The sequence below is a fragment of the Algoriphagus aquimarinus genome, from assembly GCF_007997215.1.
Lineage (GTDB): Bacteria > Bacteroidota > Bacteroidia > Cytophagales > Cyclobacteriaceae > Algoriphagus > Algoriphagus aquimarinus_A.
Window position 1 is genome coordinate 57,672 of record NZ_VORW01000004.1, and the last position, 230,686, is coordinate 288,357.

Consider the following 230,686-nt stretch of genomic DNA (forward strand, 5'->3'; position numbering starts at 1 on the left):
AGCCAACCGTCTGATTGAATTTGCTAAAGCCCTTACTGGTAGAATGCGAGGCGGATTGCTACACGTAAATATTATTGCAGCCATGCTCATGGGTGCGATTGCAGGTTCAGCGGTAGCTGCAGCATCTTCTATGGGGGGTATCCTTGGTAAAAGAATGGAGAAAGAAGGTTATCCTAAAGAACTTGGAGCAGCCGTAAATATCACTTCTTCTACGACTGGATTGATCATTCCTCCGTCCAATGTGTTGATCGTTTATTCACTTGCCTCAGGTGGAGTCTCCGTTGCGGCACTATTCGTTGCAGGGTATTTGCCAGGGCTGTTAGTCGGTGGGTTGTTGATGGTGACAGCGGCGATCATGGTGAGAGTTCATAAACTTCCAGCTGGAGAAGGTTCTTCTTTTAAATTGATTTTGAAGACATTCTGGCAAGCAGTACCAAGCTTATTTTTGTTGATAGTAGTCATTGGAGGGATCATCGGAGGAGTATTTACAGCGACTGAGGCTTCAGCTATTGCCGTGGTTTATTCCCTGGTCTTGTCTATGATCTATCGAGAATTGAAGGCGAAGGACTTGCCTTCGGTATTATTGAAGGCAGCTGAGACTACAGCAGTAGTGATGCTTTTGATCGCGACGTCAATGGCGATGTCTTGGGTGATGTCGAGCGAGGACATTCCTCAAAATATCTCCAATGCGCTGTTGGGATTAAGTGACAATATTTTTGTGATTTTGATTATGATCAATTTACTGTTGCTCTTTGTGGGGATTTTTATGGATATGACTCCAGCAGTACTGATTTTCACTCCAATTTTCCTTCCAGTAGTGACAGCATTGGGTGTGGATCCAGTTCATTTTGGAATTATGATGGTCCTCAACCTATGTATAGGACTTTGTACTCCGCCTGTGGGCTCAATTCTTTTTATCGGTGTAGGGGTGGCAAATACGACTATACAAAAGATCATGAAACCCATGTTGCCATTCTATTTGGCAATGGTCTTGGCCTTGATTCTGATCATGCTATTCCCAGAAATATCACTTTGGCTACCTAGAGTGTTTGGGGTGTAGAATAGTCAGGTGATTGATGTCGCATGTCCGATGTATAATTCAAAACAAAAAACGGCAGTTTAACGACTGCTGTTTTTTGTTTTAGCCTGGTTTGATCTTTAGATGAAGATTTCCGTAAATTGTAAGTAGCTAAACAATCACGCAATGGAATCAATAACTATCCAGATATTAAATCCTAAAGTCAAAAGTATTTTAAATGATTTGGCTGATTTGGAGCTGATTTCTATTAAAACGCAGTCAAAAAGCGAAATGATTGAGCGCATTTTGAATTCATTTGAAGAGGTGAAAGCTCATGAGAAAGACGGAAAAAAGCTTAAAAACATAGTGGATGTTCTAAATGAGCTTTGAGGTTTTAGTGACAGATTCTTTTGAGAAAAGTCTTAAGAAAATCGCAAAGAAACATAAGTCAGTGAAAGGTGATTTGAGGTCGTTAGTCACTCAATTACTTGAAAACCCCACATTAGGAAAGCCCCTTGGTAAAGATTGTTTTAAAATACGTTTAGTAATATCTTCAAAAGGAAAAGGGAAATCCGGAGGAGCTAGAATAATCACTTTTGTGAAGCTTGTCAAAAACAAGATTTACTTGTTGGATATTTATGACAAATCAGAAAAGTCCTCACTAACGGATAGAGAACTAAAACTCCTGATAGGTCAGGTGTCGATCGAAGAATAGAAACATTTTCGTGTATTTTTCTCTAAACATGGAAATCTAAATTTCTAACGGAGTTCGTTTCATCCGACATCCGAGCCGCCGCGGCGCCCAGGCATCCGACATCGGTCACCAAACACCCGACATCCGACTACCTCTCCACTTCCTTCAAATTCTCAATCTTCTTATTTCTAAGGAAGCCGTTAATATCTTCGAAGTGCTCTTTCACTCGCTTATTCCCAAATTCAAATACTTTGGTCACCAGACCATCCAAGAAATCTCTATCGTGAGATACAATGATTAAAGTGCCGTCGAAAGCTTTCAGCGCATCCTTGATGATGTCCTTGGTCTTCATATCCAAGTGATTGGTAGGCTCATCGAGGATCAGCAAGTTCACCGGCTCTAGCAATAGTTTAATCATCGCCAGACGTGTTTTCTCTCCACCAGAAAGGACTTTCACTTTCTTGTTGATATCATCTCCTTTGAACATAAATGCTCCCAAAATATCTTTCACCTTCGTCCGAACTTCACCTACAGCTATGTAATCTATGGTTTCAAAAATCGTCAAGTTTTCGTCCAAAAGTGAAGCTTGGTTCTGAGCAAAATATCCGATCATGGAATTGTGACCCAATTCGCATTTACCTTCAAATTCGATTTCTCCCATAATCGCTTTGATCATGGTGGATTTACCTTCCCCGTTTTTACCGACAAAAGAGATTTTCTGGCCACGCTCTATGGTCATGGAAGCATTTTTGAACACAACATGCTCATCATATTTTTTGCTCATGTCTTCGACGATCACTGGATAGTTACCAGATCTCGGGGAAGGAGGGAAGCGGAGTTTCAAGGCAGAGCTATCTACCTCATCGACTTCTATGATATCCATTTTCTCCAGCATTTTCACGCGGGATTGCACTTGGAGCGTTTTGGAATACGTGCCTTTGAATCGGTCGATAAATCCTTGTATATCGGCAATGACAGCCTGTTGCTCTTCGTATTGCTTTTGTTGTTGCTCGCGACGTTCTCTTCTGAGTTCTAGGTAATGACTGTATTTGGCTTTGTAGTCGTACATACGACCCATAGTCAACTCAATAGTCCGCGTGGTGATATTATCCACAAATGCTCTATCGTGAGAAATCACGACTACTGCTTTGGCTTTGTTCAATAAAAAATCTTCCAGCCACTGAATCGATTCAATATCCAAGTGGTTGGTAGGCTCATCCAGAAGAATCAAATCAGGCTTTTGCAAAAGGATCTTCGCCAGCTCAATTCGCATTCTCCAGCCTCCGGAAAACTCCGAAGTAGAACGTGTCAAGTCAGCTCTTTCGAAACCTAATCCAATCAATACCTTTTCAACTTCTGCTTCATAATTCACTTCCTCGATGGCGTAGAATTTCTCAGATAACTCAGAAACTTGCTCAATCAACTTATAATATTCATCTGATTCGTAGTCCGTTCGCATGGTCAATTCCTCATTTATTCGCTCTATCTCCGTCTTCATATAGAGGTAGCTGGCGAAAGCTTTGGAAGTTTCATCCATCACTGAGCAATCATCTGAAGTCAGTAGATGCTGTGGAAGATAAGCCACAATAAAGTCCTTTGGCGCAGACACAGAACCAGAACTAGGTTTGGTCTGACCTGCAATAATCTTCAGGAGCGTGGATTTACCAGCACCGTTTTTACCCATAAGGGCGATCTTATCGGTTTCGTTGATGGCAAAAGAAATATTACTAAAGAGTGTGGAACCGCTGTGTATGACGGCGACATTATCTACTGAAATCATAAGTATTGGAAGTGAAGCGGCAAAGGTAAGAAATTGAAGATTGAAAAATTGAAAGATTAAAAAATTGCCTTTCTGTCAGGAATTGAAATGTGAACATCATTGACCTTAATAGGGGAAAGATGCTTTGCTGGTAGTATGTATACACTTTTTTTTTACTAGAAAGGGCGAAAACCATTTTGCCTGAGGTAACGGATACATTAATATAAAAAGGCTTCCAAGTATTATTTAGAAGCCTTTTGTGTAAGAATTGTATGTGTTTTTCTTACCTAAGAAATAGGTAATACGCGATGAAGGTTGTTAGTAAAGAGATGCCAAAGCTCAACGAGATGATCTTTGGATAATTAGTCACCCATTGCCCTTTTTTTGTGTTGCCTTCTATAATCAACTGCCGATTTGGTCTTACTATCTCTTGCACGAGTGCAAGACAACCTAGAAAGTAAATAGATAGAATAAGTAAAAAACTAGCTGCAATTTCCATGACATTCAAAGTTGAATCTCAAATTTAACAGCAATTCTAAAGGAACCTTTTGAAATAGAGAAACTTAACAATTTGATAATGAGAAAAAAGGTGATTCATCAGAATCACCTTTTGAATAGTCTTTAGAAGCTTATCTAATAGCTATGATGTCTGAATTGCCGTCTGGATCTCCGATAGCAGTTCCTCCGTTACTTGGAATGCCCCAGATCAATAACCCACATACGTGTGGTGATGCCATGGAAGTTCCGCTATAGCTAGCATAGCCTCCTGGTACGGTAGAAAGCACTCCTACACCTGGGGCCGCAAAATCAATTGGAGGATTGCCATAGTTAGAAAAGGATGCAAATCTATCTGAACTGTCTATGGCTGAAACAGTATAAATGTTTGTTCCGTTAGCTCTAGCAGGGGAGTGATTATTTGCATCATCTGATTCATTTCCAGCAGCAAGTGCAACTTTTACTCCAGCTCCGCCTAATGCAACAACTGCAGCGTCTAATGCTGAGGATACAGGGCCGCCCAAACTCATGTTAGCTACGTCACCTGAATTCGCATTTGCTGTAACATAATCCACTCCAGCAATCACTCCTGAATAAGATCCAGAACCTCTAGAATCCAATACTTTCACTGGCACTACAGTCACACCAGCAGCCACACCAATTACGCCTATTGAATTATTAATTGCTCCGATAGTTCCTGATACGTGTGTACCATGGCCATTGCCATCTGTGGCAAGGTCTGAATCTCTTCCACTTGAAAAAGCATTGAATCCTGCAGTGATATTCACATTTAGGTCTGGGTGGGAAGAGTCAATTCCTGAATCGATGATGTATGCCTTTTTAGAGCCTGAGTAAGTTGCTCCTCCTCCTACTCTGGTAATTCCGTAAGGAGTTTGCTGACTAGTAGATCCTCCTCCTCCACCATTTCCTGGTTTTTTACCTGATGGTGGTGCTAGTGCAATTATGCGATCAGGTTCTATTCCTTTTACTGATGGGTCTTTGGAGATGGATTCGAGTTGCTCATCAGATAGAGTGACAGCGAAACCTTGAATAGAATTTCCATAGACATAAGTCAAGTTTTCTTCGGCTATTCTATACTTTGCCAAAAGCGCAGAACTTGTTTTACGCATAGCATCCTGAGTTGCAACGTAAGATAAATCTTTCCGGAAATTTATTTCCGAAGGTTGAAAAGTAACAATGTACTTCCCAGGTATAATGTCTCCTGATTTGTATCCAACAAACTCCATTGAATCACCGGTGATTGGCGATTCGGCTTCCTGCTGACAAGAGAAAGCAAGAAACGCTAGCAGGACTCCTGCACATAGTACAGGCTTTTTCCAAAGTTGATTTGGGATGGTCATATGTAAGTGGTTATAGATTGTTATTACCTTGACTCTAAGTGATCAAGCAACATAATCTCTTCAATTAATTTGTGAAAACCAAAATTTAGTGCTCGATTAGAGTAAAAAAAAGCCCCGAATGTCGGGGCTTGGAGATTATTTTATAATGGGAGATTCTATCATCTTCCCAGTCCTAATTTTCTTATCAAGTGTATTAGCTACTTCCTCTCGATCTATTTTGATGAATCTCCCTGATGAAGGGACACCTGTGATTTGCTCGATGGCTGTTCTGAGCATTATCTCATTTACATCTCCCAATGATTTAAGTCTCTCAGTATTTTCATTGATAGCTATGTTTGGTGTGAATCCTGTGCTGTAATCCGATTGATCCAAACTATTGAAGCTTTGCGTTACGATCGGTAACAAGCCATAAGCATTGTCAGGATTTTTTTCATCTTCAATCGCGATTGAACCTACGTTTTTACCGTAAGTGACAGCACCTATAAGAAAGACATCCATGTAGGGCTTTAGTCCATTGATAATTAATTCCGATGCTGAAGCTGTTCCGCCAGAGGTTAGAACATAGAGACGGCTATCGTTTAAGGTATTGCCAAGGTTTTGAGCTTTATTCAAAAACGCGGTTTTCACGCTGCTCAATGCGGGTATTTCTGAAGCAAGTAACTTGTTGTATTTGGTTTTTGAGAAAATGTCAGAGCTAGTAACTCCAGGAGCTATTAGGCTAGCTAGATTTACGGCAGAGGATACGTACCCACCACCATTGTAGCGAAGATCCAATACTAAATTGTTTACATTTTCTGCCTTCAATTTGGCAAAAATAGCATCCATTTCATTGTCATACTTTGTGTTGTCCGAAGCAGTGCCTGGGGCAAAAAAGTTGTAAATCACATATCCGATTTTTTGATTATTTATCGTGTATACTGTGTCAAGAAAATTAGGGTCTTCCGAGAATTCCACTGGTGTAATCGAAATATCATCCATTGCCACATATGCTCCAGCTTCGTCGCTATATCGCAATGGTTTAATAGTATGGGTAGTTTCAGTTTCATCCAGAAGCTCTCTATAATTATTTACAGTTATCTGTTTTCCGTTTATAGCTACAATCGCATCACCACGCTTCAAATCTTTAGATGCAGCTGGACTGTTTTTCTTTACATAAAGAACCTCAGCGTAGACGTCGTCGGAATCAGGGATTCTGTACAATTTAAATTCGTATCCGGGATCTAAAGAAATTCCGCTCAGCGAGTTTATCAGTTCTTGATAATCTGGATAAATTACTGAAAAACGATCTGTAGGAGTGTAGAGTAAGGATTTGAAGTAATCCGTAGGGTCAGAAGTCGCTGCGATTGGAGTGCCTAGATTAAGTCTCCAATAGTAAACTTCATCCATCACATCATAAATCCAATTGTTGATTTCTTCTTCTAGCGTGAGTTCAGCGTCGATAACAGGATCTTTATCATCGTCTTTGTTACAGCTCCAAAGTAATCCACTTAGAATTACAAAGAAGAAAGCTCTTGAGAGTAGGGTAGATTTCATATTTGGGAAGTTTGGATAATTACAAACGTAGCATTTGCAATTCCGGTTGATTAAGACAAGAAATATTAATAAGTAGAACCATAAGACACGTCATGTGTTTGACTGTCCAGTAGCTCTCCATTTTCGCATTTTAATACACGATATGGGTACTTACGAAGTAAATCATAATTATGGGTTGCCATTAATATAGCAGTTCCCTTTTTATTAATCTCTTGGAAAAGTTTGAAGATGCCATCTGCTACATCTGGGTCAAGATTTCCAGTAGGCTCATCAGCCAGTAAAATCGATGGCTCATTTAGCAAAGCTCTCGCGATCACTACACGTTGTTGCTCTCCGCCGGATAATTGGTGAGGCATTTTGCTAGAAGCATTATTTAACCCTACTAAAAGCAGTACTTCAGCCATTCGTTCATTGATTTTTGCTTTGTCTTTCCAACCTGTGGCTCTCATGACAAATGCTAGATTTTCAGCTACAGAGCGATCATTGAAGAGTTGGAAATCTTGAAAAATGATCCCGATTTTCCTTCTTAGAAATGGGATCTCTTTGGTCTTAATATTTTCCAGGTTAAATCCTGCTACCTCAGCACTTCCACTTCTTAACTCAAGATCTGCATAGAGTGTTTTTAATAAGGAGCTTTTGCCGCTACCAGTTCTTCCGATTAGAAACACAAATTCGTGCTGCTCTACCGAAAAATTCACATTGGTAAGTATAGGGTCTATTCCCTGAAAGATCGTCGCCTGGTTTACCTGAAGTACAGGCTGAGTACTGAAGTCCATTCTTATAATTCTAATTTTTGCAATTTCCCAAAAGGAAGACCTTTGATTAACGCTTCAAGTTCTTCTTCCTTTCCTTCCAGACCAAATTTCTCTATTTTTTTCAAGGGTCTATCGGCCCTGAAATAGGCAACCAATACAAAGTTTTCATCTCTGATCTGTATGTAATCAGGGATTTTCGCTTTGCCTTTTACTTTGATAATATACATAGGGGGAATTAAAAAAAGACCGACAGTAGCCGGTCTTTCATGTGTTATTTTCCAGCTGCCTTCGCGTGATCTGCCAAAAATGTTGCCAAACCAGAATCGGTAAGTGGATGATTTAACAAGCCAGTGATTACTTTCAATGGACAAGTCACTACGTCAGCACCAGCTTCAGCACATTTCAATAAGTGCATGGTATGTCTTACAGACGCTGCAAGAACTTCAGTCTCAAATCCGTAATTGCCATAGATATGAACGATCTGAGCGATAAGATCCATCCCGTCAAAACCGATGTCATCTAGTCTGCCTATAAAAGGAGATACGTATGATGCTCCTGCTTTTGCCGCCAAAAGAGCTTGACCTGCAGAGAAAATTAATGTACAGTTTGTACGGATTCCCTCGTTGCTGAAATATTTAAGCGCTTTCACACCGTCTTTGATCATCGGGATTTTCACTACGATCTTGTCATCGATCTTCGCAAGTTCTTTACCTTCTCTGATCATTCCTTCGTAATCTGTAGAGATTACTTCAGCACTTACTTTATCATCTACGATTTCACAGATCGCTTTGTAGTGAGCTCTTACTTTTTCGTCCCCACTGATGCCTTCTTTGGCCATTAGGGAAGGATTGGTTGTTACACCGTCTAAAACACCTAGGTCATAAGCTTCGCGAATGTCATCTAGGTTGGCTGTGTCAATAAAGAATTTCATGTTTGAATTGTTTAATAGGTATGGAAACCTCTTTTCTCAGGTTTTGTTATTCCTGTCTTTCTTTAAAAACAGGGCAAAAGCCATTTAAAAAGCATGATTCCAAATGGATTTGATTGTGAAAACAAAGTTAGAAGATAAATCAAGATTTAGAACCTGATTGGAGAGGTGAGGCAAAAAACATTGAAGAATTAACACTTCAAAAGTTGGTGTGAAGTGGTGAAGAGAAAAATTGTAAGTAGTTAGTGGTGAGCTATGAGTAGTGTTTTGACTACTTTTGAGTCAGTTCGTCATTATAACTATCGGGATTGAAGGTGTTGTCAATGATCAAATTCAATGAGCAATTGCCAATTTGAAAAAGAAAGTCTCTATAGCTAAAGAGGGTGAAGTGAGGTTTTGTAGAGTTCGTGTCCCATATGGTTAATTGATTTCCATAAAAAATTTAGGACAAAAAAGAAGCGGCATCGCACCGCTCAACCACCTACCCTTGCTTCCTTCCGGACCTGGGGGATTCAGCAGGAGCTGGTCGTGCCGCCGGGACAAAAGTAAGGAGAAAATTATTCTTTCCAATAATCTTACTCCGGATTGCAGAATCAGCCGCTTTTAGCGCTGACAGTGAGGAACATTAATTTCAAATTTGAGATTTCAAATTTGAAATTACTTCGTTTTCGCAAGATGCATCTGGAATTCCAGGACATTACAATGGATGAATTCATCCTCTGCAAGATCCTCAAAAATATCCTCGTCAAACTCCATTTCTGTTTTTTCTATTTTTCCGTCGGGATGAACGATCAATTCAATCCCAGTAAATGTGCCAGAATCTACTTGTACTAATACTTGGTAATCGTCAAAAACTCGTTTGAAATATTGTGGAAATGCCTTTGCCATAATTTTTTTTTCATAAAAATAGCCAATCATTTTTGACTTTAATTGGAGGAATAATAAGAGGTAGTGTAGACTTGATAGTATTCATCAGATGGGCTTAGGGTTTCTTTCACTCTGTCAAATACATAAAATGCTTGAAGGAGGAAGTCCTTCTCTCCGTAGGTCTTTGCATAGCCAATTCCTTGATTTTTCACGTTAAAAAGCACACCGTATGGGCCGATTATTTCATAACCATTGGCATTTCGCTTTCTTTTTAGCTTGATTGTTTCACCGTCTTTGAATTCAAATCGTGCAGTTCCAAAAAAGTAGCTTCCTTTACCTCGAGCGATTTCCTCGTTGGTTTGTTTATCGACTATTCTTGCATTGTGAATGCTCTGCGCATCTTTATTATAGAAAAAGCGCAACTCTGTAGATTCACTTTTTAGATCCGCAAAGCGGTACCCTTGATCTATGTTTAGATTGGTTTGCTTTCCTGCTTCATCTCCGTACTTTATCTGATGAGCTGGTGTACTCCATGTAGGATTGCTTTGGGAATAGGCACTTGAGGTAAGTAAAAGTGCAACAATTGCGAATAAAAATCTCATAACGTTGTTTTTTGAACCTAATGGTTTTCACGGTTTTATACTCAGTAAGTTTTAAAGGATTGAGTATAACAATTCGATTTTTTTGAAAAAAAACAAAAAGATGCTTTGTACTTAACAATCCCTTTCTAAATTTGCTCTCATTCTTATGAAAACAATCGCAAACAAAAACTGGTGGTGGCATTCTTACTCTTTCCAAAAGGAAGTTTAGAAAGCCCCTGCATTTAATTTTGCGTTACGACATAGTATAAAAGGCTTACTGGATTTCCGGTAAGCCTTTTTTCATTATAAAAATCCACAAAATGACTCAAGTGAAATTTCCCATACTAACTACCTACCGGAAGAGATTGGCAGATACGATCACGCCGGTAAGCATTTATTTGCAGATCAGAGATCGCTTTGCCAATCCAATCTTGCTTGAGAGTTCAGACTATCATGGACACGAAAACAGCTATTCCTATATCTGTTTTAATCCTCTGGCTACATTCACTTTCAATGATGGTATGGTGGTCGAGAACCTACCTTTTGGCAAAAAAGAGTCATATGAAGTGAGTTCTAATCAAAAGCTAATGCAGTGCTTGCGTGCCTTCGGTAGCAAGTTTGATGTAGCTCCAGACAATTTCAAATTTAGTTCAAATGGTCTTTTTGGATACATCCAATATGATACGGTAGCCTATTTTGAAGATATTAATCTAAAGAACACGACTCCCACAGAAGTGCCGATGATGCAATATTCGGTCTACCAAAATGTAATCGTAGTAGATCATTATAAAAATGAATTGCATCTGCTGGAGCACAGAGTAGCTGGAGCGGAAAATGTGGAAAGAATGGAAGAAATTGAACGTCTACTTACCAACAAGAACATTCCGAGTTACTCTTTCCAGCGTATAGGGGAAGAAGAATCAAATTATACAGACGAGGAATTCTTAAAGATTTTGAATCAGGGCCGTGAGCATTGTTTCAAAGGAGATGTCTTCCAGATTGTCCTTTCACGTCGATTTAGTACGGCTTTCAAAGGGGATGAATTCAATGTGTATCGTGCGCTTAGATCTGTCAATCCTTCTCCTTATTTATTCTACTTCGACTATGGCTCCTTCAAGGTTTTTGGAAGTTCTCCAGAAGCTCAGATTGTGGTTAAGGATAAAAAAGCAACGATTTATCCAATTGCAGGTACTTTTCGCAGAACGGGCAATGATCTAGAAGATGCGAAGCTTGCCAGAAAGCTCTACGATGATCCAAAGGAAAACTCAGAGCATGTGATGCTGGTAGATCTAGCAAGAAATGACCTGAGCAGATCTTCCGAAAAAGTCACCGTGGATGTTTTCAAAGAAATTCAATATTATTCACACGTAATTCATCTGGTATCCAAAGTGACTGGGGAATTGCCAGAAAACACCAATCCACTTCAACTCGTAGCGGATACATTTCCCGCAGGGACACTTTCGGGAGCTCCAAAATACCGAGCGATGGAATTGATCGATGAGCTTGAGAATGTTTCCAGAACATTTTATGGTGGAGCTATCGGTTATTTGGGATTCAATGGAGATTTCAATCACGCGATATTGATCCGGTCCTTTGTTTCAGAAAACAATCAACTTAGATTTCAAGCGGGGGCTGGTGTTGTTGCCAAATCTACCATTCCATCCGAATTGCAGGAAGTCGCCAATAAGTTGGAAGCGCTGAGAGTTGCACTTCGCACCGCGGAAGCCATCTGATTGGAAAATTGCAAGATTTTAATATTGAAAAATTATGGCAAAATATGAGCGGTTTGAAGATTTACCCGTTTGGCAACACGCTATCAGAATAGGGGTGAGAATATATCAACTAGTGGAGTCAGAAAAATTAGCTAAAGACTATCGTGCCAAAGATCAATTAATAGGGTCTGCAATTTCGGTTTCAAATAATATAGCGGAAGGTTTTGAATACAATCGAAATCGCCAGTTTATCCGCTATTTAGAAATATCAAAAGGATCTGCGGGAGAGCTCCGTAGCCAGTTGTTTTTGTTGCTTTCTGCAGGAAAAATAGATGAACAGACTTACCAAGAATCTACCTGGAATTAATTGACATGTCAAGTGAATTAAAAGGTTTAATCAAATACCTAAATGAATTTGAAGATAGAAAAAGGAAAGGAGGGTAACTCTGGATAATCTTTCGATTTTCCAATATTCTAATCTTTCAATCTTCAACTATTTCAATTAATTAAAATGAAAATACTCGTCCTCGATAATTACGATTCCTTTACCTACAACCTGGTTTATATCGTCCGCCAACTTGGCTACGGAGCAGACATGGATGTCTTTCGAAATGACAAGATCAGCTTGGAGGATGTGGGGAACTACGATAAAATCATACTCTCGCCAGGACCAGGTGTCCCGGAGGATGCGGGTATTATGCCTGAGCTTTTGAAAAAATATGCCGCTACCAAGTCTATCCTAGGAGTTTGTCTTGGACATCAAGCTATCGGCGAAGCTTTTGGTGGTGACCTGACTAACCTTTCGGAGGTGCTGCATGGTGTGGCTTCTACGGTTAAAGTAGAAGAAGACTTGCTTTTCAAAGACGTTCCCGATACTTTTAGTATTGGCAGATATCACTCTTGGGTTATCAATGAGAATACCCTTTCTCCAGACCTGGAAGTGATCGCGCGAACACCGGATAAGCAGATCATGGCGATTCGACACAAAAAGTACGATGTACGAGGATTGCAGTTTCACCCGGAAAGCATTCTGACTGAAAATGGAGTCCAGATTATCAAAAACTGGATGGAGAGCTAAGAAATAGGATCACCCAAACAATACCCACAACCATGAAATGAGCTTAAGAAATTTTTCATTAACAGATCAAGTTAAGATGAGGACTGCTTTTAAGCGCATTATATCTGACCTAAAAAATCAAAAAACAAACAGATGAAAGAAATATTAAACCATCTCATCGAGCACCGCACGCTTACCCGAGAAGATGCCCGTGAAGTATTGAAAAACATCACTTCCGGCACCTACAATCAGAGTCAAATTGCGGCCTTTATGACTGTGTATATGATGCGTAGTATTACCGTAGAGGAGCTTTCAGGTTTTCGAGATGCGATGCTGGAGCGTTGCATTCCTGTGGAAATAGCTGAATATGATGCTATGGATCTTTGTGGCACTGGCGGAGATGGTAAAGACACGTTTAATATATCTACCCTTTCATCTTTCGTAGTAGCCGGAGCTGGTCAGAATGTTGCCAAGCACGGGAATACTGGCGTCTCTTCAATCTGTGGATCTTCAAACTTACTGGCATATTTTGGTTATGAATTTACCAGCGACATGGACAAAATCCGTCAAAGTCTCGATGAAGTTGGAATTTGCTTCCTGCATGCGCCGCTTTTTCACCCAGCTATGAAACATGTAGGGCCAATCAGAAAAGATCTTGGGGTAAAAACCTTCTTTAATATGCTTGGTCCGATGGTGAATCCGAGTTTCCCTAAAAAACAATTGGTGGGTGTATTCAGTCTGGAACTTGCCAGACTTTATGGATACTTATATCAGGAAATGCAGGGTAGATTTTCCATACTTCATGCCTTAGATGGCTACGATGAGATTTCTTTGACAGGGGATTTTAAAATGATTTCCAATGAAGGGGAAAAAGTTTTAAAGCCAGAGAATTTGGGTCTGGAAAAGCTAAAAGCAGAGTCAATCAGAGGTGGGGACACTATTCAAGAATCTGCTAAAATCTTTGAAAATATATTGAAAGGAAAAGGTACCAAGAGTCAAAACGCTGTAGTGTTTGCTAATTCAGCAGCGGCATTGGTCACTGCCGAAGAAGGACTTACTTTTCCAGATGCTGTCGCAAAAGCTGAAGAAGTATTGCTTTCAGGCAAAGCGTTGAACGTATTTGAAGGTCTTGTCAATCCTAAAACCAGTGTCTCTTTAGCGTAAAATCATATGAACATTCTAGATAAAATTATTGCTCAAAAGTACATTGAAGTTGCTGAGAGAAGCAGTTTGGCTCCAGTGAAACTTTTGGAGAAAAGCCCCTTTTTCGAAGGAAAAGTGGTGTCAATGAAGAAGTATGTGTGTGATCCTGAGAAGTCAGGAATTATCTCTGAATTCAAAAGAAAATCACCATCCAAAGGACTGATCAATGGTGCTGCATCAGTGGAAGCTGTAAGTATTGGTTACATGCAGGCTGGAGCTTCAGCCTTATCGATTTTGACGGATACAGATTTCTTCGGAGGTAGCAATGCTGATTTGAAGGAGGCGCGAAAGTTCAACTTTTGTCCGATTCTCAGAAAGGATTTTGTGGTGGATGAATACCAGATTCTCGAAGCAAAATCTATAGGTGCCGACTGTATTCTGTTAATCGCTGCAGCTCTTGAACCGGCTAGATTGAAAGAATTGGCTGCTTTTGCAAAAAGCCTTGGGCTGGAAGTATTGATGGAAGTGCATGACGGCGAAGAATTGGACCGAAGTCTCTGTGAGGACTTGGATCTAGTAGGAGTGAATAATCGTAACCTTAAAACTTTCGACGTGTCGCTTGATATCTCTATGGAATTGGTGAGTCGCATTCCTTCATCTTTTGTGAAAATATCCGAAAGTGGGATCTCCTCGCCAGAGACGTTGGTGACGCTTAAAAAAGCAGGATTCGATGGTTTCTTAATCGGTGAGAATTTCATGAAATTTTCTCGTCCCGAACAAGCAGCTTACACTTTTATCAAAGAGTATAAGAAGTTGCTGGCGAAAGAAACAGCGCTGAACAACGCCTGATCTATCGAAAAACTAAAAAGATACAGATGCAAATCAAAGTCTGTGGCATGCGTGAGCGGGAGAATATCCTAGCATTGGAGCGGGAAATTGCTCCGGATTGGATGGGGTTGATTTTCTATCCCAAGTCTGCTCGTTTTGTAAATAATGCAGAATCGTTGCCAAAGACAAACCTTCGGAAGGTTGGCGTGTTTGTCAATGAAAGTGAAGAAGAGATACTGAAGAAGGTTGGTGAATATGGGCTTTCAGCGATTCAATTGCATGGCAAAGAGTCGGTGGAGTTTGTGGAAGCTTTGGCACAGAAAACGAAAAAGGAAATCTGGAAAGTCATCTCTGTGAAAGACACGATTGATTGGGATTCATTGAGGGGATATTTGCCATTTATCAGCAAGTTTCTTTTCGATACAGCCACCGTCGCGCATGGAGGATCTGGGAAGAAGTTTGATTGGAGCGTATTGGAATCCTATCCTTTTGACAAGGGATTTTTGCTCAGTGGAGGATTGGATGAGTCATGTGCGGACGAAGTTTTGGCCTTGGTTGCAAAAGTGCCACAGCTGGAAGGAGTGGATTTAAACTCCAAGTTTGAGGTCGAGCCAGCATTGAAGAATATTGAAAAACTGAAGAGTTTTAAGAAAAGGTTACTTGGTCAGGAAGAAAAACCAACAACCGATAACTAACAACAAGAGATGATCAAAGTAGATGAAAAGGGTTTTTACGGCAAGTTTGGTGGAGCTTACATCCCCGAAATGCTGCATCCGAATATCGAAGAACTGAAAGAAAACTACGAGGCCATCATGGCTTCACAGGAATTTCAGGATGAATTCAGAGGTTTGCTGAAAGATTATGTTGGTCGTCCGACTCCACTATATTTTGCTTCCCGACTTTCGGAAAAGTATGGTGCCAAAATCTATCTCAAGCGCGAAGATCTTTGTCACACTGGCGCTCACAAGGTGAACAATACCATTGGTCAGATCATCTTGGCAAAGAAGCTTGGCAAAAAGCGGATCATTGCTGAGACTGGAGCTGGTCAGCATGGTGTGGCGACGGCGACTGTTTGTGCGCTGATGGGCATGGAGTGCACCGTTTATATGGGGGAAATTGACATCGCGCGGCAGCATCCTAATGTGGAACGGATGAAGATTTTGGGAGCAAAAGTTGTTCCTGCTACTTCAGGCTCGAAGACGCTCAAAGATGCGACCAACGAAGCCATGCGTGCTTGGATCAACAATCCTGTGGACACACATTACATTATCGGATCGGTGGTGGGGCCACATCCTTATCCAGAGATGGTAGCGAGATTTCAATCCGTGATTTCGGAGGAAATGAAATGGCAGCTGAAAGAAAAAGAAGGTAGAGAAAATCCTGATATCGTGATCGCTTGCGTAGGTGGAGGATCAAATGCTGCGGGTGCTTTTTACCATTATTATAATACTCCTGAAGTAAGGTTAGTGGCAGCGGAAGCGGCTGGGTTGGGTGTTTTATCTGGTAAATCAGCAGCGACTACTGTTCTTGGAACTCCAGGTGTTTTGCATGGATCCAAAACTATCCTGATGCAAACGGAAGACGGGCAAGTTGTGGAGCCACATTCTATTTCCGCAGGTTTGGACTATCCTGGAATTGGGCCAGTTCATGCGCATCTATTTGATGTGGGAAGAGCGGAATTCGTGGCTGTAGAAGATAAGGATGCCATGGCAGCGGGAATTGAACTCAGTCAATTGGAAGGAATTATTCCTGCAATCGAGTCAGCTCATGCGCTGCATGCCCTGAATATGATCGAATACTCCAAAGAAGATGTGATCGTAATCAATCTATCGGGAAGAGGCGATAAGGATTTGGATACTTATATTAAATGGGGTGGTTATTGATTTAGGAATTATGATTGACGATTTACGAGATTATTTTGAACCTCAAACGTGATTTATAGAATTGAGCATTTAATGAAATTAATTTCGAATGAAGAACGTCGAATGATCAAGTTCGAAGTCTCAAAACTTTCCAGCCTTACCACACTCCAACCTTTCGACCTAATATTCCAATCTTTCAATCTTTCAATTTTCCAATCAAAGCAAAATGAACCGAATACATACCTTATTTGAAACCAAAAAAGCTCGCGTGCTGTCGATCTACTTCACTGCTGGTTTTCCGGCGCTGGAGGATACCTTCCCGATCATGGAAGCTGCACAGGCTGGCGGAGCAGATATTATAGAGATTGGGGTACCGTATTCTGATCCGGTGGCTGATGGTCCAACGATTCAGGATAGCAATATGATTGCACTGGAAAATGGGATTTCTCTCAAAAAAATCTTTGATCAGCTGAAAGGCTTTCGTGCCAAAATCCACATTCCAGTAGTGATGATGGGTTATTTGAACCCAATCATACAGTACGGGATGGAAGCTTTTTGCCAGAAATGTAAAGAGGTAGGAGTGGACGGCTTGATTTTGCCTGACCTGCCTATGCAGCAATATCAGGATGATTATAAGGAGCTTTTTGAGCAGTATGGTCTGGTGAATACCTTCTTGATTTCACCACAAACCAGCGAAAAGCGTATTCGTGAAATCGACGAAAACACCAGCGGCTTCATCTATATGGTGTCCTCACACAGTACCACAGGAGCGAAAACGGGGATAAGCGAAGAGCAGATTGCCTATTTTGAGCGTGTAAAAGCGATGAATCTGAAGAATCCTAGGCTGATTGGTTTTGGGATCTCCGATTCGGAGACCTTCACCACCGCCTCGAATTATAGTAACGGCGCCATCATTGGCTCGGCTTTCATCAAGACAGTAAAAGATTCTAAAAACCTGAGCGAAGACATTCAGAAATACATTCAATCAGTCGTTAATTGAAAAATTGAAATATTCAAATATTGAAAAATTTCTCTTCCTCAAACATCGTATTTGTAATTAGGCCTCAACACTTTGAAGTGCCTCGTAATTCGTAGTTCATAAATCGTACTTAAAAATGATTATCCAACTTCAACCCGATATTTCCGACAGCCAAAAAGACAAATTGATCCTTGAGGTCAATGGGGTAGGCTATAAAACCACAGAAGTAAAAACCCAATTGGGTTCTTATCTGATTGGTATCGGTAAAAAGGAATTCGATATCCGTAAAATCGGCCAGATGGACGGTATTATCGATATTCACATCGTCTCTGATGAGTACAAGTTGGTATCGAAAAAGTGGAAAGCCAAGCCAACATCTGTTGATTTGGGTGATGGTATTTTCATTAAAGAAGGAGAAATGGCCGTGATCACTGGTCCTTGCTCCATCGAGACGGAAGAGCAAATCCGTGCTGTAGTGGCGCACTGTGTAGAGAATGATATCAAGATGATGCGTGGTGGCGTATTCAAACCTAGAAGTAGCCCGTACGCTTTCCGTGGCTTGGGATTGGATGGTTTGAAGCTATGGCATAAAATCGCCAGCGAAGCTGGAATTAAGATAGTTACCGAAGTGATGCAAACTTCGCAGATCGAAGAAATGTATCCGTACGTGGATGTCTATCAAGTGGGCGCTAGAAATTCCCAAAACTTCAACTTGCTCGATGAACTGGGAAAAGTAGATAAAGCTGTGATGATCAAGCGTGGGATTTCAGGCACGATCGAGGAACTTTTGCAGTCCGCCGAGTATGTGTTTTCAGGAGGAAATGAGAAACTGATTCTTTGCGAAAGAGGAATCCGTACTTACGAGCGAGCTTCCAGAAATACATTGGATCTGAATGCTATTCCGATTTTGAAAGCGAAATCACACCTACCGGTGATCGTGGATCCTTCGCATGGGATAGGTATTCGTGCCTATGTGCCTCAGATGGCACTAGCAGGTGTGATGTCCGGAGCAGACGGGATTATCTATGAATCTCATGAAGTTCCGGAGAAAGCTTATTCCGATGGACAGCAGACGCTTGACTTCGCCCAAAGTGCAAGACTTGCCGGCTGGATCAGAGAGAGTTTCGCGATGCGAAAAGGATTTGATTTGTTGTAAAAAGTTCTTTCAAAAACAGCAGAGTCTTTAGCCTATGAATGTTTTTGGAGCTGGGTTTATGTGCTCTTGAAAAATAAAAGAATGATTCCAGGAGGAAAGCTCAATTACTACGATGAAGCTCCTCCTGGAAATAAAAAAATTTTGTTTGGTATTTTTAGCGTGGAATTTCTGTTTCCTCCATTTCCACTGCTGCTTGCTGTAATTCCATGAGTGCAAGTGTCATAGGAGTGCTATCCCAGTAGCCATAGGCTTTTACGATTTTTCCATCTACAAACTGGGACGTGATATGTATTGGCATTTCAAAAGTTTCGCCACTTGCTGCGATTGTCCCTTTCCATAAACCCCAGAAATTCACCCATGTTTCCCCTTCGTCAGTCTCTACCATCTCAAGTTCGTCTTTATCTCTTACGAATGAGTAAGAGGATAGTGGCTCAATTGTTAGTTTTTGGCCAGCAATGATTTCTTGGATAGAGGAAGGGTTATTTTCTGTAGTATTAAAAAATATGGTAGCTCCATCTGCATAGTGAGCTGCATATTCATCCCATTCTCCATTGACATAATTTCCGATTATGGATTTAACCGTGTCAATCTCCGGAGACTGTTGTGTATAGCGTGATTTGGTAGTGCATCCAATTGTGAGTAGGAGCAATCCAAGGAAAAATACATTTTTCATAGGTGTAGTATATAAAATGTGAAACTTCAGAATTGTCTTTAATCCTAGTAAGTTGTACTTCTTCAAGCAATGTTAAAAATGAACTGGTATGAACGTATGCTATTACTGTCCCATCTACAGGAAATATTTCCCGGGGCATGTTTTAAATACAAGAAATTGATCTTCAAGTCTATCTAATTACTACATTTAGGAATGAAGCATTTTTTTTTCCTAGGTTTTTTTTTGATTTCCACTGCTGGGTTTGCGCAAATCCAAGGGATAAATGGATTTTTCCAGTACCAAGAGGTTTTTGTAGAAACAGATGATTTTCAATCGGATTACCTTGAGAAATTAGAAAATGCTGTAGCAGGGATACAAAGAGATTCCACACTTAGATTGAAAGTTCTAAATGATCTAGGATACTATTATCATACCCGTAATCTCAAGCTAGCGCTGGAATACATAGAGCAGGGATTAGAAGGAGCTAGAGCAATAGGAGATGAATATTGGGAAGGCAAGCTGATGGTTTCTCAGGGAGCTATTTTGCTGCGAATGGAGGAATTGCAATTCGCTGAGAATGTGCTCAGAGAAGCTATTCTCAAAATCCCTGAAAGAGAAACGTGGTTATTGTATACCAATTTGGGATATGTGTACGAGCGAAAAGGAATGCTCGGCGAAGCTTTTGTCTACGCTTCCAAAACCTTGGAGATTGGAGAAAAGTATGGAGATAGCAAAGCCATCGCCATGGCTTATTCCGACATGAGTAACCTTTTTTGGAAGCAGGGTAAGTTTGACGCGGCGTTGAACTATGGGCTGAAATCACTCGAGATATTTGAAAAAAGAGGTCTTAAGGATCTGGATTACGACTTTACGCTCCATTTAGTAGGGCAATACATGGTCGATTTGGATAGGCCAAAGGAAGCACTAGACTACTTCCAGCATTCAGTGCAATTGGGAGAGCGCTATGGTTTTTATAATAATCTGAGCGATACTTTTATTGCGCTAGCGAATTTACAAGCTAAAATGGGTGATTTTTCCGATGCCCATACATCAGGCTTAGAGGCGCTACGTTATGCTGAATTGCTCAACAATGATTTTATGATTATGAGGTCTTATTTGGCTTTGGGTAAAGTCAGTAATGCGTCAAGAGATTTCTTAAAGGCATCCGATTATTTGGAGACTAGTATTATTGAAGCAACTGAGAACTTTGGGGATAAATTTTATTTGAGTTTGGTCTATGAGGAGTTGAGTAAAGCCTATGAGGGTTCCGAGTCATTTCAAAAAGCCCTTACTGCTTCAAGGAAATCTGATGAACTCCGCAGGGATGTTTTTACTGCAGAGGCAGAGGAGCAAATATCCTTATTGCAGACTCAAATGGATGTAGCCCAAAAGGAAAATACCATTAAGCTTCAGGAAGCCGACTTGAGTAGAAATCGGATCCTTGAGGTTTTCTATCTGACACTTGCTGGAACTCTAGTCGTCTTTTTATTTCTGCTTTATCGAGTCTTCCTGCGAAAAAAGAAGTACAGCACACTACTGGAAAAAAAGAATGAGGAGAAAGAGTTTCTACTTAAGGAAATCCACCATCGAGTAAAAAATAATCTGGAAACCATCTCAAGCTTGCTAACGCTTCAGATTGCTAAAATCGAAGATCCAAAGTTCAAGCAAGTAATGGAAGAAACCTATACAAGAGTCCAAAGCATGGGAATGATTCACCTTAGTTTGTACAAAGAAGGTAATCTGAAGCAGGTGGAAATGAAGGGGTTTTTTGAAGGTTTGGGTAAATTTATCCTAGATACTTTTGATGCTTCGGAAAGGATTGATTTTTCTACGGAAATGAATTCTTTGGAATTGGACGTGGATGTAGCAATTCCAATTGGGCTCATAGTAAATGAACTGATATCCAATTCTCTTAAATATGCTTTCCCTAGACATAATACAGGTCAAATTTGTGTTAGCTTGAATGAACGAGATGGTAATCTTTTCTTGAAAGTTTCTGACAATGGCGTCGGGATCATGGAAAATTCCACGACAAAGGGTACCGGCTTTGGAAGCGAGTTAATTAGCCTACTAACGCGTCAATTGGACGGAGAAATGACCTTGGTGAATAACTCTGGTACTGCATTTTCTTTTGAATTTTTACTTAATAAAGCAGCATGAGTGCAACTAGAATTCTGATTGTAGAAGATGATATGATAATTGCAGCTAATATCAGTTTGCAGTTAAGTAATCTTGGTTATGAAGTCACTGGAATAGAGACCAAAGCAGAAGAGGCAGTGCATCATGCACTGGAGACTAAGCCGGATATAATCTTGATGGACATTCAGCTGAGGGGGAAATCCAGTGGGATTGATGCCGCCCATGAAATACATAAGTTCATCGATATTCCATTGATATTCCTGACTGCAAACGAGGATGATGCTACTTTTCAAAAAGCTAAAGAGACACACCCTTTTGCTTTTATTTCCAAGCCTTTTACCAAGCAGAATCTAGAAAGAACAATCGCCTTGGTAGAAGAAAGAATCAAGAAAAGTCCTTCAGATTTTTCCTCAATGGAATCATCGGTAGCTGCTCATGAGGACAGGATTTTTATCAGAAACCAAAACAGGTTGATCAAGATCATGCTTGTGGATATACTTTGGGTGGAGGCAGAAAGGAATTATTGTAAAATAATCACTGCTCAGCAATCTTATTTGGTAGTAAGTCCTCTGAATAAGCTTTGTGAAAAAATAGACCAAAGGATATTTATTCGAATTCACCGATCCTATATGGTCAACTTCTCAAAACTTGATGCTGTGGCAGATTCGCATGTAGAGCTGAATGGGAGACTTATTCCTATAGGAAAGCAATACAAGGACGAACTCTATAGATTGATGAAAAAGGTTTAATTTTTTGGCGAAAAAAGGCCTTCAAGTCCTGCTCTGCAAGCACAATGGTAGGTGCATACAAATTTTGGATGATGAACACCTATGTTCTCAAGAACTTGATTAAACTGGCTAATTTGTTTAGAGGAAGAGATCCAGCTTATCGATACCTAAGCTGAAAAACAAATTTTGATTCTTTGTCTGAGCTCAGCTGCATTCTTTCAGTAGATGGGATTTTGCTATTGTTGAGATAGTAGAATTTTTCAATGTCTTCTTGCTCGCTCCAGTACCAAGCCTGGTTACCTAAGTTACCTGAAAAAGTGATGGTGGAGGGCGTAATCATAAGTTTATTCTTGATTTGGTCCATGTAGGTCATTTCCATGGTGTTGAGATCAACTCTTAAATACCCATTCTTTTTCTTGAACCTAATAGAAAATAAGAACTCTGTGTCAGAAAGCTTTACGCCATTTGATAGATTGTAAAAGTTCTCAAAGGTATTAGCGAAACGAAGTTTTTCCAATGGCTCCATATTCGCCAATTCTTTTACATCAATAAATTGGCTGTTAAAATTCAATTCTAATTTTTCCATGCTATGGTTTCTGTATATCCAGATATATGGATAAAATGGGTTGTAGAAAACAAAGGATGAGTCATTGATGGGGATGAAAAAGTTGGTGCCTGAAAAAACTAGTTGAGTGCTTAGTTCTTCTGATGGAATAAGGGTGTTTATATAATCCATTTGATGTGAGTAATGGACAAGCCTTCCTTCTTCAGCATCTTCTCCCTGCCTCAATAAAAAAATACCTGTATGGTTAATCAAAAAGTTATTGCAAGGAATTGGAACATCAATTTCATCAAGAGTCTCTAACTCTAATGAGAAGCGTAAAATTTTTCTTCGATAACCATCAAGCACGTAAACCGTGTCTTTGAATACGGTAAAATCGTTGATTTGACTCAAACCCATCGGGCCTTCTCCAATGTCATCCCGATAAGCTAGTTGAACACCTGTCTGGTCAAACACGCGCAGGGATTTCATTAAGTTGAAATCAGAAATCAAAATATGAGAATCTGTAGTCACTAACTTATCAATCGAACCAATAGGCTCGTCACTTTGGAGAAGATTGGATGAGATGGAGCTAAAGTATTTGGATAGCTGAATAGGAGTGGCTGATTTTCTTAGACGGAATTCAGTTGATTCTTCTTTGTTCGAAGAACATGAGATGATGATTAGGATTAGAAAAAATAGGGATAGGTTTTTCATGGGAAATATATAGAATTGAATTGCTGGCTATACAGCTTCTATTACCGTGGTCTGTGTTCTCACAGACCAATTTAAGTGGTTTTATTTCCGATGGTGAAGACAGGTGCCGTGGAAAAGTTGAAAAAATAAAAAGGCTTGAAACTTATCTCTTCAGGTTTTCTGGGATTCCAACTTTTGAAAGTATTTCATTGGCTTTTTCCAGTTTCTCCGGGAATAAAACCACTTCTCTGAATTGTTCTAACTTTTTATTAAAAGTGATTACAGGGATTTTTGAGTTGTTCAACTTATCAATAGTTTTCATGGCTTTAGATGTTTTCTTTTTTGGAAATAAGAAATGCTTCATATTCTACTCCAACAGTGAAGTGTTCCCAATGGTTTCCGTTTTTCATTAACCCAAATACAACAAAATCTTTGCTTATTTCGGTAAGATTATTAGTTATTCCGATTCTGTAAAGTCTTGTTCTAGCATTAGTACTTCCTGTTGCAAAGATCATTGCTTCTGGGTGTTTATCTATAAATGCATATACTGTTGAAGCTACCGTAGTCAGTACTTTTTGGCTATCACCATTATTTGTAACCGAGAAGTCATTTATTTCTTGTGTATTTTCATCAAAATCTCCAAAAGCTAAATTATAGACATTCTCAGTGCCCGTTTCAGAGAATTGCACTAGTTTTCGAATTTCCCCCTTTGATCCTTCACTGGTGAATTCGAACACCTTAAAAGACTCTTCTGATTTGTATAAATATTTAGGCTTATTCATTTCTCCTCTGTCAAGATATTATTTTCCTCTGACATATCAAGGATGATAGAAACCTAAATATTGTGGATATAGAGTCATATGAATAGCGATGATTACTCACAAATTATCACTTAGCAAAAATCAGATAGCTAACCCAATTTACGTGACCAGTCTACTAAAGACAAGTAGAAATCGGAGTTTCCTATAACAAATAATTATATCAATTTGCCGATTTATGATCTAGCTCTAGGCCTACAGAAGTTCTAGGCTTAAATCCAGGCCACTCTTTCTTTTCTGCATTTTCATCAACTTCTAAATAGGATTTAAAGTCTTCTTTGCCTTTCAAGTGAACGCCCAGAAATGCAGTGACAAAGTGCTGGTTGATGTTATTCATTCTACGCATATCCCACACAGAATCACCATATCTTAAGTATTCATCGATACTCAAGTTTCTCTCAAGAGCTTCTGCTGGCGCCGGGTTTGGCGCTACATTGTGCCTAGCATTGATGTAGGTAAGCAGGTATCTGTCTGAGTTGACAGCGCCTTCATAAATCGCTTTGGTACCATTTTCATATCCAGAGATATCATCCAAACTTCCTGCTACGAATAGAGAAGGGATTTTGATACCAGCTAGACCTTCCTCATTCCAAACTCCACGTTGCATGCCCCATGGAGCAAAAGCTACGATGACCTTGATTCTTGGATCTATGGAAGCCTCAAACTCAGGGTTTCCCATAGTTCGTCTCGATAAGGCTTTACTTCCACCTGTCATGCCTCCAAATAGTTGAGCTGCCTGAGGACTATATCCTGCTCCAGCTACATTAACTGCCCCATAGCCACCCATCGAATAACCGATCAATGCAGTGTTATCAGCATTCACCAAGCCTTTCAGAAAGGAGTTTTCATCCTGTCCCAATCTTGCCATTTCATTAAGTATATAAAGGTCATCAAGAGACCTGTTCAAAAGAGTGCTTTGAAAACCAGCAGCGTCTCTGAAAGTTGCTTCGGTGTGATCTATTGCCACTACTACATAGCCTTTGGAAGCAAGATTCTCTGTCAAATAAGTCATTAAATACCTTGAACCTGTATATCCGTGGGAAACGATCACCAATGGAAAAGAACCATCTGCGGAGGCAGGTTTTGCATTTCTTGTTGCTCTACCGAGAAAAGTGAAAGGAATAAGAGGTCTGGTAGGCGAACCATTTTGTCCCATTACTTCATCGTAAGAAATCAATTCATTGGATGCAGCTTCTGTAGGATACCAGATTTCTACTTTCAGAGGTCTATTGTAAAGTGAGTCTGCACCTTTACCGTAATTAAGAATGTCGAGCTGGTTTTTATGAATTAAATCTAGGGTCTGTACACCTACAGAATAATCCCCTCTTGCAGCCAGTTCGGGAGCATCAGGCAGTAAGTCTCCATAAACAAATTGATTATAGGCTGTTGACTGTCCTAAGGTGATGGATAAAGTACTTATGAAAAGGAAAGATGATAGAATCGATACTAGAAGTCGGTTTTTAATCATTTGGGGTCTTAGTTTAGGTTTATGCTTCAAGATAAGAATTCCTTAGATTTACCGTGGTCTGTGTCCACACAGACCATTTTATGTGGTTTTCCGGTATGTGAAGACACAGACTAGGGCTGGCTATTCTTTATACCTGTCTTAGGTATTAGCGTTATTTTTCTATCATTTTATTAATCTTTGGCTGCACCATCCATATCCCAATTGGATAAAACCAAATCATAAAAAACTCTCCAGCAAAATCGGCAAAACTGACTTCTCTTTGCAGTTCAACTGTTTTAAAAGTCTTTGCGACAAAGTATAAAGAGTAAAAAATACAGAATATTGAAAATAAGTGTAGAGGAACAATAATGGCAAATGCAAATCCTGCTTGATCATTATTCGGCTCAATCGTACCGGTCATTAATCCGTTGGTCAAAACCCAAAGAAGCACGTTTATGATAAGCAAATAAACTAAAAGAATAAAAAATAATAATTTGAACTTCTTTACTTTCATTTTTACATTTTCAGGGATTTTACTTTGTAGTCCGATAGCTACAGACCAAAACCAACCAAAAAATACCAAACCGATTGGTATCATCAGCAGGGGATAGACCTTAAAGAAAATAAACAGGGTCGATGGGTCTGGCGCAGTCCCAGTTCCAATGCTCGAAATCATTTTCCCCATAAAAATAAATTGGAAGATCAAGGGTGCCCCAAATGTCAGTAGGAATAATTGCCAATGTTTTGCTTTTAAAAATCTGTCCGTAAGTGCCATTATTGTATCTTATTTGTGTCTATTTAAAGGGTTTTGATTTTGGTCTTTAAGACACCGTCCGAGGTTTGGGGAGCTAAAATCAGCTTAGATCACTCCCTTCACCATCAATTAATAGAAGTACAGTTGTGATTTTTTGTTTCAAATAAGGCAAGTCATTCATAATAATATCCCAGACTAGGTTGATATCAACTCCGAAATATTCGTGAATGAAAACATTCCTCATTCCTACGATTTGCTGCTATTCTATCTCAGAAAATCTATTCTTCATTTCCTTAGAAATGTGATTGCTAGCTTCTCCAATAATTTCTAGTTGCTTGATGCAAGCGAATCGCATCATTGAATTTTCTGTAAACGCATCGAAATTCACGTTATCTAGATACTGATCAATTTCTGAAATAGCATCCGCAATATGTTGCAAACGGATTTTATCACCCAACTTACCTCGCATAGATTAACTGCTTTTCATCGTCTACAATTGGTTTGATATACTTCGACAGGCCATTGGAAGAAACTAAATCAATCTTGGTGTTTAATAGCTTTTCTAATTCTAGCTGCATTTGTACAAATCCTAACCCGATGTGTTGAGAATAATCCAGGTCAACTAGAATATCTATATCACTCGTGCTGTCTGCCTGGCCTCTGGCAAAAGAACCAAATAAGTATGCTTTTAGAACTGGACGAGTTCTAAAATACTCCTTAATTACTGCTATTTTCTTTTGATCGAGATTCATAAGTTAAAGATAGGATAACTCTAGTTTTTATTGGCATTCTGATTTTATGACGTTTGATTTCGGTCTGTGAGACACAGACCGAGGCTAGAAATATTTAGGATCCTCAATTGTCCTCATTTTCCATCTCTCTTCAATATAAAGTAATTCTTGTTTCTCCATATAGATGAAGGTGTCTCAAAGTCTTTTTTTTGGGGATACTGATTCAGGTTTTTGGGACAGAGACTGAGCTCAGAAAAGGGGTTTTATTACTGAGAGACGCATCTTTTAGGTTATCCATTGGAGCAAAATATCGAAGATTTCCCATTTCCCGTTTTTTCGTTCAAAAAGAACAAGGTGTCCAGATGAGCAATCCATCTCGCAAGAGCTAATTGAGAAGTAAATCAATCCTAAATCATCCTTTTGGTAAAATCTTGACAAACTAATTTTTCCACCACTTAAGAAGTTTAAACTCCCGTTATACATTTCGTCCTCTGGAGGGAATTCATCTAACGATTTCAGTTGATATCTCCCATAGTATTTCATTTTTTCGAATGGGATTGGGAGATTGGCTCTATTTCTTTTGACTGATTGCTTTACTAGCTGTTTATATTTTGAGTACTCTGGATTATTAAGCAATGTATCAGGATTGATGCCACATGCTCTACATTTTAATCCATATAAGTAGTTCTCGGTTGCAATAAAAATGAAAGAACTATCAACTTTTCTTTCTGAAATTAATTTTAGATGTTGATTAAAATCATTTTTTTTCTTTGTGTACAGAGAGTCGGCCTCTTTGGGAGTCAGGTCGTTTCTTGAATCAATAAAAGTCTCTCTCGATGCGGGTGGAGGAGGTAGCCGAGGGTAGATGTCTTTAGGAAACCATTTTTTTTGCTCGAGTTCGTAAAGTAGGTGACTTATGATTTTGAAGTCCTCTGTTTCGCCTTGAGCTTTTACAAAAAAGCTGGTAACAAATAAAAAAAGTAATAGTAACATCGATTTCATAATACCTGTACCTATTTATTTTGTCTCAGCAATTTATATTAGTTCTTGTTTATTCCTTTTTCTTGAGAAGTGATACGGTTTCAAACTTATTCAAAATATCGAAATGGTTTGATTGAACTACTTTTAGATCTAGTGTCATTTAACCAATCTTCAAATTCCTGTACTTTGTATTCAGTTGTAAAAATTCTTTTTGGAATAATTAAAGCTGATAAATTACATAAGTAGATGTAGTAATTATACCGATCATCTAGAAACTTATCAATCTCATTGATACTAAATTTTCCTTCCGAGTTTAGGTCAAACCATTGAATATGGTCTGCACTAAACTCTAGTGTTTTTTCTCCAGTCAATCCTTGATTCTTACTGTTTTTTAGAAATTTTTCGAATGTACTCTTAAGTTTTAAGGTCATTAGCGGTTTGGCTATGAAAAAACCAAAACCAAAAAAGGGTAAACCGATAAAAAAAAGAAGATTGAAGTTCTGATCAGAGAAGATAAATAAAGTGAAGGGAAGAAAGAATAAAATGAATCCAAAATTAAGTCTTTGTTTAAACCTGAAATCCTCTTTTTCCGGTGAATACCATTCACTGAATTTGTAAAAGCTGAATAAATCATCTTTTTGAATTTCAAATTTTAGCTTCATATGGTTTTAAAAACGAATATTATCGAATTTAGGATTTAAGTCCACTTTACGAAAATAGTCAACTAAACCTGTTTCACACTTTCTACATCTTAGATTTTTTATCTTCAACCCATGATCACACTCAACCGCACAGATTCTTCCAATCCTGATTTTATAGCCCTGGTAAAGCTGCTGGATGCCTATCTAGCAGAGAAGGACGGACGAGAGCATGACTTTTACAATCAATTCAATACGATTGTAAAGTTAAATAACGTGGTGGTTTGCTCTGAAAATGGAGTTCCTGTAGCCTGTGGCGCGATCAAGGAATTTGATGCGGATACTATGGAAGTGAAGCGCATGTTTACAAAGCCGGAAGCGAGAGGGAACGGTTTGGCTTCCCGTGTATTGACTGAGTTGGAAGAGTGGGCTGCCGAACTAGGCTATAAAAATTGTGTGCTCGAAACTGGCAAAAGGCAGGTAGAGGCTGTAGCTCTATATAAAAACAAAGGCTATTCCATCATCCCGAATTATGCGCAATACATAGGGATTGAGAATAGCGTATGTTTTCGAAAAGAGTTGAAATGAGTTGTTTCCCGCAGATTGGCGCAGATAACTTACGCGGATTTACGCGGATCTTCTTAAAGATTTGTGAATTGTGTTGGATGATCGAAATTAAAATCTGAGAGAATCTGCGTGTTTTTTCAGCGTATATCTGCGGGAAATAAATCACTGTCCTAACCCAAATCAGTGATTTACTTCAAAATCTTGATCCCCACTGCTTCTACCCCTGATAATTGATCCTGTCGCATATACTGTAAGAGCGTGACACTTTTGGTACTCTGATCAAATAGGAAAGGAAGTGTGTCGTAGCGTGTGTACGAATTACCAAATCCCTCTCCCAGTGGCTCGCCGGACTTCGGGTCGAATAAAATCAGATTCACCAGCGTATTATCTAAAATCACACCTACCGAATCCTTGCTGATGATTCTAATGTAACAGTTGGAAAAGGAATAATCCTCGTTAAACTTCACTGCCACCAGATCCGGAGTATTGATCAATTCCACTTCCTGAAGATCAAAAATAAGGCTGTCCGAGACGCCCCAGTTTTGATTCGGTAAGCTTTTAAAATCCTCATAAATGCGCCCGTCTGTGCAGGCCCCACTTACGAGGATTAGTAATACAAGTAGGCAGTAATTTACCTTATTCATTCCCAGGTTTATTTGGATTAGGCCCTTGGTTTTTTCTTGGTGGAAATTTCTTCTTTCCCTGTGGTTTTGGAGCAGCGTCTCCTGCATTAGCATTCCCTGTGTTGCCTTCAGTAGGTTTTGGCTTTTGCACATTTTGCCTTTTTGGAGCTGCGTTCGGTTCTTTAGCCTGCTGCGGTTGAGGTGCTGCTGGAGCCTGTCCTGCATTTGCATCAGGATTTCTAGGCTTATTTCTGTTCTTGTTATTTCTACGCTTTTTCGGCTGCTCTCCCGCAGGTCTCTGGTTTTGAGGAGCGTTCTGTTTCGCCTCAGGTTGAGCTGGTTTTGGAGCCGGTTTGTTTGGATTCTGTTGATTACGATTGTCTCCAGCAGTCCTGTTTTGTGGACGAGGCTTTTTCTTACGCTTTGGACTTGAGTTAGCAAACTTCTTATCCAAAAGCTCCAATTCCCGAGTTGACTTAGCTGCTAAATCTTCGATCTCAGAAGCTTCGTTGTAGGTAAGCGTAAAGACCTTAATGCCTTTCTCATTCAGTGCCTGAATCTCTTTCACGCGCTCGCAAGTGATGCTATGCCAGTCGTTGTCGTTATTGTAGCTGAACCACATCAGCTTGCGGAAGATGTCCGTCTTCTGAAGTTTGGCTGGGCCAGATTCAGTTTGAAGCGGACGCTCCACGGCAGGGATATCTTTGATCGCATCCATGTAGGTGTCCAACTCGTAGTTTAGACAGCATTTAAGCCTTCCACACTGACCACTCAGTTTCCCTGGATTCAGGGAAAGATTCTGATATCTGGCAGCAGAAGTACTTACATTTTTGAAATCAACAAGCCAGGTAGAGCAGCAAAGTTCTCTACCACAAACTCCGATTCCTCCAAGCCTGCCAGCTTCCTGACGAAGACTGATTTGGCGCATTTCTACGCGAATTCTGAATTCTCCCGCCAGTGCTTTGATTAACTCACGGAAATCAACCCGATCATCTGCAGAGTAATAGAAGGTAGCTTTGGAATTATCAGCCTGATATTCGATGTCAGACATTTTCATTTTAAGCCCAAATTCATCTACAATCTGGCGACATCTATAGAGTGTAGGGATCTCTCTGTTTTGAGCTTCACCCCATTTTTCCATGTCTTTTTGATTGGCGACACGGTATATTCTCAGGATTTCATCGTCATCCCTGATTTTTCTTTTTTGCATTTGCAGACGAACAAGTTCGCCTTGAAGTGATACATAGCCGATGTGATGCCCGTTTGGGACGTCCACGACTACTGGATCACCAGTATTTAAGGCAAGAAAATCTACATTTCTGTAGTACTCTTTTCTTCCTCCTTTGAATTTTATTTCGACAATATCAAAGTTGTCTACCTCGGGAATTCCCATGTGAGATAGCCAATCGAAGACATTCATTTTATTACAATCACTCGTCCCGCAACTGCCGTTACTTTGGCAGCCTCCGGTTCCTCCTGAGGAGGTTGAGCATGTGCTACATCCAGACATAATATATAGACAGGGGCAAAGCCCTGGTTAGTTTTGGGTTTAATTACATTAAGTTCAGAATATCCATTCCGATATCCTTGCGGTAATAAGCCTGGTCCCAAGTGATTCCTTTTACAGTTGTGAATGCGTTACTCAGCGCTTCTTGTAAGGATTCACCTCTACCGGTCACGGCTATTACCCGACCACCTTGGTTGACTAATTCACCTTTGTCATTTCTGCCAGTGCCAGCATGAAAAATCTCTGCACCTACGGCAGATTCTGGGAGGGAAATGACCTTTCCTTTTTCGTAAGAACCAGGATAACCACCACTTACCATTACTACTGTAGTGGTAAAATCAGGAGAGATTTTCAATTCGTAAGAATCCAGAGTCCCCGTGCCGATTCCATGAAGCAAGGCCAAGAAATCACTTTCAATTCTAGGTAATACTGCCTCTGTTTCCGGATCACCCATGCGTACATTGTACTCAATCACTTGTGGTTCTCCATCGTTATTCATCAGGCCAATGAACAGGAATCCCTTGTATGGTATATTTTCTTTAGCTAGGCCTTCTACGGTAGGCTTCACTACCTTTTCTTCCACTTTGGACATAAATGCTGCATCTGCGAAAATCACAGGGCTTACAGCTCCCATTCCTCCGGTATTCAATCCAGTATCGCCTTCCCCGATGCGTTTATAGTCTTTCGCCTCCGGCAAAATCTTATAGTTTTTCCCATCAGTAGCCACAAATACAGAAAGCTCAATTCCCGTAAGAAATTCTTCAATCACCACCTTGGAAGATGCTTCGCCAAATTTTTTATCCAAAAGCATTTCCTTCAAGGAAGTTTTTGCCTCCTCCAGCGTCAAGCAGATCAGCACGCCTTTTCCGGCGGCAAGTCCATCTGCTTTCAATACTATAGGAAGATTTTGTTTGTCCAAATAGGCTAAACCTGCTTCCAGTTGTGCGGCAGTGAAGGTCTCATAGGCTGCAGTCGGGACATTGTTCCTTTGCATAAAGCGCTTAGAAAAGTCCTTGCTTCCTTCTAGTGTAGCTCCGAGTTGAGACGGTCCTACCACTGGGATTTCGGCAGTTTCTGGTTGAGTCAATAGGTAATCAACTATACCTTTGACCAAAGGCTCTTCAGGGCCTACGACTACTAGACCTATATTTTTTGATGTGATAAAATCTCGGATTGCATCAAAATCAGTGATGCTGATGTTGACATTGGTAGCTATGTTTTCTGTGCCGGCATTGCCTGGGGCTACATATAATTGGGTACAATTGATACTTTGTACGATCTTCCAAGCGAAAGCATGTTCTCTGCCTCCACTTCCTAATAAGAGTATATTCATTGACTCAGTTCAAGTTAATTAGCATGCTCAGAGATGAATTTGATTCGGTAGACTCGCAATTCGTCTTCTGCAAAATCTTCATCCTCCAATTCTTCTAAGGCTGCTTTAATCTGATCACTCGTAGCGTTCATGAAATAATCGTGGAGCATATCCTCCCGATCTTCATCCATGATACTCTCTATGTAGTAATCTATATTTAGTTTAGTTCCGCTATAAATGATCTGCTCTATCTCGTGAAGAAGATCACTTAAACTCATGTTGAGGTTCTCGGCGACCTCATCCAGACCAATCTTGCGGTCGATTTGCTGGATTATTGAAATTTTTACTTTAGATCTCGTTCCTGATGATTTGACTACGACATCTGAAGCGGTTTCGATCTCGTTTTCCTCTACGTAATTCGCGATCAATTTCAAGAATGAAGACCCGAATTTAACGACTTTTCCCATACCAACTCCTATGATCTGAGCTAGCTCCTCACGTGTGGTTGGATATACTGTAGCCATTTCTTCTAAAGAAGGATCCTGAAAGATGACGTAAGGAGGAAGACCTTTGGAGCGCGCGACTTTTTTTCGTTCTGCTTTTAACAGTTCGAATAGCTTTTCATCATATGCGATGCCTGCACTGATATCTAGTTCAGCCTGCCCTGTCTGTACTTCTGCTGCGAAATCATGATCATTATAGAGATTGATTTCAAAAGGTGATTCAAGAAAATCCTTGCCTTTAGGAGTGATTTTCAGCACACCGTAACTTTCGATGTCTTTTTCCAGCATATTGAGAATCATCACCTGACGGATTACTCCTATCCAGGTTTTCTCTGTGCTTTCTTTTCCCTTTCCGTAGACTGGAAGTTTGTCATGCGAATAACTCACCACGTAATCAGTTGATTCGCCTATGATCACCTTGACTAGATGCTCAAGACCAAATCTCTCGTTGGTTTGCTGGGCTGCTTCTAAAACAATGCTGACCATGTCCATTCCTTCGAAAGTCTCTCGGGCCCGCTTACAATTGTCGCAAAAGCCACAGTCATCATTCATAGTCTCTCCGAAGTAATTCAAGATGAATTTTCTTCGGCAAACACCTGTTTCTGCAAACGCTGCCATTTCCTGCAAGAGGATTCTAGCATTTTCCCGTTCGGTAACTGGTTTGTCCTTGTTGAATTTATCAAGCTTTACGATGTCTTCATATCTGTAAAACATGAGGCAATGCCCTTCTAGTCCATCACGGCCAGCACGACCAGTTTCCTGATAATATCCTTCCAAAGATTTTGGAACGTCGTAATGAATCACATAGCGCACATCAGGCTTATCAATTCCCATCCCAAATGCAATTGTTGCTACGATTACATCTAATTCTTCATTGAGGAAATCATCTTGAGTCTTGATTCTAACAGAGGAATCCAGGCCGGCATGATAAGGAGCTGCGTTGATTTGATTTACAATTAGCAGCTGTGCGATTTCCTCTACTTTTTTACGGCTGAGGCAATAGATGATTCCAGATTTCCCTTTGTGCCCCTTGATGAATTTGATCAAATCCTTCTTCGAATCATTCTTTACTTTGGGACGAATCTCATAGAAAAGATTGGTCCTGTTGAAAGAAGACTTGAATAAATCTGCCTCTTCCATCTGAAGATTGCGCTGTATATCCTGCTGTACTTTTGGTGTAGCAGTGGCTGTCAGTGCTATTATCGGTAAATCAGGTGCTATCTGAGCAATTATTGATTTGATTCTCCTGTACTCCGGACGGAAATCGTGGCCCCACTCTGATATACAATGTGCTTCATCAATGGCTACAAAACTGAGTTCTACAGATTTGAGAAACTCTACGTTTTCCTCCTTGGTCAAAGACTCCGGGGCGACATATAGTAGTTTCGTCTTTTTACTACGAACTTCACTTTTGACGCGTGCTGCTTCAGATTTATTCAGAGTAGAATTGAGGAAATGAGCATTTATTCCCAAAGCCTGCAACTGATCCACCTGATTTTTCATCAAAGCTATCAAAGGAGAAATGACTATAGCTGTCCCATCCTTGATTACGGCGGGTAATTGATAGCATAAAGATTTGCCAGCGCCCGTAGGCATTATGACGAATGTATTTCGTTTGTTAAGCAAGTTATCCACGATCAACTCCTGGTTTCCTCGGAACTGACTGAATCCAAAGATTTTTTTAAGATCTGCTTTTACTTTTTCTTCCACTTGTTAGGGGGCTAAAAGGGTAACTAAAGCCTGTAAACAGGAATGATTTATTACATTTATACCCAGGTCCAAAACTAGTTATAAACGCAGGTAAAATTGAATTTAGCTAAAAATATTAGAAATACAGCCACGAGAGTATTGCAAAACGAGGCGCAGGCAGTGTTAAATCTTGTTGATTTTTTAGATAGTGATTTTGAAGCCTGTGTTGAGCATATTTTGACTTCCAATGGCAGGGTGGTAATTACAGGTGTTGGGAAAAGTGCACTTATAGCCAATAAGATTGTTGCCACGCTTAATTCTACTGGTACTCCAGCACTTTTTATGCATGCTGCAGACGCTTTACACGGTGATCTGGGGATGATACTGGAAAATGATATTATCATCTGCATTTCCAAAAGTGGCAACACACCAGAGATTAAAGTTCTGGTTCCCTTGCTCAAAAAACTTGGTTCCAAGCTCGTGGCCTTGGTGAGTAACACTAAAAGTTACCTTGCTGAGCAGGCTGATTATGTGTTGAATGCAAGTATAGGGGAAGAAGCATGTCCGCATAATTTGGCTCCAACGACCAGTACCACTGCCCATATGGCTCTGGGAGATGCTTTGGCAGTTTGCTTACTCGAAGCCAGAGGCTTTACCTCTGAGGATTTTGCTAAATACCATCCTGGTGGTTCTTTGGGCAAGCAGTTGTATCTTAGAGTAGGAGATGTGTTGGGAGGAAATGAAATCCCAATTGTTTCTGAAAATGCGGGATTGGCTGAGGTAATTCTTGAAATATCCGGTAAAAGGCTTGGAGCGACGTCGGTAGTGGATGTGGAGGGAAATTTAAAAGGAATTATCACTGATGGAGATTTGCGAAGAATGCTACAAAAATCACTCGACATTCATTTGCTCAAGGCCGCTGACATCATGACTGTAAATCCTAAATCTATTTCAACCCAAGAATACGCCATTCGTGCACTGAATATGATGAAAAATCATAATATCACTCAACTCGTGGCAATGAATGGGGATAAAATCGCAGGTTTTGTCCATATTCATGAATTGATGAAAGAAGGAATTGTTTAATTTTTGACATGCACGATAAACCCTATATTCTAATAATGGCCGGAGGAATTGGCTCCAGATTTTGGCCCTATAGTCGAAGAAAGAGGCCAAAACAATTTTTGGATATTCTAGGAACAGGTCGTACGCTCTTGCAAATGACGTTTGATCGTTTTGCAGATATTGCCGAACCTGAGCAGTTTGTCGTCATTACTTACAGAAAATACCTTCCGCTAGTCAAAGAGCAATTACCGGAATTGAAGGATCATCAGATCCTTACCGAACCCATGCGGAAAAATACGGCGACTTGCATCGCTTATGCTACGTACAGAATTCATTCATTAGACCCAAAAGCCACTATAATCGTCACTCCGGCAGATCATCTGATTCTGCAGGAGAGGAAATTTACTCGTATATTAAATAAGGCTGTTGAAGAAGCTCAGGAGGGGAAATTAATTACTCTGGGGATTCAGCCGAACAGGCCAGAAACGGGCTATGGCTATATTCAATACATAGAGAAGCCAGGGGCACATGCATTTCGGGTAAAGACCTTCACTGAAAAGCCGAACTCAAAACTTGCTAAGACTTTTATGGAAAGCGGGGATTTTGTCTGGAATTCAGGGATGTTTGTTTGGCAAGCCAAGAGTCTTATCCATGCTTTTGAAAAGCATATGCCGGATATGGCAGAAGTTTTTGAGGAAGGAAGGGATATCTACGGCACTGATAAAGAGGCTGAATTTGTATCACGCGCCTATACTCAATTGAAAAATATATCCATAGACTATGGAGTCATGGAAAAGTCAAATCATGTTTATGTAATTCTTGGTGATTTTGGGTGGTCGGATTTGGGATCCTGGAATAGTTTGTATGATCTGAGAGAAAAGGATGAAAACAACAATGTGGTAGATGCAAATGCGATTCTATATGATACTGAAAACAGCTACATTAAAGTGGATAGTGGCAAGTTAGTGGTCGTACAGGGCCTCGATAATTATCTGGTAAATGAGACCGATAATGTGCTGCTTATTTGTAAGCTCGATGCAGAGAAGAAATTCCGCGAGTTCGTATCCAATGCCAAAAAGAAGGGCGAGGACTTTATCTGATTTTTTTTAGTAACAGGTTTAGGGTGGTTTTGCGCAGATGAGCTATCCTGCTTCTCCAGAAGCAGGATATGATTTTTCATTCGCTTGGTTAATAGTAAAGCTGAGATTTACCCCAGTCGATTGATTACATCTTCGAATAGTTGTTCGTTTACTACGGCCACACCACCCAAAAGGCCTACATCTTCACCTAATTGATACAGTACGAGTTGTGATTTTTCGCGTGATTTGGCCATGCTGTAGATATTCAATGCCTGTTGGATCGGGGTGATCAAATATTGATTGGCTTCGGCTACAGACCCACCGATGATGATCAACTCTGGGTTTAGCACCTGGATAAGCATGGAAATCCCACGTCCTAAATCCAAGCCTGCTTCCGAGAGAATCGTAATCGCTCGCTGATCACCGGACAATGCCGCTTCTACGACTAGGCTTGGTTCGATACTTCCTTCTTGGTCTCTTGCCATTCGGGCTAGTATGCTGTCTTTATCGAGCTTGATAGCTGCCTCCGCCATTTTGACGATAGCGGTACCAGAAGCTACAGCCTCCAAACATCCTTTTTTACCACAAATACAGGAGACATCTCTAGATTCGAAAATAGGAGAGTGGCTAAACTCACCGGCGAAACCGGAGCCGCCTTGATATAGTTTGCCGTCTATGATGATGCCTAGGCCTATTCCCCATCCGATGAAGAGGCCAAGTACATTCTTGTAATGATGATCAGTAGCGAATTTAAACTCAGCCAGAGTCATTGCCCTGGCATCGTTCTCTAGGAATATTTTTTTAGAAAATCTTGTTTCCAGATTTTCAAGAAGGGTGTTTTTGCCAAATCTCAGGTAAGTATAATTTACTCCCCCAATAGAATCCGTTAAACCCGGCATGGAAAACCCTATGGCTATTACTTTTTCCTCAGGAATTCCGGTCTTGATGAGATAAGCTTCGATCAGCTCACAGATATGGTCAAAGGTCTCCTTCTCGTTATCTAAACTGATTTTATGGCTTTCTTTTTCCGTTACAATGGTTTGATTGCAGGAATAGAGCGCGAGATTCATGTTGAACTTGGAAAGATCCACAGACAACACGTAGAAAGCATCGGGTGCAAGTCTGTATAAATCAGGCTTTCTGCCTCCTTGGGATTCGGCGCGTCCCTGTTTGATGACTTCTCCACTTATCATCAAATCCCCCAGCAGCGAATTGACGGTTGGTAAGGATATTCCAACTTCAGCACAGATTTCACTGGCGGTATTGGCTCCTTTGGTGTAAAGGTTTTTAATAATCTTAATTTTGTTGAGGTAGCTTTTGATTTCTACCACTCCGTCCATTTTGTCGATTACCTGTTGAGGGTTTATTAGATGCATAGGTTCAAGTTAAACTTGAATTACGGTAATTTTTAATCTTCAAAAAATACTTTTCCAAAAAAATAAGATAACCGGAGTGTATTTGTTGGTGTATCTAGGAATAATTGAGTGTTTTGGTCTTGTTTTCATAAAATAATTTAAAGTCAAGAAGATTGTGGAAGGATTTATTTTCAGAATGAAATAAGTATTTTTGAGAAATGTATTACTGAAAACAATATGAATTTAACAGACATTGATGCCGATCTGGGCAAAGAAGAGGTACCCTAGAGAAATGTAATTATTGAAGAAGTTTCAACTATTATTTGAGGGCTTTGACTTTTAAATAGCCTAGCTATTGCTGTACTTTCTGCTCATTTTGAAATCCAAAGATTTTTTCACCATCTGCCATTCAGAATTTAAAATAGAGAAGACCACTGTGTCTCTCAGGCAACCAGTACTGTCGATTATGTGATTTCTCAATACCCCATCTTGTTTCGCTCCCAGGCCTAAAATTGCAGTGCGGGATTGCATATTGTGCCAGTTGGTTCTGAATTCCACAGCAATGCAATTCAAGTTCTCAAAGGCATATTTCAATAATAGATACTTGCACTCCGTGTTTGCACCAGTCCGTTGATATGATTTGGAATACCAAGTAGTGCCGATTTCTCAGTGTCTATTTGCGGCTACCGCATTCATATAGCGCGTAGTTCCAATAACCTTGCTTGTCGTTTTGTTTCGTATCACAAAGGGTAGTGAGAGATCTGAATATTACTCTTGGAGAGCTTTTGATATATAAGCTCCTACATTCTCAGGGTTTGGGGCAGAAGTGTACCAAAGCTCCCATAGGTTGCCATCTTTTACGGCCTGAGTTAAGTCATTGGTGTGATCTAGAGACATGGGTTCTAATCTTACCGAGTTGCCTTCAAGCGTTAATTCTTTCAGCCATTTATCCATTTTGTTAGGGTATTGTTTGGAGGAAAAAGTTACAGTGAGTTTAAGTGATGAGCTAGTTAGACTTTGATCTTATTTGATCAAAATTGCTGAGCACTCCGATTGAATTTCCTGCATTTTGGCAGCATATCTTATTCCTAGTGCATGGTAAGAGTCCGAGTCGAAATGAGTGCTATCACCTTTGTGATTCAAGTTTTCTGAAGTTACTAGGCCAATGCACTGTTGAGAAGCTGCGATTTCGGCAATTACTCCATTGATTTGTTTGGCATAGGTGGCTTTAGGATAGAAAAAGTAACCAATTTCTCCCATGACGATCGGAACAGATTCAATTCCCAAATCCTGTTTCATGGAATCTAGCATGGCTTCGAATTTTTGCTTGTAGCTTTTCATATCAAGTTCGGTATTTGAGTCAGATTCACCTTGATGCCAAAGTATCCCTTTTAACGTGCCCTGAGTCATTGCTTCTTTAGCTCGCTTGATCATGTCATTGTAGGGATAAGTATTGGTTTGCTGGAAAAGTGAGTCTTGGTACCAATGATTGATTGAACTCCCGCCAACTGCCGTTGGGATCAGTCCGATTTTAATATTATTATCTCCATTGGCCATGATTTTTCCAAATGTCAAACCTAAACCAACTCCTGCTACCGACTTGTCAAAATGCATTGGATCTCTTGCCAACTCCCAGTTTAGGTTTTTGTCCAACATCAATACTCGAGGATGAGTAAGTGTATCGATGGATTGCACTTTACCCCTTCCAGCCATATTTGATTGGCCCATCAGAAGGTATAGATGAAAGTTTTCTTTGATGTCAGAGTTGTTTAGGTCTCGATTAGAAATGCTTTTTCCACTGGAACAACTTAAACTTATTAAACCAATTAAGAGGAGTGCTAGGTGATGTATTTTCATGTCGCTTTGGTTTTATGCAATTAATTATTGATTGCGATGCTAGTTGAAGTAGTCTAAAATCCCGTTTGCAATCAATGCATGTCCTTTCTCATTTGGATGATTTCCCTGAGACATGAAGTTGTCGAGATCAGCTCCGGAGCCAATTTCTTTTTTAAATAGCTTATAGCTATCAACTAGGCCGATCTCGTATTTTTCTGATAACTGACGAATTTGATTTGAATGCTCGTCTAAAACAGTATCATTTTCTTTTAAATCCAACTTCTTATCAGGAGAGGGAGTGAGCAGAATGATTTTTATGTCCTTAGCCAGAGCCAGTTGAATCATGCTTTCCCAGGCCACTTTTGCGCTATCAAGTCCGATTCTTCTGTCGTTTAGTGCATAATCGATAAATAACACATCAGGCCTGTGACTTAAAACATCTGATTCGAATCGTTTTTCGCCGCTTTTAGAATCTTCACCACCGATGGAAGTATTGATGACGTTGATCACTGCATACGGATATTGGGTTTTCAACTCCTGTAATACAAGGTAAGGGTAAGATGCTAGCGTATTGACAATAGGAGTCTTGAAATAACCAGCCGGAACCGAATGACCATGGAAAACCAAGTTGATGGTTCTGTTTTCTGGCCACTTTGTTTGAAGTTCAAGTTTCAAATCCTTTAAATATTCAGACTTACTTTGGCTGGAAGGGGAGGTAAATAAGAAGATGCTGAGAAAAATAAAATAAAGAAATTTCATTTGGATATGGGTTGGAGCAAATTTTTCCGGAAGGTAATTTAACAATCTTCCTTTGTAGGAGTATCCTTTTTGAATTTCAGGATTTGGTTTACTATTAGCATGCTAAAATACCTCTTGGAAGCATTTCAAGTGAATAAGTAAGTCAGATACGTATATCTACCTTCTTACAGAAATGAAGTGCTTCTCCCAGCGAAAAGAGAAAAATAAGCCTTATACTTGTTTATTAGAAATATAAACTGAAAAAGGACTTTTTATTACAATGAGTTTAAGTGAATTAGATTTTTCGATAGAAAAAGGACTTCTTTTTATAGAAAATCGACAGTTGTCAAATGGAGGATTCCCTTGCCTTTTAGCACAAACAGTAAATTGCATTGCGGAAGATCTACTGGAGTTTGATGATGGAGTAAAAAAATCAAAAGTCACGCAAGAGGACGATACAATATTTCCTGCAAGCCTTATTGGTCTTTCACTGCTGCACCTTAAAGACAATTCCGGTGCCCGTAAAATATTAGATCAAGTAGCGAGTTTTCTGCTTCAGAACAAAAGCCACTATGGTATGTGGCGTCATTATAGAGGGGCACACCAATTAGCTACCTTAATTCCAAATGACTTAGATAATTCATCACTTGCTTCTTTTGTGCTAAGGGAATTGGGGTTTCCAGCCCCAGATAACTACAACCTTTTTAACTCCAATCATTCTAAAAATGGCTTGTTTTACACTTGGGTTACGCTCCGACCTCAATGGGATTCCAACATTAAATACTGGATGTCTTTATGGGAGGAATTCCGGCATCCGATCGGTCAATATTATTTTTGGAAATTGATGTCATGTGAAAAGCGCGATATTGACGCAGTAGTCAATTCAAATGTTCTTTTTTATTTGGGAGAGGGAGATCATACTGAGTCAGTTGTAGATTTAATGGTCCAAGTTATTCAAGAAGGAAGAGAGGAAACTTGTGATAAATGGTATTCAAGAGCTATTATGATTTACTATTTTTTTAGTAAAAACATACAAAAAGGTATTCCCAAATTGGAGCCGCTCAAAGAAATTATAAAAAATAGAATTTCAGCCGAGTTCAAGTCTAATGGGCAATTTTTTAAGAGTGCGTTGGAAACGGCCATGGCAGTTTCTGCATTAATCAACATGGGATATCCCCAGGATATTCCTAAAAAGTCTATCCAATACCTATTAAATTCACAAAACCCTGAGGGTTCTTGGGATAAGTGGGTGATATATTATGGAGAACCCACTAAGACCTCAGGATTTGGAGACGATGCTATTTCCACAAGCTTTGTTTTAGAAGCTCTTCATAAGTACAAGATGTATCAGCTGTCTTTAAGTCCAGAATTTGTTAATTCATGATTGCTCCAAAGTTTACTCGGACGACTGATTGGTGGGAGCCAAAAATCACCTTAGTTGTTTCTATAGGACTTTTGGCTATCTACCTGTATGGAAATGAAGCCTCGTATTCAGTTATCGGATTTTTATTGTTATTACTCCTGTCGATTTCAATAGGAGCCGTTTATGTCAGTTTGATAAATGATTTTACTGATCTAAAAGATGATTTTAAAGTAGGCAAGAAGAATAGGCTTCAGGGGTTTTCAAGGGTACAACAGCTTTTACTTATTTTTACCTCAGCTGTAGGTGTTCTGTTTTTCACCTATTTGTTTTGGCCCTACGGTATAGGTTCGAGATTTTTGTTGGCGGCTATGGTTGTATATACTTTGTATTCTTTTCCGCCTATTCGTTTAAAAGCAAGAGGTTTATTGGGTGTGTTGGCCGATGCATTTGGAGCGCATGTATTTCCAGCGATGGGCATATTTGCCCTATTATCTGAGTTTTTGATTCAATCAATTGATTGGGTGGCGCTGATGCTCATAGGGTTTTGGAGCTTAGTATATGGTGTTAGAGGTATTCTTAGTCATCAATATTTAGATCTTGAATTTGATAAATCAGTTGGGATAAAAACCTTTGCTGCCCGATTTTCAATAGATAAAATAGAGAGAGTTGAATGGCCTTTACTGCTTTTAGAAGTAACAGCCTTATTAGGCTTCTTGATTTATCTCGAATTGTATTTTCTCATTTTTCTGCTCGGTGTTTACTATTTGTATATTCTACTCCTGAATTGGAGATTTGGAATTAAACACGTTATCCTTCTACATCCAATTCACCCAAATTGGAATATCTTAATGGCGACTTATTATCAGGTATTACTTCCTATTGGTTTACTAGGAATGCTTGGTGCTTATTACTCGTGGGTTTACCTGCTGATTCCCATTTTTGTTTTAATCTTTCCAAATGACATAATTCGAAATTCAGCATTGGTTATGAGTCTGTTTCATTCGAAGGAAATACCTGAAGCATGAGTTTTATAGAGATGGTACTTTCTGTACTGGCAGCGGCTTTTTCTTTTTTAGGCCTGTTTTCTTTAGGAACTATTCTTGCCTCAACAACTAGACTGCACTCGATTAATGGGCATGGTAAGGTCGTGCTAGGTGTTGGTATATTTTCCTTTTCCTTTTTTTTGTTTTCACTACTTTTTCCACCGGAATTAGTCTGGTATGCCTGGATATTCCTGTTTGCACTGGCAATTCTGACTCAGCGAAATTCCATATTAAAAAGTCTAGGCCTAATTCAATGGTCAGACCCTTTTATTTGGATGCTTTTTGTTCTCTTTCTTCCCTATATATTCCGGCTTTTGGGTCCACCGATTAGCGATGATGGATTGAGCTTCTACTTGCCTAACGTGGCCTGGATTTTCGCAAAAGGGATCGGATTCAATCCTTACCTGACCAACTACACACTCATGCCACTTGGGATGGAATATGTTTTTACTATCCCCTTTGGTTTTACCGGAATTCCGGGTGTATTGTTTTTTGATGCCTTAGGGTCAATTGCCTTACTTCACTTGATTTATACCTCAGGAAAGCAGTTGTTTTCCATTAGGATGGCCCAAGTGCTGGTCCTTGCTGTTCTATTAATCAAGGGCACTCTTTTCTTTGTCTTTTCTTCTGGAAAAATCGACACTTGGAATACTTATGTTATCATGTCAGGCATTTTTCTTTTTATACAGAACTATCGCAAAAGGGAATTAACTGGCGTATTTCTGATCTTTTCAATTGCCCTAGGAATAAAGTTTTCCAATTGGTTGCTCTTAATTTTGCCTCTTTGCTACCTGTGTTATGAATTATTGCGAAGGGAGAAATTCAGAAAAGTAGCCCTACTTGCCTTGGTTCCATTGTTTTTCACTGGCTCAGTGATGCTCCGAAATCAGCTAGAGGTTAATAACCCATTGGCCCCGATAGTATTTACTGGTAACGAATCCAGATTTGTAGCAACACATGGAGATATCCCCGATGAGCAAGTTCAAGTTGATTTGGCGAATGAGAATCTTCCATTTATGGCTACACTACTTGATGATTTCATATATCCGCTAGGCTTATTACTTTTTGCTTTAATCTGGTTTATATGGTTTCGAAAAGTTAAAATTTCAGTCGAATTAGCTCAAAGTCTGATTTTGATTTTCCTCATGTTTTTGCCTTGGTTTATTGTTTTAGGAAATTCAAACCAGCCTTTTCGGTTTATTTGGGCACCTTTAATTTTGGGAATAGTCATATTTCTGAAAGCCCTAGATGAGTTACTTCAATCCAAGCCAAAACTTCTGGAGAATTTCCAAAAGATTGCCCTTGGCGTTTTAACTCTGGTTGCTTTTACAGTGGTTTTTTCTAAACACAGTGTGTATATGGTTAACTTTTTCAAATTGTCCAATCACAGTTTATCGGATTGGTACAGTTTAGCTGGAAAGGATCATTACGCGATTAGTTATCGCTTTAAGGAAATGGGGCTACACCATGAGGATGTTCATTACAAGGTTCCTGTAGCATTGGGGGCGTTTGATGTGGATGATTATGGGAATATTCCCGAACAGGAAGAACTGAGCCGGATGAGCTCTTCCACACTGATAACGGCCGATTTTGTTATTGATATGGGAAAGGATAAGTTAGATACGCTCTCAAAAGAGGATATTGTAATGCAGTACGGAGATTATTTTGTTTACAAATTAAGGAAATAGGCTAATGCGGATTTTGGTAGTGAGCATCAACGTGGCGCCTTGGGGTGGGAGTGAAGAGCTCTGGAAATCGCTTGCCATGAAAGGTCTAGCCCAAGGCGACGAGGTGATGGTGTCTGTTTTTGCACATCAGAATTTAAATCCAAATCTGGCCGAGTTAGTAGCGCATGGAGCAATTCTTCATCAGAGACCTTTACCTTCCTATTATAACGAGCAGCCATTTGCCTACAGAGCGTTGTCAGAACTTAAGTCTCGATTGGGAATGGATAAAACCTCAATGGATTGGAGAGCTGTTAAAGCCTGGAAACCGGAAGTGGTCGTAATCTCCAGCGGAGAAACCTTCGATCACTATTTGCACCATCAATCCTACCTGATAACTTATTGTAAAGACAACAGAGTGCCATTTCACCTGATTTCTCAGCGTAATTGGGAATGGGATATGTCTGTAGATCAAGAATTCAGAGAGTCAAGAAAGCGTTTGATTGAGGATTGTCAAGGTTTTTTCTTTGTGTCCTACCAGAATTATAAGATGGCATGCAGTCAACTGGCGATGGATATACCCAAAGCTAGAATTATACAAAACCCGTTGAAGGTCAGTTTAGAAAGCAACCTGTCTTATCCCAAATCTGGTATTCCAAAAATGGCATACGTGGCACGTTTGGAGACATCAATCAAGGGGCAAGATTTGTTTTTACAGGCCCTTTCTTCACCGAGATTTAGTAGTCTTCAGTTTGAACTTACTTTTTATGGTACTGGGCCTGATGAAAAGCATCTTAGGGATCTTGTCAGTTATTACGGGTTAGAGGGAAAGGTCTTTTTTGGGGGACATGTGGCCGATGTAAGTGAAATTTGGCGAACCCATCAATTATTAGTGTTGTGTAGTCTGGCAGAAGGAACTCCTCTCAGTTTGATTGAGGCTATGGCATGCGGTAGAACAGGGCTTGTGACCCAAGTTGGTGATTCAGCTATCTGGCTGTCAAACTCTGGTTTTGTGGTTTCCGGTCATCAGGTAGAAAACATTCAAAAAGCTCTTCAAGAGGCAATAGACAATTTTTCTAATTGGGAAAAGCTAGGTCAACAATGCAAAGGTCGAGTTATAGAAAAAAGGGATTTTGAAGAAATCGATGGGTTGCTTGAATGTGTAGTTGGGAAAAGGAATTTGCATCAAACAGGGCAAGATCCAGAGGAGTTTTTTTCGAAAATGGCAAGGGAAGAATAAGTGAATTTATCTCTTGCCCTCAAGGAAACCCCAAACCACACAAAATTGAGAAAGAGCTAAACTAAGGCTCAATGCTACCTTGGTAGAGAAGCGTTTATGTTCAAGATTGAAGGGATAATAGAAGAGCTTTCTGTAGAAAGTCAATTTAGGTCTTCTGTCAATACTGATGTCCTGTTCTTTTGCCGATTTTTGGAATAAAACAGCCGCCTTGCCGTATTTTTTGTGCAGTTTGATAAATCTCCTAAAGTCTAGAAAGTGCTTATGTTCGATTATGATTTGACGATTGAAGACTAGATCCATCCCGTTTTTCTGCAGCCTAACGCAAAACTCTCTGTCTTCCCCAGCAGAGGTGGAGAAAGTGCTATCGAACCCTCCAAAACGATCAAAATCTGACTTGTATAAGGAGAAATTATTGGAAGTAAAAAATTGGTTAGGAGTATTTTGTTGATAGATGTACAAAAAGTCAATGAGGAGCTGACTGGCTTCAGAGTATATGTTTTCGGTGTAGCTATTGATTACCCTTCCCCCCAAAAGGACACCTTCCTTACTGAAGTTGAGTATGTTTTCCAGCCATGTGGGTTGGGCTTGGCAATCATCATCCAAAAAGGTAATGATTTGAGATTTAGCTAAGGAAACCCCAAAGTTTCTTGCTTTAGCTGGACCAGCATTCTCCTGCCTAATAAATCTGAAATTCTCTCCATAACCTAAGCCTATTTCTTCTAGATCACAGCCTCCATCATTGACCACAATCACTTCCCAAAGTGAGGGGTTCAGCGTTTGAGTTTTTAATGAATCAAGACAAGACTTGAGGGCTTCACGACGATTGTAAGTGGGGATAATTACAGCTATTGCTGGCATGCTTTTTAAGTCTTACTTCAATATTACTAATATAAATAAGCTATAATTTAAGGTGAGGGAAGAATAGAAGATTTTTTATTTCAAAAACCATTAAATAACTGTCCGAAATGGGGAAGAAAGCAGGTATTAGTAGATGGATTGAAAATATTCAATATATCTTTCGGGATGGATTTGAGTGTGATTATCCCTGTTAAGATAAACGATGAGACGATAGTTTCTTGCTTGAAGGCTGTCTGTGCAAGTTCCCTAAGTAATTTTGAGGTGGTGGTCATACTGGATGGCTGGGAATCTCTCGATTATTTTCAAGCTTGGGAAAAAGATGTTCGAGTTCGAATTATTCCTTTTCCAAAATCTGGCCCTGCTGCATGTAGAAACTATGGTGTGAAAATCTCACATGGAACCTGGATTTCCTTTGTAGATTCCGATGTGCTAATCGAGAAAAACACCCTAGCAGTAGCATTGCATAGTTTAAGGGAAAACGGGGAGGATGGATTGATTGGGTCTTATGACAATAGCCCTTCTGCTCCTAGCTTTGTATCCAAATTCCGAAATATTTTGCACCATCATCATCATCAAAGAAATCATCATAAAGCAGGTGTTTTTTGGGGAGCTTTTTCACTCATTAGCAAGAATGCTTTTGAAGATGTAGGTGGGTTTGATGAAGATTTTGACTTGCCGAGTATCGAGGATGTGGAGCTGGGTATTCGTTTAGCTAACCGAGGTTATGTTATCCGTATTGATGCAGATATTCAAGTGAAACATCTGAAGAATTGGACTTTTTATAATTGGATGAGGACGGATATTTTTTTAAGAGCTAAGCCGTGGACAGTCCTGATGTATCGTCATGGAAAGCAAGCAGGAAATCATCTAAATACCGATTCATTGGAAAAAGTAAGTGCATTGTTCACTTTGCTTACCATAGGGTTGTTACTTTGCGGATTCAATTGGACTTGGCTCTGGACTTTGGTTCCCGTAACTATTCTAATTTTTATTTTAACTCAGTTGAGCTTTTATAGGCTTGCTTCCAAAAAATTTAGTTTTCTACCATCTGTACTAGTCCTACATCATATTTATTACATTTTCGCTCTCACAGGTTTCGTTCTTGGGGTTTTCAGTTTTAAGAAGGATATATATTCTTAATTCCCTTTTGACTTAACAATGACAGCAATTAAAAGCATGCGTTGAATTATTATATTAATGAATAAAAAGAAGATTGTTATTATAGGTGCGGGTCCTGCTGGTTTGACTGCTGCTTACGAATTGTCACAAACTGGAAAATACCATATTACTGTATTGGAAGCTGATGATCAAGTCGGTGGAATTAGTAAAACAGTGAATCATCAAGGAAACTTGATCGATATAGGAGGGCATCGATTCTTTTCAAAATCAGAGAAAGTGTTGAATTGGTGGGTGAAATTTCTCCCGATATTGGATACTACCCACCATCTTAAGATTGGCTATCATTCTGAAACCCAAAACTTAGATAATATTCTCCAGAAAAATCCCGAAGATGCAATGCTAGTTCGGAAGAGGAAATCCAGGATTTATTTCAATAAAAGGCTTTTTGATTATCCATTGAAAATAAATATTCAATTGCTGCTCAATTTGGGGATTTTCAAATCACTTAGGATAGTAAAAGGCATCGTTCATGCAAGAATGTTTCCTATAAAAGAGGAGCATAATTTGGAGGATTTCTTCATCAATAATTTTGGCAAAGAACTATATCTAACATTTTTTAAAGATTATACTGAAAAGGTATGGGGAAAGGCTTGTACAGATTTGAGTTCTGAGTGGGGGAGGCAGCGCATCAAAAGTTTGAAGGTGAGGGATTTGGTCAAGCATAGCGTTAAGAAAATCTTTATCCCGAGAAGTGCCAGAAAAGAAAATACTCGATCATTGATTGAGAAGTTCTTGTATCCAGCAAAAGGTCCTGGTATGTTGTGGGAGAAGGTAGCAGATTCTTGTCAGGATGCGGGTGTTGAAATTCTCTTTCAGTCTAGATTGTCTAAACTTCATATAGAGGATGGATCAGTAAATAAGGTGAGCTATTATTCCACCTTAGCGCCTGGGAATGAAACTGAACTGGAATGTGATGCGGTTTTTAGTACCATGCCGATTAAAAACTTGTTTGAGTCCATTCAGGAAGATGTACCAGTAGAAATTGCAGAAATAGCAGCGCAATTAGAATATAGAGATTTTATGATTGTGGGGTTGGAGCTTAAGAAACTCAAGCTTGAGCAGGAAAAGGGCAAGTTGATTAAAGATAATTGGTTGTATATCCAGGAAGGGAATGTCAAGGTGGGAAGACTTCAGATTTTCAATAATTGGAGTCCTTATATGACATCGGCTGATACGGTATGGATAGGAGCAGAATATTTCTGCCAACAAAATGATGAACTTTGGGACTCTTCAGATCAAGATGTAATCAAATTTGCTTTGAAAGAACTCTCTATAATTGGGATCTTGGAAGAAGGAGAATATCTGTCGGGAAAAGTAGTTCGCTGCCCAAAAGCCTATCCTACCTATTCAGGTAGCTACCATCGCCTTAATCAAGTCATCGATTATTTAGACACCAAGGAGAATTTATTTCTTATGGGAAGAAACGGTCTGCATAAATATAATAACCAAGACCACTCGATGTTGACAGCCTTCAAAGCAGTGGAGCTTTTTGAGAAAGGCGAGCCTTCTAAAAAGGAGATCTGGGCAATAAACTCTGATGATGAATATTTGGGGTAATGCTCTTGAGTGTCGCTATCTTTTCAATAATCTTCTCTTTACAAATATTTATTCAATACCCTTATTTTAGATAGCTGACTATCTAAAATCCATTCTAAAACGATAGAGAATATTGAATAATTTTAATAGGCTGGGGGAGATTCTCTTCCTCGGTTTTTTTAATGTGATTAATTTGAGACTTTCATTATCAGACTTCGAAGTGGGATTCTTTGATAAAGGTTTCCAAGGCTTTTTGGAGCAGAGTAGTCAAAGAAGCTGCGGTAGTACTCATCTGCAAACAGCAAGGCACAAATGCCTGTGTCCGGCTGGGCATAAAAAAACCTGCTAGAAATAAATCTAACAGGTTTTGGACGCTCCTTCTCTTGGGCTCGTCCCGATAGCCATCGCGGACAAGGACCTTTTGATTAACTCATCTGTGGACTTAAACGGTATACTCTTAATTCGCAGCAGTACTCTTTTCAACTCCAAAAAAACTGCACATAAAAAAACCTGCTAGAAATAAATCTAACAGGTTTTGGACGCTCCTTCTCTTGGGCTCGAACCAAGGACCCTCTGATTAACAGTCAGATGCTCTAACCAGCTGAGCTAAGAAGGAATTTTGTGTTTCATTCGGAGCTTGTTCCGAATTGGTGATGCAAATGTAGGAGGCTATTCCATTTATTCCAAACTAGTGTCCTAAAAAACTCCATGTTTTTGGCCTATCAGTACTTTTGGTCTTCTAAATCAGAGACTTAATTTTTCAATTTTTCACTGAAAAACTATTGGCTCAACATATTGCAGGGGTATTACTCAAAACTCCGTAAGATTTGTAACTTGAGAAAGGCTTTTACAATTGTTTTACTAACTCATTATTCATGTCCAATCCAATAAATAGACGCGACTTTGTCCGTTACTCCGCTCTTACGGCATTAGGTTTGCAATTTTTACCTTTTCAAGGCCTGAGAGCAGCTACTTCAGATCGTGTTCGCGTTGCCCATATTGGTTTAGGAGGAATGGGGTTGAATCATCTGAACTGGTTTGCCAACCTGCCTGATGTGGAAATAGTAGCGCTCTGCGACGTGGATGAAAATCGTGCTAATGAAGCTTTGCTACAGCTTAAAAAAGTCCATACTAATACCAAAGCTCAGGTGTATACGGATTTCCGACATGTGTTAGATAGGCAAGATATTGACGCAGTTACTATTGCTACGCCTGATCATTGGCATGCGCAGATTACTATATTAGCTTTCCAGGCAGGTAAGGACGTATACAGCGAAAAACCCCTCTCATATTCTCAGCATGAAGGCAAGCTGATGCTAGCTTCGCAAAATCAAACAAAACAGATCTTTCAACTCGGCAATCAGATTCATGCAGGGGATAATTACCATCGTGTAGCTGAAATTATCAAATCTGGTGTCTTGGGTAAAATCAAGACAGTTCGGCTTTGGAAAAGTGGAGAACCACCAATTATTCCAGCCCTAAATTATCAGAAGCCCCCGTCCAATTTGAATTGGGACATGTGGCTAGGTCCTGCGCCTTTTTCAGAATATGCTCCTGAAAAATGCCACTTCAACTACCGTTATTTCATGGAGTATTCCGGTGGGGTTTTTCAGGATTTCTGGTGTCATATAGCAGATATAGTTTGGTGGTCTATGGAGCCGTCGGGACTTAAAAAGATAAAAGCAAACGGTGAGAGTTCGGATGGTGTTGGTGATACTCCTAAATGGATCGATGTGGATTTTAAATTCAAAAAACTTGACCTTCATTGGACATCCATACCACCCGATGTGCCCGGTGCAGCCGGTAAGGGAATTGGAGCCTATTTTGAGGGGAGTAAGGGTACTTTGGTTTGTGACTATTCCAGTCGAGAAATCAGGATTGACGGCAAGGTTATGAATGATATTCCAGAAATACCTAAAACGATTATCCGATCTCCTGGACATCAGCAAAACTTCATCGATGCCGTGAAATCCCGCAAGCAACCTGAATCCTATTTGGAGTATGCACGAAGCATGACCATGCCTATGCATTTGGCACTTATCTCTTTCCGACTAAAAGAGGAATTGAAATGGGATGCTAAAAAAGAGCTTTTCAAAAATAATGACGCTGCCAATCAATTATTGTTCAGACCATATCGAGAAAAGTGGAATCTGATAGGCGCTTGACACATCAAATAAATTGAATGGTTCTACCCTTAAGTTAGTGGAGAATAGTTCTATCTATAGTCCAATATAGAAAAGGGAGCTTTATCAGGATAAAGCTTTGAGCTATTTCTCAGTATTTTATATGATGTAATCGGCATTGAGCATTCTTTATTTTGTAAAATCTCCATTAAATTCGCGGTAGAACCAATTGAATAAATAATATTATGTATATCCGCATGAATGCACATAAATAGAATTATGTCTGGTTCTAGCCTGAAAAAATCCCCCTTACCCTCTTTAAAAAAAGGGGGAATTGCGAAATTTGAACCTCTAGCATTATTTCAAAGCACATACGTGCAGTTAAGCGGATACTCATAAATAATACAGAAAATAAACCTAATACCAATGGCTAAATATACACTAACCGTCAATGGCGGAAGCAAGGAAGTAGAAGCAATGGATGACATGCCACTTTTGTGGGTTATTCGTGATTTGCTTGGGATGAAAGGAACCAAATTTGGCTGTGGTCAGGCTCTTTGCGGCGCTTGTACAGTGCACTTGGATGGCGTGGCTGTTCGTTCTTGTTCGATTCCTATAGCTGACGTAGGGGATGGGAAAATAACCACTATCGAAGGGTTATCGGAAAACGGTGATCATCCTGTCCAGAAAGCTTGGGTACAACATATCGTACCGCAGTGCGGCTACTGCCAATCTGGACAGATCATGAATGCAGCTTCACTACTTAACTCTAATTCAAGTCCTACTGGTGAAGAAATAGAGCAGGGAATGGCGGGGAACTTGTGTCGCTGTGGTACCTACAATCGTATCAAAGAGGCAATCTTGACCGCTTCCAAGTCTGTTTAATTTTCCCAACTTAACTCCATACCCATGCTTCCAAATATTCCATTTCTCAAAAAAGGTAAAAGAGAAGATCAGAGTAAAATATTCGTGGCTTCACGAAGAGATTTTTTGAAATTAGGTTCTCTGGCTTCTGGAGGACTCATTCTAGGCGTGAGTTTCCAGTGTTCTGGTCCAAAGGGAGAAACTATGACTTTTGCTCCAAATGTGTATATCAGTATCAATTCAGAAAATGAAGTGACTTTGGTTGCTCATCGATCTGAGATGGGTACGGGTATTCGAACTTCCCTGCCGCAGATAGTAGCTGATGAACTTGGCGCTGAGTGGTCCAAGGTGAAGATTATTCAGGCCGAAGGAGATGAAGAGAAATACGGCAATCAGAATACAGATGGCTCCTTTTCTGTACGAATGTTTTATGAGCCTATGCGTAAAGCTGGGGCTACGGCAAGGTATATGCTGATTGCTGCAGCTTCTTCCGAGTGGGGTGTAGAAGCTTCCGAATGCGATACCCAAGACGGTATGGTGCTTCATGCTGGAAAAGGCAAGAAAATTAGCTTTGGCGACTTAGTAGGAAGATTGAAAGATGCTCCTGTTCCTGATCCAGAAGACGTGAAATTGAGAGATTTTACTAACTATAAGTTAATTGGTACTGATGTGCCGATCTATGATCTCAAAGACATCACCAGCGGCAAAGCAGTGTTTGGAGCAGATGTGGATTTGCCCAATATGAAAATTGCAGTGATCAAGCGTAGCCCGGTTATTGGAGCCAAAGTGATTTCTTATAATGATGAAAAAGCTTTGGCAGTCCCCGGAGTAGTTCAGGTGGTGAAAATTGAAGGTTCAGGTTTTCCTCCTGGGTTGGATAAAGCGTTGGAGGGGGTGGCGGTCATTGCTGATTCTACTTGGTCTGCAATCAAAGGGAGAGAAGCGTTGGAGGTGGAGTGGGATTTAGGTGATAACCAGAATTTTAATTCTGACAAGCAACAGGCAGAAATGCTGGAGAGTACTAAAGGGAATGGTAAAGTAAGAAGAGAGCGTGGAGACTTTGATAAAGCAAGTAGATCGGCAGCTAAATCTTTAGAACGAACATTTGAAGCACCATTTTATGCTCATGCCACCATAGAGCCACCAGCTGCCATCGCTCATGTAAAAGAAGATGGCTCCTGTGAAGTTTGGGCTCCAAGCCAACATCCTCAATGGGCTAGAGATGCAGTAGCTACTGCTATTGGGATTGATTCTGCCAAGGTCAGGATAAATGTAACCTTACTAGGAGGTGGATTTGGGAGAAAATCCAAACCTGATTTTGTGGTGGAGGCAGCCCTGCTTTCTAAAGCTGCAAAAGCTCCTGTTCGAGTTCAATGGACACGTGAAGATGATCTGCATTTTGACTTTTTCCATTCACACAGCGCACAGCGTATTAAAGCGAGTTTGGATGCCTCTGGAAATCTAATAGGCTGGAATCATCATACAGTCTTTCCTGCGATCGGTTCTACAAGTAGTAAAGAAGAATTACATCCTTCTGATGGTGAATTGGGGTTAGGCTGTGTTGATTTCCCTTTTGATGTGCCAAACATCCGGATAGAATCCCATGAATCCACTGGAAATACACGGGTTGGATGGCTTCGTTCGGTTAGCAATATTCATCATGCTTTTGCCATACATTCTATGATGGATGAAATAGCGGAGGCAAGAGGCAAGGATCCCATAGAAAATGCGATAGAACTTTTGGGAACGGACAGAGATATTACCTTCCAGTCTGAAATGGTCAGTGGTGAGTTTGGGAACTATGGGGAAAAGATAGAAGACTATCCTTGGAATACGGGGAGAATGAAAAATGTCATTCGAACTGTTGCTGAAAAGTCAAATTGGACGGCCAATAAAGCTTCAGGAAAAATAATGGGCTTTGCTGCTCACAAAAGCTTTCTGACCTACGTAGCCTGTGTGGTGATACTGGAAAAAGGGTCTGGTGGCAACACTATTATTTCAGATGTGCATTATGCAGTGGATTGTGGAGTAGCGGTGAATACAGATCGGATAAGGTCTCAGTTTGAGGGAGGATCTCAATTTGCAACTAGTCTAGCAACGACCTCGGCAATTACATTTGACAAGGGACAAGTGCAGCAAAATAACTTCGATACTTATAAGATTATTCGAATGCCTGCTTCGCCAAAAAATATTCATGTACATATCATAGAAAGCCAGATTAAGCCAACTGGAGTAGGAGAGCCCCCTGTGCCTCCATTTATTCCTGCTTTGGCAAATGCCATGTATCAAATGAATGGAGAAAGGATTTATAAATTGCCTTTTAAAGTTTAATTCAGATTTGAAGACTCAACTCTATTGCATCAGATGGAGTTGAGTCTTTTCACTTTTGATCTTTCACACTGAAACCCCTTGTCATTACTTTCACATACTTCGTTTTGCGAAAGCGTAGCGCTGACCAGTCTTCATTGATTGCAATCTGGCGAACACTTTCATAATCAAATTCCCCTAAGTATTTCCATCCGGAGTCACGGTTAATCTTTGCTTGGTATCTCTTAGAGGTTCCTTTGGGGTACGCCATCCATATTTGCTCATCATTCGGAGCCTTTGCCTGCATTTCAAAGAAATATTTCTTCACTTCTTCCTCAGTTTGGACAAATGCCAACATGAAATCTGGCTTTGCTGCAGGATTGATTAATACATCTTTTCCCATGATGAAATCATTTCTTTTAATTCAGGAGGTGCATTCCAGATTTGAATGTTCATCCCATCTTTCCAAGTCATTTTCTTTAGTAGTGGATCCATATTCAGCTTTATAGAAGTAGGCTAATATAAAAATAACTAACTAAGAGCCGATTGGATAGTACGGCTGCTAAGCATTTTATTTACTTTTAGCCTGTATTCAAAGCGATCCCATGAAAACACCTATAGTAGTCTTACTCTTATTTTTTTCAGTTTCCTGTGTCAGTGCTCAGGAAGAAATTGTTACTAGCTTCGGTGAGGGAGTTGCAGTTGCGACACTGAAAGATGATGGGCTTGATGAGATTTCTGGTTTAGCATGTAGCAGAATTCTCCAAGGTTTGATTTATGTCCATAACGATAGTGGAGGAGAAGCTGCTGTATATATACTAGACTCCTTAGGGAATAATGTAGGGAAAATAGAACTCCTCGGGGCTGAAAATAGAGATTGGGAGGATATAGCCATAGGTCCTGGGACAGATGGGAAGTCCTATATTTATGTTGGAGAGATCGGAGATAATAATGCAGTTCATGATGAAATAGTTATTTATCGAATTCCTGAGCCGAGTACCCGTAACCCTACCAGCCAGATAACACCAGAAAAGACCATACTCAAATACCCCGGAGGAGCAAGAGATGCGGAGTCATTGATGGTTGATCCAATCTCTGGTGATATTTTCATTATTTCTAAGCGTGATAGTATAAATACGCTTTATCGCTTAGCAGCAGGTAAATTTGGAAGTAGTGAAGAGGAACTAGAAGAGCTTATCAAACTTCCCCTAACCAGTGCTACTGCTGCTGATATCTCTGCAGATGGCAGTCAAATTCTAGTGAAAAATTACCTTGCAATTTACTATTGGAAGAGGAATCCTGGTGAATCTATTGTGCAGGCAATGAGTAGACAGCCAATAGAATTGCCTTATTCTCCAGAGCCTCAAGGAGAGGCAATAGGCTTTTTGCCTAGCGGGAAAGCATACTATACACTCAGTGAAAAACGATTCGATTTGGAACCTGTATTGTATAAATATACTACCAAATAGTACTTATGCAGATTTCTACCACTATCCTGATGGTTCGGCCAGCAAATTTCGGCTTTAATGCTGAAACTGCTGAAAACAACTTTTATCAAGTGCCAGATAGTAGATCCGCGAGTGAAATCAGCTCGCTAGCTCTAAAAGAGTTTGATGGCTTTGTAGCGATGTTGAGAGATCAGGGCGTCAATGTAATAGTAGAGGATGATACTTCTGTACCTATCAAACCTGATGCAGTATTTCCTAACAATTGGTTTAGCACACATCCGGACGGAAAGTTGATTTTATATCCCATGTATTCTCCCAATAGAAGGTTGGAGCGAAGAAAGGATTTGATTGAGGACTTAATGAAGCGCAAGTTTAAAGTAGATGAAATTATAGATTTAAGCTTTTTCGAAGAAGATGCCCAATATTTGGAAGGCACTGGAAGCATGGTAATGGATCATCAGTCCAAGACTATTTTTGCTTGCTACTCAGAGCGTACGCATAAAATCCCCCTAGATTATGTAGGTAAGCTTCTTGGATACAAAGTAGTAGGCTTTCATGCAGTTCAGGAGGTAAATGGTGTGTATGCTCCGATCTACCATACGAATGTGATGATGCACATAGGTTCTGATTTGGCAGTGGTGTGTTTGGATAGTATCCCAAAAGCTTCTGAAAAGCAGGCTGTGCAAAAAAGTTTGACGCAAGCTGGTAAAAAAGTGGTGCCTATCACGCCAAAGCAAAAGCTTCACTTTGCAGGAAATATGCTAGAGGTAGGCAATGACGGAGGAGAGAAATTTACGGTAATGTCTGAATCAGCGCTTGATTCGCTGAATATTGGACAGATTCAACTTATAGAAAAATACTCCACCATCATAAGCCCTTCTATTCCCACCATCGAAAAATTGGGAGGGGGAAGTTCACGTTGTATGATGGCAGAGATTTTTTTGCCTTTCGACGAAAGTTTCCTTTCTGTGAAATCTAAGAGTTAGAGTTACTCCACTATTGGATCTACTTTCTTTTTTCTATCCGACTCCAAACTAGTTAGATCTGTAATTCCTTTAATAGCTTCAGTACTTGAATTTGTAACTTGATCTGTAGATGTAGGTTTGATTTCCTTTTTAGCTTTCATTTTATCTTAAGTTTAAAGTTTAAAATATATTACAAGCATTCTGATGTATTTGAAATGCTTTTTAAATTTAATGAAAGTAAAATACTGTTTTTTTCTAATAATAATACAATCCTATAGTTCTTAAATGGTTTTTGAACTCTATTTGGGTACATAAAGCTTTAATATTGAGCTTGATTCATTTTTTTTTTACAAATGTAAAATACTTTAAGTGAGCTTATTAGCATAAAAAAGGGTTTATAGCTTTAAGAATTGTAGTCACATCTTAAAGCTATAAACCCGGTTGGAAAAGGAAATTCCCGAAATCTATACCTGTTAAATCCCAGTATAGTTAAATGGAGAAATGACACTTAATTCAGTTTTCAATTCATCTGAAATAGGCAGATTAGAAATGAATTCTGAGATTGATTTTTCTGTGATCTTGGTGTTTGTTCTGGTAAGATCCTTAAGTGCTTCGTAAGGTTTTGGAAAGCCTTCTCTTCTCAATACCGTTTGGATTGCCTCAGCCACTACTGCCCAGTTTTCTTCCAAATCTGCATGAATAGCCGCTTCGTTAAGTTCTAATTTACCCAAACCTTTTAGCAAGGATTCAAAAGAGATCAACATATGACCAAGTGGTACACCGATGATCCTCAATACAGTACTGTCAGTCAAATCACGCTGTAATCTTGAAATTGGAAGTTTTGCAGCTAAATGCTCTAACAGGGCATTCGCAATACCCAAATTCCCTTCAGCATTTTCGAAATCAATGGGGTTGACTTTATGAGGCATTGCTGATGAGCCTATCTCACCGGCTTTGATTTTCTGCTTGAAATAATTCATGGCTACGTACTGCCATACATCCTTAGAAAGATCTAATAGGATGGTATTGATTCTTTTCAGCCCATCAAATACAGCAGCAAGATTGTCATAATGCTCAATCTGTGTAGTAGGGTAGCTTCTCTCCAGGCCTAAATATTCTCCTACAAACTGAAAGGCGAACTCATTCCATTCATAAGCTGGATATGCCACATGATGTGCATTCATATTGCCAGTGGCTCCGCCAAATTTTGCTGAGTATGGAATATGATTTAGTAGTATAAGCTGCTTTGTAAGACGAACTACGAATACTTCGATCTCCTTTCCCAAACGAGTGGGAGAAGCAGGCTGTCCGTGAGTTTTGGCCAGCATTGGAATGTCTTTCCATTCATTTGCCAGTACTTGAAGTCTGTCGATGACAGCATCGAGCTGAGGCAAAATCACTTCATTGAGACCTTCCTTCAGCATCAGTGGTGTTGCTGTATTGTTGATGTCCTGAGATGTCAGGCCAAAGTGTATGAATTCCTTGTGAGCTTCCAGTCCTAGGGCATCGAATTTCTCTTTCAAGAAATACTCAACAGCTTTCACATCATGATTTGTGATTTTCTCAGTGGCTTTGATTGTGTCTGCGTCGGTGAGAGAAAAGTCACTCACGATTGATCTAAGATTCGCGAAAAGGCTTTTATCAAAGTCCTTTAATTGTGGCAATGGAAGTTCGCATAGCGCAATGAAATATTCCACTTCTACATGAACACGGTATTTGATCAAGGCAAATTCAGAAAAATAGGCTCTCAAAGGAGCTGTTTTGCCAGCATAGCGTCCATCTACTGAAGTCACTGCGGTCAATGCATTTAATTCCATTTCTTTTAATCAATTTGGTTTTAGGAAGGTGCAAAGTTAATTTTTTGAAGCCAAAACATGGGATTTGAGCTAGCTAATTCAGAAAATTTCCTTCAAATAATTCGAACTACCATGGTATTATCTGAGTTATGATTTGCAAATAATCAGGTACAAGCCAGAATATTTGACTTTGCGGGTTAATTTTGCAACCGTTTAAACAGATAAAAGCTCAGATCAGGAATGTTCAATTTATTTAAGAAAAAGAAGGAAGAGGTAAAGGCTCCACAGTATTTACCGCTGAAAGTGAGGGAGGTAGTGAAAGAAACGGCAGATACAGTCACTTTATATTTTGAGCAACCAGAGCCGTTTCTTGATTACAAACCAGGTCAGTTTTTGACGTTGGTGATGGATTTTGAAGGCAAAGAACAGCGAAGATCTTATAGTCTTTGCACCTCGCCTTACGTGGATCCATTTCCTGGGATATCTGTTAAGCGTGTTCCAAAAGGAAAGTTTTCCAACTTTCTTAATGAGCGGGTTTTCCCAGGGAAAACAATCAATGCGCTCAAGCCCTTGGGTAATTTCACCACTGATTTCCACTCCAAAAACAAGAAACATTTCTTCTTGGTAGCTGCAGGAAGTGGTATCACACCTATCATGGGGATTTTAAAGTCCGTATTGGTGAATGAACCTAATTCTAAAGTTTCTCTACTTTACTGTAGCCGAAATGAAGATCAAATCATTTTCAAGAAGGAATTGGAATCCTTAGCAGAAAAAAATACGGAAAGACTTGAAGTGATACATAATTTGAGTCAACCGAGTGAAACTTGGACTGGTCTGAAAGGTCGTGTGACAAAGGAAACTATCCTTGAGTTTGCTAAAAAAGCTGAGTCAGAACCTGATTTCGAAAAGGAATACTTCGCATGTGGACCAGAGGGTATCATGGATAATGTAGTTTCTATATTAGATGAGTTAGGAGTTCCTAGTGAAAAAGTACATCGTGAAAGCTTCTATTCTGCAGCTGCAGATAAAGCCCATGATGACGCAGCACACGGCATTACTGGTGGATTGTTGACTAGAGATGTGAAAGTGATTTTGGAAGGAGAAGAACATGCTGTAACGGTGTCTCCTGACAAGACTATTCTGGAAGCAGGGCTTGCTCAGAATTTGAATATGCCTTACAGTTGTCAAAGTGGTCTTTGTACCGCATGTAGAGGTAGATTACTTAGTGGGAAGGTTAAGATGGACGAAGATGCAGGTTTAAGTCCAAATGAAATTGAGGCGGGCTATGTACTTTGTTGCGTATCGCATCCGCTGACTGATGATGTCAAGGTTACGATTGAGTAATTCAGGTAACCTTACAATAAAAATTATTTTGGAAATTCAAGAATTCAGGAAGGTTTATAAAAACCTTGATCAACTTATTTTGATACTTCTGGTATTGGTTTTGCCCATTTTTGGGATGATTTATTTGTACCAATCTTCCGGGAAATTAACTTGGGATCTGCCAGAATTACCACAGCTTGTAGGGCAGATTTTGTCTGGTGCAGGTATAGGTCTCTTAGTAGCTCAATACTTACTTTTTCGTAAGAAAGTGAAGGCTGTCTTCTTGACTGAGGATTTGCTGGCAAAGCTTAAAATCTATGCGAATGCTACTCGTGAACGGTATATGATCCTCTTCGTTGTTGCGTTGATTTGCTCTGTTGGTTTGCTCTTTTTCGGTTCGGCGATTTACAATTTTATTTTTGCAGGCGCACTTTTCTTCTTTTCTGTTGCTAAGCCCACTCCTGATCGAATTAAGTCTCTACTAAAGCTTTCTCAAGAAGATGCTGAGGTAATCAGATTGGCTTCTAGACCAGATTAAGGATATAGAAGTTAGACTTGTGATTAGATTATAGAGTCAAGACTCAATATCATGGACTCAATTCAGCTGGAGTAAGAATTGATGCCAAAAAAAAATCCCTTCCGAATAGACGGAAGGGATTTTTTTATGATTCTTCTGTAGAAGAAGGAGATTCTTTATCCTCTTCAGCAGGTGGAGCAACGTTCTCGCGAATACGCTCACTTGGCTTGTAAGGAACAAATCCTTCTCTTTTGAATTTGTAGGTAGTAGTTCTTGGGCCTGTTGGGTGATTAGCCAAGTCCAGCATACCAAAACCTTTGTGAGTAAATGCACCCAAACCACATTTGAATACGAAGTCCTGAACTTCAGGAGCAGCGTACAATGTAATTGGAAGTGTATAACCTCTCACTTCGTACTTTACATCCATGTCATAGACGGCATAGATTCTAGCAAATTTCTTCTGGGCTTCCTTAAGTTTATTTACATAAACCATATCAGGAACTACCTGAAACTTGTAGAAAGTCTCCATTTGCTCAGGAGTGTACCAGCCAGATCTCTCCATTCGAGTTAGCGTAGATTCGTATAGCAGATCGGAAAACTCATCGCTATCCGGGCTAATGAAACGCTTACCAGCTTCCTCATTGAATGCAGGAGTGATCAATACCAATGGGGAGATACAAACAAATTTGTTTGAAGTTTCCAAAACTGGCTCTACTTCGATTTCAGTGTATTCAGGGACCATAATTAGGTTGCCAAGCTCGATTTTTGGGGTGGCAAAAACCTGCTCTAACAGATAGTCCATGAAGTCTTCACTTTGGGAAGACAACACTAGGGTTACCAAACTTGAATAGTAATGCAAGCCACTTCTACTCACTTTTGTCTGGCCTTTCAGACCAGAAAAATTGAAATAGTTGTAGTTGTAAAACTCTTCTCTTCCACCTTTCACAATTAACCCTTTCAGGAATTGCGCCAGAATATACTGATGATGAAAAGGTAAATAGGAACCCTTGTTTTTTAGGGAAAATATTAGTCTAACTCTCACGGTAAATTAAAAATAAAATGAGACAATAAATAAGATAAAATTGTAACGTTTGGGGTGAATACGCAATTACAAAATTATCATTTTTTTTGAGAAATTGTTATACATTAAATCTAAAATGCATAATGTCGCCATCTTGGACAATGTATTCTTTGCCTTCAATGGCAATTTTTCCGTTTTCACGGCAAGCTGCTTCAGTTTTGAATTTCTGGTACTCAGCTAATTTTATCACTTCAGCTTTAATGAAGCCTCTTTCAAAGTCTGTGTGAATTACTCCGGCGGCTGCAGGCGCTTTCCATCCTTTTTTGATTGTCCAAGCTCTAACCTCCTGCACTCCAGCTGTGAAATAGGTGATTAAGTCTAATAAAGAATACGCACCACTGATTAATTTGTTCAATCCACTTTCTTCCAATCCGTATTCTCCAAGGAACATCTCCTTCTCCTCAGCATCTTCGAATTCAGCGATTTGAGCTTCTATAGCAGCGCACAGGATGATAACTTCAGCGTTTTCATTTTTCACTTCTTCCTTCAGCTTATCCACATATTTGTTACCAGATAGCAGGCTACTTTCATCCACATTGGCTACATAGATCACAGGTTTGATAGTCAATAAATGTAAGTCACGAACAGCTTCCAGCTCTTCCTTATCCACTTCTACAGATCTAGCGTTTTTTCCGTCTACCAGTGCTTGTTTGAATAGTAAAAGTGTTTCCAGTTCATTTTTAGCCTTGGCATCTCCGGATTTAGCGACCTTCTCAGACTTCTGGATTTTCTTGTCCACTGACTCCAAATCTTTCAGTTGAAGCTCAGTATCTATCACTTCCTTGTCAAAAATTGGGTCTACCCCACCAGCTACGTGGACGATGTTGTCATCGTCAAAGCATCTGATCACATGAATGACAGCATCTACCTCTCGGATATTTGCTAGAAATTTATTTCCAAGGCCCTCACCTTTGCTTGCGCCTTTTACAAGTCCTGCGATATCCACAAATTCAATCACAGTTGGAAGAACTCGATGCGGATTAACAAGTTCTTCTAGAATCTGAAGTCTCTTGTCCGGAACGGTTACTACACCCACATTAGGTTCAATAGTGCAAAAAGGGAAATTAGCTGCTTCAGCTTTCGCACTGGATAGGGCGTTAAACAGAGTGGATTTTCCTACGTTTGGAAGTCCTACAATGCCACATTGTAATGCCATTAATTTGTTATTTTATTTTAAATATTCTGTAAGATTTATACCCCTTGTAGAACTCCAAAATGAAAACTCTAAAGATGGTGTAAAGTGGTATTGCAAAAATCATCCCGACAACGCCTGCGATTTTTGCCCCGGCAAAGATAACAACAAATATTTCAAGGGGATGTGCTTTCACAGATTTAGAAAAAATCATAGGCTGAAGAAATATATTATCTGTGATCTGAACTAGCCCAAAAACTGAAAGTATCTTGATAATCAGGTAATTTAATTCGTTGTTTGTTTCAAAACTACCGGATGAAATTCCGATAATGATACCGAAAGTGGCGCCAAGTAAAGGGCCTGCATAAGGGATTAGGTTGGCTACTGCCGCAAACAGCGCTATGGTCAGAGCGTATTCTACTCCCATGACGGTGAGTCCGAAACTGGCCAAAGAGAAGATTGCCAGCATTTGAAGTAATAGCCCCGAAAGATAATTGGACAGCAATTTTTCTACCTTAGTAAAGGTCGCTACTGATAGCTCAAAATAGGGGTTTGGGATTAGATTTAGTAGGTTTCTTCGCAATAGTCCATTTTCCAACAGCAGGAAAAAGCTAATAAAAGCAATAGCCATTGTACCTATAAAAAGGCTACTAGTAGTATTTATTACTCCACCTATGAAGCTAGTAAAATCGAATCCTTTGATCATTTTAATCATACTGGATTTCAAACTACCAAATAAATATCCAGGCTCCGTTTCTAGTAACTCATGTCTGAAAAGAAAACCTTCAACCCTAGTGACTGGTATTTGAATTTGCTCATAGATTCCATTTAAATCCAATTCGCTTAATATAATAATCTGATTATTGATCAAAGGGAAAAACAGAAAGCTAAGCAATACCAACAAAAGTACTATCGCCGAATAGGATAGCAGAATTGCAGACCACCTTGGAATATGCTGTCCTAATAAATGAAAATCATTTAGGTGGTTCGTTAGTGGGCGTAATAGCGCTGCTAGTATTAAAGAAATGACTAGATAAAGCGTGATATTGGAGAAATACCAGCCGAAAAGCAGGAAAACTGCGGTGAATAAAATGAGATAAATGAAAAAACGCTGCATATTCTAAAATAAGAAAAGGAGACATTACTGTCTCCTCTAATATACTATTTCTCTATTTTGAAACTAGAATTCTGATCAATCTAGCTGAATTATTCCCACTTCAGTTCGTCGTTATACTCTGATTCCGACTCTTCTTTTTCGTATTGTTCAAAATCAACATCCGGAAGTAGCTCATTTTTCACATGATCTACCGATTCATTGAGTGCTTCCACAAATTTGAAGAAATCCTCTTTGTATAGAAAGATTTTGTGCTTCTCGTAGGTGAAGTTTTCTCCGTTTACTTTTCTCTTACTTTCCGTTATAGTCAGGTAGTAGTCATTAGAACGAGTTGATTTTACATCAAAAAAATACGTTCTCTTACCTGCTTTTACTTTCTTAGAGAAAATCTCCTCTCTGTCATAGCCTCTTTGATCGTCCACAATTCTAAATGTTATGAGTATAAGGTTGTTTAAAATACAACCCAAGATAAAACAATTAGCTTTGAGAATTCAAGTCTAAACGCTAATTATTTTAGCCTAGCTGACATAAATATTACCAATTAATGGCGAATTAGGTGCTAAATTAAAGCATCTGACTAGCTAATAAATCTTATTCGTCGTGCATCATAGCCTTTTTGGCTAATAAAGCTTCCTCCGATTCACGGTGATCAGGATCATCCACACAGCAATCTACTGGACATACTGCAGCACATTGAGGCTCTTCATGGAAGCCATTGCATTCTGTGCATTTATCGGTCACGATATAGTAGAACTCATCCGATACAGGTTCTTGCTTCTCATTTCCGTCTACGACAGTACCGTCTTCTAAAGTAACTTCTTTCAAACTAGTACCGCCACCCCAAGTCCACTCCACTCCACCTTCATAGATGGCGGTGTTTGGGCATTCTGGTTCGCATGCACCGCAATTGATGCATTCGTCAGTAATCATTATAGCCATAACTTCAATTATTTAAAGATCAAAAGTAACAACCTTAAAACTGTGAGGCAATAAAAAAGTTGTCATACTAACTAATTTAATTCAATTCTAAGGGTGCTTCTTTTCAAAAAAGCTAAATTTGCCCCAATAACTAGAAAACATGAAGCCAGTAGAACGTATCTCCGCATTTGTCAAACTTGGAAAAGCAATCCAAGATCTAAATTCAGAAGATAAAGATGAATTACTATGGAGGGCGGAGAACAATAATAATTGGTTTACTAAACATTCCGTAGAATCTGCTCTTAAAGGCATCTCATTAATGCTTTCCGAAGAGAAAATGGATGCTTGGCTTTCTATATACGATTTGAAAGAAGTGGGGAATCCTCAATCTATTGGGTTGATGATGGCTGGAAACATCCCAGCGGTGGGTTTTCATGATTTGATGTGTGTGATTCTTTCTGGTCACCAGGCGGTGATTAAGTTGAGTTCTACTGACGAGATTTTGATGAAATGGATCCTTAAAAAGCTGATTGAAATTGATCCCAGACTAGAAAAGCAGATTCGGATAGAAGAAATGCTTAAGGGAATGGATGCATATATTGCTACAGGCAGCGACAATTCGTCTCGATACTTCAATTATTATTTTGGGAAATATCCACACGTCATTCGTCAGAATAGGACTTCGGTGGCTGTTTTGACAGGAGAAGAGACAAAAGAGGATTATGTCAACCTCGGTAAAGACATCTTTCTGTATTATGGTCTGGGTTGTAGAAACGTCTCAAAAATATATATAAAATCTAAGGCTCAATTACAGGACTTACTGGGTGCGTTGGAGGTATATGCACCGATTGCATCACATCACAAATACCATAATAACTACGATTACAATAAGTCAATCTACTTGGTTAATTTAGAAGATCATTTAGACAATGGTTTTTTGCTTCTAAAAGAAAGCGATGCCTTAGTATCTCCAATTTCTGTGCTTTTCTATGAAGTTTATGAAAGCGAAAAGCTTTTGAGTGAGAAACTGCAGGAGCTTGAGCCTAAAATCCAATGTGTAGTGGGGAATGGTGCTGAAAGAGTGCCTTTTGGAACAGCTCAAAATCCTGAGCCATGGGAATATGCTGACGGTGTGGATACGATGGCTTTTCTACAAGAATTATTCTAAAGGTAATTTAATACAGGATTTACTCCATAATCAATACTTGAATGCCCCAATAGTTCAGGAAAATTCAAATCATCAGAATAGTGACTTCAATAAAATGGTTTTAAATAAGGGAAAGGCACCTTTGTTGACTGGATTTGGTTACTGATTATTAACCTATATTTCTATATTTGCACTCGAAATTACCGAACATTTTACCATAAAATTCCCTATACAATGGCTTTTGATATTGAAATGATCAAGAAAGTGTATGCCAGATACCCTGAGCGTATCGAAGCAGCCCGCAAGGCTGTGGGACGTCCACTTACTTTGACAGAAAAGATTCTTTACGCACACTTGAGCGAAGGTGCCGCTTCACAGACATACGGCAGAGGTGTATCTTACGTTGATTTTCAACCAGATAGGGTTGCAATGCAAGATGCTACTGCACAGATGGCTTTGCTTCAGTTTATGCAAGCAGGTAAGAGCCAAGTGGCAGTTCCTTCCACTGTTCACTGTGATCACTTGATTCAGGCTGAAGTAGGTGCTGATCAGGATTTGACCAAAGCAAAAGATAAAAACAAAGAAGTTTATGATTTCTTGGCTTCTGTTTCTAATAAATATGGACTTGGATTCTGGAAGCCAGGAGCAGGTATCATTCACCAAGTAGTTTTAGAAAATTATTCTTTCCCAGGTGGAATGATGATTGGTACCGATTCTCATACACCAAATGCAGGTGGACTTGGAATGGTAGCCATCGGAGTAGGTGGAGCTGATGCATGTGATGTAATGGCTGGACTTCCTTGGGAGCTTAAATTCCCAAAATTGATTGGTATCAAACTTACTGGTAAACTATCTGGATGGACTTCTGCCAAAGATGTAATCCTGAAAGTAGCTGGAATACTAACTGTAAAAGGTGGTACAGGTGCAATCGTTGAGTATTTCGGCGATGGCGCTAGATCTCTTTCCGCTACTGGAAAAGGTACTATCTGTAACATGGGAGCTGAAATTGGAGCTACGACTTCGATCTTTGGTTACGATGAGAAATCTGCAGCTTACTTGAGTTCTACTGAAAGAGCTGATGTGGCTGAATTGGCAAATGGAATCGCTGAGCACCTTACAGGTGATGAAGAGGTTTATGCTAACCCTGCTACTTACTTCGATGAGGTAATTGAGATCAACCTTTCTGAATTGGAACCACACGTAAATGGCCCATTCACTCCAGATTTGGCTTGGCCTATTTCTAAATTTGCGGCAGCAGTGAAAGAAAACGGCTGGCCAGCAAAATTGGAAGTTGGTTTGATCGGATCTTGTACCAACTCTTCCTACGAAGATATTTCCAGAGCAGCTTCGCTAGCACAGCAGGCAGTTGATAAGAAACTAGTAGCAAAATCTGAATTCACAATCACACCAGGATCAGAGCAGGTAAGATTCACTGTCGATAGAGACGGTTTCTTGGATACCTTCGGTCAAATGGGCGGTGTAGTTCTTGCAAATGCTTGTGGACCTTGTATCGGTCAGTGGGCTCGTCATGGAGCTGAGAAGCAAGAGAAAAACTCAATCATCACTTCTTTCAACAGAAACTTTGCGAAGCGTGCGGATGGTAATCCAAACACGCACTCGTTTGTAGCTTCTCCTGAGATCGTGACGGCATTGGCAATTGCCGGTGATTTGACTTTCAACCCAATGACAGACAGCCTAATCAACGAAGATGGCGTATCTGTGATGTTGGATGAGCCAAGTGGACTTGAGCTACCTGCGAAAGGTTTTGCAGTAGAGGATGCTGGGTATCAGCAGCCAGCGGAAGATGGTTCTGGAGTTACTATTGTGGTAAGCCCTACATCTGATCGTCTACAATTGTTAGATTCATTTAAGCCTTGGGAAGGAACGGATCTGAAAGGTCTTAAACTTCTGATCAAAGCAAAAGGTAAGTGTACTACGGATCATATCTCTATGGCTGGTCCATGGTTGAGATACAGAGGACATTTGGATAATATCTCTAACAACATGCTTATAGGTGCTGTCAACTCTTATACAGATGCTACAAATTCTGTGAAGAATCAATTGACAGGCGTCTACGGTGAAGTTCCGGCTACACAGCGTGACTATAAAGCTAATGGAGTAGGTTCAATTGTCGTTGGTGATGAAAACTACGGAGAAGGATCTTCTAGAGAGCATGCGGCTATGGAGCCTCGTTTCCTTGGCGTACGCGCTATCTTGGTGAAATCATTTGCTAGAATTCACGAAACTAACTTGAAGAAGCAGGGCATGCTAGGATTGACTTTTGCCAATCCTGCAGACTATGACTTAGTTCAGGAAGATGATTCAATTGATATCATTGGCTTGACTACATTTGCACCAGGTAAGCAATTGCAGGTTGTGTTGAATCATGCGGATGGATCTTCAGATACTATCCAAGTGAATCATACCTATAATGAAGGTCAGATAGAATGGTTTAAAGCTGGATCAGCACTTAATTTGATCAAAGCAAAAGCATAATATAAAAGAGTTTGATTACAAGCCGTAGCGATTTCGTTACGGCTTTTTTTTTGTCTAAAATTTAATTGGGAGTTGATTCAGTATTTTTTTCTTGGGTTTATCTTAAATGTAAATGACCCGTGTGGCACAATAGTTTTTAAATAGAACGATGCTATATACTTCACTCTCCTCAATTTTAAGATTACAGATATTCATGTTCTAAGTGAATGCTTCTTCCAAATTTCCATATCAAACTTTTCTCCAAACAATAAGTAGGAAGCGGGACTTCTTAAGATTCTTTGTCCAGATATTATTAATCGATTAAAAAAAATTTTTGTTTAAGTTCAAAAACACAAAATGTGGCTAAAGATTTAATGAGAGAGTAAAATTTAGCTTTCTTGATAAACACTTAACAAAAAATATACATTAAGATCATCGATATTTGTAAAAAAAATCTTGCTGTTTATTTTGATAGACTATTGTTTTTTCTAGCTTTATGAACAGTAAGCACTTAGAGAGATTTTTTTCAGATAAAAATGCTTGATGTGTTTTCACTAAAATTTAACATAAACCATTATTCAAGTTAGTATGGAGCAGTATTTACCAACAATTCCTCGAGAGAATGAGATGAATGTGCTTGGAACGAATTTCAAATTTTCATTAACCTCAAATTACCAGCTATGAGAAAAATTTTATCAATTGCTTTCGCTCTGGTCTTAATGTTGGGCTATACAGCCACAGCACAGACACAAAAGCGAGTTTTGAAGGGAGTTGTGACCTCTAAGGAGGATGGACTTCCAATGCCCGGCGTCACGGTTTTAGACAAGACAAACCAGACAGGTACCACTACTGATTTAGATGGTAATTATTCTATTTCGGTAGGATCCACTTCTGTATTAGTATTTTCCTTTATTGGATATGCAGCCCAAGAGTACTTAGTAGGGAACCAATCAGAAATTAACATCAGCCTAAGTGAAGATACTAGCGAACTTTCTGAGTTTGTCGTGACGGCCTTTGGTATGGACAAGTCGCAAAAGTCTTTGGGCTATGCGACGAGTACAATAAATGCAGACGAACTAGTAAAAGTGGGTACGCCTAACGTAGCTTCTGCTTTGTATGGTAAAGCTGCTGGTGTCAAAATCAATACTGGTGCTGGTGGAGCAACATCCGCTGTCAACATACAGATTCGTGGTATAAACTCTATCACGGGTAAAAGCCAGCCATTGATTGTATTAGATGGTGTTCCTATCCGAAATGAGGAAGTTACCAATAATAACTATTGGGGAGATCAGCGCCTGAGAGGTAATGGACTATTGGATATCAACCCTGCTGATATTGATAATATTTCAATTTTGAAAGGAGCTTCTGCTGCTGCACTATATGGCTCTGAAGCTGTGAATGGTGTTGTTTTGATTACCACTAAGAAAGGTAAAGCGGGCAAAAACGGCATGCAGGTAGATTTTAATACTAATTACTCAGTAGATGAGATTGCGTATTTACCAAGATATCAAAATGTAAGAGGTCCAGGAATGCCGTCACAAGTGCAGAATTTGGGACAAGCTGAAGATGGATTTAATTATACAGCTGACGGAGTACGAACAGTGCCTAGCACTACTACTAACTATGGACCTGTCTTCGACGGTAAGCCAATGTTAGCATGGGATGGTATTGCTAGACCTTATGTAGCACAGGAAGATAATTATGCAGCCTTGTTTAATAATCCTGTCAGTTCTCAAGTGAACGTTTCGATTTCTAATGCAACCGATAAATCAAACTTCCGTCTTTCTTTAACACGTCAGGACAATGAGTCTTTGAGTTTGAATTCTAAGAATAGTAAGAACATTGTTAACCTTAATTCTGGTTATCAGGTAAGCAAAAGATTGAAGACTGACTTGATGATTAATTACATTAATCAAAACACTAAAAATCGTCCATATTCAATTGATCGAATGATCAATAATTTCGGTGGTATGATGACCCGTTTTGATAATGGAGCATGGTATTTAGATAAATATCAGACCAGTAGAGGGTATCGTTATGTGACAGGAAATGGACAGAGTTTAACTCCGGACGAGAATATAACAGGAAACGGCTTCAGAGGAGATATCGCAGATTATGTTTGGAGAGTAAATAATAATCGATCTTCAGAGCTTAGTAATCGTGTGATTGGTAGTTTGACAAATACATTCCAAATTACTGAAGAGTTGAATTTAAGAGCACGAGTGTCTACTGACTTTACAAGCAGATATTCTGAAGACGAAAACTCAACCGAAAGACCGCTGGCCTTTGGCCCATCTGGATCTTTTGGCATGCAATCAGAACTGTTTAATATCCTATATGGTGATTTAATGCTTAATTACAAAAGATCAATCACTGACGAGATTACTGTTGGTGCGATGATTGGTTATACAGCTAGAACTGAAAGTTTTAGCAGCATAGGTAGAAGTACGAATGGTGGTTTGAGTACTGAAAACCTTTTTGATGTCGTTGCTTCGACTAATCTTCCTAATAATAACTCCGACCGTTCATACAGAACAATTGATGCATTCATTGGTACTGCAAACTTTGACTACAAGAATATTTGGTTTGTAGAAGGTACAATTCGTAGAGATAGAGTTTCTACTATGAATCCTGATAATAATGCGTTTATATATCCTTCTGTCAATACGGCTTTTGCTATTTCAGACGCATTGGATTTACCTGAATTTATTACTTTCTCAAAGTTGAGAGGTTCTTGGGGTATTGTTGGTAATTATCCTGATATCTATAGAGCGAACATTGCCTATTCTCAGAATACTTTGGGTGTGCAGCAGACTGGTGGAGCAAATGTGCTTTATACTAATTTGTCATCATCTTTTGGAAATGACCTTATCAAACCGGAGCAAAAACATGAGTTTGAATTTGGTTTAGATACAAGGTTCTTTAACAACAGATTTGGTATAGATATCTCTTATTATAATGCGCAGATCCGTGATCAGATCTTACCATTGACCTTACCTTCTTCTTCAGGAGCTACCTCTGTATTAACTAACATTGGTACCCTAAGAAACACAGGAGTTGAAATTCAATTGACTGGTGATATCATTGCAACACCAAATTTCCAGTGGAATGCTGTAATTAACATAGCTAGAAATGTAAACAAAGTAGAGAAGTTAGCTAACGGTGCTACTGAACTATTGCATGCTGATTATGACGGAAACGCTGCTCAACTTAGATCTGTAGTAGGTAGACCAATGGGTGATTTCTATGCTCGCCCTATTGCACTTGATGCAAACGGTGATAAAATCGTTCAGCCAAATGGTCTATACAAAATTGATGATCAAAGCTGGATTCAGGTAGGAAATGCTATGCCAGATGCCGTAGGTGGTATTATTAATAATGTTTCATACAAGAACTTCAGTTTATCAGCTGTGATGGACTTCCAGATCGGTGGTTCTGTTATGCCAACAGGTATCAACTGGATGATCAGCCGTGGTCTAACAGAGGAAAGTTTGAACTACATGGATGAAGCAAGTGGAGGATTGGCTTACTATAAAAATGCTGATGGACAAGGTGTAGGTGTTTCTCATTCTACAGCTCAGGGTCCTAACGGTGAGACAGTATATCACGATGGTATGGTGATGGATGGTGTAGTAGCTGATGGGTCTAACAATAACAACGTAATCTCTCAAGCTTACTACTATTGGAATACTTACAATTGGGGTGGTCCTCAGTATAGCCAATCGAGATATGAATTGTATATCCAGGATAATGATTATATCAAAATGAGAGAATTGTCTTTGGCTTATACAATACCTAATCACATCACTTCAAAAATTGGAGCATCTAATGTGAATATCTCTGTATACGGCAGAAACTTGTTTTTCCTTTATAGAAATATCAAGGACCTAGATCCAGAAGTATTGACTGGTGGATCTAGATGGACTCAGACGCTGACGAGTGCGGGTACAAACCCAGCTACCAGAACATATGGTGTGATGTTAAGAGCTAGATTCTAATTGTTGGTTAAGTTAAAAACATATGAACATGAATTTTAAGAAAATATTTATATACACCCTATTGATCAGCGGCTTAGCTAGCTGTACAATAGATGACTTTGCAGATGATTATTCTGATCCATCCAAGCTGGCTGGTACTACGGTAGGAAAGCAGTTTACTGGTATGATTATGTCTAACCGCCAATCTGTATTACCGTCTTATTGGGATTACTTTGTGATCAAAAGAATCACTTCTAACAGATTTACTCAATCAGTAGGATGGGTAAACGTAGAAAACCAGTATGTTCCGGGTTCTGCCGCAGTAAATGACAGATGGAATAATTACTACAATTTCATGGCTCAATACAGAGAGCTACAGAAAGTGTATGATGGATTGACTGACGTCAAAAAGCAAGATAACCGTGTGTTTATGATTGCTGCTGCCACCTATTTCTACGATCATACGCAGCAAGTAGTGGATTTACATGGTGATATTCCGTGGACTGAAGCTGGTATGCTTAGTACAAATGGTGGTGATTATTCTAAATCCTACGCGGGGTATGATAAAGCAAGTGATATCTACACGAAAATGCTAGATGATTTGGCTGGCTTTGCTACTGAAATAGGTTCATTGCAAATCAATCCTGCTTCTGCTGTTGAATTTAAAACGCAGGATTTGATCAACAATGGAGATATTGATATGTGGAAGAAATATATCAATTCCTTGAGATTGAAAATGCTTACTAGAGTAAGTGGTACTAGTGAATTCAGCGCTAGAGCTAAATCAGAAATTGCCTCTATTTTGTCTAACCCTTCACAATTCCCTATTGTAGCAGATAATGCTAGTAATATCATGTGGGATATTTACTCTGTAGGTACTGTGATCGGTGGAAATGATTTCCGTAGCGGTTTAGAAGACTGGAACGGAAATATTGCAGGCAAAGCAATTTTGGATCACATGGTAGTTAATGAAGATCCTAGATTGACTTATGTGTTTCAACCAGGCATTGAATCAAATGGAGCCTATTTAGGTCTTGACCCGTTGATGAATCCTACTGATCAAAATGAATTGGTATTGACTCAGACATTGAGTGTTTACAATTTCTCAACTATCAGCAGAAACCAATATTTCCCAGGTATTCTTATTACTGCCCCTGAGGTTCACTTGATGGCAGCAGAGTTTTACTTAAAAGAAGGACAGGATGCTACGGCAAAAATGCACTTTGAGGAAGCGGTGAAGAAATCAATTGGTTTTTATCAGTATTTGAGAAGTATCAGTAACAATGCTGAAGCAGATGCGCCAGTCGTTCCAACTGAACAGTCAATCAGCAACTATTTGGCAATGGATGAAATTTCTTGGAGTGCTGCTTCTAGTATGGATGAAAAACTATCGTTAATCGCCGATCAGAAATGGCTTCACTTCAATGTAATTCAGTCAAACGAAAACTGGCATGAATTGAGAAGACTTGGAAAAGTAGATTTGGACTTCTGGACAGACAATTCAAATCAGCAAAATCTTCCTCCGTCTAGGTGGATGTATCCAGGATCAGAGCAGACTTATAATATGGAGAATTATGTAAAAGTTCAGCCACAGGATAAGTTGACAAATACTCTTTTCTGGGATGTAAATTAATTATAGATTGGGTTACAATGACTAATAAAGGCCTCTCATGTACTTGAGAGGCTTTTTTGGTTTTAACAGAAAGTCAGTTCCTGTGGCGCAAGTAAAGAGATGTCTAGAAAATTCTTTGGTGAAGTGTATTTCTCTTCGTTGATTTCTGGAGACTAGCACTGATTAGATTTGAATACTTCTGCCACCTGTTGAATTCTATTAAATACTCTGAAAATTGCTTTGTAAGTTTAAGACAGAATTAACAACGCTATCTCACTCCACCTGTGATTTCTTGTTTGCACTTTAAGTGCGCATCAGTTCAGGTAGTTTGAAAGACGTGTTAAATTCTGAAAGGGAATTAAACCAAGGTGATAAGGATACCGCAAGCGTATTCTGACAAGTAGAGCAAATTAAATTATGAAACTGATTGGAGTAGATATAGGAGGCTCTCATATTTCAGCGGCTCAGGTGATTTTGGAAAATCGTCATGCAGAAATCGCCAATTTCCATGAGGCTGATGTCGATACCTATGGTAATGTAGAAAGTATTATTTCTGCTTGGTCTGAGGTAATCCAAAGAGCTAAAGGGGATCTGATCGATGTCAAAATTGGCATCGCCATGCCAGGCCCCTACGATTACGAGAATGGAGTTTCTTTGATCAAGGATCAGGGAAAAATGGCGGCGCTGTACAAACTTTCAGTGAAAAATTTACTGGCTGAAAGTTTAGCTGTTTCACCCTGCCAAATATCCTTCACCAACGATGCTGAAGCATTTCTCTCAGGAGAAAGCTATGCAGGTGCCGGGAAGGAATTTCAAAATTCTATAGGGATCACTTTGGGGACAGGACTCGGTTCGGCAATCAAAGTGCAAGAGGTGGTGAAAGATGCAAAGCTTTGGACTGCTCCTTTTAGAGATGGGATTGCCGAGGATTATATTGGTACGGGCTGGTTTAAAAATCAAGCTCAGAACAAATACTCTCTTCATATCTCAGGAGCAAAAGATCTTTTGGCAGAGGGTTTTGATCCTCAGATTTCAAGCGAATTATTTACTGAATTTGGAAGAGCCTTGGGCGAATTTCTATTTCCCTACTTGATCAGGCTACATGCTGAGGGTGTGATTTTGGGAGGGAAAATAAGCTTAGCCGGAGATTATTATCTACCGGCTACTAAGTCTTATCTGGAAACTATGGGGTATCCTGTTCCTATTAATGTCTCTGAACTTGGTGAGCAGTCAGCTTTGATAGGGGCTTGTTTGCCTTTTGTGGACAAGTGACATGCCCTCGTTCTTATTTACGCTGTCTGATAGCTTCGTAAATAGCTACACCTGCCGAAACAGAAACATTCAAACTTTCAATTCTACCTGCCATCGGTATTTTGACTTTTTCGTCTACGATTCCCATTAGTTCGGTAGAAATCCCGTCTTCTTCAGAACCCATTACCATTGCTACTGGAACAGAAAAATCAACATCATACATGGTCTTTTCTGTCTTCTCAGTGATGGCTACTAGAACCAAACCGGATTTCTGAAGATCTCTGCAAGTGTAAAAAAGGTTTCTTACTCTCACTACTGGAAGGAAATTCAACGCTCCTACAGAAGTTTTGATTGCGTCAGAGTTGATCTGTGCGCTCCCTTTCTCAGGAATTACGATTGCGTCCACACCGGCACATTCTGCTGTTCTGGCGATAGCCCCAAAGTTTCTTACATCGGTGATTCTATCGAGAATCAAGATCAAAGGAGATTTGCCGACATTAAAGCAGCTTTCGATCACATGATCTAAAGAAGCATATTCTATGGAAGACATCTGAGCTACTACGCCCTGATGATTTTTCCGCGTGATTCTGTTCAGTTTTGCATCAGGTACACGGACTACTGGGATTTTTTCAGCTTTACAAAGCTGCAATAGCTCCTTGATCAAGTCATTGTTGATTTCTTTCTGAACCAACACCTTGTCAATGTCTTTGCCAGCATGGATTGATTCCATTACTGCTCTTGTACCAAAAATAAAATCTTTCTCGTGTTCGCCTTTTTCAATCAAAAAGCCATCTTTCCGCTTCTCCATATGGATATGTTTTTGAACCAAACCGGCTGATAGGCACGTGAACGATTCAATGTGTAATAGTTTGGGCTAAGTATGTTTTTAACCCGGGCAAAGGTAAAGCGAATTCTTGAACTCTCGTTAGTTCCTCCATAACTCCACACTTCTCTGTCCAAATAAAAGTTAACTTCCTCTGGTGGACCCATTACGATATAGACCATTCCCTTATCTGTTTTCCAGCCTTCTTTGAAGTCAGTGAATAGGATATTTGCGAATTCTACCTGACGAAAATACTCGCGAATCAGCTCTTTTGCAGTATCTGGATTTCTTGTTAATCCTATCCAGTATGCGTCCAGAGCTTTCTTTTTATCTTCTGCAGCCATTAGATCCTCATGTTCTTTTCTAGTAGAAATATAGGTGACCATGTCTACCATTTCATCCCAATCTTTCACTTTTGGGAAAGCTTCATGAGTTGTTTTTAGTACAAATCCAGCCTTGGCAGCTGTATCACTTTGAATGAAATAGTAACCAATCTGATCAAAAGCCTTAGGAATATTGGATAGAAAATCACCTTGATCTATCACTTGTAGTTCTCTTGGAACTTGAGCTGGTTTGGTTTCCATAGGAGGATAAGGCACTTCCAAGCTGATTGGATAGTAAAATCCATGAAGATTTGGTCCTCCGTTCGATTTGAATAATAAGGATTCTCCGACGTTCAGGTAGTTCTGGTCAAAGCCAACATTATTAGCATAATAGGCCCCAAAGTTCGGTTGATCAAAGACAAAGCTGCTTTTGATGTCAGTAGAATAGTGGTATTCATCTCCTTGTCTCGTGTCCAAAGCTGTCAATAATGCTATTGAAGTACTTTTGCTAGCAGGGATGTCAATTGATTTTTCAAATACCCAATGCCTATCCGTATCATACTTCAAGTCATCTGATGTCAAAATGTTGGTGTTATCCGAAAGAATCTCCTCATCATAGCTATCCAAAATGGAATAGGTAAAGCTAAAAGAATTGAATTCTGGATTTTCTTCGATTTTTTCTACTTGAAATTGCAGCTTAAAACTGGTCTCAGATTCTTTGATCGGGATGATCTTTAGCGAAAGTCTTGAGTACCTTGAGTAGCGAAGTGTCTGATTTAGACTGCTTAAGGTTTTCTGCGCTAGGGTTGGTATAGTACTTCCTGCAAAGAGGATCAAAAAAATCAGGAGTCGGCTTGTTTTACAGTTCATCGGGTGTTGATCTCGGGTTTTCAAAATTAACCTTACTTTTGCCAAAATAGTAAATTTTTGTATGGCTACCTATACAACGGAAATCGCCTCTGACAAGTTGGTCAGTGACAATCCTATTCATCAACGCTTACTGAAAGCATACATTGCTGCTCAGCCTTGGATTTCTGGCAAATTGCTGGAAGTTGGCTGTGGCGAAGGCCGTGGTGTGGAGACACTTTTGCCTTTGGCAGAAAGCTATCTTGGCTTAGATAAGATTCAGGAAGTTATTGATGAGTTGAAAGTTAAATTCCCAAAAGTTGAGTTTCAGCAGGCGGTAATTCCTCCATTCAAGGGAATCGCTGATAATTCTTTTGATACCATCGTGAGCTTTCAGGTGATCGAGCACATTCCAAATGACAGCTTATTCTTAGAGGAAATATATCGTGTATTGAAGCCAGGAGGGAAAGCTGTGATTTCTACTCCGAATATTAATCATACGCTTTCAAGAAATCCTTGGCATGAGCGGGAATACACACCTCAGCAATTAATTGATTTATGTGCATCCATTTTTGACTCAGTGGAGGCCAAAGGAGTAGGAGGGAATGAAAAAGTCTGGGCATATCATGAGGCGAACCGAAAGTCTGTGCAGAAAATCATGCGCTTTGATATTTTTGACTTGCAACACAAACTGCCAGCATCAATTCTGAGAATGCCTTATGAGATTCTAAACCGGAGAAATAGAAACAAGCTCCACCAACAACAAGGAAAAAGCGTGGTTGACATCACGCATGAAGATTATCCGATTGTTGATGATCCTGCGAAAGGATTGGATTTGTTTTATGTGTTAAGGAAGAAGTAGGAGGTTGGATACTTTTACTCAAGAAAAGCTGCCTTAATTCCTGAGATGATCATATTGGTGCCGATGATGGCGATGATCAAACCCATAATCTTTCCGATCACGACGATCAGGTTTTTCCCTAATCGCTTTACGATCTGATCTCCCAGTTCAAAGGCAATATGTGTCAATAAGCACATTACTGCGAATACAACGATCACAATAAGAATATTTAGGTAATCACCCTGTGAAGCAAAGTTCATCGCGGTCACGATTGTGCCTGGGCCAGCTAGGATTGGAATTGCCAATGGGGAAATAGCAATATTCTCCTCGGTTTCAGGGTCTTTGATGTGCTTCACACTTGATTTTTTGGACTGAAGCATCTCAAAACCCACATAGAAAATCAGGATACCACCAGTGATTTTGAAGGCAGGAATGGTGATCCCGAAGATTTCAAAAATGAATTTTCCGAGTACTACAAATACAACAACGATCACAAATGCTGTAAGAGTAGCTCTTTTACTTATACTTCTTTTGGTAGCCTTATCCAGATCATCTGTTAGGGACGCAAAAATAGGCACGTTGGCGATCGGGTTCATGATCGCGAAAAAACCTGTAAAAACGGATAGGGTGAAAGCAAGGATGTTATCCATGAATAAACTTTGATCTTCTGAATTACATAAGATGTGCGAAGGTATCAAAATCTTCTGCCTGAAGGAAATGAACTACTGGTTTATCATTTTTCACCTTCCTATAGAAGAATATACGCTATTTGTCGTATGGCGTGAAGGAAGGGTTGGATATACATTTGAACTGTATTTTAAATCTTCAAAACCATGAAAACTTACAACACTACACTTTGTGCTTTATTTTTGGGAATAACGGTCATTTTTTCGGCATGTAGCTCCGATGACGATATCGATCCTGCCCAAACTACTCAGACCAATCCGATCCCAAATGCACCTGGCGATGCAAATGCTGTTTTGGCGGCTGTGATGTCTTATTCTGATCTTCCTAGCTCTGTGCCCAGCATTCCTGGAGTGGGAGGCCTTGCGATAGATGTGGCTTCCGGCTCATTCTTTACTGCGGCTATTGGAACCAATTTAGTCAATGTAGGAGATGTAAAACTCAACTCTAAAGCACTCACCATCCCCGGAGGCAACGCTTACATCAATAATCCTACAGATTTTTCTTATTCACTTGTAGCAGGTCAGACCAATACCTGGCAAGTAGCTGGTGGTAGTGGCTTCGATGCTTTTACTTACACGACGACCAAGAAAATGCCTTCACAAGTGAAATTCTCCTCATCAGTTGCAGCGAGCTACAGCAAAGGTTCGGACGTAATGCTATCAATAGAGTCAGTGACTTCCAATACGGATAATATACTTTGGGTGATTTCTGATGGAAAAACAACTGTGACGAAAGAATCTAAAACTACCTCTGTTACATTTTCCTCGTCGGAGTTGAGCGGTTTGAAAGCAACCTCAGCCGGACTAGTTCAGGCGGCAAGCTATAATGCGGAGGAAAAATCATTCGGTGGCAAAAAGGTTTATTTCATCAATGAGACAGTTCACACTAAAATCATTGAAATTAAATAATCTGATTATCCGCAGTCTTGCCAGTACCCAAAATTTCTTTGCTCACCCGGTCAGAAGACCGAAGACGCCAGCCCGACTACTGGCGGGGGTGACCGAAGTGGCCTAAATTCTTGAGTTGACCAAATCCTATTATGCTTTTGGTTCTTTACTGGTAACAAAGCGAATACACATATTTAATAATTACTATTTCTAATAATTGAAGCTAGTGGGATAAACCTCACTGGCTTTTTTTATGCCTTTTTTCTTCTAAAAATCCGCTTGAATGGTTCTGTAGTTTGGCCTATAAAATCCTCAGGGAATTTTTCTCCATCAGGAAGTCCCACAGGAAGGTTCTCGTCATCTGAAGGCCAGTAGTTTGTTCGGAAAAGGAAATCCCAAAGGCTCAGAGAAATCCCATAATTGAATCCATATGGATGACTTTCTGGTAGTTCTTTCGCATGATGCCAAAGGTGCATTTGCGGCCCATTAATTACGTATTTGAAGGGGCCAAGAGGAATCTTGAGGTTTGCGTGACCAAGCTGTCCAATCACTAAAGTGAAGATATGGACGATAAAGAAGTCCGTAATACCAAAACCAATCATAGCCAAAGGAATATATTCCAGCGTGCGATAAAGGATATTTTCCATCCAGTGATAGCGTAGCAAAGCTGCAAAACCCATCTCTCGGGTGCTATGATGCACTTTGTGAAACTCCCACATCCAGCCTACATGATGATACATGCGATGAATCGCCCACTGCATGAAATCGCGGAGTATGAATATAAGCACCAGCTGAAGCCAGCCAGGAAGTTGGTCGACTTTGATAGCTATGGTGTTTGTAATACCAAATAAGCCTAGAAAATCATTGAACGCTTCCACTGCCACCATAGACAGGGCATTGTAGGCGACTAAGGCAAAAAGAAAGTAATTCCAGAAGAGGTAGAAGATGTCCAGCCAGAAATGTTCACGAATTATGGGTTGATTCTTTCTCCATGGAAAAAGAATCTCTAGGCCATAAATCACCAAAGATGCACCCACTAACCAGTAGAAGTAATTATGCCAGCTTGGGTTTAGGATCTCTCCAGTAAAGTAATTCCAATAGCCATAGTAGCCGTCTAGAATAGCTTTGATGTATTTTTCCATTTGGTTATGATGCAGAAATTATGGTTTATCGTTAATTGGATGTCTGAAGAATATGACTCCAAATGCAAACCCAAAAAGAATATAAATGATTCCTATTACCCAAATTGTAAATTGGAGTTCTGGATTAGAAATAAGTCCTTTTAGCAAGGCCAATCCGGCAATCATGAAATGACTTAGATTGGCGATGGCGACAGGTCGATTATAAATACCACCAATTGGTCTTCCTTTATTCATCCAGTTGAGCATCCCAAAACCGAAATACAGTGCTCCAAGTAGTTGAAGTAAAAATACGATGATTTGATTCGGATTAAGATTGAGAGAGCCCAAAATCAAATCAGGGGAAAAGGTGAGGGTTATTCCTGCTGAGAACATGAATATTGCACTCAAAGTCATGATAAGCTTGGTGTTCATTCAAGGCATTTTGGTGAATTTGCTCTGAAATTAGGAAGTTTTGGGCGCCCGCACGAAGGTTCTCAACTTTTCTTTGTCAAAATGCAAGTCAATGATTTATGTAAAAAAATAAGAGTGCGACGTAGGTCACACTCTTTAATACTTAGACGTTTTTGGATTGATCCACACGGAAAGAAATCTTGCAGACACATCCATAAGAACTGACTTTGCCGTCTTTTACATGCGCTTTGATATCTTTTACATAAACTGAATCAATGTTGTGTACAGTCTTCGATACTTCAGTTACTGCATTCTGAATAGCTTCTTCAATACTGTTTTCTGAAGAGGAAATAACCTCTAATACTTTTACTATTCCCATGGTAGTTTTGGTTTTTGTTATAATTAGGATTAAGACTAATTTTTATACAAGTGCCATGCTAACAGTAAGTGAGTCCTACTATTGGGGAAAATGTGATAGCATTTTAGAATTTCGATTATCTATCCCTTAGCTGATTTAATCCTGTCTTTTGATCAAGTTTGTGGACAGGATCAAAATGTCGCTTTTAGGTCTATCTCGATTATTGGTTTCCACTTCAGCAATTTTATCAACTACATTCATTCCAGAAACCACCTCTCCAAAAACCGTATAGTTTTGATCCAAATGAGCTGCTCCACCAACGGTCTTATATGCTTCGCTATGTGCTTCAGGATAGTGATATGGATTCATTCCGTTTTGCTCGATTTCAGCTAAGGAGTCCAGTTCAGCTTTTAGCTGTTTAGCGGCCTCTCCGCCTCTGGAATCTCTATTTCCAATCAATTCCTGATACTTCGCAAAGGTGGATTTATGGGTAGGATCATTAATGACCCGATTGTATGCAAGCATTTTATTGATGCGATTTTCTGCAATTTCAAGGGTGCTATCTGTATAGGTTCTGCCTTGCACTATGTAGAATTGAATGAAGCTGCCTTCTCTGGCAGGATTAACATCGTCACCCTCACGTGCAGCTCCAAGAGCCCCTCTTTTATGAAAATGTGTGGTAGTAATTTCCGCTGGAACTTTCTCAGAAATCTTTAAATCATCCTTCCTTTTTTGGAAAGAATCTGCGTGAACTCGCTCACCAGCCTGAGTCATAAATTTCTCAATCACCCGATGAAAAAGAATACTGTCGTACATCCCCTCTTTCACCAAGCTGAGGAAATTATTGCGACTTAAGGGGGTGTCATCATATAAGCGAAGGACAATCGTTCCTTCTGTGGTAACTAACTTTATGTCTTTTTTAAAATCCTTTTTGCTGACCTTAGATTTGCTCAAAGAATCACAACTGGCAAGTAAAAGCAGTAAGAAAAAAGCGAGTAGATTTATCTTCATGAAGTTTTATTTTGTGCGGAAATTACTGAATTGTGAGCTGTGTGAAAAATTTTTTCTTAGCACAAAGATTACGACATGACTGGTTCAAGTCTCCAGACTTGGACCTACAGCTATTGCAGTCTCTTGACAGTAGCTTATTCTTTACTAGAGTTGGACAGGCTGAGCGAGGGTGTAGTTCTAATCCTTTATTGTTTTTTCTCCAGGCTCTTTTCCTTAAATTCCTTTCTCAATTAAGATTTGCCATGACCCTAGAATATTACCGCGATTACTGCCTTGCTAAGCCTGGAGTGACCGAAGACACGCCTTTTGATCAGGATGCCCTTTGCTTTCGAGTGGGCAATAAGATATTTTCGATCTGCTCCATTTCAGCGTTTCAATACATCAATCTGAAGTGTGATCCTGAGCGTGCGGTAGAGTTACGCGAGCAGTACGATGGGATTACTCCTGGTTTTCACATGAACAAGCAGCAGTGGAATTCGGTGAGTACGACGGGAAATGTGCCTGATCGATTGATTTTGGAATTGGCGGATCATTCTTACGAGCTTATCTTTGGCAGCTTGACCAAAAAACTGCAAGCTGAAATCCGCCCATGAGTTATTTTTCCATTACGAATGTTTCTAAATCTTACGATACCCAACTTGCACTTCATCCCTTTTCTTTAGAGCTGAAGCAGGGAGAATTCCTTGCGATCGTTGGAGAAAGTGGTTCGGGCAAAAGCACACTGCTTAGGATTATGGCAGGATTGGAGGTTCAGGATTCTGGAGATGTGATGTTGGAGGGAAACCCCATTTTGAATCCCAATCAGAAGATAGTGTCTGGCTACGATGAGATAAAGCTGATTCATCAGAATTTCCATCTATATCCTAATTCTACGGTGGAGGAGAATCTTTCGAGGCCTTTGCTGCACTATGAACGAGAATATGCCAAAAATAGGGTGGAGGATCTGTTGAGATTGTTAGGGCTTACAGATTTTCGAGATCGCTATCCTCATCAGCTTTCCGGTGGGCAAAAGCAAAAAGTGGCTATTGGAAAAGCATTAAGTGTGGAGCCAGAAATAGTATTGCTGGATGAGCCATTTAGCTCATTGGACAGCATACAGACTCATCAGTTGATTTCTGAGATGAAGACTACTTTTCGGGAAATGGGTACTACCGTGATTTTTGTGACGCATGATCTCGATGATGCGCTTCGGTTGACAGATAACTTGATCATTCTTCAAAAGGGCAAAGTGGCACAAAAGGGGAGTTCAAGACAACTCTGTGAGAAACCTAAAACAAAATATGTGGCTCAGTTATTTAGCCCAATCAATAAACTTCCCGATACCAAAAATACCTATGTCAGACCAGCGGATGTAAAGCTGAGAACAAAAGGCGGGGTATTGGCGCATGTGAAAGATTCACGCTTTTTGGTGCACTACAATTCTCTTCAGGTGCAACTCAAAGAGAGTGGCATCACTTGGGAGGTAGATGATCCTCAGAGAAAATACGCGGAAGGAGACCGCGTTTATTTGAGTTGGGATGATACCAAAGTAATGAGTCTTTGAGCATTTTATATTTTTTCAAATGCCTAAAAAAAGACATATACCACTCACTATTCTTTATGAGATCAAACTAGCGATCAGTCAGGCGAAATTGTGGCTGTGGATCAAATTAGGTTTGGTGAAATCTCTGTTGATCATTCCTTTTGAGGGGTTTGGCAATGAGAAGGAAATCTTATTAGTAGGTAGAGTGATTCGCGATAATAGAGTAGGGGCATCACATCCTGAGGATAGCGTCTGGCAGAATATCAGTAAAATGCGCAGGAGATTTATGAGTGTGGTCATTCCTAAAGTGGAGTTGAAAGCTGAGTTTCAAGGAGAGGAATACTTCACAAAGACAGACGAGGAAGGCTATTTTGAGTTTAAAATTCAACCGACAAAATCCTTACAATTTTCTTCACGCTGGCAGCAGATAGAGTTGACCTTGATGGATCAGGTGATCAGAAATCAGGGAGAGATCAGATCTTGCGGAGATGTTTTTCTTCCTGTGGGAAACATTGACTATGGCATCATTTCGGATGTGGATGACACGATTATTCCTACTGGAGCGATGCGGATGACAGAAATGCTGAAGACCACTTTCGCCAAAAATGCTCACACCAGAGTTCCCTTTTCCGGAGTTTCGGTTTTTTATAAGGCCTTGCAAAAAGGTGTGGATGGCATTGAGAGCAATCCGTTTTTTTACGTTTCCAGCAGCCCGTGGAATTTGTATGATTTTCTCCATGAACTACTCCAAATTCATCATATTCCCAAAGGACCATTGATGCTGCGGGATATTGGGCTGTCTAGGACTGAGCTTATCTCAGGAAGTCACTCCGAGCATAAACTGGAACAAATCCGCCATATTTTATCCACATATTCTCAGCTGCCTTTTATGTTGATCGGCGATAGCGGGCAAGAGGATCCGACTATTTATTTACAAGTAGTGCGCGAGTTCCCCGGAAGGATTATGATGATTTTTATCCGAGATGTACATGCTTCTAGGCATGCGTCAGTGAAGCAGATTAGTGAAGAATTGAAGGTGCTGGGAGTAGAAATGCTGCTTGTGAAAAACACGGTAGAAGCTTCTCAATATGCTCTTGCCAAAGGTTGGATTTTGGAAGAGGATATGGATGAAATTGCGCAGGAGAAAGTTAAAAATGAAGCTGAAAATGATGAGGACTAAATCTTATTCTTTCAACGAAAGTATATAACTCACCATTGCTTTGGCATCTTCTGTCTTCAAGTCAGGATGAGGAGACATGACTGGACTTCCCCAAGATCCAGTGCCTCCCGAAATCACTTTTCGTGCAAGTAGGTCTACATAAACTTCTTTGATAGGGTATCGCTTGGCAATGTCCTGGAATGCTGGCCCTTTCGCTCTTTTATCCGACTTATGACAGGTTGCACAGTCAGAGTAAGCAATCAGAACCTCGCCTCTTTTGATAATTTCCAGATCTAAATCCTCGTCCTCACCTTCAATAGCTCGTATGTAGGCTCGCTCTTTTTCCTCAGAAGAGTCAATACTCTCCTCAGCAGATTTCTGAGAGCAAGCTGCAAGTAGGACTAAAAAGAAGATCAGATTCCTTTTCAAATCGGGATATTATAAAGGGGTGAAAAAACAAAGAGGTAAGAAGTTAAACCTCTTACCTCTTACAATACTTATTATTTACAAATGACTATTCTTCGTCATGAGCTCCGTGCGCACCATGAACGTGGCCATGTGCAAGCTCATCTTTTGTCGCCTCTCGGACTTCTTCGATATTTCCTTCAAAATGTAAGTCAAATCCTACCAATGGATGATTGAAATCCAAGAGAACTTCTTCGCCCATGTCTTTCAGGATTTTTGCCTGCATAGGATAACCATCTTCGTCCATCAGTGGAAGAAAGTTGCCTTCTTGTAGCATCTCAGGATTGAAACCATTTTCTCCTGAAAACTGTGACTTCGGCAAGTTAACGATCAGTTCCTCATCGATCTCTCCATATGCTTCTACCACTGGAATCACGAAGGAAAAGTCATCGCCTTGCTCTTTGCCCAAAAGCAATTCTTCGAATTTTTGAGGTAGATCACTTGCTCCAAAAAGGAAGTAAAAAGGGTCTTCCGTATCCCGTACTTCTACGCTGAAAGGAGCTGATTCTATTTCATCTGCCTCTTTGCTTACTTTGAGTTCGTAGGTAAGTCCGACGACTGTGTTTTCTGCTATTTTCATGTTCCTAATTTATGATTCTTTGTAATGTTCTGAGATGAAAGCTTAACTCTCAGTGCTTTTGCTTGTCTGGTTATTTTCTTTTACAGTGAAGAAGACTCCTGCAATCAGAGACAAAATGATCAAGTACTGAAATATGATCATTGGTGTTTTCGTGGCTGTGTAGCTTTTTGGTTCAAATTTGAAAACAATCTCATGAGTTCCTGCTGGCACTATTAACCCACGAAGTAGGTAATCGGTTCGGAGAATCTCAGCTTCGTTCCCATCTATTGTCGCTGTCCATCCCACAGGGTAATATATTTCTGAGAAAACTACCAAGCCTTCAGCATCCATTTCTGCCTGGTATTTCAATTCATTTGGAGCATAGGAGGTATGGGTGATTTGACCAGATCCAGCTTTTATCTCACCGAATTCGGCTGAATTCACAGTAGCCTGAGCTTTGGTGTTTATTCTGCCTAGTTCATCCATTTCTTCTTGATTTGTCTGAACAGAGACTATCTGTGAAGGAACCCAAGCTGGGCCATTGGCTTCTGGGTTTTCAAACACTGAATTTGCAGCTGTTCCAGCAATGACATACTTGGTGTTCATCATATTGATTGTCTGAATACCGGCAAAGTCAAATTCACCTTCCTGAGCTTTTTTCACAAAACCATTCAGCTCAAAGTTTAAGCGATTGTCCAGTAAATCCTGATACCTACGCATTTTGGCGCCATGATACCCGCCAAGACTATGGAATCTATAAGGAGATTTGCCTGTGGAGGTTAGTCCTTCTGTGAGATCTAAAACTCTGAAATAAGAATCGTCTTTGGCGATTTCCTGATCGGCAGGAGTTTCTGCAAAGTATGCTTTGGTAGGATTTTCTTGAAATGAATTATCATTCAAGTAATGCTTATTGACCGTCCAAAGGTCAATCGTAACCAAGGCGAAAATTCCAAGGCCTAGAAGGATATCAGAGATTTTGCCCTTCATAGCAAAGTAGATCAGGGCGAAAGCTGCTGCAACTAGCGCCAAACTTCTCCAGGCACTTGCTGAAAGCATAGACTTACGGTCCTGTCTCAAGGAATCGATCAACCAATCTGGCAAACCAGCATCAGCTGCTCCTTCAAATCTGAAGACTCCAGCGCCAAGGGCAAGTAGAAGTAGAAGTCCTCCAACTGCAGCTCCAGCGATATACAATGGTTTGAAATCTTTATTGCGGTACAGTCTTTCCAGTGAAATAGCAGCCAAAGCAGGAATAGCAAAGAGCGTCATTCCTAGTGCCATGGAAACCGCTCTGAATTTATTGTAACCTGGAAGTATGTCGAACAGCAGGTAGTTAAACCAACTCAGATTTTTTCCCCAGGAAAGTAATAGTGATAGAATTATAATCGCTCCAAAGGTGTATAGACTTTCTTTTGGCGCAGCCCAAATTCCTATAAATGCGAGGAAAACCAAGATCGCCCCACCGTAAATCGGGCCGCCTGTAAAGGGCTGATCTCCCCAATAAGTTGGCGCGCCAGCAAGGAAACCGTTGATTTGTGCTGGATCAAGTCCATTGCTTCGCAAAGCTTTTTCAGACGCGGTATTTTTGCCAAGAGGAGTGCTACTGCCGCCTCCATAGAAGTTTGGAACTAATAAGGTTAGGGTTTCGAGTTTTCCATTTGACCAAGAGAAGGCATAATCTCTATCCAAACCAGCGGATGCTGATTCTAAAGTAGCTTGGCCGCGAGTAGAGTAAGGAGTGTATTCAAGAGCAGTAGTTAATCTGCCTATATTTCCGCCAACAGCTAATATTGCTCCTAAAACCAGAAAACCTATAGTTTTTGCTAGTTGTGGAAAACCCTCTTTTTTCCAGTCAAAAATAAGTCTAACAGTCACGTAGATCACCGAAATGATCAAGGTGTAATAAGTAATCTGAATGTGGTTGAACTTCAGTTGGAGCAAAAGTCCAAGTGCCATGACCGCTGCTCCGAGCAAACGTTTCTTTTCGAAAGCCAAGTGAATGCCGAGCAGAATTACCGGGATCAGGTTGATTGCCCAGATTTTGGCGTTATGACCAGCTGCGAGACTGAGGAGATTGTATGAACTCAAGGCAAATGCAACACTGGCAATGATGGCAAAAGCTGGCCTGACTCCGAAAGTCAGCATCAGCACATACATGGCAACCATCCCTAGGAAAAGGCTGTTTACCGGATGGGGAAGGCCTAATGTGATGATTGAAAGCAGCGAAGTGGTGATGTCACCGGCAAATTCCAAGCTGACAAAATAGGCTGGCATTCCGCCGAAAACGCTATTTGTCCAAAGTGCTTCTTCACCGGTAGCTTCACGGTAATCCAGAGCTTCAGTGGCAGAACCTTCCCACTTTAAGATATCACCCTGCATGATCACTTGATCTTGAAGAACTACAGGAGCGAAATAAACCACTACAATAGCATAGAAAATGGCGATTCCCACCAAATGGGGAAGTACGTCTCTTTTGAAATTCAACTGCATGAAAAGAATTTTTCTTTGGAAAATGGATGCTGACGCAAATTAAGGATTTATAGGCAAACCCCATCTACAAAAATAGGTAGTCTCTGGCTGGAATAGATGCGAGACTCCTTTCTATCACTGATGAAAATCATTACTTTTGCACCAAATAGCCACAATAAAGGAATGTTTGATAATCTTAGCCTAAAACTAGACCGGGCCTTCAAAACACTGAAGGGAACCGGGACAATCACCGAAATAAACGTCGCAACGACCGTCAAAGAGATCAGAAGAGCTTTGATCGATGCCGATGTTAACTATAAAGTTGCCAAAGAAGTCACGGATACTATCAAGACGGAAGCGCTAGGTAGAGATGTGTTGATTTCTGTTTCTCCAGGTCAATTACTGATCAAAATCACCCAAGAAGAGCTTACTAAGCTCATGGGGGGTAAAAAGGAGGATATCAAAATCTCCGGCGATCCGGCGGTTATCTTGATATCAGGTCTTCAGGGTTCTGGTAAAACCACGTTCACTGGTAAGCTTGGTGCGCACTTGAAGAAGCAAGGTCGTCAGGTATTGTTGGTAGCTTGTGATATCTACCGTCCAGCGGCGATTGATCAGCTGAAAGTATTGGGTGAGCAGATCGGCGTAGAGGTCTATGCTGAGCCTGAGAACAAGAATGCACTAGAAATCGCGACAAATGCGATTGCCTATGCAAAGAAAACTGGTAAGAAAATCGTTGTAGTCGATACAGCTGGTCGTCTGGCAGTGGATGATGTGATGATGAAGGAGATTGAGGCGTTGAAAAAAGCCTTGAATCCATCCGAAACACTTTTTGTAGTCGATTCCATGACTGGTCAGGATGCGGTGAATACTGCGAAGACCTTCGACGAGCGTTTGAATTTCGACGGAGTCGTATTGACCAAACTTGATGGTGATACACGAGGTGGAGCTGCGATTTCCATTCGCCACGTAGTTAATAAGCCTATTAAGTTTATTTCTACTGGTGAGAAAATGGAAGATCTGGATGTGTTCCACCCAGATCGTATGGCTCAGCGAATCCTAGGAATGGGTGATGTGATTTCCTTGGTGGAAAGAGCACAGCAGTCCTTTGACGAAGATGAAGCTAAGCGTATCAATTCGAAGATCCGTACCAATAATTTCAACTTTGATGATTTCCTTTCTCAGCTAGAGCAGGTGAAGAAAATGGGTAACATCAAGGATTTGCTAGGCATGATTCCTGGTATGGGCAAAGCCATGAAAGGAATGGATATCGACGATGATTCATTCAAACCAATCGAAGCGATCATCAGATCCATGACTCCAGCAGAGCGGGAGCATCCAGATTTGATTGATGGAAATAGAAGAAAGAGGCTTGCTGCCGGATCTGGCCGAACTATCGTGGAGGTGAACAACCTCATGAAACAGTTTGCGGATATGCGCAAGATGATGAAGCAGATGAACAAAATGGGCGGTGCCAAAGCCGCCATGGGCAAGATGCTGCCTCCAGGTATGGGAGGAAGAAGATAAGAAATTGAAACCCGGTCGAGAGATCGGGTTTTTTTATGGCCATTAACCGCAGTGGTCGCTGATTTTTCGCAGAGAGCGCAGTTGTCCTGCTTCTCCAGAAGCTGGACTTAATTAGTTATTTTCAACTAATTTTTAAAATATGGGGCCTAAATAGTAGCGTTTGGAAGTTCGTTGACGTAAAGTTTAAGATTTAGATTTTATTCTATCAGCCAAAACTTTAATTTCACACAAAATCAATTCTCAGATGAAAACAAAACTACTTCCTTTGTTCGCCCTGTTCATTATTCTTTTTGGCTGTAAAGACAATGACGAGGTATCTCCCAATGCTATAACTGAAGGTAAGTATAAGTATAGCTCTGAAGGGAATATGTCATGGATTGATAAAACTTTCAATTTTGTGGACGTGATGGAGTTTAAGTCCGATGGTACTGTGACTGGAGAGAGCTACACCACTGATTTAGGATCGGATAAAATCCTAGGTTATAGAGGTTATTTTTCGGGTTCCTATATGGTCATTGAAGGTAAAGTCACTATCGCCTATAGTAAGTCATATCACATGGGAGTGGAAGATGTCAACTATATACCGAAGGAGGAATTGATCCAATCACAAGAGGAAGGTTATACAAGTGATTATGTTAATTCAGAAGATTATTCCCAACTTTCTTTTATATGCCCACCGAATGCTTATTGTACTTTTTTACCGGTTTATGTAAAGGTCAATTAGTACGGATAATACTAATAAAAAAGGCTGTTTTCTGATTGGAAAACAGCCTTTTTTGGTTTAGATAAATCAATTCATCCACTTACTCATGAACTCCAAGAATGCTTCCTTTTAGTTGTCACTTACGCTGATGTGATTTTTTTCGATTTGGATTAAGTTTTTAACGCTTGAATCTTTTGGCCCAACTCATCAAAGCTTCGTAAACCAGAAGCAGGGAAAACATAGTCCATATTTTTTACGTGTAAAATTATTATATTTGTACGTATAAATGATTTCGCCATGGATACTAAACTCACATTAAAGCTTGATCAGGAAGTAATTGAAAAAGCTAAATTATTTGCATCTGAGAGGAAATTGAGCTTGTCTCGATTGATTGAAAATTACCTTAATTCTTTGACTTCAAATCAACCTACGGGTGAGCTGGAAATTTCTCCTTTTGTGAAAAGTCTTTCTTCAGGAGTTGAAATACCTGCCGACTATGACTATAAAAAGGATCGTGCTGATTATTTGGATCGCAAATACAGATGAGGAGGGTTTTCTTAGACACGAATGTCATTTTGGATCTGCTAGGAGAAAGAGCCCCTTTTTATGATGCAATAGCCAAGGCTGTGACGTTAGCAGATCAAAAGAAAATCAGGCTGATTATTTCCCCGCTTTCATTTACAACAGTAGCTTACGTTTTAAGCAAATTTGAAAGCTCAGGGTTAGTTTTAAAGAAACTCCGGATGTTTAAAATTCTCTGCGGGGTATGTTCTGTTGATGAAGAAACAATTGACAAAGGATTGAATTCAGATTTTAAAGATTTCGAAGACGCCGTTCAGTATTTTACAGCATTGCAAGCAAATTGCTCAGTCATCATTACTAGAAATGGGAAAGATTTTAAGAATTCTACCTTGCCAGTGATGACAGCGGAGGAGTATTTAAGCAGTATTGCTTAAAACACTCAATTCATCCACTTACTCATAAACTCCAAGAATGCTTCCTTGTAGTTGTCACTCACGCTGATGTGATTTTTTTCGATTTGGATAACGTTTTTTGATACCGAGTCAATGTGATCCAACGCCACTATATATGAGCGATGAACTCTCATGAATTTGTCAGCTGGAAGCAATTCCTCCATGCTTTTCAAACTAGTCAGGGAGAGTATCGGGTTTGGCTTTGAGAGCAAATGTACTTTTACATAGTCTTTGTATGCTTCGACGTATGCAATATCCTTGAGCATTACTTTGACCAGCTGATATTCTACTTTCAGAAAAATGTATTCGGGAGCAGCGGTATCTATAGTAGTGCCTTCAGATTTAGTTTGCTCTTGCTTCTCGAAGTAGGAAAAAGCTTTGGTCGCAGCATTTAGAAAATCCTCGTAGCTGTAAGGCTTTAGCAGATAATCGAGTGCTTCGACTTTGTATCCTTCGATGGCAAATTGATGATAGGCTGTCGCAAAGATGATTCGGGTCTGATCAGAGTTTTTCTTTCCATCAAGCACTCTGGCTAGTTCCATCCCGGATAGATCCGGCATCTGAATATCCATAAAAGCAAGTTGCACCTCATTCTGATTGATAAAGCCTAAGGCTTCAATGGCATTTGAAAACCTGCCAATCAGGTTTAGAAAAGAGGTTTGCTCGATGAACTTGCTAAGCAGTTCCAGTGCAAGTGGCTCATCATCTATTGCGACGCAGTTAAGTTTCATCTGTTTATGTTTTCTTTTTAATGGTCAGATGGAATCTCGCACGATGATTTATCACCTCTGTGTGTCGAATTCGACGTGCTCGATTTCATGTGTTTATTATTTGATTTTCAATGGCCACATGCCAGCCCGGCTTACGCCAGTCGGACGGGGAACTCGCAAATCTTTCCCGATAACAATCGAGACATCTCGTCCTGTGACACTTGAGTCATGCCTGTCTGACTCAGGCAGGCTCGATTTCATTCGAGATTGATTGTAAGATTTACCCAATACTCTTGTTTGGCTTCGTCTTTACCAAATTTCAGACGATGTTTATCTGGATAGAGCAGACTTAATCTTCTTTGAGTATTGACCAGTCCAATGCCATTTTCTTTGGCTTCCGGACTTTCAGCATGCACAGGGAAAATATGATTTCGAGTTTCGAAAAACACAGTATTACCCATGACTTCAAGTTTAATCATAATCTCACTTTGCTGCTGGCTACTCACACCATGTTTGAACGTGTTTTCCATAAAGGGGAGTAGAAGCATTGGAGCGATTACCAGGTCATCTTTTGGTTCATGTATGGAGATGTTAAGGGTTACTTTTTCAGTAAGCCTCATTTTCATCAATTCTATATAATCGTTTATAAAGCTGACTTCCCGGCTGAGCAATGTTTCATTTTTCTGATTTTCATATAATACGTAACGCATCATTCTTGAGAGTTTCAAAAGAGCTTCCTGCGCCTTTTTTACATCCAGATTGGTTAATGCATAGATATTATTAAGTGTGTTGAAAAAGAAGTGTGGGTTGATCTGAGCTTTCAGGTAGGAAAGTTCAGTGTTGATCCGCTGCTGGTCCAATTCTCTTCGAAGTGCTTCATCCTTTTGCCATTTCTGCACTGATGCCACAGAAGTACTGATTCCTATGGTCAACAGATAAAGCATAATATTGAAAACATCTCCCGATGATCTACGTGGTTTCGGCACGTATGGCTCATCTGGATTGAAAGCTCTATGCATCAATTCCTGAAGATTCAGGAAATTTTCAGCGTAGATAAGCACACCTACAAAAAGCACCGCAACTAGAGTAACCGTCAATAGATATACTGCATGCTTCCCTTCAAGTAGCACCTTGGGTACAAACCAGAGCATATTAACATAGAATATACCAATGAGAAGTACCGCCATGAATATTTGCCTAATCCAAAACTCTACAGGGATGTCAACTCGCCATGAAAGTGGGGTGAGTAGCAATAGTACAGTGCTTAGCATAGTCCAGCCTAGAATGTGGACTAGTATCGATACTCTCCTCTTGGGACTTAGATTGATCATAAAATCTGATTTTCAGTATCCAAACTAACGTAAAGGTAGGCTGTATATAAAATGAAATCTGCGAATAAGGCTGATTTGACTACCAATAGTGTATATGAGCTGATAAAGTGACTCATGGGTGAATATATCAGTTTTATCTGTTGAAAGTGGGTGTTTGTCGATGAAACCACCGCTTCCGTCTATTACCGGAAAATGTGCGAAACAAACCCTGTTGTTTTGGGGTATCAACTAGCACGAGGTCCAGGAATTGAAATTAATAGGTGATTTAGAAAGGGGCTTCAGAAAAACAAGATTCAACTTTCAATCACCAGACTTATAGAGCAACTATCTACTACAAATGAAACAATTATTAAACATTATCGCAGTTTTTCTTCTGTTCAGCACAAGTGGCGTCATGGCCCAGCAGACAACAGGTAAAGTAACTACTCCTTCTAAAATCGTTGGTGTTGCCAAGGATGTAAAAACAGGAGAGCCAGTAGCCTATGCTACAGCCGCACTTTATGTAGCGGGAAGTGATACCAATGTCGCTGGCGGTGTCGCTGACGGTGAAGGTAAATTCTTTATCACTGGAATGACCCCAGGATCTTATGACTTGAAGATTAGCTTTTTGGGTTTTGAAACAAAAACAGTGAAAGATATTCAGGTAGTCTCTAAGACAGGTGATGTTAATATTGGAGATATTCAAATGACAGACGAAGGCCTAGCACTTGAAGAAGTGACTGTTCAAGGTCAGCGTGACTTGATCGAAGAGCGTGTGGATCGTACGATCTACAAAGCTGAAAATGATAAAACTACTGCAGGTGGTGATGGTACAGACGTACTAAGAAGAGTGCCTATGCTTTCTGTGGATTTGGACGGTAACGTTTCCATGAGAGGAAGCAGTAATATCAGAGTATTGATAGATGGTAGACCATCCGCTATAGCTGCAAGTAGCATTACTGATGCCTTGAAGCAAATCCCCGCTGACGAAATAAAGGAAGTGGAAGTAATTACTTCTCCTTCTGCAAAATTTGATGCTGAGGGCACTTCCGGAGTTATTAACATTATTACTAAGAAGAACAACCTGCAAGGAATGTCTGCTAACATACGTACTGGTGTTGGTATAAGAGGCTCTGATTTGGGACTAAATCTAAGTGCTAAAAAAGGCAAATTTGGTTTTACCCTAGGCGGACATGGTAGATCTGGCTACAACATCAATGGTACATTCGAAAACCAGCAAGTAATCACGAATCCAGACAATTCTATTTCTAAAGTTATTCAGTCAGCAGATACTAAGAGTAATCAGCTTTTCGGAAGATATAATTTCGGAGTAGATTATGAGATTGATAAATATAACTTCCTGACAGGTGCTGTAAACTTTGGTATCAGAAATAGAAATAGCAGTCAAAATGACTTCCTTACGCAGAATTTCCTTGATGGAAACTTGGTAAGAAATGCACTGAGAGAGACAGACACAAAAGACAATTCAAACTCTATAGATGTTAGCTTAAACTATACCAAAACCTTCGAGAAAAAGGGTAAGGATATATCATTGCTGACTTTGTATAGCCGTAATAACGGAGAAAATTCTTTTGTAAATACACTTTTCGAAGAAGACTTATCTACTGTCAATTCAAGATTGAAGAATGACAATCCAAGCAGAAATGAAGAGTTTACAGTTCAGCTTGACTTTGTAGAACCACTTGGGGAAAAAGGCAAATCAATATTAGAATATGGTGCTAAAAACATCTTAAGAAAAGCGTATTCTGACTTCGCTTACTTCCAAGCTGATGGTGCAGATGGAGCATATGTAGAAAATCCGAATCCAAGCTTAAGCAATGCTTTCAGCTACGATCAAAATGTAACTGCAGGATATTTGTCCTATACAGCGACTTTGTTTAAGAATTACACGATCAAACCGGGAATCAGATATGAGTACACTACGATCAGTGCAGATTTCAAAACAGAAACAACTACTACTAAAATACCTTCTTACGGCACCTTTGTTCCAAGTTTGAATTTGAGTAGAAGCCTATCTAATGGCAACATGATTAAGGCGGCTTATAACAGAAGAATTTCTCGTCCTTCGCTTAGATTTTTGAATCCAAATATTGATCAATCTAACCCACTTCAGGTTTCTCAGGGTAATCCAGAACTGGATCCAGAATTCACAGATAACTACGAGTTAGGCTATAGCACCTTCTTCAAGAATACAATGGTAAGTTTTACCGGTTTCTTTAGAAACACTACAGGTTCCATTCAGTCAGTAAGAACTATAGCAGAGGATGGGGTCATTTATACAGGATATGACAACATCGGTTATGAAAGAGCTTATGGTACTAACGTCTTCACCAATATCAGTATTAGCAATAAAGTCTCTTTGAATGCTAGTGTAGATGCTTACTACGCAAACCTTGGTAGCGAACTTAGCTCTGTTTCAAATAGCGGATTTGTAATCAGCGGAAGACTATTTGGTAACTATACGCTTCCTAATAACTGGCAGGTACAGGCATTCACTTTTGCAAGAGGACGTCAAGTTCAATTGCAAGGTTCTTCTGGAGGATTCTACATGTACGGACTTGGGCTTAATAAGCAGTTTGACGAAAAGAGAGGTACTATTGGCTTCGGAGCAGATAACTTCCTGACTAAGGAATTTAAAATGAAGAATGAAATCATCACTCCATCTATCGTTCAGAATAGCACGAATATCATGCGAAATATGAACTTCAAAATCAACTTTAGCTATAGAATCGGTAAGTTAAGCGTGGATCAGAAGCCTAGAAGAAAGAAATCAGTTAATAACGATGACTTGAAAGAAGGCGGAAGTGAAGGTGGTGGAGCTGAAATGACTCAGAATAAATAATATTAAACAAAGTAAATAGTAGATTGGGTTACAAGAGAAAACCCGTCCTCAATTGAGGACGGGCTTTTTTATGCTTAAAGCACTTAAGAGGCGAAGTCAAATGAATTAACCTCGCATGTTCTTTAAAACCAAAAATCCCGACTTCATCCATTGAAGTCGGGATTTTCTATTGAGAAGAAAGAATACTATTTGTAGCAGACTTTCTTGATAGCATCTATTGTTCTCTTCACATTCGGTAAAGTAGCTTCTATATAAGTAGGAGAGTAGCTCAAAGGTATATCCATTGAATTCACACGAATTACCGGAGAGTCTAAGTAATCAAAAGCATAACGCTGGAAGTGATATGTCAATTCAGAAGAAATACCTGCGATTGGATTTGCTTCCTCTACGATCACTACACGATTGGTTTTCTTTATAGATTCCATGCAAGTAGCATAATCTATAGGTCGCACTGTACGGAGGTCAATGACTTCAGCTTCTATGCCTTCTTTTGCCATTTCTTCGGCAGCTTCTAAGGCGACTTTCATCATTTTACCGAAGGAAATCACAGTGACGTCTTTTCCTTTTCTCTTCACGTCAGCTACACCTATAGGAAGTAGATATTCTCCCTCAGGCACTTCACCTTTGTCAGAGTACATCACTTCGGACTCCATGAAAATGATTGGATCTGGGTCCCGGATGGCAGCTTTCATCAAGCCTTTTGCATCGTAAGGATTGGAAGGGACGATTACTTTAAGACCTGGCGTGTTAGCAAACCAGTTTTCAAAGTTGGAAGAGTGTGTTGCTCCTAATTGACCTGCATTACCTGTAGGGCCTCTGAAAACGACTGGCACACTGTAAGCTCCGCCTGACATGGCTAGCATCTTTGCAGCAGAGTTGATGATCTGATCTATAGCAACTAAAGAGAAGTTGAAAGTCATGAACTCGACGATAGGCTTAAGCCCATTCATCGCAGCGCCTACAGCAAGCCCAGAAAAACCGAGTTCGGCTATTGGCGTGTCATAGACACGGTCCGGACCGAATTCTTCAAGCATTCCTTGGGATACTTTGTAAGCTCCGTTGTATTCAGCAACTTCTTCGCCCATCAAAAAAACGTCTTTATCACGTCTCATTTCTTCGGACATTGCCTCTCTGAGGGCTTCACGAAACTGTATTTCTCTCATTAGTTTATGACAAAATTTTGGCTCGTAAAAATAGAAAGGAATTGGCCAAAACCAAAAATTAAGGGCGCTTTATCCCTAATTGATTACCCTAAATACACGGTTTTTGAATTAACGAACTCTAAAATCCCATATCTGCTCAGTTCTCTACCGAATCCTGATTTTTTCACACCACCAAAAGGTAGGTGCGGATTGGATGCCACCATCGAGTTGATAAAGACTACGCCGCTTTCGATTTTACCGGCTAAGTTCTCCGCTTTTTCTTTGTCCTCAGACCAGATAGAAGCGCCTAATCCAAATTCAGAATCGTTGGCAAGTGAAATTGCATCTTCCTCATTTTTCACTTTGAAAATAGTCGCCACGGGCCCAAAAAGCTCTTCATAATATGCTGGAGCCGAGGTCGGGATATCAGTTAATATTGCTGGTTGAAATAATGCCGAGCCTTCTTCTGGTTTATTTCCACCATAAAGTAAAGTGGCGCCAGCTTTTACGGATTTGTCTAGCTGATTGTGTAGCTCTTCCACCAAATCTGGCCTTGCCATACAGGCATAATCAGAGCCTTCGTCCATTGGATCTCCTTGTTTCAAGTTTCTGAAATGCTCTACAAACAATGCGAGGAATTCTTCATATATGTCTTCCTCTATAATAAACCGCTTGGCTGCAATGCAGCTTTGGCCAAAGTTGATCATTCTAGCTTTTACGGCCGTTTCAGCTGCTTTCTTAATATCAGCATCTTTCAAAACAATGAAAGGATCACTGCCCCCTAGTTCCAGTAGGGATTTTTTGATATTTTTTCCAGCAGCCGCAGCAACTGAAGCGCCTGCTTTTTCGCTACCCGTTAAGGTGACTGCTTTAATTCTGTCGTCCTCAATTAGGGATGTGGTTGTTTTGGAATCAATGAGGAGGCTTTGGAAAGTTCCTGTGGGGAATCCTGCGAGAGTAAATACCTCTTCAATCGCCAATGAACATTGAGGGACATTAGAAGCATGTTTTAGTACGCCTACATTTCCGGCCATCAAAGTAGGTGTAGCAAAGCGGAAGACCTGCCAGAATGGGAAATTCCAAGGCATCACGGCTAAGATAATTCCTAGTGGCTGATGGATGACTTTTGCTTTTTTACCATCAGGTAAATCAATTGCTTCAGCTTGGAGGAATTCAGAGGCATTCTCAGCATAATACTCACAAGCCCAAGCGCACTTATCTACTTCCGAAAGTGATTCTTTGAATACTTTTCCCATTTCCAGAGAAATGATGCGAGCGTATTTATCTCTGTTATCCTTTAATACTCTAGCTGCATTGTTCATCAATTCAGCTCGTTTTTCAAAATCAGTTTCCTTCCAAATCGAAAATGCAACTGAGCCCGCGCTAAGTTTTTCCTCGATTTCTTTTTCCGTTAAGGAGTTAAATTCAGCTAATAATTCTCCAGAATAGGGATTGATTGATTTGATAAGGCTCATTTTTCTATAGGTTTACCAGCTTCCTGCCAAGCTTCGATTCCTCCATGTAGCGAATAGATATGAGTAAATCCAGCAGCCTTCATTACATCTGCTGCATTTCCAGATCTCACCCCTATTTTGCAATAAAGGATGTAGGTTCTGTTTTTATCTAGCTTGGCAATCTCACTTTTGAAATTGTCATTTATATAGTCTACGTTTTTAGCATTTGGGATATGTCCCTCAGCCATTTCATCAGGTGTGCGAACATCTATTATTCTTACAGCACCTTTGTTTTTTGCTAATTCTTCAAATTCTGATACACTAATCGCTTTTACCCCAGAAGATTGAGCATAGGTAAAGTCAATCTTGACTAAAACGAGCGCTACTATTAGGAAAATAATTTTTTGAAGTTTCATGGTTTATGAGTTTGATGTGAAAGATTGACATTCCATATTGAAATGAAAATTTAGCAAGATTAAATTCAAATGCCTACGAAGATCGCTCTCATCTCAGATTCCCATAGTTATATAGACCACAAAACCCTCGCCTACTTAGATGAGGTGGATGAGATTTGGCATGCAGGGGATATTGGGAATTTTGAAGTAATGGATGCTTTGCCTCAGGGGAAGCCTGTACGGGCTGTTTTTGGGAATATTGATGACAAGGCTATGCAGCAATCCTATCCGGAGTGGCAGGAGTTTACGCTGGCAGGAGTCAAGGTGCTGATGACGCACATCGGGGGTAAACCTCCCCGCTACGCCAAGGGTGTTAAATCTAAAATTAAGGAATCTGCCGCCAACCTTTTCATATGTGGGCATTCACACATTTGCAAGGTGGAATTCGATAAGACAGTGAATTGCCTCTATATGAATCCTGGGGCTATTGGTCAGCATGGATTTCATGTGATGCGGACGATGTTACTTTTTGATCTGGAGGCGGGGCAAATAAAAGATCTCCGAGTGGTGGAATTGGGGAAAAGAGGGAAGGTTTTGTAAAGATTGTAAGATGTGAAAAGTGAGAGGTTATCTTATTTTCAGTCACAGTGATCAGTCGCAGTGGGGTAGTGTTCTGGTTTCTGAGTGTGTATTTGTTAGTGGTAAGATGTAAAAAGTTAGAGGTAGCCTCAGTATTCAGTCGTGGAGCCTTGTCTAGTTTCTGCGGACATTTTCTAATGTCTTAAGTCTAACGTCTAAAATCTAAAAAATGCCAGAAACCAAAAAAGGCGATCATACTGACCGCCTTCAATGTTTTTGCAGAAATAAATATTATTTCGCGAAAGACTTCTTAAGCTCTTCAACGTCCACGTTTCTGATTACAGGCTGAGCAGACAATTGCTTGATCTTAATCACACGTGTGGTCTGAGATTGTCTTTTTCTTTTAAGTTTTCTCTTCAGTGTAGTAACTGCCATGGTCGTATATTTTTAATAGTATTGTTTCGAAACGAGTCGCAAAAGTAAATAAAGATTTCTTTTCAGCCTAAAATAAATAGAATTTAATTCCGTGACTTTCGTGATATCAGGGAGCGTTTCCTTTTTTTTGAATAAATTTGGCAGCTAATCACCAAAAAACAAGCTATGCAAAAGCCAAGTCTGCCAAAAGGAACCAGAGATTTTGGAACCATCCAGATGGCCAGAAGAAATTATATCCTAGATACAATCAAAGGCACTTTTCAACTTTTTGGCTTCAATCAGATCGAGACTCCTGCGATGGAAAATCTCAGTACTTTGACTGGGAAATACGGCGATGAGGGAGATCAGTTGCTTTTCAAGATTTTGAATAGTGGAGATTACCTGAAAAATGTGGGTACTGAAGATTTGCAAAATGGCTATAAGCAAACATTGACAAAGGTTTCTGAGAAAGGCTTGCGTTATGATCTGACTGTTCCCTTTGCCCGCTTCGTGGTAATGAATAGAAATGATTTGACTTTTCCTTTCAAGCGTTTTCAGATTCAGCCAGTTTGGCGCGCAGACCGACCTCAGAAGGGTAGATACCGCGAATTCTATCAGTGTGATGCAGATGTGGTTGGGACGGATAGTTTGCTTTGCGAAGCAGAAATCATTCTGATGATACGATCTGTTTTCGAAAAATTGAAGTTGAACGATTACAGCATCAAGCTGAATAATAGGAAAATCTTAACTGGAATTTCTGAAGCAATCGGAGAAGCTGGCAAAGAAGGCCCGCTTTGCGTAGCCATTGATAAGCTGGATAAAATAGGTTGGGATAAAGTAAAAGAGGAATTGAGTGAGCGAGGATTTGCAGCTGGTTCTATAGATAAATTGGCTCCACTTGTGAAGCTGGAAGCTAATCAGGCGGGGAAATTGAGCTATTTGAAAGAATTCCTTGCTACGAGCGAGGTTGGACTTCAGGGAGTGAGCGAGTTGGAGGAAGTATTTCAGATCTTGGCAGACATGGGTGAAAACCTGGATTTAGTGGATTTGGATATTATGTTGGCTCGAGGGCTATCCTATTACACAGGAGCGATTTTCGAAGTAAAAGTGAACCATGTCTCCATAGGATCCGTCAGTGGGGGTGGTCGATATGATAACTTGACTGAAAATTTCGGGCTTAAGGAGAAAATGTCTGGAGTCGGATTTTCGTTTGGGGTAGATCGTTTGTATGATGTGCTTGAAGAACTAGGTTTATTTCCAGATGACAGTATTCAAAGCACCAAAATTTTGTTGACGCACTTTGATCAGAAAGCATTTGTATATGCTTTGGGATTGATGAAGAAATTCAGAGCAGCGGGGATCAAAGCAGAGCTTTATCCTGACCTGACCAAAATGAAAAAGCAACTTGATTTTGCTTCTAAAAAAGCAATTCCTTTCGTGGGAATTTGTGGAGACTCAGAGATTGAGACGAATGTAATAGCATTGAAAAACCTGGAAACGGGAGCGCAAGAATCCGTAAGTTTAGAAGAGGCAATCGCGCTGTTAAAGTAAATTGTAACTCACGCTTTGTGGGAAGATCTTAATAAAGAAAATATGTTTGATATAATGGGCATGATGGGCAAAGTGAAAGAAGCCCAAGCAAAAATTAAAGAAACGCAGGCAAAGCTTGTTCATCTTACTGCAACTGGAGAATCTGGAGCAGGAATGGTGAAAGTATCTGTGAATGGAGATAGAAAAGTTGTAAGTATAGAATTTGATGATTCGCTTCTTTCTCCAAAAGACAAGGAAATGTTAAGTGATTTAATCGTAGCTGCTACCAATATTGCGATGACAGCTATCGAAGCCAAAATCAAAGCTGAGATGAAATCTGCTACAGAGGGCATGATGCCGAATATCCCTGGAATGGATCTAGGTGGCATGTTTGGGTGAAATCGAGCCTGCCTTAAGCAGACCGGTTCATGACGGGCTTTCTGAGGATTTATAAACAAAAGATATACAGATGAAATCGAGCAGAAGTTTACCGTCACAGATTAGGATGATAATAATTCATGCAAGATTCCTCCCGATAGCTATCGGTATGGCTGCTGAAAAACGATATTAATCATATGAAATCCTGCGCCATCGTCATATTGAATTACAATGGGGAAGAAATGTTGAAGACATTTCTTCCTTCAGTTTGTAAGCATAGTACCTATGACGTTTGGGTAATAGACAATGCGAGTACCGATGGCTCGATTGATTTTTTAGATGAAAACTATCCTCAGATTCAGCAAATTAAACTTTCTGAAAATTTCGGATATGCTGGTGGATATAACGAAGGACTTGCTTACCTCAAAGGCCAATACGATTATTATATTCTTTTGAATTCCGATGTGGAGGTTTCCGCAAGTTGGGATTCGGTTCTGATTGCTTGGATGGAAGCTCACCCTGCTTATGCGGCACTTCAGCCTAAGATCTTGTCTTGGGCAGCCAAAGACACTTTTGACTACGCAGGTGCTGGAGGTGGGTTTTTGGATGCTTATGGCTATCCTTATTGTCGGGGTAGGATTTGGGATAGTATTGAAAAAGACATTGGTCATTACAACGATGCAATTGATGTTGATTGGGCTTCAGGAGCCTGTATGGTAGTGCGTGCTACAGTTTTCCATGAACTGTCCGGCTTTGACTCAGATTTTTTCGCGCACATGGAGGAGATAGATCTCTGCTGGCGTATGCGGACTTCAGGTTGGGAAATAGGCTACAACGGCTCAGTAGAAGTCTATCATCTGGGTGGAGCTACGCTGGATAGGGCGAGTCCCAAGAAAATGTACCTGAATATTCGGAATAGTCTCAGCATGATTTATAAGAATGAGACTTCCTTTAGGTTCTTCAGGATTTTTCTGGTCAAATCTTTGTTAGAGCATCTGGCAGCACTGAGTTTTGTGAGTCAGGGAAAAAAAGAGTTTTCGAATGCAGTATTAAATGCGTATCGAGATTTTAGGTTAAAAAAGAATTCTATTGATAAATTTCGCCCAGAATTGGATGGGAGAGAAGTGGTGAAAAGACAAGGGAAGGTGACTTTAGTCTTTTGGAACTGGAAAGTGTTAGGAAAGAAGCGCTACGATCAACTTTAATCAAAAAGGACAGGGTTGTTCTTTTTTCGAAAGAACTTCCTGATTTTCATAGTCATTGCCATACTCACATATAAGATCACTGGCGATCCCATCGTAACGAATGAGGCATAAATAAAGAATAAACGAATGCTGTCAATAGGGAAGTTGAGCTTTTCACCCAAGCGTGAGCAAACCCCAAATGCTCTTTCTTCGAAGAAGATTTTCAGTTTTTCCATGGTAATAGGTGAGTTGGTTGCGGTAAATTTAAGGAAAAAGTCTCGTGTATTAACAAATAAGAATGTTGGATCAATTGTTTAAGAAAAAACCTGTTTTGTTTTTAATGCTTTTATTGCCACTGCTTTGTAGTTCAAAAATAGTGCCCGAAACCGATTTTTTAAAAGATTCTAAAGTAACACCGGGCAAGTTGGAATTCTTTAGAGATTCAGTTCGGTTTGAGGTTTCAGGTACCATCCCTATCGAATCAGCCTTAAGTCCGAGAAGCCCAAAGTTAAGTTTACTTTTCAAGTCATCAGAGAATTTCATGCGTTTTGAAGATATAGAATTAACTAAGAAGGTTGCAGAATACGAATACAAGAAATCCTATGTGATAGCCTATGAGCCCTGGATGGAAGGCGCTTTTTTAGAAGCTCAGTTTTTTCAAGGTAAAAAAGCCCAGATAGAACCGTATCAGAAAAAAATACTATCTAGGGGTGTGATTACTACTCCTTTATTGGCGAAAATAGGTAATGTCAATCCAGATGAGCCAATACCTCAGGTTGGGCTATTTATTTCCACAGGGGTGATGGATGCTGATCTTTCACGATCGCAAGAGTTTCTGCTCAAGTTTGACGCAGGTTCTTCCACTATTAAAATGAATGCTGCGAATAAGAAAGCTATTGCTGATTTAAAGTCATTTTTGACTGAAAATTCGTCTGTGATGTCTTTTAGGATTACAGGTACTCAATCTCCAGAGGCCTCAGAAGGGAAAAGCAGTAAGCTGGGCATGGATAGGGCAGAGGCAGTAAAAAAACTTCTACTAGAATCAAATGTCTCTCTTAAAGAGAATGTGACAGAAATAAAGTCTCGGACGAATGACTGGTTTGATTTTCGGTTGCAGCTTCGTGGATACGATAAGCTTTTCACCCAAAGGAAAGACCAATATTATGCAGTTTTGTTAGATGGCTCAGACTATCAGTCACAAAGTCAATCACTAAAAAAGATAACGGGCTTTACTCAGGTCGCTAGTGAATTGTTTCCAGGTCTACGAGCTGCAAAAATTGAAGTGGTAGCAAAACCTCTTCCGGGACTTAATCAAGTGCAGTCTGCTTTGCTTCAAAGAGCATTGGAGGAAAAATCAGCAAGTTCTGATCTCGATTTAGTAGACTGGGCCATTGCTGGTGAGACTACTCCTCGTCTTGAAGATAAGGCGAAGATTTACAGCAAAATGACAGAGCTTTTTCGATCCGCGATTCCGTATAACAACTTGGCAGTAGTGAAAATGCGTCAAGCCCAGCGTACACTTGATCAAGCTACCAAAACTAAGTTATGGGAAGAAGCGAATGAATTGTTGTACCAAGCTTCCAAAATAGCCACCGATCCTTATGTTCTACACAATCAAGGTCAGATCTTGGTTTTACAGGGCAAAACTTGGGAAGCCTATAAGAAGCTTTCAGATGCTTCAGTTTTGACGCGTAATCAAGATTTTCTGAAATACAACGAAAGCTTACGAGGAGCATTAGACATTATGCGGGGAGATTACAAATTGGCTACCCTACGTTTTGATTATACTTATTCGGAACCTAAGGATTTTTTCAATAAAGGATTGGCATATTTTCTCTCAAAAGATTACGCCAATGCAACTTTGTCATTTGAGGAGTCAGTAATGTCTGGAAGAAACTATGGATATGGCTTTTATGGCTTGGCGATGGTTGCTGCGCAAAGTGCGCAAACCGAGGTTGCACTACTACAATTAGAGAAAGCAATTAATGCTAGTGAATTAATTTATCAAAAAGCATTGGTGGATCCGATATTTGAAGAAATCAGGTCATCTGATGAGTTTTTTCAAATATTCAGACCGTCTGTTAGCATTAATGAAAAATAAGTAACAATTTTTTAATCATTCACCTATTTTGATAAGTTAAAATATAGGGAATTGTATTATTCTGATTTTGGTAAAAGTCATAAATTAACCTAAATTGAGGCGTAATTGATGTTAAAACTGTGGATTAGTGCCGTTAAACTAAAAAAAATCCAAATTTTATTTTTGCTTTGAATTTGAATTTTGTTTAAGAATCTTTAACATTGATGCTTTAGTACCATTAGTGTAACCCAAAATACGTGCCTATGAACAATTCTACTTAGATGAAGCGTGCCTACCCAAGTAGCATCACGTACAGATGCTCTCAAATCTCAAAGTTTCACACAGTTGGTTTTTAAAAAAGCCGCGGTATAGTCGCAAAAGTATCCTGTAAACCGGGAGATCATCTTTTGCTATTATTTTGAGCATGATCGCAATCGATTGCATCAATAAAAAAAAAGACAAGTTTTTGAAATTAATCTTGTTACCCAATCTACCTATGTTTATGAAAAATTTTTACAAAAGGCTAAGTGTATTTATGATGCTCTTGGCGATTTCGAGTACGGTTGTACTCGCTCAAAACAAAGTTTCAGGAAAGATTCTGGATGAATCTGGTGTTGGACTTCCAGGTGCAACTGTAACTATAAAAGGAACTACTTCAGGTGTTGTAGCTGATATTGATGGAAATTACAGTATTGATGTTCCTTCAAATGGATCAGTCCTCGTATTTTCTTTCGTCGGGTATGCAACATTGGAAGAAGCGGTTCAGAGCAGATCGTTGATCAATGTTCAATTGAAACTATCAGAAAGTTCACTTCAGGAAGTTGTTGTGACTGGTTATGGAGCTCAATCCAAAAGAGATATTACCGGGGCTGTAACGACTGTGAATACCGACGAATTGCTCTCTATTCCAGCGACTACATTTGCTCAGCAGCTTCAAGGAAGAGCTGCCGGTGTGAACATTGTTAATGATGCTACTCCAGGAGGAGAAGCGACTGTCCGTATTAGAGGTTTTGGTACCATCGGTAACAATAACCCGTTATACGTGATTGATGGGGTGCCTACAGAGAGACAAGGCAATCTAAACCCTGCAGATATTGAGACTATTCAAGTGTTGAAAGACGCATCTGCTGCTTCTATCTATGGCTCAAGAGCTGCAAACGGTGTGGTTATCATCACTACTAAAAGAGGGAAAGTAGGTAAGACATCAATTTCATTCAATACCTATTATGGAACTCAGCAGTCTGGGAATTCTATGGAGGTATTGAATTCAGCAGAACTTGGTCAGTATTTGTATCTAGCTGATATCTATGCAGGCAAAACTCCAACTCACGGACAGTACACTTTTGGTCCAAATGGAGAAGTAGGGATTCCTGATTATGTTTTCCCAAGTGGTGCTATGAATGGTGACCCAGCTACCAATCCAGATCTGTATTCTTTACAACCAGGCAATATTTATGCAATCACTAAATCAGCTGATACCAACTGGTGGGATGAGGTGACTAGATCTGCGGCTATTAAAAATTATCAAATTTCTGCTGCTGGTGGTACTGAGAGCGGTCGATATGCTTTATCCGTCGGTTATTTCAATCAGGATGGTATCGTCAAGTTTATTGGCTATGAAAGATACTCTTTGAGAGCTAACACAGAGTTCAAAACTCTTAACAATAAATTGACTGTTGGAGAAAACCTTTCAGTAACATTTGACAATAGAAAAGGAGGGTTTGGAAATCAGGACGAGCAAAATGCCGTATCTGGATCTTACAAGCACCATCCTTTGCTGCCAGTATATGACATCGCTGGTAATTTTGCAGGAAGTAGAGGAGTTAACCTAGGAAACAACTTTAACCCTTATGCAATCATCTCACGTCAGCAAGACAACAGAACTTACAGAATGAGGGTTTTTGGTAATGCGTATGCTTCTTATGATTTCACAGACGATATCCAGTTTAAAACAAGTCTAGGTATTGATGCAAACACGAGTAGAGGTAGGTACCTAGGTCGCCCTCAACCTGAATATGTAGAAGGAAATTTCATCAATAGTACCACTGCAACTAGTGACTATCAGTATCAGTGGGTTTGGTCAAATGTCTTAAGCTATACGAAGACGTTCAATGACATTCACAATGTGGACGTGTACGTCGGAACTGAAGCTATCAAGGAATTTGGAGAGTTTTTCTCGGCAGGAAGACAAAGATTTGCATTTAATTCTCCTGAAATCCTTAGCTATTTGGACTTAGGTGATGCAACTACAGCTTCCAACTCTGGAAATGTGTCCAGAGATTACAGCTTGTTTTCTCAATTCGGTAAATTTAACTATTCTTATTTAGACAAATATTTGATTCAAGTTATCGTAAGAAATGATGCTTCTTCTAGGTTCTTGTCAGCATCAAGAAGCGCGGTTTTCCCTGCATTCAGTTTGGGTTGGAGATTGTCTGAGGAAGCAGCTGTAAGATCAGCATTACCTTTCGTGACTGATATGAAATTGAGATATGGATGGGGTAAGACTGGTAATCAAGCTATTGGTGATTACAACGCCTTCACTACCTACAGATCTAATATTTTCAATGCTGGATATCCTATTGATGGATCCACTTCTTCACCGACAATCGGTTTTGATGCACAGAAATTTGGAAATCCTAATGCTAAGTGGGAAACAACTACTTCTAACAACTTAGGATTGGACGTTTTGATGTTTGGTGATAAGGTTAATTTGGAGTTTGATCTTTGGCAGCGAGTGACTTCAGACATGCTATTTACTATTCCTATTACTTTCACTGCAGGTGATGCATCAGCTCCTTCTTCAAACGTGGGTCAAATTACAAACAAAGGAATTGACCTAAATCTAGGGTATAAAAACACTGCTGGAGGTGGAGATTTTAGTTATAGTGTTTCCGGTAATATCTCAACATATAGAAATGTGGTGGATAAATTGGATGATAATGAAGGTACCAGATTCTTCGGTTTTGGATCAAGAGTTCCAGCTGTGACATTGACTCAAGCTGGATTGCCATTGTCCTCTTATTATGGTTTCAATGTCCTAGGAATATTCCAAACTCAGGAAGAGGCTAATTCTCATGCTACTTACGGAAGCTACAATGCTCCGGGTAAATTCAAAATAGAAGATGTAAATAACGACGGAGAGATTACTGACCTCGATAGAACAGTAATCGGAAATCCTCATCCAGACTTTACGTATGGTATCAATTTGAATTTGGGTTACAAGAACTTTGAGTTTACCATTTTCGGTAATGGTTCTGTAGGTAATGATATCTTTAACTATGTTCGGTACTTCGCTGATTTCAATACGTTCCAAGGTAACAGGTCGAAAAGAGCTCTTTACGATGCATGGCAACCAAGCAACCCAACAGCGCCTAAGTCGCAGTGGGTAGCAGCTAATCCAAATGCAACAGCTCCTATTATGGACGCGAATGATCAAGTAAGTAGCCGTCCATCAAGCTACTTTATTGAGGATGGTACATATTTCCGAATCAGAAACATTCAATTGACTTATAATTTGCCAGCTACTACGCTGTCTAAAATTGGGTTTGGTAGAGCATCTCTGTATGTGCAGGGACAAAATCTTGTGACTATTACCAAATACTCAGGTTTAAATCCAGAGATTCAGACAAATACTGATAATACACTCGGTTTTGATGGGGGATATATGCCGGTATCAAAGAATTTTTTGATAGGTCTTAATCTAAATTTCTAAATATATTCTGTTATGAAAACGATATATAAATTACTATCACTTGTAATGTTATTATTTATCACGATCAGTTGTGGTGATGAATTCTTAACAAATGAGCCACAAGGACAATTCTCATCGAAAGGATTGGCTACTGAATCAGGAGTGGAAGGACTTCTGTTGGGCTCTTATAAAATGCTTTCAGGTACTGGACTGGATGGTCAGGCTCCATGGGAAAATGATGTTCAAAACTGGGTGTTTGGTGGTATAGCTTCAGATGATGCATACAAGGGCACAGATGCCGGGGATCAGCCTGAGCAGTCTTTTATCGAGGCATATGATTTTCAGGCTTTTAACGGGCACATTAAAAATAAGTGGAGAGGTCTGTACAAGGGCATTGCAAGAGCAAATGATGCACTTAATACTTTAAAACAAGTAGAGGATGTCAGTGAAGCTACTAGGACTCGTATTATCGCTGAAGCAAGATTCTTAAGAGGATTTTTCCATCTTGAAGCTAGAAAAATGTGGAAAAGCCCTCCATATATCAGTGATGAGATTTTTGATATCAATGATGTAGAAAGCACAAAGGTTCCTAATGACGTCGAAATCTGGCCTTTAATCGAAGCCGATCTCCAAGCTGCGATGGAAAAACTACCTGAGACGCAAGCTCAAGTAGGAAGGCCTACCAAGTGGGCAGCTATGGCATTACTAGCTAAAGCAAAAATGTACCAGGGATGGGATGCAAACGGTAATGCCAACACGGCCAAACTTACTGAAGCAAAAGCGCTTTTGGATCAAATCGTAAATAGTGGAAAATTCACGCTTGTTGATAAATTTCAAGACAACTTCTTGGTTGAAACACGTAACAATGCTGAGTCTATCTTTGAAATTCAATACGCGATAAACAGTGCCAATGACCAAGCTTCAAATCAGGGAGTGGGTCTTGCGCACCCATACATCGATCCATGGGGATGCTGTGGGTTCTACCAAGCTTCTCAAAACTTGGTGAATGCTTTCAAGACATCTCCTTCTGGACTTCCTCTTTTGGACAACTTCAATAATTCAGATGTGACTTGGGAGACTGAGTACACTGGATTCCTTGACCCTAGAATCGATCATTCTTTAGGAAGACCAGGAATTCTTTTCAAGGATTTTAAAATTCATGGGACAGATTTCGTAAGGGACGTATCTTACGCAGGCCCTTATTCTTCTATGAAGCATGTAGCAGAAAAAGCAGCCTTTGGTATTGGTGGATGGGGTAACCTGACTGCTAATAATTACAGGATTCTGCGTTACGACATGATTTTGCTATGGTTAGCTGAAGCTGAAGTTGAGATTGGAAGTCTTGAAAGAGCGAGGCAATTGGTGAATATGGTCAGGACAAGGGCGGCAAATCCAGATAGTTTCGTTCCTAAAGCTATCCAAGGAAGTTCAAGAAATGATTTCACCATCGTGGATGGAGTACCAGCGGCGAATTACAACATCAAAACTTATGATGTTTCATGGACTGACAAAGATCTTGCTAGAAAGGCTGTAAGATTCGAAACTAGACTTGAGTTTAGCATGGAAGGACATCGTTTCTTTGACCTTCAAAGATGGGGTATTTCTGCCCAGGTGTTGAATGATTATCTGGCTGTTGAGAAAAATAAGCGAGTGTACTTAAGTGGAAAAACATTTACCAAGAATAAAAATGAATATTTCCCTATTCCACTTGAGGCCATTGATAGATCGTTGAAAGATGGCAATCCTACTTTGACTCAGGATCCCAATTATTAACTTGATTTAACTTTAACCTAAAGAGCCTATCCTATAACTTTGGATAGGCTCTTTATTTTTGCCTACCTGACTACCCTGAGTTTATGCTACAAACTGGATCCGATACATATTGCTTTATCCTCAATTGTCTCTGGAGTTATGCCGCCCTAAAACCCATCTTGGTCGCTGTGATGAAGGTAATGGGAAGCATTCATGTTTTGGTTGGCAGATTGCTACTTTCCATCACTTTTTCGCGCTTGATGCTGGTTCTGAATTTACAGCTGGAGCACGGAAAAGATTGCTTGTTTTCAAGCCAGTAGTGTTTGGTGCAGCCACAGCTTTTGCAGTGAATACCTTGTTAAATTCGTTGGTTTTTGATGAACGCAATGCAAGCAGATTCGTCAGGGAACCTATTGTGGAAATTGAAGATATTTATGGTCAAAACCGTCTATTTCTACCTAATTAAAATGATTGATTACCTTAATAAAGCAAGTGTCACTACCTGTCAGTTTTAACTTATTTGGCTACTGTTGACTTTGCGGATATACAAGTACTTCAATAACACATCAGTTAATGCTTAAGCAAATTCAGGCAAAAACTTTTCCATACGCACAAAAGACCTATAGATTAGAACGTGATTTGGGAAATTTCTTTGAGAAAGTAAATCAAGAAAAACCGAGGTTGCACTACTACAATTAGAGAAAGCAATTAATGCTAGTGAATTAATTTATCAAAAAGCATTGGTGGATCCGATATTTGAAGAAATCAGGTCATCTGATGAGTTTTTTCAAATATTCAGACCGTCTGTTAGCATTAATGAAAAATAAGTAACAATTTTTTAATTATTCACCTATTTTGATAAGTTAAAATATAGGGAATTGTATTATTCTGATTTTGGTAAAAGTCATAAATTAACCTAAATTGAGGCGTAATTGATGTTATTGCTACGAATTAGTGCAGGTAACCTAAAAAAATTCCAAATTTTATTTTAGCCTTTGAATTTGAATTTTGTTTAAGAATCTTTAACATTGATGCTTTAGTACAATTAGTGTAACCCAAAATATTTGCCTATGACCTATTCTACTTAGAAAGAAGTGTGCCCACCCATGTAGCGTCACTTACAGATGCTCTCAAACCTAAAGGTTTTTCACAGCTGGTTTTTAAAAAGCCGCGGTATCGCAAAAGTATCCTGTAAATCGGGAGAATATCTTTTGCTATTATTTTGAGCATGATCGCAAACGATTGCATCAATAAATTACAAGGACAAGTTTTTGAAATTAATCTTGTTACCCAATCTATCTATGTTTATGAAAAATATTTACAAAAATCTGAGTGCACTTTTTGTGCTCTTAGTTCTTACCGGAGCGGCTGCCTTTGCGCAAAAAACCGTTACTGGTACTGTATTAGACGAGTACGATATAGGACTTCCAGGGGTTACTATCCTCGTGAAAGGAACGACAACAGGGACTGCTACAGACATTGACGGAAAGTTCTCCCTCAATGTGCCAAGTGATCAGTCTGTTCTAGTGTTCTCATTTATAGGTTATTCTCCTATTGAGCAGGCAGTTGGAAACAGAAGCATCGTGGATGTTAAAATGGCTCCAGACGAAAGAACTCTTACTGAAATGATTGTAACAGGTTACACCATTGACAGTAGAAGAGAAACTACAGGGGCTATCGCTACTGTAGATCCAAAGGATTTGACAGTAATACCTACTGGTAACGTAGAGCAGGCTCTTCAAGGCCGTGTTTCTGGTGTTACGGTAATTACAAACGGTCAACCAGGTACTTCTTCAATTATCCGTGTTCGTGGTTTTGGATCTTTCGGCGGAAATCAGCCACTATATGTGGTGGATGGGGTTCCAGTACAATCTACAGATTTCTTGAATCCTGATGACATCGAATCAACTACAGTGTTGAAAGATGCAGCAGCAGCATCTATCTATGGTGCTAGAGCATCAAATGGTGTGATCATTTATACCACTAAGAGAGGCCGTAAAGGAGATCAGAAATTGAGAGTGGATTACAACGGTATGTTCGGTGTGACTACTCCAGGTGAAGGATTAGAAATGATGAATCCACAGGATTTCGCTACCTATACTTGGCTAGCAGAGACTAATCAAGCTATGCAAGATGGCAGAGCTCCTAAATATGAGCACCCTCAGTTCGGTAACGGAACCACTCCTGTTTTGCCTTACTATATCAATGTCGGTGGTGCATCCGGAGTAGCTGGACCATTCTCTGAAGCACAATTGGCTACAGAGAGAGAAAACTATAATGTGGATAGATCAAAAGGTGGTGTATATCAAGTAGTAAGAGCTGCAACTGGTCAGGGTACTGACTGGTATAAAGAACTTACTAGAAATGCTCCTTTGAATAGACACTCTATCGGCTTGAATGGTGGATCTGAATCCAGTAGATTTTTTGTTGGATTAGGATATCAGGACCAAGCAGGTATTATGTTGAATAATAATTTCAAGAGGATATCACTACGTGCTAACTCTGAGTTTGATGTTACTAAGAGATTTAGAATTGGAGAAAACTTCCAAGCTACTTATCGTCAAGTTTTAGGTCAAAGTGGTGGTACTGGTGGACAGGGTGTTGCTCAGGATGAGAACGATATCTTGCAAGCATTCCGTATGCCTTCTATTATACCTGTTTACGATGAATTCGGTGGCTACGCAGGTACTGCGGCTAAAGGATTTAACAACCCTAGAAACCCGATTGCAAACCGTGATGGTCAAGTAAACAATAGAAACTTTAATGCGAATATCTTCGGTAACGTTTATGCAGAAGTTGATCTTATTGACAACGTGAAGTTCAGAACTTCTTTCGGTGGACAGTATAATAACTACTACTATTGGGACTACGGCAGATTGCAGTATGAGAACTCTGAAAATAACTCAGCATTCGGTTATGGCGAAGGTTCTGGTTTTAACTTCGGTTGGGTATTTACCAATACAGTTAGCTGGAAAAAGCAATTTGACAAGCATTCATTTGACGTGATTTTAGGTCAGGAAGCTTTAAATAATGGAGCAGGGCGAAACATTAGCGCAAGTGGACAGAATCCTTTCTCTACTGATCCAGACTTCGTTACAATCTCAAACTTACCAGTGTCTACTAGACAAGTAAATTCATCTCAGTATAAAGGCGTGAATTTCGCTTCCTACTTTGGTAGATTAAACTATACTTATAACGATAAGTATCTATTCAGTGCAGTGATTAGACGAGATGGTGCATCTGTATTTGGAGCTAACTCTAGATATGGTGTATTCCCTGCATTGTCAGGTGCATGGAGAATGTCATCTGAAAGTTTCATGTCTGGCATGACTTGGATAGACGAACTGAAAGTTCGTGGTGGATGGGGACAAATGGGTAACTCTAATCCAGTTCCTGCGACCAACCAATATTCTCTATTCGGAGGAAATGTCGGTGCTTCTTCTTATGACATATCGGGTTCTAACTCTTCAGCTTTAATAGGCTTTAGAAGAACTACTATAGGTAACCCAAATACACAGTGGGAAACTGCAGTTACCCAAAACATAGGTTTTGATGGTACATTCTTCAATGGTAGATTAGATGTAATATTTGATGTATGGCAGAAGGATACTAAGGATCTATTGTTCCAACTTCCAATTCCACAGACTGCTGGTAGTAATGCTACTCCACCTTTTGTGAACATTGGTCAGATGAAAAACGCAGGTATAGATCTTTTGGTAGCTGTAAAAGGTAATCTTTCTAGTGCCTTCACTTACGATATGACAGTTACTGCATCTACTTTGAAAAATGAGATTGTTGCTTTGGCGCCAGGATTGGATATCATTACTTCCATCAACCCTAGCTACAGAGGTATTCAGCCAATCAGAAACCAAGTAGGTCACTCACTTTCTTCCTTCTACGGATACCAAGTTGAAGGTCTATTTAGTTCTGCAGAAGATGTCGCTAACCACGCAACACAAGATGGTGCTGCACCTGGTCGATTCAAATATGCTGATATTGAAGGTAGAGATGCAAATGGTAAGCTAACTGGTAAGCCAGATGGCCAAATCACTCCAGATGATAGAACATTTATAGGTAGCCCAGTTCCTGATTTCACAGGTGGTGTAAACTTTACAGTGGGTTACAAAGGATTGGATTTGTCTGTTTATGTATACACTTCTCTAGGTAATGAGATTTTCAATCAATCTAGATGGTTCACTGATTTCTATCAGACGTTTGAAGGAGCAGCTATTTCTGAGCGTTTGAAAGATGCTTGGACTCCACAAAATCTTGGAGCTACTATTCCTATTGTAGAAAAAACTGCAAACTTCTCTACCTCTAACGTAGCTAATTCATTCTATGTAGAAAATGGATCTTACTTGAGATTGCAGAACGTAACTTTAGGTTACACTCTTCCAGCTCCTTTACTAGAGAGATGGAGATTGGAAAAACTTAGAGTATTTGCTTCTACTAACAACTTGTTTACTATCACAGGTTATAGTGGTCTAGACCCTGCAGTAGGTGGAAATGCCGATACTACTTTCGGTATTGATGTAGGTAACTACCCAGTTACTCGAGGTTATACTTTTGGAGTAAATCTTAGCTTCTAAGTATTGTTAAATAGATAAATCTAGTTATAGAAACTATAATTGATTATAAAACATGAAGAATTATAAATTAAAAGTCGGAGCTCTTTTGTCATCAGCATTGATGATGGTGGCAGTGAGCTGTAGCGATGAGTTTCTCGAGGTTCCAGCTACTGGACAACTCGCAGAGGCACAATTGACCACTCTTGCTGGGCTTGAGGCATCTTTGATTGCGGCTTATTCTCAAGTAAATGGCAGGGGAAATAGACTAGCCTCACCATCCAACTGGGTGTGGGGAAGTATCAGAGGTGGAGATGCCAATAAAGGGACAGATCCAGGTGATTTCAGTACAATTAACCCTATTCAGCGATTTGAAACTAATGCTGCCTCAGGTGATGTTGGTTCTAAGTGGAACGGCGCATATGAAGGCATCGCAAGAGCAAATAATGTTCTTAGGCTGATGATGAGTAAGGCTGGTGACGTAACACCTGCAGATGAAGCTAGAATTTCAGCTCAAGCTAGATTCTTGAGAGCTCACTACTACTTTGAACTGAAAAGAGACTACGGTAATACTCCTTATGTCGATGAAACAGTAGATTATGGCTCAGGATTAGAGGAAGTTAGCAATACGCAAGATTTGTATCCTTTTATCGAAGCCGATCTTCAATTTGCAATATCAAACCTTCCAGCTGTTCCTTCTCAGGTAGGTAGAATCAACTCATGGGGTGCCAAGGCACTTCTGGGTAAAGTTTACCTTTATCAAAAGAAGTATCCTGAAGCTAAAACTCTTTTTGACGATGTAATAGCAAATGGAGTAACCAGTAAAGGAGATAAATATGGTTTAATTGATAATTATGGAGATGTGTTTAGAGGAGCATTTGACAACACCCAAGAGTCAGTTTGGGTTTATCAAGCGGCTGCTGGAACTGGTTCTGTAAATAATGCGAATCCTGAATTTGATTTGAACTACCCTTACAATGGTGGACCAGCTGGTTGCTGCGGGTTCTTCCAACCAAGCTTTTCTTTCGTAAACTCTTTCAGAACTGATGCTACTGGTCTTCCATATGTGGATGGGTCTTTTAACGCTTCAGCTAATAGAGTTAAGAATGATATGGGATTAGCTAGTGACGCTGCCTTTACAACTGATCAAGGAAATTTGGATCCAAGATTAGATCATACTGTAGGTAGAAGAGATATCCCTTATTTGGATTGGGGAAATCACCCAGGGGCTGCTTGGATCAGGAATCAGCCAAATGGTGGACCATATGCTCCTAAAAAGTATATCTACCAGAAAGCTGAAATCGGCAGCTTCCAAGATGGATCAAGCTGGACGGCTGGCTACACTGGTATGAACTTTAACATGATCAGATTCGCTGATGTATTGTTGATGGCTGCTGAAGTAGAAGTAGAAGTAGGTAGCTTGGAAACAGCTCGTGGATATGTGAATAGAGTTAGAACTCGTGCTATGAACTCCATTCTTAAAGATGAGACAGGAACCGCTGCAGCTAACTATAAAATAAGTCTATACAATACACCGTGGAGTAGTCAAACTGCTGCTAGAGACGCGGTTCGATTCGAAAGAAAACTTGAACTCGGAATGGAAGGCCATAGATTCTATGACTTAGTAAGATGGGATATCGTTCAAGCAGAATTGGATGCGTACTTTGCACATGATGGAGCTATTTTGATAGCTGCACTTGGTGGAGCTAAATTCACTGATAAGTATAAGTTTGTTCCAATCCCTCAAGATCAGATTGACTTGGTAGGGCCTGATATTCTAATTCAGAATCCTGGATTCTAATTAGTTGATTCACATACATTTTAAAAGGGAGGCATTTGCCTCCCTTTTTTTTTGTATTTAATGCTTAAAAAAGCTAAGTTATATTTCTGAATCGCACCCAAATGTGGTAATTTCAAACACCTAAGTACCCAACCTATTTACTATGAAGTTCACTTATTCTGGCCTATTGGTTTTATTCCTTTTGGCTTTTTCCTCTTGCAAAAAAGAAACTACTCTATTCGAACTTATCCCCTCTAGTACGACAGGCATTGATTTTAGTAATACAATTGTAGAATCTGACTCATTTAATATCCTCACTGATGAATATATCTTTAATGGTGGAGGTTTGGCCGTGGCAGATTTTGACAATAACGGACTGCCTGATCTGTTTTTTACAGGAAACCAAGTTCCGAATAAACTATACCTCAATTCTGGTAAATTCAAGTTTGATGATATAACAGAGTCTGCCGGTGTAGCTGCTGCTAATCAATGGTGTACAGGTGCGGCTGTTGTAGACATAAACGGAGATGGCTGGATGGATATTTATGTTGCCTCCGCAATGAAACTCGGTCCAGGTGAGCGGAATAATTTGCTTTTTGTGAACCAAGGAAAGGATGCCTTGGGGCAAATTACTTTTAAAGAAATGGCAACTGAGTATGGTATTGCTGATTCTGGAAATGCAATGTGGGCTTCCTTTATAGATTATGATTTGGATGGAGATTTGGATTTGTACGTGCTGAATAATGAGCAAAAGCGAAGTGTGCCAAGTAACTATCGCCTAAAAATAACTGACGGTTCTGCTATTAATAATGATAAGTTTTACAGAAATAATGGTGATGGTTCATTTACAGATGTGACCATAGAAGCCGGGATTACCATTGAAGGATATGGATTGGGTTTATTGGTTGCTGATTTGAATAATGATGGCTGGCCTGATATTCATGTCAGTAATGATTATGTGACTAATGATATTCTATATATCAATAATCAGGATGGTACTTTTTCCAATCAATCCAATGAAAGGCTGAGACATCAAAGCCAATTTTCAATGGGAGGTGATATTTCTGATTTTAACAATGATGCCCGACCAGATATTATCACACTTGATATGCTCGGGGAAGATAATTATCGTAAGAAGACAACCATTGGGAACAACTCTTACCAGGTCTATATAAGCAACGAACAATGGGGCTACGAATACCAGTATGTCCGGAATATGCTCCATATGAATACTGGCGATAATGTGCCATTTAGTGAGATAGGAATGATGGCAGGCATGTATCAAACTGACTGGAGTTGGGCGCCATTATTTGGTGATGTGGACAATGATGGCTATCGTGATCTGCTGGTGACTAATGGGTTTCCAAGAGATATTACAGATAAAGACTTTGCTAATTACAGAGCAGATGTGGGCAGCATAGCTACTACCCGTCAGCTGTTAGATTCCATACCAATCGTAAAAATCCCAAACTATGCATTCAAAAATAATGGTGATTTAACATTTACTGATCAAGGAATCAATTGGGGTTTGAATAAACCTTCATTTTCCAATGGGGCAGCTTTTGTAGATCTGGATAATGATGGTGATTTGGATTATGTGGTAAATAATATCAATGATCCTGCTTTTGTATTTCAAAACCATCTTAAAAATTCGGAGCAAAAGAATAATTATGTGAGGTTGGAACTGAAAGGCTCAAAGCTAAATCCCCAAGGTTTAGGGACCAAAATTTTACTCACCCTTCCAAACGGAAATCAGCTCTATCAGGAGCAGCAAGTTGTAAGAGGCTACATGTCATCGATTGATGAAGTGATGCATTTCGGAGTGGGTGAAGTTTCTGAAATCACCTCTATTCAGGTTATTTGGCCAGATGGAAAAGAAAGTTCTTTGGCAAATGTGAAGGTAAATCAGCTACTTGAATTTGCATATTCAGATGCAAAGGAAGGTAAAAACAAATTGGCAATAATTCCTACAGAACCAACAAATGCACTTTTTGAGGAAGTTTCGACAGCAAAGGGTTTAGAATACACACATGAAGAAGATGATAAAGTTGATTTCAATATTCAGCGTGTCATTCCACACAAACTGAGTCAGTATGGACCAAGCCTAGCAGCTGGTGATGTGAATGGAGACGGACTCGAGGATTTGGTGGTTGGATCAGCTTCTGGGTATGCTCCGCAGGTATTTATTCAAAATTTAGAAGGAAAGTTTTCTATTAAGAATCTAATTCCAGAAGACGGGAATTTCTTTGAGGAAATGGGTATTCTGCTTTTTGATATAGACAACGATTCAGATCTCGATATGTATCTGGTGGGAGGAAGCAACGAGTTTTTGGGAGATGCCACTGAGTATACAGATCGATTGTTTTTAAATGATGGTAAGGGAAATTATTCGCTGGACAAGAACTTTTCTTCGGTAAAAGCAAGTGGATCAGCCGTTCGTGGTGCTGATTTCGATGGAGATGGCTTTATGGATTTATTCGTAGGCGGCCGGACGCCTGTTGCGCAATATCCTTTTCCTGATAGAAGCTTTCTACTTAAAAATATCAATGGTCAACTTCAGGATGTCACGGATGAAATTGCTCCTGGACTTCGCAAAGTAGGTATGGTGACGGATGCAATCTGGTCAGATGTAGATGCTGACGGGTTGGTAGATTTGGTTGTAGTAGGAGAATTGATGGAGATTTCTGTTTTCAAGAATACCGGAGAAAAACTAACAAAGCTCGAAAATACCGGACTTGAAAATTATTTGGGTTGGTGGAATTCTATCACTTCTGGAGATTTTGATCAAGATGGAGATACTGATTTTGTAGTTGGGAATCTAGGTGAAAACAACTCGCATCATCCCACAGCTGAACGACCTGTTAAGATTTACGCTAAGGATTTTGATAATAATGGCAGTGTGGACCCAATCACTTTTGCTTACTACAAGGATCGTGAAGGTAATTACAACTCATTTCCAAGTCATTTCTGGGGAGATTTGTATGGACAAAGTCCCATGTTCAGAAGGAAGTTTGAACGCTATAAGCTATATGCACTAAGTACTGAGCAGTCTCTTTTTACTGAAAAAGAAAGGGAGGATGCACTAATTCTTATAGGTAATTATGACAAGACTGCCTACATCGAAAACCTTGGTAATGGTAAGTTTCAAGTTAAACGACTACCAACTTTAGCGCAGATAGCGCCGGTAAATGGACTTGCCACTGAAGATGTAAATGGAGATGGATATCCGGATGTAGTTCTGATTGGTAATGATTACGGTAATGAGATCTTTGTCGGTCGCCTTGATGCTCATTTAGGCTTGGTGCTCTTAGGAGATGGAAAAGGAAATTTTACGCCAATGAGCCCTCAAGAAAGTGGATTTGTCGTTCCTGGAGATGGTAAAGCCTTGGTGAAAATAGCTTCCGCTCAAGGACAGCCTCTTTTCGTGGCTTCCCAAAACAGAGGAAAGCTTCTGATGTTCCAACATAAGAATGCGCAGACGAATAGATCAATCACCGTTGGTCAGGAAGTCATGGCAGTGATATTAGAATTGGAAAATGGTCAGAAACAACGGATTGAAACCAGTCTTGGGTCTGGATTTCTATCTCAATCTGGAAGAGAAGTTATTCTTCCAAAAGGAGTGAAAGGAATTCAATTACAGGACTATAAAGGGAATATGAAGGCTGTAGATATGAATTCCTTGGATTGATTACTTATACATTTTCCCTGCCTTAGCCTCGCAGATATCAATCATAAGCTCAGCAACTTTATCGGTAACATCCTCAAAATATTTCCTCCCTTTTTCAGGGGAGGATTTTTTTGGATTGCCTATTCCAGTGTCTTCCGATACTTCAGACCATTTTCGTTCGGCCCAAGCCCATTTTTCTTGCACTCCTTTGATTGTGGATTTTTTCTCTGCCCCATCCCCAGCTTGCTCTAGCGGTAAAACCAATTCGGGATGTAGATGCATAATGATGGAAGTTTCCATTTCGTCAGCATGGTCACCAGCTTCTTCAAAGTATTTAGTCTTATCTAATGCCTGAAACCAGTTGCAGGTAAAAAGCATCATCTCAGGAAACTTGAGTCCAAGTTCACGGAGCATCGTTTTGAAGTCATTTCCGCCGTGGCTATTTAGAATCAATAGCTTCTTTGTTCCTTGTCTATTTAGAACCGTAATGATATCCTTCAGAATCATCAGCTGCGTACTTGGATTCAGATTGATATCCAAATAGATGTCGGACTGACCCGTATTTACTCCAAAAGGAATCGTGGGCATGATCGTGACATTGGCTCCTTTTTCCCAGGCTTTTCTTCCAGATTCACTAGCCACAGCATCCGCTTCATACACATCTGTGCCATAAGGCATGTGATAGTTATGTGCTTCAGTAGCACCCCAAGGTAAAACGGCCAATTCGAAACGATGATTTTTAAGAGTTTTCCAGTTGGATTCTGCAAGTAGGTAGGGTTTCATATGACTGTTTTCTTATTGAAGTTAGATGGGATTCGTCTGGTTAATAAACAATTCTTGTTGCTGTTTGGCTTAATTATGCTCCTTTCATAAATTGATTTTAAATGAAATCAAGGATGATGAGCCTAATTAGCCTCAATTTTAATAATTTGAACGCTGATTCTAAATTAACTCGAATGTCTCAAAGAAGAAAGTTTATTAAGCAATCCCTTATGGGCACTGCTCTATTCATACCAGGAGTTTCTACCATTGCTGAAGCTAAAGCTCCTTCGCTTTTCAAAGGAGAAAAACCACTTATCTTGTCAACTTGGAATCACGGTTTGCCAGCAAATGCTGCGGCTGTAGAAAAATTGAAAACAGGCGGGAGCATAATTGATGCTGTAGAAACGGGAGTTAAAGACACTGAGTTGGATCTGAGTAACTTGTCTGTAGGCTTGCAAGGCTTGCCAGACAGAGAAGGAATTACTACGCTAGATGCTTCTATCATGTCAGGAGATGGTTCTTGTGGTGCTGTAGCCTTTGTAAGACAGGTTAAGCACCCAATATCCTTGGCAAGAGTAGTGATGGAAAATACGCCTCATGTGATGATTGTTGGTGAAGGCGCAAGACAATTGGCTATATCTGAAGGTTTTCCAATTGAGAAAGAGGAGCTAAGCCCAAAAGCTAAGGAAGCTTACGAGAAGTGGAAAATCACTAGTCAATACAAGCCAATCATCAATATTGAAAATCACGATACTATTGGAATGATCGGGATGGATGCCAAAGGTAATATGGCAGGAAGTTGTACGACTAGCGGTCTTTCTTACAAAATGCATGGTAGAGTAGGTGATAGTCCGATAATCGGCGCCGGATTATTTGTAGATAATGAAGTCGGAGCTGCTACTGCCACTGGTTTGGGTGAGTCTATTATTCGGATCTGTGGAAGCTTTTTGATTGTGGAATTGATGTGTCAAGGACGTACACCACAAGAAGCATGTGAAGAGGCGGTGAAGCGTTTGATTGCAAAAAACAGCAAGAATATTAAAGATATACAAGCAGGTTTCCTTGCCATGAATAAAGATGGTGAAGTTGGCGCTTACGCAGTTCACCCAGGTTTCAATTTTGCGCAAGCAACTCTTCAGAAAAATGGGATGATTGATTCAGGCTCACATTTCAAATAATGAATAAGATAACCTTAGAATCTCCGGTTTTCAATGTGGAAGCTGCCATGGATGCAGCGAATTTTGGTGTTCACCGCTTGGAGCTATGTGCTAATTTTCCTGAAGGGGGAGAGACACCTAGCGCTGGAATGCTTAAATTCTTAAAAACTGAAATTGATATCCCGGTATTTGTGATGATTCGTCCCCGAGGTGGTGACTTTGCCTATTCTCAGAAAGAGCTGATGGTGATGAAGCGCGATATTGAATTATTGGGAGCTCAAGGCGCGGATGGGTTTGTGTTTGGAGTATTGGATAATCAGGGTTTTGTGGACGTGGATTCATGTAAGTCGCTTTTAAGAGCGGCCTCAGGCAAGCCATGTACATTTCATCGAGCATTTGATGCATCTGCTGATTATTTCGATTCCTTGGAGAAAATCATAGCCTGTGGTTTTGATCGTATTTTGACTTCGGGTGGAAAAAATTCTGTTACTGAAGGATTGGATACGTTGAAAGAATTAATGGCAAAGGCTCAGGATAGAATCAGCATTATGCCAGGAGGAGGAACTAAGCCTGAACATGTTTTGGAGTTGAAAAAAACAGGTTATTTGACTGAAATCCATGCCTCATGCAAAACTTGGAAACCTTCGGCTAATCAATATCTTAATGCGGATGTTTCATTTTCTGATGATCCTAAATCCTTTACCCACCACCTTAGAATAGATCAGGAAGTAGTTAGACAATTTTTGGAGGTAATCAAAGAATGAGGTTATTAAGCCTGACTGTAGTAGTTGTAACGATTGTCTTAGGCTCATGCAGTCCTATTTCTGAGAGGAAGCAACCCCCTCCTTCACTTGAGTTGTTGGCTTCTATCGATTTGAATTTAAATGGGGAGCAACTTGCAAATGCCTATTGCGCAAGCTGTCATGTGAAGCCTGAGCCCGAAATTCTGGATAAAAATACTTGGAAAGATAAAGTGCTTCCAGACATGAGAATGCGAATTGGACTTTATTTACCGGAAGATTTTGGAAACCCATTACCAGAAGATTTGGGCGTGCCTCCGGGAATTTATTCAAAGAGAGCATTGATTCGAAGAGAGGATTGGGATAAAATTCATGCCTATTACATGGAAAATGCGCCAGACTCTCCTTTACCTCAGGCTAAAAAAGCAATCCCAAAGGTGGGAATCCCAGGCTTTCATGCTTCTCAGCCTGATTTTAAAAGAACTAGAAGTAATCTATCTATCATGCTAAAAATTCATCCGGAAAGCGGTGATGTGTGGCTGGGAGATCGTTTGAAGATGATTTATATCCTTGATTCCAAAAATGGATTTCAGATAAAAGATTCTATTTCAACTGATGTAGCGCCTGTGGATATCAGATGGAATGATGATGCTACTTTCGACCTGCTGACGATGGGAAGAATGGATCCATCCAATGACACATTGGGAAAGGTCTCCAGATTTTGGAAAGAAGGTCAGGTGTGGGAAAGTGAAGAGCTATTGAACAAGCTGATCCGGCCGGTAAATCTAGCTGTTGCTGATTGGAATGGAGATGGGCAGCTGGATAGAGTTGTTTCGCAGTTTGGAAATCACCTTGGGAAATTGAGTATTTATCTTTCTGGAACTACTACGCCAACAGAAGTGATTTTAAGGTCCCAGCCTGGCGCAAGGCGTGCAATTGCAGTTGATTTCGATAAAGACGGCGATTTGGATGTGCTTGGACTTATGGCGCAGGCGCAGGAAGGAGTTTATGTCTGGTTAAATGAAGGTGGGAATAAGTATAAAGAGAAAGTGTTACTTCGTTTTCAGCCTGCATTTGGATCTAGCGACTTCCGGTTTGAGGACGTGAATAAGGATGGGCACAAAGATATTATTGTCGTGAATGGAGACAACGCAGATTTGTCAAAAGTGCTTAAGAATTTCCACGGGGTTCATGTTTTTTTGAACAATGGAGAAAATGAATTTGAAGAGTCTTGGTTTTACCCAATGCATGGAGCGAGCGGGATTGAAATAGCGGATTTTGACGGAGATGGTGATCAGGATTTCTTTGTTCTGTCTTTCTTCCCTGATGATTCACAAATACCTAAGCAGAACCTAGTTTATTTCCGTCAAAGTGAAATAGGTGAATTTGAGCCTTTTGTAATGAGTGAGAATTTTGAAGGAAATTGGCTGACGATGACATCCGGTGACGCTGATTTGGATGGAGATACTGACTTGCTGGTTGGTTCCTTTGAATTTGATGATCTATACAAGGGAGCTACTAAATCGTGGAAGCCATTTATTTATTTGGAAAACAAAAGGAATTAATGTTTTGGTGTTACGACTATTTAAAAAATATAGTTCTGATTAATCATATTTTTTAAACTATAATTTTTAATTGCGGTGTAGTTTCGGTAATTTATTCTTTCAACCTTAATTTTTAACCTATGGTAAAAAGTTTTCAAGGGGTCAGAATGGCAGAGCCCAAAAAAGCCCCGATTCCGCAAATTCTTGTCAAAGAGTATATGAGTACTGGCTTGATTACTTTCAAACCTGATGACACCATTGATCAAGTGATGGAAGTACTTACCAAGCGAAGAATCTCCGGAGCACCTGTAATTGATGCTTCTGGTGCCTTAGTTGGTATTATTTCAGAGGTGGATTGTCTAAAAGAGATCATTAAAGGGAAATATACCAACACGCCTAAGTTTCCTGCCAAAGTCAGTGAGCATATGTCTATTGATGTGCTTACGCTTTCTCCAGATTTGTCCATTTTTGATGCTGCTTCACAATTTTTGATGCATAAAATCCGACGATTCCCTGTGATGAAAGATGGAGTGCTTTTGGGTCAGATCAGTCTGAGTGATATCATTCGGGCGTTTCCTACTTTAAGGCAGACTACCTGGTAAAAAATAATTACTAAAATATGAATGCCCCCAGTAAGGAAGAAGATCCTTAGTGGGGGCATTTTTTATTTTGAACTGTCAATCGCTCTCTCTATATCAAGAATGATATCTTCAAAATGCTCTAATCCGATCGATAATCTGACCAATCCATCCGATATCCCGACTTGAGCCCTTTCTTCAACAGAAAGCTTGCTGTGTGTAGTGGAAGCTGGATGAGTGACTATGCTTCTACTATCTCCAAGATTAGCAGTGATAGAGATCATCTGAAGTTGGTCGATGAATCGCTGTGCACGTTGTACACCGCCTTTTAAGTCCAGCGTAATTACTCCACCACCTTGACTCATTTGTTTTTTGGCGATTTCGTATTGCGGATGCGATTTGAGGAAAGGATATTTTACGGTAAGTATTTCTGGATTTCCTTCAAAATACTCAGCTACTGTTAGTGCATTGCTGCAATGTCTGTCCATTCTCAAGCCAAGTGTTTCCATACTTTTTGCAAGAATCCATGCGTTGAATGGAGAAATGGAAGGTCCTGTATGCCTGGCGAAAAAGTGTACCTCTTTCATCAAATCAGCTTTGCCTAAGATCAAACCACCAAGAACTCTTCCTTGTCCATCAATGTATTTGGTCGCGCTGTGAGTGACGATATGAGCACCCCATTTGGCTGGTTGCTGCAGGTAGGGGGAAGCAAAGCAATTGTCTACTACTAGGATTAGATTATGTGCTTCCGCAAATTTCCCCGCCCATTCCAAATCGATTATCTCCAGGCCCGGATTGGATGGAGTTTCGATGAAAAGCATTTTAGTGTTGGGTTGTACGAGTTTATCCCAATTCAAATAATCAGAAATATCACCGTATGTCGAGGTGATGCCCCATTTAGGAAATACTCGTGTCAAAAGCTGATGTGTAGACCCGAAAAGGGATCGGGCCGCTAGCACATGATCACCTTGCTGAAGCAGCGCAGCAATACTTCCAAACATGGCTGCCATACCAGAAGCTGTGGCAAAGCCATCTTCAGTTCCCTCAGCAGCGCAGACTTTTTCTATCAAGTCGCTGGAGTTGGGATTGGCATATCGGGAATAGATATTTCCTTCTATTTCCTCTGCAAAAGTAGCTCTTGCTTCTTCTGCAGAATCAAATGTAAAACTGGAAGTAAGATAGATCGGAGCAGAGTGCTCTCTTTGGCTGGACTTTGAGGGTGAAATCCGTACAGAATTCGTTTCGAAGTGCTTACTCATTTATTGATCAGTTTAGATTTTGACAATACTAATCAAGCAGATTTGAGAAAATCAAACCCAAAGGCGGTAAGCGAACTAAAAGGGATTATTTGTTAAGTAAGCCAATCTATAGTTCCCGCATAGGGTAGGATTTGGCACCGTTCTCCGTTTCGGGATGGTTGCCAGAGGGTCATAGAGCCTAATCTCTCGCCTCTTCTTTATAAATCAGTTGCCTGAAGTGATGCAAAGAAAGACCGAGATTCGGGAAATTCCAAATCTTTTTGATCAATCGTTAAATTGATTCATAGTTCGTTCTATACCGATGGAGCAAAAAGTCAAGCTCATTTCTATCGCTTTGTCCATTATTATGGGTAATTCAGCAAATTCAGGGGTAGTGAATTTGCCTAAAACAAAATCAATTTGCCTTCCTTTTGGGAAATCATCTCCTATTCCCATTCTGAGTCTTGGGTAGTTTTGACCACCCGTGAGTTCCTCGATGTTTTTCAGGCCATTATGACCAGCTGCACTTCCTTTCGGTTTCATACGAAGTTTACCAAAAGGGATAGCTACATCATCTACGATCACTAACGTGTTCTCTTTGGTTACCTGAAGCTCCTTCATCCAGTAATTCATTGCTTTACCACTTAGATTCATGTAAGTAGTAGGCTTGATCATATGAATAGTTCTGCCTTTGTGTTTGAACTCTGTTTTGAAGGCTAGTCTATCGCTTTTCCATGAACATTCTTTTGCGTCAGCAAGTCTGTCCACAGTCAAAAATCCAATGTTGTGTCGGGTGAGTTCGTACTCTGGGCCAATGTTTCCTAGGCCAATGATTAGATATTTCATCTTACTGCAGCTATATGGCTTGAAAATAAAAAATCCTGCCCAGTTATGGGCAGGATTTTGAATGAATATGAGACTGAATCTATTCTTCGTCTCCGCCTTTCTTGCCTCTAAGTGCTCTTGGAATACCAATAGTCACGATAGAAACACTTGGGCTTGTCAAAACTTCAAATCCTTCTACTTGTACATCTTCTACTTTAAAAGATTTACCCAAGTCAAGGTTAGAAATATCAACAGGAATAACGTCAGGGAAGTCTTTTGCAAGACCTTTTACTTTCAATACTCTAGTTTTCAATTCTAGTTTACCACCTTTTGCAAGGCCTGGAGAACTACCAACAACTTTCACAGGGATTTCGAATTTGATCGGCTTATCATCAGCAAAAGCTACAAAGTCAGCGTGGAGAATAGCCTCACTTACCGGGTGGAACTGCGCATCTTTCAATACTGCTTTGATGATAGTTCCTTCGATGTTCAACTCAACCATGTGAACTTCAGGAGTATAAATCAATTCTCTGAAAAGGATAATAGGAGTGTAGAAGTGAATCTGCTCTTTGATACCTGGTCCGTAAACCACACAGGGAACATTACCTGATTCTCTCAATTCAGAAAGACTGGCACTGTCGAGATTTGCTCTTTTAAACCCTATAATCTCAAGATATTTCATATTGTATTTTATTAAATTGGTTTTTTTAAATAAATAAAGAACTGATAGAAGTGTTCCCTGTCACGGCGTGAATTGCCTTTGCGAACAGGTCAGCTACTGTCAATACTTTGATTTTGGATGATTGCTGTTTTGGAGAGATGGTGTCTGTAATTACCAATTCTTCTAAAACTGAGTTTTCGATGTTTTCATAAGCTTTACCAGAAAGAACGCCATGCGTTGCAATAGCTCTTACTGAAGTAGCTCCTTTTTCCATGACGATTTGAGCAGCTTTGCAGAGCGTGCCTGCTGTATCTACCAAATCATCCACAAGAATTACATCCTTACCCTCTACATCCCCGATTACTTGCATTGATGCAATCTCGTTGGCTCTTTTTCTGTGCTTATCACAGACCACCATTTCTACTTCAAAATGCTTAGCGTATGCTCTGGCTCTAGCTACTCCTCCTACGTCCGGAGACGCAAAAATCATATTTGGAAGCCTTAGCGAATTCAAATAGGGCACAAAAATAGCTGATCCATTCAAATGATCCAAAGGTATATCGAAAAAACCTTGAATTTGTCCTGCATGTAGGTCACATGTCATGATTCTGTCTGCGCCTGCAGAGGTGATCATATTGGCGATAGCCTTAGCAGCGATGGATACTCGCGGTCTATCTTTCCTGTCTTGCCTAGCGTATCCGAAATAAGGAATGACAGCGCAAACTTTATATGCACTTGCTCTTTTGGCAGCGTCTATCATCAGGCAAAGTTCCAAAAGGTTGTCACTTGGAGGTGTAGTGCTTTGTACCAAAAAGACGGTGCAACCTCTGATGGATTCATTGAAACTGGGAGATAATTCGCCGTCACTAAATTTAGACAACGTAAGATCGCCTAGCTTTTTGCCATAGTTTTTAGCGACTTTCTCGGCAAGTGATTGGCTGTTAGTGCCTGAAAATATTTTAACCTCGGACATGGTTAGTAGTTTTTTTTTCGGGAAAGGTATGGAAAGGACTTAAGATCAAAAGTAATAATTTTTGAATGGATGGCTAAGGTGTTTGAAATTGAATCGGAAGATAATTTTGACTTTTGATACTATTAGGCTCATTTTTTAATTACTGGGGTAAAAGATTCAGTTTTCAATCACTTATTATAGGATGACTGTTGGTTGATCCTCGCGTCACAAATAGATTAACCACAATTTTAGAGGGGCATAGGGGGTTGATTGTTTCTATTATTAATAAGCTTATTGCCTTTTTTTTCCAGTCCTGTAAAATTTCAAGATTACAGGCTCTCGATCAAGAGTAGCTGCTTTTTTCATGTTATTTTGGAAGTGAAATAACAGATTATAAACCAACCCGAATGTTTATGAGATTACGATTTACTTTTCTAGCGCTGATTTTTGCCTTTTCTTTTGGCTCTTTTGCGCAAAATGTACCTACGCCAAAATCACATTTTGGCTTTGATATTGGCGATGATTATAAACTTGCCAATTTCTCCCAGACAGAAGCATACTTCAAAAAAGTAGCTGATGCGAGTGACCGAGTGAGCATGGTAGAAATCGGTAAAACCGAGTACGGTAGATCTCAGCCTATGATGATCGTGACAGCTCCTGCTAATTTCGCGAAGCTAGAACAGTACAGAGAAATTTCGCAGAAGCTTGCCCATGCTGAGATTACCAGAGAAGAAGCTGAGAAGCTATCGATAGAAGGTAAGCCTGTCGTATGGGTTGATGGAGGTTTGCATGCAAATGAAGTAGTAGGCCCACATCAGCTGATTGAAACACTTTACCAACTGGCTTCAAGAGATGATGCGGAGACGTTGAAAATTCTTGACGACGTGATCATCTTGCTTGTACATGCTAATCCTGATGGGATGGAAATCATGTCAGATTGGTATATGAGAAAGGAAGATTCTACAAAACGTGATCAAAATATCCCGATTCTATACCAGAAGTACGTAGGGCACGATAACAACCGTGATTTCTACATGAATAATATGAGCGAAGCTGCAAACATGTCTCTTCAGCAATATGTAGAGTGGATTCCGCAGATTATTTACAATCACCATCAGACAGCTCCAGCAGGCACTGTGGTGGCTGGCCCTCCTTATAGAGATCCATTTAATCATGTGTTTGATCCGCTGATCATCACTAGTCTAGATGCTGTAGGTGCAGCAATGATCAATAGAATGCATACAGAAGATAAGCCAGGCTATACCAGATTGGATGGTTCTGTATTCTCTACCTGGTGGAACGGTGGGCTTAGAACGACTCCTTACTACCATAATATTATTGGGATTCTTACAGAGATCATTGGTAACCCTACTCCGTACAGTGTGCCTTTGGTTCCAGACCGTTTGATTCCAAACAATGGAACGCCATATCCAGTAGCTCCACAAGAATGGCCTTTCCGTAGATCAATTGATTACTCTGTGTCATTAAACTATGCGATTTTCAATCATGCAGTGAGACATGGTGATGAGTTGCTATACAATATTTACTTGATGGGGAGAAAGTCCATTGAGAAAGGAAGTCAGGATAATGTGACTATGTATCCTAAATATGCTCAAGCTGTAGAAGATGCTTTCAAGGCATCAGATAAAAGTAGAGGTGGCGAGAGATCAAGAGGCGGAATTCCAGCTGAGCTCTACGATTCTATCTACAACGCGCCAGCGAATAGAGATCCTCGTGGTTATATCCTTTCCGCAGATCAACCAGATTTTCCTACTGCAGTGAAGTTTATGAATGCGTTGATCAAGTCAGGGATTTTGGTAGAGAAAGCAACCGCTGAATTCACGGTCAATGGCAAAACCTATCCGGTAAATTCTTTCATCGTGAAAACCGCACAAGCATTTCGTCCGCATGTAATAGATATGTTTGAGCCACAAGATCACCCAAATGATTTCCTATATCCAGGCGGTCCTCCTATCCGTCCATATGATGCTGCTGGCTGGACCTTGGCTTTGCAAATGGGAGTGGAAGTGGATAAGCAATATGAAAGTTTTGAAGGCCCTTTCGAGAGAATTCCTTACGGAGAAATTCAGTCATCTCCCTCTAAGTCACTTGCAAATGGATCAGGTTATTTACTTGATGCTAGAAATAATAACAGCTTTATGGCAGTGAATGATTTGCTGAAAGCAAAAGTGAAAGTTTATAGAACCAATAATTCAGTGGATGGGCTACCAGTTGGTTCATTCTACGTAAGTGGAGGTAAAAAAGAATTGGAACTGGCTGCCAAGGAATATGGAGTATATCCAGTGCCGGCAGCTATGCCAAAGGGAGCAACCTTAATCCAGCCAGCTAGAATCGGTTTGTATGATTACTATGGTGGCTCTATGCCTTCAGGCTGGGTTCGCTGGGTGATGGAGCAATTTCACTTTGAATACCAATTGGTATTCCCTGAAGAGATTGACGCGGGCAACTTGAATGAGAAGTATGATGTGTTACTATTTATCAGCTCAGGGATTCCTTCTGTGGGCGCAGCAGGATTTTCTAGATCTCAGCCCAAACCTGAAGAAATCGACGAGAAATATCACCATATGTTGGGGGACTTTAGTGTTGAGAAGTCTGTGCCGGAGTTGAAATCTTTCATAGAGAAAGGTGGAAAGGTGATTTCTGTAGGTTCAGCCACTGATCTAGCCTATCACTTCGGTTTGCCAGTAGAAGATGCCCTAGTTGAAATAGATGAAAACGGTAAAGCCAAATCACTTAGCGGTGAGAAATACTATGTGCCAGGCTCAGTGTTGGAAATGCAGGTAGATAGTTCTGTGCCGATGAATTATGGTATGGGTGAAAGTGCATACATCATGTTCAATAGAAGCCCAGTATTCAAATTGTCACCTTCAGCGGCAAATAAAGGAGTGAAGCCAATTGCTTGGTTTGGAGAAGAGGAGCCACTAAGAAGTGGATGGGCATGGGGACAGTCTTATTTGAAAAATGGCGTTACAGCCTTCGAAGCTCAAATGGGCAAAGGTAAGTTCTATGCTTTTGGACCAGAGATAACCTTCAGAGCTCAGTCCCATGGCACGTTTAAGATGCTATTTAATGGATTGTATAAATAAGAATCATGTTCTGATTATTGAAAACCGCCTTGAGAGAGGCGGTTTTTTTTATGGTTATTATTCTTTCACCAAAGTAGACACGCAGGCTGTTGCTGAGAGCACAATATATTTGCATTTCCTTCTTCTCAGTCTCTATGGACTGTGCCTTCTTAGAGTACTTTATTTCACAAATCTTTTTTAACTTAAACGTATTCATATCCCTCACCTTTTTTCATTGATCCATGAATAACGACGATTCAATTTTTATTTCAGGAATACACAATTGGTGCGATCGCTGGTGTGAACGCTGTTCATTTACAGCGAGATGCAGAGTTTTTGAAAAGGAGGAAGAAAGAGATTTGAAAGATCCTGAGGATTTTTGGAATGCTTTATCCCAGAATTTCAAGGAGACTTTAGAGATGCTTCGTTTAATGGCAGAGGAGAATGGGATTGATATTGACAACATTATTGAAGAAAGTAAGAATGATACTTCTTTGTCTCGGGCGGATAAATTACTAGATGAACATCCATTGAGTGTGATTACTAATAAATATTTATTTGAGGGTAAAGATTGGCTTGACTCATCTAATGTCAAAGACTATCTGGAAGAATTAACTCAGCAAGTAAATCTTGGGTTGATGGATCTTTCTGAGGCTCAGATACAAGGTGCTAAAATTGAGGAGGGGCTTGAAGTGATTCGATGGTATTTATTTTTTATCCATGTAAAATCTAAAAGAGTGCTCAACGATATTTCTGATGACTTTTGGGAAGAGTACCCGGAATCTGAAAAAAGCTATAACGGATCAGCAAAGATTGCGATGATCTCGATTGAGCGAAGTATGCAAGCTTGGAGAATATTGCTAGATGCATTAAGATCGGAGCAGGATTCAATTTTGAGCTTGTTGGTCCTCTTGGAGAAATCCAGAAATTTGTTGGCTGACTTGGTTCCAAATTATGCTCAATTTATTAGACCAGGCTTTGATGAATGATCCATCAAAGAGTTAGATCTTAGTAACTATTACTCAAAAATCCGTTAGACAGAAAAGTTAATTAATTTGATTTTATGGACTCTTATTTACATTATGCCCATGCTGAACTCGCGCTTTGGCAGTATAGAATGAAGAAAAAGCCAAGTCTAGGAGGGAGAATCACTCATGGTGTCCAGAATAAAATCAATAGCTGGATTCCTGAAAAAGTCCACACGGTGGTGACGACTGCTATTGAGCATATGGTCAAAGTTGTCCTTACAGGTTCTAGCTGGATTGTCCCAAAGCCACATGAAAGTCTGTCATTCAAGCAGCGAGAATTCAAAGTGAGAAGTAGAATTAAGTGGTATCGAAATACCGCTTCTGTGGAGGGTGCAGTCACGGGTGCAGGTGGAATTCTTTTAGGCTTTGCAGATTTCCCTGCTTTTCTGACGATTAAAATGAAAATGCTTTTTGATATCGCCGCACTTTATGGTTTTGATACCAAGGATTTCCATGAGCGACTATTTCTACTATATGTTTTTCAACTTAGTTTTTCCTCTCAGCAAAGACGCAATGATCTGATCGGACTTGTGGAAAATTGGGAGGAATTTAGGGGCACTTTGCCCAGTGACCTCAAGGAGTTTGATTGGAAAACTTTTCAATTGGACTATAGAGATTACATAGATCTAGCGAAACTGGCTCAACTGATTCCAATCGTAGGAGCAGGAGTCGGGGCGATTGCAAATTATCGCTTGACAGAGCATCTTGGGAAATACGCAATGAACGCTTATAGATTACGTGTGTTAGAGTGATAAGCCGCTAAGTCGGAACTGTTGCATTTCAAAAAACGAATTAATTCAACATCTATGGAATCTCAAAAACACCTTTTTAGCCTCGATCCAGCTATTCATTACCTCAATTGTGGATATAAGGGGCCGCTTATGAAATCGGCTGAGCAAGCTGCTATTGGAGCGCTTATACGGGATAGAAACCCAACTAGTATTGCACCCGAAGACTTTTTCACCACCGCCAAAGAGGTCAAGGGGCGATTTGCTGAGTTGGTAAATTGTGATCCTTTTCAAGTAGCATTGATTCCCTCGAGTTCATATGGCTTTGCTATAGCCCTACGAAATATTTCCTGTGAACCAGGCCAGCATGCGATCGTTTTGGAAGATGAGTTTCCAAGCGGGTATTTTTCTCTGAAAACTTGGTGCGACGAAAATCAGGCGCTGCTTAAAGTAGTCGGGCCCAATAAAGAGGCTGAGACCCTCGGAGAAAGCTGGAACAAGAACTTACTGGAAAGTATCACTTCAGAGACTGCTGTGGTGTTGATGTCCTCTGTGCACTGGATGAATGGATTGAAGTTCGATCTGGAGAGCATAGGACAAAAATGTAAGACGGTAGGAGCGATTTTTATAGTGGACGGCACTCAATCTACTGGCGCGGCTCAGATGGACGTGAAACGCTTTAAGATTGATGCACTGATTTGTGCGAGTTACAAATGGCTGCTTGGACCATATGGGATGGGGATTTCCTATTTCGGTCATGCGTTCGACAACGGAAAGCCTCTGGAGGAATCTTGGTTGAATCGTACCAATTCTCAGGATTTTGGGAACCTGACCAAATACGATCATGAGTACACCGAGGATTCTGGTCGCTACAATGTGGGTGAGATGAGCAATTTCATCCTTTTGCCTATGCTGAATGAGTCCTTGAAGCAGATCAATGAATGGACAGTGCCCGAGATAGAGAGCTATTGTCAAGAGCTTACAATTCCTCTTTATAGCTATCTAAAAAGCAGAGATGTAGTACTTGAGGACGAGCAGTATACCTCACATCACCTTTTTGGTTTGAAATTGCCTGAGGACATTGATACAGAGCTATTGAGAAATAACCTACAGATGAACAAGATTTCAGTGTCCAATCGTGGAGGCAAGTTGCGTATTTCTGTGAATGTATTTAATACTGCCGAAGACATTGATAAGTTGATTCAGGTATTAGAGTCTAGTAGGTTCGTAGAATAACTTCTAAGTCGATAAAAGATAGGCATAAAAAAAGACCGCTGATTCAGCGGTCTTTTTTACTTTTTTAGTTGGCTTACCAGGGCTCGAACCTGGACTCTTCTGAACCAAAATCAGACGTGTTGCCAGTTACACCATAAGCCAGTTCAGTAGGGAGATATAACTCCTCTCCTTTAAAGTGTCACAAAGGTAGAGTCTTGCTTCTTTTTTTCCAAACCAGTATTTAAAGATTTTTGTGTTTTTTAGCTAATTGCCTTTGAATCAGCTGAAAATATTGGTCTTTTAGACTGTGGGTATATGCTATACAAGTTAACTTAAAATGAAATTTCTATTTGCGATAATAGGAATTGAACGTCTTAAAATTGTGATTCTGTTAACAGTGAGGAGGTTATATTGCGTAATTGGAAATATATGTTCATTTTTGTCAAAAAATACAGAAAAAGCTACTAAACCATTATTCGTTATGCAAGTTGAGAAATTAGAAAAAACTGTACCTGAAGTGGTGCAGAAATTAGTAAAGTTAAAATCTGGTGAAACCTTAGCGGCAGAGCTTTCTTGGTGCTGGGTAAGTTTCCAAAATGATCAGAACCCTGTAGGTGTGATCCAAAAAGGGCAAGAGGCTCTAGCATTTTTCAAAGAAGCTAGAGAAAAGAACAGCAAGGCTGTTTCTAAGAAATTGGTAGAAAGCTTTGAAAAAGCATTGAGTTAAGCACAAAAAAAACCCCGAATTTATCGGGGTTTTTTATTTTTATCAGTGCGGAAGAATTACTCTCCTGACACGTTGAATTTAACGTTAGTTTTCACTTCTCTATGAAGGTCAACTTCTGCAGCAAATTCTCCAGCACCATCAACTGGCGTATTGATAGAGATTTTCTTTCTGTCGATGTCGATACCTTGAGCTGCCAATGCGTCAGCAATCTGAAGAGTAGTTACTTTACCGAAGATTTTACCTGATTCACCGATTTTCGCTTTGATCTCTAGTGTTAGAGCTTCAAGTTTTTCAGCGATATTCTGAGCTTCAGTTTTAATCTTTTCTGCTTTGTGAGCAGCTTGCTTGATATTCTCAGCAAGAATTTTCTTGTTAGAGCCAGTTGCAAGTACTGCGAAACCCTGAGGAATCAGGTAATTTCTTCCGTACCCTGGCTTTACAGCTACCAAGTCATTCTTATAGCCAAGACCTTTGATGTCTGTTTTTAGTATGATTTCCATTTGTAATGATCTTTTGTGATTGGACGATACAAGACCGAATTATTTCAACCCATCGGTTACGAATGGCAACAAAGCCAAATGTCTTGCTTTTTTGATGGCCTGGGCCACTTTTCTCTGAAATTTCGCAGAGTTACCAGTAAGTCTTCTTGGAAGAATTTTACCTTGCTCATTGACGAACTTCAACAAGAAATTAGGATCCTTGTAGTCAATGTACTTAATGCCGTGCTTCTTGAATCGGCAATACTTTTTTCTGATTTCGCCTCTATTGATTGGCTCGTTAACTAATGTCATTTGGTGGCTTCCTCCTTAGCTTCAACTTTTTTGTTAAACTCTCCTTTTCTTCTTCTTTCGGCATAAACAATTGAATGCTTATCCAAAACAGTAGTCAAGAATCTCATCACTTTCTCGTCTCTTCGAAGTTCTACTTCGAATTTGCGGATAAGCGTAGGATCGGCCTTGAATTCAACCATAACGTAGAAACCTGTAGTCTTTTTCTCAATAGCATAAGCCATTTTCTTAAGACCCCAATTTTCCACATTAATAACGTCTGCCCCCAGTTCTTTTAACAAGTTCACAAACTTGTCGACAGTATCCTTTATCTGAACATCAGATAAAACGGGAGTTAAAATGAATACCGTCTCGTAATTTCTTTGGAACATTTTTTTAATGTGTTTAAGGAATTTAATAAACAGGATGCAAAAGTAGGGGAAATCTCACTGTATTCCAAATGAATAGCTAAGTCAAAAGTAAGGGAAATAGAAAAGATTCAAGTACATGACTCCTATATAAGCAATGAAAGTGCTGTTGGATTGGCTGAGGTGTAACGTAATTGTTTGTATTGCCCTGAGATAATTGATAGATAATTTTTCAATTGCTCTCTCTTGGCCCATTTCTGTGACTGCCTTAGCTAAAAATAACGGGCCTTCATGAAAAAGCCTCCCGAAGGAGGCTTTGATTATTTTACAGTGAAAGTCTTAGAACCGACTTCGTAATTGTCGACAAAAATTTTGACCTGATGTATGCCAGAAGTGTAATCCGTGCCCTTTTCGTAGAAGAAAGTGAGTTCCTGCTCTGTATTGTCAAAAATCACATCTTGTTTTACAGTGTAGAATTTCTCTGCTCCATCCATCATAAAAGTTCCTGATCCCTTAGCTACATCAAATATTGGCTGAGCATTGGGTGCCAATACCTGCACATAGATATTTCTAGGCCCTTTCTCCGCGACTTTATTGTCAGCAAGATTGAAACTCACTTTGATGCGTTCAATCTGTCTGTTTCTGAAGTCTTTCGTAGTTTCAACACGTTCTTTACCTTTAGAATTTACAGCTGAGATTTCAATGTTTTCAGCCTTCAGCATAGAAGCCACATTAACTTTAGCTTGAAGATCTTCTTTTTGGATATTCAGTTGAGCTACTTCTTCTTCAATCTCTGCTTGAGTGGTTTTTAGATCCTGATTCTCTGTGAAAAGTTGCTGATTCATAGCCCGTAATTCAAGTATCTCCTGGTCTTTCTGTACTATCATACCATTGTAACTCTTGATTTTCTCATTTAAGGCAACTATTTCTGAAGAACTTCTCTGTCTCGATGTATTTCTTTCCGCGATTAATTGATCACGTACTTCTTCGAGCGACTTCACATCACCGCCAAGTTTCTCTATTTCTAGTATTCTTAGATCTAACTGATAAGTCACAGAGTCAAGCCGCTTGTTCAGGTCATTGTTTTCTGTAGAAAGAAGAAGAATCTCTTCTGATTTTTTGGTTCGATCTACATAGTCAGTGTACAATTTGATTCCGCTTATTATTACCAAGAGTACCAAAACAATAATGATAATGTTTTTACCTTGGTCTTTCTTTTCAGGCGAGGTTTTTTCAAATTCCGTATTCATGATTTATTCAGATAAGGCTATATAATGGCTTTTTTAGACAAAAATTATTGGACCCAAAGGTATTCTACAGGCAAAACCGGTTGGGATATAGGATATGCCTCTCCACCACTTGTGCAATATTTAGACCAAATTAAAAATAATGGCATCCAAGTCTTGATCCCTGGTGCTGGCTCGGGCTATGAAGCTTCTTCCGCTATGCAATCTGGATTCACTAATGTCCATCTGCTCGATATATCCGAAGAGCCGTTAAAGAGATTTGCTTCATTGAATCCTGATTTTCCTGTTGAGCATATTCATCATCAGAATTTCTTTGAACATAACGGTTCCTATGATTTAATTTTGGAACAGACATTCTTCTGTGCACTCAACCCAAATCTCAGAGAGGATTATTTAATCAAAATGAAAGAGCTGCTAAAACCAGGAGCTAAATTGGTTGGTATTTGGTTTGATCGAGAATTTGACTTTGAAGGTCCGCCTTTTGGAGGGAAATCAACAGAATATAGAAAGCTATTTGAAAAATACTTCGATATCAAAGTTCTAGCTCCCTGTTACAATTCTGTTCCTGAGCGATTAGGATCAGAGGTGTTTATGATCCTCGAAAATTCAAAAATCTAGTATATACTCTGTTTTTTCTCCTGGATAGTCAAAGAACACAATACCGCATTCATAGAAATCTAAACTGAGTTTGACTTCTGGTTTGCATTTTATTTCTTCCCATGCCATTTCCATTTCTCGCGACCAATGAATGTCGCCTATGGCAATGATGGACTTAGGGTGGATTTTCGTAAGTAGTAGCTCAAAATAGCGTAGTGTCCCTTCGAACGTGTGGGTTGCATCTATCAGCACAAAGTCTACTTGGTGCAAGGGTTCTAAAGCGTTGGGGAGTGTTTCGGATAGTTCACCCACAATAATTGTAAGATTTTCATATCCATCAACTGGCTTTGCAACTCTGGCTATTTCTTCCGAGCCTTCAAAAGAATAAATTTGACCTTGGGTGACTTTGGAAAGATACCTGCTACTGATCCCCATACAAGTGCCTAGTTCGAGCACTGTATTGGCAGCAGTTAATGAGCAGAAAAACTGATAGAGTTGTGCGAATTTCCTGTTACTGGTGCTGAATTTTGTAATATCAGCAACTCGTCTTTTAGCAGCATTGACACTTTTAGACCCTGCTCCAAAATCCTCCACATCAATTACCTCCTCGGAAGAAAGAAGCTCTTTTCTGTAGATTTCTACGTCCAGATCTACTTCTTTTCTAGCTTGAATAAATCTGAAAAGATTTTGATGAGTATTGTAAAGTAGGGGAGACTGAAGTGAGTATTTGTCCTCTTTCTTTAGCCAGTAACTTAGATAGGTAAGGAGCGGATAAACTTTGTTTTGCAACTCAATTGTAGAAGTAATTGGCAATCATCTGGAATTCTGGTATTACTACCTCGAATTTACTTCCATCAACCAATTTTTCCATGAAGTATACTCCTTTCATCTTACCCAGACCAGATTTCAAATTGCAACCAGATACGTAGCTATGCGATTCACCTGGTTCCAATACAGGTTGTTGTCCAACGACACCATCTCCTTCAACAATTTTTTTGATTTCTGCAGCATCAGAGATTTCCCATCTTCTGCCCATTAACTGAACAGTTTGGTTGCTTTTGTTTTCAATAGTTACCTTGTAGGTAAATACAAAATGATGCTGATGTGGACTGGAGAATTCTGCCTGATAGGTGACTTCTACACTGACTTGAATACCTGAAGTGACTGTAGTTACCATATATTAAACAATTTCATAGCTAGCAAATATACAATTTATAGTTAAATATCACCAAATTCTAATGGAAGTTAAAATCGATCCAAGTTGGAAAATAGCTTTGAATCAAGTGTTTGGGCAAAGGTTTGTTGAAAGCCTATTTGCGTTTGTAGAAGACGAATATACCACCGTAAAGGTTTTCCCTCCTACGAAAGAAATATTTAATGCATTTAACCATTGTCCAATATATTCTGTGAAAGTGGTTATTCTAGGTCAAGATCCTTATCATGGCTTAGGGCAAGCCCATGGTTTAGCTTTTTCAGTAAGGCCGGGGGTGCCTTTTCCTCCAAGTCTTTCCAATATTTTCAAGGAAATAGAATCTGACTTAGGAAAGCCTTTGCCACTTAATGGAGATCTTACCAGATGGGCAGACCAAGGTGTGTTTCTATTGAATGCGACACTAACAGTTCGAGCACATCAAGCTGGGTCTCATCAGAAAAAAGGCTGGGAGGAGTTTACCGATGAGGTGATTCGCGCGATAAGTGATCAGCGAGAACATGTCGTGTTCTTTCTTTGGGGAGCATACGCTCAAAAGAAATCTATTCTAATCGATGCTAACAAACATTTGATATTGAAAGCGCCACACCCCAGCCCACTTTCTTCTTACCGTGGTTTTTTTGGGTGCAAGCACTTTTCAAAAGCCAATGAGTATTTAATAGCAAATGGGATAAAGCCGATTGACTGGTAAGAGCAAGTATTCAGTTTTTCAGTCGCAGTGATCAGCTCAGTTTTTTTTTCTTAGAAGAGAGTTTTAGTATAGTTTCAAAGACGATAGGTAAGAATTACTATAGTAAAACTAGGTTTTAGCAGAAACCGCCTTGAATATTAGTGGTAAAAAAAAGCCCTGAGATGATCAGGGCTTAATGCTTAATTTATTCCGCTAAATATTCTACTCCATCGAATTTTGCTGAACATCGATTCATGCTTATCCAGGGAAAGCCACAGGAACCAAGCTTTACCTACAATGTGATCTTCCGGCACAAATCCCCAATAACGTGAATCCAGAGAATCGTGTCGATTGTCTCCCATCATGAAGTAATAATTCTGTTTGAAAGTATAGCTTTCTACTTTTTGACCATCGATGAAGAGTTGACCGTCTTTGGCTTCTACATTTTCGAGGCCTTCATAATTCATAATTGTTGAACTGTATTTCAATACATTATCCGCGGTCATTTGTATTGTCCAGTCCTTAGCAGGAATCTGAAGGGGTCCGAAATGATCACGGTTCCAGCCTAGCGCAAGTCCATCTGGGAAAATAAGTGAATCTCCTTTACTTTTCTCGATACGTTTAATGACGGAAGTAACTACTGGGGAGGATTCTAATCTATTGATGACCTCTTCAGTAGCGAAAACCAAGTAGCCTGAGCCATCAGTGAACGAAATGTGACTGTCAGGATTAATGTCATAATCTTTAAAGAAATCTTCCGTAAGTGGTCTGTTAGTAATCACATCGTATGAATACTGCATCTCTGCAGGTTTTTCTGCAAGCTCATTGTTGATATAAGCATCTCCATTTCGTACTTCTATTACATCTCCGGAAATGCCAACAGCTCGTTTGATGTAATTGGTTTTAAGATCAGTTGGGTATTGGAATTCAACAGGGTAGTTGAATACTACTACATCATTTCTCTGAACATCTGAGAAACCAGGAAGTCTGTAATAGGGAAGCTGAATAGCATCTGAATAGGATGGTATCTCTGTACCCCAGACTTTCTGATGGGTAAGAGGAACTTGCAAAGGTGTCATTGGAAACCTCGTTCCATAATGCATTTTACTTACGAAAAGAAAATCCCCCACTAAAAGTGATTTCTCCATTGAGGCAGTGGGGATTGTAAATGGTTCTAGAAGAAGCCAACGGATCAAACTGGCGGCTACTACTGCAAAAATCAAGGCATCACCCCATTCTCTGGCGGCTGATTTTTTTTTGGTTGACTTACTCATGATTGGTTTTTAAGTTCAGAAAGATAGAAAATCATCCATGGAAAGCACGCCTTTCTTACCTTGAATCCACTCAGAGACTAAAATTGCGCCAAGTGCGAAGCCCTGTCTGCTGTGTGCGGTATGCGAGATTTCAATATCGTCTATTTCAGATGAATAGCGAATGATATGCGTTCCTGGAGCTGGGTCTATACGTTTAGAAGTGATAGGTAGCGATTGTTCATTTTCGTTCACTCCTTCGGACAGGTTCCAGTTGTTCAGTACGTTTATATTTTTGATTATGCCTTCGGCCAAAGTGATCGCAGTCCCTGAAGGAGCGTCTTTTTTAGCAGTATGATGAATCTCTTCTACAGAACTTTTGTAGCCAGTAGTTTCATTCATAAGCTTGGCAAGGAATTCATTGACTTTGAAAAAGATGTTGACACCGATACTGTAATTGGAAGCATAGAAAAATGCACCATTCTTATCAAGCGTTAGTCGTTCGATTTCTGCTTTATGGTCTAGCCATCCAGTTGTACCAGATACAATAGGGATGCCTCGCTCAATAGCCCATTTAATGTTTTCTACAGCAGCTTCAGGCTGGCTGAATTCAATCGCCACATCTATAGTAGCTGGATCGAGTGAATCCAACTCATCTCGGTTGTCAATGTTGATTTTTGCAGCTATTGTATGACCACGGGATTCTGAAAGCTGACCAATCAGCTGTCCCATTTTTCCGTAGCCTAGAAGTAAAATATTCATTAGTTAAAAATTGAGTTTTAAAGAAAGTCCAACTGAGGTATTATTGGAAGAGAATCTTTCGTAATGTGGTTCAAATTTCAATGAGATATCATCAGAAACATCAAATCCGGAGAGGTGTGCATCCACATTGGCATCTATTAAATTCAGTGCATAAATGCCTCCTAATAGCAGGAAGCATAGATCACGGTTTTTTCTCCAATAGTTTACATTTCGCACTAGTCCATCACGGTTCAAGCTTGGGAAATCTGTTGTTAATTCATCATCGAAGTCTGAAAGTGCTTGTTTGAACACATTATAGAGGCGATTATTATAATTTATAAAGTAAATATCGGTAATGAATCCCCCATAAATTAAAGGGACTTTCCAGGATTTTCCGTTATAAACTTGCCCTGCTCCAGGTAAAATCGCCGAGAGAATGGTGGCTTTTCGAGGATTCTTAGGCAGTGAAGAATAATCAGGCTTTACTTTAGGTTTTGGAGGTGCTGGGCTTTCTTTTTCTTGAGCAAGGGATACGGTGCTCAGACTAAAACAGAAAAGCAAAAGTCCCACTAAAATCAGCGGGGCTTTTATATTGAATTTGATATGAGAAACTGGGAGCTTCAAGGTTAGATGATTTCCAAGATTTCAAGAATTCGATTCAAATCTGATGCAGAATTAAATGGGATTTTAATTTCGCCTTTGTTTTTGGGATTTGACTTCAATGCGACTTTGGTTCCAAAATGAGAGGCCAATTGCTGCTGGAGCTTATTGATCTCATATTTCCTTACTGGATCTAATTCTGGTTTGGAAGGTTTCTCAGGTGTTCCTTCATTCAAAGCCTTAACTAGAGCTTCTACTTTACGAACACTTAATTCTTCCTCTACCGCTTTCTTGAAAATGGCGAGTTGCTTATCTACATCTTCAATATTGATCAAAGCTCGGGCATGTCCCATAGACAGCTGCTGATCCCGGATAGCACTTTGGATGGTAGGAGGGAGCTTTAGAAGTCGTAAGTAGTTATTTACAGTAGTTCTGTTTTTCCCTACTCTGTCTCCTAATTCTTCTTGTTTTAGGTCACACTCAGTAAGTAATCTCTGATAAGATTGTGCAATTTCAAGCGCATTTAGATTTTCCCGTTGAATGTTTTCGATCAGTGCCATTTCCAGCATTTGCTGATCATTGGCCGTACGAACGTATGCAGGGATTCGAGTTAAACCCGCAATTTTGGAAGCTTGGAATCTACGTTCACCAGAGATTAGTTGATATTCATCCGTATCGAGTTTTCTGACGGTGATAGGCTGAATGATTCCTTGAACCGTGATAGATTCTGCAAGTTCAGCTAGAGCGTCCTTGTCGAAGTGAAGCCTAGGCTGAAAAGGATTGACCTGAATTTGATCAAGTGGAATTTCAAAAATCCCGGTTTTAACGACCTCAGGTAATATGTCCTCAGATTTGTGTTTTGCAGGGCTGTCTTCTAGCAGAGCTCCAAGACCTCTTCCCAAGACACTTTTTTTTCTATTCGGTTTCTGGTCTGACATAGTTTATTTGGTCACTTTTTGCAGGTCGTTTTTCTGCGCGATTTCACCAGCAAGATTTAGATAAGCTACTGCACCTTTTCCATCTGCATCGAAGGAAATAGCTGGTAGACCAAAACTAGGAGCCTCACTGAGCCTCACGTTGCGAGGTATGATGGTGTCGAAAACCATGTTTTTGAAATGTAGCCGAACTTCTTCTACGACTTGATTAGAGAGTCGGAGTCTTACATCGTACATGGTAAGCAAGATACCTTCGATTTCCAAATCAGGATTCAATCTGGTCTGAATGATTTTTATGGTATTCAGTAATTTGCCTAAGCCTTCTAATGCAAAGTATTCGCACTGAACAGGGATGATTACTGAATTGGCTGCGGTAAGCGCATTGATAGTGATTAATCCTAGTGATGGAGAGCAATCGATGATGATGAAATCATATAGCTCTTTAATATCACTAATAACCTCTTTCATCTTCTCTTCGCGGTTATCCAAATTGATCATTTCCACTTCAGCACCTACTAAGTCAATATGAGAAGGTACCAAATCAAGATACTCCAGATCAGTTTTGTGAATAATCTCTTTTACATCAATTCCATCCACCATACACTCGTAAATACTCGTGTTGACGGATTTGGGATCATGACCTAGCCCGGAGGTTGTATTAGCCTGTGGATCAGCGTCAATCACCAGGGTCTTAAATTCCAGGACAGCTAAACTAGCCGCCAGGTTCATCGCTGTGGTAGTTTTGCCTACTCCGCCTTTTTGATTGGCTATGGCAATGATTTTTCCCATGGTGTTATTTGAAGAGTAATTTAATCTCAATATTAAGCAAAATGAATTCTTTTCCGGCTGATCTCTCCGCTTTTTTTAGCATTTTCAAAATGACCTAAAATCAGGGTTTTGGCGATAATCTATATTGTTATTATGTTATAAGTTTATGATAAACAGTGTATTAAATAAATTCAAGCCTGCTACATAGGTCTTTTAAAAGGAGAATAATTTCTAAATCGCTCAATTCTTAATTCTAGTTAAGGGGAACGATTGATCTTGGGATAAATTACACTCTTCAAGAAAATATCAATGCAAAAAAAGGAGCCCGATGTGGACTCCTTTTGAATTATTTTTTACGAGTATTATCTGCTGCTTTCATAGCATTTTCCAGTTTCTGCTGGAATTTCGATTTCTTTTTATCCACATTTTTCAATTTGCTCTCTTCCACTTTTGCTCGTATTTTCTCGTCATCCACGAATAGTTTAATCAGGGCTTGCTGGCCAAATGTCACCATGTTGGATACGAAATAATAGAAGCTCAATCCTGCTGGGTAAGAGTTCAAAATGAACATAAACATGACAGGCATGATGTAACCCAAGTTTTTCATTGGTCCAGTAGCCGTAGTCAGTTGGTTGTTGAAGTGTGTGTAGATAATCTGAGACACAGTCATCAACAACGTAAACATACTCACGTGAGATCCATAGAAAGGGATCGTGAATGGCAGATTGAAAAAGGTATCGTAGGTAGAAAGGTCAGTTGCCCAAAGGAAAGATTCCTGACGAAGTTCGATCGCATTTGGGAAGAAAAAGAACATCGCAAACAAGAATGGCATCTGAAGCACCATCGGTAGACATCCCGAGATAGGACTCACACCAAGCTTGGAGAACAACTTCATTTGCTCTTGCTGCATCTTGGTAGCATCATCACCATATTTCTCTTTTAACTCATCGATCTCAGGCTTGATTACCCTCATTTTTGCCATTCCTATGTATGACTTGTAGGTCAGTGGGAAGAGTGCAAGTTTGATCAGGAATACTATGATGATAATGATAACACCATAGTTGGTGAAGAACTTCTCTAGGAATGCAAAGAGATTTACGATGATATACTTATTCACCCAGCTGACGAAGAAGTATCCCATGTCCACATTGTCTTCAAAGCCATCAGTGACTTTTTTCAAAGTCTTATACTTATCTGGGCCGAAATAGTACGTGAATCCAGCTTTACCGTCCTGAAGAGGAATAGATAGGCTGGTTGCCATTGTCCGCACAATAGCGCTATCTTCTGGAGTACTTTGAGTGATGGATACATTTTGGAAGTCTGTATCAGCAATCATCGCTGCCGTGAAGAATCTCTGACTAAAGCTTATCCATTTTACTGGTTCTGCAATAGTCTCTTGCTCCAAATCATTGCCAGCTCCTAGGTTATCAAAAGAACCTGAAGTGGTATAGTAGTTCAGTCTAGCCTGTCTTCTGGATTCCGCTAGGTTCATCTCCTGAGCGATCACTTTGTCTTCCCAGGTTAGTGCCAGAGCATTGCCTGTGAAAACACCTTGGTAGCGATCTATCTCAAAGGATTTCTTTACTTGATAACTGCCATCCGCTAGGGTGTAGGTCTGAATGATTTGACCACTCTCACTGCCAGACTTTAACGTAAGTGTTTGAGTTTTTACGCTATCTCCATTTTGACCATTTTCCACTGAAGAAGTGAAATAAAGGTCATTCAGGTCTAATGGTCCATTTTTGCTTTCGATGATGTAGTCCATATTAGAACTTTCTTCATTGAAGAGTTCCAGGGGCTTCATTTCCCAGCTTTTATATTCCTTTAGAATTACCTCTTTGACTTGAGCTCCTTTAGAAGAGATTTTTACTTGAATTAAATCGTTTTCAAGTGTAAGAACTTTTTCTTCTCCTACAGTCATGGATGCTAAAACACCGTATTTGGCAAGTCTTGCTGCATCCATTGTGCTGTCGTTTTCAGAATTAGTTTCTGTTAACGCTGGTTGGTTTGCGGCATTAGATTGAACCGATTCTGTTTGAGTGGTAGTTGCTGTCTCCACCTCAGGTATCTCCGGTGCGCTCGCAAAGAAAAACGAGTAGACCAGGATGACTGCTGCAAAAAGGATCAAACCTGTTGCTTGATTTCTGTCCATAAAGATTAATCGTAAACCCGATAAAGTAGCTTCGGGGAGTTTTATTTAATTTTTTTGTCCACAGCCGCCTGGATGAATTTCACGAATAGTGGCTGAGGAGTGAGTACGGTACTTTTATATTCTGGGTGGAATTGCACACCAACAAACCATGGGTGGTTTTTGATTTCCACAATTTCCACTAAGCCTGTTTCTGGATTTTTCCCTGTAGCGATCATGCCATGCTCTTCCATAATGGCTAGATATTCGTTGTTAAACTCATATCTATGACGGTGTCTTTCTTGGATTTTAGATTTTCCATAAGCCTGGAACGCCTTACTACCTTTTTTGAGGTCGCAAGCATACGAACCTAGACGCATAGTTCCGCCCATTTGGTCAATATTTTTTTGCTCTTCCATCAATCCGATTACTGGAGTAGGCGTATTTGGATCCATCTCCGTACTATTTGCATATTTCAAATTGACTACGTTTCTGGCGTATTCGATTACTGCTACCTGCATGCCAAGACAAATTCCAAGAAATGGAATATTGTTTTCTCTTGCATATTTCACCGTTTCAATTTTTCCCTCAAAACCTCGCTCACCAAATCCTGGAGCTACGACAATTCCGTCTAGGTCTTCGAGCTTGTGAACGATGTTATCAGGATTAATTTCTTCTGATGATATCAATCGAAGATTAACATCACACTCAATCGATGCACCTGCATGTGTGAATGACTCAATAATTGATTTATAAGCATCTGGTAAGGAAACGTATTTACCTACCAGACCGATAGTCACTTCTTGAGTTGGATTTTTAAGTTTCCCGAGGAAATCTTTCCAATTTTCCAGATCAGTATTTTCTTTGGACGTAAGCTTCAGCTTAGTCATCACTCGCTCGTCCAGCTTTTCCTTTTTCATTAAAAGCGGCACATCGTAGATCGAGTCAGCATCCATTGCTTCGATCACATTGTTCAGCTGAACGTTACAGAAAAGGGCAAGCTTCTTCTTTACGTCAGCAGGCAAATGATATTCTGTACGACAAACTAAGATATCTGGCTGAATACCTGCTTCTAGCAATTGTTTGACAGAGTGCTGAGTTGGCTTGGTTTTTAATTCTTTGGCAGCTTTGAGGTAAGGAATCAGAGTAAGATGAATTACCAAAAATCGATTTGGACCAAGATCCCATTTAGCTTGTCTTACTGCTTCAATGAAGGGAAGGGATTCAATATCACCTACACAACCACCGATTTCGGTGATTATTACGTCATATTTCCCGTCTTCACCTAGCTTGTAAAAATTAGCTTTGATTTCGTCTGTAATGTGAGGGATGACCTGAACAGTCTTTCCAAGAAATTCGCCTTTACGCTCCTTAGTAATCACATTATTGTAGATTCTACCAGTTGTGATGTTATTGTCTTGAGAAGTAGGGATATTCAAAAATCGCTCATAATGCCCAAGATCCAGATCGGTCTCAGCTCCGTCATCAGTCACATAGCATTCACCATGTTCATATGGATTTAGAGTTCCTGGATCGATATTCAGATAAGGGTCAAACTTTTGGATGGTCACTTTGAAGCCTCTGGCCTGGAGCAACTTGCCTAATGAGGCTGCTATGATGCCTTTGCCGAGAGAGGAAGTAACTCCTCCGGTAATAAATATGTATTTGGTGCTTGAAGCCATAAGAATGGGGGAGATTGGAAATTTGTTTGGATTCTTATGGGGCTCAAAATTATGGAAAAAATCCCGATTAATGACTTTTTGAACATGAGATAGATCACTTTTCTCATATTTATTGCTCCGAGACACAAAAGTATATTGCGACAATATGTGTCAAATATTAGTAATTCAAATTGAATTAAGGTAGTTTTAATTGTTGGGTTTTGAATTTATTGACCAAATTAAATAGGTTCCCACATTTCGATTTGTAACTATTAAACATGAATAAATATGAGACATTTAAATAGAAAAGTTGTTTTGATAGATCGCACGCTAGATCAAAAAACAATTGATTGGAGTCGGCTTGAACTTGATGAAAAAGAAGCTTTTATATTGGATCCATTTGAATTGTTCGCACAAATTGATTGGACAAAATTTGAAGACAATGTTGATGTGATAAACATAGTATATTCTGATTTATTTGAGGCATTGGTCGTCGATAGAAAGACTTTATTATGCTACTGGCCTATGTTAAATTTTCCCGATGATCGATGGGTGGAATTATTGGGTCATTGCAAGTCTGCAGGTATTCAAATGTTAGTGAATTACACTAAAGATAGAGGTGAAGTTGCTAATGATATTCTACCTGAATTTCATGATTCTTGGAAATCCTTTGTTTTATTTATGGTTCAGTCGCTTTTTGACGATATTCAACTTAATGATGGTTTTGAAGAAATTGCTTGGCTGAGAAATTCTGAAGAATCCATTCTATTATTTAGTGTGGAAGAGAATGGTGTATCAAAATATTCCTATTTAATGTCTGAAAATATTGCATATGAATTTGAATCATCCTATGAATTTCAAAAGAAGATACTAGCTAATAATATTCCTTTTTTCAATAGTATTGAACAATTAATGGAAAGCTTGCAATCAGATATAAACCTAGAAAAATGTATTACAACATATGTTAATAGACGTTTAGAGAAAAATTATTTTCATTCCTTGATGAAAAAGTACAATTCAAATAATTTAATTCAGCATTGGATAGAAAATTATTCTGATAATTAGAAGATTAGCTAGGATGGTTTTTTTATGTTAAAAAATATTTTTTCGAACAAAATATTTTATTCGGAGTTTAATATTTCTATATATTGCAGGATTATTAATGAAACTATTATTAACAAGTAAAAAAATATGAGAGATTTAATCAAAGAAGCTATTGCTGATCTTAAAAAAGGTGATGGTTTTATTTATGTAACTTCAGATGGAAACAAGATCGATTTACATGAAGCTGCTTCAAAAGGAATAGCAGTTACTCCTGTAAATCCAAAAGATCAAGTAATTAAGAAATTAGAAGCTGCAGGTCTTCATTTGAATGACGGTAGATTCCTTAATGAATTAAATGAATTGATCTCACTTGTTACTGGAAGTAGTGCTGCTACGAAGACTTCTAAAAGAAGAACATTCAGCGACGCTGAGAAGAGCAAGATTGTAGAAGAGTGGAAAAAAGTAGAAGCTGCTGGTAAGAAAACAAAAGCTGCATTTGCAAGAGAAATAGGAGTTGGATACCAAACATTCATCAACTGGTTAAGAGGTTAATCTCTCTTCCTTGATAAACAAAAAAGGCAACCGTAATGGTTGCCTTTTTTGTTTGATGCTGATCTAAGGTTCTATCCAGTTAGGTGCTTCTTAAGCTTGTTTACAGAGAGCTGGGATTAGTTTTGCCCATAGTGAACTGATCAACTAATACTCATAGAAATGCCCCCATTAGTACTTGTCTGATGGGGGCACATTATATTGAATTTTTGCTTTCAATAGCTAGAAAAAGCTAATCAATTTGTCTTAGCAAGGTTTTCCTTAACTAAACCAAAATCTGGATCCAGTGATAATGCTTCTTCAAAAGCCGCTTTAGCCTCAACTTTGGAACCTTGATCCAAGTAGATCATTCCTTTTAGATTCAATGCAGCAGCTTTTATAGATACTTCTTGATTTTCTGTCTCTGATTTTGGGAATCCTACTTTCTCATCTGGCTTAGCATTTTTCACAAGCATATTCACAGAATTCATAGCCTCCTGGTATTTCTTTAGGCTATATTGGATAAAGGCAGACTTATAAAGGCTGAAATTATCACCGCCAAGTAAATATAAACTTTCAAAATAAGGCAGAGATTTCTCCAGTGCACCGACCTGCTCCAATGAGTAGGCAGCGATCTCTAGAGATGTGACACTTTTGTCATTGACTTCTAGAACGTCCATGGAAACTAATGCTGCAGACATCGCCTGGCCAGCTTCATAATACACCGTGCCCAACAATTCTACGTAGCGTAAATCATCAGGATTTCTCACGATCAGATTATACAAGAAAGTTTTGGCAGCCGCAATGTCATTGTAGCGCAAAGCCAACTGATAAGCTGCCTGATCTGAATTGTTTAATGTTTTCTTAAGTTTTGGGTCGAGTCTGGCTACAGAGTCTGCAGTTTGTGCAATGGTTGTGCTGGCGCAAAAGGCCATAAGCAGCATGAATAAAACGCGCTTCATTTGTTATTAATTTTAATTGTTTATGATTTAGGGGGATTGCTAACTAAAGTCAAGCCTTTTGCTTTGGCTATTTCTAGCATTAATTCGCGAGCCTGTTGGGGATTGTTATGAATTTTGCCCTCCAATATAGCTTCTTTAATTTCTTCTTTAATATCTCCGACGATTTTTGAGGGTTCCAGACCAAATATTTCCATGATTTCCTCGCCAGAAATAGGGGGTTGGAAATTTCTGACCTGATCTTTCTCTTCTACTTCGATCAACTTTTGGGCTACTTTATCGAAATTTTCTAGGTATCGCTTTACTTTCTTGTTGTTCTTAGAAGTCACATCGGCACGACAAAGTTTCATCAGATCATCTATATCATCTCCTGTCTCAAACAACAGTCGTCGCATAGCTGAATCTGTCACCTCATCTTTCACTAGCGCAATTGGCCGAAGGTGCAGTTTGACGAGTTTTTGCACATATTTCATGCGATCATCCATAGGAAGTTTCATCCTTCGGAAAATCCCCGGAGTCATACGTGCTCCTTTGTCTTCATGACCATGAAAAGTCCAGCCGACCTTCTTATTAAAGCGTTTGGTAGCTGGTTTCGCTATATCGTGCAAAATTGCCGCCCATCGTAGCCAAAGGTTATCACTCATCAGACAGACATTGTCTAGCACCTGCAATGTGTGGTAGAAATTGTCCTTATGGGATTTGTCATCCACAGAATCCACTCCTTGCAACTCAACCATTTCCGGGAAAAACTCATGAAGCAATTTGCCTGCAAACAACAATTTGAAGCCGTAAGAAGGCTTTTTTACCTCTATGATTTTGTTTAACTCCACTATAATTCGCTCCGCTGAAATGATAGACAATCGATGTGCATTTTCGCTTAAGGCATGAAAAGTATCTCCATCGATATCAAAATCCAGCTGAGCAGCAAATCGTACTGCACGAAGCATACGCAGAGGGTCATCCGAAAATGTAATATTAGGCTCAAGAGGTGTGCGAATCAATTTCTGTTTGATATCTGCAAGCCCATCAAATGGATCTAGCAATTCGCCGTAATCAGCTGCATTCAACGAAATGGCCATGGCATTGATCGTGAAGTCTCTGCGTTCCAAATCTTCCTGTAGCGTTCCTGTCTCCACGATTGGGTTTCTCGAGTCTGCTCGATATGATTCCTTTCTTGCACCCACAAACTCCAATTCCCAATCCTCCAGTTTCAGCATGGCTGTACCGAAATTTTTGAAAACAGAAAGAGGTACATGTTCATCATATTGCTTTGCAACTTCTTTTGCAAGCTCTATTCCACTCCCAACACAGGTGAAGTCAATATCTTTTTGTCCGCTTTTTTCTCTTTTCAGAATCAAATCTCTCACATATCCGCCAACCACATAGGTTTCTAAACCTAAATTGGCTGCAGCTTTTGCTACTTTGCCGAAGACATCGAATTCGTCAAGATGCGATTTGAAATTCATCCTTTAATAATTTTTACATCCCCATCTGGTCCCAAAAACATCTCTTTGGTACTTGGACTCAAAAGTGGAAATAAGATAGGTGTCTGGTGAGTAGTTGCTTCTTTTGTGTCCAATTTTACTAGGACTGGTTGGGAGATCTGAAATAACAGTTTGTTCCAGTTCGGCTCCAAAATCAGGCTAAACTTTAGTACTCCGTCTACAATAGGCCCATCTTTAATGATTCTATTTGCCGGACTATGGTAGATAGTAGGTTTGTTAGCATATTCTACGATATCCAACGAAACTTCAGAGAAAGGTTCGCAAATCGTGCGGATTTGGAATAAATCAAAAAGTAAAAATGTCCAGTCTTCACCCATTTCAGTCTTCCAGAGGGCTGGTTTCATGAAAGTGATTACTTTTCCATTTCCTTCTTTTAGATGCAAAATGCCCTTTTCTCTAAAATCAGATAATAATTGTGAATGCTCCAAGGTGATTTATTTTTTGACAAAATTAATCAGAATTTCGAGAGCAAGGTCGTTTGACTAAAAGCAAAAAAGCCTTCCCCGTAAAAGGAAGGCTTTTGGTAGGTATTAAAAACAGGTTTAGTTATCCTCTTTATCAAGTTTTCTGTTCAAGAAAAAGCTAACCATCAGGCCAATCCCTCCAAAAATAAAGATGCAAGAAGTGAAGGCAACTCCTTCTTCCATTCCTCCATTATTAAACATTGCACCAACCAATACGCCAATTCCAACGCCGATTGCCAGAAGTGCAAGGTTTAGGATAAATTGGCCAAAGCTGTACTTTTTGCCAGAATTGAAGAGTTTTGCGTCAGCACCATTTTCTATGAGTGCGAGTCTTTCCTTATTTCGGGTGCTCAGGAATGTGAAGATGACTCCGAAAATACTGGAGAAAATAATCAATGTAACTAGGATGGTTTCTGCCATGGTATGTTTGTTTTTTCTTCTTGGATGTAGTGACTCAACCAAAAGGTTACAAGTCTGTTGAAAAAAAACTGTAACTTTTTTTCAGGTACTTGCATCCAATGTGAAAATGCGATTCGAGGAAGACCACCATTATATACAGAAAACGCTGAAGGGTAATATGAATGCTTTTGGACAATTGATTCAAAAGCATGAAAAGTATGCCTTTACGCTTGCGCTTCGTATTCTCAAAAATAGAGAGGAAGCTGAAGAAGCTACTCAAGATGCCTTTATGAAAGCTTACCATTCCTTAAAAACCTTTGAAGGAAAATCAAAGTTTACTACCTGGCTATATAAGATAGTATATAATGAGGCGTTGGGGAGATTAAGGAAATCAAAAAACTACACAATCCAATTGGATGAAGTCGAAGACTTGGCTAGTGATTCTGTTGATTATTTGGATGGGCTAAAAACACTTCAGCTGTTGGAACGAAAAGAACTTATTCAGCGAGGACTAGATGCAATGAAGCCAGCGGAATCAGCTGTACTCACCTTGTTTTATCTGGAAGAACAAAGTATAAAAGAAATTGAGGAGATTATGGACTTAAAAAGTTCTCATGTTAAAATCCTTCTGCATCGAGGAAGAAAGAGTTTGTTAGAGTCGCTGCAAAAAATCACTAAAAGTGAATTAATACATCTGCTATGAAGAACCTAAGCAAGGAAGACGAATATATTAAAAAGTTTATGTCTGAGTTGGGCACAGATGAGCCTTCAGAAGGCTTTCATAAATCTATATTAGAAAGACTTAGCCCAAAGAAATCAGTTTCGGTATATAGACCAGTAATCTCATCTTTTGCATGGAAAATAATCGGTGGGGCTATTGCGGTGATTGTTTTATCTGTCTTACTATTCTTACCATCGGCAGAAAATGCATTGCCTCTAGTTGATCAGCTTCCACAGGTAGCTATTCCTAAAATTGCCCTTTCACTTCCAAGGTTTTCTATACCAATTATTAACCTATCATCTATAGTTATTCAATCCTTAGTTGTATTCACTTTACTCGCTTGCGTGACGGTGATCTCTTCACTCAAGAAATGGAACATTTCCTGAAGCAGGCATGCATTTTAAGGCGTAGATAAAACATTGATGTTTTTCTACTTTAGAAAATGACCTTAATTATGATTTTAGGATTACTTACTAGTAATTCAATTTTTTATGGAAATAATGGAAGGAACAAAAGATGACTATCTAATTTCTACATCTGTGGATAAGTTAGACCTAAAACTTATTTATAACTTTTTAAGCACTGAGTCTGGTTGGAGCAATGGGATTTCATTTGAAACTGTTAATAAATCAATAGAAAATTCTCTGAATTTTGGGGTTTACATTCGGAGCCAACAAATCGGTTTTGGACGTGTGATTACTGATTTTTCTACAATTGCCAGAATTAGGGATGTTTTTGAATTATAATTTGAAAAATATGAAGATTAAACTCATCAAGCTGTTTTTGAGACTGGCGATTTCATTGTCTTTTTTGTCTGCTGTGGCGGACAGATTTGGGATGTGGCCTGCAGAAATTTCTGTATGGGGTAATTGGCAAAACTTTGTTGATTACTCCGCAGTGATCAATCCGTGGATGCCAGCTTGACTTATTCCAATGCTTGCGGTCATTGCTACAATTGCGGAGATTGTATTTGGACTTTTTCTGCTGATAGGTTTTAAGACGGAGCTTTTTGCAAAGCTAAGCGGACTGTTCATGTTGATTTTTGCTCTTTCTATGACTTTCTCTGTCGGTATCAAAAGCGGATTTGATTATTCGGTATTTACTGCTTCTGCTGCAGCTTTTGGTTTGAGTTTGATCAAAGAGAAGTATTTGGAAGTGGATAGTTTGATGGATAAAAAATAGCAGGATGATATTTTATACTAAAATCCCAACCACTCTTAGCCCATATTTCCAGCGAGAACTTCAAATGTACCGGGAGGAATATCAGTCTGGCCGACTTCAGATAGCTTGGTCACATTTGGAACGGGCACATATCATCGGACAGAGATATCTTTTTTCTCACAGCTTTGTACATTGGGAGATGCTTCTTTTTGGTTTTCGAATCAAAAATCCCAAAGAAATCATTGGCCAAATACCAAGATTGTTGGTGGGTGGAGTGAAATCTTTTGTGGGTAAAGTGCCCGTAGGAAATCCCGGTGGAGCAAATTTTCCTCCGTTAAAATCGTTTGAAATTGCTCAGGATATTCAGGAAATTTTCAGCAAGGCTGGTGTGAGGTAGTTATAGGTTAAAAATTTAAATAACCGGTAGGAATGGAATTGAAAACAAACCCAGAAGTAGAATCTGTTTTTTTGAAATACCCTGACTCCGTTCGTGATAAAATGTTAAACCTCCGTAGGTTAATTCTGGAATCAGCAGAGGAATTGGGCTTAACTAGTTTTGAAGAAACCCTCAAGTGGGGTGAGCCAAGCTTTTTGGCAAAAAAAGGAAGTAGTATACGGATGGATTGGAAAGCTAAAAGTCCAGAGCAATATGCGATGTATTTCAAGTGTACCAGTAAATTGGTGCCAAGTTTTCGCTTGGCCTATGACGAAATCTTTGCCTATGAAGGCAGCAGAGCGTTGGTGTTCAAATTGGATGAGAAAGTTCCAGAATCTGAATTGAAGAAATGTATCAAAGCAGCGCTTACCTATCATCAAGTGAAGCAACTTCCGTTGATTGGGTTGTAGTGCGAAATTAAATTTCTTGAAAAATTAACAGGTTAATAATGAACCCTAAAGTTGACTTTTTTTTCAATAAACCATCTCAATGGCAAGAGGAATATAGACAGTTGAGAACACTGATTCTTGAATGTGGCTTGACTGAGGAATTGAAATGGGGTGTCCCATGCTATACGATACATGGTAGTAATGTGGTGCTTATCCATGGATTCAAAGAATATTGCGCGCTTTTGTTTCACAAAGGTGCTTTACTAAGTGATGCAGAAGGTCTTCTAATCCAACAAACCAAAAATGTGCAGGCAGCTCGTCAGGTTCGGTTTGCTAATCTTCAGGAGATAGTAGAATTAAAGGCGACTTTGAAGGCATATATTTTTGAGGCTACAGAAGTAGAAAAGGCTGGGTTGAAAGTAGAATTGAAAAAAACGAAGGAGTATGCTATTCCCGAGGAATTTCAAGTAAAGTTGGACGCAAATCCGGCCTTGAAAACAGCCTTTGAGGCATTGACACCAGGACGACAGCGTGGGTATCTTTTGCAATTTTCCGCAGCTAAGCAAGCTAAGACCCGAGAGGCAAGAGTGGAGAAATACATTCCGAAAATTCTCTGCGGAAAAGGATTAACTGATTAATTCCATAGCATTTACTATGCGCTTTGCGCTTCATTCTAATTTGTTGGCGAGGGCTATTAGATTATTTCTTTGAGGAAAAGAGTTGATTTCAATTCAAAGAAGAGTAAATCAATTTATCTTTGTGCGATAATTGAAAAGCTCCTAAAAAGGAAAATTTCGAAATCTAATATTACTGCATGCCCTATTTGATCAGAAAAGCCAATTATGCTGACCTGAATTCTTTGGTGGAAATGGCTAGGACCTCTTTTGTCGAAGCTTTTACCGAAGGAAATAAAACCGAAAATGTGAACGCTTATCTCGAAGAGGCATTCACTGAAGAACAATTCACCGAGGAACTGGAAAATCCAGCGTCCATATTCTTTCTATTAGAGGTGGATGGAGATCTTGCGGGTTATGCAAAAGTGAACTTTGTCCCCGCTCAGACTGATCTTCATGATAATTCCAGTTTGGAAGTAGCTCGACTTTATCTTTTAGAAAAATATATTGGTATGGGGCTGGGCAAGGTTCTACTTAATCATACCATAAATTTTGCGAAGCTGAATAGGAAAAAATATCTCTGGTTGGGTGTGTGGGAAAAGAATAAGCGAGCGATCAAATTCTACGAAAAGCATGGCTTAAGCATTTTTAGCTCACATCCATTTCCATTTGGAGATGAACTTCAGACAGACTTTTTGATGAAGATTGCTTTATGACAGCAAGTGAAGTTGGTTCAAATTTAATATCCGTTAATGTGCTTAGAATAGAGGGTACGGCCTGATTTGGGTCTATACTTCATTTCTGAAATTGGCCATCATCTAATTGATAGATAAGCCACAGCACAAGGAAAAGGAAAAGTATTAATAAAAAAAGGCGACCGATTGGTCGCCTTTAAATAGGGATTGCGGGATAATTACTCTTGTCCCAGTTCACCTCGTTCAGCCATTCTTTGCATTTTCTTATTCGCATAGATAGCTACTTCTACTCTTCTATTTTGTTGACGTCCAGCTTCTGTGTCATTTGAAGCAGTTGGTTGCATCTCACCGTAAGCAGTGATTTCCATTCTGCTTTTCGCAATTCCACTTGCTGTCAAAAAGTCTTCAACAGAATAAGCTCTTCTTCGCGAAAGATCCATATTGTAATCGTCTGCACCGGTATTATCGGTGTGACCTTCTACCAGAATATTGGTCTCATCATATTTTTTTAAGGTTTCGGCGAGTTCTGTCAAGTTTTGCTTGGAAACAGCGCTCAAATCTGATTTGTCTACAGGAAACATCAGGCCTGAATCAAATGTGATTTTGATACCTTCACCCACTCGTTCTACAGTGGCTCCTTCTAGATCACGCTGAAGTTCATCAGCCGCTTTATCCATTTGGTTACCTATGATCGCACCTGCCGATCCGCCGATTGCCGATCCTATCAGTACTCCTACGGCAGTATTGCCTTTTCCAGCTATGACGCCACCAAGGACTCCACCTGCTGCTCCGCCGATTGCTCCGCCTTTTACAGCATTACTTGATTTACAACTTACAGCACCCAAAGTAGTCGAAGTGATTAGGGCAGCCATTAAAAGTTTGTTGGTAGTTTTCATATCATTGTTTGTTTGATAGGGCAGCTAAGTTCAATTCATGTACCATATCACTTTTGAGGTAATTAGGGCGGTTTTCCTTTTTTATGTTAGGTAAAGTATTCCCGATTTTGGGGAGATGCAGGCAGAAATTACGCTGGATTACACAGAAAAGTGGTAGTTTGTAGTTGCTCTTTTTAGATTTTCATCTCTACCTACCTAATCAACCTAACATGTCAAGTTTAAAAATCCTTTTTTGCTTTGTGGTGTTTTTGCCTTGCCTAGTATTTGCTCAAGAAAACTCAGAGAAAATTTATCTTTGGGAAAATGGTGCACCCGGTTTTGAATCAAGAAAAGATGAACCTGAACTCGCTCAGGATTGGTGGGTAAGAAATATCCATAATCCAAGCATCACACTTTTTAAGCCTGAGAAACCAAATGGAAGTTTTATTCTGGTCTGTCCAGGTGGAGGGTTTAGAAATTTAGGCTATAATGGAGAAGGAGTCGCACCTGCCAAATTCCTCAATGATCTTGGAGTCACGGTGGGCGTTTTGAAATACAGACTTTTCCGTGAAGAAGATTCTCCCTATACAGATGTGCATCCCACGCAAGATGTCATCCGAGCGATGAGATTAGTACGCTCAAATGCTGAGAAATGGGGTATAGACTCCGATCGAATCGGGATCATGGGCTTCTCTGCAGGCGGTGAAGTGGTCAATTGGGTGGCGTATGATGCTAATCCAGGGAATGCGAGTTCCTTGGACCATATAGAACGATTTGCTGCTCAGCCTAATTTCCAGATTCAGATATACCCAGGTCCTTTAGGAACTCCAGAAACAGTAGCAAGTAATGCTCCGCCAGCTTTTTTGCTAGCAGCGAATAAGGACGAATGCTGCTCCAGTACGATTGTGGATATTATGTTAGCCTATCGTAAAGCTGGTGCTGATGTAGAGATGCATTTATACTCCAAAGATGAGCATGCATTCAATATGGGGTTTCGATCCGAATTTGTAAGTATAAATCACTGGCCTGATCGCTTAAAAGATTGGCTGGAGGATCATGCTTATTTTAAGAAATGATGAGCTTAGAGACTCTCAGATTTCACCAATTTGTTTTTAGTGAGGATTGCTTGCCAAGCCTGCAGCAATTACTTTTAAATAAATAAAACGCCATGAAAAGATTCTGCTCCCTATTTTGGCTTGCTGTTTTAGCATTTCCTTCCATTGCTTTTTCCCAAGAAAGTAAAGAGCCGATTGTTATTTTAATATCACTTGATGGCTTTAGATACGATTACGTAGAGCGGTTTCAGCCTGAAAATCTCACTCGGTTTATCGCTGACGGAGTGGCTGCTGAAAGTATGATGCCTTCTTTTCCCAGCAAAACCTTCCCGAATCACTATACTATAGCTACTGGTCTAAAGCCTGAGCATCATGGAATAGTTGATAATTCTTTCTATGATCCAGCTAAAGATCTGACCTATGCAATTGGTAAAGCGGAAATTGTGCAGGATGGGACTTGGTATGGAGGCACGCCACTTTGGGTGCTTGCAGAGCAAAATAACATGGTAGCAGCCAGCTACTTTTTTGTAGGATCAGAAGCCGATGTGCAAGGAGTACTACCTAGCTATTACCACGAGTATGATGGTAGAGTAAGTAACCTAACCAGAATCGCTGGGGTTTTTAAGTGGCTGGAATTGCCGGAAGCCGAGCGCCCAAGCTTGATCACTTTGTATTTTTCAGATATGGATGACGTTGGCCATCGCTATGGACCCAATAATGATGAGCAATTGTCAGCGAGGTTAACCAAGCTTGACCATGAGTTAGGTGCACTTTTCGAAGGCTTGAAAAGCTATGATTTAGATATTAATGTGATCGTGGTTTCAGATCATGGGATGATGAACGTGCCCGCAGATCATTATCTTAATTTGACCGAGTTGACCAAAGATATTCCTGCTAGAGTTGTCAATAATGGAGCTTTGGCTCACGTGTATCTAGAAGATCAGAAAGACAAGGAAAAGGTGATTAAAGAACTGAAAAAGTCTGACATGCCGATTCATATCACCGATGTAGATGACAAGGAAAACTACCAGGATTTGATGTACAAGGATAGAATTGGCGATATTTTGATTATCCCTGACCGATACTATTATTTGGCTTGGGAGACAACCCTTACTCGTTTGAAAGATAATATGGATAGGTTGGACACAGATAAATTTGGTGAGCACGGCTTTAGTCCGGCCTATAAAGATGTGCATGCGATTTTCTATGCTAATGGGCCAGCTTTCAAATCAGGATTGGAAATAGAAACTTTCCAGAATGTGCATGTGTATCCTTTGATATGTAAGATACTTGGACTACCGATTCCTAATAATATTGATGGAAAGCTGGAAGTACTGGAGCCAATTTTGAGATAAGTAAAATGGATAAGATTGATATAAAATCGAGGAAAGAAGTTGATTTTTTGGTGAGGAGATTTTATGATCAAATTCGTCAGCATGACACCTTGGGGCCGATTTTCAATGGAGTAGTCAAAGACTGGGATACTCACTTGATTCATCTTAGTGATTTCTGGGAGATGATTTTGCTACAAACTGGGCCAGGTGCAGGTAAATTTAATCCGGTCAAAGTCCACAGACAAGTAGATGCTGAAGTGGATAATAGCATAGAACAAGCACATTTCGGGAACTGGTTGGAACTTTGGTTTCAGACTTTGGATAGATACTTCGAAGGAGAAAATGCCAGTTACGCCAAGGAACATGCCCGGAGAATGGCGCACATGCTTTTTATGAGAATCTGGGAAGCGAGGGCGAAGTAATTTTAGTTATCAGTCGCAGTTTTCAGTTTCCGGAATATTGTAAAAAGTAAGCCGTGAGAAGCGTTTGATCTGCAGATTCTTGCTAGCTTAATGCTACATTAACTTTATCCCAAAATCATGAGAAGAATTACCTTACTATTGCTTTTTGTCCTAGTTACATTTTTCGCCCAAAGCCAAACCAAAAATCTCTTCGATGGAAAAAGCCTGGCAGGCTGGTACATGGATGTTCCGGATCTAGAAGCCGATAGTTCCTTACGAATTCCCTTTATCATTCGCGATGGACTTTTGGTAAGTTTGGGTACGCCTCAAGGCCACTTGATCTCAGAAGCTGAGTATGATAATTACACGCTGGAGCTCGATTATAGATTTGCGGGGAAGCCTGGGAACTGTGGGATATTGGTTCATGCATCCACTCCTAGAGCATTGTATGACATGTTTCCGAAGTCTATAGAAGTACAATTGATGCATAGTAATGCGGGAGATTTTTGGTGTATCCAGCAGAATATCGAAGTGGAGGACATGGAAGCTAGAAGAGGGCCACAGGAGAATTGGGGCGTGAATGGGAAGAAGGAGAGAAGGATTAAGAATCTGACGGATGATTCTGAAAAGCCACTTGGTGAATGGAATCACATCAAGATCGTCTGCGATGCCGATAAGGTTACTGTTTGGTTGAATGGTGATCTGGTCAATGACGGTTTCAATGCCACAGCTACACGTGGGAAAATAGCTTTGCAGGCAGAAGGCGCTGAGGTAGAGTTCAAAAATATATTGCTAACTGATCTATAGATCAGTTGTTTAACTGATTTTATAATTGAAACATTAATATTTCATTCCTAAAAATTTATAGCCTAGAATAGTTAGATTGAAATAATCTTATCGACTAAGTTTAGTTGGATTTTTTTAAGTTTAAATTTTAGGAATATGAATAAGTTTTTATACCTGTTTTGCTGTATTGTTTTTTTATCATTTTCTGCCTTTGCACAGGATGATGAGCGTCTTTTTGATGTGGAAGAAATCTTGGAAGTCAGCATGAAGTTTTCGGTAAAGCAGCTTCGGAGTGAGACCAACGATTCGACCTATCTTAACTCCTTTCTGATTTTCAAAAACTCTGAAGGTATACAGGATACTCTCGATGTGGGCCTGCGAGTAAGAGGGAATTTCCGTAAGGAAAATTGCTACTATCCACCGATTCGGATGCGGCTCAAAAAGAAAGAGGGAAAGGATAACCTTTTTGATGGGAATAGGAATCTGAAAATAGTTTTTCCTTGCTCCAAAGCTAACAACGCCGACTCGTATGTAGTGAAGGAGTTTTTGTGCTATCAGCTATATGAGCAAGTGAGTGAATACACATTTCATACCCGAATGATCCGTATCACCTTTGAGAATGAGGACGACAAGAAGGGGCAATCAGAGCAACTACTTGGCTTTTTGATTGAAGATGATGATAAAGTTGCAGATCGTTTTGATGGGGAGATTTTGGAAAACAAAAAGATAATAGGGGCAATCATGGAAGACACTTCTTCAGTTCGACATGATTTGTTTCAATACATGATTGGCAATACGGACTGGTCGAGTCTCTATCAGCATAATATGAAAATATTGAAGCTGAACGCAAAAACTGTGATCCCTCTGGCCTATGATTTTGACATGACGGGGATGGTATTGCCGCCTTATGCACAGGTAAGTAATCTGGTCGATATCGAAACGGTTAGCGAACGGTTATACAGAGGATTTTGCAGAGATGAATTGCTGATGAAAACAATCAGAGATGAGTTTTTGGCAAAGGAAAATTTACTTTACGGGGAGATAAAACAACTTGAGCACCTAGTGCCAGGGTACGAGATTAAATTTATGAATAATTACCTGAAGGACTTTTTTGACGTCTTGAAAGATGAAAGACGATTTGAATTCAATATTTTGACTGCATGCAGAACCTCTGAGTAATTTTTTGAGTTGTTCAATCACTATGCTTAGGGATTCGTTTTAGCTGACTTGATTATTTTGTACTAAATCATCCTGATTAACTTAAATTGCTAGCTAGTTAAACAGATAATCACCTAATGAATGGCTTGGAAAAAAGAGAAAACTGAGGAACAACTAGAGGCAGAAAAGCAGCGGGATATTGATAAAGAACTTAGTAAATCCAATTCTAAGGGTAAAGATACCGCAAAAACACACGGAGAAATTCTCCGCAATCAGATCATCGATGCGCTGGAAACTTACGACAAAAGCTATCAAAGCCTATTTACAAGTTCTCTGACTGCAGGATTAGAAATTGGTTTTAGCTACTTGATGCTTTGTTCCCTTTACTTTTTTTTGATCGGCAAAGTAGATGATAGCTCTATCATTCGAATCGTGTCTTTGGTCTATCCGCTGGGATTCATCTTGGTTGTGTTAGGGCAAAGCATTCTGTTTACTGAGCAGACCGCATTGTTGACACTTCCTGTTTTGAATAAGAAACGAACAGTAGGAAGCATGCTCAAGGTGTGGGGAGTAGTGATTGCCGGAAATCTTGTTGGAGGTTACGTGATCGCAGGGATTTTACTTTGGCTTGGACCTCATCTGGGGATTTTCACCCAAGAAGTGGTGGTGACTATCGCCGAGCACGTACTTCATGCAGAAACTCATGTGATTTTCGTAAGTGCGATTGTGGCTGGGTGGTTGATGGGCTTGCTTTCTTGGTTGTTAGCTTCATCCAGAGATACGATCAGCAGAATTGTGATGATTTTTATAATCACAGCAGTGATGTCATTTACCGGTTTGCACCACAGTATAATCGGTAGTGTGGAAATTTTCTCTGGGATGTTAAGTTCTCCTGATATTTCAGCTTGGGATTATATTTCATTTCAAAGCACCGCTTTGCTAGGGAATGCTTTTGGAGGAGCCATTTTCGTTGCCTTGCTGAAGTATAGAGCCTTTGTCTTCAATATTATCTCGAAGAACTGAGTTAAGGAAAATCAACTTATAATTTCAGTTTAGGCTATTTGTTTTTGGTCTAGTCAGTCTTTCTTCTATATGTTTTTGTACTTGAATGATTGAAAAGATTTTCGCTAAAGTAATGTGGATTTTGAAGCTGAAGGAAGTTGTGTGATTTGATTAATTCTATAGTCTTTGGGTTAAAATAGCCATAACTGTAGTAATCCCTTCCTTATAATTCCCTAATCTGATATTCTCGTTTGGACTGTGCTGATTGTTATCTGAATTCACAGTAGGTATAGTCACTGCTGGGATACCCAATGCATCCACAAATGGAGAAATAGGAATAGAACCTCCAGAGATTCGTATTTGCACTGGGTCCTTTCCAAATGCTCGATTCATAGCAGCTCTCAGCCATGCGCCGGTTTCAGAATCCATGGGTGTACGAAAAGCCTGATAAGAAATCGAATAATTCATTTTGACGATTTTAGGATATTTCATCCGTTCCTCATCACTTGGGTCATGATCAAGAATTTGGAATCCCTGACCTTCTATATGTTTTTTGATAAGGGAAAACAAACGCTCTGGATCAGATTCCGGGACTAATCTCACATCGATTTCTGCAAGGGCAGTGGCTGGTACGATTGTTCTGGCTTCTTTTCCTACCCAGGCGGACTCCATACCTCTAATGTTCAGAGATGGGTATTGAATGCTTTCTTGGTAGGTCTGTGCTACTTGATCGGTTCTTCCGATTCCCAATTTTTGCTGAATCGCTTCTTCATCATCAGGAACTTGCGCTAAGATCGCTTTTTCAGTTTCGGTTAAGGAAATTCCATCATAATAACCAGGAATTGTTACTCTTCCATCTTCATCTTTCATGCTCGCCAGAAGCTGTGCCAAAAGAAAACCTGGGTTTGGAGCATAATTACCATAATGACCACTGTGTTGAGGAAATTTTGGTCCGTAGGTGGTAAGTGTCATTTCTGAGATTCCGCGTGCTCCATAGCTCAATGTTGGTTCATTGCTGGTATGTCGCGGACCATCCATGATCAACATTAAATCGGCTTCAAGCTTTTCTTTATAATTCAAAACTGCACTTGGTAAATTTGGAGATCCTTGTTCTTCTTCAAAATCCAAAATGATTTTGATGTTATAATTAGGAGCAACGCCAGCAGCCTTAAGTGCATCCCAGCCGGTGAGAAACATGGCTATTGGACCTTTATCGTCTGAAGTTGACCGCCCAAATAATCTCCAATCTGCGTCATAACCCGATTTAAGGTTTTCTGAAGACATAATTTCCCATTCTCCGGACTCATTTATGGATTTAAGCACAGGGATATAAGGATCAGGCTGATTCCACTTGCTTCTATCCACTGCCTGCCCATCCACGTGGAAATAAAAAAGTGCTGTTTTTGAAGCTCCTGCCTGGCTTTTACTTACTAGTAGCAAGGGAATTCCACCGGTCTCCAATTTTTCAGATTCCCAGCCTCTCTCGCCAAATTCCTTCTCGCACCAGGCAATATTTACAGCAATTTGTTCCGGATAAGCGGCATCATTTGGCATGCTGACAATTTCCTGGAGCAAGTCCAACGCATGCTGCCAATTTTCGTCTGTTAGTTTTTCAAGGTCTGCTTTGGTTGGTGTTTGGCAATATGCAGAAAGGCCAAAGGCAAGGAGGGGCAGTAGTAGCAGTTTTTTCATAGGAGTCAATAGAGACCTAAAAAGTAGTGAAACTGATCCGCAAATGAAAAAAGAGAATGATATGAATTGAAATAAAATTATCCAGTATGATTGTCTTCAATCTTTCCCGTGGCCATAATCTCTTTGCTCATCGGTCTTCCGTCTTCCAGCTATTTCACCTACTTCAACTTCACCAACGGATAGTTCAATCCATTCACTTCATTCTTCATCACCTGGTACTTTTTCAAACTTTTAAAAAGCTCTGTCAGGTTTCTGAAACCATAAGATCTTGGGTCAAAGCTTGGATCTATCTTTCGTAGTGAAGCCCCGATCTTGGCAATGTGAATTTCCTCTTCCTCATCCGAGGAGATTTCAAAAGCTTTGTCAATTACTCCCAAATCTAATTCCTGAGTTTCTTTGACTGGTGTTTCCTTTTTGACTTCTTCTTCTACCACCACATTTTTACGCGTAGTAGTCATCTGACTTTTCTCAGGTTTCTTCGCTTCCGGTTTAATGTTTTCCTCTTTTGCTTGAGGAGAAAGATTTTCTGCATAGGTGAAAATCTCACAGGATTGCACAAAAGCTTTTGGGGTAATCCTGCGTCCGATTCCCATCACAAAAAGGCCTTCCTCACGGATTCTTTTTGCCAAACCTGTGTAATCAGAGTCTGAAGAAACAATACAAAAACCATCTACACTTGTGCTATGAAGTATATCCATCGCATCGATGATCATGGAACTGTCAGTGGAGTTCTTACCAGTCGTGTAGGAAAATTTTTGGATAGGGCTGAAGGAGTGTAGGTTGATCATTTCCTTCCAGCTGTTCATATGTGGAGTAGTCCAGTCTCCGTAAATTCTTCGGATGGTGGCTTTTCCGTATTTGGAAACTTCCTCCAGGATTTCTTTAAGTAGTCTTGCCTGAGCATTGTCACCATCGATCAATACGGCTATGTTGAATTTGTTTTCTTGCATATATAAAAATGTAGTGTTTGAAGCTTAAAGCTAGCAATTAGTAAGCCGAGGTTAATGTTTGGAATGGAAAAATCCAGATTACCAGAAACTTCGAGCTCTTAACCGTGGTCTGTGTCACACAGACCAATTGATTTGGTTTTTTAGTAAGTACATGGTAGGGATTTCTATTCTCTTAGAATATAGCTGTCTGAGAAATGGAATCACTGGTCGTGCCTTTGGTACTCTGCCAGATTTTTGATTCCTAAAACCCAGAATTTCATTCTGGGCATTTACTTTCCATGCCGTTGGCATTTTCGATGTCCTAACCGAATCTCTTGTCACTAATAGGATTGGTAAACGTTTTTGAAAGTGTATAGCTGCGAAGCTTGTACTAAGAGAATCTTGCCAAAGGCAAGACCCATACCAACCCAGAATGCAATTCTGGGTTGGTTACTACTAGAATGGATTAGAGTGCCAAAGGCACGATCGGTTTCCACTTTTTCTAAATCAATTCCCTTCCACTCTTGCAAGTTGAACCTTAGCTTCGGCTGAGGGAATAGAATAGCTCACATAGCTACCTTTACTATCAGACATTACTTCAAGCTTCCTATTTCCTCCTTCTTGAACCAAACTTACACCTTTCCAGCCTTCGGGTAAGTATGTTTTAAGAGTTACGGGAATGTCATATATGCTAGCATCCAAGTCTGAGCTTAATGTGATTCTAATTTCATTTTCATCAAGTTCGGAACTGATTGTAGTAGCTTTTCTTTGGCGAAGGTATTTGGTGACATCGCCAAAAGTGGCAACCCAAACAGCATCCTCATTCTCTTTGACATCCCCAAAGTATTGTTTTAATTCCTCCCTCTTCAGCGGTTCCCAGCCGTAATCTTCAACTCCGTGGATCACCAGCACCAGCCAGATGTTGTCATGTGCATTCACAGTGTCAGTCCAAGCTTTCATTTGATCAATACCCGTAGTGCTCAGCGCGCCTCTTTGCCATTGGACATATTCCTTTTGGGTTTTTCCAGGCTGGACTTTGCTTCCCCGATTGATTTCTTCCAGCCAGTCTTCCGGCATTCTATTTCTTAATGCAGGGTAGATTTTGTGAGCGTACTCCATGACTCTTTCGTTTTCCGTGCCATAAGGACCCTCAGCAGAAAATGTAGCATCCTCTCCCATGAACTTCGCTAGGTCGGCTTTACTTTGCTCCAATTCATAGCGCATATTTACTTCATCAAGCACAGCAAGTTTCGGATGCGTGACGGTATGTGAGGAGATTTCATGGCCCTGTTTTTCGTAAGATTTATATTGCTCCCAAGTAGTGGTGTCAACTGGGTTGTTATGAAAAACCACATCATTGGTGTCTCTCATGCGGCCATTTCGTATTTTTTCATATCCTTCATCCAGGAGTTTATAGGCTTCCGCTACTTTGCCAGCTTCAAAAAGTGACCCTACGTTCGCATGATATTCCTCTGCTTCGGTGTTTCCTGTGAAAGCAATTAAGGAAGCTCTTTCGAAGAAATTGGTAGAATCTGTTTTGATGGTAGCGGTTTCAGCGATGATGGCCTTTGGATCCCTTCCTATGAATTTCCCTTTTCCAGACCCTTCTACTTTTCCAGTGATTATAAAAAAGGTAGCAGGAAGGCTTAAGCTATCCATTATTGGTTTTGCGATGGTCAGTTGATTAATTATCCCGTCATCATAGGTGATAGAAATAGCACCATTCTTTCCATCAGGCCATTTAGTGATTTCTGTTTCCTGTGACCAATCTGTTGGTGCATTGGCGCATGAAGCAGTGAGTAATAAAACTGCCGGAAATCTCCATACTATATTTAATATTCTCATTTTTTTCGGATTCTCTTTTATATATAAGCTAAAAAAAGGAGTGCAAATTTGCACTCCGTAATAGTATCAGATGGGACTTTACCCCAATTTTTTCTTAAAGAACCCTATGGTTCTATCCCAAGCTAAAGTCGCCGCAGCCTCATCGTATCTAGGTGTGGTATTATTATGAAATCCGTGATTCACATCTGGATAGATGAATGCTTGATTTTCCACATTATTCGCATCCAGTGCTTTTTCATAAGCTGGCCAGCCTGCATTTACCCGCTCGTCCAGTCCTGCGTACTGAAGCATAAGCGGTGATTTGATTTGAGCTGCTTCTTCTGCAGATGGCTGACCTCCGTAGAAAGGAACTGAAGCCATTAAAGTTGGAATGCGGACGGCCATCATATTTGAGATCCATCCTCCAAAGCAGAATCCTACCACTCCGACCTTGCCATTGCAATCTGGATGTGCCTTCAGATACTCGTAAGCAGCAATGAAGTCTTCCAGCATTTCGTCTCTATTTCGCTTGCTCTGCATTTCCCGGCCTTCGTCATCATTGCCTGGATATCCGCCAAGTGGAGTTAGCGCATCTGGAGCTAAAGAAATAAATCCAGCTACAGCAGTTCTTCTTCCTACATCTTCTATGTAAGGATTCAGCCCGCGATTTTCATGAACTACTACCACTCCAGGGACTTTTCCAGAAGTTCCAGTTGGGGTGGATAATAGCCCTTTGATTTTTCCTCCGCCTTTTGGAGAATCATACATGATGTAGTCCGAAGCAAGACGCGGATCATCGGATTTAATCGTGCGTGTGTCCAAGTAATTTGGCATCATCGCACTCATGAGTGCTGCGACCGTTACACCACCGACGGCATAAGCGGATAGTTTTTCGATGAATTGTCTGCGCTCCAGCTTATTGTGAGCATAGGCATCATAGAGGTCGAAAACCTCCTGATTGATATCTTCTTTTTTAAGTTCTTGCATGGTTTTGGTTTTATGGCTAGTTGTGTAATTTACTAAAATGTCAGATTCAATAATGTGCGTTCGTGTAATTTCTAAATTCGATTATGTGTAAATACTTCATTAGTCTACTAAACTTGTGACACCTCGACTTCGCTCGGTGACCGTCTATTTTGGAGTAGAGAGGGGAGGGAAAAAGTGCGGCAAAGCCGCACTTTTTCCCTCCCCTCAATCACAAGCTAAATCCGGTGGCCGAGCGAAGTCGAGGCCTTTTTCGTATGGTTGACTACTTCGTCTTCATGCCTTTTGACCAGAGAAAATAACCTTACTAGCATGATTGAAGGATAATCACTCAATACTTAACTATTCTTGCGAAATTGCAGGCGCAAATCACCGACATAATATTTTGGTTTCAAAAATACTTTTCATCACCCCGCCTTTTACCCAGCTTAATACGCCTTATCCTGCGACGGCCTATCTGAAAGGATACCTCAATCAGATCGGTGTAGAATCCAATCAGGTTGATTTGGGAATTGAAGTGATTTTGCAGCTTTTTTCTAAGGCAGGCTTGAAGAAAATCTTCCAGGAGATCGAAGCAAACGAACCTGATTTGTCTGATAATACGGCTAGAATCGTACGATTGAAGGCTAACTACCTGCAAACCATAGATCCTGTGATTGCTTTTCTACAGGATAGAAATCCTACGCTGGCGTACCGAATTGCTGAGGGAGATTACCTGCCTGAGGCAAGTCGTTTCGAACAATTGGATGATCTGGAATGGGCTTTTGGTACGCTGGGCATTCGTGATAAGGCGCGGTATTTTGCGACGCTTTATCTGGAAGATATCGGTGATCTGATCACTGAGCAGATTGATCCACATTTTGGCTTTAGCCGCTATGCCGAGCGATTGGGCATGTCAGCCAATTCTTTTGATGAAATGCATGATGCGCTTCATCAGGAATCCGGTTTGATTGACGACCTGCTTTGTGACTTGCTGGAGCAAAAGATCCAACAGTACAAACCGACTTCTGTTGCATTTTCAGTGCCTTTTCCTGGCAATCTTTATGGTGCTTTCAAATGCGGGCAATACCTCAAAAAACACCATCCTGAGTTGGTGCTTTGGATGGGAGGGGGATACCCAAATACCGAGCTACGTTCCCTGAAAGAACCTCGGGTTTTTGATTACATAGATTTTATAGTTTTAGATGATGGGGAAGCGCCAATTAAGCTGTTGCTCGAACATCTGGATGGTCAGCTACCAGTTGCTGATTTGAAGCGAACCTTTACCAGAATTGATGGTAAAGTGACGTATTGCAATAGCAACGCTGTCAAAGATGTCTCCCAGCGTGAGGTGGGAACTCCTGATTACTCTGATTTGCTGATCCGTGATTACCTTTCTGTAATTGAGGTAGCCAATCCAATGCATAGACTTTGGTCGGATGGGCGCTGGAATAAGATGACGCTGGCCCATGGCTGTTATTGGGGTAAATGCACCTTTTGCGATGTGTCGCTGGATTACATCGGTAGATATGAGCCGATCACTGCTTCCATCTTGTGCGATCGCATAGAAGAGATTATCGCTCAGACGGGCGAGAATGGATTCCACTTTGTAGATGAGGCAGCTCCGCCGGCTTTGATGCGGGATCTGGCAATAGAGATTCTTCGTAGGGAGCTTTCGGTAGTATGGTGGACGAATATTCGCTTCGAAAGTAATTTCACGGCTGACCTTTGTAGGCTCTTCAGAGCGTCAGGATGTATTGCCGTTTCAGGTGGTTTGGAAGTTGCCTCAGATCGCTTGTTAGAGATGATCAAGAAAGGCGTGACGGTTTCCCAAGTTGCGCAGGTGACCAACCATTTTACTCAAGCAGGAATCATGGTTCATGCTTACTTGATGTATGGCTTTCCTACCCAGACGGCTCAGGAAACTATCGATTCCTTGGAAATGGTTAGGCAGTTGATTCAGGCAGGAGTGATACAATCCGGTTTCTGGCATCGCTTTGCCATGACTGCACATAGCCCAGTTGGCTTAGATCCGAAGTCCTTTGGAGCAGTCAATCTGATGCCTAATGCAGGTTCTTTTGCCAATAACGACCTGCCTCATGATGATCCTACTGGAGCCGATCATGAGATTTTTGGAGAAGGGCTTCGCAAATCACTTTTCAATTACATGCATGGAGTCTGCTTTGATGTGCCGCTCCAAGACTGGTTTGAGGCTAAAGTTCCTAAGACGACAGTCCCAAAGAATTACATAGCAAATGAAATTAGGAATGAGCCAGCTCCTGAATATAAAGATCGAAATAGAATCCTATGGATAGGCGCTCAACCTGAGTTGCAGATTTTTGAAGATGATGAGCTTTCGGAGTTGATTTTTTCAGGGAAAAAGGAAGACTTCGCCATGGAGCTTCCGCTTGATTTGGGGCAGTGGGTTTCTGAACTTCTAAATACTGTGGGTTATGAGCAAAAGCTCAATACGCTCAAGCCAATTCGGGAAAGTTACGAGTCGCAGCTTGGTGACTTCGAAGAAATGCTGGAATCAGAAGTTTGGGAAATACTGAGAGAGCACGGATTGTTGGTGTTTTGATCTAAGGGCAGGAAGACCGATGACGGAAGACCGATGTAGCCTCAATAGTAGTGTTTGCCAAACCCTATAAAGCTTTTGTTACTTTACTGGCAGAAAAGAGGATATAGGTAATAATTTATTTCCTTCGACTTAGCTCAGACTGATATATGAAATCGAGCATGACGAAGAACGTCACACACTGGGATGATTATAACCTTGCGAGATTCCATGTGACAGCTAAAAAACAAATTATAAACACATGAAATGCTACTCAATTGGGGGATTGATTTTAAACTCAAAACGGGATATTTTTTACTCAAAAACGGAGGTGATGAAAAGTGCTAGGTTTAACCGAAAGCAAATTTTGAGGTCATTGTTAGAAGTTCCGATTTGGCAACTCCCCCTTTCTTAAAGGGGGCTAGGGGGATTTATTTAAGCGAAATTCAAACTGAGTGTCTTCACTTTCACTCAGAAACATACCCATTTATTAAAGAAGTGCCATCTGGATTTACCGTGATCTTTAGAAACAAAAATTGCTATGGCACAACTTGTGAATTGCAGCCATAGCAATCATTTTATACTAAAACTTCCCCCGTATGAATAATCTCTTCAAAGGACTAATCGCAGGCTATGGCGCCTACAAACTAGGTGGAGGATGCCTAGGAACTATCTTGGTATTTGTGGTAATCTTTATGCTATTAGGTCAGTGCAGCTAAAAGGCAATTCACTCTAGATTACCTTACCCATCTGAGGATCTGAAATGCTGTCTTTGCCTGTTTCCAATCTTCCGGCATAGGTGATTTTCAGATCCTGAGCTTTATCTGCAAGTGTGACCTCATACCAGCCTTTATGCTTTTTAGTGTCAATTTTAAAGCTTGCTTCGGCGCCTGCAGCTATTTTTATTTCCCTATTTAGTATCTGATAGACATCATCTGTTGCCTGCAAAGTCAAATTGGAAGCAGAACGGTTTTTTATTGTTAGTTCAAGTTCCTCTGTTACATTCTTTTGTTTGAAAACTGGCTTGGCACTCAGTTCTAACTTCTGTGAATTAGACGAACCTTTGAACTCCCTGTAGAAACCGTTTGGCCCATAAACTCTAAGATGGTAAAGGCCATTTTCGAATTCAGAAACAGGCCACTCGTAAGAGATGCTATCGCCTGACTTCACCGCAAATGCCCAAGTTTTTACAGGTTCAAATGCAGTTGTCTCTTGATTCAAGTATTTGCCCGGAGCATAAACATTAAACGCTGATCCTAAGGCATCTTTTCCAAAAACATCCTGAGAAGCAGTGAAAGAGATAATAAAATTCTTCCCGTCAGAACTCAGTTTACCATCAGCGTGCAAATCATATTTCAAGCCGTTGGAGGGCTTAGTGCCAGGTTCTTGGGTTGCAAAAACAGATGAAGAAGCTTGGTTTACAGCTTCCTTTCTAGCTTCCTCTTCCGTAAGCTTTATAAAGTTGGTAGGAACGTTTTTGAATTTGGCGTTGTAGATCTGCTTTACAAACTCCTCCTGATTTACAGGTTCTGCATGGGTTATTTTCTCACCATTATAAGGTCTAAAAGCTGAAGTCAAATCCCCACTTACAGTTCGTCTCCATGAACTGATATTGGATTCCTCGATGTTCTTTCCAGTCTTTTTAGTGAGGAATTTTTCCAAGAATTGAATGGTAGAAGTGATGTCGCAAACTTCCGAATTCACCCAGCCACCACGTGACCATGGCGACGCGATAATGAGCGGAACTCTATATCCCAAACCAACAGGACTTGTTCTAGAATCTTCTTGTTTAAACCCGGCTTTCATCTCTTCCTCTACCGTAACAAATTCTCCAACACTCGAAAGACCAGCAGACATTTTTCCATTTGGCTTGTATGGACTTGGTGGGACGAAAGGAGGGACGTGATCGAAATAGCCGTCATTTTCATCGTAATTGATGATGAAGATCGTCTTTTTCCATACTTCAGGATCTTCCGTCAAGATATTCATCACTTCGGAAGCATACCATGCGCCATACCAAGGAGCGCTTGGGTGATCAGAGAATTTCTGCGGAGCTACTAGCCAAGTGACAGTAGGCAATGTGCCCTCGTTGACATCCTTTCGGAACTGATGAAGAATATCTCCTTTTGGGATAATTGTTTCCCGATCTTCTCCATTTTCCTGGTAAGAAAGTTTTTCAGTTTGATGATAGTCAGGATCTCCAGAGTTCGTTTGGAAAGCTTTTTTATGAAGACTTTTAGCATGATCTGAGAGCTTTTCAAATTCGGCTGCATTCCATTTTTTGAGATATTCTCCCAGGTATGCGAGTTTCTCTACTTTTTCCTTCAATTCCTTTTGCAGCTCTTCCAGGTTGGAAGGATTGCTGGCTAGGTTTACTTTGAGTTTAGCTATTTCAGAAGGAAGTGCCTTTTCTACTTTTTGGAGAAAAAGGTAATGTGCTGGATTGAAGCGCACACCAAATTGGGAGAACCACTCTAGGTTATTATCAGTGAAATTTGCCAAAAGAGATTCAGCCTCTCCATCCAATTCCGAAGTGATGCTCAATTCGTTTTGGTAAACTTTCCAAGAGATGTCGTTGTCCTCCAATCGCTCAGGAAAAGTTTTCCAATTTCCTTCTTTCCCGTAGGTCAATTCTCCGTTCCGAACTTTTGCCTTTTCTCCATCGGCTCCATGAGTTTTTCCGGTCCAGAAATAACTTCTATTGGTCGTAGTACCACATAGTGCTGCGCAAAAGTGTTGATCGCATACAGTGAAGGCATCAGCTAGTGCGTAGTAGAAAGGAAGGTCTTCGCGACTGTAAAAGCCCATAGTTAAAGGCAGATCGTAGTATTCTTTTCCTGGTCTTTTCGCTTCAATCCAATTGTTGTACTTCCCTTCATTTCTCGCGTCAACTTGATTCTCCCAAGAATGTGGAGTTCCGCTCATCCAGGTAGCTTTGGTGTCCTTGATGTCAAATCGGAAAGGAGCGAATCTATTTCCGTCTTTATCAGGCTGCAGCCAAACAGGGTTTAGATCAGGAAGTGATATTGCTCTTGGGTCATTGAATCCACGAACACCTTTCATAGTACCAAAGCAGTGATCAAACGATCGGTTTTCCTGCATTAGCATTACCACATGCTCAGCATCATAAAAAGTAGTTCCCGGCACTGCAGGAATAGCCATTGCACGCTGCACTGCCATTGGCATGGAGCTCCAGATACTTGCTCCGCCTGTGACTAAGGCTGCTTTCTTTAAAAATTCTCTTCTCGAATCGTTCATTACGCGGTTTTTTATGGTTTAAGTATAGTGACTTTTTCCATTTGGTATAAGGTTTCTATGATTTCCTTTTTGTTATGGTTTTGGTAAGGAATGGCTAATTGAAACTCTCTCAGCTACTTAAGGTTTCTTGAAGAATTATTGTGTAAATTATGTGTTCACAAAAGTTTTTATAATGGAGGAATTTTTAGAGCCCAAAAAAGATAAAACCGAACGAGCACAGCAGACATTTTTTCGGGTGACTTTTATGAATAATTGTAACCTGCTTCAAATTGCAGACAATAAGGCCAATATAGTCATCAGCATTAATGCTCTGGTGATCTCATCTGTAGTTGCAATTATTGGATATGGTTCTATTTCTCATCAATTGGATTATCAGAAGACTATTACCCTGGTTCCAATTGTAATATTATTGACCACCTGTCTCATATCTACTATACTGGCTGTACAGGCAGCAAGGCCGAAGGTGTTGGGTAAGAAAAATGGGCACAATGATGAGGAAAAGTCGAGTATGATGTTTTTCGGCGTTAGCTCGAATTTTTCCTTAACTGAGTATTTGGAGCAGCTAGACCAAATATTACCTTCAAAGAAGCAAGTGCAGGAGCAGATGGCAATTTCTCTTTACTATCAAGGGAAGGTTTTGAATAGAAAATACACCTTACTGGCGCACGCCTACACGGTTTTTATAATAGGTTTAGCGATTGGCGTAATTACCTTTTTCATTTATTTAATAGTGTTGTAAAAAAAGCGCAGCGTATTTCAAGCTATTGAAATACGCTGCGCTTAACCGTTAAATACAGAATGGGAAGAAGTGAGATTGATTTGTTTGTTACTGAATTTTAGTCATCAATATCACACCTGTTGACCAATTCATCTTAGTCATATTGAAGTCGGTTCTTTTCTCTAATGCTTCGACCAATTTCTCAGCTTTCTCGGCATGACCTTCTGGCCAATTTGGTTGTGGATCCATATCATCGATCACATACATTCCGCCAACTTTCAGCAAGGCAAGAGTTTCATCCAAATCGCTGTATTTTCCTGGCCAAGCATCTGCAAAAATCAAATCGAATTTATCTCCTTTATAATTCTTAATCCACTCAGTACCGTCTTCGCAAAGTATTTCAACTCGTGAATCCAAGCTAAAAAGCTGATTAACTATGGTGGTTAACTTCGGGTCGTTATCGATAGAAATGATATGTCCGCAATCATCCAAACCATCCACCATCCAGGATAGAGAAAGACCAATCCCTGTCCCAAGTTCTAGGAAATTCCCAAAAGGCTTACTGGAAATAAGGGTTTTTAGAAGGGTTCCTATGTATAGATCAGAAGGCATAATAAAACCTATTTCCTGACACTTTGCTTCGATGGCAGCATGAACGCGGGGTTTATTCCGGATTTCGAAATCTTTCATGAGAATAGTATATGATGAGTTAAATGAATGAGTTGAGCTAAAAAAGTCATGAAGAAGGCCGCTTTCGCGGCCTTGCTTTAATAGGTGTATTTCACATATACTCGCTTCTGAATACTTTGTTCATCAGGATTAAGCAAAGGTGGCGCAGGGGCAGAATCTGTACTTGTTCGCATCATTTCCATTTTTGAGTAAGCATAGGTAACTGGCTGAGATTCCAAAGAAACTCTATGAACTTTAATGGTTCTGATACCCAAAGTCTGCGCAATAAGTTGTGCTCTACTTTCGGCATTTTTCAGTGCTTCGGTAAGCAATGCGTCTTCAAGTGACTTTTGTGTAGCTTCAGAAATCTGGAAATTCAAATTGTAACTCATATCTCCAGCACCTTGAATGGCTTCTACGATTTTCTCTAAGTCCTCATTCTTACTACTTGTAACCACTCGTAGTGATTGACGGGCAACATAACCTGAATCCCGAGAAACACCAGTTCGGTAAATTCGATTGACGTCCACAGCGTAATTATCTGCGATCAATTTATAATCCTTGATCTTAGCTTTCTTCAATGCATCCGCAAGCAGTTGAGTTTTTTTGTTCAGCACTTTCACTGCATCGGTTACTTTCATTGCTTTTTCTTCCAGATTGATCTGAAATGTAGCCTCATCTGGGGCGATCTTTCGCTCGCTAAATCCTTCTACTTCGATCAAAGGAACAGTCATGTTGTCCTGAGCAAAAACCGGCACTGCAAGCAATAAGGCAAATAGTATAGTTAAGTAGTTTTTCATATGTATAATGTTAGTTTCCTTAGTATCTATTCAAAATGAAAGCCAGAATTGAGGAAGCAGATTTCAGTTAAGAGAAATTAAGGAAACAAAGGTGAAATGATCAATTGCCAATCTTCAATAATCAATTTTCAAATAACCAATCCGATATCAAAAATCCGAAATCCTTACTTCCACTCTAAAACCTCCATGTCATTGAGTTCCGGCCCGCCACCACGATTAGCACTTCCAGCTGCCACATAGATTTTTCCTTTATAATAAATAACTCCAGTTCCATGACGTCCTTGGTTCAAACTCGGTAAGCTTGACCATTTGCCAGTTCTCGTGTCTAGGACTTCTACTTCAGCATGTGAAGACTGCTGTACAGTGCTTTCGCCATCCATTACAACCAAAAAAGGGCCTTTTGAAATCGAAGAAGTTCCACCTCTTGGTGTCGGTAAACCTGCTTCTACGGTGCTCCAGGTATTGGTCTTGAAATCAAAGAAATCAACTTCAGGAATCACTAAATCCAGTACTTTTCCTATCTCAGCATGGGAAGTTCTACCTCCAGCTACATAAGCTTTGTCTTCGACTAGTACCGCACCGAAGTGATCTCTAGGTCTTGGGGCATCTGGAAGAACTGTCCATTTGCCAGTTTTAGTGTCGTACTCATCAAACCAAGGCACGAAGTCTGCGTAATGTCCATCGACAATCCCACAAACAAGGTAGATTTTGTCTCCACGTGTAAATACCCCTGCTGAACCTCTTCTTCTATCTTCAGGGATTTCGGCTCCTTCTCTCCAGGTATTTGTCTTTGGGTTGAAAATCAGAAAGTTTGCAATAGGTGTTTCGTGCGGATAGCCACCTGTTAATGCTCCGATGACATAGATTTCATGATTGAAAGAGATGGCTTGGAAATGAGAAAACTCCATCGGTGCCATCGCCAAAGTTTTCCAGGTATTGGTTTTGGGATTATATTCTTCGATCGGTTTGATTCCTCTACCGCCAAGTAGATAGAACTTTCCATCGCATTCGACAAATGAGTTTTCATGCCGAACAAGAGGTTCATTGGCTGTTTCTACTGTGGTCCAGCGATCACTGGATTGAGAAAATCCCGCTAGGGAAATAAGGAGGAGTGCTATACTTAAAAAGTACTTCATAGGTATTAGGTTTAGGTTTGATTGGGGTGAAAATACGGATTCATACACAACTTATTCTTACCTGATCGTGTAATCTTGAGAATTCTGATGCGAATGAATAATAGCAAGAATTACTATCCTATTTTTCGAGGAATCAATTAGGTAGTGAATATGGTAGGGAAATTGATTTAATAAAACCGTTCTAACTTGGTTATACTTTATTTGGAAAGCCTCTGGAGATTGAGAAATGCGTGATTTAGCTTCTCGTATTCTGGATAAAAATTGCTTGGCTAATTTGGGGTTAATGTCATTATAGTAGGCAACAGCTTTTTTAATGTCAGAATTGACTTTAGCATTGTCTACAAAAATGAATTTCATAAACTCTTTTCAATATCGTCTAGCGTTCTTTCAAAATCGCCTACATTTTCCGGATCATCGAAATACTCTGAAATACGCTCGTCTAAGATTTTTTTTTGCCAAGACATTAATTCAGTTGAGGGCTCTACTTCTTCTTGCAACTCAGAATACTTTTCTTTTAGAGACTGCCACTCTTTGATTGGAATTATAACTCCCGTAGTTTTTCCTTCTTTATCTTGAATATATTGAAGTGTCATTTTATTCGTATTTGATGGTTTTAAATCCATAGGAATATACTGAATTAACGAGTAAAAGTTGAAAAACAGTTCATGAATTTGATTTTCAGATCTTTAATATCTATTTCTATGAAAAAATAAAACGCCACCTGTATTACTATAAATGGCACTCCTATAAATCCAAAATCATATATCCAAGATTCGAAATAAACTTATTTTTCCAAATCCAGAATATCTCTGATCTTATTGATTTCCGTCATATCATCGGATAATGCTTGTCCATCGCTTGCGGCAATTTTTTCACGGAAAGCAGAAAGATTCGAAATATAACCGTCCAAAGCAGACAAGATATTATCCTTATTTTCCGTGAATATAGGAGCCCACATTGCTGGACTTGATTTCGCTAATCGCACAGTGGAGGAGAAGCCTGAACCTGCCATGTCGAAGATGTTTTTCTCATCTTCCATTTTCTGCAAGACAGTTTTTCCCAACATAAAAGAAGAGATGTGAGATAGGTGAGAGACGAACGCCAAGTGACGATCATGCTCTTCCGCATCCATAAATCTCAGTTTCAGATTGAGCGCATCAAAAAGCTCATAAGCCTTTTCCTTGAGTTGTAGATCTGTTTTTTCAAGTTCACAGATGATCGTTACTTTTCTATCAAGTAAACCTGCAAACGCTGCGTTTGGTCCCGAATACTCAGTCCCTGCGATAGGGTGAGCTGCTAGGTATTGCTTTCTCTTTGGGTGATCAGCGACTAGTGTACAGAGTTTTGCTTTGGTAGAACCCACGTCAAAAACCAAGGTGTTTTCGCCAATTTGATCAAGCGTTTTTAGAAGCAAATCACTTAGGGTATCTGCCGGAGTAGCCAAAATCACAATATCAGTATCTGCATCCGGAGCTTCTTTTGCCTCCTGGATGATTCCAAGGTTAAGCGCGTCTTGCAGGTTTTTCTCACTGGAATCGTAACCGGTGATGACAAGGTTCTCAAATTTGTTTTTGGCTGCCAAGCCGAAAGAACCTCCAAGAAGTCCCAAACCGATAATGTGTAACTTTTGCATACTAGCTTAAATTTTAATTCGATTAATTGCCTCCAAAATCTTGAATTCGGGCATACAAAGTGAAAATCTCACATAGCCTTCTCCTTGTGAACCAAAGATTTTTCCGGGTGTGATAAATATGTTTTTCTCGTACAATAACTCATCGACTAGCTCATCTGCAGTTTTTCCATCCGGTACTTTGCACCAAACGAAAAGCCCAGAGTCAGTAGTAGAATAGCTAAGGCCTAATTTGTCAGCAAGCTTCCAAACGAGTTTTCTGCGACTTTGATAGACATGCTCCAAGTCAGAAAACCAAGACTCACCGAGATTCAATGCTGCAATTGCACCTTTTTGAATTCCCAAAAACATCCCGGAATCCATGTTGCTTTTGACTTTCAATACTTCTGAAATCCAGTCCGCTCTTCCTAGCAACATCCCAACTCTCCAGCCAGGCATGTTGAACGTTTTGCTGAGCGAATTCAACTCCATCGCCACTTCATTTGCACCAGGAATGGATAAAATACTGATAGGTTCTTTGGTCAGGATATGGCTATATGGATTGTCGTGAAGCAGAATGATGTCATGCTTTTGGGCAAAAGCCACCAGTTCTTTAAGAATCTCTCTGCTTCCCGGTGCTCCAGTAGGCATGTGCGGATAATTGATCCACATGATTTTCACCTTACTCAGATCTGAATTTTCCAATTCCTCCAAGTTTGGTCTGCCTTTTTTCGCTAGATCTAGGGAGTAATAAACGGCTTCTGCACCGACTAATTTGGTGACCGAAGCGTAAGTAGGATAGCCCGGATCTGGGATTAATACTTGATCGCCAGGATTCAAAAAAGTCATGCTCAAATGCATGATCGCTTCCTTTGAACCCATCATTGGAAGGATTTCTTTGGAAGGATTTAAGTTGACGCCATATGACTCAGCATAATAATGAGCTATTGAGGCACGCAATTCCGGGATACCGATGTAAGTCTGATATCCATGTGATTGTTGATTATCGGCGGTGTTTTTCAATGCTTCAGTTACCTTCTTGTCTGGAGCTAGATCTGGGCTGCCAATTCCAAGATTGATAATGGGTTTTCCGTCGGCAATCAATTGATTGACTTCACGGAGTTTGGCGGAAAAGTAATATTCCTCCACGGTCGAAATTCTATCTGCGAAACCTTTCATTATTTTCTGCTTATATATTCACCGATGATTTTTACGTCTCCGAAATTACGTTGGATTTCTTCGATTGTGTTCTTGTAAACTGTGTAATCTTCAAAAACCAAGTCTATGAAAAATGCATATTCCCAAGGTTTTTCGATCACAGGGATTGACTGGATTTTACTCAGGTCTATCTCATTGTCAGCGATCAAAGTTAGCAGCTTTGCGAGGCCGCCTTTTTGATTTTGAATAGTGACTTTGGTAGAAGCTTTATTTACACTCGTAGAAGGTTTTAAAGGCTCTTTTTGAAGAATGATAAAGCGAGTGAAATTGTTTTTTATCGTTTGAATATCGGGAGCAATGATCTCCATTCCATAGATTCCGGCAGCTATACTTGAAGCAATTGCTGCCACGCCTTTCAGTTTTCCTTCGGCAATATCCCGTGCTACAGAAGCAGTGTCCGTATCTTCTTTGAGTTTGATGTGAGGATGCTGCGCAAAAAAAGCCTTGCACTGCAAAAGTGCCATGGGATGGGAGCGAACCTCGGTAATATCTTCAATGGTTTGACCAGGTAGAGCCATGAATTGATGTCCGATGGGAAGATAATACTCATCACGAATGCTCAATTCATAACGATCTATCAGATCATAGTTTGGGAAAATAGCTCCTGCAATGGAATTTTCAATTGCCATAATACCGAAGTCAGCCTCACCATTTGCGACAGATTTGGCAACTGAAGGGAAAGTGTCGAAATCAAGAATTTCTATGTCCTCGCCAAAGTTGCGTAGTGCTACTTGATGGTGAAATGATCCAGGAACTCCTTGGATTGCTATTTTGAGCTGTGTCATTTCTAAGCTTGGTTGAGAACAGAAATACCTGCAAGTTGGCAATGCTTCCAGAAGCTCGGATAAGATTTGTCCACGACAGAAGGATCTTCTATGCTCACTCTGGTTTTGGTAAGCAAAGGCATAAACGCCATCGCCATCCTGTGATCATCGTAGGTGTGAATCTTCACATCCGCTGGCATGGTCACCGAAGGGATTACCTGATAAACTTCAGGTTCGATTTCTTTCAGGTCAGCGTTGAACTTCGCCAATTCCTGCTGCAAGGCATAGATTCTATCCGTTTCCTTGATTTTCAAACTTTCCAAACCGGTGAAAGTCGCGTTCTGTCCTAGAATAGCACAGGTCACCGCGATAGTTTGAGCTAGGTCTGGACAATGAGTGAAATCCCAAGTTTCCAATCCGGTCACTTCCTGCTTTTGCAATAAAACACCACCATTCTGGAAAGTGCTCTTTACCCCAAGTTGCGCCATGATTTCCACCACTTTGGCATCGCCTTGGAGACTGTTTTCTTTTAATCCTGCCAAAAATAACTCTCCAGAATCAGCACAAGCCAGCAAACTGAACCAGTATCCTGCTCCGGACCAATCACTTTCTACAGCGAAAGTTGTTGGCTGATAAGCTTGGTTTGCAACCTTGATTTTGTTTTCCTCCCAGCTGTATTTGATACCAAACTGAGACATCGTATCCAAAGTCATTTCTATATAAGATCTAGAACCAACCTTACCTTCTAATTCTATTTCCAAACCTTTTGGCAGCAAAGGAGCGATCATCAGCATGGCAGAAATATATTGACTGGAAACGTCTCCACGGATTTTTACTTTATCGCTTTTCTGCTCAGAAAGTCCATGAATAGCCATAGGAGGATAACCCTCTACGCCCAAGTAATGGATTTCTGCGCCCACAGTTCTCAGTGCATCCACCAAAATCCCGATTGGTCGCTCGCACATACGTGCAGTGCCAGTCATTATTTTATTTTGATTGGTAATCGATGCATAAGCAGTCAAAAAACGCATAGTAGTACCTGCATCCAACACATCATAAAGAGGCGGATTCTTTTTCAGCAAGCTGATCATCGTCTGCGTGTCACGAGCTTCGGCCAGATTGCTGATTTGATTTTTTCCTTCCGTCAATGCATCGATAATCAAAACTCGATTGGATTCACTTTTGGAAGAAGGCAGTGGAATATGTGTTGGGGAAAAGTCGGGTTTCTGAGCCAGGTGAAGAACTTCCATGGTTTCGGTTTTCAAAGTCTGGGAAATTAGGAATGTGTAAGGTTTTGGTAATAGGCAATGGACTCGCGGATTTCTTCGCGGGTGATGGGGATATTGAACGTGCAATCTCCGATCTCATTGAGCAAGGAAAACATCAGTTCTTTCCCTTCGTTTTTCTTGTCTTGCAGGCAAAAATCCAGCACTTCAGGAAGGTCCGTATCGAAGATTTCTATTTTGCCATAGACTTTCAAAAGTGCGCTTTGAATAGTTTCAAGTTCAGCTATCGAAAGGGTTAATTTCTTGTGTGAGAGCCAAGCTTCGCAAATCATTCCGACTGCGATAGCTTCTCCATGTAGTAAGTGTCTTGGGCCATCCAAAAAATACGTTTCAAATGCATGGCCAATGGTATGTCCGAAGTTTAGGATTTTTCTCAATCCAGCCTCTTTCGGATCTTCAGCGACTACTTCTTTTTTGATGCTTACCGAATGATGAATAAGTGGCGACCAATAGGAGTTCTGCCAATTGTCAAAATCCAAGCTTTCAAAATAAGTCTTGTCCTTAATCAATCCATGCTTGATAATCTCTGCATATCCTGATCGTATTTCCTGCTGTGGGAGCGTTTGCAAAAACTCAGAAGCCACTAGGACAGTTTCCGGTTCATTGAATACTCCGAGGTGGTTTTTCAAACCTTGGAAATCCACACCCAATTTCCCGCCTACACTTGCATCCACCTGGGACAGGAGGGTAGTAGGCATGTTAATAAAGCGTATTCCTCTTTTGTAAATGCTAGCGCAAAAACCGCCCATATCTCCGAGTACTCCGCCTCCTATATTTAAGAATAGCGCTTTTCTGTCGAGCTGAGCTTCAGTCATCGCAGCCCAGATTTGCATGCAGGTAGCGATGGTTTTATTCTTTTCTCCAGGTTCTATGGTTAGAAAAGTGGTGTTGGAAGGGAGTAGTTCTTCAATTCTCGGGAGGCAATGGATTTTTGTGTTTTCATCTGTCAGAATAAAAAGACTAGAGAATTTCAACTCGCCGAGCACAGCGGTTAAATCTGCAGATGCATTTTCAGAAAAGATAATAGGCTTCACAAGAGTAGGATTTACTGAGCCTAAAATTAGAATAAAAAAGTCTAAGGGGAGAGGAAACCTTCCCCTCAGACTTGAATAAGCTCAGTGATTATATATTTACTTTTTTACAGAATCAGCTTCTCTAAGCTGCTTCTCTTGACGCTTTACTGACTCCTCATGGATACAATAAAGTAACTCCTTCATGAATTTCTCGCTAAGATTCTTAGCCACGCCCTTTTGAGTACGGCTTTCCATTACATCTTTCCAGCGATCAGACTGAAATACGGGTAAGTGATGCTCTCTCTTATGTGCACCGATCTGGTCGATCACTGCGAATCTTTCCTGAAGAATATCCAGCAATTGATCATCCATGTGGTCAACAGCTCTTCTCAAGTCGTTTAGACGCTCACTTGGCTGCTCAGATTCCAATGGTTTTTTGAAGTCAATCGCATCCAAAATTTCTTTCAAACGAGCTGGAGTTACCTGCTGTTTAGCATCAGACCATGCATTGTCAGGATCGTGGTGTGTTTCGATCATCAATCCATCAAGTCCGAAGTTCATCGCTTTTTGAGAGATCTCAAGGATTCCATCTCTCTTTCCTACGATGTGGGAAGGGTCATTGATTACTTCCATTCCAGTCCATACGCGCTTCAAGTGCATAGGCATAGACCAGTTTGGTTTGTTTCTATATCGCTTGTCGTAAGCATCAGAGAAACCTCTGTGGATAGCCGCCAATTTAGTCAAACCCACTGCGTGGAATCTTTCCAATGCTCCTATCCATAGATCAAGATCTGGGTTCATTGGGTTTTTCACCATCACTGGGATGTCTGTGCCTTTCAATGCATCAGCAATTTCCTGTACAGCGAAAGGGTTTACAGTAGTTCTTGCGCCTACCCAAACCACATCCACGTTGTTTCTAAGAGCGATTTCAGCGTGAGCTGCATTTCCTACTTCTACCGTGATAGGGATGTTCAAGTGATGACGAACGATCTCCATCCACTTCAATCCTTCTTCTCCTATACCTTCGAAGCTTCCCGGTCTAGTTCTTGGCTTCCAGATTCCGGCACGGAACATAGAAGGGATGACGTTGTTTTCCTTCATCTCGATACAGATCTGCTCGATCTGCTCTGGAGACTCTGCAGAGCAAGGGCCTGCGATGATGGTTGGTCCTGTGAGTCCTAGACCCCAGTCCTTGATTTGCTTGTGTTCTTTCATAATTACTGAGCTTTAAATAAAAAAAGCCCGACTCTTTCGAATCGGGCTTTATGTGTTATATTTTCTTTTTAGTTTTTGGCTAGGCAATACACAACTCCGATTCGATTTTGTCTTCGAAAGTAAAAGTAAAAGAAGCTAAAATATGTCGCTGCTGTGTTAATCATGTGTCAAATGTAAAGTGGTGATTTTTAAAAACAAAATTAATTTTACATCCATTACATTATTTAATCATCACCAATTCAGGCAATTCATTGAAAATTCGTAAATCTTGATAAAATTATAGCTGCATTCAGAATTATATTTTGATTTTCATTTGAATATGTTTCAGAAAGCCCTTAGAATTTTTTTTCGAATAATTTAAAAAGGGTAGAGGCAGGTAAGGAGAAAGGATATTTCTATTGAACAAATAGAAGAAAGAAGACGGGAGACCAAAAAGAGAGATAGAGTATCCCTCTTCAAAACCCTAACTTCCGCCTGTTTCAGGGGGCTATTCCTCATGTCATTTATCCGAACAAAAGGAAAGCGAAAGGAGTTTTTTTAATATCTTTGCAGCTTTATTTCAGGACTATGCCCTCCAGACCCAATATTTCTTTTGAGAATTTAAAGGTTGCCTTTGCCTCAAAAAGTGATGCAGAACTTAGGAATATGTACCGAGTTTTTGCCATGTTGAACAACAAGTTTGTCTCCGAGCTAGGGATTGCAATGACCAAAATCGGTTTTGCTCTTCATTTGCCTATCAAAGGAATTATGAAGCAAACGATGTTTGGACATTTCTGCGGTGGTGAGACAATTGCAGAAAGCACAACAGCTGCCCAAGATTTGGCAAGATTTGGTGTGAAATCTACCCTTGATTATTCTGTAGAAGGAAAAGGGGATGAAGCAAGCTATGATCAGACATGTGCGGAGATTCTGAAAACTATTGAGAAAGCAGAGAATCAATCATCCTTGCCCTTTGCAGTTTTCAAAGTGACAGGACTTGGAGATTACCATATAATGATGAAAGTGCAGGCGGGAGAATCTCTTTCGAATGATGAAAGTCTTGCTTTCGAAAGAATGAAAAACCGAGTTGATCAATTGTGCAATGCGGCTTTTCAGAAAGGGATAAAAATATTAGTAGATGCAGAGGAGTCTTGGTTTCAGGATGTTATCGATAACTTGGCTTACGAGGCTATGGAGAAGTATAACCGAGAGACCTGCATCGTGTACAATACCTATCAAATGTATCGACACGATATGCTGAGCAGACTGAAAGAAGCTCTTAAGCTATCTAAGGAACGAGGTTTTCTCTTAGGAGCGAAATTGGTTCGTGGTGCATACATGGAGAAAGAGGCTGATCGTGCGAAGGAACTGGGCTATCCCAGTCCTATTCAGCCAAACAAAGCTGCAACGGATCAGGATTACAATCTCGGTGTTCAGTTTTGCATAGAGAATGGAGTTTACTTAGTCTCGGGTTCTCACAATGAAGAAAGTAATTACCTTGTTGTGGATCTTATGGAGAAGCAAGGCATAGCTAAGGATTCTGACCGTGTATACTTTGCGCAGCTCCTTGGAATGAGTGATAATATCTCTTTTAATCTGGCTGACGCTGGATATAAAGTATTGAAATATGTGCCTTATGGGCCAGTAGAAAAGGTAATGCCTTATCTGATCAGAAGAGCTTCTGAGAATTCCAGTATTGCGGGGCAAAGCAGTCGGGAGTTTTCCTTGATTAAGAAGGAGATAAAAAGACGGAAGAAGAGTAAGTGATCAGAGGTCAGTCTCAGTGATCAGTCGCAATTACTATTAGGTCCAGTATCTAAAGTGTTGTCAGACTGGGTAAGATAAATTAAATAAGGGCAATGATGGTGTCGGGCTGAGCGAAGTCGAAGCCTCTTTAAGGTAAATAAAATTATTGTCCTCGACTCCGCTCGGACTGACAAGGTTTGCTGTGAAAATCATAATTCTTCATTGGCTGCGGAGTCGAAGCCCAGAAGATTGAATAGAAGTAAATAGTGTGAGGTAGAAAGGTGAAAGGTTGAAGGAATGCGACAAGCATCGGACATCGGACACCAAAAAATAAAAAAAGGAATTATAAATTTCAAATTATATAGAATGCAACTTTTAAGCGAACAGGAAATTGAACGTCGGAAAGACCGGGAAGAATTGATGAAGCTTGGGATCAACCCTTATCCAGCTGAGGCATTCCCGATCAATGTCACATCGGAGGATATTCATCGGAACTATGAAAATCGAAAGAATGACTACAAGAGTATTTCGATCGCTGGTCGCCTGATGAGTCGTAGAATTATGGGTTCGGCTTCCTTTGGAGAAATCCAGGATGCTACAGGCCGTCTACAATTCTATGTGCGTCGCGATGATATCTGCGAAGGCGAAGACAAAGTTTTATACAATACAGTATTCAAAAAGCTATTAGGAATAGGTGATTTCCTAGGCTTGAAAGGGTATATTTTTACTACTCAGACAGGAGAGATTTCGCTTCATGTGACTGAGTTGACGGTGCTTTCCAAATCTGTGAAGCCACTTCCTGTGGTGAAAAGGGACGAGGACGGAAATGTACACGATGGATTTACAGATCCTGAGATGCGTTACCGTCAGCGCTATGTGGATTTGACAGTGAACCCTGAGGTGAAGAAGACCTTTATCACTCGTTCCAGAATCATCACTCAGATGCGTCGCTATTTTGACGATCACGGATGGCTGGAAGTGGAGACTCCAATTCTACAGGCTGTGCATGGTGGAGCTGCTGCCCGTCCATTTGATACACATCACAATACCTTGGATATGCCGCTTTTCCTGAGAATTGCGAATGAGTTGTATCTGAAAAGATTGATCGTAGGTGGATTTGATGGGGTATATGAATTTGGTAAAATGTTCCGTAACGAGGGCATGGACCGTACGCACAATCCTGAATTCACTTCTATGGAAATCTATGTAGCCTACAAGGATTACATCTGGATGATGGAAATGGTGGAAGAACTGATCGAGCAGGTGACTGAACAGATTCATGGCAAAACCAAACTTACTGTAGGCAAAAATGAGATTGAATTTGCTGGTCCATACAGAAGATTGACCATGTACGATTCCATCAAGGAATATGCTGGTATCGACGTGAGCAAGATGGATGAGGAAGGCCTTCGTAAGGTTTGCGCAGAGATGGGCATAGACACCGATGCGACTATGGGTAAAGGTAAATTGGTGGATGAGATCTTCGGTGAGAAGGTAGAGGCCAACTTGATCCAGCCAACTTACATCACAGACTATCCTATTGAGATGACGCCTTTGGCGAAAAAGCATAGAACTGAGCCAGGCTTGGTGGAGCGGTTTGAGCTGTTCGTGAATGGTAAGGAGATCGCAAATGCTTACACCGAGCTAAACGACCCAATCGATCAGCGTGAGCGCTTCGAAGATCAGTTGAAGCTGGCAGAAAGAGGTGATGACGAAGCGATGGCGATGGATGAGGATTTCCTTCGTGCCTTGGAGTACGGTATGCCTCCTACGTCAGGTTTGGGTATCGGTATCGACCGTCTGACTATGTTACTTACAAATAATACCACCATACAGGAAGTGCTATTCTTCCCGCAGATGAGACCTGAGAAAAAGCAGGTGGAAATGACTGAGGAGGAAAAAGGCATCTTCGAATTGCTGAAGGCAGAATCTCCTGTTGGATTGGCAGACCTAAAAGGAAAGGCTGGACTAAGCGGAAAGAAATGGGATGCAGCGATAAAAGGCTTGACAGGCAAAGGAGTTGCTAAAGTGACTAAAGAGGGTGATGCTGTCACGGTGTCTTTGGTCGATTAATTCCAAATTGATATAAAAGTAAAAACCGAGCTGAGAGGCTCGGTTTTTTTTTGGTTTTTAAAAGCGAAGGGTAGTAAAAAAGGTATAAGTGATTTTGAAATATATCAAGTTTAAAGTCTTGTCATCGAAGCAATTTATTAAGTTATTTTATTTAAAAGATCTCAAATTATATTAATTATTCAGTTAATTTTCAGCTAGTTGAAATTTAAAATAATTTTATAGTTTTATTTGATCAGAATTATAACTAAACTCGTGTCTAATAGATTTAAGAATGAGTTCAGGAGTTAGGGTTATTCACTTTATTATAGACACATTGGTCTATTTTTTATTTGCTTTAGGCTTATTAATACTGAATAATGGTTTAATCTCAATTGAATTATTAAAGCCCATTCTCTTAGCCTTTTATTTTGTAAATTATTTTCTTTTCGAATTTTTTCTAGGTAAGACTCCGGGAAAATACCTGACTCGATTTCAAGTAGCGGATTGCAAATCAGGCCAAAGTCCTAGTATTTGGCAAGTTTTGCTGCGGACGATTGGAAGGATGATTCCACTATATTTTGTTTCATATATTATTACTGGCAAAGGTCTCCATGATCATATTTCTAATACATATCTAATCCAAACCAAATCAGAAGATGAAAAAACTAAGTAACATTTTTGTAATTGCCGTGCTTGTCCTTTGTATGTCAAGTTGTGCTACAGTATTCGGCGGGAAGGTTTCCCAATACCAGAAAACAAAGCCTATGGCTGGCGAACCTCAGCGTGATGTTAGAGTGGGGGCACTTATCGCTGATATTATTTTATTTTGGCCTGGAGCCGTTGTTGATTTTGCCACGGGAGCAATCTACAAACCAGAAGGGAAATAGAGATTCATATTCACATAAAAAAACCGACTTAATTTCTAAGTCGGTTTTTTTATGTGAAGTGCCTTTTTAAATACTTTCATTAATTTTTTAATTCTACTTTTCGATTTTCAGCAATATCCTAACAATTGCTTTTTTGATTATCTATACAGAGAGATTCGCCTTGATTTAATTCGTTGAATGGCATCTATAAAACATCTATTCAATAGTGACTAGAAACTATTTTCCTTTCCAAAATTAATTGGAATGAAATTTTCCATATCTCATTAAATTATAGCCGCCAAACTTATCATCATATGAGAACTTTCAACAATTACCTCAGCCTCTGTTCAGCATTTATACTCTTGGGTTTAAGTTCCTGTGCAATCAATCCTGTCACAGGAAAAAAGCAACTTGTTTTAATGTCTGAAGCTCAGGAAGTTGCCATGGGGCAGCAGTCGGATCCTGAAATTATCGCCTTTTTTGGTCTTTATGAAGATCCAGAACTCCAAGAATTTATCACTACGAAGGGAAATGAAATGGCGGCAATCTCCCATCGCCCAAAATTGGCCTATGAGTTCAAAATTGTGGATTCACCTGTGATTAATGCCTTTGCGGTGCCTGGTGGGTTTGTCTATTTTACCCGTGGGATCATGGCGCATTTCAACAATGAAGCAGAGTTTGCGGGGGTGTTAGGTCACGAGATTGGGCACGTCACCGCTAGGCACTCAGTGATACAGCAGCGTAATCAGCTTCTTGGACAGCTAGGCCTTATTGCAGGGATCATTTTAGTCCCAGAGCTAGGCCAATTTGTAGATCCGCTTTCCCAGGGAATGCAGTTGGCATTACTGAAATTTGGTAGAGATGCGGAGCGACAGTCGGATGAGCTAGGTGTGGATTATTCTTCCCAAATCGGGTATGATGCCACTGAGATGGCAGACTTTTTCGAAACGCTGGAAAGGCAGCAGACTAATAGTGGAGCAGATGAAATTCCACCGTTTCTCTCGACTCACCCTTCTCCTGAAGAAAGAAATGCTACTGTCGAAAACCTAGCGTTGGAATGGCAGCGAAAATCTAAAATGACTGAATTTGCAGTAAACCGAGATAGTTACCTGAGGAAAATAGACGGACTTATAGTAGGAGCGGATCCAAAGCAAGGATTTGTGGAGAACAGCACCTTTTACCATCCTGTACTCAAAATCCAATTTCCAATCCCTACAGCCTGGAGTCACCAAAATACACCACAGCAGTTTCAAATGGCACCAAAGGCTGGAGATGCAGTCATGATCCTCACCTTAGCTCCGGGAGCTAGCTTGGAGGAAGCCGCGAATGCAGTTTTGGAGCAGTATAAATTGACTTTAGTAGAATCCAAGAAGGAGACCATCAACAGAATGCCAGCTATAGTCATGGTTGCTGATCAGGTGCAGGAGCAAGGTGCTACCATCCGTGTTCTTTCTTCCCTTATTCAGTTTGAAGGAAATATCTACAGCCTGATGGGAGTGACAGATGCTGCTAATTTTAACTCGTATCAATCAATTTTTTCAAACACGATCAGAGACTTTCAGGAATTGCGAGATTCGGAAAAGCTAAATCGTAAACCTGACATTATAAAGATCAAAACCATTCCAAATTCTATGTCCTTAGAGGCAGCATTTAAGTATTATGGAATGCCAACGGAGCGATATGAAGAGCTTTCTCTTCTGAATGGTATGCACTTGACAGATCAGCTTAATAAAGGCATGCTGATCAAGGTAGTTGGAAAATAATCGATCACTGCTTTAGCGATATGAAAATGAAACCGGGCTGAGAGGCTCGGTTTTTTTTATGATTTGAATTAATTGTTCATGGAGCTCGAATGATTATGAAGCAGGCTTAATATGAAAAGTGATCACTGGGCAACTTGTCTATGAGAATCCACACAAATTAAAATCGTTCTTACTGGCGAAGAATTAAATGCAAATTCACTTTGGTATTATGAATATCCTGTCTAAAACTCTAGCCCAAGCCAAGAACAGCTTGATTCCCGAATATACCTTGATGCAATTCTCGCGGTTCGATTGGGTGATGGCATGAGAGCTACTAGTATGATCAATATTTACTACTGGTGTTTGGAAGTCTGAAGATTGAAGTGCTTTAATTATATTGAAGGAAGGTTTAGGTTGTAAGGCTTTAGATGGGTCAATGAAATGAGCTAAGTGATGCGTAGTTAGCGGAAAGCAATAAAGTCATGCTGAGTAGAAAAATTAAAATGTAATATTTTTAGAAAAACAGATAGGCCTTCAACGCATGAATAGCAAGGATATTTAATTTTTCGTCAAATAAATGTATTTATAAGCCATAATAATTGTTATGAAATACAAATTGGTGTATGTTTGTGCTATATGTGATTGTTTCATTGATTTTATGATTTTATCAAGATCAAAGACCAGTCACCGCAAGCCCTAATTTGATGCAAGAGACAGGAATCAACAGTACTTTTAAGAAATTAATTTTCGAGTCATCAGAGATGGTGTTCCTTGCAGATGATTCCTTTCCATATCCTATCTTTTATACCAACAAATCCTTTGAAGATCAGATTGGTACAAGCCTAGTTGATAGAAGCCTAGTAGGACTAGGATTGGATATCAGCAGTTTTATTTTCAAGCAGGAATTGAAATTGAAGTATGAGGGAAATGAGTTTGACTTTCTCATAGAACTACCACAGGATAGCTCAACAAATCATTTTTTATTTTACAAGGGCAAAAAAGTCAGAACAAAAGGACTTCCTACCAAGAAAGAGTTTGAACAGTTTATAGTTGAATCTCCCAATGCACAAGTGATAGTGAAGCCAGATGGAGGGATTTTCCATATCAATACGGAGGCAGTTAATCTATTCGGCTACAAGCAAGATTCAGTATTAAATCATCTTAGCGAACTTGAGGGCTTATTTGATGAGCCTCAGCAATGGAAAAATTGGATTAGCCCCGCTGTTTCCGGATCTGATAGGCAACAATTTTCAGCAATACTTACTTATTCATCTGGAAATCAACTTTCGTTAGAAATTGCCTCCAAGCAACTTTCGGTAGATGGCTTACGGTATGTATTGCTTTCATTCCAAAATATCTCTGAGAAAGTTACGCTGGAGAAGGATTTAGAAGATAGTAGTAATTTCCTAATGAATCTTGCAGAGCAGGTCCCTGGCGGGTTATATCAACTTGTTTTGGATGATGAAGGAAAAATGAGCTTTTCTTTTCTTTCTAAAGGAATTGCACAAGTATTAGGATTGAAGCCTGAGGAAATTGAGAATTTCACAGACATTTCTATTGCAATCTCTCGAGTTCACCCAATGGATTTGCCGCAGGTAATTATGAGTTCTATCGCCTCGGCTAAGAAAGTAGAGCCTTGGCAATGTCAATTCCGCGTAAAAACAGATCCAAATTCTGAGGAATACAGGTGGATTCTTGGAGCAGCAAGACCAGAGGCACTTGCAAATGGAGACATGGTTTGGTATGGTTATTTGACCGATATAAGTCAGCAGAAAATCTTTGAAGCCAAGCTGAACGAATCTAAGAAGGCTGCAGAAAAGGCGAATAAAATTAAGTCGGATTTCCTCTCTATGATCAGCCATGAGCTACGTACGCCACTGAATGCTATTTCTGGTTCGACGTATTCTCTGATGCATGATCATCCTCAGCTACAGCAAAAGTCTGAGTTGGATACTATTAATTTTGCAGTAGATAATCTGATTATTATGATCAATGATTTACTAGACTTTCAAAAGATTGAAGCAGGTAAATTAACTATTGAAAAGGCACCTTTCCATCTAAGCTCTTTTGTTAGCCAGATTATCAAAGGCTTATCATTTCATGCAAGGGATAGCAAAAATAGACTTGAAGTTTCAATTTCGGAGGAACTGGATATTACTATTTGTGGAGACAAGACCCGTCTGTCTCAGATACTTAATAATCTAATTACCAATGCACTCAAGTTTACTAATGAAGGTGAGGTAAAAGTAATTGTGAATTTGGTCGAAAGTACCAATGACAAAGCCAAAGTATATTTTGAAGTGAGTGACAATGGTATAGGTATCGCACCTGAGCATCAGGAGAAGATTTTTGGTGATTTTGATCAGGTAAGACCAACCTTTAATACAAAGTATGGTGGAACAGGCCTAGGACTTTCTATCACAAGAAAGCTATTGAATCTGATGGGAGGAGAAATATCACTTCAATCCGTAGTAAATGAAGGAAGTAAATTCTTTTTTGCATTGGAGTTTGAGATCGCTGAAGAGCAAGAGAAAAAGTCTTCCCACCACACCAATTATTCAAATGATAGCGCTTCACTACATCTACTGATGGCAGAGGATAATGATGTGAATGCCTTGGTATTGGGTAAGATCATTAATAAGTGGGGTTTCACTTACGAGCGAGTTAGGAATGGGGTAGAGGCTGTTGATGCAGCAAAACGATCAACTTTTGATTGTATCCTGATGGATATTCAAATGCCCGAAATGGATGGTTTTGATGCGACTAAGGCTATCAAGAAAATCTCAGAATCGCCTGTAATAGCCCTTACTGCAGCTGCAAAACTTGAAATCAAAGATAGAATAGAGGAATGCGACTTTGACGGATATGTAGCGAAACCTATAGATGCTTCTGAATTACAAAAAATTATTCGCGAAGTGATTTTACACCGAAATCAGAGTGCCTGAGCCTTCTCCAAGTATTCTTTGACCAAGTCCATATCAGGATAGTTCTGATTCAACTCTACCAAATATTGCAAGGCAGAAGTTTTGTCTCCTTGCATTACATAGTAAATCCCCTTATTTCTTAGCGCAAAAGGATTGTTTGCATTCATCTGAATACTTTGATTGATCAGGTCAAGGCCTTCTTCCTTTTGATCTAGAAAAAGCAGATACAAGCCTTTATTGTTATAATAGTAAGCTTGGCTCTTATCAAGTGAAATCGCCTTCTCCACTGCGTCTAATGCTTCAGAATAATTGTGCTCATCAAAATAGATCATAGAGCGTAGGTTGTGAAGATTTGGTTCCAAAGGATTGACAATCATCGCTTCAGTTAAAATCTTTTTTGCAGCTTCATAATCCTTCTGATAGAAGTGTATGGTTGCTTGGTTTACTAGCAAGTCAGAGTTTTCCGGGTTAATCTCAGAAGCCTTTTTGAAAGCCGTTATTGCTTCAGGAAAATTCTTTAGTTTTTCTTCAACCAATCCCGTCAGGAAGTGACTTTTCCAGTTTTGATCATCGAGTTGCACGAGCTTTTGAGCATCCTCTCTGGCATTGTAAAACTCTCCGTTGTCAAGATAACTTAAGCCTCTTTGGAAAATAGCATCGTAATAGTCTGGATTGTATTTGATCGCTAGACTGAGATCTTGTATGCTCTCCATCAGTTGATTTAGCTGTAAATGAGCGAGTGCTTTATTGTAGTAAGCATCGGAGTAAGTGGAATCCATTTCAAGAGCCTCACCATAGAATCCCATCGCACTTTTGGGGTCATTTTCTTCCATCTTTTCATTCCCTTTTAGAAGGAATCTCCCTTTCTTATTTTCATCGGAATCACAGGCAAATGCTGTTCCGATGATAAGTAGTGCCAAAAGTGTTTTAATCGTTCTCCTTTTCATTTACTTCTTCAGATTCTTCTGTCTTTGCAATTATTTTTTCCTCTTCTTTTTCTTCTCCAAGCAACAAGGCAAACGGCTTGGTAGCATCACTTAGATCGAATATTTCCCTTAGAATAGCCATCATAGGAATGATTAAAATCATCCCAGCCACTCCCCAGATAGTACCTCCGACTATTAAACCAAGAAATGTGATAAATGCATTCAGGTTTACATTTCCTCCGACGATTTTCGGCGTAAGGAAGTTTCCTTCAATCATCTGGATAATTTGGTAACTAACAAGAACACCTGCAGGATAGAATAAACTGTCCTTGGTGAGAAATGAATAGATCATTGGTAGCATAGCTCCGAAAAACGGGCCTACATAAGGAATGATATTTAACATTGCTCCAAGTGTACCGAAAAACACCGCGTGCTTTATTCCAAGTAAGGAGAATGCAGTAATATTCAGAATGGCGAGGATACCCATCACTTTTACCACACCTACGATGTAGTTTAGAATCACCTTTCGGAGACTTACTATTCGTATTTTCACTAGCTCCGGATCCTTGTCCTTGTAGATATGAATAATCACATTGGTAAGGTGATTTCTATACAAGAGAAAGAAAAACATAAATACTGGAATCAAAACCAATCCCGTCAGTGAGCCTACAGTTTTAAGCGCGAAGTCTCCAATACTTGAGCTGTTTTTAGTCAATAGGTTTTTTAAGTAATCAGTATTGGCTTTCTCACTTAAAGCAGTATTGTAGGAAAAGGTATCCATTGACCATTGATCCACATCTTCTGCATATTCAGTTAGTCTTCCGGAAACGTCATCGAAATCCTTCGTGAAATTTGCCACATTTCCAATAATAAAAGTCAAAAGCCCTCCTACAAGAGCTGTCATGACAAGAAGAGAAATGACACAAGATAATATTCGCGGGACTTTCTTTGATTCCAGCCACATGGATAGAGGGGTAAGCAAAATCGCGAAAAACCCGCCCATAAATAGGGGCACAAGAAGGCGCTTTCCTACAATCAGAAAAAACACCAACACGATAATGAATATCATTACAGCGAGAGCCTGTAAATAGGCAGGTAGTTTCAAACCTTGGTTTTTCATTAAGGAGTTGTGTTAGGATGTAAATGCATCTTTACAAGACAGATTTAAAGTAAAGAAAGCAAATTATTCTGTAATCAAGCCAGCTCGCTTCAGCAAGGCGTCTTGCTTAGGTTCTCTACCCCGGAATCGCTTGTATAGCTTCTCTGGATGCTCACTTCCGCCTGCAGACAGTATGTTTTTTACAAATGAATCCGCAGTAGCTTTATCGAAAACTCCTTTTTCCTGAAAAAGTTCGAAGGCATCTGCATCCAATACTTCCGCCCATTTGTAGCTGTAATAGCCAGAGGAATAGCCTCCTTGGAAAATATGCGAAAACGAGGTACTCATCAAGGTTCCCGATACTTTAGGAAGTAGATCGGTAGGCTTCATTATTTCTTCTTCAAATTCAAAAATGCTCGAAATCGTAGTTGGGTCTTGGCTATGATACGCCATGTCCAACAGGCCAAAGCTGATTTGCCTTACTGTCTGATAACCTTGCTGGAAATTTGAAGCCTTTTTGATCTTCTCGATTAGCTCTTCAGGAATTTTCTCTCCCGTTTCATAGTGCCTCGCAAAGAGATCTAAGCATTCTTTTTCGTAGCACCAGTTTTCAAAGATCTGTGAAGGAAGTTCTACAAAGTCCCAAAAGACACTTGTGCCTGAAAGTGACTCGTAAGTCCCTTTGGCCATCATGCCATGAAGTGCATGACCAAACTCATGGAAAAGAGTAGTGACTTCATTGAAGGTTAAAAGACTAGGTTTTGACTTTGTAGGTTTGGTGAAATTGCACACGATAGAAACATGCGGGCGGATATCTTCACCTTCTTTTACACTTTGGCCTTTATAGCTTGTCATCCAAGCTCCATTCCGTTTGCCTGGACGTGGGAAAAAGTCAGCATAGAATACTGAGAGGTAATTTCCGTCTTTGTCTTTGACTTCGTAGGCAGTTACATCTTTATGATAAACAGGAATGTCTGCTGCGGGAGAAAAGGTGATTCCAAAGAGCTTTTCGGCAGTTTGGAATACTCCATCAATTACTTTCTCCAGTTGGAAATAGGGTCTCAGCAGCTCGTCGTCAAGCGCATATTTTTCCTTTTTCAAAAGCTCTGAGTAATAGGCAAAATCCCATTTTTTCAAACCTTCTATTCCATCTAGTTGGTTGGCAAAAGCTTCTAATTCTTTCATTTCAGCCATTCCTTTTGGCTTGGCTTTCTCGAGCAGAGAATCTAAAAAGGAAATAACCTGACTTGGACTTTTGGCCATTCGCTCTTCCAATACAAAATCTGCGTGGCTTTTGTAGCCTAATAATACTGCTCGGTCGTGACGTAGTTTTAGGATTTGCTTGATGATTTCCTGATTATCAAGTTCATCGCCCTTAGCGCATTTAGTGCCGCTAGCCATGAATAGTGTCTCGCGCAATTCCCTGTTTTTCGCATAGGTCATCGCGGGGATATAGCTAGGATAGTCTAGGGTAAAGGCCCACTTTCCAGGTTGCTCTTTTTCTTCAGCGATTTGCGCTGCAGCTTCTTTTATTCCTTCAGGAAGTCCTTCTAAATCAGATTCCTGATCCACGAAATGGACATACTTGTTGGTTTCAGCCAATACGTTCTCTCCAAATTTCAAGGATACTTGTGCTAATTCCTGATCAATTTTTCTGAGTTGATCCGCTTTGTCACCTTCAAGTTTCGCTCCGTTTCTTACGAAAGACTTGTAGGTTTTCTCTAGTAAAGTTGTTTGCTCAGCAGTCAGTTTCAGCTGGTCTTTTTGATCAAAAACCTGTGAAACTCTTTGGAAAAGATCTTGATCCAGAAGTATGTCGTTGCCATGCTCAGTTAAGAGCGGAGATATCTCTCGAGCTAACGATTGGATTTCTTCATTAGTCTCGGCGGAATTAAGGTTGAAAAATATCCCTGCTATGATGCCAAGTCTTTTGCCAGCTCCATCGAGTGCTTCAATCGTATTCTCAAAAGTAGGAAGTGATTCTGCTTTAATAGTTACAATATCTGCTTTGGCTTCAGTGATGGCCGATTTTATAGCTGGAAGATAATGGCTAGGTGTGATTTGATCAAAAGGAGCTGTATCGAAAGGAGTGGCGAAATCTGCCAATAATGGGTTATTCATAAATCTAAAATCGTTTGGCTAATTAAACAGGCGCTTTCCAGGATGGTTCCATCAAATGACCTGCTTTGGTCAATTTGGTCGCTAATTTACCCATTTACGCTGTAAAGCGTAGTGGCTTCAGAGATGATATCTAGTTTTTGTGTTGGTTAATTTAATTTTACTAGGGCTATAAATCAAAAATGCACTTCAGGCTCGATAGCTGAAGTGCATTTTGATGTTTTTAATCCGTGTTAGAAATCAAAGTCACAACTCATGATATCCATACCGATAGGTGAGCCGTCTGGAGCTGTCAGCGTTTCTTGCGGGATTAGTTCTTCTGGAAGATCAAGAAATGTCTTGGTTTTTTCGGCCAAATAAACTCGATGCTGTGCTGCAGCATCTTTACCAACAGACATGCGTTGTTCTTCGGGGTTTGCAAAATATGCCAATCTCCCTCTAGCAATCGCTCTGATTGTGTTAGATACGTCTGCATTTTTAGCCAAAGCAATTAAATGATCCACGTATTTTGACTGTGTCATCAGGATTATTTCCAGATTGAGATCTTCTTTGTTATAGCTAGAGAATATTTGTTTCTCCACACTTGTTAGTAAGTCATTAAACCCAAAAAGATTGTTTTGCTGCAAATGCTGTAGATAAATGCGACTTACTCTAGCTCCATCCAGTAGGAAATCAAAGGTCAAATCAACGATGGTTTCTGCAGGAGCAATAGGGTCAAATATCGGACTTACCCTTGAAACGAAAGTTTCTCTATTTCTACCATAGCCAAATGGTCTTGGTGGAATTAATCTTAAAATATGTTCTGGCACCCGCAGTTGCTCTGGTGAAATGGTTTGCAAAAGAGCCTGTAATGCAGCTTCCTGCTGATCATTGTGAACCCAGCCATGATTTGGCTGATTGTCTCCTTTTATTTTGTATCTATAATCTACTCCACCAAGTAGCTTACTGGTAGCTTCTATTTGATATCTATGCATCAAATACAGAGGTACAAATACTTCTTCAATCAGTGCTTGTGGCTGGCCAGTCGGAATGGCATTCAAACCGAAAGTTTTCATTCTGTTTTTTCGCAACTCAAGCATTCTCATCAATTCCACCGAAGCAGATGCTCCATTATCCCACAGGTGAGAAGTTGGATGGGCTCCGCTTGGGCTCCTGGAGTCCGAATCCGTGATGAATTGATGGCCGGATTCATAGGTGTCTTCTAAGGTTTTCTTGAGAAAAGCAGCTTCATCCTGATCTTTAGGCGTCACAGCATAGCCGTATTTGATAGCCCATTTATCCCAATCACCGATTTTATCATCATAGGCATTGCTTAGATCCAGCTCACCATTTGCTGTCTCAGTAATCAGTGGATATGGGTAATCCATAACCGAAGAGCGATTGTTGGCTGAAGTAGCATAACTGTGTGCTAAGCCGATGGTATGACCTATTTCATGTGCAGAAAGTTGCTTCAGTCTGGCTACAGCCAGTTCTAGCATTTTTGGGTTAGCAGGAGCGCCATCTTCGAATGGTTGCAAAAGTCCCTGTGCAATCAAGTAATCCTGTCTCACACGTAGAGAACCTAGAGAAACATGACCTTTCAAAATCTCACCTGTTCGAGGATCACGGACACTAGCACCGTAGGACCAGCCTCGTGTGGAGCGATGAACCCACTGAATCACATTGTAGCGTACATCCATCAGATCCATGCCTTCTGGAGCCAGTTCCACTCTGAATGCATCAATAAATCCTGCCGCCTCGAATGCTTGATTCCACCAGTTTCCTCCTTCAATCAAAGCCGAAGCCACAGGTTCTGGAGTTCCTCTATCAAGGTAATATACGATTGGCTCGACGGCTTCCGACATCGCTGCGCTAGGGTCTTTCTTTTCCAATCGATGACGCGCTATGAATCTTTTCATGATTGGCTCGGAGATTGGCGTAGTGAAATCCATGTAAGAAATACTACCATAGCCAGCTCTAGGATCAAACTCGCGTGGCTCATACTTATCGTCAGGAAGCGAAATGAATGAGTGGCGTTGACGGACAGTGACAGCATCTGGAGAAGGGGTTACAGATCTTAGATTCCCACCTGTCGCCTGACCAGTTAAGGTAATGGTCATTTCCACTTCGGTATTTTGAGGGAAGTTTTTGGTCATTGGGTAGTACAATCCTGAGCGACTAGCATCTGCTCTGAATGATCCCTGACGACTTCTGGTCAAAGTTTCTCCTACTCCGTGAACATCCTGAAGATAAAAATTGGTCGCATCTACGATTAACTTATCTCCGTCCTTCTGTGCGATTTCAAACCCCCAAAGAATTGATTCCGCGAAGGCATCTTTGATAGATTGTACTTCTGCGGGATTGTCAGAATATGCTCTGAAATCGTAGTTTTTGTGAACCAAGAATAGCTTGTTTCCAGATTTTCTGAATTCCACAATTCGAGTGTCTCCCAATTGCCCACGATCCAGCCCTATGTCATTGGATCCTACGCCTGCTGTTAAAGAATTTACATAGAGAAATTCCCATTCTAGTTTGTCAATTTCGAGGTAAATCTTTCCTTTTTCCTCGTCTAGGTAAAAAGGGATAAATCCATCTTTCTTACTCATTTTGCTCAAGTCTAGGCTTTGTGCAAACCCATTATTCAGTGAAAGGAGGGTAATGAGGATCAGTAGTAGTTTTTTCATAGTAGCGGTGGTGTTTGAGTACAAATTATCAAAAAAGCAGACTCTCATTTATACCATTGATGGAAATTTAGCGATGAAGCATATATCGAATGAGTAAAGTGGTTTCACTCTGGTGGTATCCATCAATCTCCTGCAGCCCAGAACTGATGCTTTCCCGATCGGTGTATGATGTTCTTGAAAAGCGAAAATAGGTGGTGATCTGGGAGTTGATTTGATATTGAGCAAGCAGATAATAGCGCATTCCCTGTCCGGAAAAAGCAGGTATGGAGAATGTCCATAATACATTATTCTCAAAAGCATAAAGCCTGGTATCGTAGTCGTCAGTATCGAAAAGTGCTATTCTTCCTGTCAGTCTGAATTTACTGAAACTGTATTGCGCGTCCTGAAGAACCATAAAACCGGCCGATTTTTGATCATTATAATTGACACGACTGAAGAGAATCCTTGAGCGAAAAAAGAAAGTTTTACTGACGTTATATTCCAGACTGAGTAATCCATTTACCTTATTCAAAGGTTTGATTTGATAGGGGAGCGATGGCTCTCCGGAGTCCGAAAGATTCCTGTCTTTTTGCTCTTCCCTTATTTGAAAGAATGCGACAAGGTTTCGGTTTGGCTGAAAGCTGATTCTAGCTAGCCATTCGTAGCCTTTGGATGGAGCATATACTCTGTATCTAAACCATGGAAACCTGAAATAATCATAATAAGCATTGATCTTCCATTTGGGGATTGGCTTGACTTGGATACCTAGATAGACACCTTGTTCATTTGCTGGCTTTGTACTTTCTGAAAATGAGTTGGCGTAGAAACTGTGAAAATCTTTATCGTATTTTCTCCATAGAACCGAAAAATCTACTTGCTTGCTCAAGCTTGAAATAAATCCTATCACGTTTCCTTTTCCACCAGATTGGGAAATAGCAGATTCACCAAAAAGGAAGAAATTTTTCCAATTGTAATTCATATAAAGGCTACCTACACTGTTGCGTTGCCCTGCAAAATCAAATTGATTGTAAAGCGTAGGTTCTTTGATCCATGGGTGATCAAATCTTGTGTAGAGATAGTTGCTGCCAGCTTGCAGCTTTCCGGAAGTTGAAGAAAATTGGACATTTCCACCGAGGCTAACTTCTCGAAATTGATTTTTAGTGCTGAGTTCACTTGATGTACGATGGAGTCCACTTTGGTTGAATGAGTTGATCGTCAAGCCCTCTGTGCTGAGTGTGTCCAGAAGGGCAGAAGCTCGGCCATCTCTGGGAGCGTTGGAAGCAATCAAGCTACTTTGCCAATTCCCGCTTTGATAAGTAAGTCCTGCACCACGCAAAAACCCAAATTCTAATGCCGCTGTGTAAGGCAAAATCCCGACACTACTTCTTCTTACGGTCGGAACTGTTTCTGCACCTTTGCCAAGAGAATATCCTGCACCAAAAACTAACCCTTGGCCAAATTGTGCCTGGAAATCTCCCAATGCGATGGTTTTCCATTTTCCTACATAATACTTGGTGAAGTGAAATGAGAAAAAATTGAAGCCATATCTGGCTGTTTTGCTATCCCAAGTGAATTGCTCTCCAGGATCTTTATCTAGTGTCAAGCCAAGACTAAAATCCCGCGCATGTTGGATTCGAAATCTGAGATATAATTCATTCGGATCTCCTAGGTAGCGGCTGGATATTTTCCCAGTAGAACTCGTGTCTGCAGGTGTGAATCCTTTTCGGGTTTCCCAGGTACGACGATGACGAAGCATAAAATATGCTTGTTCTTCAGTTCCAACTCGCTTCCAAAAGGCTTGAGTTTGATTTGATACGCCAGTTCCCAAAGTTAAAAATGGAAGAATCTGTTCTATGGTTTTGAGATCAAAAGCTGGGACGGCTTGCAACTCATAAAGAGAGATTAGTGGTCCATACTTGGCTCTATAAGCAATTAAACTGCTGATTTGTATAGGATCGAGTAGGTAGCTAGAAGCAAGCACTTCTGCACTTGCGCGGTTGACGTCCATGGGATTGAGGAAGAGTTGAAGGAGCACCTCATAAATAGATTCGTAATCTAAATCTTCGTCTTGTACAGGGAAAAGACGCTCCATAAACGATTCTAAGTCTATTTCCCTTTGTGGAGGCTGTTGGGAAAGCACGTGAGAATTCATCAAAAAAACCAGAATAGCTATGAGTGTGATCGCTTTCATTTTTCGACAAAAGAAAATCCCAAACTCAGATGATTTGTACTTCCTAAAGCCTGATTTTGCCCGTAAGCATAATCCAGACTGCAGCGGTTTGATTTCAAGCCTACGCCAAAGAACAACCTGCTTGGATTGCTATTGATACCCGTTCGAAGGAATATCCAGTCTTTGATTCCATATTCTAATCCGGCTTTTACGACAGGTTTGATTTGGATATCCTTTTCCACTTCGAGATGGAACTGGAGTTGGGATATGGGAAGGTAAAAGAGGCCCAAGCTTACTCCGGTTGGAAGTCTTGTTTCAGAATCTTTTGAGATTTTGGCTCGATTGAGATTGGAAATACTAGCTCCAATGGAGAATTGAGGGCTGAGTTCTGCCATTCCTCCAAGACTAAAAATAAGGCTATTTCCGCTTCCGAATCCTTCTATTTGAGTTTGAAACAATTCTAATTTTCCACCCACACTTACAATTCCTAATTGATTTGCGAAAGCTAATCCGAGTGTTTGCTGGTTGAATAACTTTCCTCCATAGCGTGAAACTCCCAAGCCCACAGTTCCAGCTTTCACCTTCCATGCCCCGACAAAGGAAGCAGTACTTAGTTCTTGTAGTCCAAATCGATTATCATATCCAGCTGAAACTGCTGAATATTCCAATTTTGCCAACGCACCAGGATTATTGAAATAGCTCCAAGAGTCCATGCCATGCACGCGCAGATTGCCCATGCTTTGACTTCTAGCACCATGTACTTGAGTCAGTGGGTCTGTTTGTGCTTTTGCGAAAAAATGCAGACAAAGCAGGAAGCAGGAAAAAATCAATTGCTTCATAATAGATTGAAAAAAGGCTTAACTAATTTAGTTAAAAACTTGATAATCAATCTAACAGTCTAATTATTTTTTTAGACTGTCATTCCTAGAATGGAGAAGAGAAGTTAAAAAAGAAGTTCCCTTCATTTCTATTATTTAGGGAATATTCGAAGCGCAATACTGAATCATAGAAGCCAACTAGATCTATTCCTGTACCATATCCCATCAGATATTTGTTAGCAAGACGTGAATTTTCAGGGATGTGGTTTCTGTCTTTTACATAGCCGTGATCAAAATTCGCACTCAAGTATAGGCGGATAGGAATTGTATTGAATTGCTCCAGTTGAACCAAATTAGAAATATCGATTTTCCAATCCACGAATTTCCAACGGAAACTATTTTTGTGCACATAAAGCTGCTGTCCTTCGACCACATTCAATTCATACCCACGAATAAAGTTTGGATTGTATCCGATGCCTCTAACAAGGGTGTAGGGTTGGCTTTTGCTCAAAAACCAATCAGCGGTCAACCCAGTATTGAAGTGGAATTTATCAGAAAGCTTAAAGTATTTATTGGCGGTGAGATTTACTTCCACCTCATCAAGTTCTTCAGTATATACTATACCGTATTTGGTGATCGATAGCTGAAGTAATTCCCCGTCGGTAGCATAGGATACATTGTCTCTGCGGTCGTGTCTAAAAGTGTATGTCGCATAGAAGTACCTTAATTTATTTCCACCATGCTGGAAATAATCTGGGTTTTCTATTAGCACTTCATCTGCGACGCGTGTTCCACTATATCCTAAAGTTAGGAAGTGATAATTGTAGTAACTCCTTCTATAGGTATATCTAAGGGCTGCAGCAAAGCTTTTCTTGATGATTTCTTCATTCTCATTGGTGTAGAAGACCTGCTTGTTGAACTCAGATTTGATAGGAATGGTCTTATTTTCTTTGAAAGTCAGCTGAGCGGCAAGGCCATGTTTCTGGTTTTTATCAATGTAAGGCTTACTGTATTGGAAGTCTATTGCTTTGGTGAAGCCCAGTTGCCCAGCGAATTTGAGTTTCTCATTTCTGCCTCCCACATTGCTATGACTAAGTCTTAGACCATAGTTTACTCTAGAGAAATCCCTGTTTTGATTTGTCCACCACTCTGAGAAGTTTCTGTCTGCAAGCTGAAAAATGATTTGCGGAAGAATATACCAGCGTTCCTTTACAGTAATTAAGATTTCTACCTCCCTGTCGCTAGTAATTAATGGAGTAATTTCGACTGATGTGAAAAGTCTAAGGTTGTAGATTTTCTTTTGGTCGGCAATAATTATCTCTAGGAAAGTATTCCAATCGTAATAATAATCAGTAGTGAAATCTAATTCCCTGAGAATTACACTCTTTTTCGTTTTTACATTTCCTACTATGAAAATATTGTTAACAGTTACGCTATCTGGCGCAGTCTTACTTGCAGGAGCATAAGAAGTATCACCTTGCGCATAGGAAGTATTTCCCCATGGCTCTAGGAAAAGGGCTATGATTAGGAGAGAGAAATAAAGGATATTTGGATTCTTGGTAATCAAGAGGGAATTCAGATTGAAAATATTTGGTTACTTACGCAATCGCTTACACTTAGGACTTAATTCATGGCAAAATCCATACTTCGAAAGATAGCTATATTTCCAGTATTGGTCTATCAATACACTATTTCTCCCTTATTTCCTTCTAGCTGTAGGTTTACACCAACTTGCAGCCAATACATGAAGGAGTCAATAATGAAGCATGGAGTTTTTGCAGGAGGCTGGATGGGATTAAAGCGAATTGCCCGTTGCCATCCTTGGGGCGGCCACGGGCATGATCCAGTACCTTAGTTTTTGATAGGCTTCACACCATTTTTCATAGCTCTAGCCACCAATATCACTCCGGCAATTACAAGAGGAATACTCAGTAATTGTCCCATGTTGAAGGCCATACCATCTTCGAAATCTACTTGGCTTTCTTTGAAGAACTCCCAAACGAAGCGCATCCCAAAAACTGAGATGAGGAAAATGCCAAGGAGAAGTCCATCTGGCAAACGTTCTTTGTATTTATTCCAAAGTGCGAAAAGCACAAGGAAAATCACGAAATAGGAGAGTGACTCGTAGATCTGTGTCGGATGCTTTGTTCTTCCAAAGGTTCGGACTGTTACTAAATAGTGGTCTCCCTTATCAGAAATTGACATGTCCAAAGGACTTTCTACTGGCTCTGCTAAGTAATCTTGACTAGAGTTGAACTCAGTCAAAGCATACTTAATGTCACGTCTCAGCGTACTTTCTAAATCTTCTAAAGAATAGGCTCCTTTATTGATTTCTAGGTCAATGTTTAGTGGAACAATACCATTTCCAACCAGTTCATTTTGGCGGTCATCAGGTTTGTATGGGTCGATAGACTCAATCGGTACTTTCAGGGTAGAAAGTAATTCTTCCGTGTCCCAAGCGTAAACGATTCCATAATCAGAGTTTGTGTCTTTCCCGCCAATTTCCGAATTCATTAGATTACCAAATCTGATCAATGCCCCGGTCATAGCCGTTACGATCACAATTCTGTCTACCACCCATAGGTAGTTTTGTCCAGGAGTTCTTTTGGCATACATCCACAAGGCTATTGGAATCACAATGGCAGCTCCGTGACTGGCAAGTCCACCTTCCCAGACTTTCAAGATATCTATAGGGTTACTTAAATATTTGGCTGGTTCATAGAAAAGGACGTGACCAAGTCTAGCGCCGACTATGGTAGCCACTACCATGTAGATAGTTAGTTTGTCTACCAATTCTGGATTTTGTCCTTCCTTTTTGAAAAAATGAACCATGAATTGCTGTGAAATCACAAAGCCAGCGGCAAAAAGAATACTATACCAAGGAGGTCTTTCCCAGCCGTGAATTACTGAAGGGCTAGGGTCCCAAACGATGTAGTTCATGATTAATTCAAGCATAGTTGATGTTTTATAGTTGTTCTAGTTGTGCAAGTTCTTCTGCAAATCCTCCCGACAAAATCGGGAATCTGTACCAAGTCTTTGGATCCACGTTGAATTCATCCAAGTGAAAAGAAGGAGCAAGTCTTTCTCTTTTCCATTGATTGCGTGACCAAAGTCGGAAGAATTTTTTGATATAGCCTTTCAAAATTTCAGGTTCCAATTCTAGTTCCTCAGAAAGTATGAGGTAAATATCCATGGGTGAACGTCTGTCACGGATAGCAAGTTTTTCTATTTCTACGATTACTGCATAAGGCATCAGGTCTTTTTCGTCAGTCTGGGTTCTTTCCAGAGGACGAAGCTCGGCAGTTGGCTGCAGGGAGTTTACTTTGGCCAGCCCAGGACGATCAAGGTTTTTCTCAGCCCAACTTAGCCAATTGAGGATAAAGAATTTATCTACAGCTGCTATAGGAGAGATACTTCCAGATGTATCTCCATCCATGGTCGCATAGCCCACATCTCCTTCACTTCGATTGGAGGTGGAGAGGAGCAAGGCGTTGTTAATATTTGCTAGCATCCAGATGATTGGTGATCGGGTTCTCGCTTGAATATTCTGCAAGGTGATATCATCCTGCTCCCAAGTGAGTTTTCTACCAATAGCCTTTTCTATTTTTGCTGTATAGGATTTTACTTCCTCATCGATTTCCCAATGATAAAATGTAGCACCGATACTTTCCGCTAAAGTTTCTGCGCTGGAAAAAGTGTCATCAGATGAGTTTTTGGTTCCTTGATAAGCAGTGGTAAGCAGTTGCTTTATCAGTTCCTTTTCAGGTTGTTGAGAAGTTGGAAGGTTTTTAACTCCAGCTTTTTTGCAAAACCCTTCTAAACTCAATTCATTTATCCCCCGCTTTACCATCTCAGCTACCAAGATTGCAATCGAAGAAGAATCAGCCCCACCCGAAAGTGAAAGCACAAAACCAGTACTGTGGCTTTTTCTCATGTAATCAAAAAGCGCCAAAGCTGAGGCTTGGACAAACTCCTCATTTTTTGAATTGATAGGAGCGATGTCTTGAGTTTTCGGTTCTAGGTAAAAGCTCTTTACCTGAAAGTCTTCAAAGGATAGAAGCCTGTTTCGAGAAAGTATTTCTCCTGATTTGGCAAGTAAGATTTCTCCATCGAAAATCATTCTGCCAGCTTCATTACCCAGCAAATTTGCATAGCAGTAGTAGCAGTCGAAAGTCGCCGAACTTTCCTCAACTAATTCCTTTCGAAGAGCCGTTTTGCCCATGGCAAAATGGCTTGCGCTAGGATTGAAAATCAAATCGACTTTGCGATCACATAATCTATATCCAGGTCTGAGTTTGCCTCTCCACGCATCTTCACAGATTTCGAATCCGTAGTGAATTTCTTTGTGATGAAAAGTCAGATCTCCAAGAGGAACCATCTGATCCTGAAATTCTATTTCAACGACTTCATTCGCATTCCATGGAGTAAACCATCGAAACTCGTAATGAACTCCGTCAATTGCCATGAATTGCTTGGCTACAAATCCTTTAACCTTAGTGTTTTCAATAACTGCTACGCAGTTGTAAACTTTATCCTGTATTCTTATTGGTAGACCAACGGCGACAGTGATTCCCTCGCAGTAGGGTAGCAAGAGTTCGAGCTGAGCCAGTGCTTTCTTTGGGAACCAATAGCTTAAAAATAAATCTTCAGATCCGTATCCTGTGATAGCCAATTCAGGCAGGCATAGGATTTCAGCACCTTGTATTTTTGCTTCTTCAATAGCCAGAATGATTCTGTTCAGATTGCCTGACCAGTCTAGCGGTGTTTGATTGACGGTTGCTCCCGCGATTTTTATTGAAGACATGAATGGATTAATTGATCCTAAAATTACTCAGCTATGTGGCAATAGTTAGTATTTCACATGCATTTTTGGAAGCTTCTTGCTCTGCTTTCTTTTTGGTGCTTCCTTTCCCTTGTGCTATTTCGTCCCCTTCTACTTGTAATGCGACCTTAAATTCCTTGAATCTCTGGTTTCCGCTTACACTGAGCACTACATATTCTATTTGTTTATTTTCTTTCTGAGACCACTCGATGATCTTACTTTTGTAATTGGTAGTAGTAGCGATCATGCCTTCTACATCAAAGTGTAGAAGAATTCTTTGGGTGATAAATTTCTTGGTGAAATGGTATCCCTTGTCCAGGTAAACGGCTCCAAGAAATGCCTCAAGCATGTCTCCATAAAGAGACTTGTTGCCAGTGAAACTACGCTCTCCGATTTCCATATCCAGTGCTTTTCGCAATCCGATTTTAATTCCGGTATCGTTGAGGGTTTCCCTGTTGACAAGTTTAGACCTGGTTTCCGTCAGGAAACCTTCGTCGCGGTAGGGGTATTTTTGGAAAAGGAATTCTGCGATGACTGCTCCCAGAATTGCGTCTCCTAAAAATTCCAATCGCTCGTTGGAAATACGGAAGCCTTGAGAGGTTTCTGACCCAAGGCTGGAAGGAGTGAGGGCTAGCTTATAGAGTGATAAATTAAAAGGCCTGCTCCCTGTCATCAATCTGATGGAGGTAGCAAGCCTTTTATCTTTTTCACTAAAGAAGAGATTGTTAAACCCGAGTCTTTGAAATAATCTCAAAATTCAGATTAATTATATTTTTTGAAAATTACTGAACAGTTATGTCCACCAAATCCAAACGTATTACTTAACGCATACTTCATTTCTCTCTTCTGCGCTTTGTTGAAAGTCAAATTTAGCCTTGGATCAAACGCTTCATCATCTGAGAAGTGATTGATAGTAGGAGGCACAATTCCTTTATTTAATGCGAAAATACAAGCGATGGCTTCAATTGCTCCAGCAGCACCTAGCAAGTGACCAGTCATAGACTTAGTACTGCTGATGTTCAGCTTGTAAGCATGCTCACCAAAGACTTGTTGGATAGCTTTGATTTCACCTACATCACCAAGAGGTGTAGATGTACCGTGAACATTGATATAGTCAATGTCTTCAGGATTCAAACCAGCATCTTCCAACGTGATTTTCATAACATTTCTAGCACCTAACCCTTCAGGGTGTGGGGCTGTGATATGGTGCGCGTCCGCAGTCATTCCTCCACCTACTAGTTCTGCATAGATTTTGGCACCACGTGCTTTTGCGTGCTCATATTCTTCTAGAATCAATGCTCCGGCGCCTTCACCCAGTACAAAACCATCCCTGTCTTTATCAAACGGCCTTGAGGCAGTTTCAGGAGAATCATTTCGTTGGGAAAGGGCTTTCATTGCATTGAACCCACCAATACCTGCTTCAGTCACTGCTGCTTCTGAACCACCGCTGATAAAAATATCAGCTTTACCCATTCTGATGTAAGTGAATGCATCAATTAGGGCGTTGGTGCCTGAAGCACAGGCAGAAACTGTTACAAAGTTTGGACCGCGAAAACCATATTTAATTGATAGAAAGCCAGCGCTGATATCAGCAATCATTTTCGGGATAAAGAATGGATTGAAGCGAGGAGTACCGTCTCCTGTAGAGAAGGCAGTCACTTCATCCTGAAAGGTTTTTAAACCTCCAATTCCAGATCCCCAGATTACTCCGGCTCTTGATTTATCGATTTTTTCAAGATCCAACCCCGAATCCGTCATGGCTTCTTCTGCAGAAATCATGGCATATTGAGTGAAAGGATCCATTTTCCGAGCTTCTTTTCTGTCCATGAATTGCTCTACGTCGAGGTTTTTGACCTCGCAGGCAAATTGTGTCTTGAAAAGGGATGCGTCGAATTTGGTAATCGGCGCAGCACCGCTCACACCATTAGACAGACCGTGCCAGAATTCTTCTGCGGTATTGCCTATGGGTGTGAGGGCACCTATACCAGTTACAACAACTCTTTTTAAATTCATACAATGAATTTATGAATTATTATTTTACGTTAGCTTCCAAATAGGTAACTGCTTGTCCAACAGTACCAATTTGCTCTGCCTGATCATCTGGAATAGAGATATTGAATTCCTTTTCGAATTCCATAATCAATTCTACAGTATCAAGAGAATCAGCACCAAGGTCATTGGTAAAGCTCGCCTCCAAAGTAACTTCAGACTCTTCTACGCCAAGTTTGTCTACTATGATGGCTTTTACTTTTTGTGCAATTTCAGACATTTTGTGATCAGTTTAGTTATTAACACTTCGCAAAGAAATATATTTAATAGCTAATTGACAAAGAAATGATCCAAGTAAATTTTTATGCAAATTGCTGACCATAGAAGTTGAATTAAATTTTCTAACTTTGTTTTGATTCATTTTTTCCCTGCATGAAGAAGGCCAAATTACTGATAGAACATACTTACGATTTCGAGCTTTTGGGGCTTGTATCACCTGTTAAAGACTATAAAATGGCCTGGTTGATCAATAGGGATTTGGATCTTAACCTTGTCAAATTTGAGGATCTTGAGTTGGAATTTATGACTCTTCCAAGCCTGAAAATCTCTCAATATTTCCTTTCTTTACCGCATGGATTTGTTCAGCTTTTAAAAAATAAAGCCTTAAACTCAACGAATCAAGTGTCTTATTTGATACCAGAATTGAAAACAATGGACTATTTCCTTTTGGTACAAGACGAGACCTTTCAAATAAGTATTAATACATTTGCTACCCAGCTGGCAAAAAATCGCTACATACAGAATGTGATGAAGCTGGACGTGACTAAACTTAAATCAAAAGAAAACCTACTAACTTATTAACACCCTAATGAGCCATTTCAATAAGACTAAGATTCTAGCAACCATAGGCCCTGCTTCAAATAACTACGATACTATCAAAAGTTTGGCAGCAGCTGGAGCGAATGTATTTCGTTTGAATTTTTCGCACGGTACACATGAAATTCATGCTGAGGTAGCGAGCATAATCAGAAAGATAAATAAGGACGAAGGACTTAACCTTGGTATTCTACAAGATCTTCAGGGACCGAAAATCCGCGTGGGTGAAGTAGAAAACAATGGCGTAGAGATCAAGCCTGGAGAATTACTTACGATCACCAATGACCCGGTAGTGGGTACTAGTAGATTGGTAAGTACAGTTTACCAAAATCTTCCAAATGATGTAGTAAGTGGAGATAGGATTCTGATTGACGATGGTAACCTTGAGGTGGTAGTGAATGATACAGATGGCAAGAATGTCAATTGTACTGTAATCCACGGTGGTATCCTTAAGTCTAGAAAAGGCATCAACCTTCCAAATACTAAAGTATCTGCTCCATCTCTTACAGAGAAGGATATAGAGGATCTAGCTTTCGGATTAGAGCAGGAAGTAGATTGGATTGCCTTATCATTTGTAAGATCAGCTGAAGATATCATTGATCTTAGAGAAAGAATTGAAGCTAAAGGCAAGGTTTGTAAGATCGTTGCGAAAATAGAGAAGCCTGAAGCACTTGAAAATATAGATGCTATCATTGAAGCTACTGACGCAATCATGGTTGCTCGTGGTGACTTGGGAGTGGAAGTTCCAATGGAAATTGTCCCTCTTTGGCAGAAAAGAATTGTTGAGAAATGTAAGATTGCTTGTAAGCCAGTGATCATTGCTACCCAAATGATGGAAAGTATGATTACTAATCCTCGTCCTACTCGTGCGGAGACAAATGATGTGGCCAATGCTGTGTTGGATGGTGCTGATGCAGTGATGCTTTCTGCTGAAACTGCTTCTGGTAAGTATCCAGTGAATGCTGTGAAAGCAATGAGTAGCATCATTAGCTATCTAGAGGAAAATGCTGATATCTATCACAACCTATACAAAATCCCTGAGGATGATGATACCTTCTTGAGCAATAACCTGATTTTGATGGCTTCTAGACTTTCTAGAAATGTGAAAGCAAAAGCCATTGTTGGAATCACTTCATCTGGCTTTACTGGATTTAGAATTGCTTCTCACAGACCATTAGCAAGTATTTTTGTATTTACCAGAAATAAGCCTTTGATCACACAAATGAGTTTGGTGTGGGGTGTACGTGCATATTTCTATGAAAATCAGGTATCAACTGACGCTACATTCATAGACATCGAAAGTACACTGAAAGCAGATGACCATGTGCATACTGGTGATATTATCGTGAACACGGGTAGCATGCCGTTAAAATCGAACGGTAGAACTAACATGCTGAAAGTTCATATTGTAGATTAAGGTTTCTATAAAATCACTAAAAAGAGTCCCGAAATATTTCGGGACTCTTTTTTTGTTTTAGCCGTTTGTGAAAAACGAATGAAAAGGCGATGCACTTAAAAGACCTTCTAGCTTTTCTAAACTTCAAAGGTCAAAACTGATCACTGCGACTGATCGCTAAAGACTAAATCTAATCCCCCTTACCAAAGATCTCTTCTGGGCCTTTAGGAGTCACCATCAATACCTTTTCTTTTTCTACCATCACAGATCCTGCAGGCGAGCCTTTCACTTTTCTCACGTATTTGGCTTCGGTGTGGATCACAGGTGCTAGAGATTCGTTTTTATTTTTTGAGTAGAAGGCAGCCAGAGAAGCAGCAGTCTCGAGGACGGACGCAGGGATGCTTTTAAGGCCCGAAGTCTTAATTAGTACATGTGAACCCGGAACCATGCGGGCGTGCAGCCAGATGTCGTCTTTCTTAGTGTAGCCGCGAAGCATATCATCATTTGCCTGAGCGGACTTGCCAACCCAGATAGGGAATCCCTCGAATTCAAAAGTTTTGAAAGGTAAAATCACCGCATCCTTTTGTAAGACTTTGTCCTCTCCATGAGATTTCTTGTAGCCTTTTAGTGCCCTGAAATCATCGATTTCATTCAGTTCTTCAATTTGGGATTCGAGGATAGCTGCTTGATTGATTTTTGAGGCAATAGTCTTATCCAGTTGTCCCCATTCTAGTTTCCTATTCTTACTTTTTCTGTATAAAGAGGCTGCATGATCCTGTGGTTTTTGATTTGGCTTAAGCTTCACTAGGACAGTTTCTCCAGAATAAAAATCCATTAATTCCACTTCCAATTTTCCCCCTTGAAATTCATGAAGATTAGCCATGATCACATCTGCCAATTGTGAAGGAGGTGGTGAGTTGCGGAGTTCTTCCAGTTTTTGTGTGGATTTCTCTATATATGATTTGGTTCGCTTGAGCTGCTCCTGATACTTCTTGAGCATGGTGTTTTTGTCCTTTTCAAAATTCCCCCGAACTAGAGCCAGATAGAAAAGCTCATTCACAGCTTGTATGGGATTAGAGAAACTTTTGATCGGATTTTCCTCAGGTAGAAGACTCAGATGAGGTTCTCCATTTTTTTCTACTATAGAAAATAGCGGAGTCTCCAGCATTTCTAGAAGCTCCTGCATAAGCTCCCATTTGGCAGAAATATTTTCGTCGGGGTAACCTCTTCCTTTCAGCCAGTTTCTAGGAATCGCTCCCAAAGTAGGTAGAAATTGAGATGCGTTTCCTTCAAGTTTTTCGAAGCTATCCCAGCTCAAATCATACTTCTTGTTCAAGGAATTCCAGTCCAAATCCCGGTCTTCTACAATTCCATTTCGAAATAATTTTACTGGAGTAGCGGTATTCTTTTCGTAAAGCAGGACATTACTTCTGTTTGCGTGAAGTTTGAACAGAAGGGTTTTCCCCGAACTAAGTGAAAAATAAAAAGCACGTTCAAAGCTTAAAACTGTACATCCTACAATCTCATATCCAATCAGTTCTTTAAATAGATCAATACTGTTTCTTTTAGCGCGTGAAAAATTATCGGGAAATGAAAGGTAAATCTGAGGAGGTAGGAAATGAGCACGGATAAACCTTGATTCCTCAGCGTCTTCAGTCTCCAGAATCAATTCATCTTTGTTTTGCGAAAAACAGGCGATGATTTTTTTGCCCAAGAAAGCTTTTTCCAGCTCAGGGCAGAGGTATTGGAGGAAATGATAATTAAGATGCATTAGTCCAAAGTTAGCTGAAGCCCGTCGTAGGCCAAGGCTATTCCCTGAGGTAATTCTCTGTCCACAGCATCATGTAGGCCAAGACGGTGAGAAATGTGAGTGAAATAGGATTCCTTAGCGCCTATTTTTTGAGCCATATCTACAGCCTCATCTAGGGTGAAATGTGAAATATGGGGTTCTTTTTGCAGCGCATTCAGAACCAAGACTTCTGTGCCTTCGATAAGCTTCAGTGATTCCTCTGAGATGTAATTGGCATCGGTAATATAAGTGAAATCTCCAATTCGGAATCCCAGAATCGGGAGCTTATAATGTAAAACCGGTATAGGAGTGACTGTAATCCCCTCAATTGTAAATGGATTTTCGTTGATTTCTATAGTCTCTACTTGAGGAACTCCGGGATACCTTTTTCCACTGAAAATATATGCGAACTCGCGCTTGATTTGCTCCAGGACTTGCAGCTTCCCGAATACGGGCATGTCCTTTTGTTGCTTGAAATTAAATGGACGGATATCATCCAATCCGGCAGTGTGATCCTTATGCTCATGGGTATAAAGTACAGCGTCAAGGTTGGTGATTCCTGCCCTTAGAATTTGACTGCGGAAATCTGGACCTGTGTCAATGACAAGGCTGAGCTTGCCGATCTGAAGATGCACGGAGGAACGGAATCTTTTGTCCCGAAAATCCAATGAGGTACAGACACTACAGTCGCAACCAATCACGGGGACGCCTTGAGAGGTACCGGTTCCTAAAAAAGTTACTTTCAAAATTTCAACTGGGTTTGCCTCAGTTCAGTGAGGAAGTCATGATTTGCTTTGTCTTTGAAATCTGCCGGATCCATATTCAGTTCAATCAGAATATCTATGAGTGCGTTGATTTTTCCTTCCAAGGGAAAGTATTTATTCACTATGACGATTTTGGCGTCATTCAATACACAATAGCCCGATTTGAAATTACCCTTTTCGTAGCGCAGCATGTATTCTGATGAGGCGAATAGATTTTCAAGTTTATCCAAAAAGTGCTTAGTGTGCTTTATTACCATTTTAGCCGAGGATTTTTTTTACGGTAGCAAGTAATTTATCGTAATTAAGTGGTTTTTGAATGAAATCATCGAAACCTAATTTTCTGAATTCATCCATTGTATAGTTATTCATATTTCCGGAAATAGCAATGATAGGAAGCTTTGATTTGATGGGGTCCGTCATTTCTCTGATCATTTTGGTACAGCTGGCTCCATCCAATACAGGCATATTGAGATCCATTAGAATCAGATCAAACTCCTCTTTTTCCAACATATCTAATACTTGTTTGCCATTTTTTGCAGCTTTCAGTTGATAATTTTCAAATGAGAGGATGCTTTTAGTCAGGTTGATAATAACTGAACTATCCTCACCGACTAAGATTTTTTTTGAGTTACTCATGGGTTAAAAGTAGTTTCTTCTATGATATATTTCTCTAAAATTTTACGCTCTTTTTTAAGTTTATTCAGTGCTTTTTCTAAAGAATCCCAATCCTGAACCCGTGCCATCCTATCAGCATCAGTGGACAATATGAAAATAGCATTTGCGCCCAAAGTGCCAGAATTACCCTTTATGGTGTGTAAATTTCCAATTAAAGTTTGTTGATCCTTTGCCTTGAATGCGGTGTCAATTTGCTCCATTAATTGATCAAATTCTTGCAGTAAATCCGCATACAATGATTTTATGGTTGCTATGGAATTGTATTTCTGCAATTGTTGATATACTTCTTTGTCTAAGGTGAGATTTCCGTCAAGGTCTTGAGTTCCCCCTGTTTTGGAAGTGAGTTTTGCTGAGATTACTTCCAAAAACTCTTTGGGACGGATAGGTTTCGCGATAAAATCTTCAAACCCCATTTCTAAAAAACAACTTTTAACAGATTCCGCTGAATAAGTAGAAAGAGCGATTATTCTAGAGTGATAAGCTGATTGCTTCCATAGTATTTTTGCAGTTGCAATGCCATCCATATCAGGCATTTGAATATCCATGAGAATCAGATCAAACTTTTCTTTGGAAGCTCTATCCACAGCCTCTACGCCATTTTTCACTGATTCAAAGCTAAATAACTGGCCGATTAGATTTTCAAATAATGCACGAGTCAAGTCATTATTCTCGACAATCAAGACCTTTTTGCTTTTCATTAGTTTACTTTGAACTCTCAGCTAAATTATTAACTCATTTTGTCAAATCGATCCTATTTGATCCTAGTGGTGGGACCCACGGCAGTCGGCAAGACCGATATATGTCTAAATCTAGCCAAAAAATTCAACACTGAAATTGTGTCCTGTGACAGCAGGCAGTTTTACAGGGAAATGAAGCTCGGGACAGCTAAGCCCAGTTCAGATGAATTGCAGCAAGTTTCACATCATTTCATCAACAGCCTGTCTATAGAAGAGGACTATGACGTTCGTAAGTTCGAAAAAGAAGCGTTGGCCTTACTAGAGGGATTATTTAAACATCATCAAGTGGTGATTATGACCGGAGGATCGGGGTTGTTTGCCGATGCTATTGTGAATGGTATGGATGAAATGCCGGAGGTCGATTCAGAAATTCGATCTGGGATTATTCAGGAGTATGAGCAAAAAGGCTTGGAGTTTTTGCAGGAAGAAGTGGCTAAAAATGACCCTGAATACTTCGGGATAGTGGATCAAAAAAACCCGCAACGACTGATGAGGGCACTGGAAATATGGAGAGGAACAGGGAAGAAGTTCAGCTCTTTCCGTGTGAAATCAAAAAAGGAACGGCCTTTTGAAGTGATCAAAATCGGTCTGGAAAGAGACCGCGAAGCATTGTATGCTCGGATAGACCGTAGAATGGATCAGATGATAGCAGCAGGATTGTTTGATGAAGCTGATGCTCTTTTTGGTAAAAGGAATCTGAACGCATTACAGACTGTCGGTTACTCTGAAATCTTCGGCTATATAGAAGGTAAGTACGACAAGGAAGAAGCTATTCGCTTACTCAAAAGAAATTCAAGACGCTATGCCAAGCGGCAGATGACCTGGTTCAAGAAGGACGAATCTATCAAGTGGTTTTCTCCAGAAAAGCAGGAAGAAATCCTAGCTTATATTCAAGATCAAATCGCCTGAAAACGAGCTATTTTACCAACCCAGTTGTAAGGAGCTTTTTTGATCAAGGCATTGTATTGAATGCGGTTGACCTTTAGTTCTCTTATGATTTTCAGCGCTTTTTCGGTGACGTTTCTTTCAAGCTGCTTTCCCTTTAGCGCAGCAATAAGCAAATCAGGATCAGACGAGTCTTCCACCAAAATGCCCAGAGCGGGGTTCAAGGAATTTAACTTAAATAGTAACTCTTTCTGTTGATTGAGTTTGCGTTGCAGCGCATTTTTCACAGTAAGGAAAAATAGGAGGCCTCCGCCTCCCAGCATGATAAATAGTGGTATAAAACCCATCTTATATACTCAAGATTTTCATTAATTTAAGATGATCTTCGATCAACGGCTTTGTTTTGCCAATACAATCTGCAAATGGTGTGAAAACTACTTCTTGATTGACAACTCCAGCCATGTGAAATTGTTTTCCTGCAAGTAATCCTTCCACGGCAGACATCCCGCATCGGCTAGCTAATACACGGTCTCTCGCAGTTGGATTTCCTCCACGCTGAATATGGCCAAGTGTAGTTACTTTAAAATCCTTAGTAGGATCGTTCAGTTTGGTTTTTACTTTTTCCATGATGGTTTGTGCATTTCCTGCATCGTCACCTTCTGCTACTACTATGATGCTTGAAGATTTAGTCTTTCGTAGGTTCTTGAGAGATTTTACTACATCATTTAGATCTGTATGTGTTTCCGGAACCATGACAAATTCAGCTCCTCCGCCTATTCCAGATTCTATTGCAATGAATCCAGCATCTCTGCCCATCACTTCTATAAAGAAAATTCTATCATGTGCAGCAGCCGTATCACGAATCTTATCGATTGCTTCCAGAGCGGTATTTACAGCTGTGTCAAAACCAATGGTGTAATCAGTTCCATACAAGTCATTGTCGATAGTTCCTGGACAGCCGACTGTAGGGATGCCATATTCTTCAAAAAACACCTTAGCCCCAGTGAAAGTACCATCACCACCTATTGCCACCAAACCTTCGATGCCATGAGCGGTAAGGTTATCATAAGCCTTCTTTCTGCCCTCAGAAGTTTTGAATTCCATTGATCTGGCAGACTTCAGCACTGTTCCACCGCGTTGTACTATATTACTGACTGAATGCGATTGCAGGCGCTTGATTTCTCCGTCGATCATGCCTTCGTATCCACGGTATATTCCATATACTTCCAATCCTTTATAAATAGCTGTACGAACGACCGCTCTCACGCAAGCGTTCATGCCAGGGCTATCTCCTCCAGAAGTGAAAACTGCTATTTTTTTCATTGTTCATAGGTTTAAGATCCCAAAAATAGGGATTAAAGAAAGAATGCTTTCAGATTCTTAAATTATTAAACTTTTAATAAATCCTCTTTCGTAAAAGGGCTTGAATTCCAGCGCTAAAAATCTGAATTTGGGAGAATGGAACATAAAAAATTACCTGCTTTAGAATTTGAAATAAGTCCAATAGCTTTGGGTTGTATGTCGCTGAAAGGCAATCTAAAAGAAGATCAAAAGATCATTGATACTGCACTATTCGGAGGGATTAATTTTTTGGATACGGCTGATTTGTACCAAAAAGGCTTGAATGAAGAAATTGTTGGAGCTGCTATCAAGGATAGGAGAAAAGATATAGTAGTAGCCACCAAAGTTGGTAATCAAGTACGTGCAGATGGAAGTGGCTGGGATTGGAATCCAAAGAAAGCCTATATTCTAGCAGCTGTGGAAGAGAGTCTAAAGCGATTGCAAACCGATTACATAGATATTTATCAACTCCATGGCGGTACGCTCGAAGATCCTTGGGAGGAGACATTGGAAGCGTTTGAAATTCTCAAAAGTCAAGGAAAAATTAGGGCGTTTGGGATTTCATCCATTCGTCCAAATGTGATCAGAAAAGTGCTTGGAATGAGTTCTCCTGCTACGATCATGATGCAATACAATCCTTTGGATCGCAGACCTGAGGAAACTGCCTTTCCTTTGATCGCAGAATCTGAGACCAGAGTGTTAGTTCGTGGTGCCTTTGCCAAAGGGCTTTTGATTAATAAACCTGAAGAAGCATTTCTGGAATACACATCTACAGAAGTAAAAGAACTCCGCGAGTTGATCGCAGATTCTGGTTTGCTTCCCGAGGCTTTTTTGATACGATTTGGTTTGATTCAGCCAGCCGTGGGTTCCCTTGTGATCGGGGCAAGTTCTGTAGAACAAGTGGAAAAGATAATTCTCGCTTATCAGCAACAAAAAATAATTTCCGATAAGCTGATCGAGGAAATCTCTGCCAAAATACCGCTAAACCAATACTTACAGCATAGATAAAATTCCAATTGCCTAGACTCTGTAAATAGTCTATTTTGGAAGAATTTATTTTATCTAGCCCTATAAAACACCCAAGTATGAAATTTAGACTGTTGCTTTTTGCATTACCGGTTTTAATCTGGTCATGCGAACCCAAAGAACTCAGCGAATCAGAACGCTGGGAGGATACCGCCAGCCGCGTTGAGATTATTAGAGATGATTTTGGAGTTCCTCATATTTATGGAAAAAGTGATGCGGATGCAGTTTTCGGATTGCTATATGCACAGTGCGAGGATGATTTTAGAAGAGTAGAGCGAAATTACATTTGGGCCACAGGGAGATTGGCTGAGTTAGAAGGCCAGGAAGCAATTTTTAGTGATTTGCGTGCAAATCTCTACATGACCGAAGCCGAAGCAAAGGCTGCTTATGAAACATCTCCTGATTGGTTGAAGGGGCTTTGCGTGGCTTTTGCCGACGGAGTAAATTATTACCTAGCCACACACCCAGAGGTGAAGCCGCAAGTGATTACTAAATATGAACCTTGGATGCCGATGTTTTTCAGCGAAGGTTCCATTGGTGGAGACATAGAGCAGATTCCTACTAGAGGAATTCAGGCATTTTATGCAGAGAAAGAGCCGGACGTAATGGCCTTATATGAGGATGAATTTAAGCGTGAGGCTTTGCTGGATGAACCAAAAGGATCGAACGGAATTGCGGTAAATGGAAAAATGACGGCTTCAGGCAATGCCATTTTGCTGATCAATCCACATACTTCATTCTATTTCAGACCGGAAGTTCATGTGGTGAGTGAAGAAGGGTTGAATGCGTATGGCGCGGTGACTTGGGGGCAGTTTTTTGTCTATCAAGGTTTCAATGAGAAGACCGGCTGGATGCATACTTCCACCCAAGTGGACTTCATCGATGAGTTTGTGGAAGAGGTGACCGAGAAAGATGGGAAATATGAATATCAATATGGAGACGAGAGCAGGGCGGTGGAGGAGTTTCAGGTTTCTTTGAAATATAAGTCTGGCGCAGAAATTAAGGAAAAACCATTTACTTTTTACAGAACTCACCATGGTCCGATCACACATAAGATTGGTGACAATTGGGTAGCTACAAAGATTAATTGGGATCCTGTGAATGCGTTGATCCAAAGCTTCACGCGGACAAAACTGAGCAATCATGCGGAGTTTAAGAATATGATGGATATCCGGACGAACTCTTCAAATAATACGGTTTTCGCAGATGCAGACGGAAACATTGCCTATTTCCACGGCAATTTTATCCCAAAGAGAAATGAAGGTTTTGACTTTTCCGAACCTGTAGATGGCTCAGACCCAGCTTCAGATTGGCAAGGCTTACATACCGTGGATGAAAGTATAATGATAGTAAATCCAGAGACAGGCTGGATTCAGAATTGTAATTCTACGCCATTCACTGCGGCGGCAGAGTTTAGCCCAAAACGTGAAAATTATCCATTCTACATGGCTCCTGATCAGGAGAATTTCCGTGGAATTCATGCCGTAAAAGTGCTGAAGGAAGCTTCAGGCTTGACGATTGATAGCATGATTGAACTTGCTTATGATCCATATTTGCCTGCAATGGAGCATTTAATCCCTATGCTTTTGAAAGCCTATGAGGAGAAAGGAATCGCAGATTCCCAATTCACTGAGGCTATTAAAGTGCTGGAGTCGTGGGATTACCGCACTTCCAAAGAATCCGTGGCCATGTCACTGGCGCATTTCTTTGGGATGAATTTTATGAGAAACCATGGCAGTATCAATAATTTGATCGAATTCAATACGAACGAAAATTCCAAGATCCCTAATCCTTCACCTACTGAACTGCTAGCCACTTTTAGCCAGACTTTGGATCAGATGAATGCCGATTTTGGTACTTGGAATACGCCTTGGTCTGAGATCAATAGATTCCAGCGATTGACAGGCGAAATCGATATGCCTTTTGATGATGAGAAAGAGTACACTCCTGTGGGAATGGCATCTGGAACTTGGGGAGCTTTGGCTGCCTTTGGTGCCAAAACCTATCCTGGAACGAAGAGATTGTATGGTTATAGAGGAAACAGCTTTGTGGCTGTAGTGGAATTTGGTGAGAAAGTGAAGGCCAAGACCATCCTTGCAGGTGGTCAGAATTCGGATCCCAATTCTCCACATTTCTATGATCAGACTCAAGCTTACGTAGACGGTGAATTCAAGGATGTTGCCTTCTATCGCGAAGATGTGGAGGCTAGGATGGAGGAGAGATATGTGCCGGGGAAGAGGAAATGATCAGTAGTCAGTAGCAGTGATCCGTTTTTGACCTTTGAGGTTTCTAAAACCTCGAAGGTCTTGAGTAGTTTCTTTTTCTTTACCGTAGGGGAATGTGAGTAATCAGTCGCAGTAATTCAGTCATCATTTAATTGTATTGAGTGATTTGTGAAGTTGTCAGTATGAACACTACTCAAAAGAGAAATGATTGTGTCAGCCTGAGCACTTGAGAGACGAGAGTCTCGAAATCGAAGGCTCTTTTAAAATAAGCGTAGTTATTGTCCTCGATCCCGATGGCTATACGGGACGCTCGGACTGACACGATTTGCGGTTAAAAAAAATAATCCTAATTGCCTTAATGCAGTCTACAGACTGCTTTGATTTAGGTCCAAGCCTGCCGGCTGAAGGCAGGTCAGGAGACTTGAACCAGCCGAGTAAATTTTGCAAGAAGTGAAAAGCGTCAATAAATCAATTCCATTTCCCGTTCATACTCATTTAGTGAGCGGGTTATTAGATTTTTAACTTAGTTTTCAAACTCGAATAAAACCCACCAAAGCTTATGAGAAAAATACTCTTTTTCCTGCTCCTTAGCAGTTCAGTTGCTTTTGCGCAGCAAGAAACTAAACCACTGCGAACTTCTGTAGAAACAGAAACTCGTGCAATCAGGCAAGAGGTGCCGATGACGAATTCTGTTCGTAAAGCTTTCGATGAAGGATCGAGAGATTTTTCCGGCAAGCCGGGTGCAAACTATTGGCAGCTAGAAACGGACTTTACGATCAAGGCTAGTTTGGATCCAAGTACACAGACGATCACTGGATCGGAAAAAATCCTGGTGCATAACAATAGCAAAGAAGACATGACTTCCATCGTCCTTCGCTTGGATCATAATGTTTTCCGAGGAGATGTTCCTCGTGGAAGTTCAGTTCCAGCGGAAAATACAGAAGGAATGATTGTGACTGCCATTAAAGTGGCGGGACAATCAGTTGATCTGAATGCAGCGCCTCGACGAAGTAGAAATGATCCTGCTACATTAAGTGTAAGAGGTTTGCAAAGCACCGTTGCGACAATCACACTGGTAAATCCAATTAAAGCAGGAACAACAGCTGAAGTAGAAATCGACTGGCATACCAAATTGCCTGGTGGAGATAATGGCAGAGGTCATAGAATGACTCAGCGTTTTGATAGCACCTTATTTCAGCCTACACAGTGGTTCCCTAGATTGGCGAAGTATGACGATCTAAGAGGATGGGAAACCAGCCTTTATCTAGGTCCAGCTGAGTTTCATAATAATTTCGGAAAATTTGATGTGGCGCTAACAGTTCCAGCTGGCTGGATTGTAAGTGGTACAGGAGTATTGCAAAACCCAACTGAAGTTTTGACTCCTACAGTTGCTGAGAGATTCGCTAAAGTTCTTGACGCTGATGGAGAGGTGACACTTGTGGGTGCAGATGAAAAAGGTCCTGGAAAAGCAACGAAAGCTGGTGATCAACTTACTTGGCATTTTGTGGCTGATAAAGTCAATGATTTCGCATGGGCTACATCTGATAGATTTATCTGGAAAGCAACCAAGGCGGATATTCCTGGCAAAGGACCAGTGCCAATTTACATGGTTTTCATCCCTGAGAGAGCTCAGTATTTTGAGAAAGCTGGTGAGAACACCAAACATGCGCTGGAGTTTTATTCCAAGCTTTGGGCACCTTATCCTTTTCCACAACTTACCCTTCAAGATGGGCCAAGTGCCGGCATGGAATATCCTATGGTAATCAATTCCAATCAGGGAGCAGCAGATCATGAGGCAGGACATCAGTGGTGGCCGATGATGGTGGGAACAAACGAAACCCGCTACGGCTGGATGGATGAAGGTTTTAACCAATACATGAACATTCTCTCTGGAGCAGATAGCAGAGGAGTGGATTATAATTTGGATGGTTTGGGACAAAGCTACGGACGTATCAGTGGCATGGAAGATGAAGCGCCAATGATGTGGAGTGCCAACGATGCTGGTAGCATGTATGGATTTCAGACCTATTCTAAAACTCCGCTAATGCTATCCATGCTTGGTGGAATCGTAGGAGATGAGGCTGTGATCAATGCAATGAAAAAATACACAGCCACTTGGGCTTTTAAGCATCCATCCCCTTGGGATTACATGTTCTTCATGAATCAAGAATTGGGTCAAAATCTGGAGTGGTTCTGGTATTACTGGTTGTTTACTACAGAATCTGTGGAGGGTTCCATTCAAAATGTCACTACTTCAAATGGTGAAACTACAGTGACTGTTCATCAGGCGGGAGAAATGCCTTCTCCAGTTGTATTGAAAGTAGAGTTTGAATCAGAAGGAGCAGCAATCAAGAAAATGGCTAATGCTAAAATGATAGATGCTACTACTGCTGAAGTGACCTGGCCAGTGACAGTTTGGTTTGATGGAAGCAGAACTTTCGATGCAGTGATGGACTTTGGTGATCGCAAAATCAAAGCAATCACCCTTGATCCTCATGGACGTTTTCCTGATAAAGACAAGGCTGATAATGTTTGGCCAAGATAAATTGAATGAAAATGAGGCTCGAAAGAGCCTCATTTTTTTGTTATTTTTTACCGCTGAGGTCACAGAGGATGGCGCAGAGACCGCAATTTAGAGTTGTCCTGCTTCTCCAGAAGCTGGGCTTTTTAGATCTGGCTGTGAAGTTCAAGGTTTTTAGTTACCGTTCGCGAGACACGAACGGCGGCGCAACGCGTGTCAGCCTGAGCGCCCGCCTGACTTCGGGCAGGAAGTCGAAGGCGCTTTTAAAATAAGCGTAGTTATTGTCCTCGAACCTCTAGACTCCCGTCTCTCGGGTGCTCGGACTGACACTATTAGGTGTGAAAATCATAATCCGTCATTAGTGTAGCGAAGTCGAAGTCTTATTTTATTTCTGAGTTGTCCTGCTTCTCCAGAAGCTGGACTTGGTATCAATTTTTTATTTCCGTTCGTGTTACACGAACGGTGGCGTGAAACGCTGACTTTTTCATGGAGGAAACGCGTGTCAGCCTGAGCGCCCGCCTGACTTCGGGCAGGAAGTCGAAGGCTCTTTTAAAATAAGCGTAGTTATTGTCCTCGAACCTCTAGACTCCCGTCTCTCGGGTGCTCGGACTGACACTATTAGGTGTGAAAATCATAATCCGTCATTAGTGTAGCAAAGTCGAAGTCTTGTTTTATTTCTCAGTTGTCCTGCTTCTACAGAAGCTGGACTTGATGTTATAAATCAGAAAAAGGGCTGAAAGTCCTATATAACTAAGCCCAGCTCGATAGGGCTGGGCAAGGGAAGTTGAAATAGAAAACAAAGCTCTGAAAGAGCGAAATAGCAGGTAGATGATCGAAAGAGATCGTTAATAGACTTGTACCCTGACTAGGTTATGGCTTTTCACTCATCTCCAATTTCAATTCCCCTCCTCCAGTAATCTGGCTGTGAGAAAGCTCAAAGTTTCCTAGTTTTTGATTCTTCCAGTTAGCAGATTTTACATAGACATTGGAAGGGCTATTCGATTCAGTTTTGATGATGAATTGCTTGCCGGAGTAATAGTTCGGATTCAGGGCTATGGTGATTTTATCGAAAATCGGACTTCCTATCTGGTACGCTGGATCAGCTTCAGTTCCGCCGTTCATTTGGAACAATCCAATCTTCATCAATACTGCAAGGCTTCCCATCAGTCCTTGGTCTTCGTCTCCATTGTAGCCATTTTCAGGGCTTAAGTCAGAATAGATTCTTTTCACAATCGCTCTAGACCAGTACTGAGTCAGATCAGGTCTTCCCAATTTGTGGAAAATGAAAGCTGTCTGAATGGAAGGCTGGTTTCCATAGTTGATCGGGATTCTACGATACTCTGGATGTGTTTCTTGAGAATGGGAAGTACCAGAAGTGAAACCAAGCTTTTCAGATTCCTCGAATGAAGTATTCAATCGCTCAATGGTTTTTTCTTTTCCGCCCATCAAGTCAGCCAGTCCATCCAAATCATGAGGGACAAACCAAGTGCCCTGACTTCCGTTTGCCTCGTTGAAACCAGCGTTGTACTCGTAGGCATCAAAAGGTGTTTTCCAGCTTCCGTCTACATTTCGCGGGCGCATCCAACTAGTTTCAGCATCAAAGGTGTTTTTATAGTTTTCTGACCTTTTCAAAAATTCCTGCTCTCCCGCTTTGTCTCCAAGCGCTTTTGCTAACTGTGCCAGCGTCCAATCCTGATAAGCATATTCCAAGGTCAAACTTGGGCCGTCCTGATGAAAACCGAAATTCCCCTCAGGAATTGGCCAGGGTACAAAGCCGTTTTGCAAATAATGAGATAAGCCACCACCCAAGGATGTCTTGTGCTCGTAGCCTGCCTTTTCCATGATTCCTCCTGGACGGTGATTTTTCTTTAGACCTTCATAGGCCATCTCAATATCAAAACCTCGGATTCCTTTCTGGTAAGCACTGACGATAAACGGTGTGCTCGATGCGCCAGTCATTACATAAGTGTAATTTCCTCCAGAAGGGCCTCTCGGGATTAATCCACCATCCTGATAGTACCGCAACATGGAATTCACAAATTCCTCCGTGATCTCAGGATAGACCAAGTGCCAAAGCGTGTTGATAGTCCACTGAGCTCCCCAGAATGAATCCGAATTGAAGTGCCTGAACTTTGGTTTGCCAGCAGCATCCAATGGAATTTGCTTAGTCAGATGCTTTCCACTAGTTAGATCAGCATATTTTCCATTTACATCTGAGATCGTTCTTCTGCCTTGTAGCGCATGGAATAAATCCGTGTAAAACCTTCTTCTGTCCTTTTCTGTAGCGCCTTCTACTTTGATTCTTCCTAAGTAGCTATTCCATTCTTCGAAAGATTCCTCCCGTACTTTCTCAAAATCCCAATGCGCCAATTCCGTATCCAGATTGAGTAATGCCAGCTCCGCACTGACATAGGAAATCCCAACTTTCATGAGTAGTTCCTCCTTAGATTTATCAAAAGTCAGCAGCGCTCCCGAATCTTTTCCTTTGATCTCAGATAGGGTAGAGGTCATACCATTTTCTGACCAGCCACTGATCTCAGCGATTTCTTTATTGAGTTTGATTGCAAAAAAGATAGGGGTGTCATTCGGTCTTCTTACTGTTGGCCCATTGATCAAATGACCTGATAATGTGGTACTGTTTACTTGCATTAACTCCCCGTCTATGATTTCTGAAGGGCCGAGCATTCCGCCCAATCGGATCATGACTTGCTGGCTAGCATTCTTAGGGAAAGTATATCTGTGAAATCCTGTGCGTAGAGTGGAGGTAAGTTCTACTTTGATCCCGTAGCGATCTAGCATTAGTTGATGATAGCCAGGCTTTACTATTTCTGTTTCATGGGAAAAAGGAGAAGCGAAATTCCGCTCACCTTCCAAACTCACATCAGAAACGGGTAGAACAGAGAGTGCCGAAAGTTGCCAAGCATGGACATGGCTCAGGCCTTTGATAGAGTCACTTTC

General features: G+C 40.2%; 209 protein-coding genes, 2 tRNA genes, 1 other RNA gene, 2 pseudogenes and 1 riboswitch (2 of these 215 only partly in view). Of the genes and pseudogenes, 98 read left to right on the forward strand and 116 right to left on the reverse strand.

Annotation, left to right across the window (positions count from 1 at the left end; all coding sequences use genetic code 11):
* The 3 genes from ESV85_RS08965 to ESV85_RS08975 form a co-directional block, all read left to right on the forward strand.
* Positions 1–1,060 carry the 3' portion of a TRAP transporter large permease gene (locus ESV85_RS08965; protein ID WP_146916765.1) on the forward strand. It extends 236 nt beyond the left edge of the window, so only the last 1,060 of its 1,296 coding nucleotides appear in the window; its start codon lies off the left edge, out of view; its stop codon occupies positions 1,058–1,060.
* 144 nt (positions 1,061–1,204) lie between these two features.
* Entirely contained in the window at positions 1,205–1,408 is a 204-nt protein-coding gene (locus tag ESV85_RS08970) for a hypothetical protein (RefSeq protein ID WP_146916767.1), read from the forward strand.
* Positions 1,398–1,733: a type II toxin-antitoxin system RelE family toxin gene (locus ESV85_RS08975; protein WP_146916769.1), complete on the forward strand. Its 336-nt coding sequence runs from the start codon at positions 1,398–1,400 to the stop codon at positions 1,731–1,733. Before ESV85_RS08970 ends, ESV85_RS08975 begins: the two co-directional genes overlap by 11 nt.
* 127 nt (positions 1,734–1,860) lie before the next feature.
* Here the strand turns inward: ESV85_RS08975 and ESV85_RS08980 are convergent, their stop codons facing one another.
* From ESV85_RS08980 to ESV85_RS09020, 9 genes are all read right to left on the reverse strand, one after another.
* Positions 1,861–3,492, reverse strand: coding sequence for an ABC-F family ATP-binding cassette domain-containing protein (locus ESV85_RS08980; protein ID WP_146916770.1), 1,632 nt, complete (start codon positions 3,490–3,492; stop codon positions 1,861–1,863).
* Positions 3,493–4,100: 608 nt separating this feature from the next.
* The gene (locus ESV85_RS08985; RefSeq protein ID WP_146916772.1) at positions 4,101–5,327 is read right to left on the reverse strand and encodes a S8 family peptidase; all 1,227 of its coding nucleotides are present in this window, start codon (positions 5,325–5,327) and stop codon (positions 4,101–4,103) included.
* Positions 5,328–5,462: 135 nt separating this feature from the next.
* Complete coding sequence (locus tag ESV85_RS08990; RefSeq protein WP_146916774.1) at positions 5,463–6,860, reverse strand: S41 family peptidase; 1,398 nt, start codon at positions 6,858–6,860, stop codon at positions 5,463–5,465.
* A gap of 65 nt (positions 6,861–6,925) precedes the next feature.
* Complete coding sequence (locus tag ESV85_RS08995) at positions 6,926–7,636, reverse strand: cell division ATP-binding protein FtsE (RefSeq protein ID WP_146916776.1); 711 nt, start codon at positions 7,634–7,636, stop codon at positions 6,926–6,928.
* A 2-nt stretch (positions 7,637–7,638) separates the two neighbouring features.
* Positions 7,639–7,842, reverse strand: a complete 204-nt coding sequence (locus ESV85_RS09000; protein ID WP_092896667.1) for a fructose-6-phosphate aldolase — start codon at positions 7,840–7,842, stop codon at positions 7,639–7,641.
* A 44-nt stretch (positions 7,843–7,886) separates the two neighbouring features.
* Positions 7,887–8,546 (reverse strand): fructose-6-phosphate aldolase, encoded by a 660-nt coding sequence (fsa, locus tag ESV85_RS09005; RefSeq protein WP_146916778.1) that lies wholly within the window; start codon positions 8,544–8,546, stop codon positions 7,887–7,889.
* Between the two features lie 449 nt (positions 8,547–8,995).
* An RNA gene (gene ffs / locus ESV85_RS09010) (signal recognition particle sRNA small type) lies at positions 8,996–9,081 on the reverse strand.
* 119 nt (positions 9,082–9,200) lie between these two features.
* The gene (locus tag ESV85_RS09015; RefSeq protein ID WP_146916779.1) at positions 9,201–9,431 is read right to left on the reverse strand and encodes a hypothetical protein; all 231 of its coding nucleotides are present in this window, start codon (positions 9,429–9,431) and stop codon (positions 9,201–9,203) included.
* Between the two features lie 38 nt (positions 9,432–9,469).
* Complete coding sequence (locus tag ESV85_RS09020) at positions 9,470–10,012, reverse strand: hypothetical protein (RefSeq protein ID WP_146916781.1); 543 nt, start codon at positions 10,010–10,012, stop codon at positions 9,470–9,472.
* A 299-nt stretch (positions 10,013–10,311) separates the two neighbouring features.
* On the opposite strand from ESV85_RS09020, the gene ESV85_RS09025 reads away from it, so the two are divergent.
* The 9 genes from ESV85_RS09025 (at position 10,312) to ESV85_RS09065 (ending at position 18,728) form a co-directional block, all read left to right on the forward strand.
* Positions 10,312–11,724 (forward strand): anthranilate synthase component I family protein, encoded by a 1,413-nt coding sequence (locus ESV85_RS09025; protein WP_146916783.1) that lies wholly within the window; start codon positions 10,312–10,314, stop codon positions 11,722–11,724.
* Between the two features lie 34 nt (positions 11,725–11,758).
* Positions 11,759–12,070 (forward strand): four helix bundle protein, encoded by a 312-nt coding sequence (locus ESV85_RS09030; RefSeq protein ID WP_223275954.1) that lies wholly within the window; start codon positions 11,759–11,761, stop codon positions 12,068–12,070.
* 144 nt (positions 12,071–12,214) lie between these two features.
* Positions 12,215–12,781 carry an anthranilate synthase component II gene (locus ESV85_RS09035; RefSeq protein ID WP_146916785.1) on the forward strand — a complete coding sequence of 189 codons (567 nt, stop codon included), beginning with the start codon at positions 12,215–12,217 and terminating at the stop codon, positions 12,779–12,781.
* Between the two features lie 132 nt (positions 12,782–12,913).
* Positions 12,914–13,924 carry an anthranilate phosphoribosyltransferase gene (gene trpD, locus ESV85_RS09040; RefSeq protein ID WP_146916787.1) on the forward strand — a complete coding sequence of 337 codons (1,011 nt, stop codon included), beginning with the start codon at positions 12,914–12,916 and terminating at the stop codon, positions 13,922–13,924.
* Positions 13,925–13,930: 6 nt separating this feature from the next.
* A complete protein-coding gene (gene trpC / locus ESV85_RS09045; RefSeq protein WP_146916789.1) occupies positions 13,931–14,752 on the forward strand; it encodes an indole-3-glycerol phosphate synthase TrpC in 822 nt (273 codons plus the stop codon).
* Positions 14,753–14,778: 26 nt separating this feature from the next.
* Entirely contained in the window at positions 14,779–15,426 is a 648-nt protein-coding gene (locus tag ESV85_RS09050; RefSeq protein ID WP_146916790.1) for a phosphoribosylanthranilate isomerase, read from the forward strand.
* A 9-nt stretch (positions 15,427–15,435) separates the two neighbouring features.
* Complete coding sequence (trpB, locus tag ESV85_RS09055) at positions 15,436–16,614, forward strand: tryptophan synthase subunit beta (RefSeq protein WP_146916792.1); 1,179 nt, start codon at positions 15,436–15,438, stop codon at positions 16,612–16,614.
* 205 nt (positions 16,615–16,819) lie between these two features.
* Complete coding sequence (gene trpA, locus ESV85_RS09060) at positions 16,820–17,593, forward strand: tryptophan synthase subunit alpha (protein ID WP_146916794.1); 774 nt, start codon at positions 16,820–16,822, stop codon at positions 17,591–17,593.
* A gap of 115 nt (positions 17,594–17,708) precedes the next feature.
* The gene (locus tag ESV85_RS09065; RefSeq protein ID WP_146916796.1) at positions 17,709–18,728 is read left to right on the forward strand and encodes a 3-deoxy-7-phosphoheptulonate synthase; all 1,020 of its coding nucleotides are present in this window, start codon (positions 17,709–17,711) and stop codon (positions 18,726–18,728) included.
* 154 nt (positions 18,729–18,882) lie between these two features.
* On the opposite strand, the gene ESV85_RS09070 is transcribed toward ESV85_RS09065, so the two are convergent.
* Positions 18,883–19,401, reverse strand: coding sequence for a nuclear transport factor 2 family protein (locus ESV85_RS09070; protein ID WP_146916798.1), 519 nt, complete (start codon positions 19,399–19,401; stop codon positions 18,883–18,885).
* 192 nt (positions 19,402–19,593) lie between these two features.
* Here ESV85_RS09070 and ESV85_RS09075 point away from each other — a divergent pair, with 192 nt between their 5' ends.
* On the forward strand, positions 19,594–21,540 hold the full coding sequence (locus tag ESV85_RS09075) for a tetratricopeptide repeat protein (protein WP_146916800.1): 1,947 nt from the start codon (positions 19,594–19,596) through the stop codon (positions 21,538–21,540).
* Positions 21,537–22,268: a LytR/AlgR family response regulator transcription factor gene (locus ESV85_RS09080; RefSeq protein ID WP_146916802.1), complete on the forward strand. Its 732-nt coding sequence runs from the start codon at positions 21,537–21,539 to the stop codon at positions 22,266–22,268. Before ESV85_RS09075 ends, ESV85_RS09080 begins: the two co-directional genes overlap by 4 nt.
* Positions 22,269–22,404: 136 nt before the next feature.
* Here ESV85_RS09080 and ESV85_RS09085 read toward each other — a convergent pair whose 3' ends face one another.
* The 8 genes and pseudogenes from ESV85_RS09085 to ESV85_RS22270 form a co-directional block, all read right to left on the reverse strand.
* Positions 22,405–23,505: a hypothetical protein gene (locus tag ESV85_RS09085; RefSeq protein WP_146916804.1), complete on the reverse strand. Its 1,101-nt coding sequence runs from the start codon at positions 23,503–23,505 to the stop codon at positions 22,405–22,407.
* A 142-nt stretch (positions 23,506–23,647) separates the two neighbouring features.
* Complete coding sequence (locus ESV85_RS22265) at positions 23,648–23,806, reverse strand: hypothetical protein (RefSeq protein ID WP_191321974.1); 159 nt, start codon at positions 23,804–23,806, stop codon at positions 23,648–23,650.
* 4 nt (positions 23,807–23,810) lie between these two features.
* Complete coding sequence (locus ESV85_RS09090) at positions 23,811–24,266, reverse strand: DUF6934 family protein (protein WP_146916805.1); 456 nt, start codon at positions 24,264–24,266, stop codon at positions 23,811–23,813.
* 199 nt (positions 24,267–24,465) lie between these two features.
* A complete protein-coding gene (locus ESV85_RS09095) occupies positions 24,466–25,770 on the reverse strand; it encodes an alpha/beta hydrolase family protein (RefSeq protein WP_146916807.1) in 1,305 nt (434 codons plus the stop codon).
* A 151-nt stretch (positions 25,771–25,921) separates the two neighbouring features.
* Positions 25,922–26,524 carry a hypothetical protein gene (locus ESV85_RS09100; RefSeq protein WP_146916808.1) on the reverse strand — a complete coding sequence of 201 codons (603 nt, stop codon included), beginning with the start codon at positions 26,522–26,524 and terminating at the stop codon, positions 25,922–25,924.
* Between the two features lie 79 nt (positions 26,525–26,603).
* A pseudogene (locus tag ESV85_RS09105) lies at positions 26,604–26,972 on the reverse strand (DUF86 domain-containing protein).
* The gene (locus ESV85_RS09110) at positions 26,962–27,255 is read right to left on the reverse strand and encodes a nucleotidyltransferase family protein (RefSeq protein WP_146916810.1); all 294 of its coding nucleotides are present in this window, start codon (positions 27,253–27,255) and stop codon (positions 26,962–26,964) included. The pseudogene ESV85_RS09105 and the gene ESV85_RS09110 overlap by 11 nt, the downstream one beginning before the upstream one ends.
* A 1,067-nt stretch (positions 27,256–28,322) precedes the next feature.
* Positions 28,323–28,646, reverse strand: a complete 324-nt coding sequence (locus ESV85_RS22270) for a YcxB family protein (protein WP_191321975.1) — start codon at positions 28,644–28,646, stop codon at positions 28,323–28,325.
* Positions 28,647–28,988: 342 nt separating this feature from the next.
* On the opposite strand from ESV85_RS22270, the gene ESV85_RS09120 reads away from it, so the two are divergent.
* Entirely contained in the window at positions 28,989–29,441 is a 453-nt protein-coding gene (locus tag ESV85_RS09120; RefSeq protein ID WP_146916814.1) for a GNAT family N-acetyltransferase, read from the forward strand.
* Positions 29,442–29,608: 167 nt separating this feature from the next.
* On the opposite strand, the gene ESV85_RS09125 is transcribed toward ESV85_RS09120, so the two are convergent.
* From ESV85_RS09125 to recQ, 4 genes are all read right to left on the reverse strand, one after another.
* Positions 29,609–30,064, reverse strand: a complete 456-nt coding sequence (locus ESV85_RS09125; protein ID WP_191321976.1) for a gliding motility lipoprotein GldH — start codon at positions 30,062–30,064, stop codon at positions 29,609–29,611.
* Complete coding sequence (locus tag ESV85_RS09130) at positions 30,057–31,463, reverse strand: stage 0 sporulation family protein (protein ID WP_146916818.1); 1,407 nt, start codon at positions 31,461–31,463, stop codon at positions 30,057–30,059. The genes ESV85_RS09125 and ESV85_RS09130 overlap by 8 nt, the downstream gene beginning before the upstream one ends.
* A 133-nt stretch (positions 31,464–31,596) precedes the next feature.
* On the reverse strand, positions 31,597–32,883 hold the full coding sequence (gene purD / locus ESV85_RS09135; protein WP_146916820.1) for a phosphoribosylamine--glycine ligase: 1,287 nt from the start codon (positions 32,881–32,883) through the stop codon (positions 31,597–31,599).
* A gap of 14 nt (positions 32,884–32,897) precedes the next feature.
* Positions 32,898–35,075 (reverse strand): DNA helicase RecQ, encoded by a 2,178-nt coding sequence (recQ, locus tag ESV85_RS09140; RefSeq protein WP_146916822.1) that lies wholly within the window; start codon positions 35,073–35,075, stop codon positions 32,898–32,900.
* 96 nt (positions 35,076–35,171) lie between these two features.
* Between recQ and ESV85_RS09145 the strand changes: the two genes are divergently transcribed.
* Both ESV85_RS09145 and ESV85_RS09150 read left to right on the forward strand, forming a co-directional pair.
* Positions 35,172–36,140 carry an SIS domain-containing protein gene (locus ESV85_RS09145; protein ID WP_146916824.1) on the forward strand — a complete coding sequence of 323 codons (969 nt, stop codon included), beginning with the start codon at positions 35,172–35,174 and terminating at the stop codon, positions 36,138–36,140.
* 8 nt (positions 36,141–36,148) lie between these two features.
* Positions 36,149–37,219, forward strand: coding sequence for a mannose-1-phosphate guanylyltransferase (locus ESV85_RS09150; protein ID WP_146916826.1), 1,071 nt, complete (start codon positions 36,149–36,151; stop codon positions 37,217–37,219).
* A 107-nt stretch (positions 37,220–37,326) separates the two neighbouring features.
* Here the strand turns inward: ESV85_RS09150 and ESV85_RS09155 are convergent, their stop codons facing one another.
* From ESV85_RS09155 to ESV85_RS09170, 5 genes are all read right to left on the reverse strand, one after another.
* The gene (locus ESV85_RS09155; RefSeq protein WP_146916828.1) at positions 37,327–38,574 is read right to left on the reverse strand and encodes an ROK family transcriptional regulator; all 1,248 of its coding nucleotides are present in this window, start codon (positions 38,572–38,574) and stop codon (positions 37,327–37,329) included.
* 327 nt (positions 38,575–38,901) lie between these two features.
* Positions 38,902–39,084, reverse strand: coding sequence for a GNAT family protein (locus ESV85_RS22520; RefSeq protein WP_223275955.1), 183 nt, complete (start codon positions 39,082–39,084; stop codon positions 38,902–38,904).
* A gap of 237 nt (positions 39,085–39,321) precedes the next feature.
* On the reverse strand, positions 39,322–39,507 hold the full coding sequence (locus ESV85_RS22525) for a hypothetical protein (RefSeq protein ID WP_223275956.1): 186 nt from the start codon (positions 39,505–39,507) through the stop codon (positions 39,322–39,324).
* 69 nt (positions 39,508–39,576) lie between these two features.
* Positions 39,577–40,410 (reverse strand): sialate O-acetylesterase, encoded by an 834-nt coding sequence (locus ESV85_RS09165; RefSeq protein ID WP_146916829.1) that lies wholly within the window; start codon positions 40,408–40,410, stop codon positions 39,577–39,579.
* Positions 40,411–40,449: 39 nt separating this feature from the next.
* On the reverse strand, positions 40,450–41,148 hold the full coding sequence (locus ESV85_RS09170) for an SGNH/GDSL hydrolase family protein (RefSeq protein ID WP_146916831.1): 699 nt from the start codon (positions 41,146–41,148) through the stop codon (positions 40,450–40,452).
* Positions 41,149–41,407: 259 nt separating this feature from the next.
* On the opposite strand from ESV85_RS09170, the gene ESV85_RS09175 reads away from it, so the two are divergent.
* From ESV85_RS09175 to ESV85_RS09190, 4 genes are read left to right on the forward strand one after another with little or no spacing between them, the layout of a single operon-like run.
* On the forward strand, positions 41,408–42,511 hold the full coding sequence (locus tag ESV85_RS09175) for a hypothetical protein (RefSeq protein WP_146916833.1): 1,104 nt from the start codon (positions 41,408–41,410) through the stop codon (positions 42,509–42,511).
* A complete protein-coding gene (locus ESV85_RS09180; RefSeq protein WP_146916835.1) occupies positions 42,508–43,515 on the forward strand; it encodes a UbiA family prenyltransferase in 1,008 nt (335 codons plus the stop codon). Before ESV85_RS09175 ends, ESV85_RS09180 begins: the two co-directional genes overlap by 4 nt.
* Positions 43,512–45,221 carry a hypothetical protein gene (locus ESV85_RS09185; RefSeq protein WP_146916837.1) on the forward strand — a complete coding sequence of 570 codons (1,710 nt, stop codon included), beginning with the start codon at positions 43,512–43,514 and terminating at the stop codon, positions 45,219–45,221. The genes ESV85_RS09180 and ESV85_RS09185 overlap by 4 nt, the downstream gene beginning before the upstream one ends.
* Before the next feature lie 4 nt (positions 45,222–45,225).
* Positions 45,226–46,437 (forward strand): glycosyltransferase family 4 protein, encoded by a 1,212-nt coding sequence (locus ESV85_RS09190; protein WP_146916838.1) that lies wholly within the window; start codon positions 45,226–45,228, stop codon positions 46,435–46,437.
* A gap of 6 nt (positions 46,438–46,443) precedes the next feature.
* Here ESV85_RS09190 and ESV85_RS09195 read toward each other — a convergent pair whose 3' ends face one another.
* Entirely contained in the window at positions 46,444–47,295 is an 852-nt protein-coding gene (locus tag ESV85_RS09195) for a glycosyltransferase family 2 protein (protein ID WP_146916840.1), read from the reverse strand.
* A 165-nt stretch (positions 47,296–47,460) separates the two neighbouring features.
* On the opposite strand from ESV85_RS09195, the gene ESV85_RS09200 reads away from it, so the two are divergent.
* Positions 47,461–48,435, forward strand: a complete 975-nt coding sequence (locus ESV85_RS09200; RefSeq protein ID WP_146916842.1) for a glycosyltransferase family 2 protein — start codon at positions 47,461–47,463, stop codon at positions 48,433–48,435.
* 57 nt (positions 48,436–48,492) lie between these two features.
* Complete coding sequence (locus ESV85_RS09205; RefSeq protein WP_146916844.1) at positions 48,493–50,031, forward strand: NAD(P)/FAD-dependent oxidoreductase; 1,539 nt, start codon at positions 48,493–48,495, stop codon at positions 50,029–50,031.
* 521 nt (positions 50,032–50,552) lie between these two features.
* Here the strand turns inward: ESV85_RS09205 and ESV85_RS09210 are convergent.
* A tRNA-Asn gene (locus tag ESV85_RS09210) sits at positions 50,553–50,626 on the reverse strand.
* A 259-nt stretch (positions 50,627–50,885) separates the two neighbouring features.
* Between ESV85_RS09210 and ESV85_RS09215 the strand changes: the two genes are divergently transcribed.
* The 3 genes from ESV85_RS09215 to ESV85_RS09225 all read left to right on the forward strand — a co-directional run bounded on the left by ESV85_RS09215 (position 50,886) and on the right by ESV85_RS09225 (position 55,328).
* Complete coding sequence (locus tag ESV85_RS09215) at positions 50,886–52,175, forward strand: Gfo/Idh/MocA family protein (RefSeq protein ID WP_146916846.1); 1,290 nt, start codon at positions 50,886–50,888, stop codon at positions 52,173–52,175.
* Positions 52,176–52,559: 384 nt separating this feature from the next.
* Positions 52,560–53,018 carry a (2Fe-2S)-binding protein gene (locus ESV85_RS09220; RefSeq protein ID WP_146916848.1) on the forward strand — a complete coding sequence of 153 codons (459 nt, stop codon included), beginning with the start codon at positions 52,560–52,562 and terminating at the stop codon, positions 53,016–53,018.
* A 24-nt stretch (positions 53,019–53,042) separates the two neighbouring features.
* Positions 53,043–55,328, forward strand: coding sequence for a xanthine dehydrogenase family protein molybdopterin-binding subunit (locus ESV85_RS09225; protein ID WP_146916849.1), 2,286 nt, complete (start codon positions 53,043–53,045; stop codon positions 55,326–55,328).
* A gap of 49 nt (positions 55,329–55,377) precedes the next feature.
* On the opposite strand, the gene ESV85_RS09230 is transcribed toward ESV85_RS09225, so the two are convergent.
* Positions 55,378–55,707 carry a hypothetical protein gene (locus tag ESV85_RS09230; RefSeq protein WP_146916851.1) on the reverse strand — a complete coding sequence of 110 codons (330 nt, stop codon included), beginning with the start codon at positions 55,705–55,707 and terminating at the stop codon, positions 55,378–55,380.
* A gap of 202 nt (positions 55,708–55,909) precedes the next feature.
* Between ESV85_RS09230 and ESV85_RS09235 the strand changes: the two genes are divergently transcribed.
* Positions 55,910–56,773: a hypothetical protein gene (locus ESV85_RS09235; RefSeq protein WP_146916852.1), complete on the forward strand. Its 864-nt coding sequence runs from the start codon at positions 55,910–55,912 to the stop codon at positions 56,771–56,773.
* Positions 56,774–56,778: 5 nt separating this feature from the next.
* The gene (gene ctlX, locus ESV85_RS09240; RefSeq protein ID WP_223275957.1) at positions 56,779–57,738 is read left to right on the forward strand and encodes a citrulline utilization hydrolase CtlX; all 960 of its coding nucleotides are present in this window, start codon (positions 56,779–56,781) and stop codon (positions 57,736–57,738) included.
* A 2-nt stretch (positions 57,739–57,740) separates the two neighbouring features.
* On the opposite strand, the gene ESV85_RS22275 is transcribed toward ctlX, so the two are convergent.
* Complete coding sequence (locus ESV85_RS22275; RefSeq protein WP_191321977.1) at positions 57,741–57,878, reverse strand: hypothetical protein; 138 nt, start codon at positions 57,876–57,878, stop codon at positions 57,741–57,743.
* A 312-nt stretch (positions 57,879–58,190) separates the two neighbouring features.
* Positions 58,191–59,534, reverse strand: coding sequence for an adenylosuccinate lyase (gene purB / locus ESV85_RS09245; protein WP_146916853.1), 1,344 nt, complete (start codon positions 59,532–59,534; stop codon positions 58,191–58,193).
* 219 nt (positions 59,535–59,753) lie between these two features.
* On the opposite strand from purB, the gene ESV85_RS09250 reads away from it, so the two are divergent.
* Positions 59,754–60,857, forward strand: a complete 1,104-nt coding sequence (locus ESV85_RS09250) for a ferredoxin--NADP reductase (protein WP_146916855.1) — start codon at positions 59,754–59,756, stop codon at positions 60,855–60,857.
* A gap of 28 nt (positions 60,858–60,885) precedes the next feature.
* Positions 60,886–61,374 carry a hypothetical protein gene (locus ESV85_RS09255; RefSeq protein ID WP_146916857.1) on the forward strand — a complete coding sequence of 163 codons (489 nt, stop codon included), beginning with the start codon at positions 60,886–60,888 and terminating at the stop codon, positions 61,372–61,374.
* A 124-nt stretch (positions 61,375–61,498) separates the two neighbouring features.
* On the opposite strand, the gene cas6 is transcribed toward ESV85_RS09255, so the two are convergent.
* From cas6 to ESV85_RS09280, 5 genes are all read right to left on the reverse strand, one after another.
* On the reverse strand, positions 61,499–62,395 hold the full coding sequence (gene cas6 / locus ESV85_RS09260) for a CRISPR-associated endoribonuclease Cas6 (protein ID WP_146916858.1): 897 nt from the start codon (positions 62,393–62,395) through the stop codon (positions 61,499–61,501).
* 97 nt (positions 62,396–62,492) lie between these two features.
* Entirely contained in the window at positions 62,493–63,590 is a 1,098-nt protein-coding gene (ychF, locus tag ESV85_RS09265; RefSeq protein ID WP_146916860.1) for a redox-regulated ATPase YchF, read from the reverse strand.
* A gap of 7 nt (positions 63,591–63,597) precedes the next feature.
* On the reverse strand, positions 63,598–64,683 hold the full coding sequence (locus ESV85_RS09270) for an AI-2E family transporter (RefSeq protein WP_146916862.1): 1,086 nt from the start codon (positions 64,681–64,683) through the stop codon (positions 63,598–63,600).
* 89 nt (positions 64,684–64,772) lie between these two features.
* The gene (locus tag ESV85_RS09275) at positions 64,773–65,102 is read right to left on the reverse strand and encodes a DUF3276 family protein (protein ID WP_146916864.1); all 330 of its coding nucleotides are present in this window, start codon (positions 65,100–65,102) and stop codon (positions 64,773–64,775) included.
* Positions 65,103–65,271: 169 nt separating this feature from the next.
* The gene (locus tag ESV85_RS09280; RefSeq protein ID WP_146916866.1) at positions 65,272–65,619 is read right to left on the reverse strand and encodes a 4Fe-4S binding protein; all 348 of its coding nucleotides are present in this window, start codon (positions 65,617–65,619) and stop codon (positions 65,272–65,274) included.
* A gap of 139 nt (positions 65,620–65,758) precedes the next feature.
* Between ESV85_RS09280 and ESV85_RS09285 the strand changes: the two genes are divergently transcribed.
* From ESV85_RS09285 to ESV85_RS09305, 5 genes are all read left to right on the forward strand, one after another.
* The gene (locus tag ESV85_RS09285) at positions 65,759–66,766 is read left to right on the forward strand and encodes an acyl-CoA reductase (RefSeq protein WP_146916867.1); all 1,008 of its coding nucleotides are present in this window, start codon (positions 65,759–65,761) and stop codon (positions 66,764–66,766) included.
* A gap of 213 nt (positions 66,767–66,979) precedes the next feature.
* The gene (locus ESV85_RS09290) at positions 66,980–69,241 is read left to right on the forward strand and encodes an aconitate hydratase (RefSeq protein ID WP_146916869.1); all 2,262 of its coding nucleotides are present in this window, start codon (positions 66,980–66,982) and stop codon (positions 69,239–69,241) included.
* A gap of 659 nt (positions 69,242–69,900) precedes the next feature.
* Positions 69,901–73,218, forward strand: a complete 3,318-nt coding sequence (locus ESV85_RS09295) for a SusC/RagA family TonB-linked outer membrane protein (RefSeq protein ID WP_146916871.1) — start codon at positions 69,901–69,903, stop codon at positions 73,216–73,218.
* A gap of 28 nt (positions 73,219–73,246) precedes the next feature.
* On the forward strand, positions 73,247–74,830 hold the full coding sequence (locus ESV85_RS09300; protein ID WP_223275958.1) for a SusD/RagB family nutrient-binding outer membrane lipoprotein: 1,584 nt from the start codon (positions 73,247–73,249) through the stop codon (positions 74,828–74,830).
* Positions 74,831–75,226: 396 nt separating this feature from the next.
* On the forward strand, positions 75,227–76,081 hold the full coding sequence (locus ESV85_RS09305; protein ID WP_146916874.1) for an ROK family protein: 855 nt from the start codon (positions 75,227–75,229) through the stop codon (positions 76,079–76,081).
* A 13-nt stretch (positions 76,082–76,094) separates the two neighbouring features.
* On the opposite strand, the gene rlmB is transcribed toward ESV85_RS09305, so the two are convergent.
* Positions 76,095–76,868 (reverse strand): 23S rRNA (guanosine(2251)-2'-O)-methyltransferase RlmB, encoded by a 774-nt coding sequence (gene rlmB, locus ESV85_RS09310; RefSeq protein ID WP_092896414.1) that lies wholly within the window; start codon positions 76,866–76,868, stop codon positions 76,095–76,097.
* Entirely contained in the window at positions 76,841–78,076 is a 1,236-nt protein-coding gene (locus ESV85_RS09315) for a GWxTD domain-containing protein (RefSeq protein ID WP_146916876.1), read from the reverse strand. The genes rlmB and ESV85_RS09315 overlap by 28 nt, the downstream gene beginning before the upstream one ends.
* Positions 78,077–78,137: 61 nt before the next feature.
* Here ESV85_RS09315 and ESV85_RS09320 point away from each other — a divergent pair, with 61 nt between their 5' ends.
* On the forward strand, positions 78,138–78,914 hold the full coding sequence (locus ESV85_RS09320; protein WP_146916878.1) for a class I SAM-dependent methyltransferase: 777 nt from the start codon (positions 78,138–78,140) through the stop codon (positions 78,912–78,914).
* 14 nt (positions 78,915–78,928) lie between these two features.
* Here ESV85_RS09320 and ESV85_RS09325 read toward each other — a convergent pair whose 3' ends face one another.
* Positions 78,929–79,543 carry a MarC family protein gene (locus tag ESV85_RS09325; protein ID WP_146916880.1) on the reverse strand — a complete coding sequence of 205 codons (615 nt, stop codon included), beginning with the start codon at positions 79,541–79,543 and terminating at the stop codon, positions 78,929–78,931.
* Positions 79,544–79,726: 183 nt separating this feature from the next.
* Here ESV85_RS09325 and ESV85_RS09330 point away from each other — a divergent pair, with 183 nt between their 5' ends.
* Positions 79,727–80,488 (forward strand): hypothetical protein, encoded by a 762-nt coding sequence (locus ESV85_RS09330; protein ID WP_146916881.1) that lies wholly within the window; start codon positions 79,727–79,729, stop codon positions 80,486–80,488.
* Between the two features lie 230 nt (positions 80,489–80,718).
* Here ESV85_RS09330 and ESV85_RS09335 read toward each other — a convergent pair whose 3' ends face one another.
* The 4 genes from ESV85_RS09335 to ESV85_RS09350 all read right to left on the reverse strand — a co-directional run bounded on the left by ESV85_RS09335 (position 80,719) and on the right by ESV85_RS09350 (position 83,368).
* Positions 80,719–81,609: a sterol desaturase family protein gene (locus ESV85_RS09335; RefSeq protein WP_146916883.1), complete on the reverse strand. Its 891-nt coding sequence runs from the start codon at positions 81,607–81,609 to the stop codon at positions 80,719–80,721.
* Positions 81,610–81,627: 18 nt separating this feature from the next.
* Positions 81,628–82,020, reverse strand: a complete 393-nt coding sequence (locus tag ESV85_RS09340; protein WP_146916884.1) for a hypothetical protein — start codon at positions 82,018–82,020, stop codon at positions 81,628–81,630.
* Positions 82,021–82,162: 142 nt separating this feature from the next.
* Positions 82,163–82,378 carry a dodecin family protein gene (locus tag ESV85_RS09345; protein ID WP_146916886.1) on the reverse strand — a complete coding sequence of 72 codons (216 nt, stop codon included), beginning with the start codon at positions 82,376–82,378 and terminating at the stop codon, positions 82,163–82,165.
* Positions 82,379–82,513: 135 nt separating this feature from the next.
* Entirely contained in the window at positions 82,514–83,368 is an 855-nt protein-coding gene (locus tag ESV85_RS09350; RefSeq protein WP_146916888.1) for a peptidylprolyl isomerase, read from the reverse strand.
* Between the two features lie 242 nt (positions 83,369–83,610).
* Here ESV85_RS09350 and ESV85_RS09355 point away from each other — a divergent pair, with 242 nt between their 5' ends.
* From ESV85_RS09355 to ESV85_RS09365, 3 genes are read left to right on the forward strand one after another with little or no spacing between them, the layout of a single operon-like run.
* Positions 83,611–83,961, forward strand: a complete 351-nt coding sequence (locus ESV85_RS09355; RefSeq protein WP_146916890.1) for an MmcQ/YjbR family DNA-binding protein — start codon at positions 83,611–83,613, stop codon at positions 83,959–83,961.
* On the forward strand, positions 83,958–84,911 hold the full coding sequence (locus ESV85_RS09360) for an ABC transporter ATP-binding protein (RefSeq protein WP_146916892.1): 954 nt from the start codon (positions 83,958–83,960) through the stop codon (positions 84,909–84,911). Before ESV85_RS09355 ends, ESV85_RS09360 begins: the two co-directional genes overlap by 4 nt.
* Before the next feature lie 19 nt (positions 84,912–84,930).
* Positions 84,931–86,070, forward strand: coding sequence for an App1 family protein (locus ESV85_RS09365; RefSeq protein WP_146916894.1), 1,140 nt, complete (start codon positions 84,931–84,933; stop codon positions 86,068–86,070).
* A gap of 3 nt (positions 86,071–86,073) precedes the next feature.
* On the opposite strand, the gene ESV85_RS09370 is transcribed toward ESV85_RS09365, so the two are convergent.
* From ESV85_RS09370 to ESV85_RS09380, 3 genes are all read right to left on the reverse strand, one after another.
* Positions 86,074–86,478, reverse strand: a complete 405-nt coding sequence (locus tag ESV85_RS09370) for a c-type cytochrome (RefSeq protein ID WP_223275959.1) — start codon at positions 86,476–86,478, stop codon at positions 86,074–86,076.
* Between the two features lie 85 nt (positions 86,479–86,563).
* Positions 86,564–87,094: a peptidylprolyl isomerase gene (locus ESV85_RS09375; RefSeq protein ID WP_146916895.1), complete on the reverse strand. Its 531-nt coding sequence runs from the start codon at positions 87,092–87,094 to the stop codon at positions 86,564–86,566.
* Positions 87,095–87,136: 42 nt separating this feature from the next.
* Positions 87,137–89,563, reverse strand: a complete 2,427-nt coding sequence (locus ESV85_RS09380) for a hypothetical protein (RefSeq protein ID WP_146916897.1) — start codon at positions 89,561–89,563, stop codon at positions 87,137–87,139.
* A gap of 162 nt (positions 89,564–89,725) precedes the next feature.
* On the opposite strand from ESV85_RS09380, the gene ffh reads away from it, so the two are divergent.
* From ffh to ESV85_RS09400, 4 genes are all read left to right on the forward strand, one after another.
* The gene (gene ffh / locus ESV85_RS09385) at positions 89,726–91,069 is read left to right on the forward strand and encodes a signal recognition particle protein (protein ID WP_146917158.1); all 1,344 of its coding nucleotides are present in this window, start codon (positions 89,726–89,728) and stop codon (positions 91,067–91,069) included.
* Positions 91,070–91,313: 244 nt separating this feature from the next.
* Positions 91,314–91,793 (forward strand): hypothetical protein, encoded by a 480-nt coding sequence (locus tag ESV85_RS09390; RefSeq protein ID WP_146916899.1) that lies wholly within the window; start codon positions 91,314–91,316, stop codon positions 91,791–91,793.
* Positions 91,794–92,069: 276 nt separating this feature from the next.
* Positions 92,070–92,318 (forward strand): DUF6364 family protein, encoded by a 249-nt coding sequence (locus ESV85_RS09395; protein ID WP_146916900.1) that lies wholly within the window; start codon positions 92,070–92,072, stop codon positions 92,316–92,318.
* Positions 92,315–92,728 carry a type II toxin-antitoxin system VapC family toxin gene (locus tag ESV85_RS09400; RefSeq protein WP_146916902.1) on the forward strand — a complete coding sequence of 138 codons (414 nt, stop codon included), beginning with the start codon at positions 92,315–92,317 and terminating at the stop codon, positions 92,726–92,728. The genes ESV85_RS09395 and ESV85_RS09400 overlap by 4 nt, the downstream gene beginning before the upstream one ends.
* A gap of 5 nt (positions 92,729–92,733) precedes the next feature.
* On the opposite strand, the gene ESV85_RS09405 is transcribed toward ESV85_RS09400, so the two are convergent.
* From ESV85_RS09405 to ESV85_RS09410, 3 genes are all read right to left on the reverse strand, one after another.
* Entirely contained in the window at positions 92,734–93,477 is a 744-nt protein-coding gene (locus ESV85_RS09405; RefSeq protein WP_146916904.1) for a LytR/AlgR family response regulator transcription factor, read from the reverse strand.
* 96 nt (positions 93,478–93,573) lie between these two features.
* Positions 93,574–93,717 carry a hypothetical protein gene (locus ESV85_RS22280; protein WP_191321978.1) on the reverse strand — a complete coding sequence of 48 codons (144 nt, stop codon included), beginning with the start codon at positions 93,715–93,717 and terminating at the stop codon, positions 93,574–93,576.
* On the reverse strand, positions 93,714–94,787 hold the full coding sequence (locus ESV85_RS09410) for a sensor histidine kinase (protein WP_146916906.1): 1,074 nt from the start codon (positions 94,785–94,787) through the stop codon (positions 93,714–93,716). The genes ESV85_RS22280 and ESV85_RS09410 overlap by 4 nt, the downstream gene beginning before the upstream one ends.
* A 337-nt stretch (positions 94,788–95,124) precedes the next feature.
* Between ESV85_RS09410 and ESV85_RS09415 the strand changes: the two genes are divergently transcribed.
* A complete protein-coding gene (locus ESV85_RS09415) occupies positions 95,125–97,629 on the forward strand; it encodes an outer membrane beta-barrel family protein (RefSeq protein ID WP_146916907.1) in 2,505 nt (834 codons plus the stop codon).
* A 185-nt stretch (positions 97,630–97,814) separates the two neighbouring features.
* On the opposite strand, the gene ESV85_RS09420 is transcribed toward ESV85_RS09415, so the two are convergent.
* The 3 genes from ESV85_RS09420 to ESV85_RS09430 form a co-directional block, all read right to left on the reverse strand.
* On the reverse strand, positions 97,815–98,792 hold the full coding sequence (locus ESV85_RS09420; protein ID WP_146916909.1) for a pyruvate dehydrogenase complex E1 component subunit beta: 978 nt from the start codon (positions 98,790–98,792) through the stop codon (positions 97,815–97,817).
* Between the two features lie 83 nt (positions 98,793–98,875).
* A complete protein-coding gene (locus tag ESV85_RS09425; RefSeq protein WP_191321979.1) occupies positions 98,876–100,246 on the reverse strand; it encodes an NAD-dependent succinate-semialdehyde dehydrogenase in 1,371 nt (456 codons plus the stop codon).
* Positions 100,243–100,641: a rhodanese-like domain-containing protein gene (locus ESV85_RS09430; protein ID WP_146916911.1), complete on the reverse strand. Its 399-nt coding sequence runs from the start codon at positions 100,639–100,641 to the stop codon at positions 100,243–100,245. The genes ESV85_RS09425 and ESV85_RS09430 overlap by 4 nt, the downstream gene beginning before the upstream one ends.
* Before the next feature lie 69 nt (positions 100,642–100,710).
* Here ESV85_RS09430 and ESV85_RS09435 point away from each other — a divergent pair, with 69 nt between their 5' ends.
* The gene (locus ESV85_RS09435) at positions 100,711–101,220 is read left to right on the forward strand and encodes a metallophosphoesterase family protein (protein WP_146916912.1); all 510 of its coding nucleotides are present in this window, start codon (positions 100,711–100,713) and stop codon (positions 101,218–101,220) included.
* Between the two features lie 270 nt (positions 101,221–101,490).
* Here the strand turns inward: ESV85_RS09435 and ESV85_RS22285 are convergent, their stop codons facing one another.
* Positions 101,491–101,634: a hypothetical protein gene (locus tag ESV85_RS22285; protein ID WP_170857096.1), complete on the reverse strand. Its 144-nt coding sequence runs from the start codon at positions 101,632–101,634 to the stop codon at positions 101,491–101,493.
* Positions 101,635–101,799: 165 nt separating this feature from the next.
* Here ESV85_RS22285 and hisS point away from each other — a divergent pair, with 165 nt between their 5' ends.
* The 3 genes from hisS to ESV85_RS09450 all read left to right on the forward strand — a co-directional run bounded on the left by hisS (position 101,800) and on the right by ESV85_RS09450 (position 104,726).
* Positions 101,800–103,164 (forward strand): histidine--tRNA ligase, encoded by a 1,365-nt coding sequence (gene hisS / locus ESV85_RS09440; protein ID WP_146916914.1) that lies wholly within the window; start codon positions 101,800–101,802, stop codon positions 103,162–103,164.
* Between the two features lie 42 nt (positions 103,165–103,206).
* Entirely contained in the window at positions 103,207–103,542 is a 336-nt protein-coding gene (locus ESV85_RS09445; protein WP_146916916.1) for a YbaB/EbfC family nucleoid-associated protein, read from the forward strand.
* A gap of 176 nt (positions 103,543–103,718) precedes the next feature.
* Positions 103,719–104,726, forward strand: a complete 1,008-nt coding sequence (locus ESV85_RS09450; protein WP_146916918.1) for a glycosyltransferase family 2 protein — start codon at positions 103,719–103,721, stop codon at positions 104,724–104,726.
* On the opposite strand, the gene ESV85_RS09455 is transcribed toward ESV85_RS09450, so the two are convergent.
* Positions 104,723–104,941, reverse strand: coding sequence for a PspC domain-containing protein (locus ESV85_RS09455; protein WP_091695064.1), 219 nt, complete (start codon positions 104,939–104,941; stop codon positions 104,723–104,725). The two genes, ESV85_RS09450 and ESV85_RS09455, sit on opposite strands and share 4 nt — an antisense overlap.
* A gap of 140 nt (positions 104,942–105,081) precedes the next feature.
* Here ESV85_RS09455 and ESV85_RS09460 point away from each other — a divergent pair, with 140 nt between their 5' ends.
* The 3 genes from ESV85_RS09460 (at position 105,082) to ESV85_RS09470 (ending at position 112,249) form a co-directional block, all read left to right on the forward strand.
* Positions 105,082–106,806, forward strand: coding sequence for a hypothetical protein (locus ESV85_RS09460; protein ID WP_191321980.1), 1,725 nt, complete (start codon positions 105,082–105,084; stop codon positions 106,804–106,806).
* A gap of 481 nt (positions 106,807–107,287) precedes the next feature.
* The gene (locus tag ESV85_RS09465; RefSeq protein ID WP_146916921.1) at positions 107,288–110,497 is read left to right on the forward strand and encodes a SusC/RagA family TonB-linked outer membrane protein; all 3,210 of its coding nucleotides are present in this window, start codon (positions 107,288–107,290) and stop codon (positions 110,495–110,497) included.
* Positions 110,498–110,509: 12 nt separating this feature from the next.
* Complete coding sequence (locus ESV85_RS09470; RefSeq protein WP_146916923.1) at positions 110,510–112,249, forward strand: RagB/SusD family nutrient uptake outer membrane protein; 1,740 nt, start codon at positions 110,510–110,512, stop codon at positions 112,247–112,249.
* A 139-nt stretch (positions 112,250–112,388) separates the two neighbouring features.
* Here ESV85_RS09470 and ESV85_RS09475 read toward each other — a convergent pair.
* Positions 112,389–112,664: pseudogene (locus tag ESV85_RS09475) on the reverse strand (transposase); the annotation flags it as partial.
* An 865-nt stretch (positions 112,665–113,529) separates the two neighbouring features.
* On the opposite strand from ESV85_RS09475, the gene ESV85_RS09480 reads away from it, so the two are divergent.
* The 3 genes from ESV85_RS09480 (at position 113,530) to ESV85_RS09490 (ending at position 122,261) form a co-directional block, all read left to right on the forward strand.
* Positions 113,530–116,817 carry a SusC/RagA family TonB-linked outer membrane protein gene (locus tag ESV85_RS09480; RefSeq protein WP_146916925.1) on the forward strand — a complete coding sequence of 1,096 codons (3,288 nt, stop codon included), beginning with the start codon at positions 113,530–113,532 and terminating at the stop codon, positions 116,815–116,817.
* A gap of 52 nt (positions 116,818–116,869) precedes the next feature.
* Positions 116,870–118,594 carry a RagB/SusD family nutrient uptake outer membrane protein gene (locus tag ESV85_RS09485; protein WP_146916927.1) on the forward strand — a complete coding sequence of 575 codons (1,725 nt, stop codon included), beginning with the start codon at positions 116,870–116,872 and terminating at the stop codon, positions 118,592–118,594.
* Between the two features lie 142 nt (positions 118,595–118,736).
* The gene (locus ESV85_RS09490; RefSeq protein WP_146916928.1) at positions 118,737–122,261 is read left to right on the forward strand and encodes a VCBS repeat-containing protein; all 3,525 of its coding nucleotides are present in this window, start codon (positions 118,737–118,739) and stop codon (positions 122,259–122,261) included.
* Here ESV85_RS09490 and ESV85_RS09495 read toward each other — a convergent pair whose 3' ends face one another.
* Entirely contained in the window at positions 122,262–123,023 is a 762-nt protein-coding gene (locus tag ESV85_RS09495) for a creatininase family protein (protein WP_146916930.1), read from the reverse strand.
* A 173-nt stretch (positions 123,024–123,196) separates the two neighbouring features.
* Between ESV85_RS09495 and ESV85_RS09500 the strand changes: the two genes are divergently transcribed.
* The 4 genes from ESV85_RS09500 (at position 123,197) to ESV85_RS09515 (ending at position 127,045) form a co-directional block, all read left to right on the forward strand.
* Entirely contained in the window at positions 123,197–124,180 is a 984-nt protein-coding gene (locus tag ESV85_RS09500; protein ID WP_146916932.1) for a N(4)-(beta-N-acetylglucosaminyl)-L-asparaginase, read from the forward strand.
* Positions 124,180–124,923: a copper homeostasis protein CutC gene (locus ESV85_RS09505; RefSeq protein WP_146916934.1), complete on the forward strand. Its 744-nt coding sequence runs from the start codon at positions 124,180–124,182 to the stop codon at positions 124,921–124,923. Before ESV85_RS09500 ends, ESV85_RS09505 begins: the two co-directional genes overlap by 1 nt.
* Positions 124,920–126,464 (forward strand): FG-GAP repeat domain-containing protein, encoded by a 1,545-nt coding sequence (locus ESV85_RS09510; protein WP_146916936.1) that lies wholly within the window; start codon positions 124,920–124,922, stop codon positions 126,462–126,464. Before ESV85_RS09505 ends, ESV85_RS09510 begins: the two co-directional genes overlap by 4 nt.
* Before the next feature lie 119 nt (positions 126,465–126,583).
* Positions 126,584–127,045 (forward strand): CBS domain-containing protein, encoded by a 462-nt coding sequence (locus tag ESV85_RS09515; RefSeq protein WP_146916938.1) that lies wholly within the window; start codon positions 126,584–126,586, stop codon positions 127,043–127,045.
* A gap of 62 nt (positions 127,046–127,107) precedes the next feature.
* Here the strand turns inward: ESV85_RS09515 and ESV85_RS09520 are convergent, their stop codons facing one another.
* The 4 genes from ESV85_RS09520 to ESV85_RS09535 form a co-directional block, all read right to left on the reverse strand.
* The gene (locus ESV85_RS09520; RefSeq protein WP_146916940.1) at positions 127,108–128,280 is read right to left on the reverse strand and encodes a trans-sulfuration enzyme family protein; all 1,173 of its coding nucleotides are present in this window, start codon (positions 128,278–128,280) and stop codon (positions 127,108–127,110) included.
* A 103-nt stretch (positions 128,281–128,383) separates the two neighbouring features.
* Positions 128,384–128,486: riboswitch (SAM riboswitch) on the reverse strand.
* A gap of 58 nt (positions 128,487–128,544) precedes the next feature.
* A complete protein-coding gene (gene pth, locus ESV85_RS09525; RefSeq protein WP_146916941.1) occupies positions 128,545–129,105 on the reverse strand; it encodes an aminoacyl-tRNA hydrolase in 561 nt (186 codons plus the stop codon).
* A 79-nt stretch (positions 129,106–129,184) separates the two neighbouring features.
* A complete protein-coding gene (locus ESV85_RS09530; RefSeq protein WP_146916943.1) occupies positions 129,185–129,766 on the reverse strand; it encodes a 50S ribosomal protein L25/general stress protein Ctc in 582 nt (193 codons plus the stop codon).
* Positions 129,767–129,791: 25 nt separating this feature from the next.
* Positions 129,792–130,718, reverse strand: a complete 927-nt coding sequence (locus ESV85_RS09535) for a ribose-phosphate pyrophosphokinase (RefSeq protein WP_146916945.1) — start codon at positions 130,716–130,718, stop codon at positions 129,792–129,794.
* A gap of 386 nt (positions 130,719–131,104) precedes the next feature.
* Here ESV85_RS09535 and ESV85_RS09540 point away from each other — a divergent pair, with 386 nt between their 5' ends.
* The 4 genes from ESV85_RS09540 to ESV85_RS09555 all read left to right on the forward strand — a co-directional run bounded on the left by ESV85_RS09540 (position 131,105) and on the right by ESV85_RS09555 (position 136,775).
* On the forward strand, positions 131,105–133,804 hold the full coding sequence (locus ESV85_RS09540; RefSeq protein WP_146916947.1) for a M14 metallopeptidase family protein: 2,700 nt from the start codon (positions 131,105–131,107) through the stop codon (positions 133,802–133,804).
* A 221-nt stretch (positions 133,805–134,025) separates the two neighbouring features.
* Positions 134,026–134,772: a hypothetical protein gene (locus tag ESV85_RS09545; RefSeq protein ID WP_146916949.1), complete on the forward strand. Its 747-nt coding sequence runs from the start codon at positions 134,026–134,028 to the stop codon at positions 134,770–134,772.
* 74 nt (positions 134,773–134,846) lie between these two features.
* Complete coding sequence (locus tag ESV85_RS09550) at positions 134,847–135,563, forward strand: EcsC family protein (RefSeq protein ID WP_146916951.1); 717 nt, start codon at positions 134,847–134,849, stop codon at positions 135,561–135,563.
* A 54-nt stretch (positions 135,564–135,617) separates the two neighbouring features.
* The gene (locus ESV85_RS09555) at positions 135,618–136,775 is read left to right on the forward strand and encodes an aminotransferase class V-fold PLP-dependent enzyme (protein WP_146916953.1); all 1,158 of its coding nucleotides are present in this window, start codon (positions 135,618–135,620) and stop codon (positions 136,773–136,775) included.
* A 68-nt stretch (positions 136,776–136,843) separates the two neighbouring features.
* Here the strand turns inward: ESV85_RS09555 and ESV85_RS09560 are convergent.
* Positions 136,844–136,916 (reverse strand) — tRNA-Gln (locus tag ESV85_RS09560).
* Positions 136,917–137,091: 175 nt separating this feature from the next.
* Here ESV85_RS09560 and ESV85_RS22715 point away from each other — a divergent pair.
* Positions 137,092–137,481: a hypothetical protein gene (locus tag ESV85_RS22715; RefSeq protein ID WP_317130781.1), complete on the forward strand. Its 390-nt coding sequence runs from the start codon at positions 137,092–137,094 to the stop codon at positions 137,479–137,481.
* Between the two features lie 56 nt (positions 137,482–137,537).
* Here the strand turns inward: ESV85_RS22715 and rplI are convergent, their stop codons facing one another.
* The 4 genes from rplI to ESV85_RS09585 all read right to left on the reverse strand — a co-directional run bounded on the left by rplI (position 137,538) and on the right by ESV85_RS09585 (position 139,866).
* Positions 137,538–137,981, reverse strand: coding sequence for a 50S ribosomal protein L9 (rplI, locus tag ESV85_RS09570; RefSeq protein ID WP_091695020.1), 444 nt, complete (start codon positions 137,979–137,981; stop codon positions 137,538–137,540).
* A gap of 39 nt (positions 137,982–138,020) precedes the next feature.
* Complete coding sequence (gene rpsR, locus ESV85_RS09575; RefSeq protein ID WP_057937597.1) at positions 138,021–138,272, reverse strand: 30S ribosomal protein S18; 252 nt, start codon at positions 138,270–138,272, stop codon at positions 138,021–138,023.
* Positions 138,269–138,640, reverse strand: coding sequence for a 30S ribosomal protein S6 (gene rpsF, locus ESV85_RS09580; protein ID WP_092898602.1), 372 nt, complete (start codon positions 138,638–138,640; stop codon positions 138,269–138,271). Before rpsF ends, rpsR begins: the two co-directional genes overlap by 4 nt.
* A gap of 296 nt (positions 138,641–138,936) precedes the next feature.
* Positions 138,937–139,866, reverse strand: a complete 930-nt coding sequence (locus tag ESV85_RS09585) for a hypothetical protein (RefSeq protein ID WP_146916955.1) — start codon at positions 139,864–139,866, stop codon at positions 138,937–138,939.
* A 24-nt stretch (positions 139,867–139,890) separates the two neighbouring features.
* Between ESV85_RS09585 and ESV85_RS09590 the strand changes: the two genes are divergently transcribed.
* Positions 139,891–140,481 (forward strand): methyltransferase, encoded by a 591-nt coding sequence (locus ESV85_RS09590; protein ID WP_146916957.1) that lies wholly within the window; start codon positions 139,891–139,893, stop codon positions 140,479–140,481.
* Here the strand turns inward: ESV85_RS09590 and ESV85_RS09595 are convergent.
* The gene (locus ESV85_RS09595; protein ID WP_223275960.1) at positions 140,470–141,273 is read right to left on the reverse strand and encodes an O-methyltransferase; all 804 of its coding nucleotides are present in this window, start codon (positions 141,271–141,273) and stop codon (positions 140,470–140,472) included. The two genes, ESV85_RS09590 and ESV85_RS09595, sit on opposite strands and share 12 nt — an antisense overlap.
* Positions 141,251–141,637, reverse strand: a complete 387-nt coding sequence (gene apaG / locus ESV85_RS09600; protein ID WP_146916959.1) for a Co2+/Mg2+ efflux protein ApaG — start codon at positions 141,635–141,637, stop codon at positions 141,251–141,253. The genes ESV85_RS09595 and apaG overlap by 23 nt, the downstream gene beginning before the upstream one ends.
* 61 nt (positions 141,638–141,698) lie before the next feature.
* Between apaG and ung the strand changes: the two genes are divergently transcribed.
* Positions 141,699–142,361: a uracil-DNA glycosylase gene (gene ung / locus ESV85_RS09605; protein WP_146916960.1), complete on the forward strand. Its 663-nt coding sequence runs from the start codon at positions 141,699–141,701 to the stop codon at positions 142,359–142,361.
* A gap of 179 nt (positions 142,362–142,540) precedes the next feature.
* On the opposite strand, the gene lepB is transcribed toward ung, so the two are convergent.
* From lepB to ESV85_RS09640, 7 genes are all read right to left on the reverse strand, one after another.
* Positions 142,541–143,614, reverse strand: a complete 1,074-nt coding sequence (gene lepB, locus ESV85_RS09610; protein WP_146916962.1) for a signal peptidase I — start codon at positions 143,612–143,614, stop codon at positions 142,541–142,543.
* Between the two features lie 15 nt (positions 143,615–143,629).
* The gene (gene dapB / locus ESV85_RS09615; RefSeq protein ID WP_146916964.1) at positions 143,630–144,352 is read right to left on the reverse strand and encodes a 4-hydroxy-tetrahydrodipicolinate reductase; all 723 of its coding nucleotides are present in this window, start codon (positions 144,350–144,352) and stop codon (positions 143,630–143,632) included.
* Positions 144,353–144,355: 3 nt separating this feature from the next.
* Positions 144,356–144,955 carry a DUF5683 domain-containing protein gene (locus ESV85_RS09620; protein ID WP_223275961.1) on the reverse strand — a complete coding sequence of 200 codons (600 nt, stop codon included), beginning with the start codon at positions 144,953–144,955 and terminating at the stop codon, positions 144,356–144,358.
* 2 nt (positions 144,956–144,957) lie between these two features.
* The gene (locus tag ESV85_RS09625; RefSeq protein WP_146916966.1) at positions 144,958–145,869 is read right to left on the reverse strand and encodes a ParB/RepB/Spo0J family partition protein; all 912 of its coding nucleotides are present in this window, start codon (positions 145,867–145,869) and stop codon (positions 144,958–144,960) included.
* 3 nt (positions 145,870–145,872) lie between these two features.
* On the reverse strand, positions 145,873–146,655 hold the full coding sequence (locus ESV85_RS09630) for a ParA family protein (RefSeq protein WP_146916968.1): 783 nt from the start codon (positions 146,653–146,655) through the stop codon (positions 145,873–145,875).
* A gap of 325 nt (positions 146,656–146,980) precedes the next feature.
* Complete coding sequence (gene yidC, locus ESV85_RS09635; RefSeq protein ID WP_146916970.1) at positions 146,981–148,786, reverse strand: membrane protein insertase YidC; 1,806 nt, start codon at positions 148,784–148,786, stop codon at positions 146,981–146,983.
* A 41-nt stretch (positions 148,787–148,827) separates the two neighbouring features.
* A complete protein-coding gene (locus ESV85_RS09640) occupies positions 148,828–150,444 on the reverse strand; it encodes a CTP synthase (protein WP_146916972.1) in 1,617 nt (538 codons plus the stop codon).
* A 267-nt stretch (positions 150,445–150,711) separates the two neighbouring features.
* On the opposite strand from ESV85_RS09640, the gene ESV85_RS09645 reads away from it, so the two are divergent.
* Positions 150,712–151,488 (forward strand): hypothetical protein, encoded by a 777-nt coding sequence (locus ESV85_RS09645; protein ID WP_146916974.1) that lies wholly within the window; start codon positions 150,712–150,714, stop codon positions 151,486–151,488.
* 126 nt (positions 151,489–151,614) lie between these two features.
* Positions 151,615–152,019, forward strand: a complete 405-nt coding sequence (locus tag ESV85_RS09650; RefSeq protein ID WP_146916976.1) for a hypothetical protein — start codon at positions 151,615–151,617, stop codon at positions 152,017–152,019.
* Positions 152,020–152,252: 233 nt separating this feature from the next.
* Here the strand turns inward: ESV85_RS09650 and ESV85_RS09655 are convergent, their stop codons facing one another.
* The 4 genes from ESV85_RS09655 to ESV85_RS09670 all read right to left on the reverse strand — a co-directional run bounded on the left by ESV85_RS09655 (position 152,253) and on the right by ESV85_RS09670 (position 155,343).
* Complete coding sequence (locus tag ESV85_RS09655; protein ID WP_146916978.1) at positions 152,253–152,957, reverse strand: tetratricopeptide repeat protein; 705 nt, start codon at positions 152,955–152,957, stop codon at positions 152,253–152,255.
* 20 nt (positions 152,958–152,977) lie between these two features.
* Entirely contained in the window at positions 152,978–154,420 is a 1,443-nt protein-coding gene (locus tag ESV85_RS09660; protein WP_146916980.1) for a CCA tRNA nucleotidyltransferase, read from the reverse strand.
* Entirely contained in the window at positions 154,417–154,887 is a 471-nt protein-coding gene (locus ESV85_RS09665) for a hypothetical protein (protein ID WP_146916982.1), read from the reverse strand. The genes ESV85_RS09660 and ESV85_RS09665 overlap by 4 nt, the downstream gene beginning before the upstream one ends.
* A 114-nt stretch (positions 154,888–155,001) precedes the next feature.
* Entirely contained in the window at positions 155,002–155,343 is a 342-nt protein-coding gene (locus tag ESV85_RS09670; RefSeq protein ID WP_146916984.1) for a DUF6249 domain-containing protein, read from the reverse strand.
* A gap of 106 nt (positions 155,344–155,449) precedes the next feature.
* Here ESV85_RS09670 and ESV85_RS09675 point away from each other — a divergent pair, with 106 nt between their 5' ends.
* From ESV85_RS09675 to ESV85_RS09710, 9 genes are all read left to right on the forward strand, one after another.
* Positions 155,450–156,025 carry an RNA polymerase sigma factor gene (locus ESV85_RS09675; protein ID WP_146916986.1) on the forward strand — a complete coding sequence of 192 codons (576 nt, stop codon included), beginning with the start codon at positions 155,450–155,452 and terminating at the stop codon, positions 156,023–156,025.
* A complete protein-coding gene (locus ESV85_RS09680; protein WP_146916988.1) occupies positions 156,022–156,429 on the forward strand; it encodes a hypothetical protein in 408 nt (135 codons plus the stop codon). The genes ESV85_RS09675 and ESV85_RS09680 overlap by 4 nt, the downstream gene beginning before the upstream one ends.
* A 105-nt stretch (positions 156,430–156,534) precedes the next feature.
* Positions 156,535–156,789 (forward strand): hypothetical protein, encoded by a 255-nt coding sequence (locus ESV85_RS09685; RefSeq protein ID WP_146916990.1) that lies wholly within the window; start codon positions 156,535–156,537, stop codon positions 156,787–156,789.
* Positions 156,790–156,799: 10 nt separating this feature from the next.
* The gene (locus tag ESV85_RS22530; protein ID WP_223275962.1) at positions 156,800–156,967 is read left to right on the forward strand and encodes a hypothetical protein; all 168 of its coding nucleotides are present in this window, start codon (positions 156,800–156,802) and stop codon (positions 156,965–156,967) included.
* A gap of 9 nt (positions 156,968–156,976) precedes the next feature.
* Entirely contained in the window at positions 156,977–157,225 is a 249-nt protein-coding gene (locus tag ESV85_RS22535; RefSeq protein WP_223275963.1) for a hypothetical protein, read from the forward strand.
* A gap of 4 nt (positions 157,226–157,229) precedes the next feature.
* Entirely contained in the window at positions 157,230–157,601 is a 372-nt protein-coding gene (locus ESV85_RS09695; protein WP_146916992.1) for a DUF3703 domain-containing protein, read from the forward strand.
* Between the two features lie 32 nt (positions 157,602–157,633).
* Entirely contained in the window at positions 157,634–158,050 is a 417-nt protein-coding gene (locus ESV85_RS09700) for a DUF1801 domain-containing protein (protein WP_146916993.1), read from the forward strand.
* A 38-nt stretch (positions 158,051–158,088) separates the two neighbouring features.
* On the forward strand, positions 158,089–158,667 hold the full coding sequence (locus ESV85_RS09705; protein WP_146916995.1) for a YdeI/OmpD-associated family protein: 579 nt from the start codon (positions 158,089–158,091) through the stop codon (positions 158,665–158,667).
* A gap of 176 nt (positions 158,668–158,843) precedes the next feature.
* Positions 158,844–159,359 carry a GNAT family N-acetyltransferase gene (locus tag ESV85_RS09710; RefSeq protein ID WP_146916997.1) on the forward strand — a complete coding sequence of 172 codons (516 nt, stop codon included), beginning with the start codon at positions 158,844–158,846 and terminating at the stop codon, positions 159,357–159,359.
* A gap of 197 nt (positions 159,360–159,556) precedes the next feature.
* Here the strand turns inward: ESV85_RS09710 and ESV85_RS09715 are convergent, their stop codons facing one another.
* On the reverse strand, positions 159,557–160,234 hold the full coding sequence (locus ESV85_RS09715; protein WP_146916999.1) for an OmpA family protein: 678 nt from the start codon (positions 160,232–160,234) through the stop codon (positions 159,557–159,559).
* A gap of 209 nt (positions 160,235–160,443) precedes the next feature.
* Between ESV85_RS09715 and ESV85_RS09720 the strand changes: the two genes are divergently transcribed.
* The 6 genes from ESV85_RS09720 (at position 160,444) to ESV85_RS09745 (ending at position 165,970) form a co-directional block, all read left to right on the forward strand.
* A complete protein-coding gene (locus ESV85_RS09720) occupies positions 160,444–161,289 on the forward strand; it encodes an alpha/beta hydrolase (protein WP_146917001.1) in 846 nt (281 codons plus the stop codon).
* A gap of 92 nt (positions 161,290–161,381) precedes the next feature.
* Positions 161,382–162,623, forward strand: coding sequence for an alkaline phosphatase family protein (locus tag ESV85_RS09725; RefSeq protein ID WP_146917003.1), 1,242 nt, complete (start codon positions 161,382–161,384; stop codon positions 162,621–162,623).
* Positions 162,624–162,628: 5 nt separating this feature from the next.
* Positions 162,629–163,024 (forward strand): group III truncated hemoglobin, encoded by a 396-nt coding sequence (locus tag ESV85_RS09730; protein WP_146917005.1) that lies wholly within the window; start codon positions 162,629–162,631, stop codon positions 163,022–163,024.
* 117 nt (positions 163,025–163,141) lie between these two features.
* The gene (locus tag ESV85_RS09735) at positions 163,142–163,810 is read left to right on the forward strand and encodes a DUF1080 domain-containing protein (RefSeq protein WP_146917007.1); all 669 of its coding nucleotides are present in this window, start codon (positions 163,142–163,144) and stop codon (positions 163,808–163,810) included.
* Positions 163,811–163,945: 135 nt separating this feature from the next.
* Positions 163,946–164,968 carry a hypothetical protein gene (locus ESV85_RS09740; protein WP_146917008.1) on the forward strand — a complete coding sequence of 341 codons (1,023 nt, stop codon included), beginning with the start codon at positions 163,946–163,948 and terminating at the stop codon, positions 164,966–164,968.
* A 120-nt stretch (positions 164,969–165,088) separates the two neighbouring features.
* Positions 165,089–165,970, forward strand: coding sequence for a formate/nitrite transporter family protein (locus tag ESV85_RS09745; RefSeq protein ID WP_146917010.1), 882 nt, complete (start codon positions 165,089–165,091; stop codon positions 165,968–165,970).
* Positions 165,971–166,126: 156 nt separating this feature from the next.
* Here ESV85_RS09745 and ESV85_RS09750 read toward each other — a convergent pair whose 3' ends face one another.
* From ESV85_RS09750 to ESV85_RS09765, 4 genes are all read right to left on the reverse strand, one after another.
* A complete protein-coding gene (locus ESV85_RS09750; RefSeq protein WP_146917012.1) occupies positions 166,127–167,641 on the reverse strand; it encodes a M20/M25/M40 family metallo-hydrolase in 1,515 nt (504 codons plus the stop codon).
* Between the two features lie 158 nt (positions 167,642–167,799).
* Positions 167,800–168,591 (reverse strand): NYN domain-containing protein, encoded by a 792-nt coding sequence (locus tag ESV85_RS09755; protein WP_146917014.1) that lies wholly within the window; start codon positions 168,589–168,591, stop codon positions 167,800–167,802.
* Between the two features lie 486 nt (positions 168,592–169,077).
* Entirely contained in the window at positions 169,078–170,415 is a 1,338-nt protein-coding gene (locus ESV85_RS09760) for a polysaccharide deacetylase family protein (RefSeq protein ID WP_146917015.1), read from the reverse strand.
* Positions 170,416–170,493: 78 nt separating this feature from the next.
* Complete coding sequence (locus ESV85_RS09765) at positions 170,494–171,381, reverse strand: dienelactone hydrolase family protein (protein ID WP_146917017.1); 888 nt, start codon at positions 171,379–171,381, stop codon at positions 170,494–170,496.
* A gap of 382 nt (positions 171,382–171,763) precedes the next feature.
* Here ESV85_RS09765 and ESV85_RS09770 point away from each other — a divergent pair, with 382 nt between their 5' ends.
* On the forward strand, positions 171,764–173,938 hold the full coding sequence (locus ESV85_RS09770) for a B12-binding domain-containing radical SAM protein (protein WP_146917019.1): 2,175 nt from the start codon (positions 171,764–171,766) through the stop codon (positions 173,936–173,938).
* A gap of 708 nt (positions 173,939–174,646) precedes the next feature.
* On the opposite strand, the gene ESV85_RS09775 is transcribed toward ESV85_RS09770, so the two are convergent.
* Positions 174,647–177,172: a phosphocholine-specific phospholipase C gene (locus ESV85_RS09775; RefSeq protein WP_146917021.1), complete on the reverse strand. Its 2,526-nt coding sequence runs from the start codon at positions 177,170–177,172 to the stop codon at positions 174,647–174,649.
* Positions 177,173–177,344: 172 nt separating this feature from the next.
* Between ESV85_RS09775 and ESV85_RS09780 the strand changes: the two genes are divergently transcribed.
* Positions 177,345–177,911 carry a Pycsar system effector family protein gene (locus tag ESV85_RS09780; protein ID WP_146917023.1) on the forward strand — a complete coding sequence of 189 codons (567 nt, stop codon included), beginning with the start codon at positions 177,345–177,347 and terminating at the stop codon, positions 177,909–177,911.
* Positions 177,912–177,998: 87 nt separating this feature from the next.
* On the opposite strand, the gene ESV85_RS09785 is transcribed toward ESV85_RS09780, so the two are convergent.
* The 11 genes from ESV85_RS09785 to ESV85_RS09835 all read right to left on the reverse strand — a co-directional run bounded on the left by ESV85_RS09785 (position 177,999) and on the right by ESV85_RS09835 (position 187,600).
* A complete protein-coding gene (locus ESV85_RS09785; protein WP_146917025.1) occupies positions 177,999–178,580 on the reverse strand; it encodes an O-methyltransferase in 582 nt (193 codons plus the stop codon).
* A gap of 77 nt (positions 178,581–178,657) precedes the next feature.
* Entirely contained in the window at positions 178,658–179,359 is a 702-nt protein-coding gene (locus tag ESV85_RS09790; RefSeq protein WP_146917027.1) for an SIMPL domain-containing protein, read from the reverse strand.
* Between the two features lie 164 nt (positions 179,360–179,523).
* Positions 179,524–180,495 carry a Kelch repeat-containing protein gene (locus ESV85_RS09795; RefSeq protein WP_146917029.1) on the reverse strand — a complete coding sequence of 324 codons (972 nt, stop codon included), beginning with the start codon at positions 180,493–180,495 and terminating at the stop codon, positions 179,524–179,526.
* Positions 180,496–180,552: 57 nt separating this feature from the next.
* Positions 180,553–180,852, reverse strand: a complete 300-nt coding sequence (locus ESV85_RS22755; RefSeq protein WP_146917030.1) for a type II toxin-antitoxin system RelE/ParE family toxin — start codon at positions 180,850–180,852, stop codon at positions 180,553–180,555.
* Positions 180,849–181,118 carry a hypothetical protein gene (locus ESV85_RS09805; protein WP_223275964.1) on the reverse strand — a complete coding sequence of 90 codons (270 nt, stop codon included), beginning with the start codon at positions 181,116–181,118 and terminating at the stop codon, positions 180,849–180,851. Before ESV85_RS09805 ends, ESV85_RS22755 begins: the two co-directional genes overlap by 4 nt.
* Before the next feature lie 161 nt (positions 181,119–181,279).
* Complete coding sequence (locus ESV85_RS09810) at positions 181,280–182,128, reverse strand: prephenate dehydrogenase (RefSeq protein ID WP_146917032.1); 849 nt, start codon at positions 182,126–182,128, stop codon at positions 181,280–181,282.
* Positions 182,129–182,134: 6 nt separating this feature from the next.
* A complete protein-coding gene (locus ESV85_RS09815; RefSeq protein ID WP_146917034.1) occupies positions 182,135–183,283 on the reverse strand; it encodes a pyridoxal phosphate-dependent aminotransferase in 1,149 nt (382 codons plus the stop codon).
* Positions 183,283–184,107: a prephenate dehydratase gene (locus ESV85_RS09820; RefSeq protein WP_146917036.1), complete on the reverse strand. Its 825-nt coding sequence runs from the start codon at positions 184,105–184,107 to the stop codon at positions 183,283–183,285. The genes ESV85_RS09815 and ESV85_RS09820 overlap by 1 nt, the downstream gene beginning before the upstream one ends.
* A gap of 2 nt (positions 184,108–184,109) precedes the next feature.
* Positions 184,110–185,336 carry a 3-phosphoshikimate 1-carboxyvinyltransferase gene (locus tag ESV85_RS09825; RefSeq protein ID WP_146917038.1) on the reverse strand — a complete coding sequence of 409 codons (1,227 nt, stop codon included), beginning with the start codon at positions 185,334–185,336 and terminating at the stop codon, positions 184,110–184,112.
* A 26-nt stretch (positions 185,337–185,362) separates the two neighbouring features.
* Positions 185,363–186,406, reverse strand: a complete 1,044-nt coding sequence (aroB, locus tag ESV85_RS09830) for a 3-dehydroquinate synthase (RefSeq protein WP_146917039.1) — start codon at positions 186,404–186,406, stop codon at positions 185,363–185,365.
* 96 nt (positions 186,407–186,502) lie between these two features.
* On the reverse strand, positions 186,503–187,600 hold the full coding sequence (locus ESV85_RS09835) for a chorismate mutase (protein ID WP_146917041.1): 1,098 nt from the start codon (positions 187,598–187,600) through the stop codon (positions 186,503–186,505).
* Between the two features lie 567 nt (positions 187,601–188,167).
* Between ESV85_RS09835 and ESV85_RS09840 the strand changes: the two genes are divergently transcribed.
* The 6 genes from ESV85_RS09840 (at position 188,168) to ESV85_RS09865 (ending at position 196,930) form a co-directional block, all read left to right on the forward strand.
* Positions 188,168–189,346, forward strand: coding sequence for a proline dehydrogenase family protein (locus ESV85_RS09840; RefSeq protein WP_146917043.1), 1,179 nt, complete (start codon positions 188,168–188,170; stop codon positions 189,344–189,346).
* A 345-nt stretch (positions 189,347–189,691) separates the two neighbouring features.
* Positions 189,692–191,398, forward strand: coding sequence for a lysine--tRNA ligase (lysS, locus tag ESV85_RS09845; protein ID WP_146917045.1), 1,707 nt, complete (start codon positions 189,692–189,694; stop codon positions 191,396–191,398).
* Between the two features lie 271 nt (positions 191,399–191,669).
* Complete coding sequence (locus tag ESV85_RS22760; RefSeq protein ID WP_146917046.1) at positions 191,670–192,050, forward strand: RDD family protein; 381 nt, start codon at positions 191,670–191,672, stop codon at positions 192,048–192,050.
* A complete protein-coding gene (locus tag ESV85_RS09855; RefSeq protein WP_223275965.1) occupies positions 192,034–192,264 on the forward strand; it encodes a hypothetical protein in 231 nt (76 codons plus the stop codon). Before ESV85_RS22760 ends, ESV85_RS09855 begins: the two co-directional genes overlap by 17 nt.
* A gap of 293 nt (positions 192,265–192,557) precedes the next feature.
* Entirely contained in the window at positions 192,558–194,006 is a 1,449-nt protein-coding gene (locus ESV85_RS09860; protein WP_146917048.1) for a M48 family metalloprotease, read from the forward strand.
* Positions 194,007–194,689: 683 nt separating this feature from the next.
* The gene (locus ESV85_RS09865) at positions 194,690–196,930 is read left to right on the forward strand and encodes a PAS domain-containing hybrid sensor histidine kinase/response regulator (protein ID WP_146917050.1); all 2,241 of its coding nucleotides are present in this window, start codon (positions 194,690–194,692) and stop codon (positions 196,928–196,930) included.
* Here ESV85_RS09865 and ESV85_RS09870 read toward each other — a convergent pair.
* The 7 genes from ESV85_RS09870 to ESV85_RS09900 form a co-directional block, all read right to left on the reverse strand.
* Positions 196,918–197,856: a tetratricopeptide repeat protein gene (locus ESV85_RS09870; RefSeq protein ID WP_146917051.1), complete on the reverse strand. Its 939-nt coding sequence runs from the start codon at positions 197,854–197,856 to the stop codon at positions 196,918–196,920. The two genes, ESV85_RS09865 and ESV85_RS09870, sit on opposite strands and share 13 nt — an antisense overlap.
* On the reverse strand, positions 197,837–198,955 hold the full coding sequence (locus ESV85_RS09875) for an AI-2E family transporter (RefSeq protein WP_146917053.1): 1,119 nt from the start codon (positions 198,953–198,955) through the stop codon (positions 197,837–197,839). The genes ESV85_RS09870 and ESV85_RS09875 overlap by 20 nt, the downstream gene beginning before the upstream one ends.
* 63 nt (positions 198,956–199,018) lie before the next feature.
* Positions 199,019–201,055, reverse strand: coding sequence for a M3 family metallopeptidase (locus ESV85_RS09880; protein WP_146917055.1), 2,037 nt, complete (start codon positions 201,053–201,055; stop codon positions 199,019–199,021).
* 230 nt (positions 201,056–201,285) lie between these two features.
* Positions 201,286–203,715, reverse strand: a complete 2,430-nt coding sequence (locus ESV85_RS09885) for a zinc-dependent metalloprotease (RefSeq protein WP_146917057.1) — start codon at positions 203,713–203,715, stop codon at positions 201,286–201,288.
* A gap of 67 nt (positions 203,716–203,782) precedes the next feature.
* Positions 203,783–205,885 carry a helix-hairpin-helix domain-containing protein gene (locus ESV85_RS09890; RefSeq protein WP_146917058.1) on the reverse strand — a complete coding sequence of 701 codons (2,103 nt, stop codon included), beginning with the start codon at positions 205,883–205,885 and terminating at the stop codon, positions 203,783–203,785.
* Entirely contained in the window at positions 205,882–206,703 is an 822-nt protein-coding gene (locus tag ESV85_RS09895) for a hypothetical protein (RefSeq protein ID WP_146917060.1), read from the reverse strand. The genes ESV85_RS09890 and ESV85_RS09895 overlap by 4 nt, the downstream gene beginning before the upstream one ends.
* 85 nt (positions 206,704–206,788) lie before the next feature.
* Complete coding sequence (locus ESV85_RS09900; protein WP_223275966.1) at positions 206,789–208,249, reverse strand: POTRA domain-containing protein; 1,461 nt, start codon at positions 208,247–208,249, stop codon at positions 206,789–206,791.
* 63 nt (positions 208,250–208,312) lie between these two features.
* On the opposite strand from ESV85_RS09900, the gene yidD reads away from it, so the two are divergent.
* Positions 208,313–208,537 carry a membrane protein insertion efficiency factor YidD gene (gene yidD, locus ESV85_RS09905; protein ID WP_146917062.1) on the forward strand — a complete coding sequence of 75 codons (225 nt, stop codon included), beginning with the start codon at positions 208,313–208,315 and terminating at the stop codon, positions 208,535–208,537.
* Here yidD and ESV85_RS09910 read toward each other — a convergent pair.
* The 5 genes from ESV85_RS09910 to ESV85_RS09930 are packed head-to-tail and all read right to left on the reverse strand — an operon-like array spanning position 208,534 to position 213,773.
* Entirely contained in the window at positions 208,534–209,637 is a 1,104-nt protein-coding gene (locus ESV85_RS09910; RefSeq protein ID WP_146917064.1) for a prolipoprotein diacylglyceryl transferase, read from the reverse strand. The two genes, yidD and ESV85_RS09910, sit on opposite strands and share 4 nt — an antisense overlap.
* Positions 209,638–209,647: 10 nt before the next feature.
* Entirely contained in the window at positions 209,648–211,486 is a 1,839-nt protein-coding gene (gene nadE / locus ESV85_RS09915; protein ID WP_146917066.1) for an NAD(+) synthase, read from the reverse strand.
* 31 nt (positions 211,487–211,517) lie between these two features.
* Entirely contained in the window at positions 211,518–212,258 is a 741-nt protein-coding gene (gene rnc, locus ESV85_RS09920; protein WP_146917067.1) for a ribonuclease III, read from the reverse strand.
* Between the two features lie 8 nt (positions 212,259–212,266).
* Entirely contained in the window at positions 212,267–213,517 is a 1,251-nt protein-coding gene (gene fabF, locus ESV85_RS09925; RefSeq protein ID WP_146917069.1) for a beta-ketoacyl-ACP synthase II, read from the reverse strand.
* A gap of 19 nt (positions 213,518–213,536) precedes the next feature.
* Complete coding sequence (locus tag ESV85_RS09930; protein WP_057940051.1) at positions 213,537–213,773, reverse strand: acyl carrier protein; 237 nt, start codon at positions 213,771–213,773, stop codon at positions 213,537–213,539.
* A 152-nt stretch (positions 213,774–213,925) separates the two neighbouring features.
* Between ESV85_RS09930 and ESV85_RS09935 the strand changes: the two genes are divergently transcribed.
* The gene (locus ESV85_RS09935) at positions 213,926–214,354 is read left to right on the forward strand and encodes an IPExxxVDY family protein (protein ID WP_146917071.1); all 429 of its coding nucleotides are present in this window, start codon (positions 213,926–213,928) and stop codon (positions 214,352–214,354) included.
* A 7-nt stretch (positions 214,355–214,361) separates the two neighbouring features.
* Complete coding sequence (pyk, locus tag ESV85_RS09940) at positions 214,362–215,786, forward strand: pyruvate kinase (protein ID WP_146917073.1); 1,425 nt, start codon at positions 214,362–214,364, stop codon at positions 215,784–215,786.
* Positions 215,787–215,955: 169 nt separating this feature from the next.
* Here pyk and ESV85_RS09945 read toward each other — a convergent pair whose 3' ends face one another.
* The 5 genes from ESV85_RS09945 to ESV85_RS09965 are packed head-to-tail and all read right to left on the reverse strand — an operon-like array spanning position 215,956 to position 219,691.
* Positions 215,956–217,536, reverse strand: coding sequence for an NFACT RNA binding domain-containing protein (locus ESV85_RS09945; RefSeq protein ID WP_146917075.1), 1,581 nt, complete (start codon positions 217,534–217,536; stop codon positions 215,956–215,958).
* Positions 217,536–218,300: an MBL fold metallo-hydrolase gene (locus tag ESV85_RS09950; protein ID WP_146917077.1), complete on the reverse strand. Its 765-nt coding sequence runs from the start codon at positions 218,298–218,300 to the stop codon at positions 217,536–217,538. The genes ESV85_RS09945 and ESV85_RS09950 overlap by 1 nt, the downstream gene beginning before the upstream one ends.
* The gene (locus ESV85_RS09955) at positions 218,297–218,575 is read right to left on the reverse strand and encodes a hypothetical protein (RefSeq protein ID WP_092898461.1); all 279 of its coding nucleotides are present in this window, start codon (positions 218,573–218,575) and stop codon (positions 218,297–218,299) included. The genes ESV85_RS09950 and ESV85_RS09955 overlap by 4 nt, the downstream gene beginning before the upstream one ends.
* A gap of 1 nt (position 218,576) precedes the next feature.
* A complete protein-coding gene (locus ESV85_RS09960) occupies positions 218,577–218,954 on the reverse strand; it encodes a response regulator (RefSeq protein ID WP_146917079.1) in 378 nt (125 codons plus the stop codon).
* Positions 218,951–219,691 (reverse strand): response regulator, encoded by a 741-nt coding sequence (locus ESV85_RS09965; RefSeq protein ID WP_146917081.1) that lies wholly within the window; start codon positions 219,689–219,691, stop codon positions 218,951–218,953. The genes ESV85_RS09960 and ESV85_RS09965 overlap by 4 nt, the downstream gene beginning before the upstream one ends.
* Before the next feature lie 39 nt (positions 219,692–219,730).
* On the opposite strand from ESV85_RS09965, the gene miaA reads away from it, so the two are divergent.
* Entirely contained in the window at positions 219,731–220,639 is a 909-nt protein-coding gene (gene miaA / locus ESV85_RS09970) for a tRNA (adenosine(37)-N6)-dimethylallyltransferase MiaA (protein WP_146917083.1), read from the forward strand.
* Here miaA and ESV85_RS09975 read toward each other — a convergent pair.
* Both ESV85_RS09975 and pfkA read right to left on the reverse strand, forming a co-directional pair.
* Entirely contained in the window at positions 220,627–220,962 is a 336-nt protein-coding gene (locus tag ESV85_RS09975) for a hypothetical protein (protein ID WP_146917084.1), read from the reverse strand. The two genes, miaA and ESV85_RS09975, sit on opposite strands and share 13 nt — an antisense overlap.
* A gap of 1 nt (position 220,963) precedes the next feature.
* Complete coding sequence (pfkA, locus tag ESV85_RS09980) at positions 220,964–221,938, reverse strand: 6-phosphofructokinase (RefSeq protein WP_146917086.1); 975 nt, start codon at positions 221,936–221,938, stop codon at positions 220,964–220,966.
* A gap of 135 nt (positions 221,939–222,073) precedes the next feature.
* Between pfkA and ESV85_RS09985 the strand changes: the two genes are divergently transcribed.
* The 3 genes from ESV85_RS09985 (at position 222,074) to ESV85_RS09995 (ending at position 227,752) form a co-directional block, all read left to right on the forward strand.
* Positions 222,074–222,964 carry an aldo/keto reductase gene (locus ESV85_RS09985; protein ID WP_146917088.1) on the forward strand — a complete coding sequence of 297 codons (891 nt, stop codon included), beginning with the start codon at positions 222,074–222,076 and terminating at the stop codon, positions 222,962–222,964.
* Between the two features lie 77 nt (positions 222,965–223,041).
* Positions 223,042–225,228, forward strand: coding sequence for an acylase (locus tag ESV85_RS09990; RefSeq protein ID WP_146917089.1), 2,187 nt, complete (start codon positions 223,042–223,044; stop codon positions 225,226–225,228).
* 538 nt (positions 225,229–225,766) lie between these two features.
* A complete protein-coding gene (locus tag ESV85_RS09995) occupies positions 225,767–227,752 on the forward strand; it encodes a M1 family metallopeptidase (RefSeq protein WP_146917091.1) in 1,986 nt (661 codons plus the stop codon).
* An 846-nt stretch (positions 227,753–228,598) separates the two neighbouring features.
* On the opposite strand, the gene ESV85_RS10000 is transcribed toward ESV85_RS09995, so the two are convergent.
* Positions 228,599–230,686: the 3' portion of a GH92 family glycosyl hydrolase gene (locus ESV85_RS10000; protein ID WP_146917093.1), read on the reverse strand. The gene runs 216 nt beyond the window's last position; 2,088 of the gene's 2,304 nt are visible here — the last part of the coding sequence; the start codon falls outside the window, past its right edge — the gene reads right to left on this strand; the stop codon is at positions 228,599–228,601.

Excerpts from the sequence above, each read along its gene's own strand:
- ESV85_RS08970 (WP_146916767.1), top strand. The coding sequence starts at position 1,205 with ATGGAATCAATAACTATCCAGATATTAAATCCTAAAGTCAAAAGTATT.
- ESV85_RS08975 (WP_146916769.1), top strand. The coding sequence starts at position 1,398 with ATGAGCTTTGAGGTTTTAGTGACAGATTCTTTTGAGAAAAGTCTTAAG.
- ESV85_RS08980 (WP_146916770.1), bottom strand. The coding sequence starts at position 3,492 with ATGATTTCAGTAGATAATGTCGCCGTCATACACAGCGGTTCCACACTC.
- ESV85_RS08985 (WP_146916772.1), bottom strand. The coding sequence starts at position 5,327 with ATGACCATCCCAAATCAACTTTGGAAAAAGCCTGTACTATGTGCAGGA.
- ESV85_RS08990 (WP_146916774.1), bottom strand. The coding sequence starts at position 6,860 with ATGAAATCTACCCTACTCTCAAGAGCTTTCTTCTTTGTAATTCTAAGT.
- ESV85_RS08995 (WP_146916776.1), bottom strand. The coding sequence starts at position 7,636 with ATGGACTTCAGTACTCAGCCTGTACTTCAGGTAAACCAGGCGACGATC.
- ESV85_RS09000 (WP_092896667.1), bottom strand. The coding sequence starts at position 7,842 with ATGTATATTATCAAAGTAAAAGGCAAAGCGAAAATCCCTGATTACATA.
- fsa (WP_146916778.1), bottom strand. The coding sequence starts at position 8,546 with ATGAAATTCTTTATTGACACAGCCAACCTAGATGACATTCGCGAAGCT.
- ESV85_RS09015 (WP_146916779.1), bottom strand. The coding sequence starts at position 9,431 with ATGGCAAAGGCATTTCCACAATATTTCAAACGAGTTTTTGACGATTAC.
- ESV85_RS09020 (WP_146916781.1), bottom strand. The coding sequence starts at position 10,012 with ATGAGATTTTTATTCGCAATTGTTGCACTTTTACTTACCTCAAGTGCC.
- ESV85_RS09025 (WP_146916783.1), top strand. The coding sequence starts at position 10,312 with ATGACTCAAGTGAAATTTCCCATACTAACTACCTACCGGAAGAGATTG.
- ESV85_RS09030 (WP_223275954.1), top strand. The coding sequence starts at position 11,759 with ATGGCAAAATATGAGCGGTTTGAAGATTTACCCGTTTGGCAACACGCT.
- ESV85_RS09035 (WP_146916785.1), top strand. The coding sequence starts at position 12,215 with ATGAAAATACTCGTCCTCGATAATTACGATTCCTTTACCTACAACCTG.
- trpD (WP_146916787.1), top strand. The coding sequence starts at position 12,914 with ATGAAAGAAATATTAAACCATCTCATCGAGCACCGCACGCTTACCCGA.
- trpC (WP_146916789.1), top strand. The coding sequence starts at position 13,931 with ATGAACATTCTAGATAAAATTATTGCTCAAAAGTACATTGAAGTTGCT.
- ESV85_RS09050 (WP_146916790.1), top strand. The coding sequence starts at position 14,779 with ATGCAAATCAAAGTCTGTGGCATGCGTGAGCGGGAGAATATCCTAGCA.
- trpB (WP_146916792.1), top strand. The coding sequence starts at position 15,436 with ATGATCAAAGTAGATGAAAAGGGTTTTTACGGCAAGTTTGGTGGAGCT.
- trpA (WP_146916794.1), top strand. The coding sequence starts at position 16,820 with ATGAACCGAATACATACCTTATTTGAAACCAAAAAAGCTCGCGTGCTG.
- ESV85_RS09065 (WP_146916796.1), top strand. The coding sequence starts at position 17,709 with ATGATTATCCAACTTCAACCCGATATTTCCGACAGCCAAAAAGACAAA.
- ESV85_RS09070 (WP_146916798.1), bottom strand. The coding sequence starts at position 19,401 with ATGAAAAATGTATTTTTCCTTGGATTGCTCCTACTCACAATTGGATGC.
- ESV85_RS09075 (WP_146916800.1), top strand. The coding sequence starts at position 19,594 with ATGAAGCATTTTTTTTTCCTAGGTTTTTTTTTGATTTCCACTGCTGGG.
- ESV85_RS09080 (WP_146916802.1), top strand. The coding sequence starts at position 21,537 with ATGAGTGCAACTAGAATTCTGATTGTAGAAGATGATATGATAATTGCA.
- ESV85_RS09085 (WP_146916804.1), bottom strand. The coding sequence starts at position 23,505 with ATGAAAAACCTATCCCTATTTTTTCTAATCCTAATCATCATCTCATGT.
- ESV85_RS22265 (WP_191321974.1), bottom strand. The coding sequence starts at position 23,806 with ATGAAAACTATTGATAAGTTGAACAACTCAAAAATCCCTGTAATCACT.
- ESV85_RS09090 (WP_146916805.1), bottom strand. The coding sequence starts at position 24,266 with ATGAATAAGCCTAAATATTTATACAAATCAGAAGAGTCTTTTAAGGTG.
- ESV85_RS09095 (WP_146916807.1), bottom strand. The coding sequence starts at position 25,770 with ATGATTAAAAACCGACTTCTAGTATCGATTCTATCATCTTTCCTTTTC.
- ESV85_RS09100 (WP_146916808.1), bottom strand. The coding sequence starts at position 26,524 with ATGGCACTTACGGACAGATTTTTAAAAGCAAAACATTGGCAATTATTC.
- ESV85_RS09110 (WP_146916810.1), bottom strand. The coding sequence starts at position 27,255 with ATGAATCTCGATCAAAAGAAAATAGCAGTAATTAAGGAGTATTTTAGA.
- ESV85_RS22270 (WP_191321975.1), bottom strand. The coding sequence starts at position 28,646 with ATGACCTTAAAACTTAAGAGTACATTCGAAAAATTTCTAAAAAACAGT.
- ESV85_RS09120 (WP_146916814.1), top strand. The coding sequence starts at position 28,989 with ATGATCACACTCAACCGCACAGATTCTTCCAATCCTGATTTTATAGCC.
- ESV85_RS09125 (WP_191321976.1), bottom strand. The coding sequence starts at position 30,064 with ATGAATAAGGTAAATTACTGCCTACTTGTATTACTAATCCTCGTAAGT.
- ESV85_RS09130 (WP_146916818.1), bottom strand. The coding sequence starts at position 31,463 with ATGAATGTCTTCGATTGGCTATCTCACATGGGAATTCCCGAGGTAGAC.
- purD (WP_146916820.1), bottom strand. The coding sequence starts at position 32,883 with ATGAATATACTCTTATTAGGAAGTGGAGGCAGAGAACATGCTTTCGCT.
- ESV85_RS09150 (WP_146916826.1), top strand. The coding sequence starts at position 36,149 with ATGCACGATAAACCCTATATTCTAATAATGGCCGGAGGAATTGGCTCC.
- ESV85_RS09155 (WP_146916828.1), bottom strand. The coding sequence starts at position 38,574 with ATGCATCTAATAAACCCTCAACAGGTAATCGACAAAATGGACGGAGTG.
- ESV85_RS22520 (WP_223275955.1), bottom strand. The coding sequence starts at position 39,084 with ATGCAATCCCGCACTGCAATTTTAGGCCTGGGAGCGAAACAAGATGGG.
- ESV85_RS22525 (WP_223275956.1), bottom strand. The coding sequence starts at position 39,507 with ATGGATAAATGGCTGAAAGAATTAACGCTTGAAGGCAACTCGGTAAGA.
- ESV85_RS09165 (WP_146916829.1), bottom strand. The coding sequence starts at position 40,410 with ATGAAAATACATCACCTAGCACTCCTCTTAATTGGTTTAATAAGTTTA.
- ESV85_RS09170 (WP_146916831.1), bottom strand. The coding sequence starts at position 41,148 with ATGAAATTTCTTTATTTTATTTTTCTCAGCATCTTCTTATTTACCTCC.
- ESV85_RS09175 (WP_146916833.1), top strand. The coding sequence starts at position 41,408 with ATGAGTTTAAGTGAATTAGATTTTTCGATAGAAAAAGGACTTCTTTTT.
- ESV85_RS09180 (WP_146916835.1), top strand. The coding sequence starts at position 42,508 with ATGATTGCTCCAAAGTTTACTCGGACGACTGATTGGTGGGAGCCAAAA.
- ESV85_RS09185 (WP_146916837.1), top strand. The coding sequence starts at position 43,512 with ATGAGTTTTATAGAGATGGTACTTTCTGTACTGGCAGCGGCTTTTTCT.
- ESV85_RS09190 (WP_146916838.1), top strand. The coding sequence starts at position 45,226 with ATGCGGATTTTGGTAGTGAGCATCAACGTGGCGCCTTGGGGTGGGAGT.
- ESV85_RS09195 (WP_146916840.1), bottom strand. The coding sequence starts at position 47,295 with ATGCCAGCAATAGCTGTAATTATCCCCACTTACAATCGTCGTGAAGCC.
- ESV85_RS09200 (WP_146916842.1), top strand. The coding sequence starts at position 47,461 with ATGGATTTGAGTGTGATTATCCCTGTTAAGATAAACGATGAGACGATA.
- ESV85_RS09205 (WP_146916844.1), top strand. The coding sequence starts at position 48,493 with ATGAATAAAAAGAAGATTGTTATTATAGGTGCGGGTCCTGCTGGTTTG.
- ESV85_RS09215 (WP_146916846.1), top strand. The coding sequence starts at position 50,886 with ATGTCCAATCCAATAAATAGACGCGACTTTGTCCGTTACTCCGCTCTT.
- ESV85_RS09220 (WP_146916848.1), top strand. The coding sequence starts at position 52,560 with ATGGCTAAATATACACTAACCGTCAATGGCGGAAGCAAGGAAGTAGAA.
- ESV85_RS09225 (WP_146916849.1), top strand. The coding sequence starts at position 53,043 with ATGCTTCCAAATATTCCATTTCTCAAAAAAGGTAAAAGAGAAGATCAG.
- ESV85_RS09230 (WP_146916851.1), bottom strand. The coding sequence starts at position 55,707 with ATGGGAAAAGATGTATTAATCAATCCTGCAGCAAAGCCAGATTTCATG.
- ESV85_RS09235 (WP_146916852.1), top strand. The coding sequence starts at position 55,910 with ATGAAAACACCTATAGTAGTCTTACTCTTATTTTTTTCAGTTTCCTGT.
- ctlX (WP_223275957.1), top strand. The coding sequence starts at position 56,779 with ATGCAGATTTCTACCACTATCCTGATGGTTCGGCCAGCAAATTTCGGC.
- ESV85_RS22275 (WP_191321977.1), bottom strand. The coding sequence starts at position 57,878 with ATGAAAGCTAAAAAGGAAATCAAACCTACATCTACAGATCAAGTTACA.
- purB (WP_146916853.1), bottom strand. The coding sequence starts at position 59,534 with ATGGAATTAAATGCATTGACCGCAGTGACTTCAGTAGATGGACGCTAT.
- ESV85_RS09250 (WP_146916855.1), top strand. The coding sequence starts at position 59,754 with ATGTTCAATTTATTTAAGAAAAAGAAGGAAGAGGTAAAGGCTCCACAG.
- ychF (WP_146916860.1), bottom strand. The coding sequence starts at position 63,590 with ATGGCATTACAATGTGGCATTGTAGGACTTCCAAACGTAGGAAAATCC.
- ESV85_RS09270 (WP_146916862.1), bottom strand. The coding sequence starts at position 64,683 with ATGCAGCGTTTTTTCATTTATCTCATTTTATTCACCGCAGTTTTCCTG.
- ESV85_RS09280 (WP_146916866.1), bottom strand. The coding sequence starts at position 65,619 with ATGGCTATAATGATTACTGACGAATGCATCAATTGCGGTGCATGCGAA.
- ESV85_RS09285 (WP_146916867.1), top strand. The coding sequence starts at position 65,759 with ATGAAGCCAGTAGAACGTATCTCCGCATTTGTCAAACTTGGAAAAGCA.
- ESV85_RS09290 (WP_146916869.1), top strand. The coding sequence starts at position 66,980 with ATGGCTTTTGATATTGAAATGATCAAGAAAGTGTATGCCAGATACCCT.
- ESV85_RS09295 (WP_146916871.1), top strand. The coding sequence starts at position 69,901 with ATGAGAAAAATTTTATCAATTGCTTTCGCTCTGGTCTTAATGTTGGGC.
- ESV85_RS09300 (WP_223275958.1), top strand. The coding sequence starts at position 73,247 with ATGAATTTTAAGAAAATATTTATATACACCCTATTGATCAGCGGCTTA.
- ESV85_RS09305 (WP_146916874.1), top strand. The coding sequence starts at position 75,227 with ATGAAACTGATTGGAGTAGATATAGGAGGCTCTCATATTTCAGCGGCT.
- rlmB (WP_092896414.1), bottom strand. The coding sequence starts at position 76,868 with ATGGAGAAGCGGAAAGATGGCTTTTTGATTGAAAAAGGCGAACACGAG.
- ESV85_RS09315 (WP_146916876.1), bottom strand. The coding sequence starts at position 78,076 with ATGAACTGTAAAACAAGCCGACTCCTGATTTTTTTGATCCTCTTTGCA.
- ESV85_RS09320 (WP_146916878.1), top strand. The coding sequence starts at position 78,138 with ATGGCTACCTATACAACGGAAATCGCCTCTGACAAGTTGGTCAGTGAC.
- ESV85_RS09325 (WP_146916880.1), bottom strand. The coding sequence starts at position 79,543 with ATGGATAACATCCTTGCTTTCACCCTATCCGTTTTTACAGGTTTTTTC.
- ESV85_RS09330 (WP_146916881.1), top strand. The coding sequence starts at position 79,727 with ATGAAAACTTACAACACTACACTTTGTGCTTTATTTTTGGGAATAACG.
- ESV85_RS09335 (WP_146916883.1), bottom strand. The coding sequence starts at position 81,609 with ATGGAAAAATACATCAAAGCTATTCTAGACGGCTACTATGGCTATTGG.
- ESV85_RS09340 (WP_146916884.1), bottom strand. The coding sequence starts at position 82,020 with ATGAACACCAAGCTTATCATGACTTTGAGTGCAATATTCATGTTCTCA.
- ESV85_RS09345 (WP_146916886.1), bottom strand. The coding sequence starts at position 82,378 with ATGGGAATAGTAAAAGTATTAGAGGTTATTTCCTCTTCAGAAAACAGT.
- ESV85_RS09350 (WP_146916888.1), bottom strand. The coding sequence starts at position 83,368 with ATGAAGATAAATCTACTCGCTTTTTTCTTACTGCTTTTACTTGCCAGT.
- ESV85_RS09355 (WP_146916890.1), top strand. The coding sequence starts at position 83,611 with ATGACCCTAGAATATTACCGCGATTACTGCCTTGCTAAGCCTGGAGTG.
- ESV85_RS09360 (WP_146916892.1), top strand. The coding sequence starts at position 83,958 with ATGAGTTATTTTTCCATTACGAATGTTTCTAAATCTTACGATACCCAA.
- ESV85_RS09365 (WP_146916894.1), top strand. The coding sequence starts at position 84,931 with ATGCCTAAAAAAAGACATATACCACTCACTATTCTTTATGAGATCAAA.
- ESV85_RS09375 (WP_146916895.1), bottom strand. The coding sequence starts at position 87,094 with ATGAAAATAGCAGAAAACACAGTCGTCGGACTTACCTACGAACTCAAA.
- ESV85_RS09380 (WP_146916897.1), bottom strand. The coding sequence starts at position 89,563 with ATGCAGTTGAATTTCAAAAGAGACGTACTTCCCCATTTGGTGGGAATC.
- ffh (WP_146917158.1), top strand. The coding sequence starts at position 89,726 with ATGTTTGATAATCTTAGCCTAAAACTAGACCGGGCCTTCAAAACACTG.
- ESV85_RS09390 (WP_146916899.1), top strand. The coding sequence starts at position 91,314 with ATGAAAACAAAACTACTTCCTTTGTTCGCCCTGTTCATTATTCTTTTT.
- ESV85_RS09395 (WP_146916900.1), top strand. The coding sequence starts at position 92,070 with ATGGATACTAAACTCACATTAAAGCTTGATCAGGAAGTAATTGAAAAA.
- ESV85_RS09400 (WP_146916902.1), top strand. The coding sequence starts at position 92,315 with ATGAGGAGGGTTTTCTTAGACACGAATGTCATTTTGGATCTGCTAGGA.
- ESV85_RS09405 (WP_146916904.1), bottom strand. The coding sequence starts at position 93,477 with ATGAAACTTAACTGCGTCGCAATAGATGATGAGCCACTTGCACTGGAA.
- ESV85_RS22280 (WP_191321978.1), bottom strand. The coding sequence starts at position 93,717 with ATGAAATCGAGCCTGCCTGAGTCAGACAGGCATGACTCAAGTGTCACA.
- ESV85_RS09410 (WP_146916906.1), bottom strand. The coding sequence starts at position 94,787 with ATGATCAATCTAAGTCCCAAGAGGAGAGTATCGATACTAGTCCACATT.
- ESV85_RS09415 (WP_146916907.1), top strand. The coding sequence starts at position 95,125 with ATGAAACAATTATTAAACATTATCGCAGTTTTTCTTCTGTTCAGCACA.
- ESV85_RS09420 (WP_146916909.1), bottom strand. The coding sequence starts at position 98,792 with ATGAGAGAAATACAGTTTCGTGAAGCCCTCAGAGAGGCAATGTCCGAA.
- ESV85_RS09425 (WP_191321979.1), bottom strand. The coding sequence starts at position 100,246 with ATGAGCCTTATCAAATCAATCAATCCCTATTCTGGAGAATTATTAGCT.
- ESV85_RS09430 (WP_146916911.1), bottom strand. The coding sequence starts at position 100,641 with ATGAAACTTCAAAAAATTATTTTCCTAATAGTAGCGCTCGTTTTAGTC.
- ESV85_RS09435 (WP_146916912.1), top strand. The coding sequence starts at position 100,711 with ATGCCTACGAAGATCGCTCTCATCTCAGATTCCCATAGTTATATAGAC.
- ESV85_RS22285 (WP_170857096.1), bottom strand. The coding sequence starts at position 101,634 with ATGGCAGTTACTACACTGAAGAGAAAACTTAAAAGAAAAAGACAATCT.
- hisS (WP_146916914.1), top strand. The coding sequence starts at position 101,800 with ATGCAAAAGCCAAGTCTGCCAAAAGGAACCAGAGATTTTGGAACCATC.
- ESV85_RS09445 (WP_146916916.1), top strand. The coding sequence starts at position 103,207 with ATGTTTGATATAATGGGCATGATGGGCAAAGTGAAAGAAGCCCAAGCA.
- ESV85_RS09450 (WP_146916918.1), top strand. The coding sequence starts at position 103,719 with ATGAAATCCTGCGCCATCGTCATATTGAATTACAATGGGGAAGAAATG.
- ESV85_RS09455 (WP_091695064.1), bottom strand. The coding sequence starts at position 104,941 with ATGGAAAAACTGAAAATCTTCTTCGAAGAAAGAGCATTTGGGGTTTGC.
- ESV85_RS09465 (WP_146916921.1), top strand. The coding sequence starts at position 107,288 with ATGAAAAATTTTTACAAAAGGCTAAGTGTATTTATGATGCTCTTGGCG.
- ESV85_RS09470 (WP_146916923.1), top strand. The coding sequence starts at position 110,510 with ATGAAAACGATATATAAATTACTATCACTTGTAATGTTATTATTTATC.
- ESV85_RS09480 (WP_146916925.1), top strand. The coding sequence starts at position 113,530 with ATGTTTATGAAAAATATTTACAAAAATCTGAGTGCACTTTTTGTGCTC.
- ESV85_RS09485 (WP_146916927.1), top strand. The coding sequence starts at position 116,870 with ATGAAGAATTATAAATTAAAAGTCGGAGCTCTTTTGTCATCAGCATTG.
- ESV85_RS09490 (WP_146916928.1), top strand. The coding sequence starts at position 118,737 with ATGAAGTTCACTTATTCTGGCCTATTGGTTTTATTCCTTTTGGCTTTT.
- ESV85_RS09495 (WP_146916930.1), bottom strand. The coding sequence starts at position 123,023 with ATGAAACCCTACCTACTTGCAGAATCCAACTGGAAAACTCTTAAAAAT.
- ESV85_RS09500 (WP_146916932.1), top strand. The coding sequence starts at position 123,197 with ATGTCTCAAAGAAGAAAGTTTATTAAGCAATCCCTTATGGGCACTGCT.
- ESV85_RS09505 (WP_146916934.1), top strand. The coding sequence starts at position 124,180 with ATGAATAAGATAACCTTAGAATCTCCGGTTTTCAATGTGGAAGCTGCC.
- ESV85_RS09510 (WP_146916936.1), top strand. The coding sequence starts at position 124,920 with ATGAGGTTATTAAGCCTGACTGTAGTAGTTGTAACGATTGTCTTAGGC.
- ESV85_RS09515 (WP_146916938.1), top strand. The coding sequence starts at position 126,584 with ATGGTAAAAAGTTTTCAAGGGGTCAGAATGGCAGAGCCCAAAAAAGCC.
- ESV85_RS09520 (WP_146916940.1), bottom strand. The coding sequence starts at position 128,280 with ATGAGTAAGCACTTCGAAACGAATTCTGTACGGATTTCACCCTCAAAG.
- pth (WP_146916941.1), bottom strand. The coding sequence starts at position 129,105 with ATGAAATATCTAATCATTGGCCTAGGAAACATTGGCCCAGAGTACGAA.
- ESV85_RS09530 (WP_146916943.1), bottom strand. The coding sequence starts at position 129,766 with ATGAAATATCTTGAGATTATAGGGTTTAAAAGAGCAAATCTCGACAGT.
- ESV85_RS09535 (WP_146916945.1), bottom strand. The coding sequence starts at position 130,718 with ATGTCCGAGGTTAAAATATTTTCAGGCACTAACAGCCAATCACTTGCC.
- ESV85_RS09540 (WP_146916947.1), top strand. The coding sequence starts at position 131,105 with ATGTTTATGAGATTACGATTTACTTTTCTAGCGCTGATTTTTGCCTTT.
- ESV85_RS09545 (WP_146916949.1), top strand. The coding sequence starts at position 134,026 with ATGAATAACGACGATTCAATTTTTATTTCAGGAATACACAATTGGTGC.
- ESV85_RS09550 (WP_146916951.1), top strand. The coding sequence starts at position 134,847 with ATGGACTCTTATTTACATTATGCCCATGCTGAACTCGCGCTTTGGCAG.
- ESV85_RS09555 (WP_146916953.1), top strand. The coding sequence starts at position 135,618 with ATGGAATCTCAAAAACACCTTTTTAGCCTCGATCCAGCTATTCATTAC.
- ESV85_RS22715 (WP_317130781.1), top strand. The coding sequence starts at position 137,092 with ATGAAATTTCTATTTGCGATAATAGGAATTGAACGTCTTAAAATTGTG.
- rplI (WP_091695020.1), bottom strand. The coding sequence starts at position 137,981 with ATGGAAATCATACTAAAAACAGACATCAAAGGTCTTGGCTATAAGAAT.
- rpsR (WP_057937597.1), bottom strand. The coding sequence starts at position 138,272 with ATGACATTAGTTAACGAGCCAATCAATAGAGGCGAAATCAGAAAAAAG.
- rpsF (WP_092898602.1), bottom strand. The coding sequence starts at position 138,640 with ATGTTCCAAAGAAATTACGAGACGGTATTCATTTTAACTCCCGTTTTA.
- ESV85_RS09585 (WP_146916955.1), bottom strand. The coding sequence starts at position 139,866 with ATGAATACGGAATTTGAAAAAACCTCGCCTGAAAAGAAAGACCAAGGT.
- ESV85_RS09590 (WP_146916957.1), top strand. The coding sequence starts at position 139,891 with ATGGCTTTTTTAGACAAAAATTATTGGACCCAAAGGTATTCTACAGGC.
- apaG (WP_146916959.1), bottom strand. The coding sequence starts at position 141,637 with ATGGTAACTACAGTCACTTCAGGTATTCAAGTCAGTGTAGAAGTCACC.
- ung (WP_146916960.1), top strand. The coding sequence starts at position 141,699 with ATGGAAGTTAAAATCGATCCAAGTTGGAAAATAGCTTTGAATCAAGTG.
- lepB (WP_146916962.1), bottom strand. The coding sequence starts at position 143,614 with ATGAGTAAGTCAACCAAAAAAAAATCAGCCGCCAGAGAATGGGGTGAT.
- dapB (WP_146916964.1), bottom strand. The coding sequence starts at position 144,352 with ATGAATATTTTACTTCTAGGCTACGGAAAAATGGGACAGCTGATTGGT.
- ESV85_RS09625 (WP_146916966.1), bottom strand. The coding sequence starts at position 145,869 with ATGTCAGACCAGAAACCGAATAGAAAAAAAAGTGTCTTGGGAAGAGGT.
- ESV85_RS09630 (WP_146916968.1), bottom strand. The coding sequence starts at position 146,655 with ATGGGAAAAATCATTGCCATAGCCAATCAAAAAGGCGGAGTAGGCAAA.
- yidC (WP_146916970.1), bottom strand. The coding sequence starts at position 148,786 with ATGGACAGAAATCAAGCAACAGGTTTGATCCTTTTTGCAGCAGTCATC.
- ESV85_RS09640 (WP_146916972.1), bottom strand. The coding sequence starts at position 150,444 with ATGGCTTCAAGCACCAAATACATATTTATTACCGGAGGAGTTACTTCC.
- ESV85_RS09645 (WP_146916974.1), top strand. The coding sequence starts at position 150,712 with ATGAGACATTTAAATAGAAAAGTTGTTTTGATAGATCGCACGCTAGAT.
- ESV85_RS09650 (WP_146916976.1), top strand. The coding sequence starts at position 151,615 with ATGAGAGATTTAATCAAAGAAGCTATTGCTGATCTTAAAAAAGGTGAT.
- ESV85_RS09655 (WP_146916978.1), bottom strand. The coding sequence starts at position 152,957 with ATGAAGCGCGTTTTATTCATGCTGCTTATGGCCTTTTGCGCCAGCACA.
- ESV85_RS09660 (WP_146916980.1), bottom strand. The coding sequence starts at position 154,420 with ATGAATTTCAAATCGCATCTTGACGAATTCGATGTCTTCGGCAAAGTA.
- ESV85_RS09670 (WP_146916984.1), bottom strand. The coding sequence starts at position 155,343 with ATGGCAGAAACCATCCTAGTTACATTGATTATTTTCTCCAGTATTTTC.
- ESV85_RS09675 (WP_146916986.1), top strand. The coding sequence starts at position 155,450 with ATGCGATTCGAGGAAGACCACCATTATATACAGAAAACGCTGAAGGGT.
- ESV85_RS09680 (WP_146916988.1), top strand. The coding sequence starts at position 156,022 with ATGAAGAACCTAAGCAAGGAAGACGAATATATTAAAAAGTTTATGTCT.
- ESV85_RS09685 (WP_146916990.1), top strand. The coding sequence starts at position 156,535 with ATGGAAATAATGGAAGGAACAAAAGATGACTATCTAATTTCTACATCT.
- ESV85_RS22530 (WP_223275962.1), top strand. The coding sequence starts at position 156,800 with ATGAAGATTAAACTCATCAAGCTGTTTTTGAGACTGGCGATTTCATTG.
- ESV85_RS22535 (WP_223275963.1), top strand. The coding sequence starts at position 156,977 with ATGCTTGCGGTCATTGCTACAATTGCGGAGATTGTATTTGGACTTTTT.
- ESV85_RS09695 (WP_146916992.1), top strand. The coding sequence starts at position 157,230 with ATGATATTTTATACTAAAATCCCAACCACTCTTAGCCCATATTTCCAG.
- ESV85_RS09700 (WP_146916993.1), top strand. The coding sequence starts at position 157,634 with ATGGAATTGAAAACAAACCCAGAAGTAGAATCTGTTTTTTTGAAATAC.
- ESV85_RS09705 (WP_146916995.1), top strand. The coding sequence starts at position 158,089 with ATGAACCCTAAAGTTGACTTTTTTTTCAATAAACCATCTCAATGGCAA.
- ESV85_RS09710 (WP_146916997.1), top strand. The coding sequence starts at position 158,844 with ATGCCCTATTTGATCAGAAAAGCCAATTATGCTGACCTGAATTCTTTG.
- ESV85_RS09715 (WP_146916999.1), bottom strand. The coding sequence starts at position 160,234 with ATGAAAACTACCAACAAACTTTTAATGGCTGCCCTAATCACTTCGACT.
- ESV85_RS09720 (WP_146917001.1), top strand. The coding sequence starts at position 160,444 with ATGTCAAGTTTAAAAATCCTTTTTTGCTTTGTGGTGTTTTTGCCTTGC.
- ESV85_RS09725 (WP_146917003.1), top strand. The coding sequence starts at position 161,382 with ATGAAAAGATTCTGCTCCCTATTTTGGCTTGCTGTTTTAGCATTTCCT.
- ESV85_RS09730 (WP_146917005.1), top strand. The coding sequence starts at position 162,629 with ATGGATAAGATTGATATAAAATCGAGGAAAGAAGTTGATTTTTTGGTG.
- ESV85_RS09735 (WP_146917007.1), top strand. The coding sequence starts at position 163,142 with ATGAGAAGAATTACCTTACTATTGCTTTTTGTCCTAGTTACATTTTTC.
- ESV85_RS09740 (WP_146917008.1), top strand. The coding sequence starts at position 163,946 with ATGAATAAGTTTTTATACCTGTTTTGCTGTATTGTTTTTTTATCATTT.
- ESV85_RS09745 (WP_146917010.1), top strand. The coding sequence starts at position 165,089 with ATGGCTTGGAAAAAAGAGAAAACTGAGGAACAACTAGAGGCAGAAAAG.
- ESV85_RS09750 (WP_146917012.1), bottom strand. The coding sequence starts at position 167,641 with ATGAAAAAACTGCTACTACTGCCCCTCCTTGCCTTTGGCCTTTCTGCA.
- ESV85_RS09755 (WP_146917014.1), bottom strand. The coding sequence starts at position 168,591 with ATGCAAGAAAACAAATTCAACATAGCCGTATTGATCGATGGTGACAAT.
- ESV85_RS09760 (WP_146917015.1), bottom strand. The coding sequence starts at position 170,415 with ATGAGAATATTAAATATAGTATGGAGATTTCCGGCAGTTTTATTACTC.
- ESV85_RS09765 (WP_146917017.1), bottom strand. The coding sequence starts at position 171,381 with ATGCAAGAACTTAAAAAAGAAGATATCAATCAGGAGGTTTTCGACCTC.
- ESV85_RS09775 (WP_146917021.1), bottom strand. The coding sequence starts at position 177,172 with ATGAACGATTCGAGAAGAGAATTTTTAAAGAAAGCAGCCTTAGTCACA.
- ESV85_RS09780 (WP_146917023.1), top strand. The coding sequence starts at position 177,345 with ATGGAGGAATTTTTAGAGCCCAAAAAAGATAAAACCGAACGAGCACAG.
- ESV85_RS09785 (WP_146917025.1), bottom strand. The coding sequence starts at position 178,580 with ATGAAAGATTTCGAAATCCGGAATAAACCCCGCGTTCATGCTGCCATC.
- ESV85_RS09790 (WP_146917027.1), bottom strand. The coding sequence starts at position 179,359 with ATGAAAAACTACTTAACTATACTATTTGCCTTATTGCTTGCAGTGCCG.
- ESV85_RS09795 (WP_146917029.1), bottom strand. The coding sequence starts at position 180,495 with ATGAAGTACTTTTTAAGTATAGCACTCCTCCTTATTTCCCTAGCGGGA.
- ESV85_RS22755 (WP_146917030.1), bottom strand. The coding sequence starts at position 180,852 with ATGAAATTCATTTTTGTAGACAATGCTAAAGTCAATTCTGACATTAAA.
- ESV85_RS09805 (WP_223275964.1), bottom strand. The coding sequence starts at position 181,118 with ATGGATTTAAAACCATCAAATACGAATAAAATGACACTTCAATATATT.
- ESV85_RS09810 (WP_146917032.1), bottom strand. The coding sequence starts at position 182,128 with ATGCAAAAGTTACACATTATCGGTTTGGGACTTCTTGGAGGTTCTTTC.
- ESV85_RS09815 (WP_146917034.1), bottom strand. The coding sequence starts at position 183,283 with ATGAAAGGTTTCGCAGATAGAATTTCGACCGTGGAGGAATATTACTTT.
- ESV85_RS09820 (WP_146917036.1), bottom strand. The coding sequence starts at position 184,107 with ATGACACAGCTCAAAATAGCAATCCAAGGAGTTCCTGGATCATTTCAC.
- ESV85_RS09825 (WP_146917038.1), bottom strand. The coding sequence starts at position 185,336 with ATGGAAGTTCTTCACCTGGCTCAGAAACCCGACTTTTCCCCAACACAT.
- ESV85_RS09835 (WP_146917041.1), bottom strand. The coding sequence starts at position 187,600 with ATGAAAGAACACAAGCAAATCAAGGACTGGGGTCTAGGACTCACAGGA.
- ESV85_RS09840 (WP_146917043.1), top strand. The coding sequence starts at position 188,168 with ATGCCCTCCAGACCCAATATTTCTTTTGAGAATTTAAAGGTTGCCTTT.
- lysS (WP_146917045.1), top strand. The coding sequence starts at position 189,692 with ATGCAACTTTTAAGCGAACAGGAAATTGAACGTCGGAAAGACCGGGAA.
- ESV85_RS22760 (WP_146917046.1), top strand. The coding sequence starts at position 191,670 with ATGAGTTCAGGAGTTAGGGTTATTCACTTTATTATAGACACATTGGTC.
- ESV85_RS09855 (WP_223275965.1), top strand. The coding sequence starts at position 192,034 with ATGAAAAAACTAAGTAACATTTTTGTAATTGCCGTGCTTGTCCTTTGT.
- ESV85_RS09860 (WP_146917048.1), top strand. The coding sequence starts at position 192,558 with ATGAGAACTTTCAACAATTACCTCAGCCTCTGTTCAGCATTTATACTC.
- ESV85_RS09865 (WP_146917050.1), top strand. The coding sequence starts at position 194,690 with ATGCAAGAGACAGGAATCAACAGTACTTTTAAGAAATTAATTTTCGAG.
- ESV85_RS09870 (WP_146917051.1), bottom strand. The coding sequence starts at position 197,856 with ATGAAAAGGAGAACGATTAAAACACTTTTGGCACTACTTATCATCGGA.
- ESV85_RS09875 (WP_146917053.1), bottom strand. The coding sequence starts at position 198,955 with ATGAAAAACCAAGGTTTGAAACTACCTGCCTATTTACAGGCTCTCGCT.
- ESV85_RS09880 (WP_146917055.1), bottom strand. The coding sequence starts at position 201,055 with ATGAATAACCCATTATTGGCAGATTTCGCCACTCCTTTCGATACAGCT.
- ESV85_RS09885 (WP_146917057.1), bottom strand. The coding sequence starts at position 203,715 with ATGAAAAAACTACTACTGATCCTCATTACCCTCCTTTCACTGAATAAT.
- ESV85_RS09890 (WP_146917058.1), bottom strand. The coding sequence starts at position 205,885 with ATGAAAGCGATCACACTCATAGCTATTCTGGTTTTTTTGATGAATTCT.
- ESV85_RS09895 (WP_146917060.1), bottom strand. The coding sequence starts at position 206,703 with ATGAAGCAATTGATTTTTTCCTGCTTCCTGCTTTGTCTGCATTTTTTC.
- yidD (WP_146917062.1), top strand. The coding sequence starts at position 208,313 with ATGGCAAAATCCATACTTCGAAAGATAGCTATATTTCCAGTATTGGTC.
- ESV85_RS09910 (WP_146917064.1), bottom strand. The coding sequence starts at position 209,637 with ATGCTTGAATTAATCATGAACTACATCGTTTGGGACCCTAGCCCTTCA.
- nadE (WP_146917066.1), bottom strand. The coding sequence starts at position 211,486 with ATGTCTTCAATAAAAATCGCGGGAGCAACCGTCAATCAAACACCGCTA.
- fabF (WP_146917069.1), bottom strand. The coding sequence starts at position 213,517 with ATGAATTTAAAAAGAGTTGTTGTAACTGGTATAGGTGCCCTCACACCC.
- ESV85_RS09930 (WP_057940051.1), bottom strand. The coding sequence starts at position 213,773 with ATGTCTGAAATTGCACAAAAAGTAAAAGCCATCATAGTAGACAAACTT.
- ESV85_RS09935 (WP_146917071.1), top strand. The coding sequence starts at position 213,926 with ATGAAGAAGGCCAAATTACTGATAGAACATACTTACGATTTCGAGCTT.
- pyk (WP_146917073.1), top strand. The coding sequence starts at position 214,362 with ATGAGCCATTTCAATAAGACTAAGATTCTAGCAACCATAGGCCCTGCT.
- ESV85_RS09945 (WP_146917075.1), bottom strand. The coding sequence starts at position 217,536 with ATGCATCTTAATTATCATTTCCTCCAATACCTCTGCCCTGAGCTGGAA.
- ESV85_RS09955 (WP_092898461.1), bottom strand. The coding sequence starts at position 218,575 with ATGGTAATAAAGCACACTAAGCACTTTTTGGATAAACTTGAAAATCTA.
- ESV85_RS09960 (WP_146917079.1), bottom strand. The coding sequence starts at position 218,954 with ATGAGTAACTCAAAAAAAATCTTAGTCGGTGAGGATAGTTCAGTTATT.
- ESV85_RS09965 (WP_146917081.1), bottom strand. The coding sequence starts at position 219,691 with ATGAAAAGCAAAAAGGTCTTGATTGTCGAGAATAATGACTTGACTCGT.
- ESV85_RS09975 (WP_146917084.1), bottom strand. The coding sequence starts at position 220,962 with ATGGGTTTTATACCACTATTTATCATGCTGGGAGGCGGAGGCCTCCTA.
- pfkA (WP_146917086.1), bottom strand. The coding sequence starts at position 221,938 with ATGAAAAAAATAGCAGTTTTCACTTCTGGAGGAGATAGCCCTGGCATG.
- ESV85_RS09985 (WP_146917088.1), top strand. The coding sequence starts at position 222,074 with ATGGAACATAAAAAATTACCTGCTTTAGAATTTGAAATAAGTCCAATA.
- ESV85_RS09990 (WP_146917089.1), top strand. The coding sequence starts at position 223,042 with ATGAAATTTAGACTGTTGCTTTTTGCATTACCGGTTTTAATCTGGTCA.
- ESV85_RS09995 (WP_146917091.1), top strand. The coding sequence starts at position 225,767 with ATGAGAAAAATACTCTTTTTCCTGCTCCTTAGCAGTTCAGTTGCTTTT.